Source organism: Amycolatopsis sp. NPDC058986 (genome assembly GCF_042741125.1).
GTDB lineage: Bacteria > Actinomycetota > Actinomycetes > Mycobacteriales > Pseudonocardiaceae > Amycolatopsis.
The window spans coordinates 50,249-275,596 of the sequence record NZ_JBHYJW010000002.1; the positions used below are offsets into that span (position 1 = coordinate 50,249).

220 protein-coding genes, 2 tRNA genes and 1 pseudogene (1 of these 223 running past the window's edge) are annotated in these 225,348 nt (G+C 69.4%); 111 read left to right on the forward strand and 112 right to left on the reverse strand.

Annotated elements, in window-relative coordinates; translation table 11 throughout:
• Positions 1-357 precede the first annotated feature (357 nt).
• Positions 358-1,464 (forward strand): glycoside hydrolase family 88 protein, encoded by a 1,107-nt coding sequence (locus ACFW0G_RS02135; RefSeq protein WP_378322794.1) that lies wholly within the window; start codon positions 358-360, stop codon positions 1,462-1,464.
• Positions 1,465-1,502: 38 nt separating this feature from the next.
• Here ACFW0G_RS02135 and ACFW0G_RS02140 read toward each other — a convergent pair whose 3' ends face one another.
• The 6 genes from ACFW0G_RS02140 to ACFW0G_RS02165 all read right to left on the reverse strand — a co-directional run bounded on the left by ACFW0G_RS02140 (position 1,503) and on the right by ACFW0G_RS02165 (position 7,226).
• A complete protein-coding gene (locus ACFW0G_RS02140) occupies positions 1,503-2,831 on the reverse strand; it encodes a DNA polymerase IV (protein ID WP_378322795.1) in 1,329 nt (442 codons plus the stop codon).
• Positions 2,828-3,148 carry a winged helix-turn-helix domain-containing protein gene (locus tag ACFW0G_RS02145; RefSeq protein ID WP_378322796.1) on the reverse strand — a complete coding sequence of 107 codons (321 nt, stop codon included), beginning with the start codon at positions 3,146-3,148 and terminating at the stop codon, positions 2,828-2,830. The genes ACFW0G_RS02140 and ACFW0G_RS02145 overlap by 4 nt, the downstream gene beginning before the upstream one ends.
• The gene (locus tag ACFW0G_RS02150; RefSeq protein ID WP_378322797.1) at positions 3,145-3,786 is read right to left on the reverse strand and encodes a hypothetical protein; all 642 of its coding nucleotides are present in this window, start codon (positions 3,784-3,786) and stop codon (positions 3,145-3,147) included. Before ACFW0G_RS02150 ends, ACFW0G_RS02145 begins: the two co-directional genes overlap by 4 nt.
• 57 nt (positions 3,787-3,843) lie before the next feature.
• Positions 3,844-4,575 (reverse strand): ABC transporter permease, encoded by a 732-nt coding sequence (locus tag ACFW0G_RS02155; protein ID WP_378322798.1) that lies wholly within the window; start codon positions 4,573-4,575, stop codon positions 3,844-3,846.
• Positions 4,572-5,495, reverse strand: coding sequence for an ABC transporter ATP-binding protein (locus ACFW0G_RS02160; protein ID WP_378322799.1), 924 nt, complete (start codon positions 5,493-5,495; stop codon positions 4,572-4,574). The genes ACFW0G_RS02155 and ACFW0G_RS02160 overlap by 4 nt, the downstream gene beginning before the upstream one ends.
• 147 nt (positions 5,496-5,642) lie before the next feature.
• Entirely contained in the window at positions 5,643-7,226 is a 1,584-nt protein-coding gene (locus tag ACFW0G_RS02165) for an alpha/beta hydrolase (RefSeq protein WP_378322800.1), read from the reverse strand.
• Positions 7,227-7,532: 306 nt separating this feature from the next.
• Between ACFW0G_RS02165 and ACFW0G_RS02170 the strand changes: the two genes are divergently transcribed.
• Entirely contained in the window at positions 7,533-8,717 is a 1,185-nt protein-coding gene (locus tag ACFW0G_RS02170) for a macrolide family glycosyltransferase (protein WP_378322801.1), read from the forward strand.
• Positions 8,718-8,791: 74 nt separating this feature from the next.
• Here the strand turns inward: ACFW0G_RS02170 and ACFW0G_RS02175 are convergent, their stop codons facing one another.
• From ACFW0G_RS02175 to ACFW0G_RS02195, 5 genes are all read right to left on the reverse strand, one after another.
• Positions 8,792-10,537 (reverse strand): aminotransferase class V-fold PLP-dependent enzyme, encoded by a 1,746-nt coding sequence (locus ACFW0G_RS02175; RefSeq protein ID WP_378322802.1) that lies wholly within the window; start codon positions 10,535-10,537, stop codon positions 8,792-8,794.
• Entirely contained in the window at positions 10,534-11,304 is a 771-nt protein-coding gene (locus ACFW0G_RS02180) for an amino acid ABC transporter ATP-binding protein (RefSeq protein WP_378322803.1), read from the reverse strand. Before ACFW0G_RS02180 ends, ACFW0G_RS02175 begins: the two co-directional genes overlap by 4 nt.
• Positions 11,297-12,193, reverse strand: a complete 897-nt coding sequence (locus ACFW0G_RS02185) for an amino acid ABC transporter permease (RefSeq protein WP_378322804.1) — start codon at positions 12,191-12,193, stop codon at positions 11,297-11,299. The genes ACFW0G_RS02180 and ACFW0G_RS02185 overlap by 8 nt, the downstream gene beginning before the upstream one ends.
• A complete protein-coding gene (locus tag ACFW0G_RS02190) occupies positions 12,180-13,154 on the reverse strand; it encodes an ABC transporter substrate-binding protein (RefSeq protein ID WP_378322805.1) in 975 nt (324 codons plus the stop codon). The genes ACFW0G_RS02185 and ACFW0G_RS02190 overlap by 14 nt, the downstream gene beginning before the upstream one ends.
• Positions 13,155-13,312: 158 nt before the next feature.
• Positions 13,313-14,527, reverse strand: a complete 1,215-nt coding sequence (locus ACFW0G_RS02195; protein ID WP_378322806.1) for a glycosyl hydrolase family 8 — start codon at positions 14,525-14,527, stop codon at positions 13,313-13,315.
• Positions 14,528-14,681: 154 nt separating this feature from the next.
• On the opposite strand from ACFW0G_RS02195, the gene ACFW0G_RS02200 reads away from it, so the two are divergent.
• Complete coding sequence (locus ACFW0G_RS02200) at positions 14,682-15,083, forward strand: TIGR03618 family F420-dependent PPOX class oxidoreductase (protein WP_378322808.1); 402 nt, start codon at positions 14,682-14,684, stop codon at positions 15,081-15,083.
• Here the strand turns inward: ACFW0G_RS02200 and ACFW0G_RS02205 are convergent.
• The 3 genes from ACFW0G_RS02205 to ACFW0G_RS02215 all read right to left on the reverse strand — a co-directional run bounded on the left by ACFW0G_RS02205 (position 15,080) and on the right by ACFW0G_RS02215 (position 19,254).
• The gene (locus tag ACFW0G_RS02205) at positions 15,080-16,276 is read right to left on the reverse strand and encodes a GTPase (RefSeq protein WP_378322809.1); all 1,197 of its coding nucleotides are present in this window, start codon (positions 16,274-16,276) and stop codon (positions 15,080-15,082) included. The genes ACFW0G_RS02200 and ACFW0G_RS02205 overlap by 4 nt on opposite strands.
• Complete coding sequence (locus ACFW0G_RS02210; protein ID WP_378322810.1) at positions 16,273-18,051, reverse strand: isoniazid inducible protein IniA; 1,779 nt, start codon at positions 18,049-18,051, stop codon at positions 16,273-16,275. The genes ACFW0G_RS02205 and ACFW0G_RS02210 overlap by 4 nt, the downstream gene beginning before the upstream one ends.
• A 108-nt stretch (positions 18,052-18,159) precedes the next feature.
• Complete coding sequence (locus ACFW0G_RS02215) at positions 18,160-19,254, reverse strand: IniB N-terminal domain-containing protein (protein WP_378322812.1); 1,095 nt, start codon at positions 19,252-19,254, stop codon at positions 18,160-18,162.
• Positions 19,255-19,479: 225 nt separating this feature from the next.
• On the opposite strand from ACFW0G_RS02215, the gene ACFW0G_RS02220 reads away from it, so the two are divergent.
• Together ACFW0G_RS02220 and ACFW0G_RS02225 are read left to right on the forward strand one after the other, a co-directional pair.
• Positions 19,480-20,679 (forward strand): molecular chaperone DnaK, encoded by a 1,200-nt coding sequence (locus ACFW0G_RS02220; protein WP_378322813.1) that lies wholly within the window; start codon positions 19,480-19,482, stop codon positions 20,677-20,679.
• Positions 20,676-23,102: a LuxR C-terminal-related transcriptional regulator gene (locus tag ACFW0G_RS02225; protein WP_378322814.1), complete on the forward strand. Its 2,427-nt coding sequence runs from the start codon at positions 20,676-20,678 to the stop codon at positions 23,100-23,102. Before ACFW0G_RS02220 ends, ACFW0G_RS02225 begins: the two co-directional genes overlap by 4 nt.
• Positions 23,103-23,125: 23 nt before the next feature.
• Here the strand turns inward: ACFW0G_RS02225 and ACFW0G_RS02230 are convergent, their stop codons facing one another.
• On the reverse strand, positions 23,126-23,746 hold the full coding sequence (locus ACFW0G_RS02230; protein WP_378322815.1) for a pentapeptide repeat-containing protein: 621 nt from the start codon (positions 23,744-23,746) through the stop codon (positions 23,126-23,128).
• Between the two features lie 71 nt (positions 23,747-23,817).
• Here ACFW0G_RS02230 and ACFW0G_RS02235 point away from each other — a divergent pair, with 71 nt between their 5' ends.
• Together ACFW0G_RS02235 and ACFW0G_RS02240 are read left to right on the forward strand one after the other, a co-directional pair.
• Complete coding sequence (locus tag ACFW0G_RS02235) at positions 23,818-24,759, forward strand: ornithine cyclodeaminase family protein (protein WP_378322816.1); 942 nt, start codon at positions 23,818-23,820, stop codon at positions 24,757-24,759.
• Positions 24,760-24,972: 213 nt separating this feature from the next.
• Positions 24,973-25,803, forward strand: coding sequence for a hypothetical protein (locus ACFW0G_RS02240; RefSeq protein WP_378322817.1), 831 nt, complete (start codon positions 24,973-24,975; stop codon positions 25,801-25,803).
• Positions 25,804-25,901: 98 nt separating this feature from the next.
• Here ACFW0G_RS02240 and ACFW0G_RS02245 read toward each other — a convergent pair whose 3' ends face one another.
• Entirely contained in the window at positions 25,902-26,357 is a 456-nt protein-coding gene (locus ACFW0G_RS02245) for an SRPBCC family protein (protein ID WP_378322818.1), read from the reverse strand.
• Between the two features lie 101 nt (positions 26,358-26,458).
• Between ACFW0G_RS02245 and ACFW0G_RS02250 the strand changes: the two genes are divergently transcribed.
• Positions 26,459-27,103, forward strand: coding sequence for a hypothetical protein (locus tag ACFW0G_RS02250; RefSeq protein WP_378322819.1), 645 nt, complete (start codon positions 26,459-26,461; stop codon positions 27,101-27,103).
• Positions 27,103-27,324: a helix-turn-helix domain-containing protein gene (locus ACFW0G_RS02255; RefSeq protein ID WP_378322820.1), complete on the forward strand. Its 222-nt coding sequence runs from the start codon at positions 27,103-27,105 to the stop codon at positions 27,322-27,324. Before ACFW0G_RS02250 ends, ACFW0G_RS02255 begins: the two co-directional genes overlap by 1 nt.
• Here ACFW0G_RS02255 and ACFW0G_RS02260 read toward each other — a convergent pair.
• Complete coding sequence (locus tag ACFW0G_RS02260) at positions 27,321-28,748, reverse strand: ATP-binding protein (RefSeq protein ID WP_378322821.1); 1,428 nt, start codon at positions 28,746-28,748, stop codon at positions 27,321-27,323. The genes ACFW0G_RS02255 and ACFW0G_RS02260 overlap by 4 nt on opposite strands.
• Positions 28,745-30,397, reverse strand: coding sequence for an FAD-dependent oxidoreductase (locus ACFW0G_RS02265; RefSeq protein ID WP_378322822.1), 1,653 nt, complete (start codon positions 30,395-30,397; stop codon positions 28,745-28,747). The genes ACFW0G_RS02260 and ACFW0G_RS02265 overlap by 4 nt, the downstream gene beginning before the upstream one ends.
• 134 nt (positions 30,398-30,531) lie before the next feature.
• Here ACFW0G_RS02265 and ACFW0G_RS02270 point away from each other — a divergent pair.
• The 3 genes from ACFW0G_RS02270 (at position 30,532) to ACFW0G_RS02280 (ending at position 32,079) form a co-directional block, all read left to right on the forward strand.
• Positions 30,532-30,604: transfer RNA gene (locus tag ACFW0G_RS02270), tRNA-Ala, on the forward strand.
• Between the two features lie 900 nt (positions 30,605-31,504).
• Positions 31,505-31,753, forward strand: a complete 249-nt coding sequence (locus tag ACFW0G_RS02275; protein WP_378322824.1) for a hypothetical protein — start codon at positions 31,505-31,507, stop codon at positions 31,751-31,753.
• 5 nt (positions 31,754-31,758) lie between these two features.
• Positions 31,759-32,079, forward strand: coding sequence for an RNA polymerase sigma factor (locus tag ACFW0G_RS02280; protein WP_378322825.1), 321 nt, complete (start codon positions 31,759-31,761; stop codon positions 32,077-32,079).
• Between the two features lie 555 nt (positions 32,080-32,634).
• On the opposite strand, the gene ACFW0G_RS02285 is transcribed toward ACFW0G_RS02280, so the two are convergent.
• Entirely contained in the window at positions 32,635-33,207 is a 573-nt protein-coding gene (locus tag ACFW0G_RS02285; RefSeq protein ID WP_378322826.1) for an IS5 family transposase, read from the reverse strand.
• A 69-nt stretch (positions 33,208-33,276) separates the two neighbouring features.
• A complete protein-coding gene (locus tag ACFW0G_RS02290) occupies positions 33,277-34,041 on the reverse strand; it encodes a hypothetical protein (protein ID WP_378322827.1) in 765 nt (254 codons plus the stop codon).
• Between the two features lie 489 nt (positions 34,042-34,530).
• Here ACFW0G_RS02290 and ACFW0G_RS02295 point away from each other — a divergent pair, with 489 nt between their 5' ends.
• A complete protein-coding gene (locus ACFW0G_RS02295) occupies positions 34,531-34,941 on the forward strand; it encodes a neocarzinostatin apoprotein domain-containing protein (RefSeq protein WP_378322828.1) in 411 nt (136 codons plus the stop codon).
• A gap of 354 nt (positions 34,942-35,295) precedes the next feature.
• On the opposite strand, the gene ACFW0G_RS02300 is transcribed toward ACFW0G_RS02295, so the two are convergent.
• The 4 genes from ACFW0G_RS02300 to ACFW0G_RS02315 all read right to left on the reverse strand — a co-directional run bounded on the left by ACFW0G_RS02300 (position 35,296) and on the right by ACFW0G_RS02315 (position 40,546).
• Positions 35,296-35,493, reverse strand: coding sequence for a hypothetical protein (locus ACFW0G_RS02300; RefSeq protein ID WP_378322829.1), 198 nt, complete (start codon positions 35,491-35,493; stop codon positions 35,296-35,298).
• A 161-nt stretch (positions 35,494-35,654) separates the two neighbouring features.
• On the reverse strand, positions 35,655-35,972 hold the full coding sequence (locus ACFW0G_RS02305; protein WP_378322830.1) for a hypothetical protein: 318 nt from the start codon (positions 35,970-35,972) through the stop codon (positions 35,655-35,657).
• The gene (locus ACFW0G_RS02310; protein ID WP_378322831.1) at positions 35,969-39,385 is read right to left on the reverse strand and encodes a colicin E3/pyocin S6 family cytotoxin; all 3,417 of its coding nucleotides are present in this window, start codon (positions 39,383-39,385) and stop codon (positions 35,969-35,971) included. The genes ACFW0G_RS02305 and ACFW0G_RS02310 overlap by 4 nt, the downstream gene beginning before the upstream one ends.
• A gap of 108 nt (positions 39,386-39,493) precedes the next feature.
• Positions 39,494-40,546 (reverse strand): hypothetical protein, encoded by a 1,053-nt coding sequence (locus tag ACFW0G_RS02315; protein ID WP_378322832.1) that lies wholly within the window; start codon positions 40,544-40,546, stop codon positions 39,494-39,496.
• A gap of 272 nt (positions 40,547-40,818) precedes the next feature.
• Between ACFW0G_RS02315 and ACFW0G_RS02320 the strand changes: the two genes are divergently transcribed.
• From ACFW0G_RS02320 to ACFW0G_RS02340, 5 genes and pseudogenes are all read left to right on the forward strand, one after another.
• On the forward strand, positions 40,819-42,870 hold the full coding sequence (locus tag ACFW0G_RS02320; RefSeq protein WP_378322833.1) for an RICIN domain-containing protein: 2,052 nt from the start codon (positions 40,819-40,821) through the stop codon (positions 42,868-42,870).
• Between the two features lie 285 nt (positions 42,871-43,155).
• Positions 43,156-43,470: a hypothetical protein gene (locus ACFW0G_RS02325; protein ID WP_378322834.1), complete on the forward strand. Its 315-nt coding sequence runs from the start codon at positions 43,156-43,158 to the stop codon at positions 43,468-43,470.
• 60 nt (positions 43,471-43,530) lie between these two features.
• Positions 43,531-44,076: a GNAT family N-acetyltransferase gene (locus ACFW0G_RS02330; protein ID WP_378322835.1), complete on the forward strand. Its 546-nt coding sequence runs from the start codon at positions 43,531-43,533 to the stop codon at positions 44,074-44,076.
• Positions 44,077-44,260: 184 nt separating this feature from the next.
• Positions 44,261-44,516: pseudogene (locus ACFW0G_RS02335) on the forward strand (IS630 family transposase); the annotation flags it as partial.
• A gap of 174 nt (positions 44,517-44,690) precedes the next feature.
• A complete protein-coding gene (locus ACFW0G_RS02340; RefSeq protein ID WP_378322836.1) occupies positions 44,691-44,936 on the forward strand; it encodes a hypothetical protein in 246 nt (81 codons plus the stop codon).
• 36 nt (positions 44,937-44,972) lie between these two features.
• Here the strand turns inward: ACFW0G_RS02340 and ACFW0G_RS02345 are convergent, their stop codons facing one another.
• The 4 genes from ACFW0G_RS02345 to ACFW0G_RS02360 form a co-directional block, all read right to left on the reverse strand.
• Entirely contained in the window at positions 44,973-46,370 is a 1,398-nt protein-coding gene (locus tag ACFW0G_RS02345; RefSeq protein ID WP_378322837.1) for a hypothetical protein, read from the reverse strand.
• 611 nt (positions 46,371-46,981) lie between these two features.
• Positions 46,982-47,845 (reverse strand): class I SAM-dependent methyltransferase, encoded by an 864-nt coding sequence (locus tag ACFW0G_RS02350; RefSeq protein ID WP_378322838.1) that lies wholly within the window; start codon positions 47,843-47,845, stop codon positions 46,982-46,984.
• Between the two features lie 189 nt (positions 47,846-48,034).
• Positions 48,035-48,319: a hypothetical protein gene (locus ACFW0G_RS02355; protein WP_378322839.1), complete on the reverse strand. Its 285-nt coding sequence runs from the start codon at positions 48,317-48,319 to the stop codon at positions 48,035-48,037.
• A 356-nt stretch (positions 48,320-48,675) separates the two neighbouring features.
• Positions 48,676-49,095 carry a PPOX class F420-dependent oxidoreductase gene (locus tag ACFW0G_RS02360; RefSeq protein ID WP_378322841.1) on the reverse strand — a complete coding sequence of 140 codons (420 nt, stop codon included), beginning with the start codon at positions 49,093-49,095 and terminating at the stop codon, positions 48,676-48,678.
• 110 nt (positions 49,096-49,205) lie between these two features.
• Between ACFW0G_RS02360 and ACFW0G_RS02365 the strand changes: the two genes are divergently transcribed.
• The 5 genes from ACFW0G_RS02365 to ACFW0G_RS02385 all read left to right on the forward strand — a co-directional run bounded on the left by ACFW0G_RS02365 (position 49,206) and on the right by ACFW0G_RS02385 (position 52,678).
• Positions 49,206-49,970 (forward strand): helix-turn-helix domain-containing protein, encoded by a 765-nt coding sequence (locus ACFW0G_RS02365; protein ID WP_378322842.1) that lies wholly within the window; start codon positions 49,206-49,208, stop codon positions 49,968-49,970.
• Positions 49,971-50,018: 48 nt separating this feature from the next.
• Entirely contained in the window at positions 50,019-50,429 is a 411-nt protein-coding gene (locus ACFW0G_RS02370; protein ID WP_378322843.1) for a VOC family protein, read from the forward strand.
• Between the two features lie 347 nt (positions 50,430-50,776).
• Complete coding sequence (locus ACFW0G_RS02375; protein WP_378322844.1) at positions 50,777-51,127, forward strand: hypothetical protein; 351 nt, start codon at positions 50,777-50,779, stop codon at positions 51,125-51,127.
• Positions 51,128-51,268: 141 nt separating this feature from the next.
• Positions 51,269-52,225: a TIGR04222 domain-containing membrane protein gene (locus ACFW0G_RS02380; protein ID WP_378322845.1), complete on the forward strand. Its 957-nt coding sequence runs from the start codon at positions 51,269-51,271 to the stop codon at positions 52,223-52,225.
• Positions 52,226-52,318: 93 nt separating this feature from the next.
• On the forward strand, positions 52,319-52,678 hold the full coding sequence (locus tag ACFW0G_RS02385) for a hypothetical protein (protein ID WP_378322846.1): 360 nt from the start codon (positions 52,319-52,321) through the stop codon (positions 52,676-52,678).
• Between the two features lie 22 nt (positions 52,679-52,700).
• Here the strand turns inward: ACFW0G_RS02385 and ACFW0G_RS02390 are convergent, their stop codons facing one another.
• From ACFW0G_RS02390 to ACFW0G_RS02405, 4 genes are read right to left on the reverse strand one after another with little or no spacing between them, the layout of a single operon-like run.
• On the reverse strand, positions 52,701-53,201 hold the full coding sequence (locus ACFW0G_RS02390) for a hypothetical protein (RefSeq protein WP_378322847.1): 501 nt from the start codon (positions 53,199-53,201) through the stop codon (positions 52,701-52,703).
• Positions 53,201-57,079, reverse strand: coding sequence for an RHS repeat-associated core domain-containing protein (locus ACFW0G_RS02395; RefSeq protein WP_378322848.1), 3,879 nt, complete (start codon positions 57,077-57,079; stop codon positions 53,201-53,203). Before ACFW0G_RS02395 ends, ACFW0G_RS02390 begins: the two co-directional genes overlap by 1 nt.
• Complete coding sequence (locus ACFW0G_RS02400) at positions 57,076-58,593, reverse strand: PrsW family intramembrane metalloprotease (protein ID WP_378322849.1); 1,518 nt, start codon at positions 58,591-58,593, stop codon at positions 57,076-57,078. The genes ACFW0G_RS02395 and ACFW0G_RS02400 overlap by 4 nt, the downstream gene beginning before the upstream one ends.
• Positions 58,590-58,970: a hypothetical protein gene (locus ACFW0G_RS02405; RefSeq protein WP_378322850.1), complete on the reverse strand. Its 381-nt coding sequence runs from the start codon at positions 58,968-58,970 to the stop codon at positions 58,590-58,592. Before ACFW0G_RS02405 ends, ACFW0G_RS02400 begins: the two co-directional genes overlap by 4 nt.
• 334 nt (positions 58,971-59,304) lie before the next feature.
• On the opposite strand from ACFW0G_RS02405, the gene ACFW0G_RS02410 reads away from it, so the two are divergent.
• Together ACFW0G_RS02410 and ACFW0G_RS02415 are read left to right on the forward strand one after the other, a co-directional pair.
• Complete coding sequence (locus ACFW0G_RS02410; protein ID WP_378322851.1) at positions 59,305-61,362, forward strand: PQQ-binding-like beta-propeller repeat protein; 2,058 nt, start codon at positions 59,305-59,307, stop codon at positions 61,360-61,362.
• An 80-nt stretch (positions 61,363-61,442) separates the two neighbouring features.
• Positions 61,443-62,387: a methylenetetrahydrofolate reductase gene (locus ACFW0G_RS02415; protein WP_378322852.1), complete on the forward strand. Its 945-nt coding sequence runs from the start codon at positions 61,443-61,445 to the stop codon at positions 62,385-62,387.
• A gap of 46 nt (positions 62,388-62,433) precedes the next feature.
• Here ACFW0G_RS02415 and ACFW0G_RS02420 read toward each other — a convergent pair whose 3' ends face one another.
• Positions 62,434-63,588 (reverse strand): hypothetical protein, encoded by a 1,155-nt coding sequence (locus tag ACFW0G_RS02420; protein ID WP_378322853.1) that lies wholly within the window; start codon positions 63,586-63,588, stop codon positions 62,434-62,436.
• A 147-nt stretch (positions 63,589-63,735) separates the two neighbouring features.
• On the opposite strand from ACFW0G_RS02420, the gene ACFW0G_RS02425 reads away from it, so the two are divergent.
• The gene (locus ACFW0G_RS02425) at positions 63,736-64,965 is read left to right on the forward strand and encodes an FAD-dependent monooxygenase (RefSeq protein WP_378322854.1); all 1,230 of its coding nucleotides are present in this window, start codon (positions 63,736-63,738) and stop codon (positions 64,963-64,965) included.
• A gap of 36 nt (positions 64,966-65,001) precedes the next feature.
• Here the strand turns inward: ACFW0G_RS02425 and ACFW0G_RS02430 are convergent, their stop codons facing one another.
• The 3 genes from ACFW0G_RS02430 to ACFW0G_RS02440 form a co-directional block, all read right to left on the reverse strand.
• Complete coding sequence (locus ACFW0G_RS02430; protein ID WP_378322855.1) at positions 65,002-65,814, reverse strand: arginase family protein; 813 nt, start codon at positions 65,812-65,814, stop codon at positions 65,002-65,004.
• Positions 65,807-66,520 (reverse strand): GntR family transcriptional regulator, encoded by a 714-nt coding sequence (locus tag ACFW0G_RS02435; protein ID WP_378322856.1) that lies wholly within the window; start codon positions 66,518-66,520, stop codon positions 65,807-65,809. The genes ACFW0G_RS02430 and ACFW0G_RS02435 overlap by 8 nt, the downstream gene beginning before the upstream one ends.
• Before the next feature lie 152 nt (positions 66,521-66,672).
• Entirely contained in the window at positions 66,673-67,809 is a 1,137-nt protein-coding gene (locus tag ACFW0G_RS02440; protein ID WP_378322857.1) for a serine hydrolase domain-containing protein, read from the reverse strand.
• A 196-nt stretch (positions 67,810-68,005) separates the two neighbouring features.
• Here ACFW0G_RS02440 and ACFW0G_RS02445 point away from each other — a divergent pair, with 196 nt between their 5' ends.
• Positions 68,006-68,755, forward strand: a complete 750-nt coding sequence (locus ACFW0G_RS02445; RefSeq protein ID WP_378322858.1) for a MarR family transcriptional regulator — start codon at positions 68,006-68,008, stop codon at positions 68,753-68,755.
• 40 nt (positions 68,756-68,795) lie between these two features.
• Here the strand turns inward: ACFW0G_RS02445 and ACFW0G_RS02450 are convergent, their stop codons facing one another.
• Both ACFW0G_RS02450 and ACFW0G_RS02455 read right to left on the reverse strand, forming a co-directional pair.
• On the reverse strand, positions 68,796-69,452 hold the full coding sequence (locus ACFW0G_RS02450; RefSeq protein WP_378322859.1) for a TMEM175 family protein: 657 nt from the start codon (positions 69,450-69,452) through the stop codon (positions 68,796-68,798).
• 23 nt (positions 69,453-69,475) lie between these two features.
• Positions 69,476-70,000 (reverse strand): DUF6790 family protein, encoded by a 525-nt coding sequence (locus ACFW0G_RS02455; protein WP_378322860.1) that lies wholly within the window; start codon positions 69,998-70,000, stop codon positions 69,476-69,478.
• Positions 70,001-70,056: 56 nt separating this feature from the next.
• Here ACFW0G_RS02455 and ACFW0G_RS02460 point away from each other — a divergent pair, with 56 nt between their 5' ends.
• Positions 70,057-70,503: a MarR family winged helix-turn-helix transcriptional regulator gene (locus ACFW0G_RS02460; RefSeq protein WP_378322861.1), complete on the forward strand. Its 447-nt coding sequence runs from the start codon at positions 70,057-70,059 to the stop codon at positions 70,501-70,503.
• A 148-nt stretch (positions 70,504-70,651) separates the two neighbouring features.
• Complete coding sequence (locus ACFW0G_RS02465; protein ID WP_378322862.1) at positions 70,652-71,032, forward strand: Rid family detoxifying hydrolase; 381 nt, start codon at positions 70,652-70,654, stop codon at positions 71,030-71,032.
• A 28-nt stretch (positions 71,033-71,060) separates the two neighbouring features.
• Here the strand turns inward: ACFW0G_RS02465 and ACFW0G_RS02470 are convergent, their stop codons facing one another.
• Entirely contained in the window at positions 71,061-71,219 is a 159-nt protein-coding gene (locus tag ACFW0G_RS02470) for a hypothetical protein (protein WP_378322863.1), read from the reverse strand.
• Between the two features lie 205 nt (positions 71,220-71,424).
• On the reverse strand, positions 71,425-72,390 hold the full coding sequence (locus ACFW0G_RS02475) for an Lrp/AsnC family transcriptional regulator (protein ID WP_378322864.1): 966 nt from the start codon (positions 72,388-72,390) through the stop codon (positions 71,425-71,427).
• Between the two features lie 115 nt (positions 72,391-72,505).
• On the opposite strand from ACFW0G_RS02475, the gene ACFW0G_RS02480 reads away from it, so the two are divergent.
• From ACFW0G_RS02480 to ACFW0G_RS02505, 6 genes are all read left to right on the forward strand, one after another.
• On the forward strand, positions 72,506-73,945 hold the full coding sequence (locus tag ACFW0G_RS02480; protein WP_378322865.1) for an FAD-dependent monooxygenase: 1,440 nt from the start codon (positions 72,506-72,508) through the stop codon (positions 73,943-73,945).
• A gap of 146 nt (positions 73,946-74,091) precedes the next feature.
• Complete coding sequence (locus ACFW0G_RS02485; RefSeq protein ID WP_378322866.1) at positions 74,092-74,979, forward strand: hypothetical protein; 888 nt, start codon at positions 74,092-74,094, stop codon at positions 74,977-74,979.
• A gap of 211 nt (positions 74,980-75,190) precedes the next feature.
• Positions 75,191-76,231, forward strand: a complete 1,041-nt coding sequence (vanH, locus tag ACFW0G_RS02490) for a D-lactate dehydrogenase VanH (RefSeq protein WP_378322867.1) — start codon at positions 75,191-75,193, stop codon at positions 76,229-76,231.
• Positions 76,224-77,258 (forward strand): D-alanine--(R)-lactate ligase, encoded by a 1,035-nt coding sequence (vanA, locus tag ACFW0G_RS02495; RefSeq protein ID WP_378322869.1) that lies wholly within the window; start codon positions 76,224-76,226, stop codon positions 77,256-77,258. The genes vanH and vanA overlap by 8 nt, the downstream gene beginning before the upstream one ends.
• Positions 77,255-77,890, forward strand: coding sequence for a D-Ala-D-Ala dipeptidase VanX (vanX, locus tag ACFW0G_RS02500; protein ID WP_378322870.1), 636 nt, complete (start codon positions 77,255-77,257; stop codon positions 77,888-77,890). The genes vanA and vanX overlap by 4 nt, the downstream gene beginning before the upstream one ends.
• 45 nt (positions 77,891-77,935) lie before the next feature.
• Positions 77,936-79,036 (forward strand): glycosyltransferase, encoded by a 1,101-nt coding sequence (locus ACFW0G_RS02505; protein ID WP_378322871.1) that lies wholly within the window; start codon positions 77,936-77,938, stop codon positions 79,034-79,036.
• Between the two features lie 9 nt (positions 79,037-79,045).
• Here ACFW0G_RS02505 and ACFW0G_RS02510 read toward each other — a convergent pair whose 3' ends face one another.
• Both ACFW0G_RS02510 and ACFW0G_RS02515 read right to left on the reverse strand, forming a co-directional pair.
• Positions 79,046-80,134: a sensor histidine kinase gene (locus ACFW0G_RS02510; RefSeq protein ID WP_378322872.1), complete on the reverse strand. Its 1,089-nt coding sequence runs from the start codon at positions 80,132-80,134 to the stop codon at positions 79,046-79,048.
• Positions 80,127-80,810: a response regulator transcription factor gene (locus ACFW0G_RS02515; protein WP_378322873.1), complete on the reverse strand. Its 684-nt coding sequence runs from the start codon at positions 80,808-80,810 to the stop codon at positions 80,127-80,129. Before ACFW0G_RS02515 ends, ACFW0G_RS02510 begins: the two co-directional genes overlap by 8 nt.
• Before the next feature lie 114 nt (positions 80,811-80,924).
• Here ACFW0G_RS02515 and ACFW0G_RS02520 point away from each other — a divergent pair, with 114 nt between their 5' ends.
• The 3 genes from ACFW0G_RS02520 (at position 80,925) to ACFW0G_RS02530 (ending at position 83,106) form a co-directional block, all read left to right on the forward strand.
• Positions 80,925-81,488 carry a M15 family metallopeptidase gene (locus ACFW0G_RS02520; protein WP_378322874.1) on the forward strand — a complete coding sequence of 188 codons (564 nt, stop codon included), beginning with the start codon at positions 80,925-80,927 and terminating at the stop codon, positions 81,486-81,488.
• Between the two features lie 147 nt (positions 81,489-81,635).
• Entirely contained in the window at positions 81,636-82,868 is a 1,233-nt protein-coding gene (locus ACFW0G_RS02525) for a cytochrome P450 (RefSeq protein ID WP_378322875.1), read from the forward strand.
• A 106-nt stretch (positions 82,869-82,974) separates the two neighbouring features.
• Positions 82,975-83,106 (forward strand): hypothetical protein, encoded by a 132-nt coding sequence (locus ACFW0G_RS02530; protein ID WP_378322876.1) that lies wholly within the window; start codon positions 82,975-82,977, stop codon positions 83,104-83,106.
• An 87-nt stretch (positions 83,107-83,193) separates the two neighbouring features.
• On the opposite strand, the gene ACFW0G_RS02535 is transcribed toward ACFW0G_RS02530, so the two are convergent.
• Positions 83,194-83,751, reverse strand: coding sequence for a DUF4232 domain-containing protein (locus tag ACFW0G_RS02535; RefSeq protein WP_378322877.1), 558 nt, complete (start codon positions 83,749-83,751; stop codon positions 83,194-83,196).
• Positions 83,752-84,003: 252 nt separating this feature from the next.
• Between ACFW0G_RS02535 and ACFW0G_RS02540 the strand changes: the two genes are divergently transcribed.
• The 3 genes from ACFW0G_RS02540 (at position 84,004) to ACFW0G_RS02550 (ending at position 86,276) form a co-directional block, all read left to right on the forward strand.
• Positions 84,004-84,855 carry an SAM-dependent methyltransferase gene (locus ACFW0G_RS02540; RefSeq protein WP_378322878.1) on the forward strand — a complete coding sequence of 284 codons (852 nt, stop codon included), beginning with the start codon at positions 84,004-84,006 and terminating at the stop codon, positions 84,853-84,855.
• A 74-nt stretch (positions 84,856-84,929) separates the two neighbouring features.
• Positions 84,930-85,013: transfer RNA gene (locus tag ACFW0G_RS02545), tRNA-Leu, on the forward strand.
• Between the two features lie 192 nt (positions 85,014-85,205).
• Positions 85,206-86,276 (forward strand): hypothetical protein, encoded by a 1,071-nt coding sequence (locus ACFW0G_RS02550; protein ID WP_378322880.1) that lies wholly within the window; start codon positions 85,206-85,208, stop codon positions 86,274-86,276.
• Positions 86,277-86,340: 64 nt separating this feature from the next.
• Here ACFW0G_RS02550 and ACFW0G_RS02555 read toward each other — a convergent pair whose 3' ends face one another.
• The 5 genes from ACFW0G_RS02555 to ACFW0G_RS02575 all read right to left on the reverse strand — a co-directional run bounded on the left by ACFW0G_RS02555 (position 86,341) and on the right by ACFW0G_RS02575 (position 92,021).
• Positions 86,341-86,871, reverse strand: a complete 531-nt coding sequence (locus ACFW0G_RS02555; protein ID WP_378322881.1) for an RICIN domain-containing protein — start codon at positions 86,869-86,871, stop codon at positions 86,341-86,343.
• Between the two features lie 173 nt (positions 86,872-87,044).
• On the reverse strand, positions 87,045-88,469 hold the full coding sequence (locus tag ACFW0G_RS02560; RefSeq protein WP_378322882.1) for a hypothetical protein: 1,425 nt from the start codon (positions 88,467-88,469) through the stop codon (positions 87,045-87,047).
• A gap of 90 nt (positions 88,470-88,559) precedes the next feature.
• Complete coding sequence (locus tag ACFW0G_RS02565; protein ID WP_378322883.1) at positions 88,560-89,300, reverse strand: succinate dehydrogenase/fumarate reductase iron-sulfur subunit; 741 nt, start codon at positions 89,298-89,300, stop codon at positions 88,560-88,562.
• The gene (locus ACFW0G_RS02570; RefSeq protein ID WP_378322884.1) at positions 89,297-91,228 is read right to left on the reverse strand and encodes a fumarate reductase/succinate dehydrogenase flavoprotein subunit; all 1,932 of its coding nucleotides are present in this window, start codon (positions 91,226-91,228) and stop codon (positions 89,297-89,299) included. Before ACFW0G_RS02570 ends, ACFW0G_RS02565 begins: the two co-directional genes overlap by 4 nt.
• A 1-nt stretch (position 91,229) precedes the next feature.
• On the reverse strand, positions 91,230-92,021 hold the full coding sequence (locus ACFW0G_RS02575) for a succinate dehydrogenase cytochrome b subunit (RefSeq protein WP_378322886.1): 792 nt from the start codon (positions 92,019-92,021) through the stop codon (positions 91,230-91,232).
• Here ACFW0G_RS02575 and ACFW0G_RS02580 point away from each other — a divergent pair.
• Positions 92,010-92,933, forward strand: a complete 924-nt coding sequence (locus ACFW0G_RS02580) for a LysR family transcriptional regulator (protein ID WP_378322888.1) — start codon at positions 92,010-92,012, stop codon at positions 92,931-92,933. The two genes, ACFW0G_RS02575 and ACFW0G_RS02580, sit on opposite strands and share 12 nt — an antisense overlap.
• 103 nt (positions 92,934-93,036) lie before the next feature.
• Entirely contained in the window at positions 93,037-93,972 is a 936-nt protein-coding gene (locus ACFW0G_RS02585) for an alpha/beta hydrolase (RefSeq protein WP_378322889.1), read from the forward strand.
• A gap of 98 nt (positions 93,973-94,070) precedes the next feature.
• On the opposite strand, the gene ACFW0G_RS02590 is transcribed toward ACFW0G_RS02585, so the two are convergent.
• Complete coding sequence (locus tag ACFW0G_RS02590; protein WP_378322891.1) at positions 94,071-94,553, reverse strand: hypothetical protein; 483 nt, start codon at positions 94,551-94,553, stop codon at positions 94,071-94,073.
• A 273-nt stretch (positions 94,554-94,826) separates the two neighbouring features.
• Here ACFW0G_RS02590 and ACFW0G_RS02595 point away from each other — a divergent pair, with 273 nt between their 5' ends.
• Positions 94,827-95,492 (forward strand): S1 family peptidase, encoded by a 666-nt coding sequence (locus tag ACFW0G_RS02595; RefSeq protein ID WP_378322892.1) that lies wholly within the window; start codon positions 94,827-94,829, stop codon positions 95,490-95,492.
• A gap of 25 nt (positions 95,493-95,517) precedes the next feature.
• Here the strand turns inward: ACFW0G_RS02595 and ACFW0G_RS02600 are convergent, their stop codons facing one another.
• A complete protein-coding gene (locus tag ACFW0G_RS02600) occupies positions 95,518-95,976 on the reverse strand; it encodes a MarR family winged helix-turn-helix transcriptional regulator (RefSeq protein ID WP_378322893.1) in 459 nt (152 codons plus the stop codon).
• 148 nt (positions 95,977-96,124) lie between these two features.
• Between ACFW0G_RS02600 and ACFW0G_RS02605 the strand changes: the two genes are divergently transcribed.
• The gene (locus ACFW0G_RS02605) at positions 96,125-97,090 is read left to right on the forward strand and encodes an alpha/beta hydrolase (protein ID WP_378322894.1); all 966 of its coding nucleotides are present in this window, start codon (positions 96,125-96,127) and stop codon (positions 97,088-97,090) included.
• A 41-nt stretch (positions 97,091-97,131) separates the two neighbouring features.
• On the opposite strand, the gene ACFW0G_RS02610 is transcribed toward ACFW0G_RS02605, so the two are convergent.
• The 9 genes from ACFW0G_RS02610 to ACFW0G_RS02650 form a co-directional block, all read right to left on the reverse strand.
• Positions 97,132-97,683 (reverse strand): carboxymuconolactone decarboxylase family protein, encoded by a 552-nt coding sequence (locus ACFW0G_RS02610; RefSeq protein WP_378322895.1) that lies wholly within the window; start codon positions 97,681-97,683, stop codon positions 97,132-97,134.
• Between the two features lie 8 nt (positions 97,684-97,691).
• A complete protein-coding gene (locus ACFW0G_RS02615) occupies positions 97,692-98,780 on the reverse strand; it encodes a DUF6282 family protein (protein WP_378322896.1) in 1,089 nt (362 codons plus the stop codon).
• Positions 98,777-99,895 (reverse strand): alpha-hydroxy acid oxidase, encoded by a 1,119-nt coding sequence (locus ACFW0G_RS02620; protein WP_378322897.1) that lies wholly within the window; start codon positions 99,893-99,895, stop codon positions 98,777-98,779. The genes ACFW0G_RS02615 and ACFW0G_RS02620 overlap by 4 nt, the downstream gene beginning before the upstream one ends.
• 22 nt (positions 99,896-99,917) lie before the next feature.
• A complete protein-coding gene (locus ACFW0G_RS02625) occupies positions 99,918-101,480 on the reverse strand; it encodes an NAD(P)-binding domain-containing protein (protein WP_378322898.1) in 1,563 nt (520 codons plus the stop codon).
• 104 nt (positions 101,481-101,584) lie between these two features.
• Positions 101,585-102,643 carry an LLM class flavin-dependent oxidoreductase gene (locus ACFW0G_RS02630; protein ID WP_378322899.1) on the reverse strand — a complete coding sequence of 353 codons (1,059 nt, stop codon included), beginning with the start codon at positions 102,641-102,643 and terminating at the stop codon, positions 101,585-101,587.
• 54 nt (positions 102,644-102,697) lie between these two features.
• Entirely contained in the window at positions 102,698-104,524 is a 1,827-nt protein-coding gene (locus tag ACFW0G_RS02635) for an ABC transporter ATP-binding protein (RefSeq protein WP_378322900.1), read from the reverse strand.
• Positions 104,524-106,074: a hypothetical protein gene (locus tag ACFW0G_RS02640; RefSeq protein ID WP_378322901.1), complete on the reverse strand. Its 1,551-nt coding sequence runs from the start codon at positions 106,072-106,074 to the stop codon at positions 104,524-104,526. Before ACFW0G_RS02640 ends, ACFW0G_RS02635 begins: the two co-directional genes overlap by 1 nt.
• Positions 106,067-107,398, reverse strand: coding sequence for a sporulation killing factor system radical SAM maturase (skfB, locus tag ACFW0G_RS02645; protein ID WP_378322902.1), 1,332 nt, complete (start codon positions 107,396-107,398; stop codon positions 106,067-106,069). Before skfB ends, ACFW0G_RS02640 begins: the two co-directional genes overlap by 8 nt.
• 169 nt (positions 107,399-107,567) lie before the next feature.
• Entirely contained in the window at positions 107,568-107,720 is a 153-nt protein-coding gene (locus ACFW0G_RS02650) for a hypothetical protein (protein ID WP_378322903.1), read from the reverse strand.
• A 364-nt stretch (positions 107,721-108,084) separates the two neighbouring features.
• Between ACFW0G_RS02650 and ACFW0G_RS02655 the strand changes: the two genes are divergently transcribed.
• A complete protein-coding gene (locus tag ACFW0G_RS02655) occupies positions 108,085-108,843 on the forward strand; it encodes a BTAD domain-containing putative transcriptional regulator (RefSeq protein WP_378323125.1) in 759 nt (252 codons plus the stop codon).
• 8 nt (positions 108,844-108,851) lie between these two features.
• On the opposite strand, the gene ACFW0G_RS02660 is transcribed toward ACFW0G_RS02655, so the two are convergent.
• Genes ACFW0G_RS02660 through ACFW0G_RS02670 form a run of 3 tightly spaced genes read right to left on the reverse strand, consistent with a single transcriptional unit; the run spans position 108,852 to position 111,399 of the window.
• On the reverse strand, positions 108,852-109,586 hold the full coding sequence (locus ACFW0G_RS02660; protein ID WP_378322904.1) for an FkbM family methyltransferase: 735 nt from the start codon (positions 109,584-109,586) through the stop codon (positions 108,852-108,854).
• A 14-nt stretch (positions 109,587-109,600) separates the two neighbouring features.
• The gene (locus ACFW0G_RS02665; RefSeq protein WP_378322905.1) at positions 109,601-110,254 is read right to left on the reverse strand and encodes a response regulator; all 654 of its coding nucleotides are present in this window, start codon (positions 110,252-110,254) and stop codon (positions 109,601-109,603) included.
• Positions 110,251-111,399, reverse strand: a complete 1,149-nt coding sequence (locus ACFW0G_RS02670) for a sensor histidine kinase (protein WP_378322906.1) — start codon at positions 111,397-111,399, stop codon at positions 110,251-110,253. Before ACFW0G_RS02670 ends, ACFW0G_RS02665 begins: the two co-directional genes overlap by 4 nt.
• A 132-nt stretch (positions 111,400-111,531) precedes the next feature.
• Between ACFW0G_RS02670 and ACFW0G_RS02675 the strand changes: the two genes are divergently transcribed.
• Positions 111,532-112,590, forward strand: a complete 1,059-nt coding sequence (locus ACFW0G_RS02675) for an alpha/beta hydrolase (RefSeq protein WP_378322907.1) — start codon at positions 111,532-111,534, stop codon at positions 112,588-112,590.
• On the opposite strand, the gene ACFW0G_RS02680 is transcribed toward ACFW0G_RS02675, so the two are convergent.
• The 3 genes from ACFW0G_RS02680 to ACFW0G_RS02690 form a co-directional block, all read right to left on the reverse strand.
• A complete protein-coding gene (locus ACFW0G_RS02680; protein ID WP_378322908.1) occupies positions 112,591-114,744 on the reverse strand; it encodes a trehalase family glycosidase in 2,154 nt (717 codons plus the stop codon).
• A gap of 85 nt (positions 114,745-114,829) precedes the next feature.
• Entirely contained in the window at positions 114,830-115,162 is a 333-nt protein-coding gene (locus ACFW0G_RS02685; protein WP_378322909.1) for a hypothetical protein, read from the reverse strand.
• A 96-nt stretch (positions 115,163-115,258) separates the two neighbouring features.
• The gene (locus ACFW0G_RS02690) at positions 115,259-116,554 is read right to left on the reverse strand and encodes an erythromycin esterase family protein (protein WP_378322910.1); all 1,296 of its coding nucleotides are present in this window, start codon (positions 116,552-116,554) and stop codon (positions 115,259-115,261) included.
• Positions 116,555-116,620: 66 nt separating this feature from the next.
• Here ACFW0G_RS02690 and ACFW0G_RS02695 point away from each other — a divergent pair, with 66 nt between their 5' ends.
• A complete protein-coding gene (locus tag ACFW0G_RS02695) occupies positions 116,621-117,160 on the forward strand; it encodes a helix-turn-helix domain-containing protein (RefSeq protein ID WP_378322911.1) in 540 nt (179 codons plus the stop codon).
• 49 nt (positions 117,161-117,209) lie between these two features.
• Here the strand turns inward: ACFW0G_RS02695 and ACFW0G_RS02700 are convergent, their stop codons facing one another.
• Together ACFW0G_RS02700 and ACFW0G_RS02705 are read right to left on the reverse strand one after the other, a co-directional pair.
• Positions 117,210-118,082 carry an NAD(P)-dependent oxidoreductase gene (locus ACFW0G_RS02700; protein ID WP_378322912.1) on the reverse strand — a complete coding sequence of 291 codons (873 nt, stop codon included), beginning with the start codon at positions 118,080-118,082 and terminating at the stop codon, positions 117,210-117,212.
• 11 nt (positions 118,083-118,093) lie between these two features.
• Entirely contained in the window at positions 118,094-118,966 is an 873-nt protein-coding gene (locus tag ACFW0G_RS02705) for an NAD(P)-dependent oxidoreductase (protein ID WP_378322913.1), read from the reverse strand.
• A 93-nt stretch (positions 118,967-119,059) separates the two neighbouring features.
• On the opposite strand from ACFW0G_RS02705, the gene ACFW0G_RS02710 reads away from it, so the two are divergent.
• Positions 119,060-122,203 (forward strand): BTAD domain-containing putative transcriptional regulator, encoded by a 3,144-nt coding sequence (locus tag ACFW0G_RS02710; protein WP_378322914.1) that lies wholly within the window; start codon positions 119,060-119,062, stop codon positions 122,201-122,203.
• On the opposite strand, the gene ACFW0G_RS02715 is transcribed toward ACFW0G_RS02710, so the two are convergent.
• The gene (locus tag ACFW0G_RS02715; RefSeq protein WP_378322916.1) at positions 122,200-123,687 is read right to left on the reverse strand and encodes a class I adenylate-forming enzyme family protein; all 1,488 of its coding nucleotides are present in this window, start codon (positions 123,685-123,687) and stop codon (positions 122,200-122,202) included. The two genes, ACFW0G_RS02710 and ACFW0G_RS02715, sit on opposite strands and share 4 nt — an antisense overlap.
• A 177-nt stretch (positions 123,688-123,864) precedes the next feature.
• Here ACFW0G_RS02715 and ACFW0G_RS02720 point away from each other — a divergent pair, with 177 nt between their 5' ends.
• Entirely contained in the window at positions 123,865-124,878 is a 1,014-nt protein-coding gene (locus ACFW0G_RS02720) for a squalene cyclase (protein WP_378322917.1), read from the forward strand.
• Here the strand turns inward: ACFW0G_RS02720 and ACFW0G_RS02725 are convergent.
• From ACFW0G_RS02725 to ACFW0G_RS02735, 3 genes are all read right to left on the reverse strand, one after another.
• Positions 124,842-125,708 (reverse strand): SAM-dependent methyltransferase, encoded by an 867-nt coding sequence (locus ACFW0G_RS02725; protein ID WP_378322918.1) that lies wholly within the window; start codon positions 125,706-125,708, stop codon positions 124,842-124,844. The two genes, ACFW0G_RS02720 and ACFW0G_RS02725, sit on opposite strands and share 37 nt — an antisense overlap.
• A gap of 79 nt (positions 125,709-125,787) precedes the next feature.
• Entirely contained in the window at positions 125,788-126,591 is an 804-nt protein-coding gene (locus ACFW0G_RS02730) for an aminotransferase class IV family protein (RefSeq protein WP_378322919.1), read from the reverse strand.
• Positions 126,592-126,687: 96 nt separating this feature from the next.
• Positions 126,688-127,404 (reverse strand): S1 family peptidase, encoded by a 717-nt coding sequence (locus tag ACFW0G_RS02735; protein ID WP_378322921.1) that lies wholly within the window; start codon positions 127,402-127,404, stop codon positions 126,688-126,690.
• A gap of 262 nt (positions 127,405-127,666) precedes the next feature.
• Here ACFW0G_RS02735 and ACFW0G_RS02740 point away from each other — a divergent pair, with 262 nt between their 5' ends.
• Entirely contained in the window at positions 127,667-128,032 is a 366-nt protein-coding gene (locus tag ACFW0G_RS02740) for an RNA-binding S4 domain-containing protein (protein ID WP_378322922.1), read from the forward strand.
• Here ACFW0G_RS02740 and ACFW0G_RS02745 read toward each other — a convergent pair.
• On the reverse strand, positions 128,029-128,697 hold the full coding sequence (locus tag ACFW0G_RS02745) for a TetR/AcrR family transcriptional regulator (protein WP_378322923.1): 669 nt from the start codon (positions 128,695-128,697) through the stop codon (positions 128,029-128,031). The two genes, ACFW0G_RS02740 and ACFW0G_RS02745, sit on opposite strands and share 4 nt — an antisense overlap.
• A gap of 77 nt (positions 128,698-128,774) precedes the next feature.
• Here ACFW0G_RS02745 and ACFW0G_RS02750 point away from each other — a divergent pair, with 77 nt between their 5' ends.
• A complete protein-coding gene (locus tag ACFW0G_RS02750) occupies positions 128,775-129,704 on the forward strand; it encodes an MBL fold metallo-hydrolase (RefSeq protein WP_378322925.1) in 930 nt (309 codons plus the stop codon).
• A gap of 40 nt (positions 129,705-129,744) precedes the next feature.
• A complete protein-coding gene (locus ACFW0G_RS02755; RefSeq protein ID WP_378322926.1) occupies positions 129,745-130,311 on the forward strand; it encodes a cysteine hydrolase family protein in 567 nt (188 codons plus the stop codon).
• A gap of 28 nt (positions 130,312-130,339) precedes the next feature.
• On the opposite strand, the gene ACFW0G_RS02760 is transcribed toward ACFW0G_RS02755, so the two are convergent.
• The 5 genes from ACFW0G_RS02760 to ACFW0G_RS02780 all read right to left on the reverse strand — a co-directional run bounded on the left by ACFW0G_RS02760 (position 130,340) and on the right by ACFW0G_RS02780 (position 133,939).
• Positions 130,340-130,669, reverse strand: a complete 330-nt coding sequence (locus ACFW0G_RS02760) for a winged helix-turn-helix domain-containing protein (RefSeq protein WP_378322928.1) — start codon at positions 130,667-130,669, stop codon at positions 130,340-130,342.
• The gene (locus tag ACFW0G_RS02765) at positions 130,656-131,168 is read right to left on the reverse strand and encodes a hypothetical protein (protein WP_378322929.1); all 513 of its coding nucleotides are present in this window, start codon (positions 131,166-131,168) and stop codon (positions 130,656-130,658) included. Before ACFW0G_RS02765 ends, ACFW0G_RS02760 begins: the two co-directional genes overlap by 14 nt.
• 116 nt (positions 131,169-131,284) lie before the next feature.
• Positions 131,285-132,121, reverse strand: a complete 837-nt coding sequence (locus tag ACFW0G_RS02770; protein WP_378322930.1) for a phosphatase PAP2 family protein — start codon at positions 132,119-132,121, stop codon at positions 131,285-131,287.
• Between the two features lie 28 nt (positions 132,122-132,149).
• Positions 132,150-133,058 carry a serine hydrolase gene (locus ACFW0G_RS02775; RefSeq protein ID WP_378322931.1) on the reverse strand — a complete coding sequence of 303 codons (909 nt, stop codon included), beginning with the start codon at positions 133,056-133,058 and terminating at the stop codon, positions 132,150-132,152.
• Positions 133,055-133,939, reverse strand: a complete 885-nt coding sequence (locus tag ACFW0G_RS02780) for a LysR family transcriptional regulator (protein ID WP_378322932.1) — start codon at positions 133,937-133,939, stop codon at positions 133,055-133,057. The genes ACFW0G_RS02775 and ACFW0G_RS02780 overlap by 4 nt, the downstream gene beginning before the upstream one ends.
• Positions 133,940-134,043: 104 nt before the next feature.
• Here ACFW0G_RS02780 and bla point away from each other — a divergent pair, with 104 nt between their 5' ends.
• The 11 genes from bla to ACFW0G_RS02835 all read left to right on the forward strand — a co-directional run bounded on the left by bla (position 134,044) and on the right by ACFW0G_RS02835 (position 143,823).
• Positions 134,044-134,961 carry a class A beta-lactamase gene (gene bla, locus ACFW0G_RS02785; RefSeq protein ID WP_378322933.1) on the forward strand — a complete coding sequence of 306 codons (918 nt, stop codon included), beginning with the start codon at positions 134,044-134,046 and terminating at the stop codon, positions 134,959-134,961.
• Positions 134,958-135,320: a hypothetical protein gene (locus tag ACFW0G_RS02790; protein WP_378322934.1), complete on the forward strand. Its 363-nt coding sequence runs from the start codon at positions 134,958-134,960 to the stop codon at positions 135,318-135,320. The genes bla and ACFW0G_RS02790 overlap by 4 nt, the downstream gene beginning before the upstream one ends.
• A 176-nt stretch (positions 135,321-135,496) precedes the next feature.
• Positions 135,497-136,414: a diiron oxygenase gene (locus ACFW0G_RS02795; RefSeq protein WP_378322935.1), complete on the forward strand. Its 918-nt coding sequence runs from the start codon at positions 135,497-135,499 to the stop codon at positions 136,412-136,414.
• Between the two features lie 4 nt (positions 136,415-136,418).
• On the forward strand, positions 136,419-137,924 hold the full coding sequence (locus tag ACFW0G_RS02800; RefSeq protein ID WP_378322937.1) for an FAD-dependent oxidoreductase: 1,506 nt from the start codon (positions 136,419-136,421) through the stop codon (positions 137,922-137,924).
• A 389-nt stretch (positions 137,925-138,313) separates the two neighbouring features.
• Positions 138,314-139,165: an LLM class F420-dependent oxidoreductase gene (locus ACFW0G_RS02805; RefSeq protein ID WP_378322938.1), complete on the forward strand. Its 852-nt coding sequence runs from the start codon at positions 138,314-138,316 to the stop codon at positions 139,163-139,165.
• A 61-nt stretch (positions 139,166-139,226) separates the two neighbouring features.
• Complete coding sequence (locus tag ACFW0G_RS02810) at positions 139,227-139,565, forward strand: hypothetical protein (RefSeq protein ID WP_378322939.1); 339 nt, start codon at positions 139,227-139,229, stop codon at positions 139,563-139,565.
• A gap of 30 nt (positions 139,566-139,595) precedes the next feature.
• A complete protein-coding gene (locus ACFW0G_RS02815) occupies positions 139,596-140,312 on the forward strand; it encodes a Crp/Fnr family transcriptional regulator (protein ID WP_378322940.1) in 717 nt (238 codons plus the stop codon).
• A gap of 126 nt (positions 140,313-140,438) precedes the next feature.
• Positions 140,439-141,200, forward strand: coding sequence for a hypothetical protein (locus tag ACFW0G_RS02820; protein ID WP_378322941.1), 762 nt, complete (start codon positions 140,439-140,441; stop codon positions 141,198-141,200).
• Between the two features lie 73 nt (positions 141,201-141,273).
• Positions 141,274-142,140, forward strand: coding sequence for a helix-turn-helix transcriptional regulator (locus ACFW0G_RS02825; protein ID WP_378322942.1), 867 nt, complete (start codon positions 141,274-141,276; stop codon positions 142,138-142,140).
• Between the two features lie 109 nt (positions 142,141-142,249).
• On the forward strand, positions 142,250-143,107 hold the full coding sequence (locus ACFW0G_RS02830) for an oxidoreductase (protein ID WP_378322943.1): 858 nt from the start codon (positions 142,250-142,252) through the stop codon (positions 143,105-143,107).
• A complete protein-coding gene (locus ACFW0G_RS02835; RefSeq protein ID WP_378322944.1) occupies positions 143,104-143,823 on the forward strand; it encodes an SDR family oxidoreductase in 720 nt (239 codons plus the stop codon). Before ACFW0G_RS02830 ends, ACFW0G_RS02835 begins: the two co-directional genes overlap by 4 nt.
• Before the next feature lies 1 nt (position 143,824).
• Here the strand turns inward: ACFW0G_RS02835 and ACFW0G_RS02840 are convergent, their stop codons facing one another.
• The 3 genes from ACFW0G_RS02840 to ACFW0G_RS02850 are packed head-to-tail and all read right to left on the reverse strand — an operon-like array spanning position 143,825 to position 146,607.
• The gene (locus ACFW0G_RS02840; RefSeq protein ID WP_378322946.1) at positions 143,825-144,733 is read right to left on the reverse strand and encodes an ABC transporter substrate-binding protein; all 909 of its coding nucleotides are present in this window, start codon (positions 144,731-144,733) and stop codon (positions 143,825-143,827) included.
• On the reverse strand, positions 144,730-145,377 hold the full coding sequence (locus ACFW0G_RS02845) for a response regulator (protein WP_378323126.1): 648 nt from the start codon (positions 145,375-145,377) through the stop codon (positions 144,730-144,732). The genes ACFW0G_RS02840 and ACFW0G_RS02845 overlap by 4 nt, the downstream gene beginning before the upstream one ends.
• A gap of 30 nt (positions 145,378-145,407) precedes the next feature.
• Positions 145,408-146,607, reverse strand: a complete 1,200-nt coding sequence (locus ACFW0G_RS02850) for a sensor histidine kinase (protein WP_378322947.1) — start codon at positions 146,605-146,607, stop codon at positions 145,408-145,410.
• 167 nt (positions 146,608-146,774) lie between these two features.
• On the opposite strand from ACFW0G_RS02850, the gene ACFW0G_RS02855 reads away from it, so the two are divergent.
• Positions 146,775-147,377 carry a DUF4190 domain-containing protein gene (locus ACFW0G_RS02855; protein WP_378322948.1) on the forward strand — a complete coding sequence of 201 codons (603 nt, stop codon included), beginning with the start codon at positions 146,775-146,777 and terminating at the stop codon, positions 147,375-147,377.
• Between the two features lie 71 nt (positions 147,378-147,448).
• Here the strand turns inward: ACFW0G_RS02855 and ACFW0G_RS02860 are convergent, their stop codons facing one another.
• Positions 147,449-148,678 (reverse strand): thioester domain-containing protein, encoded by a 1,230-nt coding sequence (locus tag ACFW0G_RS02860; protein WP_378322949.1) that lies wholly within the window; start codon positions 148,676-148,678, stop codon positions 147,449-147,451.
• 239 nt (positions 148,679-148,917) lie between these two features.
• The gene (locus ACFW0G_RS02865; RefSeq protein ID WP_378323127.1) at positions 148,918-151,476 is read right to left on the reverse strand and encodes an AAA family ATPase; all 2,559 of its coding nucleotides are present in this window, start codon (positions 151,474-151,476) and stop codon (positions 148,918-148,920) included.
• A gap of 78 nt (positions 151,477-151,554) precedes the next feature.
• Between ACFW0G_RS02865 and ACFW0G_RS02870 the strand changes: the two genes are divergently transcribed.
• Positions 151,555-152,451 carry an MBL fold metallo-hydrolase gene (locus tag ACFW0G_RS02870; RefSeq protein ID WP_378322950.1) on the forward strand — a complete coding sequence of 299 codons (897 nt, stop codon included), beginning with the start codon at positions 151,555-151,557 and terminating at the stop codon, positions 152,449-152,451.
• On the forward strand, positions 152,442-153,569 hold the full coding sequence (locus tag ACFW0G_RS02875; RefSeq protein ID WP_378322952.1) for a carboxylesterase/lipase family protein: 1,128 nt from the start codon (positions 152,442-152,444) through the stop codon (positions 153,567-153,569). The genes ACFW0G_RS02870 and ACFW0G_RS02875 overlap by 10 nt, the downstream gene beginning before the upstream one ends.
• A gap of 107 nt (positions 153,570-153,676) precedes the next feature.
• On the opposite strand, the gene ACFW0G_RS02880 is transcribed toward ACFW0G_RS02875, so the two are convergent.
• The gene (locus tag ACFW0G_RS02880; RefSeq protein WP_378322953.1) at positions 153,677-154,024 is read right to left on the reverse strand and encodes an SH3 domain-containing protein; all 348 of its coding nucleotides are present in this window, start codon (positions 154,022-154,024) and stop codon (positions 153,677-153,679) included.
• Between the two features lie 107 nt (positions 154,025-154,131).
• Complete coding sequence (locus tag ACFW0G_RS02885) at positions 154,132-154,824, reverse strand: FadR/GntR family transcriptional regulator (protein WP_378322955.1); 693 nt, start codon at positions 154,822-154,824, stop codon at positions 154,132-154,134.
• Positions 154,825-154,939: 115 nt separating this feature from the next.
• On the opposite strand from ACFW0G_RS02885, the gene ACFW0G_RS02890 reads away from it, so the two are divergent.
• The 5 genes from ACFW0G_RS02890 to ACFW0G_RS02910 are packed head-to-tail and all read left to right on the forward strand — an operon-like array spanning position 154,940 to position 159,561.
• On the forward strand, positions 154,940-155,434 hold the full coding sequence (locus tag ACFW0G_RS02890) for a gluconokinase (RefSeq protein WP_378322957.1): 495 nt from the start codon (positions 154,940-154,942) through the stop codon (positions 155,432-155,434).
• A complete protein-coding gene (locus tag ACFW0G_RS02895; protein WP_378323129.1) occupies positions 155,434-156,795 on the forward strand; it encodes a gluconate:H+ symporter in 1,362 nt (453 codons plus the stop codon). Before ACFW0G_RS02890 ends, ACFW0G_RS02895 begins: the two co-directional genes overlap by 1 nt.
• A 57-nt stretch (positions 156,796-156,852) precedes the next feature.
• Positions 156,853-157,680, forward strand: coding sequence for a sugar phosphate isomerase/epimerase family protein (locus ACFW0G_RS02900; protein WP_378322958.1), 828 nt, complete (start codon positions 156,853-156,855; stop codon positions 157,678-157,680).
• Positions 157,677-158,693: a Gfo/Idh/MocA family protein gene (locus ACFW0G_RS02905; protein WP_378322960.1), complete on the forward strand. Its 1,017-nt coding sequence runs from the start codon at positions 157,677-157,679 to the stop codon at positions 158,691-158,693. The genes ACFW0G_RS02900 and ACFW0G_RS02905 overlap by 4 nt, the downstream gene beginning before the upstream one ends.
• A 43-nt stretch (positions 158,694-158,736) precedes the next feature.
• Positions 158,737-159,561, forward strand: coding sequence for a hypothetical protein (locus ACFW0G_RS02910; protein WP_378322961.1), 825 nt, complete (start codon positions 158,737-158,739; stop codon positions 159,559-159,561).
• On the opposite strand, the gene ACFW0G_RS02915 is transcribed toward ACFW0G_RS02910, so the two are convergent.
• Positions 159,542-160,135: a DUF4360 domain-containing protein gene (locus ACFW0G_RS02915; protein ID WP_378322962.1), complete on the reverse strand. Its 594-nt coding sequence runs from the start codon at positions 160,133-160,135 to the stop codon at positions 159,542-159,544. The two genes, ACFW0G_RS02910 and ACFW0G_RS02915, sit on opposite strands and share 20 nt — an antisense overlap.
• Before the next feature lie 666 nt (positions 160,136-160,801).
• Between ACFW0G_RS02915 and ACFW0G_RS02920 the strand changes: the two genes are divergently transcribed.
• A complete protein-coding gene (locus tag ACFW0G_RS02920; RefSeq protein WP_378322963.1) occupies positions 160,802-161,284 on the forward strand; it encodes a hypothetical protein in 483 nt (160 codons plus the stop codon).
• Positions 161,285-161,294: 10 nt separating this feature from the next.
• Here the strand turns inward: ACFW0G_RS02920 and ACFW0G_RS02925 are convergent, their stop codons facing one another.
• Together ACFW0G_RS02925 and ACFW0G_RS02930 are read right to left on the reverse strand one after the other, a co-directional pair.
• Positions 161,295-162,107, reverse strand: coding sequence for a MerR family transcriptional regulator (locus ACFW0G_RS02925; RefSeq protein ID WP_378322965.1), 813 nt, complete (start codon positions 162,105-162,107; stop codon positions 161,295-161,297).
• The gene (locus tag ACFW0G_RS02930; RefSeq protein ID WP_378322966.1) at positions 162,097-163,494 is read right to left on the reverse strand and encodes an MFS transporter; all 1,398 of its coding nucleotides are present in this window, start codon (positions 163,492-163,494) and stop codon (positions 162,097-162,099) included. Before ACFW0G_RS02930 ends, ACFW0G_RS02925 begins: the two co-directional genes overlap by 11 nt.
• A gap of 103 nt (positions 163,495-163,597) precedes the next feature.
• On the opposite strand from ACFW0G_RS02930, the gene ACFW0G_RS02935 reads away from it, so the two are divergent.
• The gene (locus tag ACFW0G_RS02935; RefSeq protein ID WP_378322967.1) at positions 163,598-164,497 is read left to right on the forward strand and encodes a helix-turn-helix domain-containing protein; all 900 of its coding nucleotides are present in this window, start codon (positions 163,598-163,600) and stop codon (positions 164,495-164,497) included.
• Here ACFW0G_RS02935 and ACFW0G_RS02940 read toward each other — a convergent pair.
• Positions 164,483-165,337 (reverse strand): DUF1932 domain-containing protein, encoded by an 855-nt coding sequence (locus ACFW0G_RS02940; RefSeq protein WP_378322968.1) that lies wholly within the window; start codon positions 165,335-165,337, stop codon positions 164,483-164,485. The two genes, ACFW0G_RS02935 and ACFW0G_RS02940, sit on opposite strands and share 15 nt — an antisense overlap.
• Here ACFW0G_RS02940 and ACFW0G_RS02945 point away from each other — a divergent pair.
• Positions 165,330-167,342, forward strand: coding sequence for a M64 family metallopeptidase (locus ACFW0G_RS02945; protein WP_378322969.1), 2,013 nt, complete (start codon positions 165,330-165,332; stop codon positions 167,340-167,342). The two genes, ACFW0G_RS02940 and ACFW0G_RS02945, sit on opposite strands and share 8 nt — an antisense overlap.
• 53 nt (positions 167,343-167,395) lie before the next feature.
• On the opposite strand, the gene ACFW0G_RS02950 is transcribed toward ACFW0G_RS02945, so the two are convergent.
• From ACFW0G_RS02950 to ACFW0G_RS02960, 3 genes are read right to left on the reverse strand one after another with little or no spacing between them, the layout of a single operon-like run.
• A complete protein-coding gene (locus tag ACFW0G_RS02950; protein ID WP_378322970.1) occupies positions 167,396-168,175 on the reverse strand; it encodes an ABC transporter ATP-binding protein in 780 nt (259 codons plus the stop codon).
• A complete protein-coding gene (locus tag ACFW0G_RS02955; RefSeq protein ID WP_378322971.1) occupies positions 168,172-169,242 on the reverse strand; it encodes a FecCD family ABC transporter permease in 1,071 nt (356 codons plus the stop codon). Before ACFW0G_RS02955 ends, ACFW0G_RS02950 begins: the two co-directional genes overlap by 4 nt.
• Entirely contained in the window at positions 169,239-170,279 is a 1,041-nt protein-coding gene (locus ACFW0G_RS02960; RefSeq protein WP_378322973.1) for an ABC transporter substrate-binding protein, read from the reverse strand. The genes ACFW0G_RS02955 and ACFW0G_RS02960 overlap by 4 nt, the downstream gene beginning before the upstream one ends.
• Positions 170,280-170,461: 182 nt before the next feature.
• Here ACFW0G_RS02960 and ACFW0G_RS02965 point away from each other — a divergent pair, with 182 nt between their 5' ends.
• The 4 genes from ACFW0G_RS02965 (at position 170,462) to ACFW0G_RS02980 (ending at position 175,829) form a co-directional block, all read left to right on the forward strand.
• Positions 170,462-171,790, forward strand: coding sequence for an MFS transporter (locus tag ACFW0G_RS02965; RefSeq protein ID WP_378322974.1), 1,329 nt, complete (start codon positions 170,462-170,464; stop codon positions 171,788-171,790).
• An 8-nt stretch (positions 171,791-171,798) separates the two neighbouring features.
• Positions 171,799-173,613: an asparagine synthase (glutamine-hydrolyzing) gene (asnB, locus tag ACFW0G_RS02970; RefSeq protein ID WP_378322975.1), complete on the forward strand. Its 1,815-nt coding sequence runs from the start codon at positions 171,799-171,801 to the stop codon at positions 173,611-173,613.
• Between the two features lie 11 nt (positions 173,614-173,624).
• Positions 173,625-174,839, forward strand: coding sequence for a cytochrome P450 (locus ACFW0G_RS02975; RefSeq protein ID WP_378322977.1), 1,215 nt, complete (start codon positions 173,625-173,627; stop codon positions 174,837-174,839).
• 63 nt (positions 174,840-174,902) lie between these two features.
• A complete protein-coding gene (locus ACFW0G_RS02980) occupies positions 174,903-175,829 on the forward strand; it encodes an L-tyrosine/L-tryptophan isonitrile synthase family protein (protein WP_378322978.1) in 927 nt (308 codons plus the stop codon).
• A 2-nt stretch (positions 175,830-175,831) separates the two neighbouring features.
• On the opposite strand, the gene ACFW0G_RS02985 is transcribed toward ACFW0G_RS02980, so the two are convergent.
• From ACFW0G_RS02985 to ACFW0G_RS02995, 3 genes are read right to left on the reverse strand one after another with little or no spacing between them, the layout of a single operon-like run.
• Positions 175,832-176,014 carry a DUF397 domain-containing protein gene (locus ACFW0G_RS02985; protein ID WP_378322979.1) on the reverse strand — a complete coding sequence of 61 codons (183 nt, stop codon included), beginning with the start codon at positions 176,012-176,014 and terminating at the stop codon, positions 175,832-175,834.
• 23 nt (positions 176,015-176,037) lie between these two features.
• Positions 176,038-176,220, reverse strand: a complete 183-nt coding sequence (locus tag ACFW0G_RS02990; protein ID WP_378322981.1) for a DUF397 domain-containing protein — start codon at positions 176,218-176,220, stop codon at positions 176,038-176,040.
• Complete coding sequence (locus ACFW0G_RS02995; protein ID WP_378322983.1) at positions 176,205-177,035, reverse strand: Scr1 family TA system antitoxin-like transcriptional regulator; 831 nt, start codon at positions 177,033-177,035, stop codon at positions 176,205-176,207. The genes ACFW0G_RS02990 and ACFW0G_RS02995 overlap by 16 nt, the downstream gene beginning before the upstream one ends.
• Before the next feature lie 108 nt (positions 177,036-177,143).
• Here ACFW0G_RS02995 and ACFW0G_RS03000 point away from each other — a divergent pair, with 108 nt between their 5' ends.
• On the forward strand, positions 177,144-177,698 hold the full coding sequence (locus ACFW0G_RS03000; RefSeq protein ID WP_378322984.1) for a hypothetical protein: 555 nt from the start codon (positions 177,144-177,146) through the stop codon (positions 177,696-177,698).
• Between the two features lie 39 nt (positions 177,699-177,737).
• Here ACFW0G_RS03000 and ACFW0G_RS03005 read toward each other — a convergent pair whose 3' ends face one another.
• Positions 177,738-179,975, reverse strand: a complete 2,238-nt coding sequence (locus ACFW0G_RS03005) for a heavy metal translocating P-type ATPase (RefSeq protein ID WP_378322985.1) — start codon at positions 179,973-179,975, stop codon at positions 177,738-177,740.
• Between the two features lie 22 nt (positions 179,976-179,997).
• Positions 179,998-181,950 (reverse strand): cytochrome c oxidase assembly protein, encoded by a 1,953-nt coding sequence (locus ACFW0G_RS03010; RefSeq protein WP_378322986.1) that lies wholly within the window; start codon positions 181,948-181,950, stop codon positions 179,998-180,000.
• 271 nt (positions 181,951-182,221) lie between these two features.
• On the opposite strand from ACFW0G_RS03010, the gene ACFW0G_RS03015 reads away from it, so the two are divergent.
• Both ACFW0G_RS03015 and ACFW0G_RS03020 read left to right on the forward strand, forming a co-directional pair.
• Complete coding sequence (locus tag ACFW0G_RS03015; protein WP_378322988.1) at positions 182,222-183,481, forward strand: DUF222 domain-containing protein; 1,260 nt, start codon at positions 182,222-182,224, stop codon at positions 183,479-183,481.
• Between the two features lie 196 nt (positions 183,482-183,677).
• Positions 183,678-183,974, forward strand: coding sequence for a hypothetical protein (locus ACFW0G_RS03020; RefSeq protein ID WP_378322989.1), 297 nt, complete (start codon positions 183,678-183,680; stop codon positions 183,972-183,974).
• Between the two features lie 4 nt (positions 183,975-183,978).
• Here ACFW0G_RS03020 and ACFW0G_RS03025 read toward each other — a convergent pair whose 3' ends face one another.
• The 3 genes from ACFW0G_RS03025 to ACFW0G_RS03035 are packed head-to-tail and all read right to left on the reverse strand — an operon-like array spanning position 183,979 to position 185,936.
• Positions 183,979-184,368 (reverse strand): VOC family protein, encoded by a 390-nt coding sequence (locus tag ACFW0G_RS03025; RefSeq protein WP_378322990.1) that lies wholly within the window; start codon positions 184,366-184,368, stop codon positions 183,979-183,981.
• Entirely contained in the window at positions 184,365-184,655 is a 291-nt protein-coding gene (locus ACFW0G_RS03030) for an ArsR/SmtB family transcription factor (protein ID WP_378322991.1), read from the reverse strand. Before ACFW0G_RS03030 ends, ACFW0G_RS03025 begins: the two co-directional genes overlap by 4 nt.
• 33 nt (positions 184,656-184,688) lie before the next feature.
• Positions 184,689-185,936 carry an MFS transporter gene (locus ACFW0G_RS03035; protein WP_378322992.1) on the reverse strand — a complete coding sequence of 416 codons (1,248 nt, stop codon included), beginning with the start codon at positions 185,934-185,936 and terminating at the stop codon, positions 184,689-184,691.
• Between the two features lie 75 nt (positions 185,937-186,011).
• Between ACFW0G_RS03035 and ACFW0G_RS03040 the strand changes: the two genes are divergently transcribed.
• The 4 genes from ACFW0G_RS03040 (at position 186,012) to ACFW0G_RS03055 (ending at position 189,330) form a co-directional block, all read left to right on the forward strand.
• On the forward strand, positions 186,012-186,575 hold the full coding sequence (locus tag ACFW0G_RS03040; protein ID WP_378322993.1) for an ArsR/SmtB family transcription factor: 564 nt from the start codon (positions 186,012-186,014) through the stop codon (positions 186,573-186,575).
• Positions 186,576-186,643: 68 nt separating this feature from the next.
• A complete protein-coding gene (locus ACFW0G_RS03045) occupies positions 186,644-187,612 on the forward strand; it encodes an LLM class flavin-dependent oxidoreductase (protein ID WP_378322994.1) in 969 nt (322 codons plus the stop codon).
• Positions 187,613-187,732: 120 nt separating this feature from the next.
• Positions 187,733-188,101: a YciI family protein gene (locus ACFW0G_RS03050; RefSeq protein ID WP_378322995.1), complete on the forward strand. Its 369-nt coding sequence runs from the start codon at positions 187,733-187,735 to the stop codon at positions 188,099-188,101.
• The gene (locus ACFW0G_RS03055; protein ID WP_378322997.1) at positions 188,098-189,330 is read left to right on the forward strand and encodes an RNA polymerase sigma factor; all 1,233 of its coding nucleotides are present in this window, start codon (positions 188,098-188,100) and stop codon (positions 189,328-189,330) included. Before ACFW0G_RS03050 ends, ACFW0G_RS03055 begins: the two co-directional genes overlap by 4 nt.
• Before the next feature lie 3 nt (positions 189,331-189,333).
• Here the strand turns inward: ACFW0G_RS03055 and ACFW0G_RS03060 are convergent, their stop codons facing one another.
• Together ACFW0G_RS03060 and ACFW0G_RS03065 are read right to left on the reverse strand one after the other, a co-directional pair.
• A complete protein-coding gene (locus ACFW0G_RS03060) occupies positions 189,334-190,035 on the reverse strand; it encodes a YidC/Oxa1 family membrane protein insertase (protein WP_378322999.1) in 702 nt (233 codons plus the stop codon).
• A gap of 72 nt (positions 190,036-190,107) precedes the next feature.
• Positions 190,108-190,380: a DUF6412 domain-containing protein gene (locus ACFW0G_RS03065; protein ID WP_378323001.1), complete on the reverse strand. Its 273-nt coding sequence runs from the start codon at positions 190,378-190,380 to the stop codon at positions 190,108-190,110.
• Between the two features lie 167 nt (positions 190,381-190,547).
• On the opposite strand from ACFW0G_RS03065, the gene ACFW0G_RS03070 reads away from it, so the two are divergent.
• Positions 190,548-192,350, forward strand: coding sequence for a glycoside hydrolase family 97 catalytic domain-containing protein (locus ACFW0G_RS03070; RefSeq protein ID WP_378323002.1), 1,803 nt, complete (start codon positions 190,548-190,550; stop codon positions 192,348-192,350).
• Between the two features lies 1 nt (position 192,351).
• Here the strand turns inward: ACFW0G_RS03070 and ACFW0G_RS03075 are convergent, their stop codons facing one another.
• Positions 192,352-192,900, reverse strand: coding sequence for a TetR/AcrR family transcriptional regulator (locus tag ACFW0G_RS03075; protein WP_378323004.1), 549 nt, complete (start codon positions 192,898-192,900; stop codon positions 192,352-192,354).
• Between the two features lie 73 nt (positions 192,901-192,973).
• On the opposite strand from ACFW0G_RS03075, the gene ACFW0G_RS03080 reads away from it, so the two are divergent.
• Positions 192,974-194,182, forward strand: coding sequence for an FAD-dependent monooxygenase (locus tag ACFW0G_RS03080; protein ID WP_378323005.1), 1,209 nt, complete (start codon positions 192,974-192,976; stop codon positions 194,180-194,182).
• Positions 194,183-194,248: 66 nt separating this feature from the next.
• Positions 194,249-195,604 (forward strand): pyridoxal phosphate-dependent decarboxylase family protein, encoded by a 1,356-nt coding sequence (locus tag ACFW0G_RS03085; RefSeq protein WP_378323006.1) that lies wholly within the window; start codon positions 194,249-194,251, stop codon positions 195,602-195,604.
• Between the two features lie 22 nt (positions 195,605-195,626).
• On the opposite strand, the gene ACFW0G_RS03090 is transcribed toward ACFW0G_RS03085, so the two are convergent.
• The 3 genes from ACFW0G_RS03090 to fgd all read right to left on the reverse strand — a co-directional run bounded on the left by ACFW0G_RS03090 (position 195,627) and on the right by fgd (position 198,105).
• Positions 195,627-196,472, reverse strand: coding sequence for a hypothetical protein (locus ACFW0G_RS03090; protein WP_378323008.1), 846 nt, complete (start codon positions 196,470-196,472; stop codon positions 195,627-195,629).
• Positions 196,473-196,597: 125 nt separating this feature from the next.
• Positions 196,598-196,993, reverse strand: coding sequence for a hypothetical protein (locus ACFW0G_RS03095; RefSeq protein WP_378323010.1), 396 nt, complete (start codon positions 196,991-196,993; stop codon positions 196,598-196,600).
• 107 nt (positions 196,994-197,100) lie between these two features.
• Positions 197,101-198,105: a glucose-6-phosphate dehydrogenase (coenzyme-F420) gene (fgd, locus tag ACFW0G_RS03100; protein ID WP_378323130.1), complete on the reverse strand. Its 1,005-nt coding sequence runs from the start codon at positions 198,103-198,105 to the stop codon at positions 197,101-197,103.
• A 110-nt stretch (positions 198,106-198,215) separates the two neighbouring features.
• Between fgd and ACFW0G_RS03105 the strand changes: the two genes are divergently transcribed.
• Genes ACFW0G_RS03105 through ACFW0G_RS03115 form a run of 3 tightly spaced genes read left to right on the forward strand, consistent with a single transcriptional unit; the run spans position 198,216 to position 199,595 of the window.
• Positions 198,216-198,614 carry a MerR family transcriptional regulator gene (locus ACFW0G_RS03105; protein ID WP_378323011.1) on the forward strand — a complete coding sequence of 133 codons (399 nt, stop codon included), beginning with the start codon at positions 198,216-198,218 and terminating at the stop codon, positions 198,612-198,614.
• A complete protein-coding gene (gene trxA / locus ACFW0G_RS03110) occupies positions 198,614-198,955 on the forward strand; it encodes a thioredoxin (protein WP_378323012.1) in 342 nt (113 codons plus the stop codon). Before ACFW0G_RS03105 ends, trxA begins: the two co-directional genes overlap by 1 nt.
• A 40-nt stretch (positions 198,956-198,995) precedes the next feature.
• On the forward strand, positions 198,996-199,595 hold the full coding sequence (locus ACFW0G_RS03115; protein WP_378323013.1) for a DinB family protein: 600 nt from the start codon (positions 198,996-198,998) through the stop codon (positions 199,593-199,595).
• Here the strand turns inward: ACFW0G_RS03115 and ACFW0G_RS03120 are convergent.
• On the reverse strand, positions 199,582-200,535 hold the full coding sequence (locus ACFW0G_RS03120; RefSeq protein WP_378323014.1) for a Ku protein: 954 nt from the start codon (positions 200,533-200,535) through the stop codon (positions 199,582-199,584). The genes ACFW0G_RS03115 and ACFW0G_RS03120 overlap by 14 nt on opposite strands.
• Positions 200,536-200,647: 112 nt before the next feature.
• Here ACFW0G_RS03120 and ACFW0G_RS03125 point away from each other — a divergent pair, with 112 nt between their 5' ends.
• From ACFW0G_RS03125 to ACFW0G_RS03140, 4 genes are all read left to right on the forward strand, one after another.
• Entirely contained in the window at positions 200,648-201,040 is a 393-nt protein-coding gene (locus ACFW0G_RS03125; protein WP_378323015.1) for a VOC family protein, read from the forward strand.
• 94 nt (positions 201,041-201,134) lie between these two features.
• Complete coding sequence (locus ACFW0G_RS03130) at positions 201,135-202,535, forward strand: amino acid permease (protein WP_378323017.1); 1,401 nt, start codon at positions 201,135-201,137, stop codon at positions 202,533-202,535.
• Positions 202,535-203,407: a hypothetical protein gene (locus ACFW0G_RS03135; protein ID WP_378323019.1), complete on the forward strand. Its 873-nt coding sequence runs from the start codon at positions 202,535-202,537 to the stop codon at positions 203,405-203,407. The genes ACFW0G_RS03130 and ACFW0G_RS03135 overlap by 1 nt, the downstream gene beginning before the upstream one ends.
• 220 nt (positions 203,408-203,627) lie before the next feature.
• Positions 203,628-205,823 (forward strand): alpha-N-acetylglucosaminidase, encoded by a 2,196-nt coding sequence (locus tag ACFW0G_RS03140; RefSeq protein ID WP_378323020.1) that lies wholly within the window; start codon positions 203,628-203,630, stop codon positions 205,821-205,823.
• A 65-nt stretch (positions 205,824-205,888) separates the two neighbouring features.
• Here ACFW0G_RS03140 and ACFW0G_RS03145 read toward each other — a convergent pair whose 3' ends face one another.
• A complete protein-coding gene (locus ACFW0G_RS03145) occupies positions 205,889-207,955 on the reverse strand; it encodes a glycoside hydrolase family 31 protein (RefSeq protein ID WP_378323021.1) in 2,067 nt (688 codons plus the stop codon).
• Positions 207,956-208,146: 191 nt separating this feature from the next.
• On the opposite strand from ACFW0G_RS03145, the gene ACFW0G_RS03150 reads away from it, so the two are divergent.
• Together ACFW0G_RS03150 and ACFW0G_RS03155 are read left to right on the forward strand one after the other, a co-directional pair.
• The gene (locus ACFW0G_RS03150; protein WP_378323022.1) at positions 208,147-208,581 is read left to right on the forward strand and encodes a hypothetical protein; all 435 of its coding nucleotides are present in this window, start codon (positions 208,147-208,149) and stop codon (positions 208,579-208,581) included.
• Between the two features lie 203 nt (positions 208,582-208,784).
• Positions 208,785-210,455 carry a hypothetical protein gene (locus ACFW0G_RS03155; protein ID WP_378323024.1) on the forward strand — a complete coding sequence of 557 codons (1,671 nt, stop codon included), beginning with the start codon at positions 208,785-208,787 and terminating at the stop codon, positions 210,453-210,455.
• 4 nt (positions 210,456-210,459) lie between these two features.
• Here ACFW0G_RS03155 and ACFW0G_RS03160 read toward each other — a convergent pair whose 3' ends face one another.
• On the reverse strand, positions 210,460-211,065 hold the full coding sequence (locus tag ACFW0G_RS03160; protein WP_378323025.1) for a TetR/AcrR family transcriptional regulator: 606 nt from the start codon (positions 211,063-211,065) through the stop codon (positions 210,460-210,462).
• Positions 211,066-211,209: 144 nt separating this feature from the next.
• Here ACFW0G_RS03160 and ACFW0G_RS03165 point away from each other — a divergent pair, with 144 nt between their 5' ends.
• From ACFW0G_RS03165 to ACFW0G_RS03185, 5 genes are all read left to right on the forward strand, one after another.
• Positions 211,210-211,809 (forward strand): molybdopterin-dependent oxidoreductase, encoded by a 600-nt coding sequence (locus tag ACFW0G_RS03165; RefSeq protein WP_378323027.1) that lies wholly within the window; start codon positions 211,210-211,212, stop codon positions 211,807-211,809.
• On the forward strand, positions 211,806-212,423 hold the full coding sequence (locus ACFW0G_RS03170) for a DUF2867 domain-containing protein (protein ID WP_378323028.1): 618 nt from the start codon (positions 211,806-211,808) through the stop codon (positions 212,421-212,423). Before ACFW0G_RS03165 ends, ACFW0G_RS03170 begins: the two co-directional genes overlap by 4 nt.
• 136 nt (positions 212,424-212,559) lie before the next feature.
• Positions 212,560-213,180, forward strand: coding sequence for an NmrA family transcriptional regulator (locus tag ACFW0G_RS03175; RefSeq protein WP_378323029.1), 621 nt, complete (start codon positions 212,560-212,562; stop codon positions 213,178-213,180).
• Positions 213,181-213,447: 267 nt separating this feature from the next.
• Positions 213,448-213,936, forward strand: a complete 489-nt coding sequence (locus tag ACFW0G_RS03180; RefSeq protein ID WP_378323030.1) for a DinB family protein — start codon at positions 213,448-213,450, stop codon at positions 213,934-213,936.
• A 142-nt stretch (positions 213,937-214,078) separates the two neighbouring features.
• Entirely contained in the window at positions 214,079-214,675 is a 597-nt protein-coding gene (locus ACFW0G_RS03185) for a hypothetical protein (RefSeq protein WP_378323031.1), read from the forward strand.
• 49 nt (positions 214,676-214,724) lie between these two features.
• Here ACFW0G_RS03185 and ACFW0G_RS03190 read toward each other — a convergent pair whose 3' ends face one another.
• Complete coding sequence (locus ACFW0G_RS03190) at positions 214,725-215,420, reverse strand: TioE family transcriptional regulator (protein ID WP_378323131.1); 696 nt, start codon at positions 215,418-215,420, stop codon at positions 214,725-214,727.
• Between the two features lie 112 nt (positions 215,421-215,532).
• Here ACFW0G_RS03190 and ACFW0G_RS03195 point away from each other — a divergent pair, with 112 nt between their 5' ends.
• Entirely contained in the window at positions 215,533-216,729 is a 1,197-nt protein-coding gene (locus ACFW0G_RS03195; protein WP_378323032.1) for an erythromycin esterase family protein, read from the forward strand.
• Here the strand turns inward: ACFW0G_RS03195 and ACFW0G_RS03200 are convergent.
• Positions 216,689-217,699, reverse strand: coding sequence for a helix-turn-helix transcriptional regulator (locus tag ACFW0G_RS03200; RefSeq protein WP_378323033.1), 1,011 nt, complete (start codon positions 217,697-217,699; stop codon positions 216,689-216,691). The genes ACFW0G_RS03195 and ACFW0G_RS03200 overlap by 41 nt on opposite strands.
• A 112-nt stretch (positions 217,700-217,811) precedes the next feature.
• Here ACFW0G_RS03200 and ACFW0G_RS03205 point away from each other — a divergent pair, with 112 nt between their 5' ends.
• The gene (locus tag ACFW0G_RS03205; protein WP_378323035.1) at positions 217,812-218,216 is read left to right on the forward strand and encodes a VOC family protein; all 405 of its coding nucleotides are present in this window, start codon (positions 217,812-217,814) and stop codon (positions 218,214-218,216) included.
• A 145-nt stretch (positions 218,217-218,361) separates the two neighbouring features.
• Positions 218,362-218,952, forward strand: coding sequence for a GNAT family N-acetyltransferase (locus tag ACFW0G_RS03210; RefSeq protein WP_378323132.1), 591 nt, complete (start codon positions 218,362-218,364; stop codon positions 218,950-218,952).
• A gap of 5 nt (positions 218,953-218,957) precedes the next feature.
• Here ACFW0G_RS03210 and ACFW0G_RS03215 read toward each other — a convergent pair whose 3' ends face one another.
• Positions 218,958-219,863 (reverse strand): NAD(P)-dependent oxidoreductase, encoded by a 906-nt coding sequence (locus ACFW0G_RS03215; protein WP_378323036.1) that lies wholly within the window; start codon positions 219,861-219,863, stop codon positions 218,958-218,960.
• 112 nt (positions 219,864-219,975) lie between these two features.
• On the opposite strand from ACFW0G_RS03215, the gene ACFW0G_RS03220 reads away from it, so the two are divergent.
• Entirely contained in the window at positions 219,976-220,857 is an 882-nt protein-coding gene (locus tag ACFW0G_RS03220; protein WP_378323037.1) for a LysR family transcriptional regulator, read from the forward strand.
• A gap of 6 nt (positions 220,858-220,863) precedes the next feature.
• On the opposite strand, the gene ACFW0G_RS03225 is transcribed toward ACFW0G_RS03220, so the two are convergent.
• Positions 220,864-221,565: a TetR/AcrR family transcriptional regulator gene (locus tag ACFW0G_RS03225; RefSeq protein WP_378323038.1), complete on the reverse strand. Its 702-nt coding sequence runs from the start codon at positions 221,563-221,565 to the stop codon at positions 220,864-220,866.
• Positions 221,566-221,646: 81 nt separating this feature from the next.
• On the opposite strand from ACFW0G_RS03225, the gene ACFW0G_RS03230 reads away from it, so the two are divergent.
• The 4 genes from ACFW0G_RS03230 to ACFW0G_RS03245 form a co-directional block, all read left to right on the forward strand.
• Positions 221,647-222,783 carry an FAD-dependent oxidoreductase gene (locus ACFW0G_RS03230; RefSeq protein WP_378323039.1) on the forward strand — a complete coding sequence of 379 codons (1,137 nt, stop codon included), beginning with the start codon at positions 221,647-221,649 and terminating at the stop codon, positions 222,781-222,783.
• Between the two features lie 66 nt (positions 222,784-222,849).
• The gene (locus tag ACFW0G_RS03235) at positions 222,850-223,713 is read left to right on the forward strand and encodes an alpha/beta fold hydrolase (RefSeq protein ID WP_378323040.1); all 864 of its coding nucleotides are present in this window, start codon (positions 222,850-222,852) and stop codon (positions 223,711-223,713) included.
• A gap of 6 nt (positions 223,714-223,719) precedes the next feature.
• On the forward strand, positions 223,720-224,322 hold the full coding sequence (locus ACFW0G_RS03240; RefSeq protein ID WP_378323041.1) for a TetR/AcrR family transcriptional regulator: 603 nt from the start codon (positions 223,720-223,722) through the stop codon (positions 224,320-224,322).
• A gap of 275 nt (positions 224,323-224,597) precedes the next feature.
• On the forward strand, positions 224,598-225,348 hold the 5' portion of the coding sequence (locus tag ACFW0G_RS03245) for an alpha/beta fold hydrolase (RefSeq protein WP_378323042.1). It continues 746 nt past the right edge of the window; the window shows 751 of its 1,497 coding nt (coding positions 1-751); it begins with the start codon at positions 224,598-224,600; its stop codon lies beyond the right edge, outside the window.

Sequence of the window (225,348 nt, forward strand, 5' to 3'; positions counted from 1 at the left end):
CCACCACCGTGATCTACACCATTGTAAGCGTGGGCTGCGTCAGTTGTGTATAAGAGCCACCTGGGGGGTTCCCTTGCGGGGGTGGGTGTCGGGGTGCGCCACCCGGACACGCCGATGTGGGACTCGCCGACGCACGCGCCGCTGTCGGCGAGTCCCACGTTCGCCCACGCGAGTTACGCCTCCCATCACGCGAGTTCTCCCTCCAATCACGCGAGTTCTCCTTCCAATCACGCGAGTTCCGCCCCCAAGCACGCACCCGTCCCGGTCACCGGTCTCTTGACACCCTCAGCGGGACGCACGAAAGTCGTTGCGGTATCCCCGTTCCGCCGCCGCGAACCTGCTGAGGAGTACGCGCGAATGCGTTTTCTGGGAAGCCGTGGGCTGATCACGGCGGCGGTGCTGACCGGCACCCTGGTGACGGCCCCGGCCGCCGAGGCGGCACCGGCGTCGTGCGCGGTGGCCGACGCGATGGTGTCCGCCGGGAACCACTGGCTCGAGCACGGGACGGACCTGGCCGCGCCGGACTGGCAGAACGCGACGTTCCACGTCGGGAACCTGGCCACGGTGCGGACGACCGGGGTGTCGAACCACAAGACGCTGCCGTGGGCGAAGGCCAACGGCTACCTCCTGCAGAACGATCCGAAACGCCCGTTCTTCCCGGATTTCGAGGCGGCGGGCGAGGCTTACCTCGACCTGTACACGTATTTCCACCCGGATCCGCCGATCCTCGCCGATCTGCGGGCCCGGATCTCCGCCGAGGTCACCAGTGTCGCGCAGGGCCACGACGACTACTGGAACTACGTCGACGCGCTGAACATGGCGATGCCGTCGTTCGCCAGGATCGGCCTCCTCGACCACAACGAGTCCATTTTGGACACAATGCAGAAGCTGTTCCATCACGCGGAAAAGGAGGTCGGGCTGTTCGACGAGGCCACCGGCCTGTGGTACCGCGACGCGCGCTACGTCGGCACCGGGACGTTCTGGTCGCGTGGCAACGGCTGGGCGCTGGCCGCGCTGACGAAGGTGCTGCAGGTGCTGCCCACGTCGGATCCGCGCCGCCCGGAGTACCTGCGGGTGTTCACGAAGATGGCTAACACGCTGCGGTTCGCGCAGCGCGGTGACGGGTTCTGGAACTCCGATCTCCTACGGCCGTGGCATTACGGCGGCCCGGAAAGCAGCGGGACGGCGATGTTCACCTACGGCCTCGCGTGGGGCGTCAACGCCGGGATCCTCGACGCGGCCCGCTTCCGCCCGGCCGTCGACCGCGGCTGGAAAGCCTTGTCCACCACGGCTTTGCACCCCGATGGCCGCCTCGGTTACGTCCAGCCCGTCGGCGCCGCCCCCGGCCCCGCTAAACCCGCCGACACCGCCGCCTACGGCGTCGGCGCCTTCCTCCTGGCAGGCCAGCAAGTAGCCAACCTCACCCCCGGCTGCGGTCCCGTTCCGGCGACCTCACGTGATTGAGCAGCGCACTCGCGTGATTGAACGGAGATCTCGCGTGATCACGCGAGACACGCGGAGGGGTCGGCGCGGTGGAGGGCCGGGTCGGACTGGGCGAAGGTGCGGACGGTGCCGGGGCCGGAGGTCCGGGTTTCGAAGCGGACGGTGACGCGGCCCTGGCCCGCGCCCTGGATCCAGCCGGTGCCGTGTTCGTCGTGGGCGACGTCGTCGCCGGGGCGCCAGGTGCTGGGGACGTCGGGGGCAGGGGACGGCACGGGGTCGGCGGGAGCCACAGGAGCCGCGGTGGCCGGAGTGTCCGGTGTGGACACTGTCAGGGTGAACAACGCGTCCTGATGCGGCACGGAAAGGCCGCTGAACGCGACCCCGGCCAGCCGCACCCCGCCGAACTCCGCGGGATCCAGCAGCAGCCGTTCCGCGGTGGCGGTGAGCTGGTCGAGGTCGTCGGTCGGCGACGCCGTGGTCTCCGACCGGGTCACCGTGCTCATGTCGGTGTGCCGCAGCTTGATCACCACGGTACGGGCGACCCGCCCCGCCTGCGTCAGCCGCTTGTGCGCCCCGGCGGCGATCGTGCGGATCTCGGCGCGCAACGAAACGAGATCCTTGATGTCGACGTCGAACGTCGTCTCCGCGCTGACCTGCTTGGCCTCACCGCGTTCGGCCACCGGCCGGTCGTCGGCTCCCCCTGCCAACCGTCGCAACTCCCGCCCGACAGCGCCGCCGAGCGTGGCGACGGCGTCCGCTTCGGACAGTGCGGCCAGCTCCCCCAGCGTCTGCACGCCGATGACGCGCAGTTTCGACTCGGCCACCGGGCCGATCCCCCACAACGCCCGCACCGGCAGCGGGGCGAGGAACTCCCGTTCGGTGCCCGGCGGAACCACCAGCAGACCGTCCGGTTTGGCCTCGTCCGAACCGATCTTCGCGACCTGTTTCCCGGTGCCCGCGCCGATCGACGCGACAAGCCCGGTCGCCGAACGGATCCGCGCCCGCAGCCGCTCGCAGAACTCCGTCACCGTCTCGACGCCCGCGCCGGCCAGATCGGGCGGCTCGGCGAAGGCCTCGTCGAGCGAGATCCGTTCGAGCACCGGCGCGAACTCGCCGACGACGTCGAAGACCTCTTTGCTCAGCAGTTCGTACACCCGGAACCGGGGCGGCAGGATCACCCCGCCCGCGGGCAGCAACCGCCGCGCCTGCGACATCGGCATCGCCGACCGCACGCCGTAGACCCGGGATTCGTAGCTGGCCCCGGAAACGACGCCACGCGGCCCAGTCCCGCCGACGACGACCGCGCGCCCGGCCAGCGTCGGCCGGGTCAGCTGCTCGGCCGAGGCGTAGAAGGCGTCGAGGTCGAGGTGGATCACCCAGCGGTTCACTGCCCAGCCCCCGGCACCTCCAGCAGCCGGTGCAACGCACGGGTGTAGTCCTCGAACGCGACCCGCCCGCGTGCGGTGAGCCGCACCAGCGTCACCGGCGTGCGGTGCTCGTAGGCCTTGGTGATCTCGACGTACCCGGCGTCCTCCAGCTTCCGCAGGTGCGTCGAGAGGTTCCCCGGGGTCATGTCGAGCAGCTGCTGCAGGCGCGGGAAGGTGATCTGGTCGTCGGTGTGCAGCCCGGCGAGCGCGACCGTGACGCGCAGCCGCGCCTGCGCGTGGATCACCGGGTCGAGCTGGGGAAGCTCCTGCTCGCTCATCGATTCCGCCCGCGCACCGTGTGCCCGCGCCGCTCCAGCACGACGTACACCAGCGCGGCGAGCAGGAATCCCCCGCCGCCACACAGGCACAGCACCAGGAAGTTACCCGGATATCCGGCGAACACGCTCGCCGCGGCCGAGACGATCATCCACAGGCCGAGGCCGAACTGCAGCTTGTCCTGCCAGATCGCGCCGCCCGCGAGGTAGAGCACGCCGGTCAGCAGCAGCGAACTTCCCGACCACAGCAGGGAAACCGCGCCATCGGGCAGGCCGAGCCGTCCGATCTGGACGTTCACCACCCACAGCCCGAAGTAGCCGATCCCCCAGCTCCAGCCGTACAGCGCGCCACTGAGCCGCGACGGCCCGCGGATCCCCCGGCTCCGGCGGACACCGTAGAACGCGGAATAGCCGATGGCGGCCACGAACAACGCCGCCACCACGACTATCCCGAGCCACACCGGCACGAACGCCCGCGTGATGGCCAGATACAGCAGCCCCCAGCCGACGAGCCAGGCCACACCCCAGACGAGGAGCAGCCGCGCCGGTTCGAACCGCAGTTCCCGGCGCAGCCGCTCCTTCTGCTGAGCGATCAGGTTCAGCGACTCTTCCGCCGACATCGGTTCGGCTTCGTCATCCACCCTGCTCGCCCCTCCTGCCAATGCTGACCCCCAGACAGCACGGAAGTTAACACGTACTCACAGCTTCGCCGTGTCCAGCCGGAACCGCCGCAGCACCACCAGCGCGGGCACCACCAGCCACGCGGCCAGCACCAGTACCGCGATCCCCGTCCCGGAACCGTGGGTGAGCGGCGCCCGGCCGAGGGTGCCCAGCCAGTACGACGGCAGGAAACGCGCGACCGTGCCCATCCAGTCGGGCAGCATCTCCAGCGGCATCCAGAGCCCGCCGAACATGCCCAGCGGCAGCATCAGCGCCCCGGTGACCGCGCCGACGGTGTCGCCCTTGCCGTGCAGTCCGGCCAGCAGGCCCAGTACCGCGAACGGCAGGGCTCCCGCCCACAGCGACACCAGCGCCGCCGCCCACTGAGCCGGTGTGAGGTGTTCGCCGCGGATCAGGCCCGCCGCGAAGATGATCAGGATCACCGGCAGGGCCACGGCCATCGCCGAAAGCACCTTCACCGCGAGGTACCCGGGCGCGCGCATCGGCGTCACCCGCAGCTGACGCTGCCAGCCCTCGGTGCGTTCGGTGGCCACTCGCGCACCGGTGAACAACGCGCCGGTCATCGCCCCGTACGCCGCCATGTTGACCATCGTGACGACACCCGCCTTGACGCCGTCGGGCGTGACGTTGTCGCCGAACAGCCCGCCGAAGAGCAGGAACATCACCAGCGGCATGCCGATGGTGAAGATCGCGAACTGCGGGCTGCGCGCGATGCGCAGGATCTCCAGGCGCAGGTAGGTCGCGTTCATCGGAGGGCTCCCTGCGGCTCGGCGGCGTCGGACGTCAGCGCGAGGAACGCGTCCTCCAGCCCGACGGCGGTGATCTCGATGTCGGCCGCGAGCGGGAACGCCGCCAGCAGCCCGCGGATGGCGGCGTCGGAATCGGCGCACGCGAGTTCGGCGCGGTCCCCGCGCAGCCGCGCGGTGGACACCCCCGGGATCGCGGCCAGCCCGGCCTCCGACGCGCCGGGCACGACGGCCCGCAGCACCCGGCCCGCGACGGCGGCCCGCACCTGGGCGACCGGCCCGTCCGCGACGATCCGGCCGTGCCGCATCAGCACGACGCGGTCGGCGTAGTCCTCGGCCTCGGCGAGGTAGTGGGTCGCGAACAGCACCGTCCGGCCGGAGGCGGCGAACTCCCGCATCGACGTCCAGAACTCGCGCCTGCCGTCGACGTCGAGCGCGGCCGTCGGCTCGTCGAGCACCAGCAGGTCCGGATCCCCCGCCAGCGCCATCGCGAACCGGACCCGCTGCTGCTGGCCGCCGGAAAGCTTGCCGCAGCGCCGGTTCGCGAAGCCGGTGATCCCGGCCCGTGCCATGACGTCCTTCGCCGGAAGCGGCCGCTCGTGCGTCGAACGCACCAGCGCGACGTGCTCGGCCGCGGTCAGGTCCCGCAGCAGAGTCCCGTTCTGCACCATCGCGGCCATCCGGCCCTTCTCCACCGCCGTCCTCGGCTCGCCGCCGAAGACCCGGACCTCCCCCGCGTCCGGCCTGGCGAGGCCGAGCAGCAGGTCGACCGTGGTCGACTTGCCCGCGCCGTTGGGCCCCAGCAACGCGACGACCTCGCCACGCGCGACCTCGACGGAGACCCCGTCCACCGCCAGTACGTCGCCGAACCGCCTGGTCAGACCGTGCAGACTGAACGCGGGCCCCTCGGTTTCCGCCCCCATGCTTTCCCCCTTGAACCACTCTGAACCACAAAGTCGATGGGCACTTTGTAACACAAAGCTCCCTGCGGAGAAAAGCGACAGTGGCCCCGGACACCACGAACGCCCCGGCGACACGAGGTCGCCGGGGCGTTCTACGCACTCAGGAGGTCAGCCGAAGAGGGGCTGCTCCACCCGCGCGCTCTGCTTCGCGGGCACCTCCGACTTGGCCGCCGTCGGCGGGGGCGGCGTCGGCTGCGGCAGCGGCGCGCATTCGACGTCGGCCGTACGCCCCGGCTTGCGGTCCGGCAGCTTGCCCGTGGCGAGGTAGTCGGCGATCTTGTTGTCCACACAGGCGTTTCCGCGCGGCGTGATCGCGTGACTCGTCCCGCCCGGCTCGGCGATCAGCACCGCGCCCGGGAAGCGGCTGCGCACCTCGAGGCTGCCTTCGAACGGCGTCGCCGCGTCGAGCGTCTCGTCGATCATCAGCACGCTCTCGACACCCTTGCCCTGCACGTTCACCGGCTTGCCCGGCTTCACCGGCCAGTTCGTGCACGGCGCGTTGTACCAGGCGTTCTGCCAGGTGAAGTACGGCGCCTTGGTGAAGGTGCGCCAGTTGTCGGCACGCCAGCGGTTCCAGCTGGCAGGCCACTGGACGTCGGTGCACTGGACGGCGAGGTAGACGGCGTAGCCGTTGTCGTCGCCGCGGCCGCCGAAGTTCTCGTACAGCGTCTTCAGGTTCTGCCAGTCACCCTTGTTGACGTACCGCGAAAGCGCGTCACCGAGCAACGTCCAGCGCAGCTGGTAGTACCCGGCCTGCTGGAAGACGTCGATCAGCTCGTCCGGCCCGATCACGCCACCGGCGGGGTTGAACGAGGCCTTGAGCAGCTGCTCATCGAACACCCGCTTGACCGCGTCCTGGGTGGTGCCGAGGTGATAGACGTCGTCGTGCTTCGCGACCCAGCCGAACCAGATGTTGAGGTTGACGTCGAAGGCGACGTCCTGGTTCAGGTTGGCCTTGTACCAGACGTCGCGCGGGTCGACCGTGGAGTCGAGGATCATCCGGCGCACACGCTGCGGGTACGTCGTCCCGTAGACCTGGCCGAGGTAGGTGCCGTAGGAGTACCCGTAGAAGTTCACCTTCTCGGCGCCGAGCGCGGCACGGATGCTGTCCATGTCGCGCACGGTGTCGGTGGTCTTCATGTTCTCCAGCAACGCGCGCGGGTTCTTCTTCCCGCAGGCCTCGGCGTACGCCTTGGTCCGGTCCAGCCAGACCTTCTCCATGCCCGGGGTCAGCGGGAGATAGTTCGGCCGGTTGTAGTCCGCGTAGTTCGGCTCGCACGACAGCGCGGGCTTGCTGCTCCCGACACCCCGCGGATCGAAGCCGATCCAGTCGTAGGCGTCACCGGCGTGGTTCGGCACCCGCTTGCCCGCCAGCGCGAGCCGCAGCCCGGAAGCGCCGGGGCCGCCAGGGTTGGTGAGCATGACGCCCTGGTACTGGGCCTCCGGCGTCTTGTGCTGGATCCGGCTCAGCGCGAGCTGGATCTTCTCGCCCGATGGCTTGGCGTAGTCGACCGGAACCGAGAGGTAGCCGCATTGGGCGCCGGCGGCCGTCAGTGCCTGGTCGGCGCAGGCGCCCCAGGCGATCGGGGATGGCGCTGCGGCGGGCGCGGGGTCGGCGCTCGCGGCCGGGGCGACCGCCAGCGTCGAGGCCAGCGCGGCAGCGGCCACCGCGGCGAAAACAGCTCGTCTCACGAATTTCTCCCTTTCTCCCACAGTGGAAGCGGGTGCACCATAAACCGGACCGGCCGCCCGCGGACGGCTTCGCGGCGTAGTTGGGCCGAAAGCCCTACTAAAGATGGACGGGAAGTCCGGATCAATCCGGCAAAAAACCGATTGGCGAGCAGCCCCGGGTACAGATACGGTGAACGCCATGTTGATCTACTTCGCGCGCTTGCGGCTGTCCTGAGACGGCGTGACCGCCGGGCCCCCGCCATCGGATGAGGCCCCTTCTTCTGCACGCCGTCCACGCACTTCTTCCGTTCTCGGTAAAGGACTTTCATGCGTTCGCAGAAGCACATAGCCATGATCGGCTGCACCGCGCCGAGCCACATCTACCCGTCACTGGGCGTCATCCGCGAGCTGGTCGCCAGGGGCCACCGGGTCAGCTACGTGATCGGTGAACCGCTGGCCGGCCTGGTCGCCCCGACCGGCGCGGAGGTCGTCACCCATCCGACGACCTTCCCGCTCGGCGAGGCCGCCGTGTGGCCGGAGGAACCCGCCGAAGCCATGCGTGTGTTCCTCGACGAGGCCATCGCGATCTTCCCGCGGCTGACCGAGGTCTACGACCACGACCGGCCCGACCTGCTGCTCTACGACATCGGCGGCCTGCCCGCCCCGGTGCTCGGGCGGCGCTACGACGTCCCGGCGGTCCAGCTGTCGCCGACGCTCGTGGCGTGGGAGGGCTACAACGAGGACATGGCGGAGGTTCTGGAACCGATCAGGAACTCACCGTCCGGAAAGGACTATCATGCTGCTTATTCTGTTTGGCTGAAGGAAAACGGCATCGACCAGGACCCGTGGGACTGGATTTCGCTGCCGGAGCACGTGCTCTCGCTGATCCCGAGGGCGATGCAGCCCAACGCCGGCCGCGTCTCCGGCGCCGTGCGGTTCGTCGGGCCGTGCCTGGACGAGCGCAGGCTCGCCGACCGGAGCTGGACCCCGCCCACCGACGGGAAACGGGTCCTGCTCGTGTCCTTCGGCACGGCGTACAACGATCAGCTCGATGTCTATCGCGCATGCATCGAGGCGTTCGCCGGCTCGAGCTGGCACGTCGTGATGTCGATCGGGAAGCACGTCGACCCTGCCGACCTCGGGCCGCTGCCGGCGTCGTTCGAGGCGTATCCGCAGGTCCCGCAGCTCGCGGTGCTCGACGCGGCGTCGGCGTTCATCACGCACGCCGGGATGGGTGGCTGCACGGAATCGCTGTGGTACGGCGTGCCGACCGTGGCGATCCCGCAGGCCGCCGACCAGTTCGGCAACGCGGCGAAGCTCGAGGAACTGGGCGTCGGCAAGCATCTGCCCGCCGAGGAGGTCACCGCCGAAACGCTGCGGTCCGCCGTCGACGAGGTGGCGGGCTCTCCCGCCGTCGCCGCGCGGCTGGCCGAGCTGAAGGCGGAGATCCGTTCCCACGGCGGTGTTCGCGCCGCCGCCGACGCCGTCGAGTCCTATGTGGACCTGAACTGAAGGGGACTTTCCTCCGATAGCACCCGCTGAAGGGGACTTTCGTCGCATCGCATGCGACGAAAGTCCCCTTCAGCTCACGTGCCCCGGGTTTCGTTGAGGTAGTTGTAGATCGTGTACCGGGTCACGTCGAGCTGCCCGGCCAAGTGGTCGACCGCGTCCTTGATGAGGAAGAACCCCGCCTCGTCCAGCTCACGGACCACCGCGGCCTTGTGCTGTTTCTTCATCAGCTCCACCGGGATCCCGGCCTTGCCGACCGCGCGTTCGACGAGGTACCGCTGGAGGCTGTCCACGTCCGGCGGGAAGGTTTCCCGCTGCGGCGTCTCGGTTCCCTCCGCGCCGGTGAGTTCGCTGTTGACGCACAGGCAGCCGATCGCGACGCCCTCGGCGTCCCGCAGGAACAGCGTCGACGAGCGGATCGCGCGGCCGTCCGGTCCGTGGGTGCGGTAGTTCGTCAGATCCTGTGTCGTGCCACGACGGACGAGGCCCAGCAGCAGATCGGTCATCGGCCCGCCGACGGTCCGGCCGGTCAGTTCCCCGGCGATCGCGATGATCGAGTCCGGCAGCCTGCTCAGGTCGTGCAGCAGCACCTCGTTGCCCGGCCCGAGCATCGCGGCGAGGCCGTGCACGGCGGGGATCAGGGCGGTGAGCAGCTCCGGCGACGCGGGAGCCTCCCCCGGCGCGGCGGGGACGGCGTTCGGCACGACCGTCCGAACAGGACGGTGGAGCCGGTCGAGGGACGACCGCAGCAGTTCCGCGGCCGCCGCCGGGGTCGAGGCATGCGGCGAGAGACGGACGTGGTCGGGACGCACCGTCGCGGCGATGCCGTCCGCCGAAAGCGCGGCGCCGACCTGCTCGGCCGGATGACCCGGCAGGCTGAACGCGAAGATGCCCGCGCGGCGCTCTGTGGCCGAAACGATTTCGGCGCCGAAGGACTTCGCCACGTCCTCCAGTTCCCCGACCCGTTCAGCGATGCGCGCGGCGATCGCGCCGACCCCGGCCTCCTCGACCAGTTCCAACGCGGCGGCGAACGCGCCCGACGTCACCGGGCTGAGGTTGCTGATCGACCAGGCCGCCGCCATCGGGTCGGCGTCGTGGATCTCGTCGTCGAACAGGCCAGGGTCCCGCGCGCCGGTCCACCCGGACAGCACCGGGTCCATGCGCTCCAGCGCGCGGTCGGACAGCACCGCGAACCCGGTTCCCCAGCCCGCGCGCAGCCACTTCTGCCCACCGACGACGAGGACGTCCGCGACCTCCCACGGTGCCTCGGTGACACCGAAGCCCTGGATGCCGTCCACCACCAGCAACCGATCGCCGACTACGTCGCGCAACGCGGCGAGGTCGGCGCGATAGCCCGTGCGGAAGTCGACCGCGCTGACCGACACCATCGACGTCTCCTGCGTCAGTTCGGCGGCGACGGCCTCGGGAGTGACGTAACCCCGCGGCGGACGCATCCGCCGCACGGTGAGGCGACCGGCCTGCTCGGCCCGCGCCCATGGGTAGGTGTTCGCCGGGAACTCCCCCGCGGACACCAGCGCCTCGCCGCCGGGCGCGTTGAACGCCGCCTGGAACAGGCCGAGGCTGGTGTGCGGCAGCAGCACGGTGTGGTCGGTGTCGCTGCCGCACAGCCGCGCCGCGGCCGCCTTGGCACGGATCTCCTGCCGCATCAGCTCGTCCACAGTGGACGGACCGGCGGTCGTCGTCTGGTCTAGCAGGCGCGCGGTGGTGTCCAGCACGGCGTGCGAGGGCGGGCCGAAGCGCGCGAAGTCGAGATATCCCGCGGGCTCGTCGAACTGCAGCAGGTATCGGGGCGAAATCCTCATGACGCGAGAACCCGGGCCAGGAACTGCCGGGTGCGCTCGTGTTTCGGCGCGCTCAGCACCTCGCCCGGCGGGCCGGTCTCCACCACGGCGCCGTCGGCCATGAAGACCACTTCGTCGGCGGCTTCGGCGGCGAAGCCCATCTCGTGTGTCACGACCACCATCGTCATCCCCTCCGCGGCCAGCGTGTTCATCACCGCCAGCACCTCCCCGACCAGCTCCGGATCCAGCGCCGACGTCGGCTCGTCGAACAACATCAGCTTCGGCTTCATCGCCAGCGACCGCGCGATCGCCACCCGCTGCTGCTGCCCGCCGGACAGCTGCGCCGGGTACGCGTCCGCGCGATGTGCGAGGCCGACGCGCTCCAGCAGCTCCAGCGCTTCCTCCCGCGCAGTGTCCGGTTTGGACCCGAGCACGCGGACCGGGCCCTCGATCACGTTGTCCAGCACGGTCCGGTGCGCGAACAGGTTGAACCGCTGGAACACCATCCCGATGTCGCGCCGCTGCCGGGCGACGTCGCGTTCCTTGAGTTCGTACAGTTTCCCGTCGCGCAGCCGGAAGCCGATCGGCTCGCCGTCGACCCAGATCTGCCCGGCGTCGATGGTCTCCAGATGGTTGATGCAGCGCAGGAACGTGCTCTTGCCCGCGCCGGACGGCCCGAGCAGGCAGACGACCTGTCCTTTATGGACTTCCAGATCGATGCCCTTGAGCACCTCGGTATGCCCGAAGGACTTGCGGACGCCGACAGCGCGCAGCAGTGGCTCAGACACGGGACCCCCTCGTCAGCGGCGCGCCCTTCAACGCTTTCGCCGCGCGCGCCATCGGCCCTCGATCGGAGGCGTCGAAGGCGCGTTCCAGATAGTGCTGGCCGACCCCGGCGACGGTGACCACGACCATGTACCAGATCGCGGCGGCGAGCAGCGTTTCCATCACCAGCAGGTTGTTCGAGGAGATGTTGTTGGCCGCGTGGATCAGCTCGGTCACCCCGATCACCGACGCCATCGACGTCCCCTTGAGCATGTTGATGAAGTCGTTGCCGGTCGGCGGGATGATGACCCGCATCGCCTGCGGCAGCACGACGCGGCGCAGCGTCGCGCCCGGCGTCATGCCGATCGACTTCGCCGCCTCGGTCTGTCCACTGTCGACACTGTTCAGCCCGGCGCGGACGATTTCGGCCATATACGCGCTTTCGTTGAGCGCGAGGCCGAGCAGCGCGGCGGTGAACGCGCTGATCAGTACGTTCGTCTGCTCGTGGAGCAGGTAGCCGCCGAAGGGCAGCGGGATCGAGATCGTCGGGAAGATCAGCGCGAGGTTGTACCAGATCAGGATCTGCAACAGCACCGGAAGACCGCGGAAGAGCCAGATGTAGCCCGCGGCGAACCAGCGTGCGACCGGATTGGCGCTGCGGCGCAGCAACGCGATCACGATGCCGATGACGATCGCCGCCGCCTGCGCGATCACCGCGAGCACCACGGTGTTGAGCAGGCCGACGGCCATCACCCGGTACCACAGGAAGTCCGGGACCTGGTCCCAGGCGATCTGCGCGTTGCCGAGCGCGATCCCGAGCAGGACCAGCAGCGCGAGAATGACGGCCGCGCTGCCCCAGCGGCCCCAGTGCCGGAGCCGGACGATCGGCAAGGGCGTGTCAGCTCCCGCCATTGACCCGCACCTCCTTGACCGCGCCCTGCTCGACGCCCCACGCCTGGAGGATCTTGCCGTACGTACCGTCGGTCACCAGCGCCTGCAACGCCTTCTGGACGGCGTCGGTCAGCGGCTTGTTCTGCTTGTTTATGCCGAGACCGTAGGGCCCGCCGTTGATCGGCTCGCCGGGGACGACCTCGAAGAACTTGCCCTCGCCCGCGGTCCGGGAGATGTAGACGGCGCTGGGCAGGTCGTTGAGGATCGCGGCGACGCGGCGGGTGCGCAGCTGGTTCTGGTTCTGCGTGTCGCTGTCGGTCGCGGTGACGGTGATCGCCTGCTTGCCCGCCGCGGTGCACTTCCCGCTCTGCTCGGTGGCGAACTTCTGGTGGCTGGTGCCCTGCACGAGCGCGACGTTCTTGCCGCACAGCGTGTCCGGCCCGGTGATGCCCTCGGGGTTGCCCTTGGCGACCATGATCGTGATGCCCGAGGAGAAGTAGTCGACGAAGTCGATCTGCTCCTGGCGGGCCTTGGTGTCGTTCATCGCGGCCATGGTCAGGTCGACGCGGCCGGACTGGAGGCTGGTGATGAGCGAGCCGAACGCCATGTCCTGGTGGGTGACCGTGACACCGAGCTTGGCCGCGATCGCCTTGGCGAGGTCGACCTCGTAGCCGATCGGGGTCTTGCCGTCGGCGGAGTAGAAGTTGTTGGGCGCGGACTGGATGTTCGAGGCCAGGTTCAGCACGCCGGCCTGCTTGACGTTCGCGGGAAGCGCCTCCTTCAGCGCGGGGTCCGGCTTCACCGCGGCGAGGAGCGCGGCGTTGTCGGGGATCGCCGACGGGGCCGCCGCGGCCTGGGACTTGCCGCCCGCACCGTCCGGTCCGCCTCCGCAGGCGGCAGCGCCCAACGAGACCAGCGCGATCAGCCCGCCCAGTGCGGCGACACGCCAGGGACGGGTACGGGACGAGGGGACCGGCGGCATGACGACCTCCAAGGTGGGGCGCTCGGATGGAGGCACGCTACAACTCGTTGTTGAAGCCGTCAACGTCGTGTTGAAAGATACTGAGGGGGACTCTCGCCGCATGCGATGCGAGGAAAGTCCCCCTCAGCGCGTCTCGTGCGAGGAAAGTCCCCTTCAGCTCAGGCCGCGACGTAGTTGCCGGAGAGGATGAGCAGGACCTGCACGGTGATCCCGGTGCCGTAGTAGTCCTTGTTGTCCGGCGCGAACGACGTGAGCTGGGTGAACAGCTTGTCCAGCCAGGCCTGGGAGGCCGGGTCGGCCATCGCCGCGACGGCGAACGACGCGGTGAAGCACGGGTGCTGGCCGCTTTCGGTCTTCGAGCCGGACAGCGAGTAGCCGGTGGTGATCTTGGCCGGGTCACCGCCGGTCGCCTGCTTGATCCAGGCGTTCATCTTCCGCACCTGGCCGGCCGCCGCACTGCCCGCCGCCGTGATCGCGTCGGCGCTGAGGCGCCACGGGTCCCGGCAGGCGTTCCAGCTGTACTTGCCGTCGTTCGGGCCCTCCAGGAAGTTCGCCCCGGCGGGTTTCGGCGTCGAGTTGGTGTTGACCACGAAGTCCGGCAGCAGCCCGGTGTTCGGGGCGTTGTTCTGCTGCAGCGTCGAGACAGCGCTTTCATGCTTGGCGCGGATGGTGTTCCACTCGCTGTCGCCGGTCGCCTTGGCGAACGCGCGGAAGTGACCCGGCATCCAGTCCGAGGACCGGGAGCTGTTGATGTACTTGCCATCGGTGGCCCAGTCGCCGAGGCGCATGTACTTCGTGCTCGGGTTGACTTCGCTCTTCTTGATCGCGTTGATGATCCGGACAGCCTCGGCCTTGTAGTTCACCGAACCGCCGCTGCCCCACTTCTTGTCGGCGACGAGCAGGCCGTAGGCGATCTCCAGATCGCCGTCGGTGGCCGAGTCGCTCCCGTTGACGCTCTTGCAGTTGGCGTCCTGTTCGGCGGCGTGCAAATCCTTGTTGTTGACCGAAGGATGCGCTTTCACGAACTTCAGGATGCCGTCGACGATGCCGCGCGCCTGCGGGTCCTTCTCCGCCATCATGGCCGCGATGCTCAGGCCGTAGCCCTGCCCCTCCGCGACGAAGGCGTGGTCGGCGTCGGGCGCGAGCACCGCGTACGTGCCGCTGCCGCATTTGGTGGTGAGGAAGTGCTGCTTCCAGAACGAGTAGTACTTCTGCAGCGCCTCGTCCTGCGCTGCCTGCGAAGCGGACGGCCGCAGAGTGCCTGGCACGTAAGGAGTTCCACCCGAGGGCGCCGCGACGGCCTGAGTCGGTATGCCCAGCAGGCCCACCGCGAACGCGGCCACCGCCGCCAGTGCCCGGACAGGTCTTTTCATCGTTCCTCCGTAGGACTTCGTCGGCTGCGGCGGCGATGCGTCCGAGGTTGACAGAAAGGTCAAGAGAACGTCAAGACTGTTAGGAAACTTTCTTTACGATTAACCTGTGCCACACCCTCCGGGCCGCTACCCCGAACGGGCTAGCGTTGCGGCCATGACGATCGACCTCACCGGGCATGGCCCGGACTTCGCGCGGTTCTGGACCGAACGGCGGCTGGCCACGCTGAGCACGGTCCGGCCGGACGGCACCCCGCACGTCGTCGCGGTCGGGGTGACCGTCGATTTCGCTGCCGGGATCGCGCGGGTGATCACGTCCGGCTCGTCACGCAAGGCCCGGCTGGTGCGCGCGGCGGGTGCGGACGGCGCGGCCGTGGCGGTGTGCCAGTTCGAGGGCCGCCACTGGTCCACTTTGGAGGGACGGGCGGTGCTGCGCGAGGACGCCGACGCGGTGCGGGACGCGGAAAACCGTTACGCGGCAAGGTATCGACAGCCACGAGTGAACCCGAACCGGGTCGTCATCGAAATCGCGGTGACCCGCGTACTCGGCAACGCCTAAGCGAACACCGCGGCGAGCACACCCTCGGCGCTGCGCACGACGACGTGGGCGGCCGCGCGGTCGGCACGCGGGCGGTCCGGGCGCTCCGCCTCGTGGCGCCACCGCCGGATCGCGTCCAGCCCCGCGGCGTGGACGTCGGCCGGGTGCACCTCCGGCGGGAGCCCGAGCCGTTCGCCCGCCGAGGTGCCCTGCGCGCCGAGCAGCCGGACGGCTTCCTCGGCGGCTTCCCCGGTCAGCGCCGTCCGCCCGCCGCGGATGTCGGCGATGAGCCGCAGCTCGCGGAAGTCGTGACACGCGGCGGCGAACCGTTCGACGCGGGCCGCGAGCCGGTCGGTGTGCGGGCGGGGTTCTCCGCGCAGCAAGGATTCCAGGTACAGCACGGCGGTCCGCGCCTTGAGCACCTCGGCACGAGCGACGAAACAGCTCGCGATCGTGTCCCGCAGCTCGCCGAGGCCACTGCGGCGGACGAGTTCCGCGGACAGCCGCATCCTGCTGTCGCAGCCGGTCCGGATGAGGGTCGCGGCGAGCCGGACGCCGTAGAGCCCGAAGCGGGTCAGCAGCGCACGCCGGGTCTCGGCGGGCAGCCCCACCGGGAACGGGTCCGCGATGAACGCGTCCACCGACAGCAGATGCCGGTCCAGTTCGGCCCTCGGCACGGCACCCAGCGCCGCGAGGAGGTCGAACTCGTCGTCACGCAGGGCGCGCCCCGCGTAGGCGAGCTGCCCGGCGACCGCGATCACGCCCTGGAACCCGCTGCACTGCGGGTCTTCGCGCCACGCCCGCCTGGCGAGCTGTTTCGCGTTCAGCAGCGCGTCGATCCGGCCCGCACCGACCTCGTCGGCCCGTGCCAGCACGAGGATCGTGTTCACCGCGCTCTGCCGCGCGAAAGCCGAACCTCCGTCCGGCCGCGCGGCGGCCAGCTCGTCCGGTTCGAGATGCCGGATCAGCCGCACGGTCGCGTCGGTCGGCGTCGCGGGATCGTCGAGCAGGGTGACCTCGCGCAGCGCGCGGGTCGGCCATTCGCCGAGTGCGGCGGCCAGCGTCGACTTCCCGGCACCCGCCGGACCGGTGAAGCCGACGCGCAGCGGTTCGTCCCAGCTGTCCAAAAAGGAGCGAAGCGGCCCCGCCGCGCGCGGATTGTCGTGGTACAGCGCGGCCGCGTCGGCGAGCAGGGCACGGACGTCTTCCGTCACGCCGGTAGCTCCCGCGGCATCCGACCGGCGAGCAGGCCCAGTTCCCCTGCCCGCTTGTGCAGGGCGGCGAGCCGGTCGATCTCCCGCCGCAGCGCCGCGGACCGGCGTTCCCGCTCGGCCGAACCCGCGATGATCGTCTCGCGTTCGGCGGTGAGTTCCTCGGAAAGTTCCTCGGCCAGTTCGGTGAAGTGATCGCGCAGCCGCCGCTGCACCAGCCGGATCGCGTCGCGGGATTCCTTGGAAAACCGCAGGAAGACGTCGTCGACGTGGCGTTGCGCGGCCGCCTTCGCGGCGGCCTGGCGGCGCTGCAGCCGCATCCCGCCCTCGTCGTGGATGGTCTTGGCGGCGAACGCGGCACCGGCACCGATGGATACCGGGTTGATCAGCGGCATCCCGGCAAGACTGGTGACCAGGCCGAACATCAGCACCCCACCGTACGAACCACGCAGCCCGGTGAACGCTTTCTGGCCGATCTTGAACCGCTCGATCCGTGGCGAGCCGACGTCCCCGATCGTCGACGCGCCGGAGTCCTCCAGACGGAGTTCCGGCAGTTCGCGTTCGTACCGGGTACCGAAGACCGCGGCGACGGCCTGCGCGATCCACTCCGCACGCGCGGCCATCCAGCCGTAGTTGGTCTCGACCGCGTCGGCGAGGGTTTCGTCCAGCCAGGCGGCGAAATCCGGCCAGACCTTCGCCGGGTCGCCCTCGTCGAAGGTGCGGTCGATGTGCTGCACGATCTTCCTGGTGCGTTCCCGCAGGTCGTATTCGGCGTCGGCGCTCAGGTCGGCGATCTCGTCGGCGAGCAGGTTCTGCCACTTCAGGTTCTGTTTGCGCAGCTCGTCGCCGCGGCGCTGCGCGCGGTTGAGCAACGTGGTCGGGTCGACCCCGGCGTCCTGGCCGGCGGCCTCGGCCCGCGTGCGCAGGGTGTCGACGAGTTCCGCCGCCGCGGCCCGCACACCGACCGCCGCGAGCAGCGCCATCGACTGCTCGGCACCCCGCGTGCTCTGCTCCGCGATCCACGCCAGCAACGCGGGAAACCCGGACTGCGCGTTGAGTTCCACGTCACCCGCCTTCGCGGCGGCCTGGCGGACCACGGCGGAAACGGGCAGGACCGGCGCGTCGATCCCGGCCTCGGCGAGCGCGGCGCGGTCGCGTTCGGCCACCGCGCGCCAGCCGGGGCAGACATCGATCTTGGTCAGCGCCAGCACGACGTGCGGGCACCAGGTCCGGACGTGCCGGGCCAGCGCGAGTTCCGCGGCGGTGAGCGGTGCGGTGGCGTCGGAAACGAGCAGCACCGCGTGCGCGTCGGCGAGGACGTCGAGCGCGGCCGCGGTGCGCGGGGACTGCGGGTCACCGACAGCGGGAGTGTCGATCAGCACGAGTCCCGCCGACAGCAGCTCGCGCGGGACGCCGACCTCGACGCGGCGCAGCGTCCCGGCCGGGCGCGCGCCGAGTTCGCCGGTCAGCCGCTCGACGGCGACCGGGATCCGTTCCCGGGCCTGGCCGACGAGCGTGGCCCCGGGTTCGGGGGCGTAGCCGATCTCGGTCGGCACCGAGGGGGTGGCCGCGTCGCCGACCGCGCAGACCGGCGCGTTCAGCACCGCGTTGAGCAGATAACCCTTGCCCTGCTTGGGAAAACCGAGCACGGCCAGCCGTGTGCGGCCGGGATCGGCGTCACGTCTTCTGCGCAGCCGTTCGGCGAGATCCGCGCGGCCGTGGGCACGACAGGCGGCCAAGGTCTCGTCGAGGACCTCGAGCCAGGCGGGGACGGTCACGACGAAGGAGTGTCCCCCCTCCCGGATCGCGCCGCACAACGGGGACCGGCCCCGCGGCCGGAAGCGAGCCGCGGGGCCGGGGTTCCACGATCGGTGATCGTGGCCGGATCAGAACGAGATGTGCAGGTCGTTGCCCGAGCCGATGTCGCCGGTGTGGACGTTGCCGATGTCGTTGTGCCCGAGGTCGTTGCAGTTGCCGACGTGGGAGACCACATCGTGGACGTCGGAGACGCCCGCACCGTTGCCGATAGCGCCGGTGACGTCACCGACACCGTTGTGCGCGACGCCGACGGCGTTGTGCGCGGCGTCGACACCGTTGTGCGCGGCGTTGGCGATCTGCGAGCCCGCGTTCCCGGCCAGGTCACCGCCGAGGTGCTTGACGTCGAGGTCGCCGGCGTTCGGCAGCCCACCGGTCAGGCCGCCGATGTGACCACCGACACCGCCAAGGGCGCCGGTCACGTCGCCCACGCCCGGGGCGTGCCCGCCGAGGTCGCCGACCGGGTTCGGCAGCTCGCCCGGGACGGGCAGGCCCGCGCCCTGCGTGGCACCGGCCAGGTCGCCACCGACGTGCTGGGCCTGGCCCACGGCGTTGTCGAGGCTGTAGTTGGCCTGCCCCACGGCGTTGTTGACGCTGAAGTTGGCCTGGCCGACCGGGTTGGAGTCGATGCCGTGCGCGAGGTCACTCGCGTAGCCGAAGGCACCGGTCGGGTTGTGCGCGAGCGCGGTGACACCGGCGGCGGCGTTCGTCACGTCGGCCTCGCCCGGCAGCTGCGGCAGCGCCGGGGCGTGCAGGCCGAGGTCGGGGGTGCCGGGGACGGCGGGAACGCCGGGCACGGACGGGACGCCGGCCGGGACCGACGGCAGGCCGGGCAGCTCGGCACCCGGCAGCTCCGGCGCGGCGGGCAGGCCGAGACCCGCGGTGAGCGCGTGCAGCTGGGCGATGGCGCCCTGGAGGCCCTCCTGCGGGACGTCGGCGCGCTCGGTGAGGTCACCGAACTGCGGGACACCGCCGAGGCCGTTCGGGTTGTCGACCGGGACGTAGTCGAGCACCAGCGGGATGACCTCGTGCACGTCGGCGGCGCTGACGTCGCCGAGCCCGGCGGCGGCGAGCGCCTGCTGCGGGTCGGAGCCGAACGCCTGCAGCGCGGCCGGGTTCGAGAGCAGGTTGAGGGTGAAGTCGTGCAAGGTCTGCACGGAGCTCATGAGGAATTCTCCTGTGGGGAAGGTCCGATGGGACGGGGACGGCGAGGACCGTCGCTGGTCTCCGCGTGTCGATCAAGCTAGGGAAGACCGGCCCCGGGGCACATCGGGGATTACTCCGAGTCGTCGTTCGGTCAGCCAATAGGGGATCGGTATGACATCGTTAGGGAGTTAGGGGCTCATCCGAGACGCGTCCCGTTGGGTTAAATCCACTCCCAGCTTGCTTGAGTGACCCGAACGGGTGAGGATTTCCGAGCCCTAGGGGATTTCCCGCCGGGCCGCGCGACGAAGGAGGAGGTGCCGGTGTCCTACGTCCTCGGCATCGACGTCGCCCCCACCAGGACCCACGCCGCCACCCGCACCCGGGCGGGTGAGGGCTGGGGGCCGCCGGAGCCGCTGTGGCTCGGCGAGCAGGCCCCCTCGGCCGCCTCCGCGCTGTTCCTCGACGACGAGGGATACCTGCTGACCGGAGACGCCGCCGCGCACGCCGGTGCCGAAATCCCGTCCCGGCTGCTGACCGGATTCCATCAGCGGATCGGCGACGAAGTGCCGATCATCGTTGAAGGTGAACGATTTTCACCCCAGTCGCTGAGCGGCGTGCTCGTCGAGGGCATCGTCGAGCACGCGGCCGACCTGTTCGGCGAAGCCCCGGGCCAAGTCGTGCTGACCCACCCGGCGGGCTGGGGCGGCTACCGGCGCGAGCTGCTGCGCCGGGAGCTGACCACGGCCGGGATCACCGCGGTGACCCTGGTACCGGGCCCGATCGCCGCGCTGCACGCCCATCTGCCCGCGCCGGGCCCTGCCGACACCGCGGCCGCGGTGTGCGAATACGGCCCGGACGGGGTGACCGTGACGCTCGCGACCGCTTCCGGCGCGAGCGGCTGGCGGCAGGTGACCACGGCCGAAGGCGTCGCGCCCGCCGCCGCCGTGAGCACCGTCTTCGCGCTCGCCCACACCGCGTCGGTCCCGCCGAAAGCCTTGGCGGGCCTCGTGTTCTGCGGCGCGATCACGCCCGGTTCGCTCCCGGGACGGCTGCCCTGCCCGGTGTTCGCGGGTCCCCACCCGGAACTCACCACCGCGCTCGGCGCGAGCGCGGTGACCACCAGCGCCCCGGCGCGGCGGGCGGAAGCCGCTGTCGAAACCACGCTGCTCCCCCAGCCCGGCCTCGCGCCCGAGGTCAGCGAACGACCGGCCCGTCCGCCGGTCGAGATCACGCCGTTCGCGCTGCCCGAACGCCGCGGTCCGGGCAAGCTCTTCGGCAAACGACGTCCGCTGGCCGCCGCAGCCGCCGTCCTCACACTCACCGCGTCGATCCTGACGATCACGCTGACCACGCGTGAGGCGACCGCGGGCGGCCACCCCCGCCCCGCTCCCCCGACCTCCTGCGCCCGGCCCGGCGCGGGCGCATCCGCTGAGGGTCACTGTTGAACGCACTGCTGGCGACTTCCGGCACCGAGCTCGTCCATCCCGCCGCCCAGCGGCTGCTGGCCGACGTCTCGGCCGACCCCGCCGATCCGTTGCGCCTCACCGTCGTCGCCCCTGGCGGCTACGGCAAAACCACGCTGCTCGACGCGCTCGAGGCGTGTTATCGCGCGGCGGGAATCGACGCGGTGCTCGTCGACAACGCCGACCGGCTCGGCGAAGCCGAACTCGACCGGCTGACCGCGCTCGCCGACCGGACGGACGCGCCGATCGTGCTGGCCCACCGGCCACGGCCGCGGGCGGCACTGCGCCTGCTCGGCGAGACGTTCGGCAGGCGGACCCCCGGCCTGCGGCTGTCCCCGCTCGGAGTGCAGGAAGTGGGGCGGCTGTGGGAAAAAACCACCGGCGACGCAGCGGACCCCGCCGCGGTGCGCGAGGTGCACGCCAGGACCGGCGGGGTGCCCCGGCTCGTCGTCCGCGCGCTCACCGCCAGGCTGGCCGAGTTCCGCGGTGAACTGGCCGAACTGGACGACGACGTGCTGCGGTATCTCATCGCGGCCGAGGCGGGCGCGGGCCGGAACCTCGACCTGCTGAGCGTGCTGCTCGGCCGCACCCCGGACCGGCTGCCCGAGGTCGTCGACGGGGCACGGGCGACCGGGCTGCTCGGTACCGACGACGTGCTGCTCCCCCTGGCCGCGGACGCGATCCGCGCGTTCAGCCCACCGGCCCGGCGGCTCACCGCGCTGCAGCGGCTCGTCGACCTGCAGCTCGCCAGGGGACTGCCGGTGCTCGACCTCGCCCGGTCGCTGCTCGACGCCGGCGGGGCCGGGGCGAGCGCGGCCGCGGCCTTCGCGGCCGCCGCGCGGGAAGCGCTCCCCGCCGACGCGAAACTGGCGGCACGTTTCGCCGAAGCGGCGGCGGAAGCCGGAGCCCGCGGCCCCGAGCTGACCGCGGGCTGGGCCCGCGCCGCGGCGCTTTCCGGTGATCTCGACACGGCTTTGCGCCTCGGCGACAGCATGCTCGGCGGCGAAGACGCCGACACACGCGCGGCGGGCGCGGAAATCGCCGCGACGGTACTGGCCCATCGCGGGGAACTCGCCCGCAGCGCCGAGCTCTACCACTGGGCGGGCCGCGGCGACGCGGACGCCTTCGCGGCGATCGCGCTCGTCGGCACCGGCGACCTCGACGGCGCGAACCGCCTGCTCGACTCGCCCGCCCCCGGTGTCGTGCCGACCCTGTTCGCGGGCGCCGCCACCCGCATGGCGCAGGGGATCGCCGAATCGGTGTCGCCGGGTGGCGCCGCCGAAACCCGTGCCGCGGAAGCACTGTCCACCCTGGTGGGCGCGGCGACGATGCTCGAACCGGCAGGCGGCGGGCTCGCCCTGCCGGACAGTCCCGCCGCGCTGGCCGCGCTCGCCGGACTGCACTCCGGTGAGCTGGCGCTGGCCGAGTCGGTGCTGACCCGGGCGCTGGCGAACCGGATCGGCGGCGAACTGCTGGCCACCCGGCACCGGCTGCTGCTCGGCTGGGTCGCGATGACCGCGGGGGATCTGGCCACCGCCGCCGAACACCGCGACGCGGTCACGCGTCTCGGCCGCCCCCTCGAAGCGCGGGACGAGCTGTTCTTCGCGACGCTCGACCTCGGGCTCGCCCGGCGCGCCAGCGATCTCGTCGGGCTGCAGCACGCGTGGGAACGCGCCTACCAGGCCTCGATGCGGCAGCAGGCGGACCTGTTCACCCTGCTGCCGCTGGGAGAACTCGCCATCGCGGCCGCCAGGGCCGGTGCCCACGCCAAGCTGGCCCGCCAGCTCGACCGCGCGCACGCGTTGCTGGCCCGGCTCGGCGACCCTCCATTGTGGACGGTCTCACTGGCCTGGCACGAACTGCACGCCGCCATCACGCTGGAGGACTCCGCCGCCGCGGAAACCCACCTGGCCACGCTGACCCGGCACGCGGACCACGGCCGGTACCCCGCCACGATGGCGCGGGCGGCACGGGGCTGGCTCGCGGTGCTCGGCGGCGCCGTCGAACCCGGCGAGGTCTCGGCGGCCGCCGCGGAACTGCACGAGCTCGGCCTGTGCTGGGACGCCGCCCGGCTGGCGGGCCAGGCCGCGATCCGCACCTCCGACCGCAAGGCGATGGTCCACCTGCTCGAAGCGGCCCGGCAGTTCCAGGGCAGCACCGCGCGCCGCGAGACCGGCACACCCGAACCGGCCGGGACGACCGGCCTGAGCGCGCTGAGCGAACGCGAACTGCAGGTGGCGCGCCTCGTCGTCGACGGGCTGACCTACAAGCAGGCGGGCAGCAAGCTCTTCATCTCCGGGAAGACCGTCGAGCACCACATGGCCCGCATCCGCGGCAAGCTCGGCGCCGGGGACCGCCGCGAGCTGCTCGCCATCCTGCGCGAACTGCTCGCCCAGCACCCCTGACCCAGCAACCCTGACCCCGCGGCCTACGCCCGCACCCGAAGCCCCATCGACGTCATCAGCACCGTCGCCTGCTCCGGCGAGATGATCGCCTCGGCCAGCTCGACGTTGAACGGGTCGAACGCCGACAGATCGCTGCCCCGCAGATCGGCACGGCCGAACTTGGCGCTGTGCAGCTGGGCCGCCGAAAGGTCGACATCGGCGAACACCGCGTCCACACAGTTCGCCGCGGTGAGATCCGCCTCCCGGAGCCGCACCTGGTGGAACCGCGCACCACGCAGATCGGCACCGGGCAGCCCGGCGAACGACCAGTCCCCGCCGGTGACCCGCAGCGGCCTCAGCGAGCACTCGGTGAACACGCTGCCGACGAGCTTGCACCCGACGAACTCCGCGTCGAACAGGTTGCAGCGCTTGAAGGTGCAGCCGGTGAACGCCGAATCGGTGTGCCGCGACGAGTTGAACCGCACGTTGCCGAACACGCAGTCGGTGAACACGACACCCCGCGTGGTCGCCTCGGTGAGGTCGACCTCGTGGAACTGGCACCGGACGAACGTCCGCCCGGTGAGCTCCTCGGCATACCAGTCCTCCCGCTGGAAGACGGTGTCCTCAGTGGTCTCTCGCTGGGACTCGGGCTGGGCATCAGACATGGCTTCTCCGCACGCCCCACGCTAACCTCTGCCACCGACATTCCGGCCACGCACGATCCCGAAGGAGTGCGATGCCCGCCCGGTTCAGCGCCGACGAGGTCCGCGCCGCGGTACCGATGCCCGCCGCCGTGGACTCCGTCCGCGACGCGTTCCTCGACCTCGCCGACGACTGCTTCGTCCAGCCACAGCGGCTGGCCTTCGGTGGCGAGGCCGGGACGGGCACCGTGCTGGTCATGAGCGCGTACCACCGGCCGACCGGTGCGGCCACGGTGAAGACGACCAGTGTCGTTCCCGGCCGGGACCCGCTGATCCAGAGCACGCTCGTGTGGACCACCGCGGAGCGCCAGCTCGTCGCCGAGGCAGCCTCCATCACGACCCTGCGCACCGGCGCGGCCAGCGGCGTCGCGACCGACCTGCTCGCACCCCGCGACGCCTCCCGGCTCACCCTGATCGGCGCCGGTGCCCAGGCGGCCGACCAGGTCCGTGCCGTGGCCGCCGTCCGGGACCTCCGCGCGCTGACCGTGTTCAGCCGCGGCACCGGCCGGGCCCACGCTCTCCTGGCCGAGCTGACCGCCGAGTTCCCAGGGCTCATCACCCGGGTGGCCACCAGCGCCGACGACGCCGTCGCCGATGCCGAGATCGTCTGCTGTGCCACCTCGAGCGACACGCCCGTCCTCGCCACCGCCGCACTTCCGGAACGCGTCCACGTCAACGCGATCGGCTCGTTCCGGCCCTCGATGCGGGAGCTGCCCGCCGACCTGCTCGCGACCGCGTCGGCCGTGGTCGTCGACCAGCTCGACGCGTGCCTCGATGAATCCGGCGAGATCCGGCACGCCGTCGGTACCGGACTCCTCGATCGCGCCGCGATCCTGGAACTGGGCTCCGCGTTGCGCACCCCGCCTGGCACGGGCGGACGCACCGTGTTCAAGTCCGTCGGTGTCGCCGCACAGGACTGGGCCATCGCCCGCCTGCTCGACCCGGCCTTCGCCGTGTCACCGCCCGTTCACGGATAGCCGCTTTCTCCCGTCAACCGTTCTCCCTCCGTTACGAAGATCTCTTCCTTCGGGTGACACCCCTCTCACCCACGTACCAGGGGAAACGCCGCCTGCCCGCGACGTTCCACCTGGTCACCGCGGCCGTCTCCGCCGCGCCCGCCGGAGACCACCCACGCCCCATCCCGTACCCCGCCGCTCCCGGAGGCGACGTGTTTCGGCAACACTGGTCCGATGAGCGAGGGGCGATGGTTCGACAGCTGGGTGCCCTGGCCGGAGCTCTCCGGCCTGGCCGCGGCCGGTCGCTCCCTGCTGCCCAACGTCCCGGCGACCCCGGCCGCGCTCGCCCGCACCGTGACCGAGCAGCTCATCGGGCGCAGGCTCACCGCCAAGGTCGGTGACCGCGAGGTCGGCCTGACCCTGACCGCACTCGACTACCCCGCCGACTCGCTCAAGCTCGCGACCGGCCGCGTCGGCGACGTGCGCATCGTCGCCGAGGATGTCGACTGGCCGGAACCCGGTGACGGCACCGGCGACACCGACGACCGGATCCCGCTGCGCCGGGTCACGGTGCTGGCCCGCGACGTGAAGCTACGGTCGCTCCCCTCCCCCGCGGCCATCCCCGCCGGGGTGGAGCTGCGGATAGCCGTCGCCGCCGACGTCGTTCGGCGACGCGTCGCCGAACATCGCCCGGGAATCGTGGCGACCCCGGCCGAAGACGGTCTCCTGCACGTGCGGTGGGCGCGGCGGCCACACTGGGGCCACCTGACCCTGGACTCCACTGTGGACGATTCGGCGGTCGTGCTGACCCCGCGCTCGCTCCACATCGGACGGTGGAAGTTCCGCCCACCCCAACGGTTCCAGCCCATCCGGCTGCCACTGCCCGAACTGCCGCCGGGGATCCGGCTGACCGCGGTCGAACCACGGCACGACGAACTCGTCCTGCACACCGTCGCCGACGAGTGGCCGGAACGGCTCTCCCGGATTCCGCTCTCCGACCTGCTGAGCTGGCTGACCACCGCGGCTCTGACCTTGACCCTGCCGAAATTGGGCGCACGCCCCTGACACCTCCCCTTGCCACGCGGGTCGTGTGACCCACACCACGACCATACTCGAACGCTTGTTCGATGCCATCACACGATCAGGTGCTCCGCCAGACGGCTTCAGGGTCCCTCGGCAACCGCCTTGACGTGGTCGTTGCGTGCGCGGATCAGCCGCGTCATGTACCGCTCGAGCACCACGCGTTCAGCCAGAGTCCCGAGCAAACCGAGCGGAGCGGCGAACTCGACGACGTCGCGCATCACGGTCCCACCACGACCGTCCGGCGTGAAGTGGTGCACGTGATGCCAGCGCCGGAACGGTCCGGCGACCTGCTCGTCCACGAAGTACCCCGGCGGTTCACAGGCGGTGATCCGGGACGTCATCCGCCATCGCACGCCGAAATGCCGCGCTTCCCAGGTGACGGTGTCACCCAGCGCGAGCCGCCCGGAAGTGACACCACCGACCGCCCGTTCCGCGGAACCGGCCATCGACGCGGTGTGCACCTCCACCTCCAGTGAGACATCGAAGACACGCCGCGGCGGCGCGGCGATGCCGGCGATGAGTTCGAAACGCGCCATGACCTCAACGCTACGGCGACACCGCCCCATCAGGTCGACCATATCGTTTTTCGATGCTATCGTTTCTCGATAGCATCGAAAAACGATATGGAGGAGGCGTCGTGACCAAGGCGAGCAAGCAGCGCAACCCGTTCCAGCCTCTACGTGGCATCGCCGAGGTGCTGTCCATCGTGTTCTGGCTCTTGTTGATCCTCGCCGTGTTCCAGACCCTTTACACCGCGGGCTGGTGGCCGGGCGCGAAGCGCGACACCGCCTGCGTCGACGCGGCCGACATCGTGTCCTCGCACATCACCGGCGACCTCGGCGCCAACCTGAAGCCCGGGACACGGCCGAGCGCGGCCGTGACGAGTCTGTGCGTCGAGCAGCCGAGCGCCGGCCAGCGCTTCGCTCATATCGGAGATCAGCTGCCGCAGGTCGTCTTCATCGTCGGCGCGCTGATCGTCCTGTTGCACTTCCTCAAGACCGCGACCAGGAACGGGCCTTACGCCGACGTCGTTCCCGGCAAACTGCGCGGGCTCGGCTGGTACCTGCTGATCGGCGGGCCGGTGCTCGCGATGATCTCCGCGCTGGCACGGTTCTTCCTGCGCCGGAGCATGGTCACCGATCTGCCCTCGGGCTCGTGGTTCAGTGACTGGGTGGGCAGCCTGCCCTGGTGGGCCATCGTCGCCGGTGCCGCGGCGCTGTCCTTCGCGCGGATCCTGCGGATCGGCAGCCGGATGCGCGAAGACCTCGAAGGCACCATCTGATGCCGCCGGACGAGCCGCACAGCATCGAAGTCCACCTCGACCGGCTGCTCGCCGAACGCGGGATGACCCTGACCGAGCTGGCCGAGCGCGTCGGTGTCACGGTCGTCAACCTGTCGGTGCTGAAGAACGGGCGCGCCAAGGCGATCCGGTTCTCCACGCTGAGCAGGTTGTGCCAGGTCCTCGGCTGCCAGCCCGGCGACCTGCTCGGTCACCGTCCCTAGATCGAGGCCTGTTCGGCGATCGGCAGGCAGATCTCGAACCGCGTGTTCCCCGGCTCGGACTCCACGCGCACGTCGCCCTGATGCCGTTCGACGACGATGCGCCACGAGATGTCGAGGCCGAGACCGGTCCCCTCGCCGACCGGTTTCGTGGTGAAGAACGGTTCGAAGATCCGCTGGCGGATGTCCGCGGGGATACCGGGCCCGGTGTCACCGATCTCGACCCGCAACTGGTCGTCGACGCGCCACGTTCGCAGGGTCAGCGTGCCTTCGCCGTTCATCGCGCCGAGCGCGTTGTCGATGACGTTCGTCCAGACCTGGTTCAGTTCGCCCGCGTAGGCCGGGATCCGCGGCAGCTCGCGGTCGTACTCCTTGACGACGCGGACGCCTTCGCCGATCTTGCCCGCGAGCATGACCAGCGTGGAGTCGAGGCCCTCGTGCACGTCGATCCACTGGTGCGGCGCGCGGTCCATCTGGGAGTACTGCTTCGCGGCGCCGACCAGCGCGGTGATCCGCGTGGTCGAGTCCTCGATCTCGCCCATCAGCATCTCGGTCTCAAGCGCGTAGGCCAGCCAGCGGACGGCACCGTCGAGGAACGTCTCCCCCACCGATTCGAGGACGCGGTCGAGGTCGTCGGCGGTGAGCCCGGCCGCGACGAAGATGCTCGCCAGGTCCCAGCCCTGGCCGATGCCGTGTTCGTCGAACCAGTCGCCGATCTCGTCCTCGCGGTCGGCCTGCTGCATCGCCGTCAGCTTCGGCGCCGAAGCGACCTGCTTGACCAGCCGCTCCTGGACCTCGAGCAACAGCTCCAGAAGCTCGGGCTCGATGTCCTTCTTGGCCAGCAACGCGAGTTTGTGCCGCATCCCGGCGACCCGCTCCCGCAGCGACGCGGTCGCGCGCACCGCGGCGGCGGCCGGGTTGTTGAGCTCATGGGTGAGCCCGGCGGACAGCTCGCCGAGCGCGAGCAGACGACGTCGCGAACCGATGACCGTGTCGCTGTTGCGCCAGCCGAGGTACATGCCCTCCAGCAGGTGGGTCGCCATCGGGAACCACTGACGGAACTCGATCGCGAACTCTTCGGCGGGCAGGGTGAGGAAGCTGAGGTCGCTGACCGCGTGCACCGACGCGCCGTAGCTGTGTTCGGAATCCTGGTGCACGAAGAACTGCGTGGCACCGCAGTAGGCGCCTCGCTGGTCGGAGCGGGTGACCTCGACCTCGGTGCCGCTGACCAGCCTGGTCAGCCGCAGCGCCCCGGAAAGCAGGAGGTAGAAGCAGGTCGCCGGGTCGCCTTCGCGGATGATCGTGGTGCCCGCCGGGTAGTGCTCGACGACGGCGTGCTCGGACACCCAGTCCAGCTGTTCCTCGGTCAGATGCTCGAACAGGAAGAGGCCGCGGAGTTCGTCCCGCGGCAATGCGGGTTCGCTCACTGTTCCTCCAGATAGCGGTGGACGAGGGTGACGGCCATGGCGCCCTCCCCGACCGCGGACGCGACGCGCTTCACCGACTGCGCGCGCACGTCCCCGGCGACGAACACCCCGGGAATGGACGATTCGAGGTAGTGCGGATCCCGGTCCAGCGACCAGCCGGGTGGTCTGCGTCCCTCGGTGAGCAGGTCGGGCCCGGTACGGACGAAGCCGTGGCCGTCGCGCAGCAGCTCGTCGCCGAGCCAGTCGGTGCGTGGTGCGGCGCCGATGAAGATGAACAGGTGCCCGGTCTCGACGGTCTCGGTGACCCCGTTTTCACAGACCGTGAGCGCTTCCAGATGGTCCGCGCCGTGGGCCTTCAGCACGGTCGTGCGGGTGCGCACCTGGATGTTGCCGATCGCGGCGATCTGCTCGATGAGGTAGTGCGACATCGAGGATTCGAGCGATTCCCCGCGGATGAGGATGGTGACCGCGCGGGCGTGTTTCGAGAAGAAAACAGCCGCTTGCCCCGCGGAGTTCGCGCCGCCGACGATGTAGACGTGCTCGCCCTGGCACTCGGGGGCCTCGGTGGCCGCGGACCCGTAGAAGACGCCCCGGCCGGTCAGCTCGGCGACGCCGTCCGCCTCCAGCGCGCGGTAGGCGACGCCGCTGGCCAGCACCACCGCGTGTGCGGCGATCTCGGTGCCGTCACCGAACGTGATCACCCGCGCCGAGCCGCGTGCTTCCAGCCCGACGACGTCCCGGGCGGTCAGCACCTCCGCGCCGAACTTCTGCGCCTGGCGCCGGGCCCGGTCGGTGAGCTGGGCGCCGGAAACGCCGTCGGGAAAGCCCAGATAGTTCTCGATGCGGGAGCTCTGCCCAGCCTGTCCGCCGGTGGCCTTGCGCTCGACGAGCACTGTGCGCAGCCCCTCGGACGCGCCGTACACCGCCGCGCCGAGCCCGGCCGGACCGCCGCCGACCACCACGAGGTCGTAGAACTCCTGTGCCGGACGGGTGGACAGGCCCACCGCGTCGGCGATCTCGGCACCGCTCGGCTGACGCAGGACCGTGCCGTCCGCGGTGATGAGCACCGGGATGTCGGCGGCGGTGGCCCCCGCGGCGTCCAGCAGACGGCACGCCTCGGCGTCGTCGACCGAGTACCAGCGGTAGGGCACGGAGTTGCGGGCGAGGAAGTCGCGCACGTGATACGACGGCGAGGACCAGCGGTGCCCGACGACCTTGATGTCCTCGACCGACCGGTCCCCCACCGTCCGCCACGCCTCGACCAGCGCGTCGACCACCGGATACAGCTTCTCCTCCGGCGGATCCCACGGCTTGAGCAGGTAGTGGTCGACGTCGACCACGTTGATCGCCTGGATCGCGGCGTCGGTGTCGGCATACGCGGTCAGCAGCGCGCGGCGGGCGTGCGGGAACAGGTCCATCGCCTGCTCCAGGAACGAGATGCCGTCCATCTGCGGCATCCGGTAGTCGGCGAGGATGGCCGCGACGGCGTCCCCGCGCAACTTGATCTCCCGGAGCGCGTCGAGCGCGTCGGCCCCGGAATCGGCGCGGATGACGCGGTAGTCCTTGCCGTAACGGCGGCGCAGGTCACGGGCGACGGACCGGGAGACGGCGGGATCGTCGTCGACGGTCATCAAGATCGGCTGGCTCACGAGGAGCAGCCTACGGGGAAGCAACGCGACAACGGAGCGTTCCAGGGAAGCGGCCGCGAGGCACCCCCCTGCGAACGCCGTCGCGACGGGGTGTATCTTATGAACACACGAAACGCGGAGTTCAGCTTCGCTTCGGGGCTATGGCGCAGCTGGTAGCGCACCTCACTGGCAGTGAGGGGGTCAGGGGTTCGAGTCCCCTTAGCTCCACTCGTTCGAGGGAGAGCCCTGTTTGCGAAAAGTGCAAACGGGGCTCTCTTCGTTGTGTCTCTTGGGGGTCGAACCTGGCCCCATCCCGTCGCCGAGGGGCCGACGCTCGTCACCCGTCAACGTCATTCATCCTCGCTGGCGCTGCGGGCGCTCCACGCGGACCTGCTCCTCGTCGTCGGCGAAGACGGCCACGATCGAGGAAGAGCCGTCGCTGGCCAATTACGCTGCATGATCGACCTCGCGCCGTTCTTCGCAGCGCGCGACGAGATCATCCACGAACCGGATCTCGTCGCCCCGACCGGCCCCGGCACCGCCTCGCGCCGCCAGCGGGCGATGGACGCGGTTCGTACGCAGTGCGACGGCGTCCTGAAGTTCATCGAGACGACCATCCGCGCTACGGCGCCCCCCTCCGGACCGGCCGCCCACGTCTGTGAGTCTGAGTCCAGGACGGGCCAGCCAACTGAGCTGGGCGTGCCACAGCAATGTGGTGAGCAGGCGCGGCTCGATGGGCGAGCACGGTGGCGCACCGCCCTGCCTCCTCCACGACGCCCCGGACAAACCGGCTGGACGACTGGGCACCGTCCAGCCAGCCCAGGCAGCATCCGGGGCGTGCTCCCAAGAAAATCACTCGGATGGCTCAGGCCGCCGCACGAAGTCCTCGTCGGTCGGCGTGCCGACCGATCCTTGCCGTAATCGCACCCCCGTTCCCGATCTCGGGCATGGAGAGCGTGGCAGTGCTCGATCGTGACGCGTCGCTCTCCGGCAACGCGCTCGGGAATCTCAGGTCAACGTGTTACGAACGGAGGTTCGGCGTCGCGCCCAACTCGCGGCGGTGTAGACGCGGGCACCGGCTGGAACGAGTTCGGGGTGGATGGTTCCTGTCGGAGGGGGCTCGCGACGATGAGCAGCACGTGGATGGTGGTTGCCCTGACCTCGACCGCCGCAGTCGTGGTCAGAGAGCTGTTCAGCTTGATGCGGTACCTGCGCCGCCGGGCCGGCATCGAGCGAATCGCCACCCAGATCGCTCTACCTGGGACTCACCTGGTTGACGAGGATGAGCAGGGTGCACGGTTCGCAGTCACTGTCGACCATTGTCGGTCTCAGCCGCCATCGACCGCTGCGGACATCGAGCAGGACAAAGCACAGTGATGGTCGTGCCTCCGCGTGGTGATCTGTCCGACGATACGGGGCCGGGAGGATTCGAGGCGTTCTACCGCGCGACGGCGGACCGGACGTTGATGGTCGCCCGCCGCACGGCCGTAGGTGACCTGCAGCTCGCGCTGGACGCCACGCAGGACGCCTATGTCGAGATGCTGAGGCTCTGGCCGGACCGTTGCGGGCGGCCGATGGCTGCGAACCGCAGTTACGTCACACGTATCGCGGTGAACAAGGTGATCGATGGGTATCGCCTCCGCAACAGGGCGGGTATGTCGCGGATCCTGAACGATGGGAAGAGCTGTCTCGGGAGTTCCTGACGCCACCCCCGGACGGGGATGCTCTCACGGCGGGCAACGCGGTCGCGGCCGGGATTGCTGGGACTCTGGCTGCGCATGCCGTGCTGAGCTTGATCACCGATGTTCCCCGCCGCTGGGGGAATGGGGAACACTATGTGGACCTGGTGCACCTGGACCGAAATGTGCGCCGCCTCGCCATAGACGCGCCGTACCCACAGTGCCCGACCTGCGCACAGCGGCCCCGCATTCCCCGCGCGCACTCCGACGATCGGACAGGCTGATTGCCAGGCACTGAAGTTCATTGAGACGATCATCCGTGCCACGGCGACCGCCCTCCGGATCGGCCGCTCGTCGGTCTAGAGCCTGTTTCAATGGCGTAGCCGCTCGTTGATCGCTGCGATGTGGATGGTTGCCTCGTAGCGAACCGCGAGTTTGTCGAATCGTGTGGCGACGCCTCGGTTGCGTTTGAGCCGGTTGATGCCGCACTCGACCGCATGCCGCTGTTTGTAGATCTCCGGATCGAACGCTGGCGGCCGGCCACCGGCCTGGCCGCGGTTGCGGCGATGCCGGACCTGGTCAAAGGGGTCGGGGAATCGTGCAGGCGATCCCGCGCCGCCGCAGACAGGCCCGGTTGGCGCGAGAACTGCAGGCCTTGTCCGCCAGGACACGATCCGGCCGGGTCCGGGCTCGCCCACCACCAGTCCGGGCGACCCGGACCCTGGCCAGCACCGTCTCGAACCGCGGCGAATCACCACGCTGACCGGCGGTCACCAGCAACGACAATGGTTTTTGGCCTTGCTCGGTGGCCAGATACAGCTTGGTCGTCCGACCTCCCCGCGACCGGCCCAACGCGTGGTCGGCCGGTTCGGGCTCGCCGATACCGCCTGGCGGTTCTTTCCGCAGACCGCCCTCGATACGGGCGCCTGCCGCGTGCTGATGCGCCCGTTTGATCGTGGAATCCACGCTCACGTCCCAGGTGATCAGCCCGGAGGCGTCGGCCCGGGTCTGCGACGCCGCCAGGATCAGCGCCCACACACCGGCGCGCTGCCAGCGCCGGAACAAGCCATAGACGGTTTGCCAGCAGCCATACACGGGTGGGATGTCACGCCACGGGGAACCGACACGAACCCGCCAGCGAATGCCGTCCATTTGACCTAAGACACGCCGCACCAACAACGCCAGACAGAAGCTCCGCTGCTCAGCACACCAAAACAGGCTCTAGCTGACAGAGCAGCTGCCAATGCAACGGACGGCAATGGTGGTGCTCATCTCGTTCCCGGGCCCAGAAATCATGCCGGTGATGAGCTTATCCAGGTTTTCCCGCACGCCGCATCCGGAGAAGGGCGGGATATCGAAACTGCTCTTGAGGACGGTCGGGGGGGCCGTGTTCTGCAGCCCGATCAACCCTTTGATCTTGATCTCCATAGGGCTCCGAGTCCTGCAGTTCGGCCCCACTTCGAGAACCTTGTTGTCAACCTTGGTGTCACTCACGTGGATACCGAGCCGCAGTGTCATGTCGGTGATCACCGACATGTAGTTCTTCCCATCCGGAAACGGCCGCGACGCCACTTCCCCGGGGTCGCCAGGGTTCTTCAGCAGAAAGCCGCTTTGATCTCCGTCGGCCACTAGCTCCACGGTGCTGGTCGCCGGCATGAAGCCGAAGGTCACGAAGTACGCGTTCGCCATAATCGGCAATGTGATCGAGCCCGACAGGGTTTTTTTCACCGCGTCAACCGTGGCGTCGAAACGCCCCTCGCCGGTGGTCAGGTTCGAGCGAAGTTTCGCTATGCGCGAAACCGTGTTCCGCACATAGTACGACGCGGTCAAACCGGCTGCCGCAGTCGAAGCAGCTACTGACGAAACCGGCTCGTTCATACTGGGGCCGGTCGACGTGGCAGAGGCAGAGCTCAGCGACACAGCGCCGAGGGCGAGCGCCACACCGATCGCCAGCGCACGGACGCCGCGTCGAGTCACCAGTCGCATAGTGGTTATCCTTCGTCGCCTGATACATCGATAATACGCCGGTACGCCGAAATAGACGATACGTGGCGAAGTTTTCACCACGCAAGCAATTAGGGCACACTTCAGACAAGAGGGTTCTGCGCGTAGCGATTGTTGTGATCAACGTGAGGCATCCTTCCCCGCAGGATTGTGATGCTCGTGACAAGTACCTTGGTGTAAACTCGCAGCGTTGCACGTGGCCGCGACCTGTGAACTGCCAGGCTCCCCGTTCGGTCAATGGCCACCGGGCGACTCCATCCGACAAGATCCCCGGCGCTGGCCTACGCGGACGTGACAAAATCGCCACGCCTCACCTCTCGCAGCATCGACACCGTTGACCACGGCCTCACGGTTGCGGCAGGCTGCCGAACGGAGGGAGCAGGACTTGGTCGTCTCCTGGGCAACACATATGAGCCGAGGAAACCCTGCCACCTCGGCGCCTGAGATTTAACAATCTAAAGAGGGGGAAGAATGATATCCGCTAAGCGCACGGTAAAGTGGGTGACTTTGGCCGCTGTCTCTGTTGCGAGCGCAACACTACTCGGCGGCACGGCGGCGGCTCAGTCACCGTCGGCCACACTCACCGTGACACCGTCAACAAACCTCGATCCGGAGCAGCAAGTCTCAGTCTCCGTCAGTGGCATGACACCGAATCGACAGATCATACTGGTTGAATGCAGCGCAGACGGACGTTGTTACCTTATCGGCGGCCCGGTGACCGACGGGAGCGGGAATGTCTCGGCCACCGTTACAGTCTACCGGCATATGTCGTGGGGTGAGAATGACAACTATGATTGCAACACCCCAGGCGGAGGGTGCTACGTAGCAGCCAGCGACCCTGACACAGGTGAGCTGCCGAAGGTGCCCATCTCTTTCCGCTGATTTGGTGACACGAGCGTTCGTATAGCGATCCGTCTCACAGGGGCAGGTCGCTATACGCCGCTGTAACGGCTCGAAGTTGAGAAACTCTGCCAGGCGCTCGCGGCATTAGCCTCGGTCTTACGGGCGGTGTTATGTTCGGTTGAGTCCTGCTGCAGTGGCCGCTCGTTCCGGCCAGGATCCTTCATCTCCGAAGGCAAAACCCTCTCCGGCGACTACGCGTTCACAGCCTGTTCGCGGCCTTCGATGTCGGCAGCGGCTCGGTGATCGCCCAGCACTACCGGCGCCACCGCCACCAGGAGTTTGTGCGCTTCCTGAAGCTGATCGACGGCCGGGACATGACCATCGGACGAGTGCTCATCGCTCTCTCGTCCCGGCATAGCAGGCTCCGACAGCAACTGCGGCGGCGGCAACTCCCATTCCCAAGAGCGTCAGCAGTACGCCTCTGAGCGTTCCGGTCGTCAGGGGAATGACCAGCATGCCCAGCGAAGTGAACACGACCACCAGCAGCCCCAGACGCACCGACATGCGGTGGGGACGGCTCTGTTCAGGCATGGCTTCCTTCCGATTGGCGACGAGCTTCGCTACCGGCGAGGCGAATGACCACGACTCCACGCGCACTCGACGATGAGGTCGACCCCAGAGGAAGCCTCCCCAGCCAGGCCAAGCCCTCGTCTGACTTGCGGAAGCCCTCGATCTGCCAACCGACCGCCTGATCACTCATCGCTCGACGTTCCGGGTGGGTTGATGTCGGCTTGGGCCGTGCGCGTGTCGGCGAAGGCTGCCACGTAGTACTTGAGTTTGGTGTCGTCGAGCGGGCAAGCAGTATCTGCTGGCACGCCGAAGTGGTTCATGACGGCGCGGACCTGTTCAGCAGTGGCGGGATACCCCTCGGGCCTGGACATATCGTCATAGCCGAGTATGTCCTCGAGGGTGTGATGGCTGATCCCCGGAGGCAGATCCAGGACCCAGTCCAAAAGTTCGTCCGACTTGCGAAATGCTTCGATCTGCCATCCGACTGCGGGATCGTTCATGGTTCGACGCTCCGGTTGGGGACTGGGCCCTTGATCTGTTCCCCTGTGTTGGGGTCAAGGACGCCTTGATGTTTACCGCGCTTGTTGTACATCTCCCACTCGCCGTGTTGCGAGTCCCATTCGTAGATGTTCCCCTTGTCGTCCTTCCATCTTTTGCGGAGTCCGCCACCACCTTGAACTGACGTCTTCCGATCCGCAATCGTTGCCCCCTTCACTCCAGGTGGTGGTCCCTTGGGCGGCGGGGTGTAGCCAGGAATCTTGCGGGCCGCGGCACCCGCCTTGGCTGCATCTTCGCCAATTTTGGCTGCTTCGCCGAGGATTTTGGCTGCTCTGCCGCCGGCTCCGGCGACTGCCATGGCGCAGGATGTGCCGTTTCCGATGGCGCAGGCTTTGATGTCGGAGAGGAAGACGTCGTAGATGAAGCCGGCGAAGCCACCGAGGGGTCCGCCGGGGCGGCATTGGTCAATGGTGCCGCCGAGGGCGAAGCAGACTTCGGCTTGCGGCCAGGGGCCGCGGGCGGCGAAGTCGAGGGCTTCCTGCCAGGTGAAACGGCTGGAGCCGGTGTAGCCGATCCCGCGCAGCGCCTCAAGGCGGTCGGCGGGCAGGTCGTGCCCGAGGGCGGGTTCACCGAGGTCATCCGCGGCGCCCGGGGGCGGTGTTGTCCCAGGGTCGGGTTGTTTCTCGGCCTGCTCGGCGCGCTGGGCGGCTGCGACCGCCTCGGCTGCCGCGGCGGCGGCGTTCTTCGCGTGGTCCTCGGCCCAGCTCGCGGCAGCTTCGGCCTTGTCGGCCCAGTCACGGGCGATAGCGGCATCGCGTTCAGCGTTGCTGGCCGCGCCGCGGGCGGTAGCGGCGTCGGATTCGGCGCTGGCCGCCGACCGGCCGGCGATGGCAGCGTCACTGGCGGCGGCGTTAGCGGCGCGACGTGCTGCCTGCGCGTCGCCCTGTGCCTGGTCATCGGCTTGCGATGCTCGGGCACCGGCGTTGCGTGCGGCGGCCGCGTCCTCGGCCGCCGCGGCGGCCGAGCGCTGCGCGTCGGCGGCGGCCCGCGACGCGGCTGAGGCGGATTCGGCTGCCGCGGCGGCCGCGGTGTAGGCGGGGGCCACCTCGGCAGCGGCTCGTTTGGCCGCGTCCGCGGCACGACTCGCCGCAGCGGAGGCTTCGGCCGCCCGGTCCTGGGCGGCCTTGGCCTGGTCTGTGCCGATGATCTTCGCCTGCTCAGCGACCTGCTTCGTGAGTTCCGCGGCGAGGTCACTGCCGGTTGCCGAAGCCTCCGCGGCGATTCCGGCGGGGTCGGCGATCCCGGCCGCCGATGCTCCGGCCGCCTGTGCTGCCCGCACCGCGATTCCCGCCTGGACGGCCGCGGCGACCGCCTCGGCCAGCGCGGCGTCGGCCTCGGCTTTGGTGCGGTCGGCGGCGCCCAGGGCCTGAGCGGCCTCGCTCGCGGCCTGAGCGGCCAACCGCTGGGCAGCACCGGCGCGTTCGGCGGCGAGGGCTTCTTCGGCGGTGGCGGTCGCGGCGGCGGCGTTGGCCGTGACCGCGAACGCGTGCGTCGCTGCGGCTTCGGTCTCGGCCTTGTTCGCGGCGGCGTTCGCCCGCGCCGCGGCGGCGGACGCTTCGATGGCCGCCGAACGCGCCCGTACCGCGGCACCTGTCGCGGCGTTGGCCGCAGCCCTGGCCTGCCCGGCTGCTGCGGTCGCGGTATCGGCTTCGGATCGCGCCGCGGTGGCCGCGGCGCGGGCGTTGTTTGCCGCCTCACCGGACGCAGCATTCGCGGCGATCGCCTCCAGGGCTTGGGCACGAGCAAGCTTGGCGTTCTGCGCCCGTTCCGCCTCGATCGCTCGCCCGCTCGCCTCGACGGCGTTCTTCTCCTCCCTCGCCGCGGTCTGTTCGGCCGCGATGGCGGCTTGGCCCAGGCGGGTGGCGTTGCCACGGGCACCGGCCGCGATGGCGGCCTGCGACTGTGCCCGGGCGCGGGCTCCGGCCGCGTTGCGGGCTTCCTGTTCCGCGCGAGCCCGGGCGGCGGCAGCGTTGCGTTGTTCCTTCTCGGCGACGAGGCGGGCGTCACGGGTGCGTTTCGCGGCGGCCCACGCCTGTTGTTCGGCGCGTTCGGCGTCGGTCCTGGCCCGCTTGGTGCGGGTTGCCGCGTCGGCTGCGGCCTTGGCTTGCTGGCGGGCCGCATCGGCGATCGCGGCCGCGGATTTGGCGTGGTCTTCGGCGGCTTGGCGCCACTGCGCGGCGTTATCGGCGTGGACCTGGGCGTTCGCGTCCGCGTCGAGGGCCTTGCTGGCCGCTTCGGTGGCCTCCGCGGCGTGGAACGCGGTCTCGGCCGCCTTCACCGCAGACTGGGCCGCGGCGGCCATGGACTGGGTGACCTTGCCCCATTCGATGCCATGAGTCAGACCGGTCTCGGCCAGCTGGCGGGTCGCGGTCTCCGACATCGCCGCCGCGGTGGTGACTTCCCGCGCCGCGGCGAGAGTGTTGTCCCATTCCCGTTTGGCGTCTCTGGTCTGCTGGGCCAACTCCGGTGCCCTGCCACGCTGCCCGGAGGCGCGGCCGGGCTTGTCGACCTCGAAGATCTGCCCGGCCTTCTTCGCGGCCTGATTCGCGGCGCGCATGGCGTAGGAGGCGTCGGTGAGGAACCGCACCCCCTGCACACTCGCCTTGAGAATCTCGGTACGCGCGTTCGCGGCTCGCGTGGACCGCTCGGCCAGATCCTTGAGTTCGGCCAGCGCCTTGTTCCGCGCGGCCATCGCCGCTTCGATCGCCGCGCGGGCGTCGGCGTCCCGCTGGTTGGCGACGGCGTAGCCGTGGTTGTAGAACTCGGCGATGACCATCGGGTCGTGAGTGTCCAGCGCGGCCTGACCAGCGGCCTTCACCTCCGGACCGCCGGCGGCGACCATCGACACCACACGCGCTTCGATCACCGCGGCGCGCTTCACCGCGTCGTCGGCGATCTGCTTGTCCTCGTCGTCGGCCAGTCGTTTGCCGAACGCGACGAAGTCCGCGATCCGCGCGTCGTCGCCCTTCTCCAGCAACTCCACCGCGCGCGCCCGCGCGGTGGGGCCCGCGGTGCGGGCCCATTCGGCCACCTGAGCGCGGTTCTCGGCGGCGACGCGCTTCTTCCGCTCGGCAGCGGCCTTCTTCGCCAGTGCATCACCGACGTCGAGGTATTCCTTGATCTTCACTGGATCGTTGGTCGCCAACGCGGCCTTCGCCGCCTCGCGAACCTCGACCTCACTCGTGAAATCGACGATGTCCTGGACCAGCTGGCGGTTGAACGCGGCTTCCTCGTCACTGATCGGCGACGCCGGAGCCTGCGCCGGCCCGGTCGCCGGTGGTGGCTGCGGTGCCTCGACCGCGTGCGCGGGAGCCGCCAGTCCCAGGAAGACAGCGAACGCGAGCAGGACGATCATCGTGTGGGAGATCACGCGGCCGTGTCTCAGGACGGCGCGGAAAGCGTACGTGGGCATGGGGAAACGCACTCCAACGTGGTCAGTCAGATGTCTCTTGTGGACGAAAGGTCAGTGGGAAGCCGCGACGCGGAACTCGTCGGCGCGGGCGGTGTCGACGAGCGTCCGCCACTGTGCTGCCTGCGCTTGCGCCCATGACTGTTCCTCGGCCCACGTGGCGCGGCTGTCGTCGGCGTGCCGGGCGATCGTCGTCCAGTCCTGCGCGGTGCTCGCGGTCTTCGCGAACTCGGCCACCGCGCTCCATGACTTCGCCTGTTCAGCCGCTCGCTGCCGCTCGGCCTCCCAGCCCTGCTCAGCCGTTGCGGCGTGATCGGCAACCGTGCGCCAGGCTTGGGTGGCGGCCGCTCGTGCCTTGTCAACCACAGCCGCCTCGGCCCGCGCCAACGCCGCCTCGGCCTCCTCGGCGAAACTGACGAGTTGGCTCAGCCGTGCCTGCCAGAGTAGTTCCGCATCGGCCATCCGAACCCGGTAGGCCTGCACATCGCAGCGCGCCGCGCTGGCCCATTCGTAGCCGAAGAACTCCACCAGACCCGCATCGCCGGTACTCACCGCCCGTGCCGCGGCGGCCCGCACCCAGGGGCCCGGGGCGTTCGCCGCGAGCCCGGCAACATAGTCACGATCGGCCTGCGCCTGGCGGGCGACCTCACGATCTTTCCGGCCATCGGACTTCTCGTCCTGCGCCCTGGCCTCATCCCAGCCTGTACGCACGAACTCGTCCTGCTCGTCCAGCGTCCCATGCGAAGCCCGGGTGGCCGCAGCGTGCACGGCGGGCGAGGTGAGCGCGGAGGTGGTCGACAACACCCGGCGGATGATCTCCTCGTTGCGGGCAGCGTTTCGCGCCGCACGCGCCTTCGCTGTCTCATAGCCCCCGCCTGGTGCGAGGAATCGCGTGATCGCGGCGTCGACGTCCTTGCTCAGCAACGCGTTCCACGCGGCGAGCCGCACTTCGGATCGGGCGTCCTTCTCGGTGAGCCGCCGAACCATGGCTTGCCTCCAGTCGACCTGACCGGCAGCCGTACCCGCCGACGCGGAAGCCGCGACGGCGATCGGTGCGACAGTCACCAACTCGACACTCGCAGCGGCGAGTAACGCGACAGCGATCAACGATCGCTTTTTCATAACAATTCCCCTCAACTGGTAGACCGGGAGAGCGACACTCCGAATGGCCCAGCCCCTGCGTCGCCTAAATACTGAGCTGCGCGACGACACTTCGCATCAAACAACACCGAAAGGTCGTCACGCAAGCACGCGCCACTTTAGCCGGTGACCCGCACCACAAAACACAGGATCGGTCATTGCGGACGTAACGCCGCGCGGCGCGCAATCGATGCGCAGGCGGGTGGGATGGTTTCACCACGTTTCGAGGGGATGCATGCATGCGTATTAGAAGCGCGCGGGAAATAGCCATTTTAGGTGTCGGTCGTCACGTCGCCACGGGTTTGCTGGCGCTGGCGATATTCGCCACGGCACTCGGCGCTCCGACCGCTGTGGCCGCGCCCGCACCGACCCCGGCGGCAGCCTCGGCGCAGACGCTGCTAGAGGAGTCGACGACCGACGAGAAGTTCAAGGCCGCCGCGGTCCTGGGCATCAGCGCCCGGGAGGACATGCTGGTCCTCAACGACAAGAACTTCGTCCTCGCCTTGTGGCGCAAGGCCAAGGAAGGCAGCGAGGTCAAGAACGCGGCGCTGCTGGCGTTCACCAGCTCCGACGATTACGCGTGCACCCGGTTCATCAAGACCGGTATCTACACCGCGAAGCAGATCGACGACAACAAGGAGATCGCCGACTACCTCGCCAAGGAGAAAGCCCGCGCCGCCAAGCGCAACGCCGTCGCCCAGGTTCCCGGCATGGAAGCCACCGACGAGGTCATCAACCTGTCCGACAAGGAATTCGTCTTCCGAGTCTGGCAGAAAGCCAAAGACGGATCCGCGGTGAAGAACGCCGCCGCCGACGCACTGCGCCCGGAGAGCACACCAGAGGATCACCAGAAGTTCATCAACAAAGGAATTTACGACGCGCGCGAGATCGACCGGCAGAAAGAGATCGCGGACGCGAAAGAAGCCGAGCGAAAAGCCAAAGAACTGAAAGAGGCCCAGGAGGCCAAGGCACTCGCCGTGTCCGCGGCGCTGGGGATCGTGGCCGACGAGGCCATGAAGAACCTGCCCGACCGGGACTTCGTGGACATGATCTGGACCAAGACCACCGGCGCCGAGGTCAAGATCGCCGCACGCGCAGCGCTGGACGCCGGTACCCCGGCCGCCTTGAAGGAGTTCATCGCAACCGGCGTGCACGCAGCCCACCAGCGCGACATCGAAGCCCGCGATGCCAAGGACGCCGAGCTGAAGACACGTCAAGTCAAGGAGATCCTCGACGCCGCCGAACGTGACGGATTCCAGCCCCACCTGGTCGCCGCAGCCAGGACGGCGCTGAAGACCCCGACACTGGCCGTGCTCACTGCGTTCCTGAACAAGGGGCAGCACGACGCCGCCAAGCTCGACCTCGCCAAACCCGCCGAAGGCCTGGTCATCGAGCTCAAGGGACTGCAGTCCGGCCGGTGCCTGCAGGTCGCGGGACTGTGGGGCCAAGGCGCGGAGAACAACGGCGCCGGCACCGAACTCTGGGACTGCGTCAACGGCAACAAACAGCGCTGGGTCCTGCGAGCCAAGGGCAACGACCGCTACGCGCTCCAGAACGTCAACTCGCTCAAATGCCTCGGCGTCGCCGGCGGGGGCGTGAACAACAACGACGCCCTCGTCCAGAACGACTGCGCTGGCACGGCTCCCGAGCAGCTGTGGGAGTTCGTCCCGGTCGGCGACGACGGCATGATGGAGCTGCGCAACGTCAAGAGCGGCAAGGCCGCCGCCGCCGCGAACGGCGGCACCGACAACGCCACCCTGGTCGTCCAGTACACCAATACCCACGCCAGCAACCAGGCCTGGCGCCTGATCGACGTCAACCACACCGGCCAGACCATCGCCATGCAGCCCGGCGTCATCGAACTCAAGGGCGTCCAGTCCCAGCGATGCCTGCAGGTCGCTGGCGGCACCGAAGACGCGCTCACCGACGGCCGCGGCACCGAACTCTGGGACTGCGTCAGCGGCGGTAAACAGCGCTGGGAACTCCTCGACCTCGGCAGCCACAAGTACGCGCTGCGCAACGTCAACTCCCGCAAGTGCCTCGACGTCACCGGCCTCCAGGCCCGCAACGGCGTCGCGCTGACGCAGTACGCCTGCCATCTCGACGTCAACCAGCAATGGACGTTCGTCACCGGCAAGAATGGCGCTGTGAAACTTCAGAGCGTCTTCAGCGGCGGTGTCGCCTCCGTCCTCGACTCCGGCACACACAACGGCGCACTGGTGCAGCAGTTCGCCGACAGCAACGGCGACGAGCAGCAATGGCTCGTCACCACCCTGCCCACGCAAGCCTGACACCTCGATACTCATCCGACGGTGGGCGTGCCCGGCCCCGGGCACGCCCACCGTCCGTCTCGCCCTGCCACAGGTTTCTGGCCAGCGGTGTCGCTCTGCTTGCGCAGGACGTTGATCGTCGACTGCGTCCCCGTGTGTTCCAAATGGCGGTCGCGGTTGGTCAAAGACCGGTTGGAGGGCTTGTCGGATGAGCCTCGCGCTGGCCGGCGTTCGGACTCAAACCGCATGCGGTCGAGACGTGGAAGTTGTCGACCGGCCCTTTGTTCGCAACGGCTGCGCTTGCTCGTGTCGATCCGTTCCCTGCGGACACTTACGCAGCGCTATTTCGCCTTCGGCTTCTCATACGACGGCAACACCGAAGAGCCAGACCGCGAACACACCGCCCTCGTCAAGACGATCGAGACCGGACAGGCCGACACAGTCGCCGAACTCACCGCCACGCATATCAGGACTGCCCACGACGAGATCACCAGGCGCCTTCTCGAACGCGGATTCTCGGACACGCCGGTGCTGCCCACCCGGCCCAGGCCGCACCGGCTCGAAATGACCCGGTCGGCGAAGCTGCGCCACCCGGATCACCGGAGAACCCTGCTAGCCTGAATTTGTCAGCAATCAACTAATGAACTGATGTCGTCACCACAGAGGGAGCCCAGGGTCCACATGAGCGTGTCCACTGATCTCAAGGTCGAGCTACTGCCTCCCGAAGCGAGCGACGACCAACACACGATGACACACCTCGCCGAGATGGTGAACCGGGTGTACGCGACCGCCGAGCACGGACTGTGGCTCCCTGGCGCGACGCGCACAAATGTCGACGAGATCAAGGAGTTCACCAAGGCCGGGCAGATCGTCGTCGCCCGCATCGGCACGCTCATCGTGGGTTCCATCCGCGTACAACAACTCGACCCGAACACCGCCGAGACCGGCATGCTCGTCGCGGATCCAAGGTTCCGGAACATCGGCATCGGCCGGGAACTGCGCCGCTTCGTAATCGACATGCTCCGTGGCCGCGGAGTGAAGTCCCTCCAGATCGAACTCCTCGTCCCCCGGGAAGGCACACAGGAATCGAAGAAGTTCATGGCCGAGTGGAACGAGCGGTCCGGCTACAAGGTGGTCCGCCGAGGTTCTCTGCAGGAGCAGTATCCCGCCCTCGCACCCCAGCTCGCCGTACCGTGCGACTTCATCATCTACAACAAGGACCTGTAACCAGCCCCGTCACCATACGATTCGCCACGAGGCGGCCACCCAGGTCGAATCGTCGCCGACGGCGGGACGCGACGACAACCTTGGTGACTGGCAACGGCATCCGCCTACACCACCTGGTGGTTGATGAGGCTCTTGCCGCAAGCGACGACCGTCGTGCGCCCGGACGAGCCTGCCCGCCCTGCACCCGAAGGATCTGGACCTGCACCTGGTGCTGGACAACTACGCCACTCACAAGACACCCAAGGTCAAGGAGTGACTGATCCGTCATCCGCGCCGATCCACCCATCGCAGCGTCACCGAACTCGAGACCTGCGTCCGCCGCTGGATCAACGAGTGAGTGGAACAAGGACCCCAAACCCTTCGTGTGGACCAAGACCACAGATCAGATCCTCGACACCCTCGCCGCGCACTACAAGCGAATTAACGACTCAGGACACTAGTGCGTTTTGGCCCAGAAGGGCGACCGGGCGTGCACCGTTGCTCTCGCGTTCGATCAGATCACCATGGCTGGCATGCTGTCGAAACGAGCGCAGCCTTTGATTGTTACGAAGGCCAGGCCGCCCTGGGCACTAAGCCCCTACGGTGACCCACCTCGCAGCGCGCACCCTGGCACGATGGACACCAACGGCACGACGCCCCGGCTCCGGCCGCGATCGCCGTCGTTTGACGAAGGGCACTGGGTCGAGGTCACTGGAGGGCAATACGGCGGCAACGTCGGGATGGTGATCATCGGTGAGCCCGACCTGCGCCCCGGAACGCAGTGGGTCCGCCTCGTCAACCAGGGAGCGCATCTCATCCCCGCCTACCGCCTCACGCGGTACCTCGGCGGCCGACCCGCCGCCACCGAACTCGGCTCCTGACGCCGTCGGTGGTGACGTTGCCGAGATCCTGCCTCGTCAGGGGACGACCCCGATCCTGAAGTGCACAGGCAACTGAATCGGTTGCTCGCTGCGCTCGGCGTGCACGAAGAGAAAACTGAGGTTCTCGCGATCGAAGACGCACGGCGGCGCACAGCCTTCGTCGATGTCTTCACTGGGATTGTCGATGAAGTACTTCAACTTCAGAACTGCGCTGTGGCCTGCGGAGATCGTCACGACAGGTTTCAGTGTTGCGCAGACAACAATGGTCACCAGGTCCTTCTGTGGGTAGTTTTCGTCCGGGAAACACTTGACGGGATTGCTGACTTTTCCGCCCTGTGCGACGGTCATCTCGACCTTTTTGAACCTGATCCCGTTGATCACGTTGGTATAGAACGTTCCCGGGTAGAAACCCGGAAGCCGCCCAGTGGTCTGCAGGGTGTACTTGACCGGCCGCTGGTCCCGGTTATACTTGGTCCATTTCGAATCCAGCAGCATGGTTTGCGTGGCGACGTGCCCCGTCTTCGACAGTACTACGTTTACCTTGTCCTTTTTCCCCGGGAGCTTGTGGTCCGTCCACTTGATGTCCGCGCCCCGGTCGCGGAGTTCTTCGGGGGTGCCGGGCGGGTCGTTAACCCAGTCCCGTGTGCGGGCTTCGAAGAAGCTCCAGATGTACTTGGCGAGGCTGTAGACGGCGAGACCCACGGCGATGACGGCTCCGGCCGGCGGGAAGGCCAACCCGATCGCGACGCCGGCGAGACCGACGACGGCCACGACACTCTGTTCGACGTTGCCGGTGGTGATGCCTTCCACCAGCGACATCAGATCACCCACACCCGGGACGAAGCTGGCCGCGATGTAGGCGACGGACTTCGCGTATTCGACCACGTTGCCCGCAGTCAGACCGCCGGCCGCGGTAGTGGCCCGCCCAGCCCAGTCGGCGAACTGGCCCCCCTTGCCGGTGAGCTGTTTCATCGCCGGGTTGTTGCTCAGCTTGGTCACCCGGTCCAGCACCTGAGCCACACCGGCGATGGACCGGGGCTGGGCGAGCGAGTCCCGTGCCGCCAGGTCCTCCTTGGCCAGTTTCTCCAGTTCGTCGACCTGCGCCTTGAGATCCGCCGGCAACCTGTCGACCTGCTCGGCCGTCAGCTCGTTGCAGACACGCTCGGGCAACGCCCCTGTCGAGCTCTCGTCACAGGCTTCCTCCGCGACCGTCTTCAGCTCTTCCGGAGTGCTCTTGAACATCCCATCGAACACGTGCGAGATCGGCGGCTGGGCGTCCTGTACCCCCGTGGCGTCAGTCGGCCAGGTCGCAGCGGCCGGGGACGCCGGAACCGTGGGCGTGGCGACCCCTGCCGTCGCCGACCCCGCCACGCCCGTCACGACCACCAGGGCCAACACCGCACAACGACGCGACACCGCCAGAAAAGAACGCATAAAGGCACAGTAAACACACCTGCCCCCCACCCGGAAGTCACACAAACAGCTCACCCATCAAACACCGACGAGCGACACCACACCACATGAATCGTGATCTCCCGTCCGCACAATCGAGTAGATACAACACACGGTGGGGAAATCCATCACACGCCGGCACGGTAGACGCGCGCCACGGTCAACAACGCGTGAACCTCTCAAACGGCCAACAGGAGCCGGTCCAGGCCGCGCTCGGGCACTACACCGAACATGTCTTGCAATCCCTCCGCAAACCCGGCACCCGACAACCCTCGCCTGCGGGAAACCCGTGCTCGGTGAACACGCGCGGGCGGGGAAGCTCCCGCCGTGAGCTTCCTGCCGGGGCTACCCCTGGAAGTTCCCAATTCGGCAAGTCGGCGAGTTCGGCAATCGCTCTCTATGCGACGAGAGAGCGCTCGGGCTGGCGGTCAGCCGTGCCGGTCGCCCGCTTCGAGGGGCCTCCTTCAATATCGGGCGTACCGGTCGAATGTTCATACAGGATGGCCCAGGACTCCCGAAGCCGGTCCAACTCAAGTCAACTGTTCGGTTGTCCGATGCGCACCGCCGACACCCCGGAATTGCGGGGCGAATCCTCAGCGGCTGGCCCGTATTATGCGGCTCGCGCGCAGTGACTGGGGCGGTTCGCCCGTGAATTCCGCGGATCCATCGAGGTAACCGGCAATAAGTTCTGCGGCGGAGTGGTCTTCGATGTCGATGAAGCCGAGGGAGCGCAGCTGTGCGGCGATGCCGTCGGGGGTGAAGTAGCTGAACCAGGGTTCGCCGGCAGCGGCCACCCGATTCGCTCGCTCTCGTAGCTGCGCACGATCCGCGTCGGTGTCCGCCGGCTGTAGGTAATCGAAAATCACCTCGACCGGCTGAGCTTGACCGGCGATGTATTCGAGGGTGGCGCGAGCGGTGTCCGGGGTCAGATAGAAGACGACACCAAGCCACACGAATACGGCCGGATCGGCCCGGACGAATCCGGCGGACTCCAGTTCTGTGGCCAGCGCGTGGGTTTCGAAGTCGACTGGCACAAAAGTCAACGTCTCGGGGTGATCGATACCGGCAGCGGCGAGGCGTTGGTGTTTCCAGGCTTGGGTAGCCGGATGGTCCACTTCGAACACACGCAGGCCCGGGTGTGGATTGCGGTAGGCGAAGGTGTCCAGGCCCGCGCCGAGGACCACGACCTGCCGCACGCCGGCAGACACGGCCGCGGCCACCCGGTCCTCGGCGAAGCGGGCCCGCGCGGCAAAGAACAGGCGGCGCGGCCGATAGCCGGCGCCGCTACCGGGGCGGTCCTCTGTGGGCTCGGCAAATGCGGACAGTTCATCGGCGGTGACACCGAGCAGACGTGCCGCAAGTGGGTCGGTGAGGATTCGTGGCCGGTCAGCGATCTGGTGATAGGCACGGGCATAAGCGGTCGCGAGCGCTGTCTGGCTGGGTCCCTCGTTATCCATGCTCACGAACCTACTCACGGCCACGACACGAGCACCGTGAACTCAGCCACGCCGGCCGGTCATGGCGACAAAGGATCTGCGGTTCTTCGACTTCCCGACCGGCTCCTGCCGCCGCCCTGGAAGAGATCAGCGTCCAGAGGTGGCCGCCTCCGGCCCTGATCGAGCTGACCGGGGATCCCAGGTTCCGGCTCAGCCCATCACCGTGCCCGAGTTCGCGGTGTTTCGGCTGCGCTTGCGAGAGAACGCACCCAGGTCGATCTCCAGGCCGGTGCGCGGGGCCCGGAACCGGACGGGCGACGCGTCGTGGTCGACGCCGTTCTCCACCTGGGTGATCAGCTCTGTCATCAGCTGCCCCACGACCGGCGCGTTCTTGAACTGGTTGCCGCTCGTTCCCATCGCGAGGTAGAAGCCCTCGAGTTCGGTGCGGTCGTAGATCGGAGTCCGATCGTCGGCGACGTCATAGACGCCCACCACGCCGCGCGCCCGGTTGGGCACCGCCAGGTCGGGGCCGCCGCGCGGCCCGCGTCACCTGAGCCGCGAAGACCGCCGCCGTCGGGTTCATGTCGACGGCGTCCGGGTCGCCGGTCCACTGCATCGGGTCATGCCGCTTATCGGTCATTCGGGAACGCGGCGTCCGCCAACCTTCAGCGCGATAACCTGTTCCACTTCAGTACTGCTGCCGGCTGCCATAAGCCTGGCAACGTGGGTGGTGCAACGCTGTGCGTCAGGACCGGCATTGACCAGTCCCTCCGCGTCGAGGGTCGCCCTGTGCGGTCGCCGCCCCGTTCGGTGAGGCCGCCTTGGTCGCCGCGAAGGCTTCCGCCCGCCGCTCATCGAGGCACGTTCGCCTCTATGACCTTCGACGGTGTCAGCCGCACCACGACCCGGGCTTCCTGACTGGGGTCGGGCTCCCACAGCTTCCCCGTGTAGGCCAGGCAGAGCTCGTTCATGAGTTCGGCTCCGCCCTCATCGGTCATCGTGACGGTGCCCCGGATCTCGACGTAGTGGTAAGGATTTCCCGGGTCATGCGCGAGCAGCGTAACCCGGGGGTCATGGGTCATGTCCCGCCATTTCTGCCTGCCACGAACGGTCACCATGAGCACGTCACCACCGTCACGGCGAACCCAGATCATGCTCGAATGCGGGGCCCCGTCCCCGCCCACGGTGGTGAGGGCCGAGAAGTACGGGGCCTGAAAGAACCGGGCGGCCTCGCCGCACAACCGCGCCGACGCGGAAATCTGCACTGCCATACAACCAGGCTTACCAGCCCGAGGCCCGTCCACGCCGGGCTCAGACAGCCCCGGAGATTCACGAGCTCGTTGGGGACACGCCCTAGTCGCTCGGCGCTACGATGCCGGACGTGGCGCTCGACCGGGTTGAGGACATTTCAGGGCTGGAGTACCGATTGTCGGACTCGCCCTATGTCGAGGGCGTGTATCGGGTGGCGCCGGATGGTGGGCGTGGCGGCTTCGCGCCGGAGCGCATGGTGTCGGTGGTGAACTCGAACTGGGAGTTGCTGGTGTGGGCATCGGACGGTGTCACCACCGTTTCGGTTCGTGGTCCCGAGACCCGGCCCACCGTGGTGCCGTTGGGTGGCGGGCTGGGCAGCACCTTCGGTGTGATCTTCCGGCACGGTGCCTTCCTGCGGAATCTGCCGGTGGGCGGGCTTGTGGACGGCAGCGTGTCGAGCCCGTGCACGACGCCGCGCTCTTTTCTGCTGCAGGGCAGCGAGTGGGAGATCCCCACCTACGAGAACGCGGAGACGTTCGTGGAGCGCTTGGTCCGGGCGGGGTTGCTGGTGCGGGATCCGTTGGTGACCGACGTCGTCGCCGGGGAGCGGCCTGTGCTGGTCACACCGCGCTCGGTGCAGCGCCGGGTCGCCGCGGCCACGGGCCTGACGCAGGGCATGATCCGGCAGATCGAGCGGGCGCGGCAGGCCACGATGCTGCTGCGGCAGGGCGTGGCCGCGACCGAGGTCGTGCATCTGGTCGGGTATCACGATCAGCCACATCTGGCGCGGTCGCTGACCCGGTTCGTCGGGCGGACGGCGACACAGCTGCGGCGGCCTGCCGCCGGCGAGATGGTGTCGCTGCTGTACAAGACCGAGGTCGAGGTACGTCCGTAGGTTCGAAGTCAGCCGGAAGGCCCGGCTACAAGAACCGAGGAGCCCCGCATGGCTTTCACACAGATCTATGTCAACCTGCCGGTCACCGACCTGGACGCGAGCACGTCGTTCTACGTGGCGCTGGGTGGTGTGCTCAACCCGCAGTTCACCGACGAGACTTCCGCGCAGGTCGCCCTCGGTGAAGTGGTGACCGTGCAGCTCATGACGCACGAGCAGTTCGCCCAGTTCACCTCACGACCCGTCGCCTCCGGTGCGATCGAGTCGATCCTCGCGTTGCCCGCCGAGTCGAAGGAGGACGTCGACCGGCTGGCCGACGCCGCCGTGAAGGCAGGCGGGTCCGAACCGCGCCCCCCTCAGGACATGGGCTGGCTCTACAACCGTGCCGTGGACGACCCGGACGGCCACAGCTGGGAACTGCTCTCCTTCGACGCATCGGCGATGCCCGGCACCCCGGAGTGACCTGCGGCTGACGCGCTGAGCACACGGGTCTGGAGCAGATCTGGAGCACACCCGCGATCACAATCACCATCAACCGCACCGAACGACAAGCAACTGCACCAGCCAACCAGCTGATTCTCTAAACCGCAGGTCAGCGACATTGGCGGACCTGGCTGGCAGACCTACCGGCAGCTCTTCGCGATCCCGTGCCGCTGTCAACGGGCCTTCGGACCGGCAAAAGTGGCGCCGGTTGGGTGCCAAGGTGGGCAAGGTGATCGGCAAGACCGATCGCGCGGTCGTGGGCCGGGACGAGCATTTCTGGCAGTTCGACGAGGCCGATCCGATAGCGGCCGCGAGCGCGCGCGGAGTTGCGGCGGATCGACGACGAACTGAGCGAGGTCGCGGACGAACTGGCCGATCTTCAGATCGGGAAGAACGCCGAGCCGGGGCTGACCGCCGCAGCCGTAACCGCCGCACGTGACATGCTGGTCCGCGCCGACGCCGACGTGGTTCCCGGCCGCGGCGGTCTGGCCGGATACACGGTCCAGGTCATCCGGCCGGCCGGCACGTTTCCCGGGAATCCGGAGGGGCGTTCCGGCAACTCGCTGACCGGCACTGTGCTCGGATCGGTTCTCCAAGCCAGGGACATCACCGGCGACGTGCACATCCACCAGCACCAAGTCGGCTGGTGGACACGAATGCGCCGCTGGTTCAGCTGATGGTGGGCGACCACGCCCATAGGTCATGCCCCGGGTTTCGCTGAGCGGTGTTGCCGGACCCCGTGCCACGGTGAAGGTGTCATCGGGATTTCATCGACGGTGCGTACGGTCGTTCGGACCGGGACGACCTGCGGTGGTGGTATGGACGAGTGGTGGCGGGTGCTTTGCCTGCTCACCTACGCGGTCGCGTTGGGGGCGGCCATGGTGTGGGCGGCGATGGTGCGGTGGGAGCTGCGCCTGCCGCGCCGCGCGGCGCCGTCACGGCCGTTGTCCATCGACGAGGTCGCCTACCTGCTCGGCGGAGCGGCGCGGCTGGCGGACACAGCCATCGTACGGCTGGTCGACCAGGGGACACTGCGCGTGTCCAGCAGTGGCTTGACCAGGGTCGCCGGCGCGGATCTGACCACGGCAAGGCAGAACCGGGTGGACGCGGCCGTGCTGCGCCGGCTCAGCCAATGGCGTCCGACGCCGGTCGCCGCTGTGTCACGGGACGCGGTCGGCGAACCCGAGTTCGCCGCGGTCCAGCGCGGGCTCGCCGGTCTGGGGCTGGTGGCGGGCGGACGGACGCGGCGTCGTCGCTGGCTACCGTTCGGGGCGGTGCTCGTGTTGTTCACGATCGGTGCGGTCCGGCTGATCGCCGAGGTCGGGCCACGCCGGCCGGAGGGATGGCTGATTGCCTGCCTCGCCGCAGTGGTGATCTCACCGCTGTGGTGGACGCGCGAGTCCCGTGGCCCTGGCATGCTCACCGGCCTCGGCCGTCGGGTGGCGACACAGGTCCGTGCCGGTGTGGCCACCGCCGGCCTGTGGAGCAGGCCGGCGGGCCTGGTCGCCCTGGGCGGATTGGGCGCCCATCCCGATCCCGAGCTGCGTACGCACTTGCAGTCCACGACCACCGAATACGCGATCCCGCGCGCCCCGCTGCCCTCGACAGGCCGGTCCGGCCCGGCCCCCTCACCCCGCCGGCCCAGCGTGCGCCGGACCGCGACCAGGCGCCACCAGGACCACTGGGGCGGCGGTTGCGGTTCCTACGGCGGGGATGGCGGGGGCCATGGCGGTCACGGATGCGGCGGCCATGGTTGTGGCGGCGGGGATGGCTGAACGGGTGCTGGACTACCTGCGTGCCGCGCCGGGCGTGTTCGACGTCCTCGACGTGCTCGAGCCCGGCTCCTCTGGACGTACGTGAGGAAACCCATGCCACACACCGACTTCAGCGGCGACATCACCACCAGGGACCACGAAATCATCGAGGAGATCCTCAGTGCGTGGCTGTCGGTACCCGGGCTTCGGATGAAGTCGCAACGCAGCCGGTTCGAAGTGTCCTATGAGGACGCGACCGTCGAGCTTTACTGTCACGAGGCCCGGCCCGCGACCGGTACGGGATATGGGTTCTTCCTGCTGGACGGCGGCCTCGCGTTACCGCGGGCCGAGGCGGCCGATCGCCTCGCGGCACTGGGGAGGCTGTGCGGCGATCGTGGGCTCCGCTTCGAGATCAGCCATGTCGAGGTCGACGCCGAGGGCAACGAACTAGGCGACGAATGGACAATCCGCTGAGCCGCGCCGCCATCAGGCGCGATCAACCATTTCCCCGCTTGCCTGAGAGCTGATCGGCAATGTCACGGACCCGGTCGCGGTCGTCGTGCCGGGCGGACTCGATGACTCGCCAGGACTCTTCGCCGCCTATAGCCATAAGAGCACTCAGCACCTTGAAGGCGAACTGGTGGAATTCATCGTCTTCGCGACGCCAGCTCAATGCACGTTCAAGCGACGGGACTGCCTTGGGGTCCCGGATATCCCCCAAGTAGGACACCACGTCTTCCGGGGCGTAGTCCGCCAGGCGACGATCAAGGACTTCATTCAGGGTATCGACATATTTTGCCGAGGGACGCGACCCGGCGAGAAAGAGGTAGGTCTGGAAGGCGTACCAGTCGTGATCGTCGAGGGTTTTCCGCAGCCCGGCCGCGATCAGGTCGTCGACGGGCTCGAACTTCGCCAGGAAACCGAGGTCGTCCCCCGGGCCGGCGTCATGCTCACGCACGACCCGATCGAACTCGGCCAGGTCGTCGACAGGCGCCATCACGGAAGTCCACCAACCTCGTAGTCGATCAGCTGACTGTTGAACATAGCAGACGAACCTTCACCTTTACCGCGAAGACCGTAGGTGACATGCCCACGTTCCGCCTTGACGTGGACCTCGTTCACATTTCCCTTCTGCAAAACCGGGAGCCCGTCGAGGCCTCGCTTGACCATTTCTCTCGACAAGCCCCTGTCGCGCGCGCCGCTGTCCAGAAGTTTCTGCTGCGTTCCCGGATTCGTGTACATCGTCACCAGGACGTCATAACTTCCCGCGTTGCTCTCATGAATCGCTTTTTTGAGGTAGTCAAGTTCCTGCGTGACGAAGCTCTCGCCATTCCTCGGCCAGATTCCCTGTTTCTTGAAGGATTCGAGTTCCGCCAGTGACATCGCCCGGTAGAAGATCTCCGACGGGTCGTTCGTGGCGGCCAGCCCGAGGGGGTCCGCCCCCGTGTGCGGGTTGTCCACGTAGGCGTAGGGATTCGGAGCCGGTTCCAGTCCCAGCGGGTCGGGGGTGAGATAGCGGGCGGTCGCCGGGTCGTAGTAGCGGAAGTAGTTGTAGTGCAGGCCGGTCTCGGTATCGGCGTATTGGCCGGGGAAACGCAGCGGACAGCCGGTGGCTTCGCCGGCGCCCCAGAGACCGGCGGCGTGGAGTCCAGTGAGGCGTCCTTCGGTGTCGACGAGGTCGGTGGGCATTCCCACCAGGTCCGTGACGATGGCGTGGAAGCGCTGGTCGATCCCTTGCTGTGCCGCGTCGAGGCCCGGGTACTGGCGCTGGGCGAGCGGCACGGGGGTGCCGGGCCGATAGTCCCAGACGGTCGTGGCCGGTGGAGCGTCGGAGGTCCATCGGACCTGCTCGGCCAGGTTGGTGCCGTCCCAGGCGAAGGTGGTCTGCTCGGCGACTTCGCCGCGGGAGCCGAGGCGCTGCTTGGCGATTCGCCTGCCGAGCGGGTCGTAGCGGTAGCGCCAGACCGCCCCGTCCGGGGTGATCGCCTGGGTGAGCCGATCGTCGGCATCCCATTCGTAGCGCCATTGCCGGGACTGCCCGGACAGGGTCTGGTGGGCTTTCCTGGTGAGCCTGCCCTGCGCGTCGTGTTCGTAGTGGGTCCGGCCCGCGTGGCGGATCAGGGTTCCGGAGTACTCGCGGCCGCCCTTGGCCTCGTCACCGGGTCCCGGCCATTCGCCGTGGGTGAGATTGCCCAGTGCGTCGTAGGCGTACCGTTCGGACCAGCCGTCGCCGTCCACGGCGGTGACCTGGCCGAGCGAGTCCAGGTCGAACTGCCGGACACCGGACTGCGCATCGCGGATCGCGGCGAGGTTCCCGTCCCGCCGGTAGGCGTAGGTGCGCTGCCGCAAGGGGGTGCTGCCGCCGGACGCGTCGAGGGCCCAGATGCTCTGCGCGGTCCTCCGGTCCGACGTGTCGAAGGTCTGGGTGACGGCCGCCGCCGCTCCCAGCCGCCGGGTGGTTTCCCTGCCCGCCGGGTCGTAGCCGAAGCGGAGCTGCCCGGCCGGAGTGGCCAGTTCGCTCGGGCGGCCCGTGGCGTCATGGCTCCAGACGGACGCCGCGCCGGTCGGTGTCGTACGCCGCACGCAGTGACCGCGCGGGTCGTACTCCCAGGTCGTCCGGAGGCCGTTGACGGTCTCGGACGTCACCCGCCCCAGCGCGTCGCGGGTGCGTTCGAGGGTCGCGTCGGGATTCCGGGCGCGAATCAGGTGACCGTTCGCGTCGTATGCGTAGACCGACGCCGCTCCCGAGTCATGCTGGGCCTCGACCGTCTTGCCGAGTGCGTCTCGCCGGTACCTGATTCGTTGCCCCACGCCGTTGACCCGCTCGACGAGCCGGCCGGCCGCGTCCAAGTGGTAGCCGAGCCGCCGGCCGTTGAAGTCGGTCTCACCGATCAGCCTGCCCGCCGCGTCCCGCTCGTAGCGCCAGATCAGTCCGGTGGGACCGGTTACCGACGCCAGACGGAGTTCGGTGTCATAGCCGAACTCGTAGCGGGCGCCATCCGGACCGGTTCGGGTCACCGGTCGAGAGAAGGGCCCGTAGGCGGTTTCGGCCAGCGCGCCGTCCGGATTCTCGTAGCCGGTCTGATTTCCCTCGGCGTCGTAGTGCCACCGCTCGACAGCGCCGTCGGGGTGGGTGCGGGAGATCAGCAGGCTTTCCGGGCTCCAGGCGAGAACCGTCCGGTTGCCAAGCGGGTCATGGCTTTCGGTGACCCGCCCGAAGGCATCGCGCACCAACCGCGTCTCGTTGCCCGCCGCGTCCGTGATCCCCAGTGGCAGTCCCGCCGGATCGGTCCGGACGCGCTGGACGTGACCCAGGGCATCGGCGACCGCGGTCAGCCGGCCACGCCGGTCGTAGGAGTACGCGGTGACCGCGCCCAGCGGGTCGGTCTTGGTCAGCAGGTTGCCGTGCGCGTCGTAGCTGTACCGCCACACCGCCCCGCCGGGGTCGGTCACCTGAACGGGCTGCCGGAACTCGTTGTACCGCGTAGTGATCGAAGTGCCGTCCGGCTGGTCGATCCGGACCGGGTCGCCGTGTTCGTCGAGGGTGTACCGGGTGGTGTTGCCGAGCTCATCGGTGTGGGCGAGCGGCCGGCCGCTCCGATCGGACTCGGTGAGCGTGCTGTTGCCCAGCGGGTCCACGACCCGGGTGATGTGGTGACGGCGGTCGTAGTGGTACTCGGTGCGCTGCCCGAGTGAGTCGGTGACGACGGTGACCCGGCGCAGCGGGTGGTACTCGAAGGCCGCCGACAGCGTCCCGCCGGGGCCGGTGCCACGGGTCACCCGGCCGGCCTCGTCGTAGGTGTAGTCGTACCGGTAGCCGAGGCGGTCGGTCCAGCTGGTGATCCGGTCCGCCTGGTCGTAGTCGTAGCGCAACGGCGCGCCGGACGCGTTGACGACAGTGGTGAGCCGTCCTCGCGAGTCGTAGCCGAAGCGTCGCAACAGCGTGCCGTGGTCGTCATGGGTGCCGTCGAGCAGCCGCAGCCCGGTGATGCGCGGCCCTGCCGGATGGTCCGCGGTGTCGACGGCCACGCGGTAACCGCCGGAGTGCTCGAACCCGACCGGGATGTCCGCCTTGCGGTGGATGGTGATGCGGTGGCCGTTGCGGTCGGTGAGGGAACCGAGCACGGCGATCGCGCGGTGGGACGAGGGAGTGAAGTGGCGGGTCCACCCGGTGTGCGGGTCTTCGACGCGGAGGGAGCCATCGGCTTCCCACACCAGCGGCCAGCGGGCGCCTTCGACAGGCAGGACAACCTGGCCCGGCTGCGCGGGGAGAGGGTAGCGCAGGATCTGCGCGTCGTCACCGAAGTACTGAATGCCCTGCGCACCGAGCTCAAGGCGTTGGTCCACAGTGGACGACCAGCCGGGCCCGTGCAACCGGCCGCCCTGGTACCCGGAGGCATACGCGCGCCGCAGCACGAGCGGCAACAGTCCTGGCAGGTCGGCATCGACCCCAGAGGTGATCATCTGCCCGGAAACCACGTCCACCGGGTCGCCACCGGTCCGGCAGTTGGTGTTGCCGTCCGCGGTCTGGCCGGAACCGGGGACCATCGGCTGTTGGGCGTCCGGGACGGCCGAGACGTCCGGCTGCGCACCAGAGGCCTCCCCCGGGCTGGGTATCCCACCCTGGAGGGCACTGGCGGCGGCAGCGGCCAGCGTCGCCGCGAGCGCGGCGGCACCGGCGACGATCGCCCCGGTCTGCGCCTGCCCCGCGCACGGGTCCACATTGGACATTCCGGGCAGCTCGGGGAGGCCGTTGTCGTAGCTGACGCCGGTGCATGGCACGTCGGCGGCAGCCAGGCCGGGGAAACCCAGCCACAGCGCGAACAACAGGCCACCGGCCACCGCGATCCGCCGGAGTACCACGAGCCACCTCATGACGCCACCCGGTACGGGGCCGTCGCATAGTGCCGGTGCTTCAGCCGCAGCACCTCATCGCGCAGTGTCTGCTCAGCCGGCGCCGACGGATCAGTCTCCCCGCGCGCCCGGTGCCAGCGGGCCATGCCCAGCCGCAGCTGCGCGGCGTACAACCGGCCGAGATTCTGGTAGCCGGTGAATCCGTTGGTGCGCAATGCTTTCAGCCGCAGGTAGAACCGGCGTGGCGGCCGGAGCAGTACGGGGACTTCGCCCGCGGTGATCGCGCCTGCCCCGGTCGCCGCCTCGGCGCGCAGTTCCACCGCGAGCCCCGCGGCCTGGTCTTTGAGTCCTCGCCGCAACAACAACAGATACAGCACAACCATCGGCCCTTGCAGCAGCAAGAAGGTCAGCGGGGTGAGCACCAGCATGTCGACGGTGCTGCTCGGCGCGAACCACTCCGCCTTGTGCCGGCTGACGTAGGCGATGAACACGTCGTTGGCGAAATGCCCGGAGATGGCCACAGCGAATCCACAGCCGATGGCCCGCACTCGCGCGCGCCGGTCGCGCAACTGGCGCGCGATTCCGAAACCCGCTCCGATCGCCGCGGTGAACGCCGTGTGGGCGGCCATCAGGCCCAGTGACTGGCGCAGGAAGTACTGCGTCGAGGCGCTCGCGCCATTGTGCGAACTCATGTATTGCGCGGTCTCCAGCAGGTTGAACCCCAGCCCGCTGGCGGCGCCGAGCACGATCCCCGAAACGACGTTGTCGATCCGGTCGCGCAGCAGGAAATAGACGATGGCGACTCCGGTGCCTTTGCCGATTTCTTCGAATACCCCCGCGGATACCCAGTTCCCGGTGGCCACGTCATGCTTGGCCTGCGCCAGCGCGCCCAGCGGATTCGCGGTGATGTCGGCCATGGTCGGGGAGAAGAAGCTGTTCGCGTAGTCCAGCCACCACTGGTTCATCGAACCGCCGAAACCCCCGCCCACCACCGCGCCCCAACCGGCCACGGCCAGCAGCAGCCACACCGGCAACCGGCCGAAGCGCTGCATGCGGTGCACTCCCCACAGCGCGTATCCTGTACTGGGCAAGCAGATCAGCAGCGCCCCGAGGCCCCCGGCGGTCATGTCCAGCAGCCAGACCGGGTACGGCAGCAGCAGCACGATCGCCGCCGAGGCCTGCCATCGCCACGTCCAGCGCGCGCGGACGGCCGGGTCGGGGAGCGTCTGCCCGCGCTGCCTGCCGACGAGGCAGATCACCGCGGCGACGGGCAAACTCACCACGTAGCACCAGAACGACACCTTGTACCAGCCGAACGACGGATACGGTGAGCCCGACAGCGGCGGGTTCAGCCACCCGACCAGCGCGTGCGCCTCCTCGCCCAAGGACGCCGGCCGAAGCATGTCGATGACCACCTGCGCCGTGTACAGGGCCGACAGCGCCACCGCGACGAGCAGGACCGCTCGCATCCGGGTATCCCTGGGGGCCGCGGCGACCGGCTGGTAGCCGGTGGCCGGATAGGCGAGCTGGTTCACGGCGACTCCGTCGGGAAATCGGTCGGCATGGGGACATCCGTCGGGAATCCCGAGGGCATCGGAATATCCGTCGGGAATCCGGAAGGCATCGGGATATCCGTCGGGAATCCGGAGGGCAGGGGCCCGCCCGTCGGGAAACCGGACGGGAGTGGCATGTTTGTCGGCAGCCCCGGCGGCATTCCCGGCATCTTCGGCAGCCGCGGGGTCCGGTCCAGCCCGAAGTTCACGATCAGGGCCACCACCGCCAGCGCCGCCGCGGCCATCGCGCACGCGACGAGCACCCGGTAATGCGGGGCACGCTGGTAGCCAGGAGGCTCCTTCTCCTCGCCGGGACCGGAGAACCCGGCGGCCGGAAACCCGCCCACCCGCACCACCACCTACCGTCGACATCCTTTTCGTCCCACAGGCCGGGTAGGTCCCGATCGCACCGACTGTCCACATCGGACCTCGGCGACCACTGCCGTACCTGCGAGGCACGCTAGGGAAAGTGGATGAAATCCCGATGACACACCACGGCCTGCCGCGGTGGGCGTGGCTACCGGGATTTCCGGGAACCGCCTTGTCATCCAGATGTCATCGGTGGCCGTTAGGTTGTCCGGCAGGTGCGGCGACGCCGTCCACCGCGCGAGCGGGCCAGTGGCCGGAAAGGCGAAGATGTCCTCGGGGGAAAATATCGGGCCAGCCCCAGGCGATGACCCGTCGCTGGCCGAGGTGGTAGCCGAACAGGGCTCGCTGCCGGCAGGCGCGGTGCGGGAACTGGCGGCGCGGCTGGCCGAGACGTTGGCGGCGGAGGCGGGTACGGCGCATCGTGGTCTGAACCCGAGCACCGTACGCATGACGCCGGACGGGCCACGACTGGACGAGTCTCCGAACCCGGCCGCGTCGCCCGATGCCGAGGGTGACCCGGGCTTCCTCTGCCCGGAACTGATCCTCGGCCGGCCGGCGACCAGCGCTTCGGATGTCTATTCGCTGGGCGCGGTACTCTGCTTCGCGGCGACCGGCTCGGCCCCGTTCGATTTCGGCGAGGTGACTACGGCCTATCAGCGCGCCGTGGCCCACCAGCGGATCGTGCACGAGGAGCCGGATCTGGCGGCCGTGCCCGACGCCGGGTTGCGCGTGCTGATCGGCGACTGCCTTGCCAAGGATCCGGCAGCCCGGCCCAGCGCCGCGGTGGTGGTCCAGCGCAGCGCGGTCGCCCCGTCGAGTTCACCGTCGCTCGAGGACGTGTTCGCCGTGCCGTTCGCGCCACCGCCGACCGGCCTTGTTCCATCGACGTACGACCCGCCGCCGCAGTACGCGCCCCCTTCCTTCACACCACCGTCTTCCGCGCCACCGTCGTACACGCCGAGCGTGCCGGCCGCGAAGCGTGGCCGGTGGGCGTGGATCACCGCGCTGGCTGGCGGGCTGGCCGTGGTGCTGGTCGCTGTGATCGCTCTGCTGGCGTGGCCGGGCGATCCGTCCTCGGCGCCGTCGCCGGCACAGGCCGGGAGGGCGGGCTTCGCCTGGTCGGTACCCGGCGGCCAAGGCGGCTCCTTCGTCAGCTTGTGGCGCACGTCCTCGCTCGTCGTAGTCGGTACCTCGAACAGCGGACTGGCCGCCTACGACGTCACGACCGGCGCGCAACGCTGGACGTGGAAGCCTCCCGAGAACGGGCACGAGCTTCCGCTCCTGTGCAACATGAGTCCGGGCACCGACGGCGGTGTCGGCGCGTTCACCTACGGCTATTTCCGCGACCAGCCCGGCATCGAGGACTGCGACCACCTCCAGACGATCGAAGTGGACACCGGCAAAACCAGGTGGGCGCAGCCGGTCAGCCTGGTGCTCGGCACGAACGCCGACGGCTTCCCGGACCTCACCGGGGGCACGGCGCTGTCCATCGGCAATGGCGTGGTGAGCGCGCGCTACGCCGGTGGCAACACCCGCGCGCACGGCGGCAGCGATCTGCTCGCCGCCGACGTGGCGACTGGGCAGGTGCGGTGGAAGACCGATGCCGGCGAGAACCCGATGCCGGGCGGCTGCCAGCTCAGCGGGCACGCCCAGGTGCTGCGTGGTCAGGTCTACGCCCTCGCGCAGTGCGACGCCGGGGCAGCGCCCGAACTGGTGATGCTCGGGGGTGTGGATTCGCCGACGGTGATCCGGGTGGCGCCGCTGGACGGCTGCCGTGCCGGTATCTCGTACAAGACGCTCTCCGGGGTACTGACCGGGGACACCCATCACCTGGTGGTCGGCTGTCACATGTCGACCGCGGGAGCAGGCACCAGGCTGTTCACGTTGGGGGCCGGGCGGCACTCGCTGACGCCGGTAGAGGTCTCCGGCGTCGCCGTCAACGCGGTCGGCTTCGAATACGGTGGTGCGCGGCCACCGGAGAACATGGTGCTGACCAAGGACACCCTGTACCTGCTCAACGGTGAGAACTCCGCGGTGAGCGCCCGGAACAACGGCGTCGCCGCCATCGACCCGGACACCGGCCGGATGCAGTGGACCAGCACCGTGGCGGGCTCGACCAACGTGACACTGCTGGCGGCCACCGAGTCCGGTGTGGACTTCGTGGCGGACGGCGGTGGCCAGCCCGCGCTCTACACCGCGACCGGTGGCGGCCAGCCCGCGAAAATCCGCGCCTTGAACGCCGAGCAGGCCAAGGCCTTCCCCGGTTCCACCGTCCAGCCCCCGCAGAGTGCGCGGGTCGGCGGCTACCTCGTCAGCGGATTCCCCGGGTCCTTGAGCGACAACGAGACCGTCGTCGGTGCGATGCCTGCCGAAGGCCCCTGAATCGCCGGAGCAGGTTGCCCCGCACCAGAGAATCCGATCTTCCGGAGCACGACCGGCGGGCGGCTGCTAGCTTCCGCGTCATGGTGGACCGCAGTGACAGCACGGCTTTCCGGACGCTGGTGACCAACGCCTCGAGCGGCATTCTCCTGTTCGGCATCACGCCGCCCCGCCTGAGCACCACTCCCGAACGGATCCGGGAGATCACCGCGGCCACCCTGGGACGGCTGGCCGACCTCGACGTGGACGGTCTGGCGCTCTACGACATCGACGACGAAAGCGACCGTAATCCGGCGGAGCGCCCGTTTCCCTACCTGCCGACCATGGATCCCGCCACCTACCATGCGGAATACCTCGACGGGTGGAACCGCCCCGCGATCATCTACCGGTGCGTCGGCAAATACGCCGAGGCCGAACTGCGGACCTGGCTGCGGACAGCGGATCCGGACCGGGTGCACGGTGTCTTCGTCGGTGCGTCGTCGAAGGACAAGCCGGTGCTGACCAGCCTGTCCGAGGCACAGGCCCTGCGCCGGGAAGTCCGTCCGGACCTGCTGCTCGGCGGCGTCGCCATCACCGAGCGCCCCGAGGAACATCTGCGACTGATCACCAAGCAGGAGGCGGGATGTGCGTACTTCATCTCGCAAGTCGTCTACAACGCCGACGCGGCGAAGAGCATGGTCTCGGACTACTTCTACGCCTGCCGCGAGCGGCGGCTCACGCCCAAGCCCGTCCTGTTCACGCTTTCGGTGTGCGGCTCGATGAAGACGCTGGCATTCCTCAAATGGCTCGGCGTCGACGTCCCGCGCTGGCTCGAGAACTCCCTGCGCCACGCGGACGACACGCTGGCCGAGTCCTACGAGCACTGCGTGGCGACCGCGCGGGACCTGGCCGCCTTCTGCCGCAAGCTCGGCATGCCGTTCGGCTTCCTCGCCGAGAGCGTGTCCATCCGCAAGGTCGAGATCGAGGCGTCGGCCGCCCTCGCCGGCGAGCTGAGCCGGCTGCTCGAACGCGACCGGCCGGCCGGGTGAAGCCACGCGGGAACACGCGATTGCCTGGTCCGGTGGTTACCACGGATCAGGCCGGCTCACGGTTCGGCGGACTCGACGTGGCGCCCTCGAGCTGGTCGGCAACCGGAGCGGCCCGCCGGTCCACGAAGGCGCACACGGTGATCACCCCGGCCAGGAAGGCTGTGGCCGCGGCGAGCAGCCGTGCCTCCGGGTAGCCGCCGGCCAGGAGATACGCCGGACCGGCGAGCACGGCGCCGCCGAGCAGCGCGGCGGCCAGTTCGCCGAGCAGCGCACGCCCTGGCGCGCGGCCGGTGCCGAGGACGAGCGCGGCCACGACGACCGTTACGCCGGCAACGGTGGCCAGTGCCGGAAGGCCGAAGTTCAGTCCGTACCGAATGGCCAGCGCTGGTACGAAGAACACCACGGCCAGCCACTTCGCCGAGCGGATCAGCACGGTCAGTCCCGGACCGGCGCGGCGGTCCGGGACCCGTCGGGCGAGCACGCGCGCCGGCACGAGTACCGCCGTGGCGATCACGGCACCCGGTAACACCGCGGGTACGTGGCCGAGGTTGTACAACAGGGCGCTGTCGTAGACGGCCAGCACGAGCCAGCCCAGTGCGCCGGCCGAGACGAGGAACAGCAGCAGATCCGGCAGCGACCGGACCCGCCTGCCGGTGTCGCCGGCGAACCGGGACACCCACAGCGGGACCGCGATTCCCGACGCCGCGCGGATCAGCAGATCCTGCTGGGTGGTCCATGGATTGCGCAGTTCCCACTCGATGAGGCAGAACGTGATCGTGTAGGCAACCGACGCGGGCCAGACCAGCCGCACCGCGCGCCGATACGCCCCGGCGTCAAGCCAGCGGCACACCGTCAGGTAGGCGAAGACGACGAACGGCAACTCCAGAAATGACGAGACCCGGAACAGGCTGACCGACAGCAGGCCGGGCTCGGGGAACCAGCCGGGTATCGGACCGAGGCCGGCCAGATCGAACCAACCCGGTGGGACGTAGCGGCTGATGAAGGTGGCGTCCCCGTGGTGCACGCGGTCCACGTAGACGGTGAACAACACCTGGTTGAGGTAGAGCAGCGCGATGACGGCGAGCAACCAGCGGACCGGGTTTCCCCGCCCCCGCAACGGCGTGCCGGACAGCCTCCTCGGGCGCCACACCGCGAATACGGCGGCACCCACGATCACCGCGCCAAGCACCAGCCGACCCACGACGCCAGGCTAGCCGCAACACCTTTCCGGGCTGGTGCGGCAACTTCGAGCGGCTGCTGAACTGCCGGCAACCATTGCCGGCGGACGGGGCCGCGAAACCACCGTACAATCCAGCCGGGTTCCGGACGGACGAACTGGGGGAGCACGGTGAGCGGTATCAGGGTGTTGGTGGCGGGGGCGAGCATCGCGGGGCCCGCGCTGGCCCATTGGTTGCGCCGGCGGGGAGCCGAGGTGACCGTGGTGGAGCGGGCTCCCGGGTTGCGCCCCGGCGGTCAGGCGGTGGACGCGCGCGGGGTGGCCAAAGAGGTCATCCGGCGGATGGGGCTGGCCGCGGCGGTGCGCGCGGCCTGCACGGACACCGCCGGCGCGCACACCGTGGACGTCGACGGGAACGTGCTGGAGACCTACCGCGCCGAGGACGACGGCGGCGACGGGTACATCGCGGAAATCGAGATCCTGCGCGGAGACCTGTCCCAGGTGCTCTACGACGACACCCGCGACAGTGTCGAGTACATCTTCGGCGACCGGATCGCCGAACTCACCCAGGACGCGGACGCGGTCGACGTGACCTTCGCGAGCGGCGACCGGCGGCGCTTCGACCTGGTGGTCGGGGCGGACGGGCTGCACTCGGCGTTGCGCGCGATGGTCTTCGGGCCGCGCGAGCGGTTCATCCGCCACCTCGGGCTCGTGCTGGCCTTCTACAGCGTGCCCAACGAGTTCGGGCTGGACCGCTGGTTCATCGAGTACCAGGACCAGGAGTCCGCGCGTTCCGCCGGCCTGCGGCCCATCCAGGACGCCACGCAGGCGATGGCCATGTTCGCCTTCCCCGCGGCCGAATTCGACGTCGACTACCGCGATGTCGAGGCCCAGAAGCGCCTGCTGCGCGAGCAGACGGCCGGCCTGGGCTGGCTGACCCCGCGCATCCTCGCGCACCTGGACGACACTCCGGACTTCTACCTCGACCAGGTCGCCCAGGTGGTGATGGACCGCTGGTCGAACGGACGGGTGGGGCTGCTCGGCGACGCGGCGTTCAGCGCGTCGCCGATGTCCGGGGCGGGCACCGGGCTGGCACTGGTCGGCGCCTACCTGCTGGCCGGAGAACTGGCCGCCGCCGAGTGGGACCCGGAGGCCGGGTTCGCGGGCTACGAGGCCCGGATGCGCTCGTTCGTCGAGGCCAACCAGGAGATCGGCCGCCTGCACGCGGAGAGCCGTGCCGTTCCCAGGCCGGACGCCGAGCCGGCCCCGGAGCCCGACATGGAGGCGCTCACCGCGCTGATCGAGCGCGCGATCAACGGCGTCGCACTGCCTGACTACACCGGGGTGCCGGACTCCGGCGCCCTGGCCGGACCGCCGATCGCTTCATCGGCCAGGCCGTAGGCCACCGCCTCGGGCGCGGTGTCGTGGTAGCGGCGGTCAGCTGCCGACGGGTTCGTGCCAGACCACGCCGGCGCCGAGTGCCGCGGTGAGGCGGGTGATCGCCTGGCGGGTGGCCTGGTCGCCGGCGTGCTCGGGGAGCCAGGCGCAGGCGAGGTAGGCGGCGGTGATGTCGGCGGTGGCGCAGGCGGCGGCCAGGCATTCCTCGATCCGTGCCAGGGAGGGGCCGGGGCCGGAGGGAAAGCGCGCGCCGGGCAGCTCGGCGCCGTCGATGACGTCGATGTCGAGGTGGAGGTAGACGGGGACAGGGCCGAGCCTGCCGAGGGCGGAGGTGATCGCGGCGGGGTCGGCGGGCACGCGACGGACGCGACTGGTGGTGAGGGCGGCGCTCTCGGCGGGGTCGAGGTCGCGGGCGTCGGCCAGTACGACGCTGGTATCGGGGACGGGTCGCAGGCCAAGCGTGTCGTCGAACAAGCCGGGCGTACGGCCGGTCAGCATGGCCAGTGCCATGCCGCCGAGGTAGCCGCTGGTCGATATGGCGGGCGTGTTGAAGTCGCCGTGGGCGTCCAGCCACAGCACGGCCAGGTCGCGATGACGGTGCTGCAGCCCGGCTACCGCCGCGCGGGTGGTGGGGCAGTCGCCGGAGAGCACCAGGGGTCTGGCGGCCCGCGTCACCGCGTCGCAGGCGGCCCGGTGCAGCAGGCTCATCCGGGCGGGGACGGTGCCGCCAGGAAGGACCGGGCGGACGACCTGGGTCGCGGTGGCGGGGATCGGGAAGGCCGGGATGTGCTCGTCGAGGTGCCAGGGCGTGACGATCAGATCCCACGCGCCATCGGTGCTGTGGTCAGCCACGAGGTGTCTCTCTTTTCTTCCGGTGGGCGAGCAGATCGAGCAGTCGTTGCAGTTCGGCGGCGCCGGCTTGCAGGTGTGCGGTGAGTTCCGCCCTGGCTTCTTCGGGGCCGCGGTGCAGCGCGTCCAGCAACTGGCGGTGGTCGTCCGCGGTGCGGCCGAGTTCACGGCGGGAGCGCTCGGCCAGCGCCAGGGCGAGGCGCTGTTCCTGCTGGAGCTGCTCGTGGAAGCGGCGCAGCCGGGGGCTGCCGGTCGCCGCGACCAGGGTGGCGTGGAAGAGCCGGTCACCGTCGAGCGCGGCGGCGGTGTCGCCGCGCTCGAAGGCGCGTTCTATCTGGTCGACCAGGTCGGCAAGGTTCTGGTAGATCACCGGGTCCCGGTGCTCGGTGAGGGCGTCGACCGCGGCCAGCTCCACGGCGGCGCGGGCCGCGTAGATGTCGGCGACATCCGGCCCGGTGATGTCCGCGACGACGATGCCGCGGTTCATCTGATAGCGCACCAGGCCCTCGCTTTCGAGGGTCCGCGCGGCCTCGCGGAGGGTGCTGCGGGAGACGCCGAGCTCGGCGGCGACGGCGGCTTCACGCAGCGGCGTGCCCGGCGGCAGCCGACCGGACAAGATGGCCTGCCGGACGGCTTCGGCGGCCTGCTCGGTGGTGCTCTGTCGCTGGATGCTCGCACCCAGGCCGGTGATCGGGTTCGTCACGGCCACCAGCCTCCTCCGGTGAAATCCGACCCGCCCCGCAAGATTGCCATATTGTCCGACAATCTGGCAAGACGCGCCTTGCAGACCGGATAACCACCTGGTCGACCAGTGAATCGCGGGAACCTTCGTTCTCACCGGCCCGGCGCCTCCCTCACGCGTCACGCGCCGAGGGAAACCCCGAATCCCGCTTCGTAGATCCTGCGGAGGACTTCCCAGGACAGTAATTCGATGTTGGTCTGGACGGAGATGACGTGCTCGCCGTCGGCGGTGCTCACCGTGAAGAACATGGATCCCCAGTAGCTGCCGCCCACGCCGCGCAGCGTCCGGCCGCCGGTGGCCGCTTTGTCGAACTCGAACAGGCCGAGGCCGTATCGGGTGTGCGGCAACCAGTTGGCGCCTTCGGTGGAGACCGTGGTCCACATCTGGCGGTGCTGGGCCGGCGGCAGCAGGGTGCCGCTCGCCAGCGCCCCGACGGCACGGATCATGTCGCCGGTGGTGGAGACGATGTTGCCGGGGAGCCATGAGGTGGTGAACTCGGTGACGTCGAGCGGCTCGAGTCCGGGATCCTCGAGCAGCGACTCCCAGTTCTCCCCGGTGACCGCGGACATGTCGGTGCCGTCCTTGAAGAACTGCCGGGAATACGCGCGCGGGTGGGGCTCGCGGTAGCCCCGCTCCCCGTGCGGTCGCACGTAGGTGTGGGTCAGGCCGAGCGGCCGGAAGACCCTGCGTTCGACCTCCTCGGCGAAGCTGTTGCCGGTGATCTTCCCGATCATCGCCTCTGCGAGGTAGAAGCCGCCGTTGGCGTACCGGAAGCGCTCGCCTGGCTCGCCGACCGGCGGCTGGGAGACCGTCATCCTCAACAGGTCCTCGGTGGTGAATTCGTCGAAGCGATGCTCGAGGAACGCGGCACGGGTGGCGTATCGATCGGTCAGTTCCGGCGCCAGCCCGGTGGCGAACAGGCCACCGGTGTTGCTGAGCAGATGCCGGATGGTGATCTTGTCGCCGTCGTAGCCGTTGACGTCCAGCACGCCCGGCAGCCACGTGTTCACCGGGTCGTCGATGCTCAGCCTGCCCTCGGCCTCGAGAGCCAGGAACACCGTGGCCATGAATGCCTTGCCGCCGCTGCCGATCTGCGCGTGCTCCCCCGGTTGGCGGCGGGCGCCGGTCCTGAGGTCGGCCACGCCCGCGGTGCCGAACCAGGTCCGGCTCCCGTCCTTGACGTCGACGACGATGCCGGGGACGCCGACCTCGGCCACAGCCCAGTCGAGTACCTGCTGGATATCGGTGTTGGTCATGCCGTTGCCTTTGCGTTGCGAACATTTCTGATATCAAAAAAGTTACGTTGCATACACGATCCGGTCAATCAGCTTCTCCTGATGCAATGACCAAATTCGCAGGTCAAATACCATGATTCGTTGCACGGCTCTGTCGGCTAATGCAATGGCTGTGTTGCGTTAGAATGCTCCAGCGTCGAGGAGTCAGGGGGAGAAAATGGCCGGCGAAAGACTCACCAGGCAGGACCGGCGGCAGATCGCCGCGGGACTGCGGGACGGGCTGACCTACGCCGCGATAGGCCGCGGCATCGGGCGGCCGACCTCGACCGTCACCCGTGAGGTGATGCGCAACGGCGGGCCGGGCGGCTACCGCGTCGACCAGGCCCACCGCGCCGGCACACGCCACGTGCGCGGCCGCAAGACCACTCCGCCGGCTCCGGCACCGCGAGGTGCCGACCTCGGCGGGCGCGACCCGCGGATCGTGAACGGGGTGGCCGCGCACAGCACGGAACTGTTCGTCCAAACAGGACTCCCGAGGATGATGGCCAGGGTGCTCTCCGCGCTCCTCACCACCGACAGCGGCAGCCTCACCTCGGCCGATCTCGTGCGACGCCTGCGCGTCAGCCCCGCCTCCGTCTCCAAGGCCGTCGGCTACCTGGAGGCAAGGGAAATCGTCAAACGCGAGCGCGACCCCCGCCGCCGGGCGGAACGCTACGTGGTCGACGAAGACATGTGGTTCCAAGCCATCATGGCCAGCGCGCGCATCGACACCCAGATCGCCGCCGCCTGCGAGGCGGGCGCCCGGAGACTCGGCGCCACCACCCCCGCGGGCGTCCGGCTGGAGAACATGAGCCAGTTCCTCCGCCGCGTCAGCGACGACCTGACCCGCTCGGCCCGGCACTGGCGCCAGGTCTACGCCACCCACCCGCCTGCCAGGACCGGTGACGAGTCCACGGCCGAGGGGTGAGCGCGCGTTCGGTGTGCCGCGGCCGGGCGATCCTGCGCAGTCACCGGGCGGCGTGGTTCTGGATGTGGCGGGCGGCGGTGAGCACGATCGGTGCGGCGAGCCAGCACAGGTAGGCGCCGGTGTTGGTGGTCAGGAACGAGACGGGGATAGAGACTGCGAACACGATGGCCAGGCAGACGCTGCGCACCAGGCTCTGAGCGAACACCCGGGGCGGGATGTCGGTGCGGTACAGGTGTTCGCGCCGGACCTCCCGGATGATCAGCGCGAACGACGCGGACGCCAGGACCTGCACGATCGCATACAGGCTGAACCGGGGCGGGAACGCACCGGCCGCGGTGATCACCCGGGTCGCGAACGGCATCAGGACCTGCATGAACAGCCAGGCCAGGGTGAGGCTGGTCAGGCGGCTGCTCAGCGAGCCGACATGACGGAAGATCTCGTGGTGGGCCCGCCAATGCGCGGCGATCACCACGAAGCTGAGCGCGAAGGCCAGGTACTCCTTCCCGTGCTCCCCCACCGAACCCAGCATCGCGCCGGTGGTGTCGCCGGTGGGAACGGGGAGTTCCAGCGCCAGCAGGGTGAGCGCGATCGCGATCACCGCGTCGACGAACATCGTGAGCCGCTTGGCAGCCTCCGCCCGCACCTCACCGGTCTCGCCGATCTCGCCGCCGGGTGTGTGGCTGACAGGAGTCGCCATGATGAGAACCAGCTCCCCCGGTATCAGGCGGCGATCTCGACGGCCGGCTGGGGCGTGGCCGCCAGTCGCCGGGACCGCACCGCCAGAATGATCATCACGGCCGGGATCAGGATGTCGGTGATCAGGACTCCGCCGGTGTTGCCGGGAGCGTGGTCACCGCCCGCGAACCACTGGTAGACGTGACCGACCACGGCTCCCCACAGGAACATCCCGGCACCGAGCCCGATAGTGATCCGCTCGCGCGCGGACGCCGAGGCGGCGCGGAATCCCAGGACGGCCAGCCCGAGGTTGGCGAAGGCGATCTCGAACAGGAACGGCGTCCGGCCGAACCCGATCGCGGTGGCCATCACGTCCGGGACGGCGAGGAACGCGACCGTCATCCACAGACTGCCCAGCCCCATCGCGCCGATGGCCCACCAGCGCTGCCAGATCTCCAGCCGTTCCCGAGGCGAGGCGACACGGCGGGCCCGCACGGCGGCGCCGATGGCCGGGATCAGGATCCAGACCACGGGGAAGGCTGACTGGGCGAGGTAAGAGAAAGTGTCCATACCCTCAGTCTTACCTTGTTAACATTAACGTGTCAACACTCTGTTATGCTGACGCCATGGACGACGGACTCGCAGACCTGCTGCACCGGGTCGTCATGCTGCTGGGCGAAGCGACCCGGCGACGCACCGACGACCGAGACGGCCTGACCTACAGCCAGATACGACTACTGGGCACACTCGAAGACATCGAACCGGCGACACAACACCGCCTCGCACAGGCACTGTCGGTATCCGACCCCGCGATCAGCCGGGCACTACGACCACTCGAAGCAGACGGCCTCGTACACATCACCATCGACCCCGACCACGCACGACGACGACTGGTCCGCCTCACCAACACCGGCCGAAAAGCCTTCCACAGCGCCGGAAAACCGCTCCACGACGAATTCCGCACCGCACTCGTCGCCGCCGGCTTCCCCTACGAACGCTACCTCGAAGACACCCAACGACTGGCCGAACTCCTCACAGCCACCCGAGAACCGCTACCCGTTCCGCGACAGTGAAAGCCCGGGCGGAGAAGGAAATACGGTTGAGCGGGCGTCGCCGCCGCGACGATCATGTCCGGGTGACCGAAACCTCTGTGTCCGTCGGGCAGGACGAAGACGAGGACGATCTCCTACCGGACCGCCCCCTCTCAAACCGGAGAAACCGATGACCCGTAACGCCATTGACGCCGCTTCCGCTGTCGCCGTCGGCCCCTATTCCCATGCCGTCGACACCGGGAGCCTGATCCTGCTGTCCGGCCAGACCCCGCTCGACGGGAGTACCGGCACCTTGGTGGACGGCGGGATCGCGGCGCAGACCCGTCAGTGCTTCACGAACCTGTTCGCGGTGCTCGCCGCCGGCGGCCTGGCACCAGACGACGTGCAGAAGTGCACCGTCTTCCTCACCGACATGAACGATTTCGCGGCGATGAACGAGGTCTACGCCGAGATGTTCGACCAGCCCTACCCCGCTCGCACCACCATCGGCGTCGCCGCCCTGCCGCTCGGTGCCGCGGTCGAGATCGAAATCATCGCGAAACGCCGTTGAACCCCCGCGAGAGCCGGTGCGTGGCGCGTCAGAGCTCCAGAACGAACTCCGCCCCGCACTCGGCCGGGCACGGCGCCGGCGTACCGCACTTCAGGCAATGGCCCTCGCTGGGCCGATGCTGCGCGAGCGTCGCCACCGCGCGCTCGCGGTAGCGGCTCAGCTCGGCATCCCAATCGTCTTCGAACATCCCGCGAACGGGAACCCCAGCAGTCATCCTCATCACGACCTTCAGCGTGCTCCGGCCAAAGCCCCCGGCCGAACCGGGCGCTTCCTGATTCCGTTGTGCTGTGCCGCGGCGCACGTCCTGTCTTCTTCGTCACACCCTACGCCGCTTCGCCTCCAGCCAGCCGGGATTTCGGCATTTCAGGACACATCGGTTGCCCGAACGGTCGCTACGCCCGGTTCGCGGCCTGCTTGACGGTCCTGATCACGGGGGCCGTCTCGATGTGGGTGATGGCGGGCAACGCGGCCACCCGGGTGGTCAGGTACCGGTACAGCTCCCGGTGGTTCGCGCACACCACGCTCGCGCACAGGTTCGTCGGCCCGGTCGTGGCGGCGGCGAACGCGATCTCCGGATGCCCTGCCAGGGCCGTGCCGGCCGCCACCAGGTGCGCGGGGGCGACGGAGAGCCAGAGCAGGGTTCGGGGGCCGACACCGAACAGGCCGCCGTCGACGTCGATGTCCAGGTACAGCACCCCGCGTTCGCGCAGCTCGGTCATCCTGCGGCGGACCGTCGTCGGCGACCAGCCGGTCACCGCGGCCAGCTGCTCGACGCCGGTCCGGCCGTCGGTGGCGAGCGCGGCGAGGAGCTTGCGGTCCCCGTCGTCGAGCCGCACCGGTCCCGGCCGGTGCGGCACCGGGGGCGGGCGCAGCCGGGCGATCGACTCCTCGTCCAGGGATCCGAGCTTGGCGACCAGGCTGTCCGGGCCGCCGTAGAACGCGTGCAGCACGGAATGCGCGGTCACCCCCTCCACGCGCGGGGTGCGCGGGAGCTTGGCCAGCAGCAGCGCCTCGCTGTCGGCCTCGCTCTCGGTGCGGACCGTGCAGGTGATCTCGGTGCCTCCGGAGGTGATGCTCACCCAGGACGTGTCCGGTCGCCGGGCCAGCGCCTCGGCGACCGGGACCGACGCCGCGGGCGCGCAGCGCACTCGCAGGAACCACAGCACCGCCCCCAGCGCGGCCGGGTCGACCCCGCCGAGCACCCGCACCGCCCCCGCCGACCGCAACCGGGCGTACCGGCGGGCGATGGTGCGATCCGACACGCCGAGCACCTCGGCGATCGTGCTGAACGGGGCCCTGCCGTTGATCTGCAAGGCGTGCACGAGCCGACGATCCAGCTCGTCGTAGTCGGATTCCACCGAAACAAGCGTAATCATCGTCGGATACCGACGCAATCAAGCCCATTTCTGGCGCGACCGCGTCGGCGAGCGGAGCGTTGCTCTCGTCCTGATCGACACCACCAGGGGAGAACACATGGACACCGATGTGCTCGTCGTCGGCGCGGGCCCGACCGGCCTGACACTGGCCGGCGAACTGCGCCTGGCGGGGGTTTCGGCCGTGCTGGCCGACAAGCTGTCGCAGCGCAGTACGTTGTCGAAGGCGGGCGGCGTGCAGTCCCGCACCCAGGAGGCCTTCGACCAGCGCGGCTTGCTGGAACCGTTGCTGGCCACGGGAACCTACCCGGTCGGCACCGCCCACTTCGCGGGTATCACGCTCCCGCTCACCCGGGACAGGCACCGGCATCCGTGGCGGTCCATCCCGCAGGTGGCGATCGAGGGATTCCTTGTGCACCACCTTGCCGCACAAGGCATCCACGTCCGGCGCGACCACGAGCTGACCGGCATCGCCCAGGATGCCGACGGGGTCACCGCGACCTTCGCGAACGGTGGTGTCCTCCGCTCCCGGTACCTGGTCGCGGCCGACGGTGGCCGCAGTACGGTGCGGTCGCTGCTGGGGGCGGAGTTCCCCGGCAGGCCGGGCACGACGACCACCGTCGCCGCCGACGTGCGGTTGGGCGGCGACGACCAGGCGATGACGCACACCCGGAGCGAGGACGGGCACTGGGTGGCGGTGTTCCCGCTCGGCACCGATCCGCAGGGCAGGCCGCTGCGCCGGCTCTCGCTGGGCGGGCCGGGCCGGTCACTGCCCCGGGAGGTCCCGGTCACCGAGGACGAGATCCGCGATGGGCTGCGCGCCGTCTTCGGCTCCCGGGTGGAACTGCTCGAACTGCGCTACGCCCGCCGCATCACCAACGCGGCCCGGCAGGCCGCGCGGTACCGGCACGGACGGGTGTTCCTGGCGGGCGACGCCGCCCACGTCCATCTCCCGATCGGCGCGCAGGGCATGAACACCGGGATCCAGGACGCGCTCAACCTCGGCTGGAAGCTCGGTGCCGCGGTACACGGCTGGGCCCCGGCGCATTTGCTCGACACCTACCACGCCGAACGCCATCCGGTCGCGGCCGCCGTGCTGCGCAACGTTCAGGCGCAGAGCCTGCTGATGGACCAGCAGGGCACCGGCGACCCGGATCTGCTGGCCGCCAAGGAAGTGTTCACGGCACTGACGCGGCTGCGGGACGTGCAGTACCACCTCGACGACATGCTGTCCGGGATGGGCATCCGCTACCCCATGCCAGGCACCGAAGATCAACCGCTCGCCGGACTCCCCGCGCCCGATCAGGATCTCGGCCCGGTCCGGTCGCACGAGCTGCTGCGGAGCGGGCGCGGCGTCCTGATCGACCCGGCCGACAGGTTCGCCAAGATGGCCGCCCTCTGGCAGGACCGCGTCGACCGCGCGGGGCAGGGCACCGGCGCCGAGCCGATGCTCATCCGGCCGGACGGCTACGTGTGCTGGGCAGGCGACCCGGACGACCTCGAACCAGCGCTCGGCCACTGGTTCGGCGAGCCGCACTGAGCACCGGCCGAGGTCCTGCCCGTGGAGACAGGACGGATCAAACCTTCGGGCAACTCTCCGGCCTGCCACCGCTCCGAAGCAACCCGATTCCGATTCTTACGTCTTCCGGACAAAGCTTCGACAAAGGTCGCGAGAGGGGCGCCGAAATGGAATTCACCGCTCAGAAGACAATCAAAATGGCCATCGTGGGCGGAGCGTTCGCCGCCACCGCGCTCCTTTCCGCGTGCAGCGGAAACAGCGTCGCGGGAAACAGTTCTCCGGTGCAGAACGCGGCGGAACCGGCGGCCGTCGAGCAGGTGCGGGAAGGCGGCCAGGGGGCGGCCACCGGAGGTTCCGGCGCCGCGGGTTCCGGCACCGCGTCGAACGGCGATGTCAACTGCAGCCGGCACGGCGGCCAGGTCGGCGCGCCGGGGCGGCCGAAGATGGACCTGATCGCGGTGGCCGCGACCGATGGCACCAAACCGGGCTGCACCGAAGCGTTCAACGTGATCACGGAGTACTACCAGAAGCTGCCGCAGGCCGAAGGCCCGGGCGAGCGGGTGCTCGACGTCCAGGGGAAATGGACCTGCGCTCGTCAGGAGGACTCCGCGGGCGGCAGCCAGGGAGCGGTGACCTGCGGCGTGCCCAACAGCTCCCTGCAGCTGGAGACCAGGCCCTCGAACGGCGCCGGGAAGACGCCTGTCCAGCAGGTCCGCAAGTTCCCGAGCACCACCCAGTCGGTGCAGTTCACCGGGTACGACGACGGCGTGCGGATGGTCCGCTTCCAGCTGGTCACCCCGCGGCAGGGCGGCCAGGGCGCGCCGGTCGACGGCAAGACCTACCGGCTCCCGCTGCAGAAGGGCGGCAAGGTCTTCAGCGCGGCCACCCTGTGCCCCAGCGCGTCGGTCACCATCGACGGCCAGGGCTACGGCAACCAGCCGTGCGGCCAGGACCGGCTGATCCAGCAGCTGAAGGACGGCAACCCGGTGCTCGCGCGGATCAGCGTGAACAGCGACGACGAGATCACCACGGTCAAGGAGATCTACCACCCCTGATCCGGGGGATTCGGAAACCGGCAGCCGGGAAGTTCACCCGGCTGCCGGTTTTTCGCGCTCGTCCCGGCGACGACCCTCGTCATGCCGTTGCCTGCTTGTGTTCTTGTCCGGCCGGCGTGCGCCGAACACATGTTACCCGCTGGTAGCATATTGTCGGCGTATCGAAAAGCGCATACGTGCCGGCAACAGGCCGCTGGTTTGACTGGGCGGCATGACCTCCAGCGAATCAGCCCGAACGGCGGTCCGCCGCACCCGCTCGCCGGCGTCCGCGTCTTCCGCGGCCGGTTCGGCGCTGGGTGTCACGGTCTATGGCTGCGAGCAGGACGAGGCCGCCTTGTTCCGGGAGCTGGCGCCTCGGTGTGGCATTACGCCGACGATCACCGACGCCGCGGTATCCGAAGCCACCGTCGAACTGGCGTCCGGAAACCGATGCGTCAGCGTGGGTCACAAGACGCACATCACCAACGCCACCCTCCGCGCGCTCAGCCGGACCGGCGTGCGGTACATCTCCACCAGGAGCATCGGATACAACCATCTCGATGTGGAGTACGCGGAACGCGTCGGCATCTCCGTCGAGAACGTCGCTTATTCGCCCGACAGCGTGGCCGATTACACGGTGATGCTGATGCTGATGGCGATACGAGGCGCGAAATCCGTTCTCAGGCGCGCGGATGTCCATGACTACCGGCTGAATGACGTACGCGGGAAAGAGCTGCGCGATCTGACCGTCGGGGTGATCGGGACGGGACGCATCGGCGTGGCGGTCATGGACAGGCTGCGCGGCTTCGGCTGCCGCGTACTGGCCTACGACAGCCGTCCCAGGAACTCCGCCGACTACGTTCCGCTCGACGAGTTGCTGCAGCTGAGCGACATCGTCACGCTCCACACCCCGCTCAACGCGGGCACCCACCATCTCCTCGATCGCCGGCGTATCGCGCAGCTGAAACACGGTGCGTTCGTCATCAACACCGGCCGCGGTGCGCTTGTCGATACCGAGGCCCTCGTTCCGGCGTTGGAAAGCGGCAGGCTGGGCGGCGCGGCGCTGGACGTCCTCGAAGGGGAGGAAGGGATCTTCTACGCCGACTGCCGAAGCCGGCCCGTCGCGAGCAAACCATTGGCGCGGCTGCAAAGCATGGCCACCGTGCTCATCAGTCCGCACACCGCCTACTACACGGACCACGCACTGCGGGACACCGTCGAAAACAGTCTCATCAACTGCCTGAATTTCGAAAGCAGGACGCAGCATGACTAGGGTGAAGGTCGGCATCTTGTTCGGGGGTTCCTGCGAGGAACATCCCGTCTCCCTCAAATCCGCGCGGGAGGTCGCCAAGAGCCTCGACACCGGAAAGTACGAACCGTTCTGGATCGGCATTTCGCAGAGCGGCTCCTGGACGCTTTGTGACAGCGCGGACGGGGAGATCGGCGACGGCAGGCCCGCCCTGCTGTCGCCGGACCCGGCCGTCGGCGGATTGCTCGTCCTCGACCACGGGAAGTACGAAGAGATCCGGCTGGACCTCGTGCTGCCCGTCCTGCACGGCAGGTTCGGCGAGGACGGCGCGATCCAGGGGCTGCTGGAACTCTCCGGCATCCCCTACGCGGGCTGCGACATCCAGAGCTCCGCCGTGTGCATGGACAAATCCCTCGCCTACGCGGTGGCCCGCGCTGCGGGAATCGCCACGCCGAAGTTCTGGACCGTCACACCGGGCGAGACCTTCGATCTCAGCCAGCTCACCTACCCGGTCTTCGTGAAGCCTGCGCGTTCGGGTTCGTCCTTCGGTGTCAGCAAGGTGAACTGCGAAGAAGAGTTTCCGAAGGCGCTGGAAACCGCGCGGCAGTTCGACTCGAAGGTGCTGATCGAAGAGGCGGTCGTGGGCAGCGAGGTCGGCTGCGCCGTCCTGGGGAACGATCCGGATTTGACCACCGGCGAGGTGGACCGGATCGCGCTGTCCCATGGCTTCTTCAAGATCCATCAGGAGACGGACCCCGAAAGCGGTTCCGAAAACTCGACGCCGATCGTTCCCGCGGACATCCGGGCGGAAACGCGCGCACTCGTACAGGAGACGGCCAAGGCCATCTATCGCGCCTTCGGCTGCGGCGGGCTGGCTCGGGTGGACATGTTCCTCACGGAATCCGGCGAGGTGGTCCTCAACGAGGTCAACACCTTGCCCGGCCTGACCTCCTACAGCCGCTATCCGCGCATGATGGCCGCCGCCGGGTTGCCGATGGCCGAGGTGATCGACCGGCTCGTGTCGCTGACCTTGACGGGTAATCGGCGATGAAGGCCGACTTCGTCTTCGTGGACGAGCTCGTCCCCGGGATACGCTGGGACGCCAAGTACGCCACCTGGGACAATTTCACCGGTAAACCAGTGGACGGCTACCTTGCCAATCGCATCGTAGGCACGAGAGCTTTGTGCGCGGCCTTGGAAAATGCACAGGAAAAGGCCGGATCGCTCGGCTTCGGGCTGTTGCTCTGGGATGGTTACCGCCCGCAACGCGCTGTCGACAGCTTCATGCGCTGGTCGAAACAGCCGGAGGACGGCCGGACGAAACAGCGGCACTATCCGCACATCGACCGGCCCGCGATGTTCGAGCAGGGATACGTGGCCACCAGATCCGGGCACAGCAGGGGCAGCACGGTCGACCTGACCTTTTACCAGCTGGCCACCGGGGAACTCGCCGCCATGGGCGGCGACCACGACCTGATGGACCCGATCTCCCATCATGGCGCCGGCGGCATCACGGAAGCCGAAGCGCGAAACCGCCGGCATCTTTGCTCCATCATGGAGGCCTGCGGTTTCGCCCGCTACGACTCCGAATGGTGGCATTACTCGCTGCGCGACGAGCCCTATCCGGACACCTATTTCGACTTTCCCATCAAAAGTGCCGAAGGTCTTCTGGTCCATGGCTGAGATCCGGCGGCCCGCCGGACAGTGGGCGATAAGGACGTCCAGGCCGTGACGGCACCGCGCATCGTTGTCGCGGGCGGCCATTCGGCCGGGCACATCGAGCCCACGATGAACCTCGCCGACGCGCTGCGCCGCCTGGTGCCCACGGCCGAGATCACCGCTCTCGGCACCGTCCGCGGCCTGGACACCACGCTCATCCCGGCCCGCGGCTATCCGCTCGAACTCATCCCGCCGGCGCCGCTGCCGCGCGGGCCGAACCGGGCCCTGCTGCACACACCGGGCAGACTGCGCGACGCGGTGCGGGCGGCCGGGGCGGTACTCGACCGTGTGCGGGCCGAGGTCGTAGTGGGCTTCGGCGGCTATGTGGCTTTCCCCGCCTACCTCGCCGCCCGCCGGCGGGGCCTGCCGATCGTCGTCCACGAGGCGAACGTCCGGCCCGGTGTGGCCAACCGGCTGGCGGCCCGGATGACGACGCGCGTGTTCACCGCCTCGCCGAGTGTCCGGCTGGCGCACGCCACCGCCATCGGCATCCCGCTGCGCCCGGCGATCACCGGGCTCGACCGGCCCGCGCTGCGCGACGCGGCCCGGTGGCGGTTCGGCCTGCGATCCGACGGGCCGGTCCTGCTGGTCACCGGCGGTTCGCAAGGCGCCGGGGCGATCAATGCCGCGGTGTCCGGCGCGGCGACGGCGCTACGGGCGAGCGGTGTGCAGGTGCTGCACATCACCGGGCAACGGCACGTGGTCGAGGTATCGGACGGCGACCCGCCTTACGTCGTCACGCCCTACGTCGACGAGATGCGGTACGCCTACGCCGCGGCCGACTTCGTGCTCTGCCGCTCGGGCGCGATGACGTGCGCCGAGCTGGCCGCTGTCGGCCTGCCCGCCGCGTACGTCCCGCTGCCGCTGCGCGGCGGTGAGCAACGACTGAACGCCGAGCCCGTCGTCGATGCAGGCGGGGCGCTGCTCGTCGACAACGCGGACCTCGACCCGGCCTGGATCGAGACCGCTCTGATCCCGGTGCTCACCGACCCCGAACGACTCGCGGCGATGTCGGCCCGCGCGTCGGCGGCGGGTGCCTCGGACGCGGACGTCGTGCTGGCCAGGCACGTGCTCGGCGCGGTCGCCGAGCGAAGGGGGATCGCCCGGTGAGAAAGGCCGTCAGCTGCCGGAACCCGGTGGTGCGGCGGGGAGCCGCACCACCACGCGGAGCCCACCGGCGGGCAGCGGGGTGAGCGCGAGGGTTCCGTCGTGTGCTTGGGCGATGCTCTTGACGATCGCCAGGCCGAGGCCGACACCCGCGTGGTCACTGCGGATGCGTTCGGTGCCGCGCTGAAACGGCTCGACAAGCGTGGAAACCAGGTGCGGCGAAAGCTTCTTGCCGGTGTTCTCGACAATGAGCACCACGCCCTTGGAACGAACGCCGGTCGTGACCCGCACGGTGCCCTCTTCGGGAATATTGTGGACGATCGCGTTGTGCACGAGATTCGTGGTCAGCTGCAGCAGGAGCGCGTGCGAACCGATCACGGGGGTGACGTCGCCGGAGGTCTCGATGGTGAGACCGCGTTTTTCCGCGAGGGGAAGGAGTGTTTCCGAGGCTTCTTCCGCTATCAGGGACAGATCGACGAGTTCTCGGGTGAAGGACCGTTTGTCGGCACGGCTGAGCAGGAGCAGCGCTTCGGTGAGATCGATCGCCCGGGTGTTGACGTAGTTGAGGCGCTCGACGAGTTCGCCCGCGTCGCGGCCCGGATCGTTGCGGGCCACGTCGAGCAGCGTCTGAGTGATCGCCAGCGGTGTGCGCAGTTCGTGGGAGGCGTTGGCCGCGAATCTCTGCTGCTCGGCGACGTGTGCTTCGAGCTGGGCGAGCATGGCGTCGAAGGCGTCGGCCAGCTCACGGAATTCGTCGTCGCGGCCTTCCAGCTCGATCCGGTGCGAGAGCGACCCGCTCGCCGCCCTGCGGGTGGCCTGGGTGATGCGCGTCAACGGGGCGAGCATGCGACCCGCGAGCACCCACCCGCCCAGCAGGCCGAACACCAGCAGGAACAACAGCGCCGCGGCGGCGGCTTGCACGAAGCCGTCGATGAGGGAGGAGCGGACCAGGATGCCGCCGGGGACCGCCGCCTCGGCGGGCAGGTGCCGCAGGACGAACACCCACACGACCGCGAGCAGCAGGATGCCAGCGACCATGAGGAACCCGGCGTAGCTGAGGGTGAGTTTGAGGCGAACGCTCCAGCCGGGGACCCTATCCACGGTCCTGTCCCCCACGCTCGGCGTCGATGCGGTAGCCGACGCCGGGCACCGTGGCGATGATCCACGGTTCGCCGAGGCGTTTGCGCAGGGCCGAGACCGTGATGCGCACGGCGTTGGTGAACGGGTCGGCGTTCTCGTCCCACGCTCGTTCCAGAAGTTCTTCGGCGCTGACGACACCGCCTTCGGCCGCGACGAGGACTTCGAGCACGGCGAACTGCTTCCTGGTCAGCGCGACGTAACGGCCGTCGCGGTAGACCTCGCGGCGGAACGGATCCAGCCGTAATCCCGCGATCTCCCGCACCGGCGGCCTGCTGTGTGCCCGTCTGCGGTCGAGTGCCCGGAGGCGGAGCACGAGCTCCCGGAGTTCGAACGGCTTGGTGAGGTAGTCGTCGGCGCCGAGTTCGAACCCGGTGGCCTTGTCGTCGAGCCGGTCGGCGGCGGTGAGCATCAGGATCGGCATGCCGCTCCCGGATGCGACGACGCGTTTGGCGATCTCGTCACCGGAGGGCCCCGGAATGTCGCGATCGAGCACGGCGATGTCGTAGGAGTTGACGCTCAACAATTCCAGCGCGGTGTCACCGTCACCGGCGATGTCGGCCGCGATCGCCTCCAGGCGCAGCCCGTCGCGGATGCCTTCGGCCAGATACGGTTCGTCCTCGACGATCAACACACGCACACTCTCGATCTTACGAGCCGGGCCATATCGCCGGCATATCCGAAACCGCGTACGCGCCGGCAACACCGTGCCGTCTTGGCTGGTGGCATGACCTACAGCGAACCTGCGCGAACGATGACCCGTCGAATTCGCGGGACTTTCGGCACCGGCCTGCGCGTCGTCATCGCGGCCGTCGCCAAGCCCCTCGGCTACCGGTTGGTTCGCGTCCAGCGCCGTGGTGCGCTCGGCGAGGCCCACGGTGCCGTCCCCGCCGGCACGACCGTGTTCGACGACGACATTCCGGCCGTGGCCAACCTCGATCCAGCGCTCCTCGGTGCCCTGCGCCAGGCCGCGAAGGAAGCCGCCGACGACGGCGTCGAATTCTTCGTCAACAGTGGCTGGCGTTCACCGGAATACCAGAACCAGCTTCGCCGGGAAGCGGTTTCCCGGTACGGCTCGGAAAAGGAAGCGGCCCGCTGGGTGGCCACCCCCGACACGTCCCCTCACGTGTCGGGGAACGCCGTCGACATCGGGCCTTCCGATGCCAAGGCGTGGCTGTCCGAGCACGGCGCCCGGTACGGGCTGTGCCAGATCTACCGCAACGAACCCTGGCACTACGAACTGCGCCCCGAAGCCGTCCAGCACGGCTGCCCGCCCATGTACCCCGACCCCTCGCACGATCCGCGGATGCGGCGCTGAACGGCCTCGGGTCCCGGAATCCGCCGGTGCTGCCCCGGGGAGGCAAGGTCAGTGTTCCCAAAGGGCATGCCCGCGTCGGCGTGACATACCCGTGACATGACCTGCCTACCGTCGCGATCGATAATGCCCCGTGCCAAGGAGCGGTCTTTGTCTGCGCCGATCGATGCCCTTCCGCTGCCGTTGCCCCGCGAACGAGAGTGCCCTTTCGGCCCCGCGCCCGAGATCGCCGGGCTCCGGCGGGACGCACCGGTGACGAAGGTGCTGTGCCCGACCGGGATCGAAGCCTGGCTGGTCACCCGCTACGCCGATGTCCGCGAGGTGCTGGGCGACCAGGAGCGGTTCAGCGCCCGCTCGGGTCAAGCCGGTCACGTACTGCTGAACCAGCCTCCCGGCGCCGCCGTCGAGGAGGGCGACTTCAACCGGATGGACAGCACGGATCACCTGCGCTTCCGCCGGGTGATCGCGCCCGCGATCACCACCGTCAAGCGCACGGAGCTGTTCCGGCCGCTGGTGCAACGGGTCGTCGACGAACTGCTGGACACGCTGGCGGGCGAAACCGGTCCCGTCGACCTGCACGCCAGGTTCTCCACGCCGCTCACCTCATCGGTCATCGCCGAGTTGCTCGACGTCCCGCCCGAGGACGGGGTGCTGTTCCACAACGCCGCCAGGGCGTTGTTCGACGGGCACGTCGACACCGAGGAGCTGGAGGCGGTGAAGGTCCCGCTGTACGCCTACGTGGCCAAATTGGTGGCCCAGCGCGTTCAGGAGCCCGGCGAGGACGTGATCAGCGTGATGGCTGCCAAGGCACGGGCGGCGGATCAACCGCTCACCCAGCTCGAACTGACGAAGGTGGCCTCAGGCCTGCTGGCCGCCGGCTACGACACCACGGCGAGCCTGATCACTTACGGCGTGCTGGCGTTGCTGCGCAACCCGGACCAGCTCGCGCTGCTCCGCGAGGATCCGAGCGCGGCCCCGAACGCCGCCGAAGAACTCCTTCGCCTGCTGAGCAACGGAAGCGGCCTGATGCGAGTGGCCACAGTGGACACCGAAATCGCCGGCACCCGCATCACGGCGGGCGACTACGTCGTCGTCGCGCTCCAGTCCGCCAACCAGGACCCCGAGCGGTTCCCCCTGCCCGAACGGCTCGACCTCGCCAGGCCGCGCGGTGCGCACCTGGCTTTCGGCCATGGTCCGCACCAGTGCCCCGGCCAGCACATCGCCCGGCTGGAGCTGACCACCGTGCTGGCCACGCTGCCGCGCCGGATCCCGTCGCTGCGGCTGGCGGTGCCGTTCGAGGAGGTCCCGTTCAAGAAGGACGCCGCCGTGCTCGGGCCCGCCCGGCTACCGGTCGCTTGGGACGAGGTGCTTCCCGCCGGGTAGCCGGTGCCGCGGGGAACTGGTCATCCGGCTGTGTCGCGCGTCACGGAATGACTGTCGATCTTCAGCGCTACACAGAAGTAACCGATGTTCGTAGCCAAGGAGTGACATGTCCCCCACCGCGACCCCGGAAGAAGCCACTGCCCCGCCGGCCGTCCCGGCGCTCGACGACTTCGACTTCCCGCTCACCGACGGCGCCGCCTGCCGCATCGACGACCCGGACTGCGAAGCCTGCCAGTGAGGCGACTGTCCACGTAGGACGGAACGGAACCCGGCCGGTGGCACCGGAAATCGGCGCCGCCGGCCGGGCTTTCCGCCGGGGGACGGGTCATACGGTGGGCGCGGTGCCCGGGGTCAGCGCACCGACGTCGACGCTGTGGCTGACCGGCCCGGCGTCGACCGGGCCGAGTTTCCAGTCGAGGGTGACGTTCGGGTCGATGTGGTCACCGTGGGCGTTGGAATCCGACGGCGCGCTGAAAGTAATGCCGTTGGGCGTCTGCTGCTCGGCGTCGGACCCGATGGCGGTCCAGTGCAGCGGGACGTACGCCGAGGAGCCGTCGACCAGCGCGACCGGCGGCGCGTCGGCCGGGGCCTGATTGTCGACCAGCACGTCGTGCGCGCCGACCAGGCCGACGTCGAGCTTGCCCGGCAGGAGGCAGCGTTCCCCGGGATTGGCGGTGAACTGGATGGCCGCGTTGCGGTTGCCCGCGCCGGCCCCGCCGTAGACCACCTTGCTGGTGAACTGGTTCGAGGTGCACGGGAACACGCTCGGGCCGTAGCCGTTGTCGGCGCTCGCGGTACCGGCGGCTAGCGCGGTCACCCCGGCGGCGACTCCCGCGACGGCGAGGGCGGCGACACTGCGGCGAAGATAGGTACGGGCGGTCATGGCTGCCCCTTTCCGGTCTTTGCCCGGGCGGACCTTCCACCCGGTGGCCGGGCGATCGACCGGTGATTCATTAACCTCGATCGCCCTCACCCCGGAAGACGTCCACGTAGCTGTCTGGGTGCATCGATGTGGGATCGCCCGCACCCAGGCAACCCGAACCCGCTTCACACGTCACCACAACGGAAAGCCGGTGCCGATTGGTGCAAACGCCGGACGCCGGCCAGCGGCCGGATCCGCCAGAATTTCCCTACCATGGCTGACAATTTCACACCCACCAGCGCATCGGAAGCGGCGGCCGACCGACTGCTCGCCAACGTCGAGAAACCCAGCCCCGCCCGCATCTACGACTACCTGCTCGGCGGCGAGAACCACTACGCCATCGACCGCGAGTTCGGCGACCGCCAGAAGCGCGTCATGCCCGACATCGTGCGCGCGATGCAGGCGAACAGAGCGTTCCTCGGCCGTGCCGTCCGCTGCGCCGTGGCGCAGGGGATCCGGCAGTTCGTCGACATCGGCTCCGGCCTGCCCACCAAGGGCCAGGTGCACGAGATCGCCGACGAGGCCGCCCCCGGCGAATGCCGAGTCGTCTACATCGACAACGAGCAGATCGCCTACGCCCACGCCGACGCGCTCCTGGGCACGCACGCGGACCGGCGCCGCCACCACGCCCTCTACGCGGACCTGCTCGAGTACACCGACCTGTGGCACCAGGTGTCGACGATCGACGGAATCGACCCGGAGGAGCCGACCTGCCTGCTGGTGGTGGCGCTGCTGCACTTCATCACCCCCGAACAGGCCCCGGAGAAGGCGCTGGACTTCCTGCGCGACTGCCTGCCTGCCGGATCGCTGCTGGCCATGAGCCACGGCTGCGACGAGCTGGACGACCCCGGCATCCAGCAAGTCGTGCGCAACTACTCGTCGGAGTCCACCACGCAGACCTGCCTGCGCACCCGCGCCGAGTTCACCGCGTTCTTCGGCGACTTCGAACTCCTCGACCCAGGCGTCGTGTGGGTTCCGCAATGGCGGCCGGACAACGACTCCGTCTGGAGCGAACACCCGGCCACCTCCCGCTACCTCGCAGGCGTCGCCCGGAAACCCCGTTGACGCTCCGCCTCGCCTTGATCGTCATCCCAGTGACAGCGGGTCACGGGGGACGATGTACACTCACTCCTCAGCAGGTCCGAGTGGCGGAATGGCAGACGCGCTAGCTTGAGGTGCTAGTGCCCTTAACGGGCGTGGGGGTTCAAGTCCCCCCTCGGACACACTCGTTAACCACACGCGGAGAGACCGTCACCATGACGGTCTCTAGCTGCACGGCCCGATAGAGCCGAGCAAGCTTCTCGACGCTCGCCCCGCCAAGTGCGGCACCGACGCCCCTGCTCGCGGTGTGTGGGCAGGGGCGTAACCCGTGTGTGTACTTCCCGGTGTCGGCTCCCCTTCGAGAAGGAGACAAAGTGCGGCACAAGATTACGCGCGCTCTTGCCCTGCTGGCGGCGCCGTTCGCGCTCGCGAGCACCGTCACCACCGGCCAGGCAGCAGCGGCGGCTTCCGTTCACTACAAGGTGACCATGATCAGAGCCGTGGACGGCGCGGTCGGCAATGTGCCGTTCGCGCTCAATGCGGCGGGGCACACCGCGGGATTGGGGTCGTTCCCCGGTATCGGCGCCCAGACCGGGTATCTCAGCACCAGCCCGACGCAGGTGACCGAGCTGCCCGGCGTCGTGCCCGGCGACCCGGCCCTGGCTCACGACAGTGCGGCGTTCGGGATGAACTCCTCCGACACCGTCGTCGGGTCCGCGCGGCAGACGTTGCCGATCCGGCAGACCGCGGTGGTGTGGCACAACGGCGTCCCGACCGATCTTGGCATCCTGCCCGCCGACGATCACGTCGAGGCGCGCGCGATCAACGACAGCGGCCAGATCGCGGGCAGTGGCGTGGACACCGGCGTCGCGTGGCTCTACCAGGCAGGAAAGACCACCGTGCTGCCCTCGCTGCCCGGTGGCCGGGTCGCCGGGGCGTTCGGGATCACCGCGGACGGCCAGGTCCTCGGCTTGTCCACGACGTCGAACGACGTCAGCAACGCCGAGGCCACGGTATGGCGCAACGGCAGCCCGTCCGACCTCGGGTCGTTGCCCGGCAGCACGTGGTCGGAGGCGCACGCCATGAACTCCAACGGGATCGCGGTCGGCGCGGCAGGGGTCGGCGGTGGCGAGTTCGCGCCCCGGCATCCGGTGATGTTCGCGGCGGGCAAGGTGATCGACCTGTGGCCGGAACTCGGGGGGAGTACGTTCGGCACCGCCTTCGCGATCAACAAGGACGGCACGATCGTCGGTGATGGACGCGACGGCTGGGTGTATCGCGACGGCGTCCGCACCGATCTGACCACGGTGATCCCGCCGGACTCCGGTCTGACGATCACGGCCGCCTACGGTATCAACGACGCCGGCCAGATCGCCGCCTCGGCCGCCAAGGTGGGCGACCGTCACCAGCGCTTCGCGGTGCTGCTCACCCCGGTCGCGGGCTGACTGTCCACAATGGAGTATAAGACGGGCAGGACTCGCGAGAGCCCTGCCCGTTCAGCGCGATCGGTCAGTACCACCGCTGGTCGACGTGCAGGTGGCAGTCCCACAGCACGAGCCGGGTCCCGTTCGCCGTGCTGCCGTTGTTCGCCAGGCCCACGCATTTGCCCGATGGGGTGTTGACCAGTGCGTTGTTGCCGTCGCCCAGATCCCGCCACGACCACTGCTGGTCGGGGTTGAGGTGACAGTCCCACAGCACCAGTTCGGTGCCGTTCGCGGTACTGCCGTTGTTCGCCAGACCCACGCACTTTCCGTTGGGGTAGCCGGAGGCGTAGCTGCGCAACGAGCGGCCGTCCAATCCGGGGTACCACCGCTGGTCGACGTGCAGATGACAGTCCCACAACACCAACCGGGTTCCGTTCGCCGTGCTGCCGTTGTCCGCCAGTCCGACACACTTGGGGGCGGCGGCGCTGATGATCGGCGACGCGGCGGCGGCCTGTGCCGCGCCCGCGGGTGCGGCGGACAGAGTCGCTCCGGCCAGCAGGCCGGCGAGAATGATTCCCAAGGTTCCCAGTACGCGTTTCACCTTGCTACTGCTCATCGGTGCCCTTTCTGGAATTGGCTGGGAAGTGCGCATTTCGACCTTAGGGAAGGCGATCGGCCCCGGCCGGGCCGTTCGGGCGGCGGTTCGCGGCCTGATTTCCGCGTGAACAGGCGTGTCGATTCCTGCCCGGACGTTCGCGCCGCGGACCGTTGACTTCACGTCTTTTCCGGTCATTTGATGATCACCGAGGTGAACGCGGCACGGATGTCGGCGTCGGACGCGGTGACGTACTGCTTCGGCGGCGGCCCGAAATCGCCCGAGCCGAAGTGGGGAGCGGAGAAGGTCTGGGGACAGCTCGCACCGCTGATCTCCACCGTGGTCTCGACCACGAGCTTTCCGGTCCGCAGCTCGTAGGCCTTCACCGGGATCGCGATCTTGTGGAACGTCACGTCGCCGCGGAGACTGGGGTTCCTCTCGCTCTCGTACTGGCAGGTCTGGACCGCAGTTCCGTAGTCCGTCTTGCCCGCGCAAACCACCAGTACGGCCTCGGCGGCGTCGCCGCTCCGCCATTCAGCGGGGAGTTTGGCCGTGTACTCGTCATTGCCGTAGAACAGCGCGCGGTTGGTTCCCTTGCCGTAGGGGGCAGCGCCGCTGTACTGCGCCGGTTTGCCGCAGTAGGTGGGTTGTGCGCTGGTCGGCCCTTTCAGCAGGTCGCGGACGTTGGCGAGTTCGATGGCCAGGGTGGCCTTCTTGACGCCTTCCTCGGCCTTGCCGGTCAGCTCCTGGCCGGAATACCGGTCCAGGAACTGCTGGTACCGCGCCCTCGCCTGCTCCCACTGCTCGGCGGCGGCGAGCTCGTCACCACAGCCGACGAGCGCCGCGGGGGCGATCCGCGGGACGACGGCGGCCGACCGGTCCAGCACCGTCTTGTTCGGGTGCCGCCCGGAAAGCCAGTCGCTGATCGCCGCGGTGTGGCAGGCGTTCTTGGCGGGCAGGCCGGTGAGGAACCCGTCGAGGGTCACTTCGGCCATCTTGTCGTGGCCCGGCAACTGGGCGAGGACCGAGGCGAGTCCGTCGAAGCCCCCTTTCAGGGCGTTGACGTCGCCGGTCGACGCGGCGGCGAGCCTGGTTTTGGCTGCCCGCAAGCGATCGCACGCCTGAACGGTCTTCTCCCCGCGGACGGTCATCGGGGCGTCGGCCACGCGGTGGCCGAACCACACCTTGCCCAGCGCGGTTTCCGCTTGTAAGCAGTCGCCGCTCTGCCGGGCCTCGGTGACGGTGTGCTCGATTCTCGCGGCGTCGAACCGCAGGAGGCCGAAGGCCAGCAGCACCGGAATGGTGACCGCGAGGGCAACGATTCGCTGCCTCCGCACCACGACTCGCTCAGCGCGCCGACGTGCGAGGAACCACCCGTGCGCGATCAGCACCGCCCACCAGAGGACCACCCCCGCCTCGAGCCATACCGACCGGGCGACCGTGACGAGGAGAGTGACGAGCGCGGCGGTGACCACGAGGGTGAAGACAGCGAGTTTACGTCGCCCCAAGAACAGATATCCGACGCTCAGCAGTGAGGCATTGGCGACGGCGACAGCCACCGGGTCATGGCTCCGGCGAACCGGCGCGGCTTCCGGTGTGGCCTGTGTCGGGTAATCCATCTCGGCCCCTTGGTCGGCAACGGGTGACGGGCGACGCCGATTGTTGTGCCCGACGCCCGGGACCGGTCCCCGAAAGGGGCAACGAGGAATTCAGTGCTTGCGCACCGCGCGCAGGTACTCGCGATTCATGGTGGTGATGCTGAAGAAGGGGATCCCCTTCGGGCAGGAGGCCACGCATTCGCCGACATTGGTGCAGCCGCCGAAGTCCTCCGCGTCCATCGCGGCCACCATGTCCAGCACCCGCGACTCTCGCTCGGGCTGTCCTTGCGGAAGCGCGTTGAGGTGCGTGACCTTCGCCGCGGTGAACAGCATCGCGGAGCCGTTGGGACAGGCTGCCACACAGGCACCGCAGCCGATGCAGGTGGCGTTTTCGAAGGCGGTCTCGGCGTCCGGCTTGGGCACCGGGGTCGAATGCGCGTCGGGAGCGGCGCCGGTCGGCGCGGTGATGTAGCCGCCGGCCTGGATGACGCGGTCCAGCGCGGAGCGATCGACCACCAGATCCTTGACCACTCCGAACGCCTTGGCACGCCAGGGTTCCACGTCGATCACGTCACCGTCGCGGAAGGCACGCAGGTGCAGCTGGCAGGTGGTCGTCTGCTCGGGGCCGTGAGCACGGCCGTTGATCACCACCCCGCACATGCCGCAGATGCCCTCGCGGCAGTCGTGGTCGAACGCGACCGGCTCTTCACCGGCGAGGATCAACGACTCGTTGAGGACGTCCAGCATCTCCAAAAAGGACATTTCCGGGGTGACGTCGTCGACGGGATATTCGACCATCTTTCCCGGCGCCTCGGGACCCGGCTGACGCCAGATACGCACGGTCAGTTTCACGCATAGCTCCGCTGGGTCGGGTGAACGTGGTCGAACTGGAGGGCTTCCTTGTGCAGGATCGGGACATCGCCGTTGTACTGCCAAGCCGTGACGTGGCTGAAATGTTCGTCGTCACGCTGTGCTTCGCCGTTCGACGTCTGGTGCTCCTCGCGAAAATGGCCACCGCACGACTCTTCGCGCACGAGCGCGTCGAGGACCATCAGCTCGGCGAACTCGAGGAAATCCGCCACCCGGTTCGCCTTTTCGAGTTCCTTGTTCAGCTCCGCGCCGGAGCCGGGGACCTTGACCGAGCGCCAGAACTCCTCGCGCAGCGCGGGAATCCGGTCCAGTGCCTTACGCAGTCCGCCTTCGGTTCGCGCCATGCCGCAGTGATCCCACAGCAGGGTCCCGAGTTCGCGGTGGAACGAGTCGACGGTGCGGTTCCCGTCGATCGACATCAACCGCCGGATCCGTTCCCTCGCCCCGTCCGACACCTGTGTGACGTCGGGACTCCGGGCGTCGACAGCCTCCAGTTCGGCGCTCGCGAGGTAGTGGTTCACCGTGGTCGGCAGCACGAAGTACCCGTCGGCCAGGCCCTGCATCAACGCCGAAGCGCCGAGACGGTTGGCGCCGTGATCGCTGAAGTTCGCCTCGCCGATCACGAACAGCCCCGGGATCGTGCTCTGCAGGTCGTAATCGACCCAGAGCCCGCCCATGGTGTAGTGCACGGCCGGGTAGATCCGCATCGGCACCTCGTACGGGTCCTCCGCGGTGATGCGCGCGTACATCTCGAACAGGTTGCCGTACTTGGCTTCCACCGCGGGACGTCCCATGCGCGCGATGGCGTCGGCGAAGTCGAGGTAGACACCGAGGCCGCCCGGCCCGACACCGCGTCCGGCGTCGCACTGGTTCTTGGCCGCCCGCGAGGCGATGTCACGGGGAACCAGGTTGCCGAACGACGGATAGAGCCGCTCGAGGTAGTAGTCACGCTCGGCTTCCGGGATCTCGCCCGGCGGGCGGGTGTCACCGGCGCGCTCGGGCACCCAGATCCGCCCGTCGTTGCGCAGCGACTCGGACATCAGCGTCAGCTTCGACTGGTGTTCTCCCGAACGGGGAATGCAGGTCGGGTGGATCTGCGTGTAGCAGGGATTGGCGAGGTACGCACCCCGCTTGTGCGCACGCCAGATCGCGGAGGCGTTGCTGCCCTTGGCATTGGTCGACAGGTAGAACACGTTCCCGTAGCCGCCGGTGGCCAGTACCACCGCGTCCGCGAGATGGGTTTCGATCGCGCCGGTGACCAGATCGCGGGCGACGATGCCGCGGGCACGTCCGCCGACGACGATCAGATCGAGCATTTCGGTGCGCGGATGCATTTCGACGTTCCCGGCGTCGATCTGGCGGGAAAGCGCCTGATAGGCACCGATGAGCAGTTGCTGACCTGTTTGACCGCGCGCGTAAAAGGTCCTGGCGACCTGCACGCCACCGAACGAACGGGTGTCCAGCAACCCGCCGTACTCGCGGGCGAAGGGCACGCCCTGCGCGACGCACTGATCGATGATCTCCACCGAAAGCTGCGCCAAGCGATAGACGTTCGACTCACGCGAGCGGAAATCGCCGCCCTTGACCGTGTCGTAGAACAGCCGGTAGACCGAGTCGCCGTCGTTCCGGTAGTTCTTCGCGGCGTTGATGCCGCCCTGCGCCGCGACCGAGTGGGCTCGGCGTGGCGAGTCCTGGAAGCAGAACTGGATGACGTGGTACCCCTGTTCCGCCAGGGTGGCCCCGGCCGATCCCCCGGCAAGGCCGGTCCCGACCACGATGATCCGGTGCTTGCGGCGGTTGGCGGGATTCACCAGCCTGGCGCCGAATCGGCGTTCGTCCCATCGGCGTTCGAGCGGGCCGCCGGGGGCCGCGGTGTCGGTGATCGGGTCACCCACAAGGTAGTCGATCAATTCAGCTCACCAATCCGGTCATGACGCCGAGAGGAACGAGCGCGAAACCCGCCGTGAGAACGACCGCCACCGTCGAACCGATCACTTTGACGGCTTTGTCACGGGAGGGCCGGTTGAGGCCCAGCGTCTGCGAGGCACTCCAGAAACCGTGGTTGACGTGAATGCCGAGCAGCACCACCGCCACGAGGTAGATCAGGTTGATCCACCAGACCTGAAAATCGTTGACGACGTTGCGGTAAGGGCTTTCCGGGTCGAAAGCCGGATGTACCGCGCCCACCGTCAGATCGAGCAGATGCCAGACGATGAAGAGCGCCAGGATCACCCCGCCGTACCGCATCGTCCTGGTCGCGAAACTCGCGCGAGCACGTTGTCCGTGCACGTAGCCGACCGGCCGCGCGCGCCGATCGCGTACCGACAGCTGCAGGGCCGCGGTGAAGTGCAGCACCACCGCCACCAGCAGCACGACTCGCTGGATCCACAGGAACCAGGAATAGGGCAGCGCCGGCTCGCCGATGGTGCGCAGCCAGGACGCGTAATGGTCGAATTCACCGGAACCCAGGAACACCTTCAGATTCCCCAGCATGTGCGCGATCAGGAACGCCACCAAGAGCAAACCGGTGATCGCCATGACGGCCTTCTTGCCGATCGTGGTTCTCCAAAGGGAGCGCACGGACTGGGTGCGCGTCATTGTGCTGGCCACCTCCGCACGGTAGATCGCCCGCCAGCATTGGTCAAAGTTCGAAAAACTCTCATGACGATAGGCATCGGCTATCATGCCTCCATGCAGTTCCATCAGCTCGAATATTTCGTCGCGGTGGCCGACACACGTCACTTCACGCGGGCCGCGGCACAGGCGGGCGTGGCCCAGCCGTCGCTGTCACAACAGATCCGCGCGCTCGAACACAGCCTCGGCGCCCCGCTGTTCCACCGGAGCCGCGGCAACATCGAGCTCACCGAGGCGGGCGAGCGGCTGCTCCCCATCGCCCGGCGCGTCCTGGCCGACGCCGAAACGGCCCGGCAGGAGATCCGGGCGCTGGAGGACCTCGACACCGGCCGGGTGCGGCTCGGGGCGACGCCGTCGTTGTGCACCGGGCTGCTGCCGCCCATCCTGGTGGCGTTCCGGCGCGCTCACCCAGGCATCGAGCTCGTCGTCCATGAGGGCGGTTCGCGCGACTTGCAGACCGAGCTGTCCGAGGGCGCGCTCGATCTCGCGCTGGTCATCGACTCGCGCCTCACGAACGACTCCGTGCTGGAGACCATCCCGCTGTTCGTGGAGGAGCTGGTCGTGGTGTCGCCGCTCGACGCGCCACGGCCGGTACGCCGTTCCCGCATGGACATCCGGGAACTCGAGGGACGTCCGCTGGTGATGTTCCGGCCCGGCTACGACCTCCGGGAGACGACCTTCGCCGCGTGCCGCGCCGCCGGGTTCGAGCCCACCCTCGCCATCGAGGGCGGGGAAATGGACGCCGTGCTCGAACTCGTCAACGCCGGGATGGGGCTGGCGGTCGTGCCGGCGACCATGGTCCGGGACCGGTTCCGCGGCACGCCGATCGCCGCGCCCGGCCTGACCCGGACGGTGTATCTGGCCGCCCGGCGCGGGATGGCACCACCCCGCGCGGCGCGCGCCCTCCAGGGCGAGATCGTCCGCATTCTCGGCGAAACCTCCGCGGCCGGACGGCTGCCGGCCGGCGTCCGCACCGTTTGACCCGCACGGTGGCCGGGATGCGGCCGTGCGTCGATCCGGCGACTATGGTCCACAGTGTACGGAGGCACGCCCGTGTTTCTGCGGTGAGACAGGCGGAGGACCGATGGCAGACGTGCTCGGGCCGGACTACGAGGCGACCGAGATACCGCTGGGCACCGACGACGAGGGAGAGGTCCTCGCCACGCTCGTCACCCGGCGAGCCGACCCGCCGCACCGGCGCGCGGTGCTGTACGTCCACGGGTTCGTGGATTACTTCTTCCAGTCCCATCTCGCCGACTTCTACCTCGCGCAGGGCTTCGACTTCTACGCACTCGACCTGCGCAAGTACGGCCGGTCGCTGCGCCCGCACCAGACCCCGAACTTCGTCACCGACCTCACCGAGTACTTCCCGGAAATCGACGAGGCCGTCCGGATCATCCGCGCCGAGCACGACGTCCTGCTGCTCAACGGCCACTCGACCGGCGGACTCATCGCGTCGCTGTGGGCGGACCGGGCCCGGGGCAGGGGGCTGGTCCAAGGACTGTTCCTGAACAGCCCGTTCTTCGAACTGCCCGAGGTCGCCGTCAAACGGGCCGTGGCGGGCGCGCTGGCCGGGGCCCTGCGGCACGCCCGCCCCATGGCCGCGCTGCCCGCCGCGATCTCCCCCGCCTATGCCCAGAGCCTCCACCGCGGCTTCGGCGGGGAATGGGACTTCGACCTCGCGTGGAAACCCGTCGAGGGCTTCCCCGTGCGGACGGCCTGGCTCGCCGCCATCCACCGAGGGCAGCGCCACCTGCGGGCGGGGCTCGACATCGACGTTCCGGTCCTCGTCATGACTTCGGCGAGGTCGGTGAAACCCGGCAAGCACACCGATGTCGGCCAGGCCGACGCCATCCTGAACGTCACCGATATCGCCCGCCGGTGCGCCGGCCTCGGCTCGCATCTGACGTTGATCCGCATCGACGGCGGCCTGCACGACCTCGTCCTGTCACCGCGGCCCGTGCGCGAACACGTCTTCACCGAACTGACCCGGTGGATCGAAGCCTACCTGCCGCGCTGAAGGACGCCTTCGGTGCACTGGCCGCACTGAAGGACGCTTTCAGTGCGTTGAATGCACTGAAAGCGTCCTTCAGCACAGCCGGCACCGCGCTCGGCAGGTCAGCGTTTGCGGATGGAGACGGCGTTCTGGCCGAGTCCACCGGCCCGGGGATAAACGCATTGGTAGGCCGCGACGATGGCGAGCAGCTCCCAGCCGGACGGGGCGTTCTGGATTCCGCAGATGACGATCGTGAAGCCCGACGACAGCCCGTTCAGATTCGTCACGGATTGCAGGTTGTTGAGCAGCCTGTCGGGCGTCTTGCTCCCTTCACACGAAGCCGTGTACGACCACGAGGTGGCGTAGAAACCGCTTGGTGGCGGCATTTGACACGCCGAAACGGCACGGCCCGGCGGCGTGTCCCGCACATCGGTGACCTGCTTCGCGTTATAGACACCGTTACCCGGCGTACCGCAGAGATACGAATCGTAATAGGCGGTGATCATCCAGCCGGTGGCGGGCGCGGAATTGATGCAGATCGTCTGGGATTGTCCCGTTGGTGAAGCCTCGGCCGGGGCGGAGACGGCCACGAGAAAAGTGAACACGACAAGGATTCCAGCCAGGCGTCTCATGGCGCTCCTGTGCGGATCGAGGGGTCGACGACCATGCTTGCGTTCGGGAGGGCAAGTGATGCGAGACTACCCGCGATGTCACCAGGCAAGTGACCGCTGAGCAGCCGAACCTCATTGCTCGTTCCCGGGTCCGCGACAGGCGCCCGAATAGTCCATTGTGGATCTTCGAATCGGATTCCTGGACCGGCGCGGAACCGGACTCTACTATGCGGGCGAGGAAGTTTCCGGTCCCACTGGGAGGATTTCATGATTTTCCCGAGAACCCGCGCCCTGATAGCGCTCACCGGGCTACTGGCGCTTCTTCCCGCATCGGTCGCGCACGCCCGTCCGGCCGCCGTGTCGATCAGTGGCGGCGACGTCATCTGGGGCTCGGGGACCGGCTGCACGGTCGGGTTCAACGTGCACGACCGCCGCGGACAGCCCGCCCTGCTGATCGCCGGCCGGTGCGGAGCCTGGGTCACCGACTGGTACGCCGACCGCGCCTTGACCCAGCACATCGCCACGACGGCCCCGGTCGAGTTCCCCGGCAACGAAGCCGTCCTCGCCGTCTACGATCCCGGCGTCGCGGCGCCCAGCACGGTGAACCTCCACGACGGCACCTTCCAGACGATCACCGGGGCGGGTGACAGGACCGTCGGGGACAGGATCACGACCGCGGGAAGCCGGAGCGGAGTGCGGACCGGCACCATCATCGCTGTGGGCCTGGCGGTGAACACCCCCGAAGGCACCCTCACCGGCCTGAGCCAGACGGATATCTGTCGCGAGCCGCGCGACGACGGTGATTCCTTGTTCGACGGGACCACGGCACTGGGCCTGGCCATCGGGCTGACGGGCGACTGCGGGACCGGCGGCGGGTTCCTCTTCCGGCCGGTCACCGCGGTGCTCGCCGCCGCCGGCGCCAGGCTTCCCTGAACCGGCACCGGGAACCGCCGCGACATCAGGCCCGGGGCATCGCCTCGCGGTAGGCGTTCACCGATTCCGTCAGCCGGTCGAGTTCCGCGCGCAGGCGGGCAAGCCCGGCTTCGTCCAGCCCCATCGCCTCGCCGATCACGTTCGGGATTCCGGCGGCCTTCTCGCGCAACGCCGCACCGGCTTCGGTGAGGCTGACCCGCACCGCGCGCTCGTCGTCGGCCTGACGATCGCGACGCACCAGCCCGGCCGTCTGCAGGCGCTTCAAAAGCGGCGACAGCGTGCCGGAATCGAGATTGAGCTCGGTACCGAGTTCCTTGACCAGCCGGTCGTCGCGCTCCCAGAGCGCCAGCATCACCAGGTACTGCGGATACGTGAGGTCCAGGTCGGCCAGGACGACGCGGTAGAGCGACGTCACCGCGCGCGAAGCCGCATACAGCCCGAAGCAGAGCTGGTCATCGAGACATAGCGACATGGGTTCGGCCATCACGTCCTCCTCAACCCGCCATCCTGCGCCCTCGGTGTGCCCGCACGCAACTCAAGTGCCGCAGATCTCATTTGACCCAACTTAGTTGTGCACAACTTAATGGCGCGCTATCTTCTGTGCTGTCCGATCGCTCCCGAAGGAGGCAGCCATGACCGCCAACCCGCACAACCTGGCCCTCGAACCCGCCGCACAGGCGTTCGCCGAGGCCACCGACCAGCCGCCGTATCTGTTCCAGCTCCCACCCGCCGAGGGACGCAAGGCCGTCGACGCGGTCCAGGACGGCGATATCGCGATGCCCGCGGCGGACATCGAAACCCTGTCGGTGCCCGGCGGCCCGAACGGCGACGTCGAGACGCGGATCGTCCGTCCGGCAGGCGCCACCGGTCCCCTGCCGGTGATCGTCTACATCCACGGCGCGGGCTGGGTTTTCGGCGACTTCCACACCCACGAACGGCTGGTGCGCGAACTCGCCGTGGGTACCGGCGCGGCGGTGGTTTTCCCGGAGTACAGCCGATCGCCGGAAGCGCGCTACCCGATCGCGATCGAAGAGAACTACGCCGTCGCGAAATGGGTCGCCGAACACGGTGCCGAGAAAGGGCTGGACAGCACCAGGATCGCGATCGCAGGCGACTCGGTCGGCGGCAACATGACCGCGGCGCTCACGCTGCTGGCCAAGCGCCGCGGCGACGTCGGCTTCCGGCAGCAGGTGCTCTTCTACCCCGTCACCGACGCGAACTTCGACACCGAGTCGTACCTGAAGTTCGCCGAGGGCTACTTCCTCGGCCGCGAAGGCATGAAGTGGTTCTGGGACCAGTACACGACCGACCCCGCCCAGCGCGCGGAAAGCACCGCGTCCCCGCTGCGCGCGAGCCTCGACGAACTCGCCGGCCTCCCGCCCGCACTGGTGATCACCGGTGAAGCGGACGTGCTCCGCGACGAAGGCGAGGCGTACGCGGCGAAGCTGCGCCAGGCCGGTGTGCCGGTGACCGCGGTGCGATACCAGGGGATCATCCACGACTTCGTGATGGTCAACGCGCTCCGCGAAACCCACGCGGCCGAAGCCGCCATCGCCCAGGCGATCGCGGTACTGCGGAACGCACTCTCCCTGAGCTGACCGAAAACCCTGCTGCCACAAGCACTTCCGGCAGCAGGGTCTCAGCCGGACGCGGCGACGTCCTGATAGTCCCGGTAGTCGGTGTCGGCGACGAACCGGGCGGCCGCCGCGGCGAAGTACGCCTCGTCCGCGGTGATGCCGAGCCCGGCCACGAACCGGTTCATGAAGTTGAACAGCGCGCACACGGACACCGCGTCGTGCAGTGCCTTTTCGTCCCAGCCCTCGGCGAGGACCGCTTCGGCGTCCACTTTGGCCAGCCGGGACGGAGTCAGCGTCAGCGTGCGGAGGTAGCGCAGCAGCACCTTCCACCGCCGCTCGACCGGCGCGGTGTCCAGATCGGTGAGCAGCGCGGCCAGCCGCCCCTCCGGGAGACCGAACGCCGCCGCGGTGGCGCCGTGTACGCCGTGGCAGTAGGCGCAGTCGTTCAGGCCGGACACGTACGCGGCGATCAGTTCCCGTTCGGCGAGCGAGAAAACCGACGGACCGCGCAGCAGGATCCGGTGGTAGTCGACCAACGGCGGGACGGTGTCCGGATAAGCCCGGAAGACATCCATCAGCACCGCGTCTTCGGGCAGCGACGGCAGATAGGACATGAGGCTCCTTACGCCGCGTTCAGTACCTTCGCCGGATTGACCGAGCTGACCTCGCGGATTTCCTCGTCGGTCAGCCCGAACGCCCGCATGTGGGCGATCAGCAACCGCAGCGCTTCCACGGTGTTCGGGAACAACGGCTCCCCCGCGTCACTGGACAGCGTGACGTGGTGCGTGCCGGCCTCCTGGATGGTCCGGCACATCACCGCCGGATCGATGCCCAGCAGCGGGGAGATCTCGTCGTAGGTGAAGTTCAGGTACACCCCGGCCGAGGTCAGCTCCTTCATCTGGGCGAGCGAAAGGTCGAGGAACGGGCTGAACGGATGGTCCACCACGGCCTTGGTGATGTTCAGGTCGCGCACCTGCTCGGCCATCGCTTCGATCTCGCGATGCGTGGCGTGCGCGAAGGAGATCATCACGTCGTGGTCGGCGGCCATCCGGAAGACCTCCCGGTACTCCGGCTTGAGCCTGCCGTGCTCGTCGATCGTGTAAGTGCCGACCTGGAGCGCCTTTTCCCAGGGCAGCGGATCGCTCCACGCGGTCGGGTCGGCGTCCTTGTCGAACCAGATCGCCTTGCCGCCCACCTTGTTCAGCGTGTTGGCGCTGCGGAACACCGGCATCCAGATCGCCGAGATCCCGCTCTCCAGCTGTTTCCGGGCCGCCTCGGTCACCGACAGGCCGCGGGTGTCGGTGCAGATCCAGCCCGACCACAGCCGGATCGGCTCGATGTCCATCTCCTCGGCCCACTTGCTCAGCGGGTCCTCGAGTGCGCGCACCGCCTCGGCGGGACCGGACAGGTCAGGCCGGTTCATCCCGGGCATGCTCTTGTACAGCAAGCCTTTCATGCCGCTCGCCGAGGCCAGCTTCGCGATGGACAGCGCGTCCTGCTGGCCTTCGTGGGCGTGGCAGTGGAGATCGACCGCGTCCTTCACCCCGTGCACCGCGGGCGGGCGCAGGATTTCCGACCGGTACAGCATCCTCGCCTTGTAGGACGTCAGGAACCGGTCGTGCGGCGCGTTGTTCGGCCGCCGCAGCCGCGCCTCGGCGAGGAGTTCGGCGACCTCGTCGATGTCGTCCACGGCTTCACTGGGGACTGTCATGCTTGTACCTCACGGGATCGGGAATTTTCCTTGCGCAGAGCCACGAGATCCCGGCTCAGTTCCTTCGGAGCGGACACCCCGCACAGCGCCAGCGCGTTCTCCAGCTCGGAACGCATCAGTTCGAGCACCCTGGCCACCCCGGCCTCGCCGCCCGCGGCCAGGCCCCACACGATCGGCCTGCCCAGCGCCACCGCGTCGGCGCCGAGCGCCAGCGCCTTCACCACGTCGGTGCCGCGCCGGACTCCGCCGTCGAGCAGGAGCGGGATGCGCCCGGACACCGCTTCGGCCAGCACCGGCAGCTGCGCGATGGTCGCCGGTGTGGTGTCGAGCTGGCGGCCGCCGTGGTTGGACACCACGATCGCGTCGACACCGTTCCGCACCGCCAGCCCGGCGTCGGCGGGGTGCAGCACGCCCTTGAGCACGATCGGCAAGCGCGTCATCTCACGCAGCCGTTCGATGTGCTGCCAGGAGATCTCCGGCGACAGCGTCACCCGCCGCACGTTGCCCGAGTCGCTGCCACCCAGCCCGCGCAGGTTCTCGCACTGGACGTCGTCGGGGAGCTGGTGGAAGTCGTTGCGGTCGTTGCGTTCGTGACGGCCCAGTGCCGCCGAGTCCACGGTGACCACCAGCGCGCGGCACCCCGCCGACTCGGCCCGCTGCACCAGCGCCCTGGTGAACTCCTGATCCGGCTGGACGTAGAGCTGGAACCAGAGTTTCGGGTCGGTGCCGCCGGCTACGCGGCGGGCCTCCTCGGCGATCCGTTCCACCGCGACGGTGGACAGCATGGCGACGGTCATGATCACGTCAGCCCTGGTCGCGGCGCGCACGGTGGCCAGCTCCGCCTCCGGATGCGCGAGTTTGTGGAAGGCGGTCGGCGCCATCAGCACCGGCATCGCGGAAGGGCAGCCCAGCAGGCTCGTCCCCGGTTCGGGGGGCTCGGCGCCGCGCAGGATCCTGGGCACCAGCTCGATCGCGGCGAACGCCGATTCGTTGGCCCGGACCGTGTGTTCGTCCTGTGCCCCACCGGCGAAGTAGTCGTAGTACACCGGGTCGAGACGGTCGCAAGCGGCTTGCTCGAATTCGCGGAGATTGACCGGTGACAGGTCCATGGTCATGACGGAGGCTCCGATCCGCACGTCAGGCGACGGCCGGTACGCCGCTGAGCGCGTCGGCGACGAATTCGCGCAGCGGCAGCAGGTACTCGTCCTCGTCGGTCCATTCGTTGTAGATCTGCTCGGGCAAATGCTTGACCGCCACCAGTTCGCCGTCGCGGAAATGCCTGACCACCGGGTGCATGTAGCGATCCTCGTTGGCCGGATCGGCTTCCCACGCACGACCCGCCTCGACGTCGAACGGGTCGATCGCGGAATGTCCGGCACCGTATTCCAGCGAAACCGTGATGACGGTGCCCGTCGCGCCGTAGCCCGGTTTGTGCAGCAGGTCGAACGGCATTTCCTCGTGGTACCGCGCGGTGCTCGCCCCGGCGGGCACCGACACGAAGTCGCACAGGAAACCGAACTGCTGAAAGAGCGCGGAAGTGTGGGCGAGCCGGTCCAGCAGCGCGCCGGCGATGGCCCCCGGTTCGGCGGGCAGCGCCAGGGACGGCCACTCGACGCCGTCGTAGCGGTGGGCCAGCACATGGCTCAGCGCGCGTACCCCGTAACGGAATCCGTGGATGAACGCGCTGGTGTACTTCTTGAAATCACGGGACTGGGTCAGCGTCCCCGCGAAGAACAGGCCGGGAACGTTCACCGACTCCCATTCCTCGGTCAGTTTCGGGAACCGGTCCTTGATGGTCAGTTCCGGGCGCGCGCCCTCGCCGAAAATGCTGTCGTCCAAGGCGAACCCGGTGCAGGTGAGCACCCGGTCGTACACCAGCGTCACGGTTTTGGGCCTGCGTGCATAGGTCAACGTCACGTGGTACTCGCCGCCGCGCCGCTCGATCCGGTCGATGGTCGCGTCCAGCACCATATTCTGGGTCTTGAGCTGGTAGGTGTCGAGGAAGTTGTTGTTCACCGCGCGCAGATGGCCGATGAAGTGGGTGCGCCAGGCGAACTTCAGCGCGCTGGGGCCGAGCACGTGGATCCGCGCGGCGTGCTCGTTGAGGTTGTCGGCGGTCTCGAAACCGGAGTTGCCCTTGCCGATGACCAGCACCCGCTGGTCGGTGAACTCCTCGGGTTCGACCGGCATGTCCCAGTACCGCTCGGTCGTTTCGATGCCCGGGATCCCTGGCACGTAGGAGCGGCCGAACCCGGTGGCCACCACGACGCGCTTCGCGGTGATCCGCTCGCCGTTTTCGGTCGTGGCGACGAAGTCGTCGGGGCGCTCCAGCACGGCGATCCGGGTGTCGTACCGGATGTTCAGGCCATACGCGTCGGCGAAGTCGGCGAGATAGCGCACGTAGTCGTCGGCGTGTGGGAAGAACTTGCCGGTGTACTCGGTGAACCGCAGCTTCGGATCGTCGGACAGCAGCGAGTTCCAGTCCATCCGCAGGTTCCGCTCGGCGTCGTCCGAACCGGTGTGCGGCTTGTTGATGGAGATCATCCGCCGATGCCGGGGGAAGGCGCGAAACGTCGTGCCCGCCGATTCGCCTGCCTCGACCACCAGGTAGTCGCTGCCCGCCCGGTCGAGGAAGTACGCGAGCTGGGTGCCCGCCGGACCGGCGCCGATGATCAGGTACTCCACGGCTTCGCTGCCCACGCCACGACCTCCCGTTATTCGCCTGGCCGGAACAAGCCGGACCGTATCCGCGAGTTCTCAGGAAAACCTCAGAGCCGGAAGCGCCGGTGTCCACAAAGGACGGATCAACCGGTCGCCAGGCGGCGGCGAACCTCGGGGAGCACCTCCTCGCCCATCCGCTTGACGTTGGCCAGCACGCAGTCGTGCTCCCCGGCGACCTCCACCTGGCACAGCACCCGGCGGGCGCCCGACTCGCGGATCTGGCCGACCAGCCGCTCGACGCAGACCTCCGGCGCCCCGACCGGATGCGTGGCCAGCGCGGACTCGGTCAGCCGGTCGACGACCTGCTCGTGCGGGGCGTCGTGGTCGCCCCGCCGCGGCACGTCCACCAACGGCCGGTACCGGCTGTTCGCCAGGACGAACTCCCCCGCCGCGCGGCGCATCACCCGGCGTGCCTCGTCCGGAGTGTCGGCCACGTGCGCGAACAGGGCCATCCCGTGCGCGTAGCCGTCGCCGGGATGACCCGCGGCCAGGGCGACGCGGGCGTGTTCGGCGATCATGGCGGCCTTCGCGCCGGCGTCCTTGTCGAAGAACAGCAGCATGGGCAGCCCCCGGGACGCGGCCAGTTCCACCGACGCCGACGAGTTCGCGGCGACGTAGACCGGCGGCGGCCCGGCGTCCGCGGGGCCGGGTTCCGGGGTGACCTCGCGGAAGCGGTACAGCTCGGAGTCGGCGGACACCGGGCCGGCGAGAGCGGCCAGTGTCAGGTCCAGCGCCTCGGGCAGCCCGTGCCGCCAGTACTCGACACCCCGGCCGATGACCTCGTAGTCCACGACCGGCTGTGCCCGGCCGACGCCGAGGTCGAACCGGCCGCCCGACAGGTGATCCAGCAGCGCGGCCTGTTCGGCGACGTGCACCGGCGAATGCAGCGGGAGCACGGTGACCGCCGTGCCGACCCGCACCGTGCTGGTCCGGCCGAGCAGGTAACCGGCGAACGTCAGCGCGGACGGATTGACCCCGAACGGCACGAAATGATGCTCGGTCACCCACACGTCGTCGAAGCCCGCCGCCTCGGCGGCCTGGGCGGTGGCCACCCCGCGGGCCAGCACCTCACCCGCCGTCTGCCCCTCGTATCGGCTGGTGAACACGAACGCGCCGATACGCACCTCGTTGTCGATGCTCATGACGGCATCCTCGCCCGCCGACGCGCGCCGGGGATTGGACAAATGGGAACGCTGTCACACGAGCTGTCCCGCGAGCCGCTGGTACAGCGGTTCCCCGCCGAGCAGGTCCTCGTGCCGCCCGGTCGCGACCACGTGTCCCCTGTCGAGCACCGCGATCTGCTCGACGTCGCGGACGGTGGACAGCCGGTGCGCGATCACCAGGACCGTGCACCGCTGGGCGACCCGCCGCACGGTGGCGGTCAGCATCGCCTCGTTCTCCGCGTCCAGCTGCGCGGTGGGCTCGTCAAGCAGCAGCAGCGTCGGACGGCACAGCAGCGCCCGCGCGATCGCCACGCGTTGCCGCTCCCCGCCGGACAACTGCACACCTCGATCGCCGACCTCGGAGTCCAGCCCGTCGGGCAGCCGCTCGACAAGACCGGTGAGGTTGGTCATCCCCAGCACTTCCGTCAGCTCGGCTTCGGTGGCCTCCGGTGCGGCGTAACACAAGTTGGACCGCAGTGAGCCCCACAGCATGGGCGCTTCCTGCTGGACGTAGCCGATGCGGGCACGCAGATCGCCGATCGGCAGCGCGCCCAGTTCCGCGCCGCCGAGCGTGATCGCGCCGGAATCCGGCTCGTAGAACCGTTCGATCAGCGCGAAGATCGTGGACTTGCCCGCGCCGGACGGCCCGACCAGCGCTGTCCGGGTGTGCGCGGGCACGGTCAGCGAAGCTTCCCGCAGCACGGGCCGGTCCTCGGCGTATCCGAACGACACCTTGTCCAGCACCAGTTCGGCGGCGCGCGACTCCTCCGCCACCGCGGTGGCGGTCTCCCCGCCCGGCTCCTGCGGCAGCTCGAGAGTGTCCTGGATCCGTTGCAGGGCACCGAGACCGCGCTGCACCGACGTCGCCGCGTGCAGGATCATCACCAGCGGCATGACCAGCATCATCAGGTACAGCAGGAAACCGACCAGCTCACCGAGGTCCATCGTGCCGCCCGCGACCCTGGCGCCACCGACGCCGAGCACGAGCAGGAACGAGCCGTTCGCCGCGATGGACATCGTGGGCGAAACCACCGAGTCCAGCTTCGCCGCCCGGACCCCGGCCCGGTAGGCTGCTCGGGCCCTGGCCTCGATCCTGGCCGACTCGCGCCCCTGCGCCCGGCTGGCGAGCACCGTGCGGACCGCGCCGAGCGCGCGGTCCAGGTCGGCGGTCATCTCCCCGACGCGGGTCTGCGCCTCCTCGGACGCGCCGCGGATCCCCCACAGCGCCAGCCCGACCAGCGCCGTCGCCACCACCACCGTGGCGAGGACGAGCACGAACATCGACACGTCGATCAGCAGCATCATGATCACCGAGCCGCCGAGGCCGACCACGCCGACCACCGCCTCGACCACCCCCGAGGAGACGACCTCGCGCAGGAGCGTGGTGTCGGTGCCCACCCTGGCCAGCAGATCACCGGAACGCAGGCGATCGTGCTCGCGCACGGGCAGGTGCAGCAGGTGCGAGATCAACCTGCTCCGCACGCCGAACACCATGCCCTCGCCCGAACGCTGGAGCAGGAAGCTCTGCAGGCCGCCGAGCAGCGCCTCGCCGAGGAACAGCGCCGCCAGCGCGAAGACCAGCCACGTCACCTGGCCGCCGATGTTGTTGATCACCCGCATCACGAGAAGCGGCTGGACCAGCGACATCCCGGCGCCGAGCAGCCCCAGCACCAGTGCGCCGATCAGGGAAGCCCGCTGTGGCCGCAGATAACGCGCGAGATCGCGCAGCCTGGCGCGCGGTCCCGCGCCGTCCGGGTAGCCGGTGATCGGCGGCGGGCCGGACCAGTCGATCTCCGCCGGGTCCGCGGTCGTGCCGGCCTCCGGCGACGTCTGCCGGGACGAGAGTCTGGAACCGATCATCAGTGCCTCGCGATCACTCGTCGGCCGTGCGCTTTCTTGTCCGCCGACCGGGTACGACGTGCCGCGCGCTCCCCCGGCGTACGTTCACCGGCCAGCAACGGCACGATCATCGACGCCGCGTTGTAGACCACGTGCGCGAGCAAGGCGGCGATCAGCCCCACCTCCACCACCACTACTCCCAGCACGGTCCCCACGACGAACAATTCACCCATCCGGATCCATCGCGGCCGCACGACCGAACCGCTGTGCATCGCCGCCCACAACGCGGCGGGCACCGCGGCCGCGAGCAGCGGTTCGCCGGTGAGCCACAGGCACACCGGCACGCCCAGCAACCGGAACACGGTCTCCTCGCTGATCGCGCTCTGCAGGGTGACCGCCACGACGTGGCCGACACCGACTCCGGCGTGCCGGAGTGACCGCCGGTCCGGCGCGGTGGTGACCCGGGCGATCCCGAAGTGCGCGAGCAGCGCGTAGCCCGCGGCGGCGAGACCGAGCCAGGCCGCCCCGAGCCAGGCTCCCCAGCCCGCCTGGCGTACCGGATCGTCCAGCAGCGGCAGGCCGATCCGCTGGGCGACAACGGTTCCGGCCAGCACGGCGAGCACGACGACGGACGTGGACACGATCGCCGAGATCAGCGACATCGCCACGTTCAGCACGCGGAAGGCGGACCAGGACAGCTTGCCGTCGTACCCGTTGACCACCGCACCCTGCATCGCCGCGTACTCGGTGCCCAGCACCGCGAGCAGGACCGGCACGGTGAGCGCCGCGAGCAGGACCGGATCGATCCGGCCCCCGCCGAACGCGAGGATGGCCACGCCGACGACCATCGCGACCACCGCGCCGAGCATGCCGCCGACCCCGGCGACCGCGTCGCGCTGCTCGGCGCGGTCGACGTCCTCGGCGTCCGGGGTGACCACCTCCACGTCCGAGTCGACCCGGAGCACGGCGGTGCCGACGGTCTCCACGTTCAGGTCGATCCGCAGGTCGCCGGTGCCGGTACGCAGCCGGTGCGTTCGCTCGACGCCGCCCTCGCTGAGTTCGAGTTCGCCCTGCCCGCTGACCTTCGTCCCCGACCACAGCCCGGCCGCCCCGCCGTCCAGTCGCGGCAGCAGTTCGGCCGTCGTCAGCTCCGCCGCGGTCCGTTCGCGCGCCACGACCAGGTGCCGGACCGGACCGTCGATGTCGAACAGCAGCACCTCCCCGCGCGCCGACAGGCCGACCAGCACGCTGCCGGTGCCGTCCCGGACGAACCGGACCCGCCAGGCCCCGCGCAGCCCCCAGCGCCGGAGGAACGCGTCGTCGCGGTCGGCGGCGTCGAGCTGGTGCAGCTTGTCCACGATTTCGTCGTCGAACCACAAGGTGCCGAAGCTCCGCCAGCCGCTGACGTCGGCGCCGCACAGCCGCCGCACCGCCACCACGGCCTGCTCGATCGCCTCCTGCCTGGTCTGCGCGCGGGACGGGGTCAGCGACGGGTAGGCGCTGCGCCGGTATCGCACGAACAGCAGGACCACCACCGGAAGGCTCAGCCCGAGGATCAGCAGCTCAGCCACAGCAGCCCTCCCTTCCGGCACAGCAGGACGTACCGGCGGCGGGCCACCGCGCCGACAACCCGAAGGGCACGTCGGCTTCCTCGTCGATGCGGAGGTTGCGCACGCACGCGCAGTCGGTCGCCTCGCCGCGGATCACGGCCAGCCGCGCGGGGTCCCCGATCCGGCCGAACGGCTCGGCGCGGACGTCGCCGAACGCCGTTTCCTCCACCTGGCAAGGAGTCACCTTCCCGTCGGCGCGGATGTACCAGCTGAGGTAGCCGGGCGTGAGGAACTCGACCGGCACTCCCGCGCCGGCGAACTCCTGGTCCGGGTCGGCACAGCGGTCCCAGCCGACGACGTCGATCCCCAGGTCCCGCTCGTTCACCCGGGTGAACTGCTTGACCACCGCGTTCACCTGGTCCTCGGTCAGCACGAACCCGGCGTCGGTGCCGCGGCCGACCGGTACCGTCGCGCCCGCACGGAACAGCAGGGCGCCCGCGGCGGCCACATCCTCGATGACCGGCTCGACGTCGCCGTGGTTGGCGGGCGAGACCGTCATCGCCACGAACACCGGCACCCCCGCCGAGCTCAGCCGCTCGATGGTGGACAGCGCGCGCCGGTACGACCCGGCCCGCCCGCGCAGCAGGTCGTGGTGCTCGGCGCGGCCGTCGATGCTCACCTGTGCGCGGACGTTTCCGCAGCTCGCGACGTACTCGATCAGCCGGTCGGACCAGGCGAGCCCGTTGGTGAAGATGTCCACGTTGTCGATCAGCGCGCTCGCCACGGCGAGGATCCGGGGGAACTCCGCGGCGATGGTGGGTTCCCCGCCGGTCAGGGTGACGGCGGCGGTACCCGCCTCGGCGAGCCGTTCGAGGACGGCGGTCCATTCGCCGGCGCACAGTTCGGCGGGCATCGGATCGCCGGAGCCCGCGTAGCAGAACGAACACCGCAGATTGCAGCGGTTGGTCAGCTGCAAGGTCGCGTTGAGGGGCAGATACGCCGCGGTGGACCCGCTCACCTTCACCCCGCCACGCAGTTCGCCCGCCAGCCAGCTCTCGGTCACCGGATGGGCGCCGAGAAGACGTTCGATATACCGCCGGGCCGTTTCGACGGGCTCGTTGTCCAGATGACTGCGTAGCCTGGCCACGGCGGCCACGCTGCCGGCGCGCGCCATTTGCAACGCGAGTTCCAGCGCCAGCCCGCTCATTCTGACGTAGTAAAGACTCTGCCTGTCGACAAATATTCCCCCGTTCGGCTGCAGATGTATCCCCCAGACGACCGGGTCGTCCCGTTTCCCCGCGTCGTGCCCGAGATCGGCACCCGCGTCGTCCACCACGACTCCCATGGCTCTCACATCCCCGTATCCGATGAATCGCGCCCGTGCCCGTACCAACGGCTTCCCGCCCGCTCCGCGGATCGGTGTCCTGTCCGAGTGGAGCTCCACTCGGACAGGACACCGACGCAGTCATTCACCGTGGCTCACCGGGCACCCCGGCCGCCGCCACGGCCACGCCCTACGCGGCCACCAGAATCGGGTTCGGCTTGCCGCACGCCCGCACGAACGGCCGGTAGTGCCGGTTCCAGCAGAAGATGCAGCCGATCGTCTTCACCATCGGCTTGGTCCCCGGCGTCGCCGCCGCCCGGGACAATGTGCTCGTCCTTTTCATCCTTCGCCACCTCCTTCCCGTGCCGCCGGCGTCGTCCGCACCCGATCGGGAAATACGTATGACGCGACATTCGCCGGCTCGAACAACCAGAACGCCGACGACGCTAGGACACGGCAACTAATTCCCGCCAAAGGCACGATTAAGGCAGGAATGCGGATAACACGGCAAAGCGAAGTCGTTCATGGACAGTGCGTCACGAAAAGAACTGGTAACACCCGACCATGGTATTCCGACGTTACGATCGTGACGCCCGTGTCCGCCGCGAGACGACACGACGCGGACGCGGTGCGGGCCGTCAAGGGGGGACACAGTGGCCGCACACGACGTTGACGAATTTCCGCTGGAGTTTCGCGTGCTCGGCCTCATGGAGGTGACGAGGGGCACCACCCGATGCACACCCAGTGCGCCGAAGAAACGCGCGGTACTCGCCATTTTGTTGCTACACGCGAACCAATTCATTCCGGTGGATCTCCTGGTCGAGGTCCTTTGGGGCGGTCGCTCACCCGCGAAAGCGATCTCGGCCCTTCATGTGTACATCGCCGCGCTGCGCAAAGCACTCGCGCCTGGCCACGACCGGCCTCCGCACCCGCTGATCGAAACCTGGCCGAACGGCTACCGGCTGTGCGCCGACCAGGACCGGATCGACCTGTACCGGTTCCACAGCCTGGCCGAGCAGGGCGACCGGGCCATGCTGGCAGGGCGGCCGGAGCAGGCGTCGGCGTTGCTGGGCACGGCGCTGCGCATGTGGCGTGGCCCGGCACTCGCCGACATCGCCGACATCGGCCTGCTGCACACCTACGCGGACGGGCTCGACAGCACCCGGCTCGCCGTTCTGGAACGCCGGATCGAGGCCGATCTGCGGCTCGGCAGGCACGCTCTGGTGGCCGACGAACTGGAAACGCTCTGCCGACGGCATCCGCTGCGGGAGTCGATGCACCGCCAGCTCATCATCGCCCAGCTGCGCTCCGGCCGTCGCGCGGACGCACTCGCGTCGTATCAGCGCATCCGCCGCGAACTGATCGAAACCCTCGGCCTCGAACCCAGCGAAACGCTCCAGAGCACGTTGCAGGCGGTTCTCCGGGGAGCCGAACCGGACCACGAACAGCACTCGCGCGGCGGCTGAGGGAGACGTCAGTCCTTTGCCGCAGGCCGGAAGAGATAGTTGTTGGTGTGCGGGCAAACCCGGTCGACACCGTGCCAGCCACGCCGCCAGGCGTACATGCGGTAGCCGCGAGCGGTCAGCCAGCGGACGACGTCGTCCGGGGTGTACGCGTAGCGCTCGGTGTGCCGCGCTTCGATTTCGATGAGCATCGTCGGCCGGAACGTCTCGACGGTTTGCTCCCCGCCTTGCAGGACGTGCAGTTCGCCGCCTTCGACATCGATCTTGAGGAAGTCGAGCCGGGTCAGCCCCGTGCCGGCGCGGAACCCGTCGAGCGTTTCGGCGTCGACGAGCATGTCGACGTGGTAGGCGTACTCGGCATTGGAACCGAGCCCGGTGGTCTTCCAGTCGAGAAAGGACCTGCTGGTGGCGGGACCGTGCGGGCCGAACGGGACGCGCATCGCGGCCCGGCCTGGAGTGGCGCCCAGCGCGACGGTGTGCCGGACGACGTTGGGCCGCTCCCACGCGCCGAGCACCCGCGTCCACAAAGGATGGGAGAAGGCCAGCGGCTCGATGCTGTGCACCGTTCCGGCGGTCCCGACGAGCTGGGAAAGTGCCTGGCTGTACAAACCGGCTGCCGCGCCGACGTCCACGCACACGTCGCCGGGGCCGACCAGTTCGCGCAGGGTGTGCAGTTCGGTGTCCAGGCAAGGCGTCCAGCGAGCGAGCGCGTGCGTCGTCGCGGTGGTGAGAGCGGAGCGGAGCATCGGTTTCCCCTCGTTCAACGTGGTGTCACCAGGCCCGCTTCGTAGGCGATGATGACGAGGTGGACGCGGTCGCGAGCGTCGAGCTTGGTGAACAGGCGCGCCACGTGTGCCTTGGCGGTGGCGGCGCTGATGTACAGCTCGGCGGCGATCTCGCGGTTGGACAAGCCACGGCCTACCAGTGTCAGCACCTCGCGTTCCCGTTCGGTGATCCCGGTGAGCGGACGGCGGGCGGGCGCCGGTTCGGCGCGGCAGGCGAAATCCGCGATCAGCCGCCGGGTGACACCCGGGGCGATGAGCGCGTCGCCGGAAGCGACAACGCGGATCGCGGCGAGGATGTCGTCGAGCGCCATGTCCTTGACGAGGAATCCGCTGGCGCCTGCCCGAAGCGCGCCGTACACGTATTCGTCTTCGTCGAAAGTGGTGAGCACGAGGACGTGCGGTGGTCCGGCCCCGGCGACGATCCGCCGGGTGGCCTCGATGCCGTCCATACCCGGCATCCGGATGTCCATCACCACCACGTCCGGGCGGGTCTCCCGGACCAGCTCGATCGCCTCGGCGCCCGTCCCCGCCTCACCGGCCACGACGAGATCTTCGGTCTCCCCGATGAGGACACGCAGGCCGCTCCGGATCAGGGGCTGGTCGTCGGCGAGAGCGACCCGGATCGTCATCGGACGCCCACCGGCACGGGAATCCGCGCGGTGACCCGGAACCCGCCCTCGGGACGCGGTCCGGCCGTGAATTCACCACGGAGCAGCGTGACCCGCTCACGCATTCCGCGGAGACCATGGCCCGCGCTCGGCTCCCCGCCCTGCCCGTCGTCGGTGACCTCGACGAACAGCTCACCGTCCCGCTGGTCGAGGACCACCTCGCACCGATCGGTTCCGGCGTGCCGGATCACGTTGGTGACCGCTTCCTGGACGATCCGGAACGCCGACAGGTCGACATCGGGTGGCAGCGGGCTCTGGGCACCGCGCCACTCGACGTCCACGCGCACCCCGGCGCCGAGGGACCGCGCGACCAGGTCGTCGAGATCACCGAGGCCGTGCTGCGAGACAACGGGTTCGCCGTCGGACCGGCGCAGCGCGCCGATCATCCGGCGCAGCCCGGCGAGAGTGTCCCGGCTGGCGGTCTCGATGGCGCGCAGGGCTTCACCTGCCTCCGCGGGCCGAGTATCGATCACCCGGCCGGCCATCCCGGACTGGATGGCGATCACGCCGATGGTGTGCGCGACCATGTCGTGCAGCTCCCTGGCGATCCGCAGCCGCTCTGCCTGCACCGCCTCCGCCTCGGCCTGCGCCTGGCGCGCCCGCTGGTACTGCCGCCGCATGCGGATCGTGTTCCCGGCGAGCCAGGCGACGAGCCAGAAGACGAGCAGCACCAACGCCCGGAGAACGACGTCGAGCTTGCTGGTGTCCCACGGCCCGACGACGTCCGCGATGACGAGCTGCCCGGCGAACGTCGCCGCGCCGGCGCCGAGCGAAACTCGCGGGCGGAGGCTGGCCGCGAGGTAGCCGACGACGAGGTCGGTGGCCAGCGCTTGGAGGATCTGGGCCGCGGCCTGGTACCCGGGCAGCGGCGTCAGCCAGACCACCACCATCTCGGCGAGCAGCAGGCCCAGCACGACCAGCGGACGGCGCCGCAGGACGCAGAACGGCAGCGCCAGGCTCAGCGTGACCAGGACATAGGGCGGGCCACCGCGCGCGATCCAGAAAGTCAGGAAGACGGGAGACAGCGCGAGCGCCGTCCACGCCAGAACCGTCCACGCTCTCGCGGGCAGTAGCCCGCGTGGCAGGCGACGGAGTGTGACAGGCATGCGGCGAGCGTAGCCAGCGATCACCGGGAGGGCATCGGCCCGCGGGCGTACGCCCGCGGGCTACCTTCCGCCGCGAACAGTGCGGTCGGCGGGCCGACGAAAAGCGCCCGGCGAATCGGCACCGTTCTCCCGGTGACCGAATTCCCGAGGAACCGCCGAGGATGGATCCCGGCGCTCACCACCGTCGCGATGATGGTGGCCTCTGCCACGACGACACCGCCGTTCCCGATCGCCGCGCCCCCTGCCGGAACCGCGGCGTGGCGCGCCGACCACCGGCACCTCCCGGACCCCGTGCACGCCGATCCCGTTGACGTACAACGCTTTCTGGACGCGGCCGACGAGTCCGGGCGCCAGGAACTCGCGGCCCGGTATCCGGCCGTGATCGGTGCGCTGGACGGCGCGCCGCCCGGACTGCGCTACGCGGCAAACCATTTCCTCATGCGTGCGGCAGGGCCGCCGTACCGCGACCAGGCCGGGCAGTTCCTGCTCTTCGACCCGCGGGGCGACGGCCGGGTGGCGCAGGTGTTCGGGAACCTGTCGACGGCCGGCCGGATCGCCGTCCTGGTCCCCGGAGTGGCGAACCAGGCGGGAAACTTCTGGTCCGGGCTGGGCGGATACCGCTACCGTGCCCCCGCGGTGCAGGCGGCCGACCTGTACCGCTCAGCCATCGCGCGTGGTGCGGAGAACTTCGCCGTGATCGCCTGGCTCGGTTACGACACGCCGGACGGCGTGGGCATTTCCGCGGCACGCGAGGACCTCGCGCGGGCGGGAGCGGTGGCCCTGCGACGGTTCGTGGCCGGGCTCGCCGCCGTCCGTCCACATGCGACAATGACATTGCTGGGGCACAGCTACGGCTCGACGGTAGTCGGGCTCGCGGCACCTGAGCTGCCACCGGCGGTCACGGACATCGCGGCCTTCGGCAGCCCGGGAATGGGCGTAGCCGACGTCACCGGACTGCGTACCAGCGCACGGGTCTGGGCCGGACAGTCCACAGAGGACTGGATCCGCTGGGTACCCGGGGTGCGGCTGTTCGGGCTCGGCCACGGCACCAAACCCGCCGACCCGGGTTTCGGTGCTCGCGTCTTCGCCACGTCGGACGTGCCCGACCACGATCACTACCTCAGCCCCGGCACCGACTCGCTGGCCTCCCTGACCCGGATCGCCGTGTCCGGCACCGACACTCCGCCGTGATCACCCGGCGAGCAGGGTCAGCACCAGCGCGGCCGACCAGCTGAAGTTGGTGGCGTTGCGCCCTTCTCCGGTCACCGAGTTGTAGTTCTCCCTGATGGGCGCGTTTCCGCCGAGCCCGGCCGCGTTGGTCATCAGCTTGTCCCGCGCCCGGCGTGCGTCGCCGCCGTAGCCGTACGCTTCGAGCGCCTTGATCCCGAAATACGCCTGGTCCACCCAGGTGGTGCCGCGCCAGTAACCGTTGGGGTCGAACTTGGCCGAGTTCCGCGCGACGGTGGGGAAAGGCACGGTCGTGGCGAACTGGTCCGGGTCGATCAGGCTCTGCCGCACTCGCGCCGCCTGGTCGGGAGCCGCGACGCCCGCCCACAACGGGATGAGCGCTTCGGTTCCCTTTCCCCGCTCGACAAGCGGCCGGTGGGTCTCGATGTCGACGTCGTAGAAGAAGCCGCTTCCGCGGTCGTACATGAGTTCGCGGACCCGCGCGGCGAGCTTGTCGGCCTGCCGGGTCAGTTCGCCGGCGCGCGCGTGGTCTCCGAGCGCACGGGCGATCTCGGCGAGATAATGCTTGTCCGCCACGAGATAGGCGTTGAGGTCGACCGATTCCTGGTTGAGCGAGTAGCCGACGACCCGCCCGCGTGTGTCCACATTGGTCAGTACACGCATGGTCGTGCCCTTGTCGAACCGCGGCGCGTCGTCCATCCCGCTCTCCCAGGCCGCCGCCTCCAGCCGCGTCGCGTCGTCGCGGTTGAGCGGATCGACGGTGGCGCCGTACTCGGCGAGCCCGTCGCGATCGTGGTCCCGGTTGCGGAACCACCATTCGTGCTGGGCGAGGAGTTTCGGGTACATCTCGCGCAGGAACGCGAGATCGTGCCCCTGCCGGAAGGTCTGCCACACCGCCCACGCACCGAGCGGCGGCTTGGTGTTGCGCAGGTTCACCCCGGAACTGTCCATGTTGTACATCACGACGTCCGGCAGCATCCCCGCGTCCTGTCCGCGCCCCGGGGTGGCGGCGGTGATCTGGTGCTCGTACACCGAGCGCAGCACGGACTCGGCGAGTCCTGGCGAGAACCGGGCGGCGCCGACGGCCTCTTTGAAGCTGTCCCAAGGCCAGTAGCCCGCGGCGAAGTCGCTGTTGGTCAAGGAAGGCGTGATCCCGGCCTGACGCAGATCGCCTGCGGCACCCCGCCAGTTCGTGGTCAGCGTCTCGATCGCCTTGACCGCGGTGCGCCGGTCCCCCGGCGCGACTCCGGCGAGCCCGCGCCGCAGATATTCACGCCAGCGCTGGTCGACCCGCTCCGCCGCCAGGCGCGGAGCCCAGGTTGCCGCCTGCAGCGTCTTCGCCTCCCGATCACGTTCGGCCGCGGTGAACGTGTAGCTCTCGCCCCAAGCCAGCTCGTTCGCCGCGCCGGGGGCGAGGCGAAGCGCGTCGCGCCGGGTGGTCCGATAGCCGTCCCCTGTCACCACGGTGGACACCGGTTCCGGATGGACGACCCGGAATTCCTCGGTACCGTCGGTGACGAACTTCCCCGGCTCCCGCACCTTGGCGAACTCCACCCGGACCCCGTCGCGATCCCCGCGCAGCCGCGGCGCCGAGCGCACCGGTTCGGTGCCGTGGCGGAGCAATTCGCCGTTCCACGAAACGCGGATGGCCCGTGGACGCGGCGCGAGATTGCGGATCCGGGCCTGCACGAGGGCGCTGCGATCGGACACGAACCGCAGGCCGAGTTCGACTTCGAGACCGGGAAGGCGATAGGTCTGCACCAGGCGGCCGGGATAGGCGTGCATCTCCGGCGCCGGGTCGGCCGAGAGCGGGATCGCGCGCCCGGTTTCGTCCTCGGTCAGCGAGATCCGGGTGAAGGCCTGGCTCAGGTACCAGGGCCCTTCCTGCGCGAGGTAGAGCGGCCCGGTGAACCCGCCGTAGTGCGCGGTGTCCCCGGCCGCGGGCAGCGCGTAGGCGTGCCAGGCCCCGGCGTCGGAGAACACGGAGATCGGGTTGGACTTCGGCGGTTCCGCGCGATCCGGGGTGCCGCGCCGGTCGAGCACGTCCGCGTAGCCGCCCACGTCCGCCTCGTCACGCTGGTGCGCCGTCGCCGGGGTGGCCCCGAGCGCCGCCGCGAACGCGATCACCGTGCTGAACACCGCGATGCCCCTGCGCACCCCTGCGTACCTCCTTGTACGGGCAAATCCGCGGGCCATCGGCCCACGGCGGAAGAGTCTCCCGGTGGCTGTCGATTCCCCGCGATCAGCGAGGACGTCTCACCGGCCTGCCCGCGCCGGGACCGGGCCCCGCGACGGGACCACGGCCGGCGGGCGGGCGCGGCGGGCGGGCCTGACGGGGCGGGGCGGCCTGCGGCGCCCGAGCGGGCCCAGCCGGACGCGGGCGGCGCTCATCCGGGTCGGGCCGGTTCACCCACGAGTCGAACAGGAGCACCAGCCCGGCGAGCACCAGGAAGAGCATTCCGATGACCAGCCCGCCGGACACGGCGATCAGAATCGCCACCAGCACCAGGGGCAGCACCGCACACCAGCAGTACGGATCGATTCGCCCGAACAGCGGACGCCGTCTCTCCGGCACTCGTTTCTCACCTCAGTCATCGTCGCGGTCTCCCCCGATGGTTCCACTTCGCAGGGCTGGGTGCCATAAGCCCAGGTCAGGACGCGACAAGGGACGTCAGCGAGCGGGGAACCGCTGCCGCACGTCGGGGTGCGAACGGGCGACGACGTCCGGATCGGGATCGGCCCCGCGGACGTGCGGCAGGTGCACGAGGACGTCGTAGGCGGACAGCGCGTCGACGTCGAGGTAGTGGGTTCCCATGAGCCGCTGCCGGGTCGCCGCGCGTACCTTCGCGGCGTCCTCCGGGGGCAGCCGCCGCAGGTCGACGCCGAACGGGCCGTCGTGGCTCGCCGCCATGAGGCCGTCGAGGCTGTCCGGCTCGGGCGGCTCGAGGTCCATGAAGATCTCGCCCTGGTAGAACTCCGGGCGCTCGGTGAGCGTCTGGCCCGACCCCAGCGTGACGCCGATGACCACGTAGTCCTCACCCAGCCGGTCGGCCAGCCGCAGCCCCAGCGGCGTCGCGGGCGGCGTGCCCGGCGGAGAACCGGGCAACACCCCGGAGGCACGCTGGATGTGGCCGTTGTGCTCGCCGAGCACAATCCGCTCCTCCCTGCCGAGCAGCCATTCGACCGTCTCCGCGACCGTGGTGTCGCGAACGGTGAGCACCCCGTGTCGCTCGCCCCGGACCAGCTGCCGCACCACCAGATCGATCGTGACCGCCTCGCGCAGCGAGCGGAGCGCGCGCTCGTAGTCCTCGACGGTGGTCGCGCGGATGTAGTCGAGCCGCCTGCCGGTGACGCGCGCCTGCAGCTCGGCGAGCCCCGCGGTCAGCGCGTCCCGGCTCTCCTGCGCGAGTTTTCCATACGCCGCAATGCCTTCCGGGATGGAGAACGCGGATGGGATCGCGAAGACATCGGCGGTTTCGCGAATCTTCGGGTCCGGGGTGAACCCGGGATCGGCCTTGGCGAGGTACGCGGTCACCGCGTCGAGACTCGGCAGCAGGGACACGACCGAGCCGCCGAGGTCGGCGCCGTAGAAGCCGAGCGGCCGCTCGTGGCCCCGCATCCACTCCAGGTGCGCGCGCAACTGCGGCCACAGGCCCATCAGCGAAGTCACGCCGTTCGCCATGACCTGGCTCAGGTCTCCCTCGCCGGTGCGGATCCAGTCGTGGACCAGCCAGCTTTCGGTGAAACCGGTCTCCATCGCGTACGCGCTGAAGCCGTGCCGCTCGACCAGATACCGCGTCAGCCGGTGGCGCAGCATCAGGTTTTCGGCGAGGTAGTGGGACCCCTCCCCGATCGCCACCACCCTGGCGTCGCCGACCACCTCGTCCAGCCAGGCGAGATCGTCCAGCGGCCCGTCCGGATCCAGCGTCCGCAGCGGTCGTACCGCCTGCTCGCTCAGCTTGGTCATCAGCCAACCCCCTACCCTCTGCATTCCCAATTTTGATAACAGTAGCAGATATGGGAACGTCTGGCCGTGAACACGCTCGACCTGCTCCTGCACCCCGTCCGTAACCGCATCGTGCAAGCGATGTCCGGTGACCGCGTCCGTACCACCACGCAGCTGTGCGCCCGCCTGCCGGACGTGCCCAAGACCAGCGTGTACCGGCACGTCGGCCTGCTGGCCAAAGCGGGAATCCTGGAGGTCGTCGACGAGAAGCGGGTGCACGGCGCCGTCGAGCGCTACTACCGGCTCCAGCGCGACAACGCGAAGATCGACCTGGACCTGGCGAAGACGATGTCGCTGGAGGACCACCGCCGCGCGTTCACCGGGGCGATGGCCGCGCTGCTCGCCGAGTTCGGCAACTACCTCGACCGGGAGGACGCCGACCCGCCCGCCGATCTCGTCGGCTACCGGCAGGGCGTCATGTGGCTCACCGACGAAGAGCACGCCGAAATGGTCGAGGAACTCGTCGCACTGTTCCGGTCCCGATGGGAGAACTCCCCGGCACCGGGCCGCCGCCCGCGCCTGGTGAGCGCGATCTTCTTCCCGACCGGAGAACCCGACGAGCCGTGAAGGCCTCCTTCACGGCGCTCAACGCCGGTAAGGAGGCCTTCACGGACGGTCAGCTCGCCTTGCCCCGGATGACCTCGATCAGGCTGGTCCAGCTGTCGCGGGCGTGTCCGGCGGCGATCGCGCGGTCGTACTGCGCCTTGACGACGGCGGGCAGCTCCGGGTCGATTCCGGCGTCCCGGCTCGCGGTGTGGATGTGCTCCGCGGTGGCGCCCATCATCAGCACGTTCGCCTTGTCGCCGGGATGCGCGCCGGAGTCGATGTACTCCGCGGCCTCACCGAGCAGCGAGGACGCCAGCGCGAGATTCTCCTGCGCGTAGGGCACCAGCGTCTCGACGCTCACCCCCGCCGTGCCGAGCAACGCGCCGGCGTGCAGGAATCCGGACAGCGTGGTGAGGAACAAATCCAGCAACGCCTGGTAGTACAGCTGTGCCAGCCCCGGATCGGCACCCCGGTAGTCCGGCCGTCCGATCACCGCGAGCAGCGGTTCGATCCGGTCGAAGGTCGGCCGGGACCCGCTGTAGAACACGAAGGAATGCTCCGTGCCCACCACGGGCGCGGGCACCATGACGCCACCGGCGATCAGCTCGGCGCCGCGCGCGGCCAGCCACTCCGCGGCCACCCGGGTCCGCTCCGGCGTGTCCGAGCTGAGGTTGACCACCACCCGCCCGCGCAGGGCATCGCCCTCGGGCGCGAGGAGGTCGTACATGGCCTGGTAGTCGGTCAGGCTGAGCAGCACCACCTCGTGCGCGGCCAGCGCCTCGGCGACCGTGCCCGCACGGGTCGCGCCCTCGGCCACCAGGTCGTCCGCCCGGCTCGCGGTCCGGTTCCACACCGTCACCGGGTGACCGGCGGCCAGGTAGGAACGCACCATAGCCTGGCCCATCGGGCCGAGCCCGATCATTGTCAAACCCTTGTCACTCATGGCTTTCCTCGCTATTTCTGGAGAAGTTCGATCACGCCGGTGATGTCTTCGGCGCCGTGCCCGTCTTCGACCCGGCGCGTCAGCAACGGCCAAAGCGGGGCGAGCAGTTCGAAGCTGACGCCCTGCTCCTCCGCCACCGCCGGGAAGTTGCCGAAGGCCGCCTCCTGCATGGCCAGGTTCGACACCACGTCCCGTCCGTAGTCACCGCTGTCGATCTGCGCGGCGGCCCGCTCCACGTAACCGCCCATCGCGGTCAGCCAGCCCTGCAGCAGCGGCGCGAACTCGCCCGCCGCGATACCCGCGCTGCGGATCAGCGCGAACGCCTGCAGAATCCCCGCCATCTGGCCGTACATCCCGGACAGCAGGGCGAGATCGTGCAACGCGGCGAGCCCCGGATCGTCGCCGACGTAACGGCTTTCGCCGAAGACGTCGAACACCGCGCGGTGCGCGTCGAACGACTGCCGGTGCCCGCTGTAGAACACGAACGCGCCCGCCTGGCCGATCATCGGCGGGATCGCCATGATCCCGCCGTCGATGAACGACGCCCCGCGCGCGGACACCCATTCGTCCAGCTCCCGTGCCTGGCGCGGCGTGCCGTTGGTGAGGTTGACCACCGCCTTGCCCGCCAGCGCGTCCGCACCGGCGCCGAGCACCTCGCGCACCGACCGGTCCTCCAGCAGGCAGACGATCACCAGCTCGTTCGCCGCGATCGCTTCGGCGGCGGTCCCCGCCGCCACCGCTCCGTTCGCCACCAGGGGCGCGGCCTTGCCCGCCGAGCGGTTCCACACCGTCACCGGGTGTCCCGCGGTCAGCAGCGCACCCGCCAGCGCGCTGCCCATGGCGCCGAGCCCGAGCACGGTCACCGGTGTCCTCTTCTCGGACATGTTCTCCTCCAGTTCGTCGTCTGCCGATCACGGTGCCGGGAGGCGCGCACGGTTCGCTGCGGGTCCGCGCACGACGCCGGATACGGTGGGTTCGTGCGATTCGGGATCCTGGGGCCGCTGGCCGTGTTCACCGAGGACGACCGGCCGGTCCGGGTGCCCGAGGCGAAGGTGCGCACGCTGCTGGCGGACCTCCTGGTCCACGAGGGACGGCCGGTCTCCGCGGACCGCCTGGTCGACGACCTGTGGGGCGAGCGGCCGCCCGGCAACCCGGTGAACACCCTGCAGACGAAGGTCTCCCAGCTGCGCCGTGCGCTGGAACGCGCCGAGCCGGGACACGGCGGCGGGCTCGTCGTGCACCAGCCCCCCGGCTATCTGCTGCGGATCGAGCCGGACGCGCTGGACACCGCGCGATTCCGGACGCTGACCGAGCAGGCGCGCGGCATCGAGGATCCCCGTGCCAGGGCCGCGCTGCTGTCCGACGCGCTGGCGCTGTGGCGAGGTCCCGCGCTCGCCGAATTCGCGGACGAACCGTTCGCGCGGCCGGTGATCCAGCGGCTCGAAGAGGAGCGGCTCGTCGCGCGGGAGAACCTTGCCGAGGCGCGGCTCGCGCTCGGCGAACACGCCGCCGTCATCGGGGAACTCGCCGACCTGGTCGAGCAGCACCCCCTGCGGGAACGGCTACGCGCACTGCGGATTCGCGCGCTCTACGCGTCCGGTCGGCAGTGCGAAGCCCTGGCCTCCTACGACGAGGTACGTCATCGTCTCGCCGAGGAGCTGGGGCTCGACCCCGGCCCGGAGCTGACCGCGCTGCACCGGTCGATCCTGACGCAGGATCCGGCGCTCGACGCCGTCGAGGCCCGGCCGCCGGTCAGCCTCCCGGTGCCGCTGACCGAGCTGGTGGGCCGGACGGCCGCGGTACGGGCCGTGCGCGCGCTGGTCGGCGAATCCCGGCTGGTGACGCTGACCGGGCCGGGCGGGGTCGGCAAGACCCGCTTGGCGCTGGAGACCGCGCGACGCCTCGCGGACGGCTTCGGTGCCGGGGCGCGGCTGGTCGAACTCGCCGGGCTGGAGCGGCAGTCCTGCGAGCCGGCCGTCTGCCCGCCCGAGGAGTGGGTGGTGGAGGCGATCGCCGCCGCGCTCGGCGTCCGCGACGAGGCCGCCGCGCACCCGTCCGATCCGGCGGACCGAATCGCGGATTCCTTGCGGGGTAAGGAGATCCTGCTCGTTCTGGACAACTGCGAGCAGGTGATCGAACCGGTCGCGGCGGTCGTCGCGCGGCTGCTGCGCGCCGCACCGGAGTTGCGGATCCTCGCCACCAGCCGGGAACCGCTCGGCCTGGCCGGGGAAACGCAGTTCGCCGTCCCGCCGCTGGACTCCGACAGCGCGGTGCGGTTGTTCGCCGCCCGCGCCGCCGACGCGGCCGGAGAGTTCACTGTGGACAGTGACAACGCCGGCGCGGTCGCCGCGATCTGCCGGAAACTGGACGGATTGCCGCTGGCGCTCGAACTCGCCGCGACCCGGGTCCGCGCGCTCGGCGTCGCCGAACTGCTGCGCAGGCTGGACGACCGCTTCCGGCTGCTGGACACCACCCGCCGCGGCGCGCCCGCCCGGCAACAGACCCTGCGCGCGATGATCGACTGGAGCTGGGAGCTGCTGACCGAGCCGGAACGCCTGGTCCTGCGCAGGCTCGCGGTGCATCCCGAGGACTGCGCGCTGGACGCGGCGGAGGCGGTCTGCGCGGGGGAAGGCGTGGTGCCCGAGCAGGTCCTCGGCCTGCTCGCCAAGCTGGTCGACCGCTCGCTGGTGACGCCGGCAGGCACCACCGAGCCGCGGTACCGGCTGCTGGAATCGGTCGCGGAGTACTGCCGGGAACGCCTGCGCGACGCCGGGGAGTTCGACGCGGTGCGGCGGCGGCACGCCGACTACTACCTGGGGCTCGCCGAGCGCTCCGGCGGCGGTCTCCGGGGCCGCGAGCAGCGGCGCTGGCTGCGCCGGCTCGACGCGGACACCGCGAATCTCCGTGCCGCGCTGGAGAATCTGGCCGCGTGGGGCGAGCCGGACCGGGCCCTGCGCATGGCGAACGCCCTGACCTGGTACTGGTTCCTGCGCGGCAGGCTCACCGAGGCGATCCGCTCGCTGCGTACCGCGCTCGCCCTGCCCGGCGGTGATCCGGCGGCGCGGGCGGACGCGCGGGCGATGCTGACCGGAATCGGGATCCTGGCGGGCGAAAAAGCCGATCAGGCCGCCGACGGCACGACACCGAGTACGCGGGCCAAATGGTTCCTCGGATACGTACTGTCCACTGTGGCCGATCTGACCGGGGCCGAACGGCTGACCGAAGAGGCGCTCGCCGAGTTCGACGCCACCGGCGACGACTGGGGCATCGCCGCCGCGTGCAGCGATCTGGCCAGCCAGGCGCTGGCGAAGGGCGACGTCGCCGAAGCTCGCCGCAACGCCGACCGCAGTGCGGATCTGTTCGGCGAACTCGGCGACCAGTGGGGCCGGCTGCAGGCCTCGTTCGCCCAGGGCATCCTGGAAACGATCGCCGGGGACTACACCCGCTCCGCCGCGCGGTACACCGAGGGCCTGCGAATGGCCGAGGAACTGGAACTCTGGCCGGAGGTGTCCTATCAGCTGTCCTGGCTGGGCCGGGCCGCGCTGCTGCGGAAGAACTACGCGCAGGCAAAGGACTTTCACGAACGCGCCAAGCGGGTCGGCGTCGAGCACGGCTTCCGCCCCGGCGAGATGTACGCGCTGACGGGGCTGGCGCTCGGCGCCCGCCGGGAGGGCGAATTCGCCGTCGCAGAACAGCATCTGCGCACGCTGCTCGCCTGGAACCGGCAGGTCGACTTCGAACCCGGCAACACGCTGATCCTCGCCGAACTCGGTTTCGTCGCCGAACTACGCGGCGACCCGGAGGAGGCGCTGAGGCTGCATCGCGAAGGCTTCGCCGTCGCACACCGGTTCGGCGACCCGCGCGCGATCGCGCTGGCCATGGAGGGACTGGCCGGGGCGTACGCGCTGAGCGGCGAGCATCGGCGGGCCGCCCGGCTGCTGGGCGCCGCCGCGTCGGCGCGGGCCGGGGTGGGCGCCCCGCTGCCCGCCGCCGAACGCGACGACGTCGACCGGATCACCGGCCTGGCGAGCACCGCGCTCGGCGACGCCGTCTTCGCCGAGGAATTCCGCCGCGGTGGCGCGCTGGGCGTGGACGCGGCCCTCGACCGGTCCGGGACCTAGACGAACTGATCGCCGGACGCCCGGAGCTGCCTGCGCAGGATCTTGCCGTTTCCGTTGCGCGGCAAGGCATCCAGCCAGACGACGTCGTGCGGGACCTTGTACCAGGACAGGCGGGAGCGGACGAGGTCGATCAGCTCGGCGCCCAGCGCGTCGCCGTCTCCGCCTGGCTCGGTGCCGCTTCCGGGAGCGGCGACCACGTAGGCGCGGAGGCTGGTGTCGCCCGCCGCCAGCCGGGTGGCGCTGACCGCCGCTTCAAGCACGCGTGGATGACTTTCGAGAAGCCGCTCGACCTCACCGGGGACCACGTTCTGCCCGCCGATCACCTCGACGTCGTCCAGCCTGCCGTGTGCGTGCACGACGCCGTTCTCGTCGATCGTCGCCAGGTCCCCGGTCGGCCACCAGGTGTCGAGCAACTGGTCGGGGCCGAGGCTGCCCTTCGCGACACCACGGGTGGCGAAGGGGACGCGGATGTGCAACTCCCCTTGCGTGCCCGCGGGCAACACGTTCCCCTCGGCGTCGACGACGCGTATCGGCCGTCCCTCGAAGGCGGGCCCGACCGCCGACGGCGCGTCGTACTCGGCGGGCCGGCCGGCGGCGATCCCGCCGATCTCGGTGGCGCCGTAGAGGTTCAGCAGCCGGTCCCCGAAAATCGGCACCAGCTTCTCGCGCACCCGCGCCGAGAGCACCTCCCCGGCACACATCACCTGCCGGAGCCTGCCGAACACCTCGGCGTGGCCGGGCTCGAGCAGCAGCCGCGCCAGGAAACTCGGCTGCGCGAACAGGACCGTGACCTCGTGGCGGCGCAGGAGTTCGATCGCCGCGGCCGGGGTCGCACGCGGCCGCGAAAGCACGGTGGTCTGACCGGTTTCGAACGTGGTGAACAGCGAAATGCCCAGCCCGCCCAGGAAGTACATACGTGACACCGAAAGCGCGACGGTCCCGGGTGCCGCCTCTGCGAGCGTATTCCGCCGGCCACCGAAGTCGCGGTGGAGGTAGAAGCACAGCTTCGGCGCGCCCGTGGTGCCGGAGGTGAACACCGCCAGGGCGGCCGCGTCACCGCCGTCCGCGAACCCCGTGTCCGGCTCGCCCGCGGCCAGCGGCTCGGCGCGGGTGGTCGGCACCAGCCCCGCGGTGTCGAGCCATCCGGCGGTCTCGGGGTCGACAACGGCCAACGCGGGTTCCGCCGTCGCGACGTCGCGGGTCAGGTCCGCTTGGCTCATCTGGACGTTCACCGGAATGGCGACGACACCGGCCTGCCAGGCGCCGAGCAGGCACCACACCAGCTCGACGCTGTCGGGCAGCGCGAGCAGAACCCGGTCACCGGGACGCAGGCCCGCCGAGCGGTACCCGCCCGCCACCCGCGCCGCACCCGCGAACACCTCGGCGAACGTCCAGGCGCGGTCGTCGGCGAGATAGGCCGTCCGCTCGTTCCAGCCATGCTCACGAACATGCTCGGCCAGACGATGTGTCAGATTCTCGGACATACGCAGGACGGCTCCCCTTCACGCCTCGACGACCGGCCACCCTCAGCGGGGCCGTTTCCAGCGTTCCGGATCCGCCGCCACGCGGCCACCGAATATGCCCGTTCGACGGAGAATCCTTCACGGATCGGCAGGCCGCGCGCACTCGTCGGGGCGTATCGGGAGCATTAATGTCGTCCCATGGTCACCAGCGCCCTGCTCGATTGGCTTCGCGACTCCGATCCGGCCTTACGCTGGCAGGTCGAACGCGATCTCGCGCACGCGCCCACCGAAGTATGGGAAGCCACGCGAACGAGAATCGCGACCGAGGGCTTCGGCGCGCGTCTCCTCGCACTCCAGGACGCCGACGGCCAGTGGGCGGGCGGCGCGTTCTTCCCCGCGGACTTCGACTTTCACGGTCCGGAAGCCGCCGAAGGCGCCGGACAGCCGTGGACGGCAACGACGTGGACACTCAACTCGTTGCGGGAATGGGGCCTCGACGCCGCCGTCCTCCGCGAGCGCCGGACGGCCGAACTTCTCGCCGAGAACAGCCGCTGGGAATACGACCACCTGCCGTACTGGGGTGGCGAGGTCGACTGCTGCGTCAACGCCTGGACGGTCGCGAACGGCGTATGGCTCGGCGCCGACGTCACCGGCGTTGTCGACTGGTTCCTCGAACACCGGCTGGCCGACGGCGGCTGGAACTGCGCGTGGATCGACGGCTCGACGCGCTCGTCCTTTCCTTCGACGCTCAACACCCTCAAGGGTTTGCTGGCCTATGAGGCCGCGGCCGGCGGCACGGACGCAACGCGCGCCGCCCGCCACTCCGGGGAGGAATATCTCTTACGGCGTGGGCTGTTCCGCCGTCTCTCGACCGGCGAACCGGTGGCACCATGGGTGACCAGCTTCGCCTATCCGTTCCGCTGGTTCTACAGCGTCCTCAACGCCGCCGAGTACTTCCGTCAGGCCTCACTGGTCGACGGCACGGCCCCGGATCCGCGCGTGGCCGGCGCGATGGACCTCATCCGCGCCGCCCGGCAGCCGGACGGCACCTGGCTCCAGGCCCGCAGGCACCCCGGGCGGGTGTGGTTCGAGGTGGACGCCCCCGCCGGGGAACCGTCGAAATGGCTGACGCTGTCCGCGACCAGGGTGCTCGCCTGGTGGGATTCCCGGGTGCCTCAGGCGCGCGGCACCTCGCCGACCGCCGCCCAGTAGAACGGGCGGACCGCGTCGCGCTGCAAGATCGGGAACAGTACCTCGGGGCTGTCCGGGCGCCAGTCGGTCAGGTGCACGATGCCCGGATCCACCAGGTCGAACCCGTCGTACCAGGACGTGAACTCGGCCTTGCCGCGCAGCCAGGCCGGGTTCTGGGTGTTGCGGTAGGACTCCGCCAGCGCGCTGATCTGAGCCGCGCCCTCGGCCGGGGCGTCGTCGGTCGTGATGTGGCTGATCGCCAGCCAGCTGCTGGGGGCCAGATGCTCGCGATACCGGCGGATGATGCCCGGAACGTTGTCCGCGCCGCCGACGAAGTGCAGCACCGACACCATCAGCACGCACAACGGCTTTTCGGGGTCCAGCAGCCGTTCCGTGGTTTCGTGCTCGAAGATCTCGTCCGGTTCGCGCAGATCCGCCCGGACGATCCCCGCCCAGCCCCTGGCGTCCTGCTGGTCGAGGATGTGCTCCGAATGCGCGACCGCGACCGGCTCGTAGTCGACGTACACCACGCGTGCTTCGTCCAGTTCCGGCGCGTGCCGCCGGACGATCTCGTGCACATTCCCGACGGTCGGCACCCCGGATCCCAGATCGAGGAACTGGGTGATCCCCGCGTCCAGCGCGGCGCGCACCACCCGGCCGAGCCACTGCCGGTTCGACATCGCCAGCGGCTTGATCAGCGGGAACTGTTTGTCGGCCCGCTCACCGAAGTCGCGGTCGACCGCGTAGTTGCTCTTGCCGCCCAGATACCAGTCGTAGATCCGGGCCGTGCTGGGCCGGTCCAAGTCGACCGCGCCCGGCGCTTCCGGCGCACGCTGCCCATCGGCACTCACGAATCCGCTCCCTACCGCCGCCCGACACCACGGACCCCCAGCGTAGCGATCTCCGGAAGGGCACTGGATCCAGGCGCTCTCAGAACGCGACGAAGGGCTCCGCCCGGTATGCGCGGTGAAGCGCTTCCAGGAAAGGCGGTGCCTCCGGCAGCGACACCGATCCGAGCCGATGGACCGCGACTCCCGGGGTCCACGAATTCATGACCACGGCACCGGAAAGCGTCGGCAGATCGGCGAGGGTGACCTCCCGGACGCGCTGGGGAACCCCGAGCTTCTCCAGCTGCCGCCGGACGATGCCCATCGTGATCCCGCCCAGTACCGCGGCTTCGGGCCACACCACGGCGGTGCCGTCCCAGAAGGCCAGGTTCCAGATCGTGGCCTCGCCGAGCCGTCCCCGGCGGTCGAGGAACGCGGCGTCGTCGAAACCGTCCTCGATCGCCTTCCGGAGGAAATACGTCTTGGCCACCTCGCCGACGTGCTTCACCGAGGGCAGCATCCGTTCGTGCTCCACCGCCGCGAGTGCCAGCGGCCCGGCCGGACCGGACGCCGCCTCCCCGGTGCGGACCAGGATGTCGAGTTCCGGCTCGGGTCCACTGTGGACGAACTCGCCCGACGGCGAATACACCACCGCGGTCAGCGAAAGATCCGCCGGACCGGCTTCGGCCGCCTTCCGCAGGCAGGACCGCACGTGCTCGTCCGGCAAGGCGTGGCCGAACATCTCCAGCGAGGCGGCGCGCAGCCGCTCCAGATGAAGGTCCAGACCACGGACACCGCCCCCGCGCACCTGCATGGCGGTGAAATGGGCGTAGCCCGCGAAGGCCAGCGGCGCCAGTTCGGCCGCGGTGGCCGCCCGGCCATTGCGTTGCACGACGTGAGAACTCATACCGGCAGGCTAGGCCTTACCACCGATGTGAAGGTCAAACCGGAGTGTCGTCCGGTCCCCGTCCCGGGAACCGGACGACACGCGTAGCGAAGCCGGTCAGACGCCCGCGACCTGCTGGATCCAGGAGCGGTACTGCGTGATGTTGGTGTAGTTGGTGACGCTCTGCCGGTCGCTCGTCGAGGCGACGCCGACCTGGCGGTCGTTGCCCATCATCGGACCGCCGGAGTCGCCGCCCGCGGTGATGCCGTCGCCGTAGGTCGCCTGCACCGCGACTCCGCCGAAGGCGTCGCTCGAGTTGACCGAGTCGACGTTCACGTTGGCGTACTTCAGCAGGCGCGACTGGCAGTTGATCTCCGAGCCGCAGCGGCTGGTGGCACCCCAGCCGTAGACCTGCACGGTCTGCCCGACGTTGACGTCGTTTTCGGTGCCCAGCGGTGAATACGTGGCCTGGACGCTCTGGTCGAGCTGGATGAGGGCCAGGTCGGCGCCCTCGGGATTGATGACCGCGTCGACGCCGTTGACTACGGTGCCGCCGGTGGTCTGGTCGAGGCTGCCGACCCGGAAGGAATAGGAATTGCCCGCCTCCGCACAGTGGCGGGCGGTGAGAATCCACGTCGGCGCGATGATCGTGGCCGAGCAGGCCTGCCGCCCGTCGACGAACATCCGGGCCGCCCACGGCGCGTTGCTCGCGTACTGGCCGCCGATGATGGCGGGCTGGGCGCCGGAGGGTTCGGTGGCCGAAGCCGCCGGGGCCATTCCGGCGAGGGCGAGCGTCGCGCCGGCAAGGGTCATGGCGAAACGAACCAATTTCATCGATCACTCGATTCCGCGGCGGGAAGCCGCTGCTGAGTGGAATCAGGACGCCCCTAGCGTCACTCGATCGAGTGATCCCCCGGTACCTTCGAAAGTCGATTCCCGCGCACCATTCCCCAAACACCGACGAAAGTTCGCCGCCGAAACCGGAGCGGCCGGGTTTGCCCGATAGGTCCAGACCAATGGGTCTGGACAACCGACGCGCGGGGGTAAGCCGGACCGGGGCCCGGCGGCCCGCGCCGATGAGTCATGATGACCTGTTGTGGAGTCCACTCGCGTAGACCGCTGGCTGTGGGCGGTGCGGCTGGTCAAGACCCGGCCCGACGCCGCCGCCGCGTGCCGGGGCGGGCACGTGCGCGTCAACGACCGGCCCGCCAAGCCGGCGACGACGGTGTCACCCGGTGACGAGGTACGCGCCCACCTGAACGGCACCACCCGGATCGTCGAGGTGGCCCGGGTCATCCAGAAACGGGTCGGGGCGGCCGACGCGGCGACGTGCTTCATCGACCGGACGCCCGCGCCGCCGCCGGAGGCGTCCGTACCCGTCGCGCGCCGCGAACGGGGTGCCGGACGGCCGACGAAGCGGGACCGCCGGATCCTCGACAGGTTCCGCGCGAGTGGCGGCTAGGACTTCCGCTTCGCGAGCCGTTCGGTGTGCGCGGACCGGACTCGTGGCCGATCCGGGGTTCGGGGCGGCTCCGCCGCCAAGCCGGCGAGGACGGCCCGGATGAGCCGTTCGGCCTGGCTGTCGACGTCACGCGGGCCGTCGAGGCACATCAGCCCGTCACCGAGCAGCGCGGCCAGCCCGTGCATGGCGGGCCAGAGGACGAACTCAGCACCGGGGCGCGACGACGCGGGCAGGCCGCCGGCGTCGACGAGCCTGTCCAGCTCTTCGACGAGCACGTCGTGCGGATGCGGGGAAACCGGGTTTTCGGGCTCGCCCCGGTGCGCCCCGAACACGAGGCTCGCGACCGACGGATCCCGTAGCGTCCAGCGAACATAGCCGCGGCCGACGGCGATCAAGCGCGCCCGCGGATCCTCGCGCTGCCCGCGCGCACGCCCCGCGACGCGGCTCAGGTGCTCGCCCAGCCCGGCGAGCACGCGCCAGGACAGCGCGCGGACCAGTGCGTCGCGCGACTCGAAGTGGTGATAGGCGGCACTGGGGCTGACCCCGACCCTGGCCGAGACCTCGCGCAGGGACCAGCCCTCGGCACCGCGTTCCCGCACCAGGGACTCCGCCGCGTCGAGCAACGCGGCGCGCAGGTCACCGTGGTGATAACTCCGTCCGACCATGCCTCGATCTTATCAGTGTTCAGATTGGTGCTACGTTGGGGAAGTAATCTGAACACCGATCAGATAGGAACCGAGACATGAGCACCGGGAACCAGACCGCACTGCCGGAAGTACACCGCGCGCCGGAGCCGATCGTGCGCGGCGAGCCGGTCGAAGTCTCCGACGGCGTCTTCGTGATCCCCGACAACCGCGTGCCGCTCGTCCCGAACGTCGGCATCGTGGTCGGCACCCGCGCGGCGCTGGTCGTCGACACCGGATTGGGCCCGCGCAACGGGGAATACGTACTGGACCAGGCCCGGCGGCTCGCCGGGGGCAAGCCGCTCTACCTGACGACGACGCATTTCCATCCCGAACACGGCTTCGGCGCGCAGGCGTTCAAGGGCGCCGCGACGATCATCGGCAACCGCGCGCAGCGCGACGAACTACGCCGCAAGGGCGCGTCGTACCTCGGCATGTTCAGCGGTTTCGGCCCCGCCATCGCCGCGGAACTCGAACACGTCGAACTGACCGAGCCGGACGTCGTCTACGACGGCGACCTGGCGGAGATCGACCTCGGCAAGCACACCGCGGTGCTGCACAGCTGGGGCCCGGCACACAGCGCGGGCGACCAGGTGGTGTCCGTCGACGACCGCGTCCTGTTCGCCGGGGACCTCGCCGAGACCCGCATGTTCCCGCTCGTTCCCTGGTTTCCCCCGCACGACACCGACGCCGACCCCGGCGCGTGGCTCACGGTGCTCGACCGGATGCTCGCCCTCGATCCGGCCGTCGTCGTCCCCGGCCACGGCGAGGTCACCAACACGTCCGTCGTCGTCGAAACCCGCGACCACCTCCGGTACGTCCGCGACGAGGTCGGCCGCCTTCGCGCCGAGGGCACCGGTGACGACGAAGTCATCGCGACGATCGACGAGGCCGCCCGCGCGCGCTGGAGCACCTGGGACAACCCCGAATGGATCGCCTTCACCGCGCGAGCCTTCCTGGACGGCGAAAATGTCGGTGGTGCGGCTTAGCATGCCCGGAGCAGGATCCACACTGGGAGGAAGCAGCGGCATGACCACACTCGCGGACCGGCCGAACACGGCCCTGCTCGTCATCGACGTGCAGAACGGCGTCATGAAAGGGGCGCACGAGCGGGACACCGTCGTGGCCAACATCGGCACCCTCGTCGACAAGGCACGCGCGGCCGGGGTCGACGTCGTCTGGATCCAGCACAACAACGAGAACCTGGTCCGGGACAGCGAGAGCTGGCAGTACGTGCCCGAACTCGTCCGGCGCGAGTCCGAGCCGGTGGTGCAGAAGAGATACGGCGATTCCTTCGAGGAGACCGAACTGGAGTCCGTGCTCGCCTCGCGCGGCGTCGGCGCGCTCGTGGTGGCGGGCGCGCAGACCGACGAGTGCGTCCGCTCGACCCTGCACGGGGCGATCACCCGCGGCTACGACGCCACACTGGTCAGCGATGCCCACACGACGGAGGATCTGACGTCCTACGGTGCCCCGCCGCCGGACAAGGTCATCGCCCACACCAACCTGTACTGGCAGTACCACGAGGCGCCCGGCCGGACGGCGGGCACGGTCACCACCGCGGACATCGACTTCACCGCGAAGCCCCGGGCCTGACCGGGTGGCGCGGCCACGCGGGAACCGCTCAGTGCGGTTCTTCCGCGTGGTGCGCGCTGCCCGTCTCCTCCGCCTGCGCCACGATCCGGTGCAGCGCCGCGACATGCGCCCGCAGCGCCTCGTGCCCGGCCTGGCCCAGGTTCAGCCAGGTGCGCGGGCGCTTGCCAACGTAGCCCTTCTTGACCTCGACGTACTCCGCCTTGGCCAGGTTCGTGATCTGCTTGGACAGGGCCGAGTCCGAAAGGCCGACCTCGTCGCGCACCCAGCCGAACTCGGCCCACTTCGTGGCGCCCAGCAGGGCCACGATGGACAGCCGGGTCGGATCCAGCAGGAGCGGGTCCAGGTCAGAAGCGGCCATCGGCGGGCCCTCCCTGGCGAGGACCGCGCCGCGCCAGCGCGACCAGCGCGTCGTTCAGCTTGCGCCCGAACAGGATCAGCGCGAGTCCCAGCACCGCGCCCATACCGGTCCGCAGGTAGGGAATGGGGACGTTCAGCTGCAGCATGGCGACCGTGATCGACAGCGCGCATCCCACGGCGACCACTGCCAGCCCGATGAACACGGACCTCGGCGGGATCGCCCGCCGGTCCAGCCGCGCGCCGTGTCCCAGCAGCGCCCCGCCGCGGCGGGTGCGTTTGGCCACCACGTAGCCGACGACCAGCACGGCCAGCACCAGATTGCTCCACGCCACCGCGTCCGGCAGGAAGTCGGTGATCGCCATGTACAGGAAGAACACCACCCCGAACACGACGTCGACCCAGCGCGCCCCGTACTGGGCGGCGCCGACCGCTTGGGCCTTCCGCCGGTCGATCCCGCGTAACGCGTTCGCCGCCTCTTCGGCGGACGGTTTCTCGGTCATCACTGCCTCCCCTGTTCTTTCTTGACCAGAAGCTCTTTCCTCCAAGGAAAGTACCTAGTCACTTTCCTCTCAGTCAAGTACTTGCCCCAAGGGGCACCCAAGACTCGCCGAAGGACTCAGGCGCGGGTGGTCGCCGCAGGTTCCGCCCGCAAGAGCACGGCAAGGAAGATCACCACGGTCAGCGTGCTGAACGCCGTCGCGAGGGCGCCCGCGACCGGGAAGAGCGGCTCCCCTGCCACGCGCGCCACCGTCCATACGCCGTAGCCGAGCAACGGCACGATCCCGAGCAGGCCGCCGAGCAGCCGCTCGCGGCGCGTGAGCACGCGAGCCCCGCCACGCCGGACGAGCGCCGCCACCCCGAAGCACGCGACGCCGAGGGCGAGCAGATTTCCGCCGACGGTGTCACTGAGCCGATGCCAGCTGAGCGTCATCGTCATCTCCGCGACGCCGAGGACCGGCACCGCGCCCACGAGCGCGGTCACCCCGCGCCACGCGGGCGGCACGACGATGAGCAGGCCGAGCAGCGCCGAGGTCGCCATCGCGACGTGACCACTGGGGAAACTGTTGTCGGGATTGGCCGGATCGTCGACCAGGTTCGGGCGGACGAGCACCCAGCGCACCAGGATCCGGTCGAGCGCCGCGGTCACCACGATGACCGCCGTGCCGGCGGCCGCGAGCGCCGGACGACGGCGCAGCAGACCGACGAGCACGACGAGAAGCAGCACCGCGCCCACGGAGTACTCGTTGACGTGGTCCAGCCAGAACGTGGCACGCACCACGGACGGCGTCTCCGGCGACATCGGCGCGCGCTGGAGCACGGCGAATTCGAGCGCCTGCCCGCGATGGGTCCAGACGAATCCGAAATAGACCGTCACGAATCCCACGACACAGGCGACCGCGGCGAGAGCCGGAAGACGGGTCGCGCGGCCGGTTCCGCGCGTCCCGGCGGCCACCGTCTGTCCTTTGTGGATAGACATGGGATCAGGCCGCGCCGCCGCGCAGGTGATCGCGCAGCGTCCGCGCGACGCGGGCCATGAGCACCTCCGCTTCGGGCTGAACACCGGCGGGCACCCGGGATTCGGTGAGCGCGGCGACGGCGAACACCTGGCCGTCGGCGTGCTCGACGACGCCGACCTCGTGCCGCAGGTTCAGCAGGGTCCCGGTCTTGGACGACCACCGCGCGGCGTCGGAGGCGAAGTCCGGGGTCAGGCGGTGGCGCAGCAGGTTGAGGCCCATCAGCTCGCGCACGCGCTCGGCGACGTCCGGGTCGATCTTGGACGGCGTCCACAACGCCTGCGCCAGGTCGACGAACGACCGCGCCGAGCCCGCGTTCGCGCGGGTGACGTCGAGCTGGGCGATCCGGTGCCCCTGCCCGGCCGTCACGGCGCCGATCGCCAGCGCGTGGGCCAGGTCGACGTCCGCGGGTTCGAAGCGCTCGGCGGGGGTGTCGAGGAGATCGCCGACCAGATGCCGCACGAAAATGCCCGACAGGCCCCATTCGCCGAGCATCCGCGTGACCTCGGCGGGCGGAGTCAGCTCGAACAACGCGTCGGCCGCAGTGCCGTCACTGATCGCGACGGACAGGTAGAGCAGATCGTCGATCGCGATGCGGGCGGGATGCCGGAACCGGGTCAGCCCGGTCGGCCCCGGCGTCGTGTTCTTGCCGGGCGCGACCTCCAGCGGGGTGGCGCCGTCGAGTTCACCTCGGCGGATCCGCTCCTGGGTCGCGAGCACGAGCGGGACCTTGACCAGCGAGGCGATCGGGAACTGCAGATCCGGGTCGATCCCCAGCTCGGTCCCGGACCGCAGGTCGCGGACGAGGAAGGAGCCGCGCAGCCCGCCGTCGTCCAGCTCGGCCCGCAGCTGCCGGATCAGGCCTTCCGCGATCACCCGTCCCCTTCCTTCCCCGGCGCGCCGAGACAGCGCGCGACCCCCTCCCGCAACCGGATGCGCAGGTGGTCGGCGTCCTCGCCGAAGCCCGCCGTCACGTCGAAACCGCGCGCGAGCCGGATCTCCCCGATCGGCCGCCACTGTAGCCCGAGTTCGCGAGCCTGCTCCGCCGAGCACAGCAGCAGATCCGCCGACCCGAGGACGCTCGCGGCCGCCGAGGTCAGCGAGTCGGCGACGGCCACCTGCGCGGGTCGCAGGCCCACCGCGTCACGGACGCGCAACACCCTGTCCCGGACGTGCGGGACGTCGTCCTCGGGCTGGATCCAGACCCGGCGCCGCGGGGAACCGGACCGCCCGGCACGCAGCGTTTCCAGATGGACGGTGGCCGCCTGTGGCTTCGCGACCCCGGCCAGGCCGAGTGGGACGACCCACACCGCGTCCTCGGCCGGGACCGCCGTGATCGCGGCCCGCACCTCGTGGCTCCGGACGAGTTCGGCGCGTTCGCCCGGTGGTGCCGAACGGAACTCGAGGAAGATCTCCAGCGCACGAGCCTCCGCACCGAGTTCGGCGAGATCGCGCGTCGGACAGGTCTCCGGCACGGCCACCAGCAGCGGCTGGAGCTTGGCCAGCTTCGCGTCGTGTTCCATCGCGTCGGCCAGGTGCACGAGACGTCGGGCCGAGGGCAGCATCGCGCGGCCGAACGGGGTGAGCCGCGCCCGGCGCGTGGAGCGGTCGAACAGCCGCTCGCCGAGCCGTTGTTCGAGCGCGGCGATGCGGCGGCTCGCGACCGGCTGGGGAATGCCGGCGACCGCGGCGCCCGCGGTGAAACTCCCGGTCTCGCTCACACTCACGAACGCCTTGCAGCTGCCGACGAGATCCACCACCTCACTCTATGCGATTTTGGCATCAAACTGCTCATTTCTGTCTTGGACAGCATGAGCCGAACGGGGAAGACTGCGGACATCCCGCTGACGAAAGGATTCCCGTGGCGATTTCCCCTGTCCGGCGAGTGGCCCTCACCGCGCTCACCCTCATCCCGCTGGTGGCCTGCTCCGCTCCCCAGACCACGCCCGCTCCCGCGCCGCCGTCGGCCCAGCAAGCGGCCACGACGCAGCAGACGGCGGCGTTCGAGCAGCTTGAACGCACCTTCGACGCCCGGCTCGGCGTCTACGCGGTCGACACCGCGACAGGCCGCGAAGTCGGCTACCACGCCGACGACCGCTTCGCCTACGCCTCCACGCACAAGGTGTTCAGCTCCGGCGCCCTGCTGCAGAAGATTCCGGTCGGGGAACTGGAGCGGAAGGTCACCTACGGCACGAACGACCTGGTGCCCAACTCGCCGATCACGAAACAGAACCTCGGCACCGCGCCGACGGCGGCCATCTCGCTGCGCGCGGCCATGGACGCCGCCCTGCGCTACAGCGACAACACCGCGGACAACCTGATGTTCCGCGAAATCGGCGGCGCGGCGGGAATGGCCACCGCACTGCGCGGGGCCGGGGACACGACCACCCACGCCGACCGGATCGAACCGGACCTCAACGAGGCCACACCCGGCGACATCCGGGACACCAGCACCCCGCGCGCCTTCGCGGGCAGCCTGCGCGCGTTCGTCCTCGGCGGCGCGCTGCCCGAAGACAAGCGCAAAATCCTCACCGACATGATGCGCGCCAACACCACCGGGAACGCGCTCATCCGCGCGGGCGCCCCCGCGGGCTGGCAGGTCGCCGACAAGACCGGCGGCGCCGACTACGGGACCCGCAACGACATCGCCGTGCTCTGGCCGCCGGAGCGCGCCCCGATCGTGCTCGTGGTCTTCTCCGACAAGAAGGCGAAGGACGCCAAGTACGACGACAAGCTCGTAGCGCAGGCGACCACCGCCGCGCTCGACTCGCTCCGGTGAGCAGACGGCGTCGCGACCCCGGGTACCGGCTGCTCACCCGCTGGCTCGCCGTCCTGCTGCTGCCGCTCGCCTGGCTGACCGCGCCGCGGCGCGCCCGGCACGTCGCGTGCCAGTGGGCGCTCGCGGCCCGGTTCCCCGCCGAGGACCTCACCGGGCTGACCCCGGCGACGCGCGCTGCCTTCACCGAGGCACGCACGCGGGCACTGTGGGTTGACGGCCTGCCGATCGGGCTGACCTCGGGATATCGCGACGCCGGGGAGCAGGAACGCCTGTTCGCCGCCGAGGTCCGCCGCAGTGGTTCGCCCGCGGCGGCCCGGTCGCGGACGTTGCCCCAGTGCCGAGCTGAAGGACGCCTTTAGTGCATCCAGCGCACTGAAAGCGTCCTTCACCGCGCTCAACGCACTGAAGGCGTCCTTCAGCACTCCTGTGACCTGCGTCACACTCCCGTTAGGCCACTCGCGAAGTATGTGTGACTTCGAGTAACGTTACCTGAAGTAACACCTAGAACGTCACCACTTCGCTCAGGGAGCGTTCCATGACCAGCAGCATCGCACGGGACCACGCAGCGCCGCAGGACCCCGGCCGCGACGACGTCGCGCGCCGGCTGCTGCAGTCCTCGGAAACCCTGTCCTACGACCCGGCCAAGGAAGTCGACTGGGAGACCCCGCTCGACACCGCCGACCACGGCGCGAGCCCCGAGTGGAGCACGCTGTACCGCACGTCCTACTGGGCCGAGATGACGCCGGAGCAGCAGCGCGAGCTGACCCGCCAGGAGGCGGCGTCGGTGGCCAGCACCGGCATCTGGTTCGAGATGATCCTGCAGCAGATGGTGCTGCGCGACTTCTACGCCAAGGACCCGACCGACCCGGCCTTCCAGTGGGCGCTGACCGAGATCGCCGACGAGTGCCGTCACTCGATCATGTTCGCGCGCGGCGCCGCGAAGCTGCGCGCCCCCGCGTACCGCCCGACCCGGGTCGTGGTCGAGCTCGGCCGCGCGTTCAAGACCATCGCCTTCGGCGAGGCCGCCTACGCCGCGATCCTGGTCGCCGAAGAGGTCCTCGACGTCATGCAGCGCGACTGGATGCGGGACGAGCGGGTCGCCCCCTTCGTCCGCACCATCAACAACATCCACGTCGTCGAAGAGTCGCGGCACATGAAGTTCGCCCGCGAGGAGACGAAGGCCCGCCTGGAGGGCGCGGGCAAGCTGCGCCGCCAGATCAACGGCCTGGTGGTCGCGATCGCGTCGTACTTCATCGTCACCAGCATGGTGAACAAGAAGGTGTACGCCAACGCCGGGCTCGACACCAAGCGCGCACTCCGCGAGGCGAAGGCGAACGAGCACCACAAGTCGCTGATGCGCTCGAGCTGTGCCGGCCTGATGGAGTTCCTCAACTCCGCCGGGCTGCTCACCAGGGCGTCGACCTGGTTCTACAAGCGCGCCAACCTCATCTGAGCCGATGGCCTTCGCGATCACCCAGACCTGCTGCAACGACGCGACCTGCGTGTCGGTGTGCCCGGTCAACTGCATCCACCCGACCCCGGACGAGCCGGACTTCGGGACCACCGACATGCTCTACGTGGACCCGGAAGCGTGCATCGACTGCGGGGCCTGCGCGGACGCGTGCCCGGTCGACGCGATCTTCCCGGTCGACAGCCTGACCGAGTCGCTCAAGCCCTACGCCGAGATCAACGCCGCCTTCTACGCGGACCGGGCCCCGGCCGCGGCCACCGACCCGGCGCCCAACTTCCACGCGTGGGGCCCGCCGGTGTTCGACCGCGACATCCCCAGCGACTTCGCGCCGCTGGACGTCGCGGTGGTCGGCACCGGCCCGGCGGGCATGTACGCGGTCGAGGACCTGTTGCTGCACACCGGTTCCCGGGTCACGCTGATCGACAGGCTGCCGGTCGCGGGCGGGCTCGTGCGGTACGGCGTCGCGCCCGACCACCCGTCGACGAAGAAGATCGGCGAGACGTTCGCGCGCTTCCACAACCACCCCCGGCTCCGGATGCGGCTGGGCGTCGAGATCGGGCGGGACGTCACGGTCGACGAGCTGGCCGCGCGGCACGACGCGGTGATCTACGCGGTCGGCGCGTCTTCGGCGCGCGGCCTCGGCCTCCCCGGCGAGGACCTGCCCGGCAGCATGGCCGCGACCGAGGTGGTCGCCTGGTACAACGGTCATCCCGACACGCCCGCCGACGCGATCGACCTCTCGGCGGAACGCGTGGTCGTGATCGGCAACGGCAACGTGGCGCTCGACGTCGCGCGGATCCTGACCGCCGACCCGGCCGACCTCGAAGGCACCACCATCGCCCCGGAGGCACTGGCCCGGCTGCGGTCGGGCAAGGTGCGCGAGGTGGTCCTGCTCGCCCGGCGCGGCCCCGACGCGGCGGCCTACACCGGCCCGGAACTGCTCGCGCTGGCCCAGCGGAAAACCGCCGACCTCGTCGTGGACACGCACGATCCGGAGATCGCCCGCGTCATCGACAATGCGGCCGAGGGTTCCAAGGCGGCCCTGCTCCGCGACGTCGCGCGCGAGACCGTCGACTGGTCCGTGCCGCCACGGCACGAGAACCGGCGCATCGTGCTGCGCTTCCACTCCGCGCCACTCGAATTCCTCGGCGACGCCCAGGTCCGCGGGCTCCGCGTCACTGGTCTCGACGGTGACGTCCAGCTCCCGGCGGGCCAGGTGATCCGCGCCGTCGGCTACCGGGGCACGCCGGTGCCGGGGCTGCCCTTCGACGAGGAGACCGGCACCATCCCGCACACCGGCGGACGCGTCGAAGGTCGGCAGGGCACCTACGTCGTCGGCTGGATCAAACGCGGCCCCAGCGGCGGCATCGGCGCCAACCGGGCGTGTGCGCACGAGACGGTCGGCTCCCTGCTCGACGACGCCGTCGCGGGCGGAATCACCGCTACGCGGCGCCGTTCCTCCGTACTCGGCAAACTCACCCGCCGCCGCTGATCCGCCCCGGCACACCGGCTGCATTCGTGTTGCTCACGGGCTCGTCGTGACGGCTGGGGTTTTCGCGCCGCGACCCCGGCTGTCGCGAACGCTCCGTTCGCGACGTTGAGCGTCCCCAACGGAGCTTTCGCGACGTCGGGCGATGCTGTCGGCCTGTGCGGGAAGTTCCAAGGGACGCCCTTGGTGCGTTGAGTGCGACGAGGGCGTCCCTCGGTGCGGCGAGCCCCGCGGACCCCATGCGCCCCAGTGTGGCGTTCGATGCGTCCAACGCACCCAATGCCACATTGGGGCGCTCGACCACGGGATCACCCGCGCCGCCGAATCGTCCACAGTGGACGCCAGCACGTAGCCCATTGCAAACTGAAACACGTTCTATTATCGTCGGTCTCGTGAGATACGGGATCGTGTTGTTCACCAGCGACCGGGGCATCACCCCGGCGGCCGCGGCACGCGCGGCGGAGGAAGCGGGCTTCGACTCCTTCTCGGTGCCGGAACACACGCACATCCCCGTCAAACGCGAGTCGCCGCACCCTCGCACCGGCGACTCGTCACTGCCGGACGACCGGTACCTGCGCACGCTCGACCCGTGGGTGGCACTGGCCACCGCGGCGTCGGTGACCACCCGGATCCGGCTCTCGACCGCGGTCGCGCTCCCGGTGGAGAGCGACCCGATCACGCTGGCCAAGACCGTCGCGAGCCTGGATCACCTCTCCGGCGGCCGGGTCACGCTCGGCGCCGGGTTCGGCTGGAACGTCGACGAGCTGACCGACCACGGGGTGCCCGGCAACCGGCGCCGGACCGCGCTGCGCGAGTACCTCGAGGCGATGCGTGCACTGTGGACGGACGAAATAGCCGAGTACGACGGCGAATTCGTCTCGTTCGGGCCGAGCTGGGCGTGGCCGAAGCCGGCCCAGCCGCACATCCCGGTGGTGCTCGGCGCGGGCGGCACCGAGAAGAACTTCCGCTGGATCGCGAAGCACGCCGACGGCTGGCTGACCACTCCGTCCGATGTGGACATCGAGGGGCCGGTGGGCCTGCTGCGCGAAATCTGGCGCGACGAAGGCCGCGCGGGCGAGCCGGAGGTCGCGGTGCTCGCCGGGCGGCCCGACCGGGAGCAGCTGGCGCACTTCGCGTCCATCGGCGTCACCGAGGCCATCTTCGGCCTGCCGGACCGGTCCGCGGAGGAGATCACCGCGTGGATCGGCAGGCTCGCCGGAAAACTCGACCTCCCGGCGCGGTGAGTTGCCCCGAACTGTTCGGTAGTGAACGGATCGGACGGCTCGCGCATGGTCGACTGGTGTCATGGCAATGGTCGCGCGACGGGTTGTGGACGATGTCGAGTACGCGATGGTGCTCGTGGAACACCTTTTCGATCTCGACGAGGCCGTGCTCTCGGTCATGGGCGCCAAGAGCACGGTCCGGCCGAGGCCGGGCACCCGCGTCGTCCCGTTGAAGACCTCCGAGGTGCGCGCGGCGCTGCAGTACACGGCCCAGCAGGGCGGACGCCATCACGAGATCGTGGCCCGTTTCCGCGAGGAGGAGCCGGGTGGCCCGCTGCACCTGCTGGCCGACTGGATCCGCTCGGAACTCGTCCGGCTCGGGATTTTCACGGCGGACCAACCGGCCGCCTCGCCCCGGTGACCGCCGAGCACTACGGTCCCCTTCGGCACCATGTCGGCAGCGCGGGAGGGCGCCTGGATGAACGGGACAGCGGCGGGGCGGCAGCAGCCGTTCCTGGATCGGGTGGACGAGCGAGCACGGGAACGACTGCTCCAGATGGGAACGCAACAGGAGTACGCCCCCAAGCAGCCGCTGATGCGGACCGGGGAGCCCGGGGAGTACGTGATGCTGCTGCGCCACGGCTACGTCAAGGTCGCCAGCGTCGACCAGGAGGGCACCGCGATCATCCTGGACATCGGGGTCCCCGGCGATCTGCACGGCGAGATCGCGGTCGTGGCGGGCGGGACGCGGATGGCCGACGTGGTCGCGATCGACCGGGTACAGGCCAGGCGGATCGGGGCGAGCGAGTTCGAGCGCTTCCTCACCGAGCACCCGGCGGCAATGAAGGAACTGCTGATCAGCGTGTCCCAGCGGTTCGTGGTGGCACAGCAGCAACGCACGCAGTCGTGGAAACCGCAGGCGATCACGCGGGTGGCCCGGCGCCTGGACTACCTCGTCGACGCGTGCGGCGTCGAGACCGACGAGGGGTGGCGGATCGCGATACCGCTGAGTCAGGACGAGCTGGCGCAGTTCATCCCGATGGGCCGCACCATGGTCGCCAAGGCGCTCAACACCCTGCGCGACGAAGGCATAGTCGCCAGCGCCCGGAAGTCGTTCACCGTCACCGACCGCTTCAAACTCCGCGAGCGGGCGGACACGGAAGTGTGACACAGATCACTGAATCGTGGCACCTGTGTGGTCACTTCTGTTCGGTAGCGAACAGAACTCTCGCTGGGTAGTCGTGACACTTCCCCTTGTCGCGAAACATACCTCGAGGGAGGGGGAGAGGTCACGATGTTCGCATTGACCTCCAGCCGGTTCAACGCACGATCACACGCGGTGCTCGCGGTCGACATCGTGGGCTCGTCGCAGGCGAGCGACGATCTGCTCGATCCGATGAAGTCCGAAATGGAAACGCTGGTGTCGCACGCCTTGAGCACGGTCGGACTGTCGTGGGACGACGCCCGCCACTTCCGGGAAACCGGGGACGGCGTGATGCTCGCCTACCCCGAGCAGGCACTCGGACGGCTCGTCGAGCTGGTGTTCCACCTCGATCACCTGCTCCGGTCCCGCAACCGCTACGCCCGCACGCCGATGCGCGCGCGGGTCGCGGTCCACACCGGCCCGATGGCCGAGAACCACCGCTACCACCGGACCTACATCACGCTGACCAGGCTGCTGTCCGCCACCACGTTCTGTGACGCGGTCGCCTACTGGTGCCGCAACGACCCGACCGGCGACAAGTTCGGCGCCGGTCTCGTCCTGTCGCACGAGGTCTGGCGCAACGTCGTCGAGCCGTTCAGTGTCGCGCTCGTGCCGCCCGCCCGTTGCGCGCGCATCAGCGTCACCACCGCGGACTTCGCCGACAGCGCCTGGATCCACCTGCCCGGGCTCGACGCCGAGAGCGCGCTCGCGAGCCTCTCCCCCCACGCGAACGCACTGGCCACCCTCGTCCCGGCCAACTCCGGTGCCGCGTCGCCGAGCGCGCCCCAGTCAGGAACTTCCCTGCGCACCAACGGTTTCCGCCCCTTCGGCAGGGGCGAACGCGGTGCCTGAGCCGCGATCCTAGGAGTACCACGGCCACCCTTCCCGCTCCCCTGCCGGTCCTTTCCGACCTAGCCTGGTGGCCATGGACAGCGACAACGCCCTCGGCACGTTCCTGCGGGCCCGCCGGGAACTCGTGCGGCCCGAGGACGCCGGCCTGCCGGTCACGGGCCACCGCCGGGTCGCGGGCCTGCGCCGGGAGGAGGTCGCGCGGCTCGCCGGCGTCAGCGCCGACTACTACGTGCGGCTGGAGCAGGGCCGGGAGCGGAACCCCTCGATCCAGGTCGTCGACGCACTGGCCAGGGCCCTTGACCTGGACGAGGAGGCGCTGGCCCATCTGCACCGGCTGGCGCGCCCGGTCCGCACCCGTCGCCGTCCGGCCGCGCGGCGCGAGCGCGTGAGCCCGAACCTGCTGCGCATGCTGGACGGCTGGGAGCGCGCCCCGGCAGTGGTCCTCGGCCGCTGCCTGACCGTGCTGGCACACAACATCCTCGGCCGTGCCCTGTTCGCCGGGCACACCTACAGCGGGGATCTCGTGCGGCTGGTGTTCCTCGACCCGGACGCGCGGGAGTTCTACCCGGACTGGGAGCGGGTGGCGGTCAACACCGTCGGCGGGCTCCGGTCCGCGGCCGGGCTCGACCAGGACGATCCCCTGCTGATCGAGACGGTGGGCGAACTGTCGGTGAAGAGCGAGGCGTTCCGCGACCTGTGGGCCCGCCACGACATCCGGCAGAAAACCCACGAGACCAAGCGATTCCGGCACCCGCTGGTCGGCGAGCTGACGCTGACCTACGAGGCGCTGACCGTCAACAGCGCGCCCGGCCAGCAACTGGTCGTCTACCAGGCCGAGCCGGGCAGCCCGTCCGAAGAGGCGTTGGCACTGCTCGGCAGTCTCACCGCGAGCGAGTCCGCCGAACCCAGGTTGTCCGCCGAGGAGCGCAACCACCACTGACCGGGAATCCACCCCGTTTCCTGCCGCCTGACGTCGTCTTGTCACGCGGTTCGTTCAAGCACGCACTGAGCCCGTTCAAAAATGAGCCCATTCAAAAAAGAGGAGCATCATGTCCGTCCACGACACACCGGTCTGGTTCATCACCGGTTGTTCCACCGGCCTCGGCCGGGCACTGGCCACCGCGGTCCTCGATCGCGGCTGGCGCGCGGTCGTCACCGCCCGCCGGCCCGAGCAGGTCGCGGATATCGTCGCGGGCCGCGAGGATCGCGCGCTGGCACTGGCCCTCGACGTCACCGATTCCGGCCGGATCCGGGACTCCGTCAAGCAGGCCGAGTCGGCTTTCGGCCACGTCGACGTCCTGGTCAACAACGCCGGTTACGGCTACCTCGCCGCCCTCGAAGAGGGTGAAGACCACGAAGTCCGGAACCTGTTCGACACCAACGTTTTCGGCCTGATCGAGATGACCAAGGCAGCCCTGCCGGGTATGCGGGAACGCCGCGCCGGGCACATCGTGAACGTTTCGTCCCTCGGCGGCCTCGCGGCGTTCGGCGCCACGGGGTACTACCACGCCACCAAGTTCGCGGTGGAAGGCCTTTCCGAATCGCTCGCGGCCGAGGTCGCGCCGCTGGGCGTCAAGGTCACGATCGTCGAGCCCGCCACCTTCCGTACCAACTGGTCCGGTCCGTCCATGCGTCAGTCCGAAATCCGCATCGACGACTACGACGGCACCGCCGGCGCGCGCCGAGTGTCCACTTTGGCCAGTTACGGCCACCAGCCTGGCGACCCCGACCGCGCCGCCGAAGCGGTCATCACCGCGGTCGGCGCCGACGAACCGCCGTTGCGCCTGCTGCTGGGCAAGGCCGCCTACGACATCGCCACGGCCCGGCTCGGCACCCTCCGGGAGGGCTTCGACGCCTGGCGCGACCTGACGCTGTCCGCCGATTACCCCACCGAGGTCACCGCATGAGCATCGTCCTGATCACCGGCGCGAGCAGTGGTATCGGCGAGGCGACCGCGCTGCGGCTCGCCCGCGAGGGACACCACGTCGTGCTCGGTGCCCGGCGCGAAGACCGGCTCGCCACGGTCGCGGCGGAGATCCGCGACGCTGGTGGCAGCGCCGACGTCCGCCGCCTCGACGTCACCGACCGCGCGAACGTCGCCACGTTCGTCGACGACGCCGCGCGGGAACACGGGCGGGTCGACGTACTCGTCAACAACGCCGGCGTGATGCCACTGTCCAGATTGGACTCATTGCTGGTCGGCGAATGGGACCGGATGATCGATGTGAACATCCGCGGCCTGCTGCACGGGATCGCCGCGGCCCTGCCGCACTTCCAGCGCGCACACGGCGGGCACTTCGTCACCATCGCCTCCATCGGCGCGCACCAGGTGTCCCCCACCGCGGCGGTGTACTGCGGCACCAAGTACGCCGCGTGGGCGATCACCGAAGGCCTGCGCCAAGAGGTCGACCCGAGTATCCGCGTCACCACGATCTCGCCCGGCGTCGTCGAGTCCGAACTCGCCGATTCCATCACCGAACCTGGCGCGAAGGACCTGATGCGGACCTACCGGGCGGAGTCGATCCCCGCCGGCGCCATCGCCGAGTCCGTTTCGTACGCCATCGGCCAGCCACCCGGCGTCGACGTCAACGAGATCGTCCTGCGCCCCGCGGCCCAGCGCTAGCTCACCGCACCGGCGGGTTGATCTCCGACCGGGTCAGCGCGCCGGACACCGACAGGCCCCACTTGTCGATGATCCGGCGATAGGTCCCGCTGTCGATCAGTTTCTGCACGGCGCCTTGGACCGCCCGGCCGAAGTCGCCGCTGTTCTTCGTCAGCACCATGCCGTACGGCGCGGTGTCGTACGGTTCGCCGACTCGCTCCAGCTGCCCGTTCAGCTTGACCACGTAGTCGATGGTGGGCGAGTCGGCGAGTTCGGCCTGGACGCGTTTCGAGGCCAGCGCCAGATTCACGTCGGTCTGTGCCTGGAGCTGGGTGATGGTGATGGCGGGCTTGCCCGCCATCACGCACGCCTCGTTGCGATGCTCCAGGTCCTCGACCTCGGCGGTGCCCTTCTGCGTCGCGACGTTCTTGCCGCACAACGTGTCCAGCGTGATCCGGTTGGGATTGCCCTTGGCAACGGCCAGCGCCTTGCCTGCCCGGTAGTAGGTGACCATGTCGACGGTCTTGAGCCGCTCCGCCTTGACGTTGAAGGAGGACATGCCGATCTCGTACTTCCCGGCCTCGACGCCGGGGATGATGCCGTCGAAGGCGGTGTTCCGGAACTCCGTCCCCAGCCCGAGCACCTGCCCTACCGCGGTGCCGAAATCGACGTCGACGCCTGCCGGCTTCCCGTTCTCCACGAACTCGCCCGGCGGCGAACTCTGGTCCTGGCCGAACACGAGCATGCCGTCGGCGCGGATGTTCGCGGGGACCAGCGCGGCGAGCGCGTCGTCCTTCGCGGCGGCCGGGATTTCCCCGGTCTGCCCCTGCTCCACCGGACCACGGCCGGAGCCGCCCGCACCGCACGCCGCGAGCAGCGCGGCCACGGCCACCATCGGCACGAAAGCCGTTGCGCGGAAAGCATTCCTCATGGCGTCACCAACCCCGCTTCGTAGGCGAAAATCGTGAGCTGGACCCGGTTCGCGGCGTCGAGCTTGGCGAAGATGCGCGTGATGTGCGTTTTCACCGTGGCCTCGCTCAGATGCAGTTCGACGGCGATCTCCGCGTTCGGTTTGCCCCGCGCGACGGCCGTGACGATCTCGCGTTCGCGCTCGCTCAGCGTGCTCAGCCCGGCCCGCGCCCTGGCACGCCGCGGATTCGTGCGGGCGGCGACGAAATGGCCGATGAGTTTCCTTGTCGTACGCGGGGAAAGCATCGCCTCGCCATCGGCGACGACCCGCACCGCTTCGATGATCTCCTGCGGGGAACCGTCTTTGAGCAGGAATCCGCTCGCGCCCGCGGCGAGCGCGTCGAAGACGTACTCGTCGAGGTCGTAGGTGGTCAGCATGAGCACCTTGGGCGGATTGGCCAGCGCGGTGGCGGCGGCGGTCGCGGCCAGTCCGTCCATCCGGGGCATCCGGATGTCCATCAGCACGACGTCCGGCGCGTGCCTCGTCACCTGCGGCACGACCTCGTCGCCGTCACCGGCCTGGCCGACGACGGTGAGATCGTCCGTGCTGTCGAGGATCATGGACAAGCCGGTGCGCACCAAGGGGTCGTCGTCGACGAGCAGCACTCTCAATGGGCGCCGGGGCACCCGCCCATCCTAATGCCGTTCCCACGGCAACCACGCCCGGAGTGCGAACTTTCCACCCTCGGCGGGCCCGGCGCCGACCTTCCCACCGAGCAACGTGACGCGTTCGGTGACACCGGTCAGCCCGGTGCCCGACCCCGGTGACGGCGGGGCGGTGGCGGGCAGCGGGTTCACCACCTCGATGGTGAGCCCGGCGCCCGGCCCGCCGCGGACGGCCACGTCCGCCACCGCGCCGGGCGCGTGCCGCAGCACGTTGGTAAGCGCTTCCTGGAGGATCCGGTACGCCGCCGTGCCGAGCAGGACGGGCGCCGTGGTGGCCTCGTCGAGCAGGATCGTGATGTTGACGGGCAGGCCGGACCGCCGGGTGGTGGCGATCAGTTCCGGGATGTCGGCCAGCCCCGGCTGTGCGTGTTCGCCCGGCCGCGGATCCCCGGCAGGCTCGGCGAATCCCTTGCCGTCGCGGAGCACGCCGATGACCTGGCGGAGGTCGTCGAGCGACTGGCGGGCGGTGGTGCGCACGGTCCGCGCGGCCTCGGTCGCGCGGGCGTGGTCGCCCTGGTTGACCTCGAGGGCCCCGGCCTGCAGCGACAGCAGGGAAAGCCGGTGCCCGAGCACGTCGTGCATCTCGCGCGCGATCCGGGTCCGCTCGGCCCGCCTCGTCATCTCCGCGCGCAGTTCCCGTTCCAGGGCGTCCCGGCGCGCGAGGTCGTCGCGGACGCCGCGAGTGATCCCGACGGCCAGCGGGATGGCGGTCAGCACTGACGCCAGCACGAGGATCCCGATCACCTGCCCGGCGCTGGTCTCCCGGCCGACGATCAAACCGGCGATGCTCACGTCGCGATGGCGGTGGGCGTCGTGCCAGAGGGCGAGCGCGGTGGCGGCGTACACCAGTGCGGCACCCAACGGCAGCAGCCGGTCGCGCCGCGCGGCGGCCAGCGCGGCGAGCGAGATCAGCGCGGCCAGCGACTCGAACCCGAACACCAGCGAGGGGACGAGGGCGATGCCGGTGACGAGCAGCGGCCACCGATGGCGCCAGCACAGCATGACCGCCGCCCCGATCGACGCGAGGAAGCCGAGCACCGACCACCACGTCGGCACGAACGTCTTGGTGTCCGGCAGATATCCCTGGGTGCTGAAGACGAAGATGCCGGTCACCACGCACGCGGCGACCGCGACCACGGTGAGCACCACGCCGAGCACACGCCTTGCCATGCGCCGAGCCTACGCACCGGCCCCGGCCCTCTCGCATCAGCGGATCCGCTGAGGCACGACGGCGAAGTGACGACTTTCGTCGTAACGCCTCTGTGCCCGCCGGACGACGCGGCGAGGCCACACCCGCTGATTACATCCGTCGCGTCGTTACCCGGAAAGGAAATCCCGTGACCCAGCAGACCCCCTATCCCCCGGCCATGCCCCCGCTGGCCACGCCCGCGCCGCCCCGCAACGGCATCGGCACCACCGGATTCGTGCTCGGCCTGATCGGCCTGGTGTTCTCCCCGATCCCCTTCGTCGGAATCGTCGCCTGGCCGCTGGTCGTGCTCGGCCTGATCTTCGCCGCGATCGGGCTCGCCAGGGTGCGCAAGGGCATCGCGTCCAACAAGGGACTTTCGATCGCCGGGATCGTGGTTTCCGTACTGGGCCTCGGCGTCTGCATTACCTGGATCTTCGTCTTCAACAAGGCGGTCGACGACGTCAACAAGGAACTCACCAAAACGGCGAAAGTGTCCTACGAGGTGACCGGCGACGCCAAGAACGTCGAAATCGTCTACGGCGAAGTGCTCAACCCGAGCACGGAAACAGCCCCGGCCCTGCCGTGGCACAAGAACGTCGAGAACAAGGGTGTCTACAAAGGAGGGACGCTCACCGTGACGACAGCGGAAACCGGCGGATCGGTGACCTGCAAGATCACTGTGGACGGTGCGGTGGTCTCGACCAAGACCGCTTCCGGTGAGTTCGCCACGGCCGCCTGCACCGGCACGTGAGGACCGGCGACGCGAACGGGGCCAGTCCACAGTGGATAGTGGACTGGCCCCGCCGGGTCAAACGTTGGTCGTTACGCGGCGCTCTTGCGGCGACGGCGCACGATCAGCAGCATCACGGTGCCGCCGATGAGCAGCAGCGCGCCGATGCTGATCGGCAGGATCGCGGAGACGCCGGTGTAGGGCAGCGAACCCTGCTCGGCCTGCGGGACGACCGACGGCGCGGTGGTCGGCGGGCCGCTCGGGGTCGGCGGCGCGGTGGTGGCGCTCGGCGGGGTGCTGGTCTCGCTGGTCGGCGGCGTGACGGTGCCCGCGGTCCACTTCGCGGCGGCATTGGCGCTCACCGTGGTCTTCTCGGACTGCGCGACGATCAGCGACTGCGCCTTCTTCTTTTCGTAGTTCTCACCGACGAAAAGACGACCGGTGTCCAAGTGCCCGGACGCCTTCAGCGCGAAGGTGCCGTTGCCGTCCTTGGCGTCCTTCGGGACGTCGACGTACAGCTCGCTGCCGTCCTTGACGTCGGCGGTCTTCAGCTCCTTGCCGTCGGCGTCGGTGATCTTGACGCCCTCGGGCAGCTTGCTGGTCAGCTCGGTGATGTCGCCGGTGGTGGTGACGGTGAACGGCCCGATCCGGGTGCCCGCCTTGCCTTCGGTCGCCTTGGCGCTGATGTTCAGCGTCGGCTTGGGCTGCTCACCGATGCCGGTGTTGGCGTCACCGGTCAGGTACTTGTACAGCGCGAGGACATCGGCCGCGTCGTCGGCGGAGCCGGAGCGGATGGGGTGTTCCGGGTTCAGGTTACGGTCGTCGCTGAAATGCCACACGGCCGCCTGCGTCGCGGTGATGGCCTCCGCTTTGGACAGCTTGTCGTGGAACTTGACGTCCTTCTTGGCCAGCTCGGCCTCGATCGCGGCGAGGTCGTTCGCCGGGTAGCCGTGGTGCAGCACCCAGTTGAGCTTGTCGCGGTTCTTGTGGAACGGCGAGGCAGCGTCCGGGAACTTGTCCCACGGCCGCTCGATCATGTCCTGCTGCTTGTCCAGGTCGACGTCGACCTGGACGCAGTAGACCTTGAGCTTGCTGCCATCGGACAGCGTGAGGTTGAACAGCTCGGCGACCGGGGTGTTGACCGGACCGCGGTCGAAGTTGACCTGGAACGCCGCGTCCCCGCCCTCGACCCTGCCCTTGGCCTCGCCGGTGCTCATGGTCGAGACCGGGTCCGCGCTCGCGAGGGGAGCCGCGGTGAGCAGTGCGACGGCAGCGCCGAGCACAGCGGCGCCGCCCCGCATGAGTCCTGACTTGCCGTGCATGAGTCTCCTATCCGAGTCGAACACGAATCCCACAGCCGCGTGACATCACGATTTCCCGACCACGACGGACGCACCTACCAGGTGATCATTCGATCACCCGATTCAGCGACACCGGAGCATACACAGGCCACACACAGGCACACTCAGGGTGTCCCTATTTGCCCAAAGTGACCAACAGAGTGACCCTAAGTACCCGACAGTGTCCGACAACGGTGTCCAACCAAAAAGGACAAACCGCGCTACCGAACGGACTCGATCAAGTCACGGAGCTGAGACCTCGCGGTCACGCCGAGTTTGGGAAAACTCCGGTAGAGATGCGAGCCGACGGTGCGCGGGGAAAGGAACAGCCGCTCGCCGATCTCGCGGTTGCTCAGGCCCTGGGCGGCGAGGCGGATGATGTGCTGCTGTTGCGGGGTGAGCGAGGTCAGCGCGTCCGGTGTGGCCGGTTCGGCTTCGACGCCGGCGGCGCGGAGTTCCCCTTGTGCACGGTCGATCCACGGACGCGCGCCGAGGCGGCGGAAGATCTCCGTCGCGGCGAGCAGCTTCGGGCGCGCGTCGGTGATGCGACGGCGCCGCCGCAGCCATTCCGCGTGGTCCAGCAGGATTTGCGCACGTTCGAAAGGCCATTGCGCGGCAGCGGGATCGGCCAGCGCTATCTCGAAATGCGACTCCGCTTCTTCGGGTTCGAGCAGAGCGTGTGCCCGGTGGATCAGCGCGCGCATGCGAGGCGAGCGATCCTCGGCGAGTCGCTTTTCCGCGCGTTCCACGATCTCCGCCGCTTCGGCCTCGTGCCCGGTACGCGCGGCGGCCGCGGCGAGTTCGGCCAATGCGGCGTACGAACACGCGTAGTGGACGGGGTCGCCCTCGTCGGTGAACATCTGGCGAAATTGCTCGTATGCCGCCCCGTGGTCACCGTCGGCGACCTCGGCCATCCCGAGCGCCCATCGGAGACGCACACCGACGGCCCTGCTGCGGTCCGGGTCCACAAGTGACAGTCCGATCGTGGCGGTCACACGGGCCTGCTCGGTGTCTCCGGTGAGCGCGAGCGCGGCGGCTTCGAGCGAACGTCCGGCGGCTTCGAGGTGCGGCATGCCCGATCCCGCGGGCGTCGCCTTCTCCGCGGCCGTCCTGGCCTGCGCCCAGCGCCCGTGGTCGAGGTACGCCCAGCCCGCCGAACAGCCCAGCCCGGCGGGCAGCGCGCCACGCATCCGCCAGCGGTGCAGTGCCTCGTCGAAGATCCGCACGGCCTGCTCGGTCTCGTCGAGCAGCCAGGCCATCCCGCCGAGCGAGGTGAGCCGTCCGGGATCGGTCCCTGCCCGCTCCACCAGTGCGGGCAGCGCGGCGGCCAGCTCGGCCCGGCGAGGAACCGGATCGGTCAGCGCGAGGACCCACGGATCGTCCCCGGCCAGCGCGCGGACGGCGAGCCGCTGCCGCTCGTGCCCGGCGTAGAACGCGGCCACCGCCGCCAGCGTCACCGCGGTCCGGTGCAAGGCAGGTACCTCCGCGGCACGCAACAGCAGCGACAACGCGGTGTCGTGCTCGGCGCTGAGGGTGAGCACCTGCCCGACCCGCAACGACGCTTCGGCCTTGAGCACGACGTCGTCGCTGCTCGCCTCGGCCTTCGCGGCGAGCTGTTCCACCCAGCGCGGCTGTCCCGTGTAGACGGCGGCGCCCGCCGCGGCCACCAGCCTGCGTGCGCGGTCTTGCCGCTGGAGGCTCAGCTCGGCCGCGCGCTCCAGCGCGCTCGCCGCCGCCGCGTGCCCGCCGCGTTCGCGGGCCCGGCCCGCGGATTCCTCCAGCGCGGCGGCGATCGTCTCGTCGGGCCCGTCGGCGGCGGCCGCCAGGTGCCACGCGCGGCGATCGGGTTCGCCGTCGAGCGACGCGGCGAGTGCGCGGTGGGCACGCCGCCGGTCGGCCAGCGGGACGGAGTGGTAGATCGCGGCGCGGATCAGCGGGTGCCGGAAGCGGACACGGCCGCCCACGATCCGCAGCAACCCAGCGGCCTCGGCGGGGGCGAGTGCTTCGGCGTTCTCGACGGCGGCCAGCTCGTCCGCGGCGACCAGCACCAGCGCCTGCCGGGTGTGTTCGGGGAGCGCTGCGAGGTCGGCGGCGAAGACCCGGGTGAGCCGGTCGGTCAGCGGCAGCAGGTCTTCGTCGGCGCAGTCCGTCCGCGCCAGTTCCACCAGCGCGAGGGGATTTCCGGCGGCCTGGTCGAGAACGCGCAGCCTGCGCTTTCCGGTCGGCGGGTGCGGCTGGCTGTCCAGCAGCGCACTCGCGGAGCGGACGTCGAGCGGTCCCAGCACGAGCGACGGGAAGCCGGCGAACCCCGCGGCGTCCCGCGTCGCGGCGAGGAGCGCGAGCGGTTCGTCGTCGACACGACGGGCGGCGAAAGCGAGCATCTCCCGCGAACCCGCGTCGATCCACTGCAGATCGTCGGCGACGACCAGGACCGGAGACTTCTCGGCGAGGTCGGACAGCAGAGCGAGCAGCGCGACGCCGATGAGCAGCCGATCCGGAGTTCCGGTCTCTTCGAGGCCGATGGCGCCCAGCAGCGCCGAACGCTGCCGTTCGGGCAAGCCGGCGACGTCGTCGAGGACGGGCCGCAGGAGCTGGTGCAGCCCGGCGAAGGGCAGGTTCGTCTCGTTCTCGCTGCCGGTCATCCGGAGCACGCGGCCGTGATGCGTGTCCACCGCCAGTTCGAGCAGCGTGCTCTTGCCCGAACCCGGTTCCCCCGTCACGATCAGCACGCCGCTGGTGAGGCCGAGCACGGCCGCGCTCTCGGTGTCCCGCCCGACCATGGTCACCTTTCGACTGTATCGCCGAGTGCAGTCACGTGACCGATACCGCCGGGCGCCGCCGGTCCGCAGGCTGGACGCATGGACACCTTGACGCTTGGAGACGTCGAAATCACCCGCGTGGTCGAGCTCCCCGTGCGGGGCCTCGATCGCGGATTCGTCTTCCCGGACGTGGCGATCGAGCACTGGCGCGAGCACGAGCACTGGCTCGCTCCCGAGTTCCTCGACCCGGCCGCCGACCAGGTGCGCACCCAGATCCAGACCTGGTTGCTGCGCAGCGAAGGCAGGACGATCCTGATCGACACCGGCATCGGCAACGGCAGGGAACGCCCGTACATGCCGTTCTTCGCCCACCTCGACACGGACTACCTCGGCGAACTCGCCGCCGCCGGTGTCCGGCCCGAGGACGTCGACGTGGTGATCTGCACCCATGTGCACGGCGACCACGTCGGCTGGAACACCCGGCTCGTCGATCGCGAATGGCAGCCGACCTTCCCGAACGCCGAATACGTGATCGCGCGCGCGGACTTCGACTACTGGAATCCGGACAACGCCAACAAAACCCGCTCGGGACGGCAGTCGCAGAACGTGTTCGAGGACAGCGTCGCGCCGGTCCACCGGGCCGGGCAGACGGTGCTGTGGGAGGGCGACGGCTACGACGTCGACGCCAACCTGCGCATCGAACCGGCGCCGGGGCACACGCCGGGTTCGTCGGTGGTGCGGCTGCGCTCGGGCACCGACCGCGCGGTCTTCGTCGGCGATCTGCTGCACAGCCCGCTGCAGATCGCCGAGCCGGATCACGGCCCCTGCTTCGACGAAGACGAAGCCCAGGCACGAGTCGCCCGTCGGCGGGTATTGGGGCAGGCCGCGGACGAGAACGCGTTGCTGTTCCCCGCGCACTTCCCCGGCGCGAGCGCGGCCCACATCCAGCGCGAGGGCGGCAACTTCGCGGTGAAGGAGTGGGCGACATGGCGGTGAACGTGTTCCGCAACCTCACCTACGCCGCCGCACCGACCGGTGCCGCGCGCTTCGCCGCACCGTCCCTTGTGGACGATGTACGCGGCTACGACGGACTCGGGCCGACGGCGCCCGCTCCAGCGCGGCGGTTCCCGGTGGACCTGAGTCCGGTGATCGGGCCGGGCTGGCAGCGCGGCGAGGACTACCTCACCCTCAACGTCTGGACACCGTCGAGGACGGGCAGCGCGCCGGTGCTGGTCTTCGTGCACGGCGGCGCGTTCGTCTCCGGCACCGGCCAGGCGCCGCTGTACGACGGCACCGCGTTCGCGCGCGACGGCGTGGTGCTGGTGACGCTCAACTACCGGCTCGGCGCGCCGGGCTGGCTGGACCTGCCGGGCGCGCCACGCAACCGGGGACTGCTGGACGTCATCGCCGCGCTCGAGTGGGTGCGACGGCACATCGCCGAGTTCGGCGGCGATCCGGACCAGGTCACGGTGTTCGGGCAGTCGGCGGGCGCGATGCTCGTCGGCGGGCTGCTGGTGACGCCCGAAGCGGACGGTCTCTTCCGCCGCGCGATCAGCCAGAGCGGCGGGCTCGTCACGATGACCGGCGAGGAAGCCCAGGAGACGACGCGCGCGCTGGCAGGCCGGCTCGGCATTCCGTCCACTGTGGACGCCTTCGCGGAGATCCCCGACGAACGGCTCGTCGCCAAACTCGCCGAGGTCCCCGCACCGGCCGGGCGGGTCACCCCGCTGGGCATGGTGCTCGACGAGGCGCCCCGGCCACTGCCGGTGGACGTCCTCGTGGGCACGAACTCGCAGGAATCGGGGCTCTACGGCGGTCCTGAGCGGGGTGCGGCGGTGGACGCGATGTTCCGCGACGGCAGGGAACGGCTGCTCTCCTTGTACGCCAAGGCGTTCACCTACGAGTTCGACTGGCGCGGCGGTCCGCTGGGCGCCTGCCACACCGCGGAACTCCCGTTCGTCTTCGACAACACGGACCTGCCCGCCCTCCGCACACCGGACGGCCTGCTCGGCCCGGACGTCCCGCCGTCGCTCGCGGCGGAGATGCACGGCGCGTGGGTCCGCTTCGCCAAGACCGGCGACCCCGGCTGGACGGGCGGCCACCGCTTCGCCTGAGCCCCGTGCGCCCCAATGTGACGTTCGGTGCGTCCAACGCACCGAACGCCACATTGGGTGCATCCAACGCACCCAATGCCACATTGGGGCGCTCGACGCCGAGCAGGTCAGCCGGTGAAGTCGACGCACATGCCGACGATGTACCGGTTGGTGCCGATCTTCAGCCACCGGTCGTCGGTGCGCTTGCACGCGGTGTACGTGCCACCCTTGACCGCCGGCGGGTGGACGCACACCTTCGAGCCCTTGTTGACCTGGCCGACAGCGGCGGCGCTGGTCTTCGGCGCGGTGCGGATCTTGATGGTCTCGGCGGCCTTCCACCGGCAGTCGGTGCCCGCGGCGGCAGCGGGCGCGGCGGCGGACACGGGGGCCGGAGCGGCGAGGGCAGGTGCGGCGAAAGCCATCGAAGCGACGAACGCCGTCGCTCCCGCGACCCCAACGCGGGACAGGATCTTCATGGTGAAACTCCTCGGTTCACTGCTGTTGAGCAAAGCAGCGGGTGAGAGCGCACCAAGACCTGTCCGGTTCCTCCGGTTCGCACATTGTGAGATGCGTCGCTCCGGAACTACTCGACGAGCGCGGCGATTTCGTCGCGGGCCTGGCTGACGATGTCCCGCATCGCCCGCTCGGCACGGTCCGCGTCCCCGGCGGCGATCGACGCGGCGACCTCCAGATGCCAGGCGATCGCCTCGGGCTGCGGTTCCTCGGGCATCAGGCCGTGCCCGGTCCGGCCGGCCAGCACCTCGGCGACCACTTCGGACAGCTGCGCGAACATCGGATTGCCGGACGCGGCGAGCAGCAGGTCGTGGAAGGCGACGTCGTGCTGAAGGAAGACGTCGAGGTCTCGCGACTTCGCCGTCCGCGCCAGCCGCTCCCCCAGCGCCGACAGCTTCCCGCGCTCCTCCGGCGTCGCGCGCAACGCCGCGAACCGGGCGGCACACGGCTCGATCGCCGAGCGCAGTTCGGTGAGGGTACGCAGCGCCGCGGGACGGCACGGCCCGTCCAGCTGCCAGCGGATCAGGCGCGGGTCGTAGTGGTTCCACTCCGCCTGGTCCCGGACGATCGTGCCGACGCGGCGCCTGCTGCTGGTCAGCCGCATCGTCTCCAGCACACGGACGACCTCGCGAGCCACGGTGCGCGAAGCGCCGAAACGCTCCTGCAGCTCGTCGGACCGCAGCACCGACCCCGGCGGCAGCTCGCCGTTGGCGATGGCGGCGCCGAGCGCGTCGAGCACTTCCTCGTGCCTGTCGTTCCCCATTCGCTCAACCTAGCGATCTGACTCGATTAAGTAGTACTTTTTCTTGATTAAGTAGTACTTTTGGGTTGTACTCTCCGCAGCACAGCGCCGGTACACAACGACGTGGGAGGTAGCGATGACCGTCATCGCCGTGATGGGTGTGTCCGGGTCGGGGAAGACGACCGTCGGCACGGCCCTGGCCGAGGAACTCGGCGTCGACTACGCGGAGGCGGACTCGTTCCATCCCCAGGCGAACATCGACAAGATGACCTCGGGGGTGCCGCTGACCGACGAGGACCGCGCGCCCTGGCTCGCGGCGATCGCCGCCTGGATCCGCGACCACCAGAAGACCGGTGGCGTCGTGACCTCCTCGGCGCTCAAACGCCGCTACCGGGACGTGCTGCGTACCGGCGGCGAAGTCTGGTTCCTGCACCTCGACGGCGACCGCGCGACACTCGCCGAGCGCATGAAGACCCGCAGCGGTCACTTCATGCCGGTGTCCCTTTTGGACTCCCAGCTGGCCGACCTCGAACCGCTCGAACCCGACGAGCCCGGCCGTGTCTTCGACATCCACGAGTCCCCCGCCGAGATCGTCGAAGCCGGTCTCGCCGCCTTCAAGGAGCGCGCGTGATGACGCTCGCCGCCGGTTGGACCGGCCACGACACCCGCCTCATCGGCGCCACGGTGCTCGCCATCGCGGTGATCGTCGTGCTGATCACCAAGGTCAAACTGCACCCGTTCCTCTCATTGATCCTCGGCTCCGGCGTGCTCGGCCTCGTCGCCGGGATGCCGGTGGACAAGCTGCTCAAGAGCTTCTCCGGCGGCGTCGGCTCCACCGTCGCGTCGGTGGGCGTGCTGATCGCGCTCGGCGCCATGCTGGGCAAACTGCTGGCCGACTCGGGCGGCGCCGACCAGATCGTCGACACCGTCCTCGGCAAGGTGCGCGGGCGCGGCCTGCCGTGGGCGATGGCGCTGGTCGCCGCGCTGATCGGGCTGCCGATGTTCTTCGAGATCGGCTTGGTCATGCTCATCCCGGTGGTCCTGCTCGCCGCCAAGCGCAGCGGGAAACCGGTGCTGTTGCTGGGAATTCCCGCCCTGGCCGGGCTGTCGGTACTGCACGGGCTCGTCCCGCCGCACCCCGGCCCGCTGGCCGCGGCGGGCGCGCTGAACGCCAACGTCGGCATCACGCTGGCGTTCGGCCTGCTCGTCGGCATCCCGACGGTGGTCATCGCCGGTCCGCTGTTCGGCCGCTTCGCCGCGCGCATGGTGCCGGACGCGACGCCGCCCGCGCGCCTCGTCCCGGAGCGGGAAAGCAGCGACAAACCACGGCCGAGCTTCGCCGCGACGTTGTCCGTCGTGCTGCTGCCGGTGGTGCTCATGCTGGGTAAAGCGCTCTCGGACATCTTGCTGGGCAAGGAAAACCACCTGCGCCGGGTGCTCGACTTCATCGGCGACCCGCTGGTCGCGCTGCTCGCCGCGGTGCTGGTGGCCATGGTCGTGCTGGGCCGCCCCGCCGGGCTGAACCGCGCGAAGCTGTCCAGCACGATCGGCGATTCGCTCGGCCCGATCGCCGGGATCATGCTCATCGTCGGCGCGGGCGGCGGGTTCAAGCAGACCCTCGTCGACGCCGGAGTCGGTGACGTCATCACCGGTCTTGCCAAGGGTGCGAACCTCTCGCCGCTGCTGCTGGGCTGGCTGGTCGCGGTAGCGATCCGGCTCGCCACCGGGTCGGCCACTGTCGCGACGGTCTCGGCGGCGGGCATCGTCGCGCCGCTCGCGGCGACCATGGATCCCAGTCACAGCGCGCTGCTGGTGCTCGCGATCGGCGCGGGTTCACTGTTCCTCTCGCACGTCAACGATGCGGGGTTCTGGCTGGTCAAGGAGTACTTCGGGATGTCGGTCGGCCAGACGCTCAAGAGCTGGTCGGTGATGGAGACGCTGATCTCGGTGGTCGCGATCGCGCTGATCCTCCCGTTGTCGGCCTTGGTATAGCCGCCGTTCACCCACGGCTGTCAGGATCGGGTGAGACGCCGAGGTGCGGAGGACCCGATGTGGACCCTGTCCGGTTTCGCCGACGAGATCTCGCCCGATCCTGAAGTGCAGTGCCGGGTCCTGGCGGAACTCGGCATCGAGTACGTCGAATTCCGCAGTGCGTGGGACACCAACGTGCTCGATCTCGACGACACCCAGCTCGGCCGTGTCCGCGACCTGCTCTCCGGGCACGGCCTCGGGGTGTCCTCGATCGGCTCGCCGATCGGCAAGATCGGGATCCACGACGACTTCGAGGCGCATCTACGCCGCTTCGACCGCGCGCTGGCCGTCGCGCGGACGCTCGAAGCGCCGTACATCCGGATCTTCTCGTTCTTCCTGCCCCCGGACGATGATCCGAGCCGCCATCGCGACGAGGTGCTGCGCCGGATGTCCGCACTCGCCGCGAGGGCCGAGGGACACGACGTGATCCTGCTGCACGAGAACGAAAAGGACATCTACGGGGACAGCCCGGAACGTTGCCTCGACATCGTCGAAGCCGTCGGTTCGCCGCTTTTGCGACTGGCCTGGGACGCGGCCAACTTCGTCCAATGTGGACTCCGCCCGTACACCGATGGCTACGCGCTGCTGCGTCCGCATCTCGAGTACGTCCAGATCAAGGACGCGGTCCTGGCGACCGGCGAGGTAATGCCCGCCGGTGAAGGCGACGGCGAAGTGCGGGATACGATCCGTGCGCTGCGTGGCGACAGCTTCGACGGGTTCTTCTCGCTGGAACCGCATCTCGCCGCGGCCGGGCGAATGGGCGGTTTCAGCGGCCCCGAGCTGTTCCGCGCCGCGCATCAGGCGTTCGTGGAAATCCTGTCCGCCGAAGGGATCGAGTACCGGTGAGCGCACTACGGTTCGCGGTGATCGGCTGCGGGGTCATCGGCGAAAAGCACGCGAAGTCGATCGCGGCGGTCGGCGAACTCGTCCTCGTGGTGGACGAGATTCCTGACCGTGCCACGAAACTCGCCGGCGCCTACGACGTCGCGTTCACGACGTCGGTGTCCGATGCCTTGTCCCGTAAGGACATCGACGCTATCGCCGTGTGTACGCCGAGCGGAACCCACGCCGACATCGCCATCGCCGCGTTGCGGGCCGGCAAGCACGTGGTCGTCGAGAAACCGGTCGACGTCACCCTCGAAGCCGCGGATCGCCTGCTGCGCGCCGAGCGGGAGTCGGGACGGACGGTGACGGTGATCAGCCAGCACCGCTTCGACACCGCCAGCCGCCTGGTGCGTCGCGCGGTCGAGGATGGGGATTTCGGCCGCATCACCTCGGGGGTGGCGAGCGTGGCCTGGTGGCGGAGCCAGGAGTACTACGACTCGGGCGGCTGGCGGGGCACCCTGGCGCTCGACGGCGGCGGCGCGCTGATGAACCAGGGCATCCACACCGTCGATCTCCTGGTGTGGATGCTCGGTGAGCCGGTCGAAGTCTTCGCGTGGACCGCCTGCCTCGCCCACGAACGCATCGAGGTCGAGGACGTCGCGACCGCCACGATCCGGTTCGCCGGCGGCGCGCTCGGCGCCGTCCACGGGACGACAGCGGCCTACCCCGGGCTGACCGCGCGGGTGCAGATCCACGGCGACCGGGGTTCGGCGGTGATCGACGACGACCGGCTCGTCACCTTCCACAGCGCCGAGCGCGACGCGCCGCCGCTCGACAGCGGGCCGCGCGCCGGGGCGGGCTCGGACCCCACGGCGTTGTCCGAGGCGCACACCGAGCAGTACCGCGACTTCGCCGACGCCATCGAGCAGGGCAGGCCGCCGCTGGTCACCGTCGCCGATGCCCGTCGCACGCTCGCGGTGATCCTCGCGATCTACGAGTCGGCCCGCACCGACGTCCCGGTGCGGCTCCGCTAAGCCGTTGTACGTCTTCTGTACGCCGTTGCGAGAGGGTCTCCGGATGAAGCTCTGGAACATCACAGCGTCGGCCGTCCTCGCGGCCGGGACGCTGCTGGGCGCCGCGGCACCCGCGAACGCCCTGCCCGCGTGCCCGGTCATCGTCAGCCACGGCGGCTACCCGAGCGGGACCGACGCCTGGAAACGCGACCAGCTGCGCGCGCCCAACAACCTCAAGGCCGTCGACTCCCTCATCGCGCAGGGTTCCGGCGGGTTCGAGGCGGACGTCCGGCTGACCAAGGTCGCCGCGCAGAGCGACGGCAGTGTCAGCGGCAAGGCCGTGATGTGGCACAACAAGTCGACTTGGGGACTCAACGGCACCAAGAAGGACATCTCCGACGTCTACTGGTCCACCGGCGCGGACAAGCTGCAGGGCCGGACGCTGCAGTGGGGCCCGTACAAGGGCGAGACGATCTACTCGCTGCGTCAATGGCTCGATCACGTGAAAGCGAAAGGCGCGTACGCCCAGCTGGAGATCAAGAGCGAGAACCGGGTCTTCCTGCTCGACGGCTCGGCCGCGGTGAAGGCCAAGGCATGGAGCGAGATCACCGATCCGGTCACCGAGCGCTACCGGACCCAGCCGATCACCGTGTACTCCCATGACCCGGACATCGCCGCCGCGCTCAAGGCACGAGTCGCCGCGGGCACCTTTCCCGCCGTCCTCGGCGGCGGGCCTTCGTGGCCGGACACCGTGCAGTGGGAGGAACCGCCGCCTTCGTTCAAGGGCAATGTGGCGAGCTGGCAGGCGAACCTCGACAAGGCCCCGAAACGCGTGGCGACCAGCTGGACCGCGGACTACAAGAAATGGCTCACCGGGAAATGCGGCTGAGGCAGCTCTTCCAGGCGAAGCGGAAGACCGTCGAATCCAAGGTCACGAAATTCTTCCTCGGATCGGGTGTGCCGGGGCTCAACCGCAGGTCCACCGTGGAGTTGAGGTTACGCTCTTCACCGCAGGGCAGATAGACCAAGTGCGCGATATCGGGTTTGTCGAGCAGTTCCCATGCGTCCGCGAACGGGCCGGTGAACGACTGGGTCACCGGCGTTTGCGGACTCATTCCCTGGAAGTAGTAGTTCGCCGACAACACCGCCCGCACGCCGTTGTCGAGGACGAGATCCCCTCGGTGGTCCGCCTCGGCGATGGCATAGGTGAATCCCGGGGAATGTATCCGCAGGCTGATCTGGCAGTTGCGCCGGACATCGGCCAGCGCGGCGGCCCGGCGATAAGTGACGGTGAAACTCGTGTTGTCGGGTGCGACGACGACGGCGGCACTTCCGGGAGGGCACGCCGTGCCGTTCATGACGGCGACGTCGATGATGACCTTATCGGGAGGAGGGCCGGAACCGGCCTGCGGTGAAATGAGCAGCGAAGCGACCAGACCAGCGACAGTCATGATGGCGGACATGGGATTTCCTCCCGCTGCGCGAAATGAAATATCTTAGCACAGCGCGTCCTGCCGGAAATGCTGCTCCATTCGGCTCACCGCGTTGGATCGTCACGCCCACTACGAGGCGCGTTCGCGGTGGCCAGGATTCGTTGCGCCTCCTCTTGCATGGACTGCATCGCGGGGTCGTCGCGGGCGTCGACAGTGAGCGCCTCCCGCCACAACGCTTGTCCGGCCAGACGCCACGCCGGTTTGTCGGCGACCTCGACGGTGGGTGCGCACGGCCGGGCAGGTCCGTGGCCCAACCAAGCCACGATTTCCGGGTGTCGTGGCGCCGGTAAGGCCACCTTGCAGGCGTCAGACGCCCTCAAGGCGACCTTACCGGCACCTGAGTCCTGTGTGGACAGAGGCTGCGACCCGGCGTCCCCTTCACAGTCGCTCCGCACCGGGCCCACGTCCTGAACGCGTCGTTCAGGACGTTCATCCTGGATCCACCGCTGGGTCGCAGTGTCTCGAACGCTCCGTTGGGGACGGTGAGCGTCTCGAACGCGTCGTTCCCGACACCGACGCGGCAGCACTGGGCGCCACGCCCCACGGCCAGAACCGGTCAGAACCGGCCAGCCGGGTGGATCGCGACGACGGGGAGATGAGAAGCTCGCACCCACCCGCGATCGTCAGGAGCCCCGGATGTCCGTGCCACAGGGTTTCCCGCCGCCGACCCCGCCGCAGACCCCCGCGCCGGTCCGGCGCCGGGCGAACCTCCCGGCCGGTGTGGTCGCGGCCGTCCTCGCGGGCTGCACGGCGATCGCGCTGCTGTGGTTCGTCTTCGCGAACGTGCTGATCGGCGGTCCGTTCGACGAGTGGTCGGCCATGGTGTGGTTGAACGTCGTGGCGGGCCTGCTCTCCGCCTTCGTCCTGGTCGTGCCTGCCGGTTTTCTGCTCGCACGGCGAGTCTGGGCGGCGTGGACGCTGTTCGGGCTGGGCGTGCTGTATGCGGTGGTGAGCATGGTCGTGCCGCTGCCGCCGGGCACGAGCTTCGGTGCCCACCTCGACTTCGTGCTCGGTTTCCACAAGAGCAACGGGGTGCCGGCCGGGCTGGCCGTGATCTTCGCGTTCCTCACTGCGATCGCCGCGGCCGTCTCCGCGACGGTGGGTTCGCCGCGCCGCTGACGCCGTGCGCTCACTCCCAGGTCGCGGTCTCCGGATCGACACCATGGTCCGCCGCGTTCGCGAAGATCACGTCCCGCAGCCAGGCGGTCAGACCGGGTGCGAGCGCGTCGTAGTGCGCCGTGTAGCCCTCATCGGCGACGAACATCCGTCCGAGGCACGCCTGCATCGAGTGGGTGCAGTCGAAATACCCCGAGAGCAACGCGCGGTGGCGCTCGGCGAGGGCGTTCGCCTCCTCCGAGCCGGGGGCCACGCCGGCACGTTTCGCGGTGCCGAGGTCGTTTTCCAGCGTGCGGGTGGTGGCCGCGACCTCCTGCCAGTCCTCCGGGGTCAGCTTGGCCGCCCGTTCGGCGTACTGCGCCCACTGTGCGCTTTCGCCCCAGCGTTCTTCAGCCTCCTCGACCCACGAAGGCTGCCAGTCGTCACCGAAGATTTCGACCTGCTGCTCCGGCGTGAGCCGCATCCCGGTGCGCGAGGCCTCCAGCATGCGGTCGACCGCGCCGACCATCTTCTCAAGACGGGAAATACGCGCCACCAGCTCGGACCGTTGCCGTCGCAGGTGGGCACGCGCGTCGGTGTCCGGGTCGTCGAGGATCCGGCCGATTTCGGCGAGCGGAAAGCCCAGCTCACGGTAGACGAGGACCCGGTGGAGCCGGGCGACGTCGTCCGCCGAGTACAGCCGGTACCCGGCCCAGGTCCGCCCGCTCGGGCGCACGAGGCCGATCGTGTCCCAGTGGTGCAGCGTCTTCACGCTCACCCCGACGAGCGTGGCCGTGCGGCCCACGGTCAGGCCGTCGGTTCCCTGGATATCGGCATCACTGGTCACCGGACCAGTGTCGCGCACGCCGTCGAGGGCGGCCCAACGCGACCAGCACGAGCAGCGCGGCCAGTGACGTGCCCGTCAGCAGCGACATCGCCGCCTGGTTCCCCGCGGGAAACCCCTCCGGGCTCAGGGTGCCGAACGCGCGGAACAGCGTCATGCCCACCGCGAGGCCGATCGCGCCGCCGAAGTTGTGGAATGTCCACGTGGCGCCGACGGCGAGCCCGGACAACCGCGGCGGCACCGCGGACAGCGCCATGACCGCGGACGGGCCGAGCACGCAGGCCCAGCCGACGCCCATCAGCACGAACGCGACCACGACATACGCGAGCCCGGAGCCCACGCCGAGCCGGGACTGGAGCAAGGCCGACGCCGTCAACGCGGCGAACCCGGTGATCAGCACCGCCCTCGGCCCGACGCGATCCACCACCCGGCCGACGACCGGGGACAGCACGGCGACGGTCGCGGTGGTCGGCAGCATCAGCAGGCCGATGGCGACGTCACCGTCGCCCCGCACGACGCTCAGGTACAGCGGCATCAGGAACAACGCCGTGGTGTAGAAGAACGCCAGCCCGAACTCCGACGCCACGGCGCTGAGAAACCGGCGTCCGGCCAGCAGCCGGAACGGGATCAGCGGATGCGAAGCCCGCCGGTCGACGAGCACGAACGCGATCAGCGCCGCGACACCGACCCCGAGCGAACCGAGTACCGGCCACGACAACCAGCCGAAGGTGTCGTCGAACGTGACGCCGAAGATCAGCCCGGCGAGGCCGAACATGAGCAGCAGCAGACCCGGCCAGTCGAACCCCGCCCCGTCGTCCTCGCCGCGTGACTCCGCCACGCTGACCGAGCAGATCGCCAGCGCGACCAGCACCAGCGGCACGTTGATCAGGAAGACCCAGTGCCAGCTCAGCGCGCCGACGATCAGCCCGCCGAGCATCGGGCCGATCGCGAGGCCGATGCCGTTGACCGCGAACAACGTCCCGATCGCCTTGCCGCGCTGCGCCTCGGGAAACGCGTCGGCCACGATCGTGCTGGAGCTGGTGTACAGCACCGCACACGCCGCGCCCTGCAGGAAACGGAACGCGATCAGCGGCACCACGCCCGAAGCGAGTCCCGCGCCCAGCGACGACAGTCCGAAAAGGACAGAGCCGAGGTAGAGGACGCGGCGGCGGCCGTAGCGGTCCGAAAGCCTGCCCGCGGTCACCATGAACATCGACAGCGCGACCACGAAGACGTTGACAGCCAGCTGCGTCTGCGTCACCGTCGCACCCAGGTCCCGGCGGAGGTCCGGCGCGGCCGTGTTGACGATCGTCAGGTCGATGCAGCCGAGGAAGCTGAGGATGCCGACCCCGGTCAGCACACCCTGCTTCCGGCCCGTAGCGGTGTCCATGGACGTCACTCTGAAGGCGGAGCGGGCCGGGCCCCAGCCCCGGTTCTTCCTAGCACTCGGAGGGTCTGGCTACGGCCGCGGAAGATCACGCATACTCGGGTCCATGAGCGCACTCGGCGAATTCCTGCAGGCCCGCCGGGCCCAGGTGCGGCCGGCGGACGTCGGCCTGCCCCCGCTGGGCGAGCGCCGCCGCGTGCCGGGCCTGCGCCGGGAGGAACTCGCCCAGCTCGCGGGAATCAGCGCCTCCTACTACACCCGCCTCGAACAGGGCCAGTCCCGCGGCGCCTCACCGGGAGTGCTCGACGCGATCGCCGAGGTGCTGCGGCTCGATCGGGACGAACGCGACCACCTCCGCCGCCTCGCCGCGGCTCCCCGGCGGGCCAAAGGCACGAAGCCCGCGCCGGAGCGGGTGAGCCCCGCCACCCTCGATCTCCTGCGGCTGATCGCCGACGTGCCCGCGCTCGTCCAGGGCCGCCGCACCGACGTCCTGGGCTGGAACGCGCTCGGCCACGCGCTGCTGGCCGGGCACCTCGATGCCGCCGCGCCGGACACACCCGCGGACCGGCCGAACATGGCGCGGATGATCTTCCTCGACGCGCACAGCCGCGAGCTGTACGCCGATTGGCCCCGTAAGGCCCGTGCGATGGTCGGGAATCTGCGGCTGGCCGTCGGCCGGTACCCCGACGACGCGGCGCTGGCCGCGCTGATCGGCGAGCTGTCCATGAAGAGCCCCGAGTTCGCGACCTTGTGGGCCGATCATCGGATCCGGCCCTGCGACGCCGCCGACTACGAGCTGCGGCATCCGCTCGTCGGCGCGCTCACGCTCACCCAGCAGGCGTTCGACGTCGCCCGCGCGCCGGAGCAGATGCTGGTCACGATGACAGCGCCGCCCGGCTCGGCGTCGCAGCACGCGCTGACGCTGCTCGCGCAGGCGGCGACCTCAGCGGCAGTGCCTTCGGACGATCGGCTGCCGGACCGTGACGGCGGTTCAGCCTTCGTCTGACCGGGTCAGTTCCGTCATGAGCCGTTCGAAGGTCAAGGTGTCGTCGTCCTTACAGTTCGCCCAGCGAGCGAAGAGGTCCTCGGCCGCTCGTGGCAAAAGGCCAGGGGCCCCGCTGCCCTCGCAGGCGGAGGCGATCTCGGCCATCTCACCTTCCCAGCGCCAAGCCCGCCTTCCCGCGGCGAGCAAGGCATCCGGAGTACCCAACGGAGTTCCCGGGAGCATCGCGGCCGCCAGCTCCCGCAGTTCGCCGGTGACACCGTGGTGGCCCGCCACCGAGTACGACAACGCGGCCAGCGCGTGGGTCATCTTGTTGTAGGCGGCGAACGACAGCTTCAGTGCGCTCGCCCCGCCGACCGAGGTGCCGAGAACGATCGGCCGCAGTGTCGTTCCCTCGAACAGGTCCCGTACCACCGCACTGTCCGCTCCGGACAGGTAAAGCCGCGTCGTACCCGCCTCGCGCGGAGGCGGCCCGACGATCCCGCCGTCGACCACCGAGACGCCACCGCGCCGCGCGAACAACGCGTCGATCTCCCGGGCGTGCTCGGGACTGATCGCGTTCGCGTCCAGGTAGACGCCACGGAAGCCGGCGGCGGCGACCGACGCCGCGACGTCCAGAGCGGCGGCCGGCGGGCACACGCTGATCACTACCGAACAGTCCGCCAGCTCACGCGGCTCCTCGCGGGGTTCCAGGCCCGCCGCCTCGGCCCGCCTCCGGGTGGCGGGCCCTCGGCCCCCGGCGATCCAGATCGTCCGGATGCCCTTGTCCACCAGCTGTTTCCCGACCGCCGCGCCCATGTCACCCGGGTGCAGCAGCGCGACGGTATCTTCGGCGGTGTTCATTCTCCCGGCACTCCTCACGATCGCGGACGCCCCCAGCATGCACCGGACGTCGACCCGACTTCCGGCGGGTTCCGGGCGGGAACGCGGTGCGGTACACCGGGATGAGCTGATCGCCGAAGCGACGAGGGGTGGCCGGATGCCGCGCGGTACCGGGAAAACACTGGTCAGAAGACTCGCCGTGGCGCTGCTGGCGGCGACGTTGCCGCTGCTCGTCCCGGCCGCCGCCGAAGCCGCCCCGGCGCCGAGCGCCACGATCGTCCCGGTGCAGGTCACCGGTTCGCCGTCGGCCCGGTTCAACCTGGTGCTCCTCGGCGACGGGTACACCGCCGCCGAACAACCGAAGTTCCTGGCGGACGTGGAGAAGCACGTCAACACGCTGTGGTCGCTGGAGCCTTTCAAGTCCTACCGCGGCTATTTCAACGTCTACGCGGTGGAGATCGCTTCGCCCGAGTCCGGTGTGGACTGTGATCCCGCGCTGTCCTCGCCGCGCCGGAACACCCCGCTGAACATGGGTTTCTGGGGCGGCTGTGACCCGAACGGCGTCCAGCGGCTGCTCACGATGGACGAGGCCGCGGCCAAGCGGTACGCGGATCTCGTGCCGGGCACCACGTCGGCCAACCGCCAGATCCTGGGGCTGGGCAACAGCAGTACGTATGGCGGCGCGGGTGGCGCGTACGCGACGGCGTCGGGCGGGAACGCCTTGTCCGCCCTCATTTCGCCGCACGAGATCGGCCATTCGCTCGGCGGGCTCGACGACGAATACGACTACCTCCAGCGCGCTGTCCCCGGCGGCGTCTACACCGGCGGCGAGCCCAGCTCGCTGCATCACACCCTGCTCACCGAACAGCAGATGCGGTCGCGCCAGGCGAAATGGTGGCGGTGGCTGGGCGAACCCAGCGAATCGGGCGGCACGATCGGCCGGTACGAAGGCGGCCTCTATGATCGGACCGGGGTCTGGCGGCCGAGCCGTCACTCGATGATGAAGACCCTCGGCTACGCCTTCGACCAGGTCAGCCGCGAGCGCATGACGCAGCGGATCTCGGCCAAGGTGCCGATCCTGTCCGGTGGCACCCCGTCGTCGGCGCCCATCGGCGCCGATCGGGTCGTGTGGGCGACGGTGACGCATCCGGGGAGCCACCAGCTCGACGTGACGTGGACGCTCGACGGCGTCCGGCTGCCCGGCCGCGCCCACGCCGTGGACCTGCGCAAGGCGGGGCTGCCCAACGGCAAGCACACGTTGACGGTGAAGGTGACCGATCCGACGGACTTCGTCCGCGACCCGGCCGTCCGTGCGTCCGCCGCGCTGACCGCGTCCCGCACCTGGGCCATCGACACGTCGCTGACCACGCCGCCCGCGGAAGGTCCTCCGATCGCCGAGTCGACGCCAACCGACCGTCCGGTCAGTGCGAACGACGTCGTGTACGTCGAGACCGGCCAGCCCACCGGAGCGGTCCCGGCCGTGCGCTGGACGCTCGACGGTGTCACGGTGCCGGTAGACGGCAACGACCGCGACTTCGACCTCAAGGCGCGCAAGCTGTCCCCCGGCACCCACAGCCTGACCGCGACGGTCGGCAGCACGTCGCGCACGTGGACCGTGGACGCCCAGGGCCCGGCGACCACCGCCACGCTCTCGAAGGCACTGCGGACCGGCGGCGCGTCGGGCGACCCCGAGTACGTCTTCGACGGCCCGTTCACCATGCGGCTCGCCGCGACCGACGACCGGGCGGGGCGGGTGATCCCGGAGTTCCGCGTCGACGGCGACGGCTGGCACAAGTACTACGGCTGGCCCACCGACCCGAACGCGCCGTATCTCTTCACCGCGCGCGGCACCGAGATCGACGGCCTCGCCTACGGCAACCTCGGCCCCGACGGCCTGACCGTTTCGCCCTTCACCGAACGGAAACCCGGCTACGGCAAGCACACCGTCGAGTACCGCGCGACCGACGCCGCCGGAAACGTCGGCCCCACGGGCCGGTTCACTGTCACACTGCTTCCCCCTCGGTGACCAGCGGTCCGTGAAGGCCTCCTTACCGGCACCCAGCGCCGGTAAGGAGGCCTTCACGGACCTTCGACGACGAGAGGGCGCAACAGTACCCGGGGCGCACCGGTGATCGGATCGTCCACAAGGGAACCGTCCACAGTGAACACTTCGCGCAGCAGACCCGGCTTGAAGACCTCGCGTGGCGCGCCGACCCGGTGAACACGGCCAGAGCGCAGCACCAGCACGGTGTCCGCGTACTGCGCCGCGAGGTCGAGGGAGTGCAGCGCGGCCAGCACGGTCACGCCGAGCGAGGTGGCGAGTTCGAGAGCCGAGATCTGGTGCGCAGGGTCGAGGTGGTTGGTCGGCTCGTCGAGGATCAACAGCCGAGGTTGTTGCGCCAACGCCCGCGCGAGCAGAACGCGCTGACGTTCACCACCGGACAATGTGGACAGAGGCCGCCCCGCCAGTTCCAGGCAGCCGCAGCGATCGAGACACTCGTGCACGATCTCGTCGTCCGAGGCGGTGAGCCGGGCAAAGGTGCCGTGGTGGGGATACCGGCCGAGCGCCACCGATTCGCGCACGGTGAAGTCGTGGCCGCCTGGTGAATCCTGACCGAGAACGCCCACAGTCCGGGCGACGTCACGATGCGGGAGCCGCCAGAGATCGTCGTCCGCCAGCACCACGCGACCGGCGGACGGTCTTAGCGCCCGGTAGACGGTTTTGAGCAAAGTGGACTTCCCGCTGCCGTTGGGGCCCACGAGCGCGACGAACGAACCGCTGGCGATGGTGACGTCGACGTCACGCACCGCCGGGGTTTCGGTGTATCCGGCGGTGACACCGTCAAAGACCAGCTTCACGACAATCCCACCACCCCGGCAGAACTGCGCCGCAGCACGAAAAGGAACACCGGGACACCGACGGCGGCGGTGAGGATGCCGATCGGCAGTTCGGTCGGCGCCAGCACGAGCCGGGCGGCGGTGTCGGCCCAGACGAGGACGAGCGCGCCGAGCAGTGCCGACACCGGGAGCGATCGCCGGTGGTCCGCGCCGACGAGCAGCCGGGTCAGATTCGGGACCACCAGGCCGACGAAGCCGATGCTGCCGGACACGGCGACGACGGTGCCGGTCAGCAACGTCACCACCACGAGGAGGACGAGCCGGAGCCGGGCCGCGTTCAGGCCGAGCGCCGCGGCGCCGTCGTCGCCGAGCACCAGCAGATTGAGCCGTCCCGCCCCGGCGAACGACACCACCAGCAGGACGCCGACGAGCACGACACACGCGACGGTCAACGGCCATTGCGCCCCGGCGAGACTGCCCAGCAGCCAGAACAACACCTGTTGCTGCGCCTCGGGATTCTTCGTGCGCAGCAAGAGAAACGAGACCACCCCGGACAACAGCTGAGCCAGCGCGATCCCCGCCATCACCATCCTGCCCGGCGACGTTCCCCTGCCAGCCCGAGCCAGCAGGAACACCCCGGCCGCGGTGAGCAACGAACCGGCGAACGCGGCGGCGGGCAGCGTGACGAGCCCGAGTGCGGCCGACCCGATCGTGGTGATCACCAGCACAGCCCCGACCGCCGCGCCCGACGAAAGCCCCAGCACGTAAGGCTCGCCGAGCGGGTTGCGCGTCATCGCCTGGGTCAGCACACCGGCCACCGCGAGCCCGGCGCCCACGAACGCCCCTTCGACGACGCGGGGCGCGCGCAACTCCCACACGATGAAGTCGAATCTGCCCGGCGCACCACCACCGAAGAGATGCCGCACGAGAACGTCGGCGACCTCACCGGGCGGCACCGAGACGGGACCGAGACCGACCGCGAGCACCATCGAGCCGACCACGAGCAGCAGGAGAATCCCGGCGAGCACCGGGAGATTCGCCGTGGCGAGCAGCGGCGCGCGCTCCCGGCGCGACGCGGTCGCCGTCACGCGGCAGGTTTGCGCAACGCCGCGGCGATCGTCGCCACCGCCTGTCCATTGAGGACGCTAGGCGAGAGCAGGATGCTCTGCGGCACGACCACCAGGCGGTTCTCCTTGACCGCGGTGCTCCCGGCCAGCACCGGGCTCGACCGGATCGCCGCCGTCAGATCGGCGTCGCTGCCCGGCGCGAACCCGGAGATCACCACGATCGCCTGCGGATCCCGCGCGGCGACCTCCTCGGAGCTGAGGCTCGCGAAATCGGTGCTGGCGTCCTCGGCGATGTTCTTGCCCCCGGCCAGCGTGATGACCCCGTTGGCCAGACTGGTCCCACCCTGCGTCATCACCGGCTGTCCCGGCGCGGGCGGGCCGGAAACGGCCAGTACCCTTACCGGTGCACCCCCGCCACCGCGCGCACCGTCCACAGCGGACTGAACCTGCGCCGCGAGCTGCTTCCCCTTTTCCGCCACGCCAAGGACATCGGCCGCTTCGGTGATGAACTTCGTGGTGACGGAAAGATCCTTCACCGGTCCACCGCCCGCGGACTCGCAGGCCACCAACGTCTTCGCCCCGGCCTGCGCCAGCCGGTCGACCGTGGGTGTGCCGTCGAAACCGCCGAAGCTGTACGTCGACAGGCCGACCACCAGATCCGGACGCGCGTTGATCACCTTCTCCGCGTTGCCCTGACCAGGGTCCAGCACCGGGATCTTGTCCAGCGCGGCCTTCTTGTCCGGCGGGAACGCCGCGAAGAAGTCCGGCGCCGCGGTGCCGACGATCCGATCGCCGAGGCCGAGTTCGGTGAGGATCGCCGCCGCCCCGCCGTCCATCGTGACGATCCGCTTCGGCGGTGTGTCCAGTTTGGGCAACGGCGGGCACGCGGGCGCCGCGGGATGCCCCGTCTTCTTCCCGCCCATGTCCATTCCGGACGAAGGCGCGGCGGCCGGAGTCGCGGACTCCCCCACGCAGGAAGTCAGGAACAGACCCGCCGCCAGCGTCAACGCGGTCAGTGCCCCGGCACGGCGGATCGGCGACGGATGAGCTGCGCCCACGGCTGTACTCCTTACAAGACATTCGTTGTCAGTGCAGAAGTCGCCCGAACGAGGGGCAAAGTTCCCGGAATTTTGGGCACCTTCTGTGACCCGTGCCGCTTTCCGTCCCACGATCGGGAACTTTCCCCGGAACGGTCCCGACTTCTGGCGGCAAGGGGAACTTCAAGGACGAGGGAGCGCTGATGACACGGGGGCGGACGGCGAACTGGCCGCTGGTCGCGGTCGCCGGCCTGGTGTCGTTCATCGCGATGCTCGACATGAACATCGTGAACGTCGCGCTCGCCGACGTCGCCCGCGAGCTGGAAACCACCACGGAAACCGCGCAATGGGCCGTACTCGGCTACCAACTGCCAGTGGTCGCGCTGTTACTCCCTGCCGGGACGTGGCTCAACACCGCACCCCTCCGCACGGTATTGCTCACGGCGGTTTCCGGCTTCGGCGCCTGCGGGCTGCTGGCCACCGTCGCGCCTTGGCCTGCCTGGCTGATCGCGGCGAGGATTGCCCAGGGCTTGTTCGGCGCGGCCCTCTTCGTCCTGATGCCGGTCGTTGCGGCGCAGTCGGTACCCGAACGATTACGCGGTCGCGCGATGAGCGTGCCCGCGACGCTCGGACCACTCGGCGCGGTACTCGGCCCGGCGATCGGCGGGCCGTTGATCGACGCTTTCGGCTGGCGGGCGGTGTTCCTGGTCAAGATCCCGGTGTGCCTCGCCGCGCTCGTCCTGACCACGCGCTACGCCGAACGCGGCGGGCGGTTGGTCCGTCCGGACGCGGCGTCGTTGCGCGGTGCCGCACTGACCGGTTCCGGGATCGGATTGTTCTTGCTGGGCTTGACGTTCGGCGCGACCGAACCCGGATGGCTGCTGCTGTGCCTGGCCGGGATTCCGCCGTTGGTGCTGTGGTCCCACAGCAGCGGAAGGCCGTCGTGGGAGGTGATCCGCGCCTCCGGCACCGGCGGGGTGCAGGCCGCGGTGCTCGCGCTGGCAATGGCGTTCGCGGTGATGAACTACCTCGTCGGCCTGCGAATGCAGGAAATCGACGGGATCAGCGCCGCGGTGACCGGCTGGACACTGCTCGCGTTCGCCGCCGGGATGGGCGTGGCGGGGCCGCTCGGCGGACGGCTGGCCGACCGGTTCGGCCCGCGTCCGGTCGCCGTCGCCGGCGCGACGCTCACCGCGGCCGGGTTGCTGTCCCTGCTCACTTTGAGTCCTCAGTGGACACCGGCGGCGGTCGCGGTCCGGCTGGCGGTGGCCGGGATCGGAATGGGGCTGTACGGCGGTCCCGCGCAGGTGCTCGTGATCACCGCCGCGCCACCGGATCGGATGGCGACCGCGGGCGCCACTGTCCAGCTCGCCCGCAGCCTCGGCTTCACCCTCGGCCCGGCCTGCGCCACCGCGGCCTGGGCACTGGGTAGCCCGGCGGCGGGGTTGTGGCTGGCCGCGCTCGTCGCTTGCGTGGCCGTTCCTCTGCTCGGCGTGCGGCCACGGAAACTCTTGCCGAACAACGGAAAGTGAGTCGTTCCATGTGCGGAATCACCGGCTGGGTGTGTTACCACGGCCTGGCCGACGGCAGCGCGGCGACGCTACGCGCGATGACGACCACGTTGACGCCCCGTGGCCCGGACGCGAGCGGTGTCTGGCTGTCGCGCCAAGCCGCGTTCGGACATCAGCGGCTCGCGGTCCTCGACATCGAGGGCGGCACTCAGCCGATGGTGCGCGAAGATGTCGTGCTGACCTACAGCGGCGAGATCTACAACCATCACGAACTCCGCGACGAGCTGCGCCGCCGTGGCCACCACTTCACCACCCGCAGCGATACCGAGGTCGTACTCCGCGCGTATCAGGAGTGGGGAGACGCGATGGCCGACAGGCTCGTCGGCATGTACGCCTTCGCCATCTGGGACGAAACCAAGCGGCATCTGCTGCTGGTCCGCGATCGACTCGGCGTGAAACCGCTGTACTGGTCGGCAATCGACGGCGGTATCGCGTTCGCCTCGGAGCCGAAGGCGTTGTTCGAGCATCCCGAGCTGGAGCCCACAGTGGACACTGCTGGGCTGCGCGAGGCCTACAGTCTGCTGTTCAACACCGGCCCGACACTCTGGGCCGGGGTACGGGAGCTTCCTCCGGGCACGCTGTTGAGCCTGACTCCCGATGGCCGTCGCGAAAGGACGTACTGGCAGCTCGAAGTCCACGAGCACACCGACGATCGGGACGCGACCGTCGCCAAGGTCACAGAGCTGCTGAACGCCGCGACACGGTCGCAAGTGGAGGCCGACGTCCCGCTGTGCAGCCTTCTCTCCGGTGGTCTGGATTCCACTGTGGTCACCGCCCTCGCCGCCGACGAACTCGGCCAGGCAGGGACAACGCTGCGCTCGTACGCCGTCGATTACAGCGATCAGGCCGAGAAGTTCACCGGTGACGTCCTGCGCACCGGGCACGACACCCCGTTCGCCACCGAGGCGGGCGCGTTCATCGGCACCGAGCACGACACCGTTGTCCTCGACCCGAAGCTGCTCCTCGACCCGGACCATCGCGCCGCGGTGGTGGCCTGCCGGGATTCGCCGATCGGCGTCGGCGACATGGACACGTCGTTGTACCTGCTGTTCGGCCGTATTCGTGAACACTCCACAGTGGCCTTGTCCGGTGAGGCAGCCGACGAGGTTTTCGCCGGATATCCGTGGTTCCACACGCCACGCGCGATCGAGGCGACGACGTTCCCTTGGCTGCTGGTGACCGACGACGAAGCCGCGATGCCGATGCATCCCGACCTCGCACCGGTGCTGCGAATCGGCGAATATCAAGCCGACACCTACACCGACGCCCTCGCTGCCGTGCCGCACTTACCTGGCGAGGACGCCGTCGAGTACCGGCAGCGCGAGTTGCAGCACCTGTCACTGACCCGCTGGCTGCGTCAGCTGCTGCACCGGAAAGACCGGCTCAGCATGGCACGCGGATTGGAGGTCCGGGTGCCCTACTGCGACCACAGGCTGGTCGAGTACGCCTTCTCGATTCCTTGGCGGATCAAGGCTTTCGACGGCCGGGAGAAGAGTGTGCTGCGTGCCGCGGCCCGCGGTCTGGCACCCGAGTCCGTCCTCATGCGACCGAAGAACCACTATCCGGCCACTCATCACCCGGACTACAACCGCGGGCTCCAAGACCTGGCCAGGGCAGCACTGTCCGGTTCGGACACCCTGCGCGGACTGGTCGACGAGGCGAAGGTCAAGCCGGTGCTCGACTGCGCACCGGAGAAGCTCGCCTGGGGCCACCGGTTGCGACTCGAACGGGTCGTGGACCTCGGGCTCTGGCTCGACCACCACCGCCCGAGGATCACGCTGTGAAGGAGAAACCCGTGCCCGTTCCGTTGTACGGCACCGAATACAAGACCGACCCGTACCCGCTGTACGCCGAACTCCGCGAGAAGTGTCCGGTGCACGCGGTCGAATTCCCGAGCGGTGTGCAAGCCTGGCTTGTCACCGGCTACGACGCCGCGCACTCGGCGTTGAACGACGAACGCCTCGGCAAAAACCACTCCCGGGGTAATGACCGGTGGCGGGCCCGCGCGTCGATCATGCCGGAACCGCAGCATTCGCAGCTCCAGGTCCACCTTCTGCACCAGGATCCGCCGAAGCACACGGAAATGCGCAAGCTCACGCTGGAATGGTTCGCGCCACGGCGGATCGAGGCCCTGCGCCCCCGTTTCCGTGAGCTGGCGGACGAACTGGTCGACGCGCTGCCGCCCGAAGGTCCGGCCGATCTCGTCGCCGGGTTCGCCGCGCACTTCCCGTTCCGGGTGCTGGCCGAGGTGATCGGGCTGCCCTCGGTGCTGGCTAAGGGTTTCCGTCGCGAATGGGGCAAGGTCGTCCAGCCGGTCGGACCGACCGATCCGGGCAGGCCTCAGTACGAAGCGCTGCTGCGCGGGTTGCAGGGCTACATCGCCGACGTCACCGCGGACAAGCGCGCGAACTCCGGGGAAGACCTGCTGAGCACACTCGTGCGGGCCAACGACGACGGCGTGCTGAGCAAGGAAGAGCTGGACTCCATGGTGTTCCAGCTGCTCGTGGCCGGGCAGGAGCCGGTCACCAACCAGATCAGTACCGCCCTCATGACGTTGTTGCGGCGCCCCGAAAAGCTGGCCGAACTCCGGGACGATCCCGAGCTGCTGCCGTCGGCAGTGGAGGAACTCCTGCGGTTCGACTCCGCGTTCGAGTTGACGACCTGGCGTTTCTTCGCCGAGGACAGCGAACTGCACGGCACCCGGATTCCGGCGGGCGACTCGGTGATCGTCTCGTTGTGCGCGGCCAACCGGGACCCGCGGCGGTTCGAGAACGCCGACGAACTCGACTTCACTCGCTCCCCCAACCCGCATCTGGCGTTCGGGCACGGCATCCACTTCTGCCCCGGCGCCGCGCTCGCCCGCGCGGAACTCCGGATCGCCCTCGACACGCTGCTGCGCCGCCTGCCCGGCCTGCGGTTCGCCGGGGACCCGGACGCCATCGCGTGGGTCCCCGCCGTCCTCGCCCGGGGCGTCAACAGCCTGCCCGTCACCTACGACCGCGTGAGCTGAAGGGGACTTTCCTCGCATCGCATGCGACGAAAGTCCCCTTCAGCCCACTTGCCGAGGAGATCTGTGCTCACCGCGACACCGTCCACTGTGGAGAGAACCACGGCGGACATCCTGCGCCTGCTGCTGCCCCATCGCCGTCACGTCCGCGGTGACACGGTCTCGCAGCCGGAAGCGTTCAGACCGCAGCTGGCCCAGCTCGCGGCGTTCGTCCGCACCGGCGAACCGATTCTGTTCACGCTGCCCGGTTTCCCCTGCAAGTCCCCGAATCCGGACAAGGTGCTCGGCCCGCTGCCGGACGAGGGCGAGCGCCTTTCCCTGCGGTTCCTCGACGAACTCTGCGCCACGATCGAAGCGGTCTACCCACCCGGCGCGCGCATGCTGATCTGCTCCGACGGCCACATCTTCGGCGATCACATCGGCGTCGCGGACGGGACGATCGACGCCTACGGAACCGCACTGCGCGCGATGATCCACGCCGAACGCAGGACCTGCCTGGAGACGTTCGATCTGGGCGACGTCCTCGGCGAGACCGGTTACGACGAGAAGCGGCGCCGGGTACACGAAGAGTTCGCGCCCACAGTGGACGATCTCCGCGCCCAGGTCCACCACGATGAGAACATGACCCGGCTCTACCGGGGCATCACGCGGTTCCTCGTCGAGGACACCGTCGGCCACACCGGCACGAAATCCGCGCTGCAACGGGAATGCCGACGCCGTGCCTACGGCGTCATCCAGCGCAGCAATGCGTGGAGCAGCCTGATCGCGGCCCGTTTTCCGCGCTCGGTACGGCTTTCGATCCATCCGCAGCCGCCGGGCGCGGCGAAGTTCGGCATCCGGCTGCTCGACGTCGACGACCAGTGGACGACGCCGTGGCATTCCTGCGTCCTACTCCGCGCCGACGGCACGCCGACACTGCTGCCGCACCACCGTGCCCGCGCGCTCGGCACGCTCGCCTACCGCGACGGCCGCCCCAGCCACTACGTCGCGTGAGGTTACCGGGGACGCAGAGTGCTGGTGAAGGTGCGCCAAGCGGCAGCGGGGACGATGAGACTGCCGGTGTGCGGAGTCTTCGAATCACGGACATGAGCGCGGCCAGGCTGGTACGCGACCTCCACACAGGCACCGCCGTTGGCCGTGCTGTAGGAGGACTTCCGCCAAGTCAGAGAGTGACGCATCGGTCCTCCCCTTTCAAGCCGATCTACCGGGGACGCAGGGTGGCGGTGAAGGTACGCCAGGCGGCAGCGCTGACGGTGAGACTGCCGGTGTCCGGAGTCTTCGAATCGCGGACATGAGCATGGCCCGGCTGGTATGCGACCTCCACGCAGGTACCACCGTTGGACCCGCTGTAGGAGGACTTCCGCCAGGTCAGGGGGTGATGCACTGGTCCGCCTCTTTCTCGATCAGGTCGATGGTCTGCCGGTGGGAGAGGGCGTCCGCGCGAAAGTACTCGAACGTCCGGCGCAGGGCCGCCACGTCGGCGTGGCCCTCGACGACCTCTCCGCGAAGCTGGTTGTCAACATACGCCACGTCCGGGGCACCGTCGAGGCTGGCCACGACGAAATGACCAATGAACTTACTGCAGGCCGGAGCGTCCGGCGGCACCACCTGCACCGAGATGTTGCGCCGCTGCGCCATCTCCGCGAGATGCCGCAGCTGTTCGCTCAGTACCTCGGCACCGCCCACCTGCTGACGCAGCACCGACTCGGACAGCAGCACCACTAGCATCGGCGGCTCGCCCTCGTCCAGCACCCGCTGGCGTTCGAGCCGGGCGGCCACCAGTTCCTCGGAATCCAGGATCGCCCGCGCGTAGTCCGGGGTTTGCAGCAATCCCGGAATGACCGTTGATTCGAACCACAGCAGCGTAGTGGCGCTTTCCTCCACCTCTATCCATCGGTCCAGCCATTCGTGCGAGACCTCGCGCGCCACCAGTTCGGCGAGCATTCGCGCGAGAAAACCAGTGGTGCCAAGGATTTCCTCGCAGCGGGCGAGATCATCAGCTTTCGGAGTGCGTTTCCCGGTCTCCCACATCGCGACGAGTGACTGGGACACGAACACGGCCTTGGCCAGTTCCTCCTGGCTCAGCGATTTCCCATCCCTGGCCAGCGCCAGTTCCCTACCCCATGCTTCCAGTGCGGTGCGGCGTTTGCGTGCCATGGTCAGTCTCACATCGTTCGGTGATGACAGCGGGGTGATCACGCACGGCCTATATCGTGTCACTGATTGTCATCCTAGCCCGATGCGGCGAGAGTGGACAGCGCGGAACCGGAGGGATCCGCGATCGGGAAAAACAAAGGAGAAACGCCCATGGCCGCCACCTTGACCGACGCCAGCAGCACCGCCGGGGACACCGACGACCATTCCGTCGTCCGGCTCGTCGCGGACCGGCTCGCGAAACGGGGAATCCCGTCGGCGATCGAAGAGGAGCACTGGCTGACCCTGCCCGGCGCCGGGGGCGAGTTCTACGCCGACGCCTACGGGCAGGTGGTGTGGGCCTTCCGGCTGCCGCCGGCCCAGTGCGACGACCCGGTCCGCATCATCCGGACGATCCTGCTGCTGATCGGCGCGGAAGACCTTGCCGGGCTGGATTTCTCCCCGGCGCCGCGGGACACCCTGCGCCGCACGGTCGGCGCCGCGCTGCACGCGCTCGGCCTGGCGGTGCGCCTGGTCGTGAGCGAGGACGCGGTGGCGTGGCGCGTCTGTGTCGAGCTGGCCGTGTCCGATCCGTCCCGGCCGTCACGCGGTGAGGTCCGGCTCGCCGACAACGGCGAACTCAGCTGGTCCTGCCTGTGCGGCCCGGAACCGGGCCTGGCCGCCGAGGACATCGCCCACACCCTCGCCACCGTGCTGCACTGTCCGTGAATGCCACATTGAGGGAATCAGAGTCCCTCAATGTGGCATTCACGGACCGTCTACGCGGCTTCCCTCGAAGGAGCGCAGGCGCAGGCTGTTCGAGACCACCAGTACCGACGACAGCGACATCGCCGCGCCGGCGATGAGCGGGTTCAGCAGCCCGAGCGCGGCGAGGGGGATCGCCGCGACGTTGTAGCCGAAGGCCCACAGCAGATTGCCACGGATGACGCGCAACGTGCGGTTCGCCAGCCGGATCGCGTCGGGCACCACGCGCAGGTCGTCGCGCACGAGCACGACGTCGGCCGAGCGCAGCGCGATGTCGCTGCCCCTGGCCATCGCCATGCCGAGGTCGGCGGTCGCGAGCGCGGGGCCGTCGTTGATCCCGTCGCCGACCATCGCGACCCGCGCTCCCCCGGCGCGCAACGCTTCGACGGCCTCGGCCTTCTCCGCGGGCAGCACCCCGGCACGGACGTCGTCGATGCCGACCTCGGCCGCGACAACCCGGGCCGCGGTCTCGTTGTCGCCGGTCAGCAGGACCGTCCGCAGACCGAGGTCGTGCAACGCGGCCACCGCGGCGCGCGCGGACGGCTTGACGACGTCGCGGATCACCAGCAGCCCGGCGATCCGCGCGTCCACCGCGACAAGGACCGCCGTCGCCCCGTCCCCCTCGGCGGCGGCGAGCTGTTCCCCGACGTCTCCCGGAACGTCGGGGAACAGCCGCGGGCTGCCGACCTTGACGTCGTGACCTTCGACCGTCCCCTGCGCACCGAGCCCCGGCAGCGCGGCGAACTCCGTGACGTCGGGCAGCTCCGGCAGTTCGGCCTTCGCCGCGGTGACCACGGCCGCCGCGATCGCGTGCTCCGAACCGGCTTCGACCGCCCCGGCGAACCGCAGCAGTTCGGCCGAGGTGAACCCGTCCGCCGGATAGTGCCCGGTGACCGTCATCCGGCCGGTGGTGACCGTGCCTGTCTTGTCCAGCACCACGGTGTCGACCGAGCGGCTGGCCTCCAGCGCGTCCGGCCCCTTGATGAGGATGCCGAGCTGGGCGCCCCGGCCGACCCCCGCCATCAGCGCGGTCGGCGTCGCCAGGCCGAGCGCGCACGGGCAGGCGATGATGAGCACCGAGACCGCGGCCGTGAACGCGTCCCGCACCGGCTGCCCGGTCAGCAGCCAGCCCGCGAGGGTGAGCACGGCCAGGCCCAGCACCACCGGGACGAACACCGCGCAGATCCGGTCCACGAGCCGCTGTACGTTGGCCTTGCGGGCCTGCGCGCGCTCGGCGAGCGCGGTCATCTGCGCGAGCTGGGTGTGCGCGCCGACCGCGGTCGCCCGGACGATCAGCCGTCCGTCGCGGTTGATCCCGGCGCCGATCACCCGGTCACCCGGCCCGACCTCGGCGGGCACCGGCTCACCGGTCACCGCACTGACATCCACTGTGGACAATCCACTGTCGACAACGCCGTCGGCAGCGATGGACTCCCCCGGCTTGACCACGAAGAGATCGCCGACGGCCAGCTCACCGATCGGCACCATCCGCTCGACGCCGTCGCGTAGCACCCGGACGTCCTTGGCAGCCAACGCATCCAGCGCGGCGAGCAGCCCTGCGGCGCTGCGTCGTGACCGGCTCTCGAAGTAGCGTCCGGCGAGCAGGAAGGTGGTCACGCCCGCCGCGACGTCGAGGTAGATCGCGTCCGCCCCGGCCGCCGTGGGGCCGAAGCCGATCCAGTAGCCGGGCTCGTGCCCGCCGAAGAGCGTCGCCCAGCCGGACCAGGCGAACGACGCGAGCACGCCGATCGACACCAGAGTGTCCATACTGGACGATCGATGCCGCAGATTCCGCAGTGCCGCACGGTGGAACGGCAGCGCGGACCAGAACACGACCGGGAAGGCCAGCGCGAGACAGAGCAGTTGCCAGCCGGGGAATCGCAGCGAGGGCACCAGTGCGAGCGTGATGGACAGGTTCCCGAGCGGGATCGCCAGCACCGCCGCCACGATGAGACGACGGCGCAGATCCGCGACCCTCGCCGTCCCGAGTTCGGCGTCGTCCTCGCCCCGGAGCCTCGCCTCGTAACCGGCCTTGCGGATCCGGCCGAGCAGGACGTCGTCAGCCATGTCCCCGGGTGCTTGAACGGTCGCCCGTTCTGTGGCGTAGTTGACCGAGGCGCGGACGCCGTCGAGCTTGTTCAGTGTGCGTTCCACCCGTGCCGAGCAGGCGGCGCAGGTCATGCCGGACACGGCCAGTTCGACCGTGCGGATCGGGGTCGTCCCGGTGGTCGTGGTGGTCATTTTCGGTGGCTCCGTGGGGTTTTCAGCGTCGCTTGGCGGCGAGTTCGGCGAGCATGGCGTTGTAGGCGGCGAAGTCGTCTTCGCCGGTGCGGTCGATGCGTTTGGCCTCGCGTTCGTCGGCGCGGGCCCACTGGGCGAGCAGCGCGACGACCACGACCACCATCGGGATTTCCCCGGTGGCCCAGGCGATCCCGCCGCCGAGCTGCTGATCGGTGAGGAGATCTCCGGCCCAGGGCAGGGAAAGATAGCGGTAGAATGTCTCGGCGATCACGACCTGTTTGTTCATCAGGATCACGCCGAAGAACGCGTGGAACGGCATGACCGCGAAGAGCATGCCCAGCCGCGCCAGATGCGGCAGCGGGCGCGGCGGGCGGTCGACACCGACGACGAGCCAGAAGAACACGTACCCTGCCACCAGGAAATGCAGGTTCATCAGCTGGTGCGCCCAGTGATAGAGCATCGCCTGGCCGAACAGGTCGGTGAAGTACAGCGCGTAGAAGGAACCGACGAACACCACCGACGCGAGCGCGGGATGTCCGATGATCCGTGCCGCCCGCGAATGCAGCAGGGAGACGAGCCATTCGCGCGGGCCCGGTGCCGCGTCCCGGCCCGCCGCCGGGAGCGCCCGGAGTGCCAGGGTGAGCGGGCCGCCCAGCACGAGCAGCACCGGGGCCAGCATGTTCAACGTCATGTGGATGATCATGTGCATGCTGAAGGTGCCCGAGGCGTATGGCCCGAGCCCGGACGACGTCGCGATGAGGACCACGAGCCAGCCCGCGCACCACGCGATGGTTCTGCGCGGGGCCCAGGCGTCCCCGCGGCGGCGCAGCCGGCGGACGCCGAGGAGGTACGCACCGATCGCGATCAGCGCGACGAAACCGAAGAGCAGGTCGAACCGCCAGCCGAAAACCAGCCCGGCGAACGACGGCGGGTTGTCGAGGTTGTAGCCGAGCACGGTTTCCTGCACCGTGGCCGGGTTGTTCAGGAACGACGGCGGCACCAGATGGGTCAGCCCGACGGAGGTACCCAGCGCGACGGCCAGCAGCAGGAGTTCGATGATCAGGACCCGCCAGCGCGATCCGTTACGCCGTCGCAACGCCATGATCGGCACACCGAGGATCGCCAGGACGACCAGGTCGATCCCCAGCAGCAACCCGTACCCGCTCGCCAGCCCGGCGGGGCGGGCAAGGATCAGCCCGGCGACCGCGCCGGAGATCCCGACCACGAGGAAGCAGACCAGCGAAAGCCGTTGGTAGCGGCGAAGAATCACCGCGTCCGGCTCTTTGACGCGACGGAGATACGCGAGCAGCGCGACGAGCGATCCCGCCCACGCGCTCGCCGCGGGGATGTGCCACAGCATGGCGTTGGTGGCGAAGTCGTGCCAGCCGCCGACCGACGCGTGCCCGGCGACCACCGGCGGGAGCAGCCCTGCCATCGCGACGACGACGCCGAGCACCGTCGTGCGCCAGCTCAGCGTGAACCAGCACAGCAAGGACACGATGATCGCCGCGACCAGCACGCACAGCCACGCCTTCGGCTCTTCTGCCGCGTCCACAGTGGACAGGAGAACACCCGGTTCGAGCATCCGCCGCACCGGCAGCCCGGAGGCGTCCGCCGCCGAGAACGGCACGGCGAGCACCGCCGCCGCCACCCAGCCGGACGCGGCCCACGCCGCCAGCCGCACCGCGGAGAACGCCTCCGCCGTCAGGAACCCGCCCCGGCGTCCCGGCGCCACGAAAGCCGCGAACACGAGCGATCCGCCGCAGACGACACCCGCGACGTCGGCCGCGAACCGGACCACCCCGAAGCCGAACGCCGTCACCGCGCCGGGATCACTGTCCCCGAGCAGCGCGTAGACGTTCCCGGCCAGCGCCACCACCAGCAGCACCACGGCGAGCCCGGCCAGCCAGACCACGGGCAGGAGCACGGCGGGGTACCGGCGCGGCGGGGACGGGGAAAGTTCGGTTGTCCGCACCCTTCACCTGTCGGCTGGGATGTGCTCCGAGTTCCCGAAAGGACCGGACGGGTGACGGCCCTCACTTCGGACATCGGTGACGACGTCTCGGGCGCGATGTTCGGATCGGACCGCGCGGGCCTATCGCGCGTGGAGGGATTCCGTCGGCGGTCCACTTGCGCTTTGGTCGGAGTTTTCGGCGGAAATCCTTTTACAGCAAGGAAAAGTGCGTGTCGCAGGTTCACCCGATCGATAGCACACATGTTCGATCGGGCGGCGTATCGTTGATGTCGTGGCAGTCGACAGCAGCACCTCCGCAACGCGCACCGAGTGGTGGCGCGTCGATGTCGGCTGCCTGCTGACACGGCTCTTGGAGTCCGAGTGTGTGCAGCGTCGGGAAGCCGCTGTGCAGGGCGAGGTGATGGCCGAGCTGGAACGACGCGGCATCCGCGATACCACCGGCTATGGAAGCCTCATGCGTCTGTTGCAGGAGACGCTGAACATCCCCTACGCCGAAGCGAAAGCACGCGCAGCACGGGCGCTCGCGTTGAACGGCACCCGCGATCTCACCACCGGCGAACAGCCACCCACGGCACCCGCCACCGCGCAGGCCGCATCCGAGGGCGCGATCGGCGCCGCCCAGATCGACGAGATCCTCCGGGTCCTCGACAAACTCCCCAAAACAGCCCCGGCGGATCAGCGGGAGCAGGCCGAGAAAATCCTCGCCGAACTCGCCCGCGCCGCCGGACCCCGAGAAATCCGCGCCGCCGGACGACGTTTGTTGAGTCAGCTTGATCCGGACGGTCGGGAACCCAAAACCCGCGAACCGAAACCCTTCCAGCCCGAGTTCTCCCTCGCACCGCACCGTGACGGCGGACATCACATCAAAGCCCGGGTGGACGACGAGACCTCCGCACGCCTGCAAGCCATGCTCGACCCACTCGCGAAACCCCGCCCCGCCACCGAAGAGGAAGGGCGCGATACCCGAACCCAATGGGAGCGGCGCGGGTGTGCGTTCTCGGAGCTGGTGCGGATGTGGACCGAACACCCCGACCTGCCCACACAGGCCGGAGAAGCCACCCACATCGTCGTCACCATCGGACTCAAAGAACTACGAACCGGGATCGGACAGGCCACCCTTGATCTGCTCGGCGAGATCACCGCAGCCGAAGCACGACGACTCGCCTGCGACGCCAAGATCATTCCCATGGTCCTGGGGACGCACGGCGAACCCCTCGACGTCGGCCGAGCACAGCGCCTGGCCACCCCGGCCATCCGCCGCGCCCTCATGCGTCGCGACGGCGGCTGCGCCTTCCCCGGCTGCGATGCCCCCGCCTACCGTTGCACACCGCACCACGTGACCTACTGGGCACATCACGGTGAGACCAAAGTGGACAATCTCGTCCTCCTCTGTTCCGTCCACCACAAGCTCATCCACCACTCCCCATGGGAAGTCCGAATCGCCAGCGACGGACTCCCGGAATTCGTACCACCCGCATGGCTGGACGCCACCCGCACACCACGACGCAACACCATCCACCTACGAACCTAAGCCGAACGCGCGACACGGTGCCTGCTCATCACAGGTACAGGGCACAGCTCTGTCCTCCGACTTCGGCCTCTCCAGCGCGTGAATGGCACTTTGGGGACGTCAGACCTTGCCGAAATGCCCTTCACGACATCCTGGCTCGCCCCTTGAACGTCACCACGAGAACCATCGAGCTGACCCGAGGGGACGGATCACGATCATGTCCTATCCCTACCAAGTCAAGGACTTCGACGAAATGGCACGGAAGCTCTGTCTCGGCGAGTGGCTGGTGCTCCGGCACGAGCACCTGTGTGGCATCGACCTGGACATCTGGAAAGAAGGCGTCGACCGCGCCTGCGCCGCGCTCGGGATCGATGTGATGATGCAGGATATCCCGCACAAGGATCTCACCGTGGTGTTCAACACGGCCAGGGAAATGGTGCCGCGCATCGAGCAAATCCACGACTCGATCCGCCGGATCGAACGGTATCGCTGGCTCGACCGGCTCACCGGCTAGGCGGCTACTTCATGGTGGCGAGCTGGATCAGGTTGCCGCAGGTGTCGTCGAGAACAGCGGTGACCACCGGGCCCATGTCGGTCGCCTCCTGGGTGAACTGGACGCCCAGCCCCTTGAGCCGCTCGACCTCGGCGTAGACGTCGTCGACGGCGAACTGGGTGTAGGGGATGCCGTCGGTGACCAGTCCCTTCTTGAACGGGCCCGCCGCCGGGTGACCGTCCGGTTCCAGCAGCAGCTCGACGCCGTCCGGGTTGGCCGGGGAGACCACGGTGAGCCAGCGTGCTCCGCCGGCGGGCACGTCGGTCTTCTTGATGAAGCCCAGTTTCTCGGTGTAGAAGGCGAGCGCCTTGGCCTGGTCGTCGACCAGCACGCTGGTGATGTTGATGCGGATCATGGGTTCGGTGCCTCTCGGTCGATGGGCCACCGCTCGACGATCGAACGCAGCGGGCTCGTGTCGATGTGGTGGAACTTGTACCGGCCTTGCCGCCGGGTGTGCACCAGGCCTGCCTGCTCGAGCACCGCGAGGTGCTGCGAAATGGCCTGACGCGAAGACGCCAGGCCGTGTTTCATGCTCAGCCGGCCACAAAGCTCGAACAGTGTCTGACCGTCCCTTTCGGTCAGCTCGTCCAGGATGATGCGTCGCGTCGCGTCGCCGATCGCCTTGAACAGGTCCGCGTCCACACGCCCCGTTATAGGCAAGCCGTCACTTGCCTGTCAAGCGGGCTCACCCTCCCGTGCGACACGCTCCGCGGCGTCCATGGCCTTGTCGGTCACCACCCGCACGCCGACGACCAGGGTGAGCACGAGCCCGCTCATGATCACGAACAAGGCGGACAGCCCCAGCCACTGCGCCAAGAGTCCGCCCGCGGCCGCGCCCAGCGGTTTGGTGCCCCAGGCGACGAGCCGGTGCGCGCTGGTGAGGCGTCCGAGCAACCGATCCGGGGTAATCCGCTGACGCAGCGAAACCATGACGACGTTCGAGACCACGATTCCCAGACCGCCGACGAAGAACGCGGCCCCGACGACGAGCGGTTGCGCGGTGAACGCGGGAACACCCAGCAGTACGGCGGTGCAGAGGAGCCCCGCGCCGAGTGAACGCGCCCGGCCGAGGAGCCGTTCGACCCGTTCCGCGAAGAGCGAACCGACGGCGTTCCCGACAGCCACCATGGTCAGCAGGAAACCGTAGTCCTGTGTGGACAGTTTCAGCATGGATTCCGGCCCGACCGCATAGAGCGCCAGAACGGCCCACACGGCACCGGTGGCGAAGTTGAACACACCGACCATGACGGCAAAGGTCCGCAAGATCCGTTGCCGCCAAAGGAATTGCAATCCCTCGGCGATGTCGGCGCGCAGGCTGGCTGGCCGCTCCTGGTGAATCCGGAATCGCCCGCGAAGCGCCACCAGCGCCACGATGGCGACGGCCCACAGCCCGACCGGCGTCCCGAGCGCGAACATCGTCCCGGCCGCCACCAGGAATCCGGCCAACGGCGGGCCGGCGAACTCGTTGGCCGTCAACTCGACCCCGTAGAGGCGTCCGTTGGCCCGGGAGAGGTGCTCGCGCCCGACCACCTGCGGCATGATCGACTGCGCCGCGGTGTCGTAGATCGTCTCGGCGACACCGACGAAGACCGCGACGACGTACAGCGCCCAGATCGAACCGAGATCGAACGCCAACGCGAGGACGAGAACAGCGAGCAGCACAGCCCTGGCCACGTTCGCGACCAGCATCGCACGGCGACGATCGATGCGGTCGACCAGCGCACCGACCGGCAACGCGCACACCAGCCACGGCAGGCTGAAGGCGACGGCCAGCCCCGAGATCAGCACCGGGGATCGGGTGAAGCCGATGGCCACCAGCGGCAGGGCATTCTTGACGACGCCGTCGGCCAGGCTCGACAGACCGGCCGCGGTCCACAGCCGCCAGTAGTCCCCGCCCAGACCTCGCTTCGCAGGCACATCCACCCATGGAGAATTACACATCGATTGAGAAAACTCCATCGATGTGGCTGAATCCATCGATGGACTACCGTGGCCGTCATGGACGGCGAGACGACCATCCGGCAGCCCGCGGGCGGGCCCGCTGCCCCGCGCAAACGCCGCCCTGCGACGGCGAAGGAGGCGAAGGCGGCCGGTCACCCGCTGCGCCTGCGGATTCTGCGCCTGTGCCAACAGAAGGAGCTGACGAACAAGCAGCTGGCCGACCGCCTCGAACGCGACCCGGGCACCGTGCTCTACCACGTCCGCCAGCTGGTCGACGCGGGCTTGCTGGAGCAGGCGGCGGTCCGCACCGGGGAGAGCGGCGCACTGGAGAAGCCCTATCGCGCTGTCGGCAACACCTGGTGGCTCGACGGTCCGCTGAACGACTTCGACGCGGAGACCCGGTTCGCTCCGGTCGAAGCTTTTCAGGAGGAGCTGCGCGAGGCGGGCCCGGAGCAGGTTCAGGCCTACGAGCGCTTTCTGCTGCACCTGTCCCCGGAGGACGTCGCCGAGCTGGACCGCCGCATCCTCGAGGTCCTCGACGAATACGTCTCGACCGACGACCAGCGTCGCGACCGGCCCGCGGTGAACGGCATCTTCCTCCTGCACCGGCTCGCCGAATAAGCCGGATAACCAGCCACAGCAAGGAAATCCGGTGGCCCTGGCGTGCGGGCGCTGGCACGATCATCGTCATGACCACTTCACGCGTCGGCGTCCGGATCTCCCGCGAAGTACCCCCGGCACGGCTGACGAAGCTGGCGCGCCAGGCGGAGCAGGCGGGGCTCGACGAACTTTGGGTGGTCGAGGACTGCTTCTACGCGGGCGGCATCGCCACCGCGGCGACAGTGCTGGCCGCGACCGAGAAGATCCCGGTCGGCATCGGCGTGCTGCCCGCGGTCGCCCGCAACCCCGCCATCGCCGCGATGGAGCTGGCCACGCTCGCCGAGCTGCACCCCGGGCGCCTGATCGCCGGGATCGGCCACGGCGTGCCGTCCTGGATGCGGCAGATCGGCGCCTACCCCGCGTCCCCGCTGACGGCGCTGGAGGAGACGCTCACCGCGATCCGGCGGCTGCTCGCGGGCGAGCGGCTTTCCGTGTCGGGTAAGTACGTCCGGCTCGACGAGGTCGAGCTGGACTATCCGCCCGCTGTCGTGCCGCCGGTGCTCGCCGGGGTCCGCGGGCCGAAGTCGCTCGCGCTGTCCGGCAGGGCCGCCGACGGCACGGTGCTCGCCGAGCCCGCCGCCCCGGAGTACGTGCGAGCCGCCCGCGCCACGATCGACGCCGACCCGCACACGGTCGTCACCTACAACTGGCTCGCGCTGGGCCAGGACCCGGACCGGGCGAGGGAGCGCGTCCGGAAGACCCTGGCCGACAGCCTCAAGCCCAGCACCGCCGAGCACCTGCGGCCGCTGCCGTTCGGCGAGGAGATCCTCGCCCTCATCGAAGAGGGCGCGGACGAGCTGGCCGCGCGGCTGCGACCGGAGTGGATCGACCACCTCACGGTGTCCGGGAACCTCGCCGGATGTGCCGAGCGGGTCCGGCGGCTGCACGAGGCCGGGAGCGAATCGGTGATCCTGTTGCCGCTGCCGGACGAGCCCGAGGAGGACGGCATCGCCGCGGCCGGAGAAGTCGCCGCCGAGCTTCGTCGCGCGGGCCGGTAATCCGCCCACCCGGCGGAGAACTGTGCCAAGATTCCCGGCGGCGGCATGTCGAGGGGACGCCATCGGCGACGACCCACCGGTGAAGGGGCCCGCCACGGGCCGTCACCCGAGGGAGTCGAGATGAAGTTCCTGCTGAACACGCATATGAACCCGGCGGCATGGAGAGCGCTACCGGAGGACGAACGTGCCGCGGTGCGGGACGGCCGGGGCACGTTCGCGCACGCGATCACCGAGTCCGGTGAAATGATCATGAGCCAGGCGCTGGCCGACCCGTCACACAGTGCCGTGGTCCGCGTCCGGGGCGGCGAGCCGGTCGTCTCCGACGGCCCCTACCGCGAAGCCGCGGAGTTCCTCTCCGGCTACTACCTGATCGACTGCGACGACAAGGAACGCGCGATCGAACTCGCGGCCCGGATTCCCGAGGCCCGCGTCGAAGGATTCGGCGTCGAGGTGCGGCCGGTCATGTTCTCCGCCGGGATGGAGATGTGAACACCGCGCCCGCGATCGAGGACCTGCTGCGCGAGCTGGCGCCGCAGGTCCTCGGCGTGCTCGCCCGCCGCTACGGCCAGTTCGAGGAATGCGAGGACGCCGTTCAGGAGGCCGTCCTCGCCGCGGCCACGCAATGGCCCGATCAGGGCGTCCCGGCCAACCCGCGCGGCTGGCTGATCTCCGTCGGCTCGCGGCGGCTGATCGACCAGTTCCGCAAGGACCAGTCGCGCCGGCAGCGGGAGGACACCGCCACCGCGCAGGCACTTCCGTTGCACACCGGCGAACGCGACGAGGACGTCCCCGACGCCGACGACACGTTGATCCTGCTCTTCCTGTGCTGCCACCCGACCCTGACCCCGGCGTCCCAGACCGCGCTCACCCTGCGCGCCGTCGGTGGCCTCACCACCGCCGAGATCGCGCACGCCTTCCTGGTGCCCGAGGCCACGATGGCCGCTCGCATCAGCCGTGCCAAGAAGAACATCAAGGCCGCGGGCAGCCAGTTCGCCATGCCCGCGGCCGACGAACGCGACGAACGGCTCGCCGTCGTCCTGCAGGTGCTCTACCTGATCTTCAACGAGGGCTACACGGCATCCTCGGGCGAGACCCTGCACCGCGCCGACCTCGCCCAGGAAGCCATCCGGCTGACCCGTCTGGTCCGGCGGCTGCTGCCCGAAGACACCGAGGTCGCCGGGCTGCTCTCGCTCATGTTGCTGACCGACTCGCGCCGCGGCGCCCGCACCGGGCCGTCCGGTGAACTGATCCCGCTGGCCGAGCAGGACCGCACCCTGTGGGACAGCGAGCTGCTGGTGGAGGGGACGACGCTGATCGGCGACACCATGAAGCACGCGTCGCTGGGCCCCTATCTGCTCCAAGCGGCGATCGCCGCGACGCACGCGAGCGCGGCGAAGGCCGAGGACACCGACTGGCAGCAGGTCCACACGCTGTACAAGATCCTCGAACGGATCGCACCCAACCCGATGGTGACGCTCAACCGCGCTGTCGCGCTCGCCGAAACCCAGGGCCCGGCCGCTGCCCTCGATCTTCTGTCCACACTGGACAGTGACGACCGGATGTCCGGCCACCATCGGTTGCACGCCGTCCGCGCGCACCTGCGGGAGAAGGCGGGCGACACGGCGGGCGCGCTGGAGAGCTACCGGCTCGCCGCGCGGATCACGACCAGTCTCGCCGAGCGGCGTTACCTCGAATCACGCGCCGCCCGGCTGAGCTGAGTCCTATTTGTCCGTCGGCTGGACCGTCCGTTGTGGACGGCGTAGCAGCGCGCGTTCGGCGGCGGTCCACGCGGTGGTCGTGAGCAGGTACAGATCCGCGGCCACCGGGAGAAAGATCGTGGCGAGCACGGTCCCATAGGGAAGGAACCGCAGCAGCTTCGCGGCGGGCGCCGAGGCGGTTTCGGTCCGCTGACGGTCCTGCCAGCGCACCGAGAACCACGCGACGACACCGAGCGCGGCCGCGATCACGAACACCATCGGGCCCGCCGCGAAGCCGTGCCCGCCCAGCGGCGTCCCCAGCACCGTGCCGGACAGCAGCGAGTTGGGCTCGCCGTCGATCACCGGGGTGGTGAACAGCCGGTACATCACCCAGAAGAACGGCAGCTGCGCGAGCATCGGCAGGCAGCCGACGAACATCGATGTGCCCGATTCGGCCTGCAGCCGGGAGATTTCGGCGGCCAGCCGTTCGCGGTCGCCCGCGTGTTTCTTCTGCAGCTCGCCGATCCGGGGCATCAGCTCGGCCCTGGCCCGCTCGCCGCGTACGGCGGATTTCGCGAGCGGGAGCAGCAGAAGCCGGACGGTGGCGGTGAACAGGACGATCGCCAGCGCGATCGCGAAGTGACCGGTGACGGGCTGGGTGACCGCGACAAGCCAGTGGACGAGGTGATACGCGCCCGAAACGGGCACGTCGAGAAAGCCGAACATGGGCAGCACTCCGTGGCTAGAAAGAAGAACAGTGAGGTGAACGGAATGGCTGCGCAGAAAAGAAAGGGAGAACTACGCAGCCGTGCTGCGCGTGCCCGGTGCCCGTGGCCTGCTGCGGCCGGGCGCGCCGGGATCCCTGAGCCTGATGAACTCGGCGCGGCGGGCCCGCTGCCGCAACGCGATGGCGCGGCCTCGTGTCGGCGCCGACCACAGGGCCAGTTCATCGCCGTGGGCGCGGCTGACGAGGAGGACCACGAGCAAGCTCGCGGCCACGACCGACGCGAACGCGACCAGGGCCGTGGCCGAGGTGAGCGCGGGGAACGCCAAGGCCAGCAATGTGGTCACGATGCGCCCCCCTTTCCCAGACCCCGCCAGAGTACCCGAATCCGATCGCGTACCGGTGATCGGGAAATGATCACTTCCGGCCACTCCGATGAGCGATTGACCGGATACGCACCGTTCCCGCAGGATGACCGGACGGACGAAGAAGTCCTACGGACAAGGAGAATCCGTTGGCGATCCGGCGGTTCCTGCTCCTGCTCGCGGTCATTCCGCTGCTCCCGTTCACGGCGACCACCGCCTCCGCCGCGGACCGCTGGGCGGTCAGCCTGACCGGCGACGTGACAGCGGAGGTCTCCCTCGACGCGGACGGCAGCCTGCTGTTCGCGGCCACCCGCGGCGGACGATCGGTCCTCGCCCCGGCACCGATGGGCATCCGCACCACCGCCGCCGACCTCACGCGCGGACTGCGTTTCCTCGGCCGCACGGACCGCGAGGTCGACGAGCGGTACACCATGACCACCGGCAAACGCCTGCACCGGCACGCGCGCTCGGCGGAGATGACACTGTCGTTCGAGAACGAGGACGACGTCCGGCTCGACGTCGTGGTCCGTGCCGCGGCAGACGGCGTCGCCTACCGCTATCACCTGCCCGAGGCCGAGCGGGTGCGGGTGACCGGCGAGACGTCCGCGTTCGCCCCGGCACCGGCGTCGGCCGCGTGGCTGCTGCCCTACACACCGAACTACGAAGGCGTCCGGTTCGAGACCACCGCCGCCGGCGCCCCACGCGGCGACTACGGCTTCCCGTCACTGTTCGACGTCGGCGGCACCTACGCCCTGCTCACCGAGTCCGATGTGGACGGACGATACTCCGGCGCGCGGCTGACCCACACCGGCAGCGGCAACTACCGGATCAAGCTCGCTGACACCGAGGTCCACACGCGGGGCCCGACGCCGTGGCGGGTGGCGATCATCGGCGATCTGGCGACGGTGACCGAATCCACCCTCGTGGACGACCTGGCACCGCCGTCGAAACTGGCAGACACCTCGTGGATCCGGCCGGGCAAGGTGGCGTGGTCATGGCTTTCCGAGCACGACAGCCCGAAGGATCCGAAGCGGCAGAAGGACTTCATCGATTTCGCCGCGCGGAACGGCTGGCCGTACGTGCTAATCGACGAGGGCTGGGACGCGTCCTGGGTGCCCGGCATCATCGACTACGCGCGGGAACGCGACGTCGACGTGATCCTCTGGTACCACTGGTCCACAATGGACACCGCGGCGAAGCGGGCGATCAACCTCACCAAGGCCAAGCTGTGGGGCGCGGCCGGGGTCAAGGTCGACTTCATGGATTCCGACGCGCAGGCGCGGTTCCGGTGGTACGACGCCATGGTCGCCGACGCCGCGCGCTTCCGCCTGATGATCAACTTCCATGGCGCGACGATCCCCCGCGGCCTGCAACGCACCTGGCCGCACGTGATGAGCATGGAGGCGGTACGCGGCGCCGAGCAGTTCAAGACCCGCGCGTCGACCAACACGATGTTCCCGTTCACCCGCAACGTGGTCGGCAGTATGGACTACACGCCGACGGCGTTCGTCGTGTCGGATCGGGACACCACCGAGGCACACGAGGTCGCGACGTTCTTCGTCTACGAGTCCGGCTGGCAGCACGCCGCGGACAAACCCGAGAACTACGAATCGCGGCCCGAGGCACTCTGGACACTCGACCGGCTCCCGACGGTCTGGGACGAAACCCGCCTGATCACCGGCAGGCCCGGCCAGGACGCCGTGTTCGCGCGACGCTCCGGCGGCCGCTGGTTCCTCGGTGGCATCCACGCCGGGCCGGCGACCACGATCACCTCGCGGCTGGACTTCCTCGGCGAAGGCCCGTGGCGCGCCGAGCTGGTACGCGACAAGCCAGGAGGCGGACTCACGCGCGAGAGGTTCTCCGTCGAGCCCGACGGCCGGATCAGCGTGCCGGTCCTGGCGAACGGCGGATTCGTGACGGTGTTCTGCCGTCCAGCCGACTGCGACCGGTAGTTCAGACACCCAGCGCGGCACAGGCCGCGTCGACCGTTGCCTTGCGCAGGTCGTCGGCGGGGACGTCGGGGAACTGGACGGTGCAGTCCTGAATGCCGCCGAGCGCGACCACCGCGCGGGCCGACAGCGCCAGCGACGGATCCGGGCCGGTCAGCAGCGCCGCGAGCCGTTCCCGCCAGGCCAGCACGATCCTGATCAGGCCGAGCTCGGACAGCGTGGTCAGCTCGCTCATGATGAGGACGATCAGTTCGCGGTGCCGGTAGTGGAAGTCGAAGTACTCCTCGAACAACGCGCGGGGCGCGACCTCGTCCAGCGCCTCCTGGGCGACCAGGAACGCCTCACCCTCGTCGATCAGCGGCTGCACGATGCTGCGGACCAGCTCCTCGCGTGAGGAGAAGTGGTAGTACAGCGCCGGTTTGGTGATCCCGAGCCGGTCGGCGATCTCCTGCAGGCTGGTGTTGCGCACCCCCTTGCTCGTGAAGAGCTCACGCGCGGCCGTTTGGATGCGCTGCTTGGTGCCGGAGGGCTTGCTACTGGAGGGCTTGGCCACTAATCCAGCATAACTTACTTACCGTTAGGTCAGATCGATGGTACGCTTACCTTCCGGTAAGTAAGGAGGAATCATGAGAGTACTCGTCTCCGGCGCCAGCATCTCCGGACCGGTCCTGGCCTACTGGCTCACCCGCCACGGTTTCGAGGTCACGGTGGTCGAACGCGCTCCGTCCCCGCGCAAGACGGGCGGGCACGCCGTCGATCTGTTCCGGCCGGCCATGGAGATCTCCGAGCGGATGGGCGTACTGCCCCAGCTCGAAGCGAAGGCCACCGGCACCGACCGGATGACCGTGTATCGCGAGGGCGTCGCGCGGGGAGTTTCCGTGGATCTCACGAAGATCTACGGCGCGACCTCGGACCGGCACCTCGAGATCATGCGGGACGACCTGGGCGAGGTGTACTACGACGCCACCCGCGACGACGTCGAGTACGTGTTCGGCGACTCGATCACGTCGATCTCCGACGACGGCGAGGTGACCTTCGAACACGGTGCGCCACGCCGCTTCGACATCGTGGTCGGGGCAGACGGGCTGCACTCGAACGTCCGGCGGCTCGTCTTCGGCGAGGAGTCGCGGTTCAGCGAGTTCATCGGTGCCTACCTCGCGGTGTTTTCGGTGCCCAACGACCGGAACCTCGACGGCGAGTTCGTCAATCACCTCGGTGTCGACCGGATGGCCGGGATGTACGGCGCGCGGCACCTCGGCGACGCGCGGGTGGTGTGCCTGTTCCGTAGCGAACCGCTCGACTACCACTACCGCGATGTCGCACGGCAGAAGGAACTTCTGCGCGCGGCGTTCGCCGGGCTGCACTCCGACGTCGACGAATGGCTGGGGCGACTGGAGGACACCCCGGCGTTCTACTTCGACTCGATCACCCAGCTGCGGATGGACACATGGTCGCGCGGGCGGGTGACGCTCGTGGGCGACGCGGGTTACTGTCCAGGGCCCGCGGTCGGCGGCAGCACCAGCCTCGCCGTGCTCGGCGCCTACGTCCTGGCCGGGGAACTCGCCGCCGCGAACGGGGACCACACCCGCGCCTTCCCCGCCTACGAACGGGAAATGGCCGAGCTGGTACAGGCCAGCCGCACCTTCGCCACGACCGCGGCCAAGACCCTCATCCCGGGTTCGCGGTTCGGTATGTGGGGGCTCGTCACCGGCGCGCGGATCGTCTCCGCCCTGCCCGCCGGCGTGGGCAAGGCACTGGCGCGGCTCAACACCCAGACCTTCCGCATGCACGAATCGATGACCGTGAAGGACTACTCCACTTCGGTCACAGCCTGATCCGGCGCTCTCCCCGTGTTATATTTGGGCCCAAATGACTGGGTTCGCCTCGGCACGGGGAGAGCGATGGATCTGCGAAGCGCGCTGACCAGAGTGCTGGACAACCACGAGCGGTGGACGTCCCGGTTCGGCGAGTACCAGGTGGCCGAGGCGCTACGCGTCGACCAGGCGAAGCTGGAGTCCATTGTGGACGAACTGGCCGAACGACTGGAGGACAACTACCCGTTCTTCCACCCGCGCTACGCCGGGCAGATGCTCAAGCCGCCACATCCGGCCGCGGTGGCGGGGTATCTCGCCGCGATGCTGGTCAATCCGAACAACCACGCCCTCGACGGCGGACCGGCGACCGCGCGGATGGAACGCGAGGTCGTCGCCGAGCTGGCCACGATGTTCGGCTTCGGCACACATCTGGGACACCTCACCAGCAGCGGGACCATCGCCAACCTCGAAGCCCTTTACGTGGCAAGGGAAATCCACCCGGGGCGCGGCGTCGCCTTCAGCGCGGAAAGCCACTACACGCACGCGCGGATGTGCGGACTCCTCGGCGTCGAAGGCGTCCCGGTGCCCGTGGACGCGACGGGCCGGATGGACGTCGACGCGCTGCGTGAGCTTCTCGGCCGCGGCACGATCGGGACGGTGGTGGTCACCGCGGGCACCACCGGCCTCGGCGTCGTCGACCCGATTCACGACGTTCTCGCGTTGTGCCGCGAGCACGGCGTGCGGGTGCACGTCGACGCGGCGTACGGCGGGTTCTTCACCCTGCTCGCGGGCAACGACGGGCTCGAAGCCGCGCCGTGGGAGGCGATCGCGGGCTGCGATTCGGTGGTGGTCGACCCGCACAAGCACGGCCTGCAGCCCTACGGCTGCGGCGCGGTGCTGTTCGCCGATCCGGCGGTCGGACGATTCTACCGGCACGATTCGCCCTACACCTACTTCACCTCCGACGAACTGCATCTGGGCGAGATCAGCCTCGAATGCTCACGACCGGGCGCCGCGGCGGCGGCGTTGTGGCTGACGTTCCGGCTGTTCCCACTCACCACCGACGGCCTCGGCGCGGTGCTCGCCGCGGGCAGGCGGGCGGCGGCGAGCTGGGCCGCGCTGATCGAGGCGAGCGAACACCTGCGGCTCTACCAGCTGCCGGAACTGGACATCGTGAGCTATTTCCCGGTCACCGGCCGGCGGCTCAGCGAGGTCGACGCCGCCTCGGCCCGGGTGATGCACGAGGGCATGACGGATCCGGACGATCCGGTGTTCCTGAGCGTGCTGTCCACCAGCGCGGCCGGCTTCGGGCGCCGCCATCCCGGCTTCACCGAGGACGTCGCCCGGGTGCGGGTGCTGCGCAGCGTGCTCATGAAACCGGAGTCCGAGGACTACCTCGACACTCTGCACCGGCGCGTCGAAAAGCTCGCCGCGCGGGCTTGAATGCCGAGGTAGCCCCGGCAGGTCAGCCGACGGCGAGGGTCACCGCGGCGGTGTGCAGCACCCCGCCGGTCTGGAACTGCACGAACAGCCGCCAGTCCCCGGCCTTCGGCAGCGTCGCCTCGAACTTCAGCGCCGGGCCACCGTGGTCTCCCTCGGCTTTGCCGTGCGGGTGCAGATGCGCGAAGGCCTGGTCCCCGGCGTGGAAACCGGTCAGGTGCGCGTACGTGTCGAGGTAGGGCTGCAGGTCGGTGACCGGCTTGCCGTCCTTCGACACCGTGACGGTCAGCTCGTGACTCATCCCGGCCATGAGCTTGTCCCCGCCCAGCGTCAGCGTGTAACCGTCCACAGTGGTCATTGCCGACGCCGCGGGCAGCGGGGTGCCCGGCGCGTCTCCTGGCACGGTGACCTGCCGGCTCAGCACGAGCGGAACATCCTTGCCCGCACTGTCCTTCGTGGTGAACTGCGTGTAGGCGCGATACGTGCCGGGCTGCGCGGCGGCGAGGTCGGCCGTCCACGTCCCGTCGGCGGCCATCACCGGGTGGAGATGCTGGAACCCGCTCAGATCCGTTCGGATCAGGTAGAAGTGCATCAGCTTCGTCTGTTCCGGCTGGAACGCGGTCACCGCCGCGCCGCCGGCCCCGGTGATCCGGAACCGGAACGCGGACGGCTGCCCCGCGGGCAGCGACGTCGTCTCGGGAGCGAACCGGAACCCGGCGGACTCGGCGGCGAGGCCGTCACCGGCGGGCATGGCCATGCCCGGCATGTCCTGCCCGGACACAGGAGCGCCGGACGTGCCATGGTCCATTCCGGACATTCCGGAATCGTTACCGGAGCAGGCGGTGACGAGCAGGCCCGCCGCCGTCACCACGCCGATCAGTGTCGTCGAACGGCGGAAAGGTTTACGGAGCAAAGAAGGCATCACGAAGTGTCTCTCCAAAAAGGACACGCGAAGAACGCGTGCGAGGTGAACAGGTCAGCGGAGGCCGCTCCCTGTCACGTCCGGGAAACACACAACGTGGTCAGCAAATCCGGGGGTCTCGGTGGCGCTCTGTGCCGGAGGAACCGCGCGAACCGGCGCGTCGCCGACAGCGGCGGGGACACCGAGATCAGCACGACGGCGAGCAGCAGGAGTAGCAGCAACGCGGCCCAGCCGCGTGGCGGCGGAGTCGATACGCAGACACTGCCGTGTTCCGACGCGGGTGCCGCGTTCGGCAGGCCCGCCATGGGCGGCGCGGGCATCGCATGGCCGATGCCGTGCTCCGCCATGGCACCCCCGGCACACGCCTGCGCGGGCAGACCGTGCATGAGGAACACGCCGGTGAGCAGGGCGCACAACGTCAGCAGCCGGGCAATCACCCGGCCCTGCCCCGCCGCCGTCCCACGCTCCACGCCCTCCACCGTACCTACTCCCCGGGGGTACCTGCCGTTAAGGCCACCTTACGGGCGTCTGACGCCCGTAAGGTGGCCTCAACGGCATTTCGGTGCGCGGCGGCCGGTCAGCCGAGTTCGCGCAGCCGGGGGACGACCTGCTCGGAGAAGCTCTTCAGGAAGCGCTCCTGGTCGTGACCGGGGCCGTGGAAGACCAGGTGGTCGAATCCGGCCTCCACGTACGGCTTGATCTGCTCGACGGCCTCCGCAGGATCCGAGGCGACGATCCACCGCCGGGCCACCTGGTCGATCGGCAGCGCGTCGGCGGCGCGTTCCATCTCCGCCGGGTCCTCGATGCCGTGCTTCTGCTCCGGCGTCAGCGAAAGCGGCGCCCAGAAGCGGGTGTTCTCCAGCGCCTTCTCGTGGTCCGGGTCGTAGGACAGCTTGATCTCGATCATCTTGTCCACATCGGACAGCTTCCGCCCGTTCGCCTCGGCACCCTCCGCGACGGCGGGCAGCAGCTTTTCGGTGTAGAGGTCCATGCCCTTGCCGCTGGTGCAGATGAACCCGTCACCCTGCTTGCCGACGTACTTCGCCATCACCGGGCCACCGGCGGCGATGTAGATCGGCACACCGCCCTCGGGCCGGTCGTACACCGTGGCGTCGGTGGTCTGGTAGTACTCGCCCTCGAACGTGACCCGCTCCTCGCGCCACAGCGTGCGCATCAGCTCGACAGCCTCGCGCAGGCGCGCGAAGCGCTCCTTGAACCCCGGCCATTCGATACGCGCGACGGCGACCTCGTTGAGCGCCTCGCCGCTGCCGATGCCGAGCAGGACGCGCCCGGGATAGAGACAGCCGAGCGTGCCGAACGCCTGCGCCATCACGGCCGGGTTGTACCGGAACGTCGCGGTCAGCACGCTCGTGCCGAGGATCACGCGCGAGGTGCGCTCCCCCACCGCCGAAAGCCACGACAACGAGAACGGAGCATGGCCGCCGGTGTGCCGCCACGGCTGGTAGTGGTCGCTCACCATGACGCTGTCCAGCCCGACCTGCTCGGCGAGCACGGCGTACTCGACGAGTTCGCGCGGGCCGAATTGCTCGGCCGACGCCTTGTACCCGATCTTCAGAGCCATCCGGCTCATCACCACTTTCCTCTGTCCATCCCTGCGCTGCTGCCACCCAAAGTAGTCGCCTCCTGGCAATCCTTGCCTTGCCGTTGACGTCAACGTTTACCGTCGAGGACATGCGAATCGGTGAACTCGCCCGGCGAGCGGGCACCACGACGCGCGCGCTGCGGTTCTACGAGTCCCAGGGACTGCTCGCGGTGCGCCGCCGGGAGAACGGCTACCGCGAGTACGGCGAAGAGGACGTCCGGCTGGTCAACGAGATCCTGAGCCTGCAGGCCGCGGGACTCAGCCTCGACGACACGCGGCCGTTCGTGGAGTGCCTGCGTGCCGGGCATCCGGCCGGGGACGACTGTGCCGATTCGGTCGAGGTCTACGAGCGCAAGCTCGCGGAGGTCGACGCCTGCCTGGAGCGGCTCAACGCCGTCCGGGCCGGCCTGGTGACGAAGCTGACCGAGGCCATGTCCCGGCAGCCCGATCCGTGCCGGGTGACCCGGCCCGCCCCGAAGGAGTCCTGATGTCCGCACCGACCGCCGACCTCGTCGTCGTCACCGACGCCACCTTCGAGCAGGAAGTGCTCCGGGCAGGCAAGCCCGTCCTGGTGGACTTCTGGGCGCAGTGGTGCCCGCCGTGCCACATGATCGCCCCGGTGCTCGCCGAGATCGCGGCCGAACGGGCGGGCGAGCTGATCGTGCGCAAGTTCAACACCGACGAGAACCCGGTGATCGCGCGGGACTACCAGGTGATGTCGCTGCCCACGCTGATGCTCTTCCGCGACGGCGTGCCGATCCGCTCGATCGTCGGCGCCCGGCCGAAGGCGAGGCTGCTCGCCGAGCTGGATGCCGCGCTGACCTCCTGAAACGCGTTTTCTGTCGGTGCCCGCTGTTAGCGTGCGCACCATGACCTCGGACCCGAAGCCGGACCTGCACCGGTACCTCCAGATCGCCCGCGACGCCCTGTTGTGGAAGCTCGACGGGGCGTCGGAGTACGACGTCCGCCGCCCGATGACGCCGACCGGCACCAACCTGCTCGGTCTCGTCAAGCACGTGGCGTCCTGCGAGATCGCCTATTTCGGCGACACCTTCGGCAGGCCGTTCGACGTCCGGCCCCCGTGGTTCGACAAGATCGACGAGGATCCTCATGTCGATATGTGGGCCACCGCCGACGAGTCTCGCGAGGACATCCTCGGGCTGTATCGCCGGGTGCGAGCGCATTCCGACGCGACGATCGACGCACTGCCGCTGGACGCGCCGGGCCGCGTACCGCACTGGCCGGGCGAACGTGCCGAGGTCACGCTGCACCGGATCCTGGTGCACATGATCGCCGAGATCGATCGGCACGCGGGCCACGCCGACATCATCCGCGAACTCATGGACGGCACCGTCGGGCTGCGGCAGGACTCCACCAACCTGCCGACCGGCGACGAGACGTGGTGGAAGGACTATCGGGAGAAGCTGGAGCGCACAGCGAGGGAGGCGGGCGGACTCACGAAGCCTTGAGCGCCTTTTCGAGGTCGGCGCGGTTCATCTTGGACCGGCCCCTGATCCCGCGCTCGCGGGCGAGCCGGTCGAGGTCGGTCTTCGGCAGGTCCGACAGTTTCGGGCCTGTCTTGGCGTCCTTGCCCTTGCCCTGCGCGCTCGTGCTCCGCCTGCCTCGACGGCGGCTGCTCTCGACACTGCGCGAGAGCGCCTCGAACAGGTCGACCACCTTCGTTGGCTCGCCGGGTTCGGACTCGGGCACGACGGTGTCCCCGGACTTCTTCGCCGCGATCAGCTCGCGGACCCGTTCGGTGTAGGTGTCGCGGTATTCCTCGGGCTGCCATTCCTCGGTCATCGCGTCGATGAGGCCGACGGCCATGTCGAGTTCCTTCGCGCGCGTCTTCACCGACCCCGGAAGCCGCGGCAGGTCCTCGGCCGGATCGCGCAGGTCGGCGGCGAAGTGCAGGGTGTCCAGTAGCAAAACGTCGCCGTCGCCCGCCCGTACGAGCGCGAGATATTCCCGGCCGCGCATGACGAACTTCGCGACGCCGGCCTTCCCGCTCTGGGCCAGCGCCTCGCGAAGCAGCACGTAGGCCCGGTCCGACTCCTCCTTGCCGGGGCCGAGCCAGTAGGTCTTGTCGAACAGCATCGGCTCGACCTCGCCGAGGTCGACGAACGACTCGACGTCGATGGTCTTCGACCGGCCGGGCGCGATCTCGTCCAGTTCCTTCTGCTCGACCAGGACGTACTCACCGCCACCGGTTTCGTAGCCCTTCACGATGTCCTCGAAGGGCACCTCCTTGCCGGTGCGCTCGTTCACCCGCCGGTACCGGATGCGGTCACTCGTGCCGCGCTCGAACTGCCGGAACCGCACCGCGTGGTCCTCGATCGCGCTGAACAGCTGGACCGGGACCGTCACCAGACCGAACGAGAGCGCACCCCGCCAGATCGGCCTCGCCATCACGACCTCCTCACGCTCCACCATCCGGATTGCCGGGAAATCCGAATGGCAAACCCCGCTGAAAGTCTGTACACTGTACAGAGTTAATTCCCGAGCATCCCGAGGAGAACCTTTGAAGGTCACGTCCAGCGCTGTCTCGCTCACCGTCGACGACGTCGCCGCGTCGAGCGCGTTCTTCACCCGCCACCTGGGCTATCAGGAGCAGATGGCGGCCGACGGCTTCGCCTCGCTCGGCCGGGACGACGCGGCGATGAACGTCATCTTCCTGCGGCGCGGGCTGGAGATCCTCCCACCGGGCTTCCGCGATCAGCACGCGGCGGGCACGATCGTGGCGCTGGTGGTCGACGACCTCGACGCCGAACTCGCCCGGCTCACCGCCGAAGGCGTGGAGATCACGCTGCCGCTGCGCGAGGAGGAGTGGGGCGAGCGGCTGTTCCAGGTCACCGATCCCAACGGCGTCGTCGTCGAACTGGTCCAGTGGGTCACCCCTGCGGCGAAGGAGTGACGGGGCCCTCACTCCCGACTTAATGGGGCGGACAGGCTTCCGAGGTCCCGCTAGCCTCGGTCCGCCTGTCCCCCACCACGAAGGACACTCGTCGATGACTTCCGAACTCGCCGACAAGGACGTCGGCGCGCCCAAGACGTCCCGCCTGTCCCACGGCCTGCGTCAACGGCACCTGACCATGCTCGCGCTGGGCGGAGTCATCGGCTCGGGCTTGTTCGTGGGCTCGGGCGCGGGGATCGCGCTCGCCGGGCCGGGCATCGTCATCTCCTTCGCGCTGGCCGGGCTGCTCGCGCTGCTCGTCATGTTCATGATGGCCGAGATGGCCGCGGCGATGCCGGCCAGCGGCTCCTTCTCCGAACACGCCGAGCGCGCTTTCGGGCCGTGGGCCGGCTTCCTGGTCGGCTGGCTGTACTGGGCGACGCTGGTCATCGTGCTCGCCGTCGAGTCCACCGCCGCCGCGATCATCCTGAACAAGTGGATCCCGGCGATGCCGCAGTGGTCGCTCGTGCTCATCGTGATGACGTTGTTCACCGCGGTGAACCTCACGGCGGTGGGCAACTTCGGCGAGTTCGAGTTCTGGCTGGCGATGATCAAGGTCGCCGTGATCGTCGGGTTCCTCGTGCTCGGCGTGCTGGCGATCTTCGGGCTGCTGCCCGGCACGGCTTCGCCGGGGCTCGCGAACCTGACCGGCGACGGCGGCCTCCTGCCGCACGGCTGGAGTGGCGTGGTGAGCGCACTGCTCGCCGTCGTGTTCGCCTTCGGCGGTCTCGAGGTCATCACCATCGCGGCGGCGGAGTCCGACAACCCGGCCCGCGCCGTCGGCCGGGCGGCCCGCAGCGCGCTGTGGCGGATCGGGCTGTTCTACGTCGGTTCGATGATCGTCGTGGTCACCTTGCTGCCGTGGAACGACAGCAAGGTCGGCGGGAGTCCCTTCGTCGCGGTGCTCGAACACCTCGGCATCCCGGCGGCGGGACAGGTGATGAACGTCGTCATCCTGCTGGCGCTGCTGTCGGCGCTGAACGCGAACCTCTACGGGGCCGCGCGAATGGTCTTCTCGCTCGGAAAGCGTGGCGAGGCACCGCGCCTGCTGACGAAGGTGAGTCCCGGCGGCGTTCCGCGGCCCGCGGTGCTGGCCTCGGCGGCGTTCGGATTCGTGGCGGTCGTGCTCAACCTGCTGTGGCCGAAGACGATCTTCCTGTACCTGCTCAACACCGTCGGCGCGAACCTGCTGCTGGTGTGGATCATGGTCGCCTGCGCGCAGCTGCGGTTGCGCCGCACCCTGCTGCAGGAGCACCCGGACGGTCTTCCGGTGCGGCTGTGGGGTTTCCCGGTGTTGAGCTGGATCGCGCTGGCCGCGATGGCCGCGGTCACGGTGCTCATGCTCACCGACGACGGTTCGCGGACGCAGCTGCTCAGCTCGGTCGTGCTCGCCGCGGCGGTGCTGGCCATCGCCTTCGTCCGCTCGCGGTTCCGCAAGAAATCCACTCCCGTGTGATGTCCGAAGCGAACCGGCCCTTCCGGTGGGATCTCGTCCGGCCCGATCAGCTCGGCACACTGCTCGACGGCGTCCCCACACCGGATCTGCCGTTCCTCGACCAGCTGACGCAATGCGCCGCGAAGGTGCTCGCACGCAGCGGAGGAGGCGAGATCCACTTCGTCGGGCGTTCGCTGGACAGCGTCTTCGACCTGCTCAGCGGAGCGCTCGACGGGACCTCGTGGCTCGGCCGGATCCACCAGCTCCCGCTGTCGACGGCTTTCGCGCACTGGGGCCGCCTCGGCGACCACGAAGTCCGGCAGCTGCGCACGAACCTCGACGACGCCGGGATTTCGCCTGCCGCGATGGCCGGCCGGACACAGCCGACGGTCCTCGCCGACCTCGTCTCGTCCGGTTCGACGTTCGCCCTGCTGTACCGCTGGCTCCGCGAGTGGATCGACGACGAGCGCGTGGCGTGGAACGTCATCCGCCGCAAGCTCCGGTTCCTCGGCGTCACCTGCGAGTACAAGACCAGCCCGAACACGCGGCGGTGGCAGCAGGTCCACGCGGACTGGACCGTCGAACTGCCCGCGAGCGCGATCCAGAACGTCTCCCTCGAGCCAGGCCCGTGGAGCTATCTGGCCGACCGGCAGCACAAGCTCTCGCCCACCTTCAGCCGGTGGTACTGGGCTGACGAAAACGTGCGTGCGCCACGGCACGACGAGCGAACGCGGAAGGCGCTCGCGGAGGCGATCGCGCTGGTCGAGGCGGGCCGCCGACGGGACACGCGCGAGTCGCTCGTCCGGCACCTCACCGCCGAACCGGCGATACGGGAGCGGTGGCTGCGTTCACTGGTCACCGAACTCCGCTCCACGCCGCACTGTCCTCTTTAGACACCCCGCACTCCACTGCCGGGACCCATGCCCCGAACGCGTCGTTCAGGACGTTCACCGTCCCCAACGGAGCTTTCGAGACACCGACACCCCCGCAAGCCCGCCGCGGCTCCGCTCTTGACATATTGGTACAGACCAGATGTACGATCATGTGCGATTCGAGGTTCCAGCGAACACAAAAGAACATTGTCGGCTTGTCGCCACCCCTCGGGAGCCAGCCATGCACCCTCCGCGTCTCCGCTGCCTGTTCCTCGCCGCCGTCGTGCTCGCCACCCTGCTGAGCACCGTCACCACCGCTTCCGCCGCCCCGGACGGTCCGCAGGCGTTCGACACCGGACCCGCTACTCGCGCGCTCGATCGGCTCCTGCCGGGAAGACACGACCAGATCCGGCTGCGCGCGGTGCCGAAGGACAGCGGGGACAGCTACCGGATTTCGGGACAGCGCGGGCGGATCGTCGTCGAGGGCACCAGCCCGGCCGTGCTGCTCACCGGCGTCCACACCTACCTCCGCGAGGTCGTCAAGGCCGACATCTCCTGGACCGGGCAGCAGCTGAACCTCCCCCGGCGGCTCCCGGCGCCGGACCACCCGATCCTCCGCCGGGCAGATGTGCCGCACCGCTTCGCGTTCAACGACACGAACGACGGCTACACCGCGCCGTACGCGGATTGGGCTTACTGGGAAAGGGAAATCGACGTACTCGCGCTGCACGGGATCAACGAGGTCCTGGTCTACCTCGGACAGGACGAGGTCTACCGGCGGACGTTCCGCGAGTTCGGCTACGGCGACGCGGACGTGCGGGCGTGGATCCCCGGGCCCGCGCACCAGCCGTGGTGGTTGCTGCAGAACATGTCCGGATTCGCCGGGCCCGTCTCGGACCGGCTGCTCGACCAGCGCACCGCGCTCGCGCGGAAGATCGTCGGCAGGCTGCGCGAACTCGGCATGACCCCGGTGCTCCCCGGCTACTTCGGAACCGTGCCGCCGAAGTTCACCGAACACAACCCCGGCGCCCGCGTCGTCCCGCAGGGCCTTTGGGGTGGCTTCGAGCGGCCGGACTGGCTCGATCCGCGCAGCGCGTACTTCGCCAAGGTCGCGGCCTCCTTCTACCGCAACCAAAGCGCGTTGTACGGCGACTCGTCGATGTACAAAATGGACCTGCTGCACGAGGGCGGGAACCCCGGCGACGTCCCGGTTCCCGAGGCGGCGAAGGCCGTCCAGCAGGCGCTGCGGAGCGCGCACCCGGACGCCGTCTGGGCGATCCTCGGCTGGCAGGCCAACCCGCGGCCGGACATCCTCGGCGCCGTCGACAAGAGCCGGATGTTCATCGTGGACGGCCTTTCCGACCGCTATCCGACGGTGACCGACCGCGAGAAGGACTGGCTGGGCACGCCGTACGCGTTCGGCAGCATCTGGAACTTCGGCGGCCACACCGTGCTCGGCGCCAACACCCCGGACTGGGCCCGTCTCTATCCACAGTGGAGGGACAAACCGGGGAGCAGGCTGTCCGGCATCGCGATGATGCCCGAGGGCGCGGACAACAACCCCGCCGCGATGACGCTGCTGACCGACCTCGCCTGGACGCCCGGTTCGGTCGACCTCGCGGCCTGGTTCGACCGGTACGCCGAGTCCCGGTACGGAGGCGAGGATCCGCACGCGAAAGCGGCGTGGAATGCGCTTCGCGAAACGGCATACGGGACGACGCGGGTCGACAAGTGGAGCGAAGGCGCGGACGGTCTCTACGAGGCCAGGCCGAGCCTGACCACTACGCACGCCGCGGCTTGGAGCCCGGATCACCTCCGGTACGACCCGGCGAAATTCGAGCGCGCGCTGACCGAGCTGCTCCAGGTTTCGCCTTCGCTGCGGCGGAGTTCGGCCTACCGGTACGACCTGGTCGACGTCGCGCGCCAGGTGCTGGCCAACCGGAGCCGTGAGCTGCTGCCACGGATCAAAGCCGCCTACGACGCGAAGGACCGCGCGCGCTTCGGTGAACTGACCGGGACCTGGCTGCGGCAAATGGATCTGCTCGACCAGGTGCTCGGCACCGACGAGCACTTCCTGCTCGGCCGCTGGCTCGACTCGGCGCGGGCGGCGGGCGCCACACCGTCCGAAAAGGACCTTCTGGAGTTCGACGCCCGCTCGATCCTGACCGTGTGGGGCACCCGGAACAGTGACGCCGAGGGCCTGCACGACTACGCCAACCGCGAATGGGCCGGACTCGTCGGCGACTTCTACGCGCACCGCTGGCGGACGTACTTCACCGAACTGGACACCGCGCTGGCCGAGAACCGCGCGCCGCGGCCGATCGACTGGTTCGCGCTGGAGGACCAGTGGACCCACGGCCACCAGCGCTACCAGGCACGTCCGACCGGCGATTCCTACTCTGCCGCGTCCCGAATCGCCCAAGAACTGATCCGGTAGGTCATGCCGTGAAGGACTCCTTCCCGGCGCTTAGTGCCGGGAAGGAGTCCTTCACGGACGTTCGGCTACGGGGTCAGCAGTGCGTTCAGGGCTTTCGCGGCGCCGGGAGCGAGCAGGTTGACGAAGGTCGGGGTGACACCCAGCGGCGTCGCGTATCCGGACAAGGTCGTGGCCCCGTGGATCACCCGCTTCTTCGTGACGTCGAACCAGAGCCCGCTCGGCAGGACCACGTCCCGGCTCGCGCCCGCGGTCAGCTGGGGCGCGGCCAGTACGGCGGGACCGAGCATCCACTCATCGTCCACTGTGTACGTTCGCTGGTCGGCGGGGAAGTCGAAGAACAGCGGCCGCATGATCGGGTCGCCGGTCTTCCGCGTGGACTGCACCTGGTCCCAGATGTAGGGCGCCAGCCGCTGGTGGGTCTTCACCGCCGCGCGATAGCGGTCGATGGTTTCCTGGTCGTACACCACGTGCTTGCCGGTCGTGACGTCCCAGGTGTCCACCGGCGACGTCGAGGAGTACATCTGCGGCATCAGCGCGGCCGACTGCGCCCAGCGGATCAGCACCTCCTTCGAGGGCGGCGGATCGCTGAGGGAGCCGCCGATCATGTCGGTCTCGACGAACGGGTAGCCCACGGTCGAGATCGCGAGGTTCTGGGTCACCGAGGCCTTGACCGAGTTCCAGCCGGTCCCCTTGTCCTCCTGGCGGATCGTCATCCCGCTCCGGTGCGCCTCCGGCGTCCAGTGCACCCGGATGCCGGCGCCCTGCAGGTCGAACTGGTCGGCCATTTCCGCGCCGAGACGCTGGTAGTCCGAGCGCTGCTTGCCGCCGCTGGGCGCGCACCGGTCGTCGAAGAAGCGGGTGTCGAACTTGAAACCGTCGATCCGGTACTTCGCCATCAAACCGCGAAGGTTGTTCTCGTACCACGATTTCGCGGCCGGGTTGGCGAGGTCGATGATCCCGGCTTCACCGTTCCACCAGGTCACCTTGCACGGTTTGGCCGGATCGGCGCGGTCGCCGAGCAGATAGCCGTGGTCGACGGCGTACTGGTAGTTCGCCGAGTCCAGGTTGATCCACAGCGTCACCCACACCCCGAAGTCGAAGCCGAGGTCGTGGATGCGGTCCGACATCGCCTTCGGGTCGGGGAACGTGGTGGCGTCGAAGGTGAGATTCCCGTAGTGGGATTCCCATTTGTCGTCGAGCTGGACGGTGTGCCCCGGTTCGCGGTTGGCGTGCAGCTTTTCCGCGTAGTCCAGCAGTTTCGCCTGATCGACCTTGGTGTAGAACTGCGCCCACGAGTTCCACAGCGGTTCGCTGAACTGCCGGTAGGTGCTGTCGCTCTTGGCCGGCTTCCCGACGATCCCGACGTAGTCGCGGTACACCTCGAGCGGCGTGTCCTCGACGAACACCGTCGCCTTGTAGGTCCCGCCGCGCTGGACGACGAACCGGCCGAGGCCGTCGCCGCCGTCGTTGATGCCGACGTCCATCACCTCGCCGGTGTCGACCCACAGCCCGGTGGCGGACGAGGTGTACCAGAACGGGTCGATCATCGCGTACGACGCGGGGCTGAAAGCCTTGTCCCGCACGGTACCGCGCTCCAACGGCCACGGCTGGTCGACGCCGGGGCCGCCCTGCGGCGTGGCCGTCTCGCCGTGGCCGTACCAGTGCCCGGCGGAGCCGAGATCGTAGGTCAGGCCGAGCTTGTCGGCGGTTCCGCCGTGGACGTCCCAGGCCAGCGCGTACCGGTCTGCGCCAGGAGTGAGCCGCAGTTCGGCGGTGATCCCCGGCGCGGTGGTGTCCGCGGTGATCCGCAGCGTGCCGTCCCGCCACGCCCAGCCGGTCACCTTCGTCGCGTGCTGCCAGGTGTTCCCGACGGCGAACCGGAGCGTGTCGCCGCCGGTGCTCTGCAGCACGGTCCGGCCGCCACGGGACGTGGTCATCCGTAAGGCGTCCTTGGTGACGGACACGGTGTATCCGGGCGCGCCCGCGGAGCGCGCGACATGCACTTCGACGGCGTTCGCCGCCTCGGCGACGGTGGGGCCGGGCTGCGCGGCGGCGGTGGACGGGACAGCCAGCATCAGGGCGCCGGTGGAGAGCGCGGTGAACCAGCTGGTCCGGGGACGGGGTGAACGCATTCGAGCCTCCGGCTGCACACAGTCCAGATGAGCAATACTGTTCGAACGCATGAAGTTTTGAACAGTATCACTCACCAGATGCAGCGTGTCCAGACCAGCGAGGCGCCCGCCCGGTACACCGGTAACGGAGGATCACCCGGCCGACGATGTGCACAGTGGATCAGCCGGCGAGCGGACGGGACCGAAAGCTGATGTCCACACCGGAACTCGAGCACGACGTCGCGACGGAGAGACGCCCGCGGCACGGACTGGCGATCGCGTCCGTTTCCCTCAGCGCGGTGGCGGCGGTCCTCGCGCTGGCGACCTGGGTGGCATGGCTGGTCGTCCGGGCGCAGATGCAGGGCGTGCCGCCGTACTCCTGGATCAGCCAGGTGTTCGTGCTCGTCCTCGGCGCGCTGTGGTTCGCCATGATCCCGGCGGGCGTCCTCTCGATCATCTTCGGCTACTTCGCCGGGGCCCGGCTCCAGACCGGCTCGAACGCGTCGCGGCTCGGGCTCTACCTCGGACTGCTCACCATCGCGATCGCGCTGGCCGGGGCGGCGGTGTTCACCCTCACGCCGTCGGCGTGGACCACCCCGGATTCGCTCTTCCCGCCGGGAACATACGGGACATATTTCAATCGCTGATTACCGCTCCGCGAAATCAGTTGCCCCATGATGGGCATATATCGCGGCGGACTTCGGTGGGTAATCTTCTCACCCGTCCGTGTCGCCTACGTGGGTGAAGACCGTACTTCCCGGGTTTTTCCCGCCCTGTCAAGGACTCCCCGCAGCGTGCTGATCCGTTACTGTGCCGATATTCCTTGGACCGCAGCGAACGGAGTCGCCCAGTGGGGGTGCACCGGATCTGGCACGACGGGCTCATTCCCGTCGAGGGGAAACGCCCGCTCGATTCCCTGCGCAACAGGCTGGTTTCCCGGCAACGCGAGCAGGAGACGCCCGCCTACGAGGTCGCCGATCCCGGCTGCTCCGACGACGGCGGCGAGCGGCGTTGCGACCTGAAGTTCTCCTGGGACGACAAGGAAGGCCGCTACTCCGTCCAGGTGTTGCTGTCGCTGCGGTATACCGCGGGCGAGGACCGGATCGCCTGGCTGGTCTCGGCCGCCTGCACCCGGCCGTGGCGCACCAGCATCGAAGCGCCGGCACATCGGATAGGACTGGAGGAACTCGGCGCGAGCGGCTGCGACGAAATCCCGCTCGACGGTCCCTCGCTGAGCCTTCGCGGCTGGCCCCGCGAGGAATGCGACCGGGTCGCCGATCTCCTGGCGGAGGCGATGGTCTCGCCGCGGCGGACCACCGCGCTGCTGATCATCAGCGACGACCGCGCGATCCCGGTCGACGGCTGGCCGGGACTGGTGAACGTGTTCGACGTCGACGACCGGTTCCGCCGATCGCTCAACAGCTGTCTCCCCCTCGGCTGCGCCGTCCCGGCGGGCGCCCGGCTGTTCGTCCCGCCCTGCGACGAACTGCCGGACATCATCCGGACCGAGACACCCACGCCGGAGTTGCTCGACCTCGCCATCAGCCAGCAGATCCAGGCCAGGAGCCGGAGTCCCCTCCCGGAGGACTGGGCGGAAGTACCCTCGGTACGGGAATGGTGGTCGGCGGATCCCTTTACCAAGGCGGAACCGGCGCCGGACGCGGCACTCGCCGAGAGGCTGCGCCACGTGGAACGCGAACTCGCCGAAGCCCGCGGCGTCATTTCCATTCTCCGTAGACGTTCGGCCGCCGACGAGGCCGAACGCGCCCGCGCCGTCGCCGAATCGAAGCGACTCCACTCCCGGATCGAGGAACTCTCCGCCGTCGACGCCGACGCGCTCCACGCCCAGATCAGCCAGCTACAGTCCACAATGGACGACTACGCCAAGGCGTTCGAGGAGGTCGAGCACGAACGGGACGATCTGCGGCGCGCCAACGGCCTGCTCGCCGGCGCGCTCGCGCGCGTCACCGGGACCGACGAGGCCGGGACCGACGGCAGGGAGCCCGCCGAGTTCCCCAGCTTCGTGGAACTGTTCGAAACCGCGTCGAAGGCACTCACCAACCTCGACATCACCGCCGAACTCGGCCCGACCACGATCCTCGATCACCATCCGAAGGCCGCGGCGTGGCGGCGCAAGGCATGGGACGCCCTGCGCACGCTCGACGCGTACGCCGGTGCCCGCAACACGATCCGGAAATCGGGCCGCGAACCCGGCCCGGAACTGTGCGACGTACTCGCCTTCGCCCGCACCGGCCAGCCGGGGTCACTGATCAGCGCCAACATCATCGCGCTGACCGAATCGGAGACCGTGACCACCAACGAACGGCTCCGCCAGGCCCGCACTTTTCGCGTCAGCCCGGACACGAACCCCACCGGACGGGAGTACTTCGGCGCGCACATCGCGCTGGAACGCTTCAAACCACCCGCGCCGCGCCTGCATTTCCTCGACGACACCGACCACACGGGACACATCTACGTCGGCTACCTCGGCGCGCATCTGCCAACGTCCAAAACGAACTGACCGATTACCCGGTAGCGACGGCTCGCACGCCGCGAAGGACGATGTCGAGTACGGCGTCGGACTCGGTGCGGGCGGCCTGTGGATCGGCGGCTCGGGCGATATACAGCGCTGCGCCGTAGAGGCCCCCAAGCGCGACGTGTGCCAATGGGTCGAGCGCAACATCCGGCAAGGCGGCGCTGTCCACCAGCGGGGTCAGCACGGTACGCAGCATCGGCAGCTCGACGCCTTCTAGGCCGCCTTCCCACGAGTTCGCGGCTTGCACCGCCACGCTGTCGATGATCACGATCCGCCGAAACGCCGGCTGCAAGCAGGCGTCGAGGAACGCGGACAAACCCGCCCGTACCGCGGCCCACGGCTCCTGTTCGGCCAGCGCCGCGGTCATCACGGCTTCGGCGGTTTCGTCCAGCACCACGTCATAGACCGCCTTGAACAGCGCGTCCTTACCGCTGAAGTGGTGATAGAGCGCACCCTTCGCGATACCGGCGCGCCGCACGATGTCGTCGATCGCGGTCGCCGCGTAGCCCTGTTCGACGAATCGCTCCCGCGCGATCCCGACCAGCAGCTCACGCGTGGCCTCCGCTTGCCGTTCCCGCAGCCGCTTGACACTCACCGGCCCGAGCATACAGACTGACTATCGGTCGGTGAACGACCGTCGGTCGGTTTGGGGGTTATGATGAAGACACTTCCGCCCGGGCAACGCCGCGTCGATGGATTTCCGCGCTTCGGGACACACCTGCACCGGCCGCCACCTCCCGTGCCCGAGAACCCCGCCATCGCCCTGAGCGGTGTGGTGCGCGGACGCCAGGAGGTGCGGCTGGCGGAACTGTCCCAGCTGCCCCGGCGTGAAATCGTCGCCGACTTCCATTGCGTAGCCGGCTGGACCGCGACCGACCTGCGTTGGGAAGGCGTGCGCTTCGCCAACTTCTATCGCCTGTTCGTCGAACCCGCGCTGGAGCCGGACACCACGGTCACTCACCTCGCGTTCGAAGGCCTCGACGAAGTCGCATCCGTGGTCGAGTTGCGCGACGCGCTCGCCGACGATGTCCTGCTGGCCGACCGGTTGAACGGACGACCTCTCGCCGGCGACCACGGTGCGCCGATACGGCTGATCTGCCCGGCGCGGTACGGCTACCTGAGCATCAAGCACCTTTGCCTCATCGAAGTGTGCTCGACCCTGCCGGTACACCGCCTCGGCGCCGGCGTCGTCGACCGGCTGATCGAAGCGCATCCGCGGGCGCGCGTCTGGCACGAGGAACGCCACGCCCGCATCGCCGGACGGCTGGTACGGCCGTTCTATCGCGCCCTCATCCGCCCGATCCGCTATCTCTGCTCGAAAGGAGCGCAAGACACATGAGAGCCTCCGACGACGCGCTGAAATCCCAGCGATGGATCATCGACGACATCGTCCACGACTTCGACGTCGAGGACGTCTGGGCCCTCCCCATCGAGGGTGGGCCCGACGACTTCGAGGTCGTCATCGACCTCATGCAATCCATCGACTTCCCCGGGTCGGCGCCGCTGCCGGTGCGCCTGCTGTGGGGCATTCGCGACCTGCTCGGCCGCATGTTCGGACTGGGGCGCATCTCGACATCAGCGGACGACGCCGGCGCCTGGCCGCCCGTGCCCGGAACCGACGAGCGGTCGCTGATCGGCCGGGTGCCGGCGGAACTCCGCACCACGGCAACGGATTCCCGCCTCGCGGACAAGCCATTCCGCCCGCTGTATCGCACCGGCACCGAGTTCGCCGACGAGATATCCAACCGCACGATGTACGGCGTGATGCACCTGGCCTGGGTGAAACAGGGCGACGGCCGGTATCAAGCCCACATGACCGTCTACGTCAAGCCACGCGGCGCCGTCGGCAAGGCGTACATGGCCTTCATCAAGCCGTTCCGCTACGCGATCATCTATCCGGCGCTCATGCGATACCTCGACCGGCTCTGGGCCGAACGACGCGGCGCACGCTAGCCCCGATCCCACGTGGACGGAGCGGTGATCTTCCGGGTCCGGCTCATCCAGCGGACGGAGAACACCACCGAGCGTTGCCGGAGCCGAAATCCCTGCCGCTACCCGCTATCGGGCGTCGCGCGGTGACAGGCGCCGGGTGATCCGGCCGAACAGCTCCGTCAGCGGCTCGCCGACCTCCCTGCCGGTGACGGCGGTGTCGCGGCACGCCGCGTCGGTACCGGACGGCGTCCGCCACGTGGTGGCCGACCTGACCGATCCCGCCGGCCTCGAACCCGCGCTGTCCGGGGCGAAGGCGTTGTACCTGCTGCTGCCGGGCGGCTTCGCCTCCAACGCCCTGTGGTGGGTCGAGTCCGTTCGCGCACAACAGGTCGTCGCCGCGCCCTTCGGCGACACCGAGGTGCCGATCATCGACCCGGCGGACATCGCCGAGGTCGCCGCGGCCTGCCTGCTGGACGACCGGCACACCGGCGGCGTGTACGAGTTGACCGGACCGGAGGTGATCACGCCGCGCCAGCAGACGGAGGCCATCGCCGCCGCGCTGGGCTCGCCGGTCCGGTTTCACGAGCTCACCCGCGAAGAGGCCAAAGCGGGCATGACGCAGAGCATGCCTGGCGAACTCGCCGACGACACCCTGGACATCCTCGGTTCGCCGAGCCCGGCCGAGTTGCGCGTCAGCCCGGACGTCCAGCGGGTCCTCGGCCGCGCCCCTCGCCCCTTCGCCGACTGGGCCGCCCGCAACATCGCCGCGTTCCGCTGAGTTCGAGGTCGGTTCGACGCGGAGTTCGCCGACTGCCTCGACGCGCCCGTCGGGGCACGATAGGGTGACGTCGTCAGCGCCGTTACCGGCGGCTGATCTCGACTGCGGTGTTTCGGTTCTGCCCGCGTCGACACGCTCCCCGCGCAGCAAAGCGGTAATACATCGCACGCCTCGGCGTCCCCACCTCGTTCGAGCTTCCGGACGCGCCGTGCCCGCTCACCAACCCCGCGTCGAACCGACCCCCGCACAGGAACGGAGTGAAAACCCATGAGTACCACCAGAATCACCAACGGCAGCGAACGAGAACTCCTCGAGAACATGCTCGATCGCAACCGCGAAGCCCTGATCGAGACCGCGCGCGGCCTTTCCGAAGCCGACGCCCGCCGCAGGCTCGTCGCTTCGCTGACGACACCGATCTCGGTGCTCAAGCATGCCGCGGCCGCCGAACGAATCTGGTTCCAGCGATTCTGGGCCGGTCTCGAAGAATCCGAATGCGACGGCTACTCGAAACGGGACGAAGGCACCTTCACCGTCACGGACGACGAGACCTTGGCCGACGTGATCGCCGAGTACGAACGCGCGAGCCGGCGATCACGGGAGATCGCCGCCCGCTTCGACCTCGACGACACCAAGGAAATCCCCCGGGAAGGAACGATCAGCCTGCGCTTCACGCTGCTCGCCATGATCGAAGAGTTCGCCCGGCACGCGGGACACGGCGACATTCTTCGCGAACAGATCGAGCACGCACCACAGTAAAGAACCGCGCGCCTGCGACTTCGGTGCCAGGGCACTTTTGCCGTGGTGGACGTGGGCTGGAGCGGACGACGCTTCCCTTGTCCTGTCGACGGGTTGGGAGGGGATGACGAAGGTGATGCGTCGGACAGCGAGATGGTGTGCCGTGGCGGCCGTGGTCGGGACCACGACATTGACCGGGGTGACGGACGCTTCGGCGGCGGACACGATGAACTGGGTCTATCGGGCCTACGGGTCCACTGTGGACAAGGCGGTTTCGGCCGTCCAGACGTTGAAGGCGACGTTCGGCGGAACCCGCTGCACCGGTGTCTCCGCAGGGGGCTCGCCGGTGGGCTTCGGCTTCGAGGCCGCTACGCAATGCCAGATCCCGAAGTTCAGCACCGAGAACATGCTGTACTGGGGCTTCGCGGCCAGCGGCAACACGGTGGACTCCGCGCAGGCCGCGGCACTCGAAATCGCACGCAAGTCGGGCGGGCCCGGCATCACGATGTGCTCCGCGTTCGGCGAGTCGATCAGCGTCGATGGCGGGGTCGCGATGTCCATCAGGTGCTACGTGGCCAAGATCGACGTCAGCCAGTACATGACCTGGGGTTACCAGGGGGCAGGCACCACAATAGATTCGGCGATGAACTCCGCGGTCGCCTTTATCGGGCCCGGCGACCGTTTCTGCACCGGTGGCGGTGCCAGTGCCACCCACGATGGCAACTGGAAAACCGGGATCCAGTGCTACACCCCGAAATAGCGCGGCCGGTCGTGCCGGTGTCCATGGTGACACCGGCACGCTCGCCCCGTCACGTCTGCTGGAGCAGGGTGAGGTAGGCGTCGAGCTGTGCCGCGCCGGCGAGAAGGTTGCGGCTGCGCAGGGTCAGCCTGTCCTGCCAGGAGTCCAGAAAGGCGCTCAACGCGTCCGCCCCGCCCGCTTCGCGCAGCGATTCGAGGAACTGCGCGACCTGGTGCAGCCGATAGCCGCCGCGGCGCAGCTGCCGGGCGATCTCGGCGTCGCGCACGCAGTCCGGCCCGTAGTGGCGATACCCCGTCGCGCGGTCGCGTTCGGGGTGCAGGATGCCTTCGGATTCCCAGGTGCGCAGTGTGGCCGGGTGCACGCCGAGCCGGTGCGCGAGTTCGCCCACGGTCAGCGGCCTGCCGTGGACGGGGGCGGGCGTCGTGGTGGACAGGCTGCTCAGAGCCGCCGCGACCTCGGTGCGGGTGCCGCGTTCGGCGAGCAGTTCGACGTGCGCGGCGTCGATGAGCCGGTAGGCGGATTCGGTGTCGCCCCGGTTGATCGCGCGCATGATCTCCATGGCCTGCTGATGCCCGTGGCCGCCGCGCAACGCGAGGAAGGCGCGGAGGGCCTGTGCGTGCAACGGTGTGTAGCGCCGGTAGCCGGACTCGCTGCGCCGGGTCGGCGGGAAGACGCCCGCGTCGTCGTAGTTGCGGATCGCCTGGGCGGACAACCCGTGTTCCCTGGCGAGGTCGATGGGCCGCAGCTCGCACCTCCGTTTGAGGCTTGGCTCTCGCTGACTCAGGTGGTCGTCGGAGAAGTTTCACTCGATTCTTCAACGATAGCGTCGATGGCAGTTCCTGAGGAAAGAGGTACTCATGTCACTGCGGGAGATCGGCCGCCCACTCGACGACCCGGCGAGCCTGGGCCGCGCACTCGACGAACTGCTCGCCACACGGGCCGAGCCGCCCGCCCTGTTCGCCCTCGGTGAGCCGGCGCACGGGGTCGAGGCGTTTCCGTTGCTGCGCAACGAAATCCTCGGCCGGCTGGTCGAACGGGGATATCGGTCGATCGCGCTGGAGACCGATGTCTTCGCCGCCTCCGTTGTCGACGACTACGTGGGTGGGGCCGCGATGGACCTCGACACGGTGCTCGCGACCGGGTTCAGCCACGGATTCGGTGACGTGCCGGGTAACCGTGAACTCGTCGAATGGCTCCGCGCGCACAATGCCGACCGGGCACCCTCGGACCGGGTTCGCTTCCACGGTTTCGACGCGCCGTTGGAGATCTCGAGCGCGCCGAGCCCTCGACGCGCACTGTTCTCGGTCAACGACTACCTGCCCTCGGCACTGCGGCCCGCGTCAGCCCGCGAACTCGACACGTTGCTCGGTGAGGACGCGGACTGGACGAACGAGGCAGCCGCGTTCGACCCGGCCGCGTCCATCGGCGACTCCGACCGCGTCCGCGCCTTGCGTCTCGTCGCGGACGACCTCGCCAGCGCGCTTCACCGCGCAGCGCCAGACCTCCGCTTCGCCGACCCAACCGGCTTCGCGCACGCCGTCGCGCACGCGCGCGCCGCTCAGGGTCTGCTGCGGTATCACGCGGCCATGGCCAACACGGCGCCCGATCGCGTCGCGACCCTGTTCGGCCTGCGCTCGGAGATGATGGCCGAGAATCTGCACGCGCTCGTCGCGCGGGAAGAGGGACACGGGCCGAGCCTGGTTTTCGCGCACAACGGCCTCCTGCAACGCCACACACCGACCGATGGCGACGCCGTGAGCTGGGGCAACCCCGGTGCACTCGTCGAGCTCACCCTCGGCGAGCGCTACCTGTTCGTCGCCACGGACGCCAGTCCCGAGAGCGAGCCGGAAACCCTCCAGCGCATGTTGGCCGAGGCGACCACCCGGCGCACTCTCTTCCCGGCAGCGGAACTGCGCGCCGCGCTTCCCGCGTCGATCGGCACGGCCGAACCCATGGTGCGCGGCCATCTCCCGCTGACTCAGGCGGACCTGTCCGGCGCCGACGCGGTCGTCTTCATCGCCGACACCGACGGGAAGCAGCATCAGTACTGGTAGCGGTATCCGGTATTTCCCCGGCGTGGCCGGACAGCCGAGTGGCCAGTGCTCGCACCAGCTCGCGGAGGGCTTCGGGCCGCTCGATGACGAACGGACGGTCGAGCGCGGCGAGCAACGGCGGAATCCAGTCGAGCCGCTGCGCCCGTATCCGGGCCCGTAGCCAAGTCCCGTCGATCTCCTCCAACAGGGCGACGGCAGGCGGGAAAGCGGAACGGATCTGCTCGGACGTCGCTTGGATCCGCACGGAAACCTCGTGCTGGTAAGGCGTTTCGGCGATCGCGGTCAGCACCCGCCCGGCGGAATCGAAACCGCTTGGCACGTCGAAGGTTCCGGCCCGCGGCTCGACGTTCGTGATCCGGTCGACACGGAAGGTGCGCACCTCACCACTGGCGGAGTCGAAGCCGGTCACGTACCACCGCCCGGAGTGCGCCACGATCCCGTACGGCTGGACGACGCGTTCGCTGGCACCGCCATGGCTTGCGGTGTAAGCGAGTTCGACCGGGCGACGATCCCGCGCCGCCTCCGCGACGGTGAGCAACACCTCGGCCTCCGCGGTGAGCGCGGGTCGTGCGGGCGCGGTGAAATCGGCGATCTCCAGCAACGCGTCGAGACGGCGTCCGACGGCTTCGGGCAGCACCCGCTGGACTTTCGCGGCCGCGCTCTCGGCGGCCGCGGCCGAGGTGGTGATCAGCCCGGCACGCCGTCCCGCGACCAGGCCGAGCAGGACGGCGAGCGCCTCCTCGCCGGTGAGCATCAGCGGGGGCATCCGATAGCCCGGGGCCAGGCGGTATCCGCCGTACCGTCCACGCACCGACCGGACCGGGATGTCCAGGTCGAGGAGGTGCTCGACGTAGCGGCGGACGGTGCGCTCGTCCACGTCGAGCCGCTCGGCGAGTTCGGCGACGGTCCGGGTGCCGCCGCTCTGGAGGATCTCCAGCAGGGTCAGCACACGGGCGATCGGGCGGGTCACGCAAAGATCCTCGCAATACCGGGCGGATCCTGTCCACTATTGCTTCTAGCGTGGCCGGTGTCCCTCGGAGGGCGGACTCAGACCGCCCCCGATCCCGTGGAAAGGATCCGCCGTGCAGTTCGTCTCCGTCCGTGTCATCAGCAACGACGTCGCCCGCCTCGCCGAGTTCTACGAGCAGGCGACCGGCATCGAGGCGCGGTGGCCCGCCGAACAGTTCGCCGAACTCGTCGGCCCGGCATGCACACTGGCGATCGGCAGCGCCCAGACGATGGCGCTGTTCAGCGCCGGAGCGGCTGTACCCGAGTCGAACCGGACCGCGATCCTCGAGTTCCTCGTCGAAGATGCCGACCGGGAGTACGAGCGGCTGACGAGCCTGGCCGTCGCGCCCGAGATCGTGCAGAAGCCGACCACGATGCCGTGGGGAAACCGGTCCCTGCTGTTCCGCGATCCCGACGGCAACCTGGTCAACTTCTTCACCCCGCGCACCGAAGACGCCCGCGCGAGGCTCGCCCGCTGACGGTCCCCGGACGGCGGAAAACCGAGACCCGTGCCGGCCCGACCCGGTAACATCTCCGCCGATGATCACGCAGCCAGCCCGCTCGGAACCGGTGGACCTGCACAGCCCGACGGCGATCACGACGCCGGACTGGACCGGGCGGAAGGTGCGGTTACGCGCGATCACCGCGGGGGACCATCGCACGCTGACCGGGTTCGACCGGGACGCGGCAGGCGATCCGTCCCCGCGGATCGGCGGTTACCGGCACTGGGCCGCGCATCGGGCCGACGCGGCCGCCGGTGACGACCGCCAGTTCGCGATCGAGACGCTGCGCGGCCGGATGCTCGTCGGGTCGTTGTGGATCACCGAAGCGGGCCCGTTTCCCGGCCGGTTCAGCTACGGCATCGGGATCGCGCCGCGGCATCGGCGTTGTGGTTACGCCGCGGACGCCGTCACCGTCGTGCTCGCGGTCATGTTCGGGCACGGCTACCAGAAGTGCGAAGTCAGCGTCTACGGCGGAAATCTCGCCTCACTCGCACTGCATGGCAGCCTCGGTTTCCGCGAGGAGGGCCGCCTGCGCGACCCCGAGCTGCTGCGCGGGGAAATCAAGTACCCGGTGACGATGGCGATCACCGCCCGCGAATTCGCCACGCTCCACCAGGATTTCCCCGCGTCGCAGTCATCTGTGGTCGCCGAACGGGGCCGTCACTGGCGACGCCGTCGAGGACGCCATTGGCGTGCTCAGCGCCTGAGCTGACTAGTTCACGCGGGCTGCTCCGGCCGCAGCGTGAGCCCGGAGCGGCGCGCCTGTTCCAGCACCAGCACGGCGAAGTCCTCGTCGTGGTAGCCCGCACCGACCACCGACGCGACGAGCTGGGCGGCGTTCGCCGCGATCGGCATGGGCACGCCGTGCTCGCGCGCCGCCGCGAGGCCGAGTTCGAGATCCTTGCTCAACAGGGGCGGGGTGAAGGTCGGCGTGAAGTCCAGTTCGGCCAGCGCGGCGGTCTTGGACCGGGTGAACCGCGAGCCCAGCACCGAATTGTTCAGGAACTCCAGGAACGCCGCCCGCGGGATGCCCGCCTTGTTCGCCAGCACGGTGACCTCCGACAGCGTCTGCGCGAGGACGCCGAGCAGGACGTTGTGACAGATCTTGACCAGCCGGGCCTCCTCCGCCTCGCCCACGTGGGTGGCCCCGGCACCCAGCCGGTCCAGCACCGGCCGGACTTCCGCGTACACGCTGCCAGGCCCGGACACGGCCAGCGTGGCCACGCCGTCCGCGACCCCGAACGGGTTACCGCTGACCGGAGCCGCGAGGAATTCCGTGCCCCGCTCGCGGGCGGCGTCACGCACCTCCGCCGATGCCTCGGCCGACACCGTCGAGCAATCGATCAGCACCTTCGGCGTTGTGTCGCCACGCAGCACCCCACCCTCGCCGGTGGTCACCGCCAGCAGGTCGGCGGACGCGGAGACCATGGTGAACACCAGATCCCGGTCGGCGAGGTCCACCGGCCGGTCCACCACCGTGGCACCGTCCGCGGCCAGTGCCTCGGCCTTGGCCCTGGTCCGGTTGCAGACGGCGACCGGGTACCCGGCGGCCAGCAGCCGCCGGACCAGCGCGGCGCCCATCCGTCCGGTGCCGATCCAGCCGATTCGCGGCATGTCGTTCATCGTCGGGCTCCCTTCACGTCAACGTTTCCTCCCTCGACTCTGCTCCGCGAGACCCATCACGTCCAACGAAAGATCGCGATACGACTCATCGCGATGCGCGATACTGAGGAGCGTGGAACTACGCCAGCTGGAGTACTTCGTCGCGGTCGCCGGGGAACTGAGCTTTTCGCGGGCCGCCCGGCGGACGCACACCGTCCAGTCCGCGGTGTCCGCCGCGGTCGCCCGGCTCGAACGCGAGCTGCGCGTGGAGCTGTTCGACCGCTCGAAACGCCAGATCGCGCTCACCCCGGCCGGGGCATCGCTGCTACCCGAGGCGAAAGCGACACTGGAGGCGAGCCGCCGGGCCCGCGACAGCGTGTCCGGCGACCGCGGGCAGCTGCAGGGCACGGTTCTGCTGGGGATGCTCATGTCCACCGGGCCGGTGGACCTGCCCGCCGCGCTCGGGCGCTTCCACCGGGAGCATCCGCGCGTGACCGTCCAATTGCGACAGTCCGCGACCGGTTCGGCGGGACACCTCCGCGCCGTCGCCGACGGCACGCTCGATCTGGCCCTGCTCTCGCATTCCGGACCCGCACCGTCCACTGTGGAGCTTCGTCGGCTCGCGGAGGAACCGATGCACCTCGTCTGCCGCCCCGATCACCGGTTCGCCCGGCGTCGTCGCGTGGCCGTCCCGGAACTCGCCGAAGAGACGTTCATCGACTTCGCGCCCGGCTGGGGCAACAGGGCAGCCACCGACGCCGCGTTCCGCGCCGCGGGACTCACCCGGGCGGTCCCGTTCGAGGTCGCCGACTACGCCACGGTCGCCGGCCTGATCCGGCACGGCCTCGGCATCGCCCTGATGCCCGCCACCGCCGCGGGACGGCAGAGCGGCCTGAAAGCCGTCCCCGTCACCGAACCCGTGCTGACCTGGACGATGGCGCTGGCCCTGCGCACCGGCCACCTCTCCCCCGCCGCGGCGGCGCTGGCCGGGGAGTTCCGCGTCCCCTCCCGATAAGTACGCCTAGCGCCCGGGCAGGTGGAGCGCGGCGATCCCGGCGAGCACGAGATCGATCCCGGCGAGGAACTGCTCGCGGTCGTCGTGCTCGCGCAGTTGCTCCGCGACGGCACGGGTGACCGGGTAGTCGTCGGGGTCGAGTTCTTCCCAGGCCTTCGCCACCGCGCCGAGGAACTCGGCACGGTCCACATCGGACTCCACGCCGCGGGCGTTCACCGCGTTCTGGCCGGCGGCGCCGAGGATGTAGTGCATCAGCGCTGAACTCGCCGTGAACCAGTTGCCTTCGGGCACACCCAGCGCGCGGACCTGCCTGCCGATGCTTTCGAAGATCCGCGGCGCCACCGGCCCCCCGGGGCCACGGGAGAGCTGGGTGGCGAGCTGCGTGACCAGCCACGGATGGTCGTCGATCGCGTCGAACAGGCCGAACGCGACGGCGCGGATCCCGTCCCGCGGATCGCCCGGGGGCTCGGCGGGCTCGACAGCCAGCGCGGCGACGATGACGGCTTCGGTCGCGGCGTCGAGCAGTTCGCCCTTGTTCGCCACATGCCAGTAGATCGCCCCGGGCCCGGTCGCGAGGCGCTGGGTCAGCACCCGGAACGTCAGCCCGCCCTCGCCCTCCGCGTCGAGCAGCTCGATGGCGGCCTCGACGATGCGCTCACGGGAGAGCGCCTCCGTGCGCCGCTGTGACCGGCGTGCCCGCGTTGCCATGCCCCCATCTTGACATATCTGGAATGCCGTTCCAACATGAGGACTGGAACGGCATTCCATAACTTCTCGAAGGAGCTCACGATGCACACCCCCGTCACGATCGTCGGCGCCGGACTCGGCGGCCTCGCGCTCGCTCGCGTCCTGCACGTCAACGGAATCCCGGCCACGGTCTACGAGGCGGAACCCTCACCGACCGCACGCGCGCAGGGCGGGATGCTCGACATCCACGACTACAACGGCCAGCTCGCCGTCGAGGCGGCAGGCCTGATGGACGAGTTCCGCGACCTCATCCTGGAGGGCCGTCAGCAGCAGCGGGTCCTCGACCGGGACGGAACCGTCCTGTTCGACCAGGCCGACGACGGCACGGGCGGCCGTCCCGAGGTGCAGCGCAGTGCGCTACGGCAGATGCTGCTCGACTCGCTCCCGACCGGCACTGTCCACTGGGGACACAAGGCCACCGGTGTTCGCACCCTTGACGAGGGCCGTCACGAGGTGACTTTTGCCGACGACAGCGCCATTGTCACGAGTCTGTTGGTCGGTGCCGACGGCGCGTGGTCGAAGGTCCGGCCGCTGCTGTCCGGCGCGGTACCCGAATACACCGGCATGTCGGTCGTCGAGACGTATCTGTACGAGGCGGACATCCGGCATCCGGCCACGGCGAAAGCGGTCGGCGGCGGGTCGATGTGCGCACTCGCGCCGGGCAAGGGGATCCAGGCGCACCGCGAGAGCGGGGACACCCTGCACACCTACGTGGCACTCACCAGACCACTGGACTGGTTCGCCGCCATCGATTTCACCGATCCCGCCGCGACGATCGCCCGGATCATGCGGGAATTCGACGGCTGGGCACCGGAACTCACCGCGCTGCTCACCGACGGCGACACCCCGCCGGTCCTGCGCCCGCACTACGCCCTGCCCGTCGAGCACCGGTGGGATCGAGCGCCGGGGGTGACCCTGATCGGCGACGCCGCCCATCTCGCGGCCCCGAACGGCGAAGGCGCCAACCTGGCCATGCTCGACGGCGCCGAGCTCGGCAAAGCCCTCGCCGCGCAGCCCGGCGACGTCGAAACAGCACTCGCCGAATACGAGCGAGCCATGTTCCCCCGCAGCGCCGAAGCCGCCGCCGACGGCACCGAGTTGCTCCAGAAGATCATGTACGGCGCCGATGCACCCCACAGCATGGTCGACCTGTTCACCAGCCACGAACGGACCGACTGAACCGCGCGCATTTACATACATACACCATGTATGTAAGGTGGGCCGTACCGATCCGAGGAGGGCGCCATGCTCGAACGCACCGGTCAGGTACAGCTCGGCCAGGGCACGCTGGACTACGTGGACACCGGCTCCGGCCGTCCGGTGGTCTTCGTGCACGGGCTGCTGGTGAACGCGGACCTCTGGCGGGCGGTCGTGCCCGCGGTCGCCGAAGCCGGGTTCCGCTGCCTCGCGCCGGACTGGCCGCTCGGCGCGCACCGGCGGCCGCTGGCGCCGGACGCGGACCTCACGCCGTCCGGGGTCGCGAAGCTGATAGCCGAATTCCTCGCCGCGCTCGACCTGCGTGACGTGCTGGTGGTGGCCAACGACACCGGCGGCGCGCTCACGCAGATCCTGATGGCGAACCATCCCGAGCGGATCGCCGGTGTGGTGCTCACGCCGTCGGACTCGTTCGAGCACTTCTTTCCGCCGATCTTCGCGCCGCTCCCCCGGCTCGCGAAGGTCCCGGGGACCATGGGAGTGCTGGCCGCCGCGTTGCGCAGCAAGTTCGTCCGCTCACTCCCGATCGGCTTCGGCTGGGTGGCGAAGCGGCCGGTCCCGATGGACGCGGTCCACTCGTACATCGACCCCGCGTGGCGGTCGGCGGGGGTCCGGCGGGATCTCCGGAAGTTCCTGCGCGGGGTAGACAAGCGATACACCCTCGAGGCGGCGGAGAAGCTGCGCGAGTTCCGCCGTCCGGTACTGCTGGCGTGGGCCTCGGAGGACAAGCTGTTCCCGCTTTCGCTGGCCAACCGCCTGCTGGAGGTGCTCCCGGACGCCCGGCTGACCGAGATCGGCGACAGCTACACGTTCGTTCCGGAGGACCGGCCCGACAAGCTGAACGAGCTGATCATCGGGTTCGCGCGAGAGAGGGTTTCCGCCTTGGCAGACTGATGGGCCATGCGCCGCAGTCAGCACGATCGCTCCAGTAGCACCCGGTCCGCCCTGACCACCGCCGCCCGCGCGCTCTTCGCCGCGCGCGGCTACCACGCGGTGCCCGCCGACGAGATCGTGCGCGCCGCCGGGGTCACGCGGGGCGCGCTCTACCACCACTACGCCGACAAGCAGGCGCTGTTCCGGGACGTGGTGATCGAGGTGGAGACCGAGTTCACCGGCGAGATCACCGCCCTGCTGGACAACGCCCCCGACCTCACGACCGGACTGCTCACCGGGCTCAAAGCGTTCCTGGACATCTGCGACCGTCCGGAGATGCGCCGGATCATCCTGATCGACGCGCCCGCCGTGCTCGGCTGGGCGGACTGGCGCGCCATCGAAGCCGAGCACGGCCTCGGCGTGCTCGTCGAAACCCTCACCCGCGCCGTCGACGAAGGCCTCATCCCCCCACAGCCCGTCGACGTGCTGGCCCGGCTCATCCTCAGCGCGCTCATCGAGGCCGCCCTCGTCATCGCGTCGGCTGACGATCCCGCCCAGGCGAGAGCCGACGCCGAGCACTCACTCGGCCTGTGGTTCGCGGGCATTCTCACCCCACCCCCGGAAGGGTGAGACCGGCCCGCGAACCCGCCGCGAACGGCGCGTTCGGGGCGATCCACGTCTCGAACGCGCCGTTCGGGACATCGAGCGACGCTGTAGGCATCCCTCGGCACCTCCCCCACTCTTCGAGTGTGAGTGCGGCCACAAGTCCCCTCGACGAGAACCTGCGCGCGTTCCGTCTCGACTTCCCAAATGGACACCGCGGACCGGCTCGGCCAGGATCCGTTGGTGGACAAGCGGTTTCCCGCTGCTGGTAGGCGGCACCGGGTCCGGCCGAGGAGGATGGCATGTTCTTGCGCAAGATGGCGGCGGTGACCGGCGCGGCAGTGGCGGTTCTCGGGGTCGCCACGCCTGCCGAGGCGGCGTCGCCGTCGCTGAACTGGGCACCGTGCACGAAGCTCGCACCATCGTGGCCGGAGAAAGCCGGTACGAGCGCCGAATGCGCGACGGTGACCGTGCCGGTCGACTACGCCCATCCGGACGGGCGTACGACGGGGATCGCGGTGGACCGGATCCCCGCGTCCGATCCGGCACACCGGCGCGGCGTGCTCGTGCTGAACCCCGGCGGGCCGGGCGGCACCGGGATGGCGATGCCCGAGATGATCCGGACCAGCAAGCTCGGCGAGCTGGCTAAGTACTACGACCTGGTGAGCTTCGATCCGCGGGGCACCGGCTACAGCGGGCAGATCGACTGCTCGATCGCCGGCAGGCCGCAGCCACCGGGAGAGTCCGAAAAGGACAAGGTGCTCGGCCGGATCCGCTGGCACGCCGGAAAATTCGGCGACTGCGCGGCGAAGGACCCGGAGTTCACCAGCAGCCTCGGCGCGGTCACCATCGCACGGGATGTCGACCGGATCCGGCAGGCGCTGGGTGAGGACAAGATCGACTACTTCGGCGTTTCCTGGGGTACCGCGCTGGGTGCCGCCTACCGCAGCCTGTTCGACGGGCACGTGGGCCGGATGGCCATCGATTCGGTGCTGCCCCCGGACTTGGACCTGGACCGGATCGACGCGGCGGCGACGAAGGCGGTCGAGGACG

Bases quoted from the DNA above. Each gene is read 5' to 3' on its own strand.
- ACFW0G_RS02660 (WP_378322904.1), bottom strand. From the start codon at position 109,586: ATGCTCCGCTCCGCTCTCACCACCGCGACGACGCACGCGCTCGCTCGC.
- ACFW0G_RS02595 (WP_378322892.1), top strand. From the start codon at position 94,827: ATGATTTTCCCGAGAACCCGCGCCCTGATAGCGCTCACCGGGCTACTG.
- ACFW0G_RS02655 (WP_378323125.1), top strand. From the start codon at position 108,085: ATGGAGGTGACGAGGGGCACCACCCGATGCACACCCAGTGCGCCGAAG.
- ACFW0G_RS02795 (WP_378322935.1), top strand. From the start codon at position 135,497: ATGACCAGCAGCATCGCACGGGACCACGCAGCGCCGCAGGACCCCGGC.
- ACFW0G_RS02635 (WP_378322900.1), bottom strand. From the start codon at position 104,524: ATGATCGGTTCCAGACTCTCGTCCCGGCAGACGTCGCCGGAGGCCGGC.
- ACFW0G_RS03180 (WP_378323030.1), top strand. From the start codon at position 213,448: ATGAGTACCACCAGAATCACCAACGGCAGCGAACGAGAACTCCTCGAG.
- ACFW0G_RS02610 (WP_378322895.1), bottom strand. From the start codon at position 97,683: ATGTCCTATCTGCCGTCGCTGCCCGAAGACGCGGTGCTGATGGATGTC.
- fgd (WP_378323130.1), bottom strand. From the start codon at position 198,105: ATGGCTCTGAAGATCGGGTACAAGGCGTCGGCCGAGCAATTCGGCCCG.
- ACFW0G_RS02850 (WP_378322947.1), bottom strand. From the start codon at position 146,607: ATGGCAAGGCGTGTGCTCGGCGTGGTGCTCACCGTGGTCGCGGTCGCC.
- ACFW0G_RS02235 (WP_378322816.1), top strand. From the start codon at position 23,818: ATGCCCGCCCGGTTCAGCGCCGACGAGGTCCGCGCCGCGGTACCGATG.
- asnB (WP_378322975.1), top strand. From the start codon at position 171,799: ATGTGCGGAATCACCGGCTGGGTGTGTTACCACGGCCTGGCCGACGGC.
- ACFW0G_RS02415 (WP_378322852.1), top strand. From the start codon at position 61,443: ATGGTGGACCGCAGTGACAGCACGGCTTTCCGGACGCTGGTGACCAAC.
- ACFW0G_RS03170 (WP_378323028.1), top strand. From the start codon at position 211,806: ATGAGAGCCTCCGACGACGCGCTGAAATCCCAGCGATGGATCATCGAC.
- ACFW0G_RS02865 (WP_378323127.1), bottom strand. From the start codon at position 151,476: ATGGTCGGGCGGGACACCGAGAGCGCGGCCGTGCTCGGCCTCACCAGC.
- ACFW0G_RS02135 (WP_378322794.1), top strand. From the start codon at position 358: ATGCGTTTTCTGGGAAGCCGTGGGCTGATCACGGCGGCGGTGCTGACC.
- ACFW0G_RS03000 (WP_378322984.1), top strand. From the start codon at position 177,144: ATGGCCGCCACCTTGACCGACGCCAGCAGCACCGCCGGGGACACCGAC.
- ACFW0G_RS02310 (WP_378322831.1), bottom strand. From the start codon at position 39,385: ATGATCGTCCTGCTCGCGTTCGCTGTCTTCCTGGGACTGGCGGCTCCC.
- ACFW0G_RS02465 (WP_378322862.1), top strand. From the start codon at position 70,652: ATGACCCGTAACGCCATTGACGCCGCTTCCGCTGTCGCCGTCGGCCCC.
- ACFW0G_RS02175 (WP_378322802.1), bottom strand. From the start codon at position 10,537: ATGAGGATTTCGCCCCGATACCTGCTGCAGTTCGACGAGCCCGCGGGA.
- ACFW0G_RS03150 (WP_378323022.1), top strand. From the start codon at position 208,147: ATGTCCACACCGGAACTCGAGCACGACGTCGCGACGGAGAGACGCCCG.
- ACFW0G_RS02965 (WP_378322974.1), top strand. From the start codon at position 170,462: ATGACACGGGGGCGGACGGCGAACTGGCCGCTGGTCGCGGTCGCCGGC.
- ACFW0G_RS02890 (WP_378322957.1), top strand. From the start codon at position 154,940: ATGACCGTCATCGCCGTGATGGGTGTGTCCGGGTCGGGGAAGACGACC.
- ACFW0G_RS03085 (WP_378323006.1), top strand. From the start codon at position 194,249: ATGGATCTGCGAAGCGCGCTGACCAGAGTGCTGGACAACCACGAGCGG.
- ACFW0G_RS02820 (WP_378322941.1), top strand. From the start codon at position 140,439: ATGTTCGCATTGACCTCCAGCCGGTTCAACGCACGATCACACGCGGTG.
- ACFW0G_RS02985 (WP_378322979.1), bottom strand. From the start codon at position 176,014: ATGCGTCACTCTCTGACTTGGCGGAAGTCCTCCTACAGCACGGCCAAC.
- ACFW0G_RS02875 (WP_378322952.1), top strand. From the start codon at position 152,442: ATGGCGGTGAACGTGTTCCGCAACCTCACCTACGCCGCCGCACCGACC.
- ACFW0G_RS02730 (WP_378322919.1), bottom strand. From the start codon at position 126,591: ATGAGTTCTCACGTCGTGCAACGCAATGGCCGGGCGGCCACCGCGGCC.
- ACFW0G_RS03225 (WP_378323038.1), bottom strand. From the start codon at position 221,565: ATGGCAACGCGGGCACGCCGGTCACAGCGGCGCACGGAGGCGCTCTCC.
- ACFW0G_RS02815 (WP_378322940.1), top strand. From the start codon at position 139,596: ATGTCGGCAGCGCGGGAGGGCGCCTGGATGAACGGGACAGCGGCGGGG.
- ACFW0G_RS03115 (WP_378323013.1), top strand. From the start codon at position 198,996: ATGACCTCGGACCCGAAGCCGGACCTGCACCGGTACCTCCAGATCGCC.
- ACFW0G_RS02720 (WP_378322917.1), top strand. From the start codon at position 123,865: ATGGTCACCAGCGCCCTGCTCGATTGGCTTCGCGACTCCGATCCGGCC.
- ACFW0G_RS02745 (WP_378322923.1), bottom strand. From the start codon at position 128,697: ATGGTCGGACGGAGTTATCACCACGGTGACCTGCGCGCCGCGTTGCTC.
- ACFW0G_RS03105 (WP_378323011.1), top strand. From the start codon at position 198,216: ATGCGAATCGGTGAACTCGCCCGGCGAGCGGGCACCACGACGCGCGCG.
- ACFW0G_RS02215 (WP_378322812.1), bottom strand. From the start codon at position 19,254: ATGAGCTCCGTGCAGACCTTGCACGACTTCACCCTCAACCTGCTCTCG.
- ACFW0G_RS02690 (WP_378322910.1), bottom strand. From the start codon at position 116,554: ATGACCAAGCTGAGCGAGCAGGCGGTACGACCGCTGCGGACGCTGGAT.
- ACFW0G_RS02765 (WP_378322929.1), bottom strand. From the start codon at position 131,168: ATGACCGAGAAACCGTCCGCCGAAGAGGCGGCGAACGCGTTACGCGGG.
- ACFW0G_RS02295 (WP_378322828.1), top strand. From the start codon at position 34,531: ATGATATCCGCTAAGCGCACGGTAAAGTGGGTGACTTTGGCCGCTGTC.
- ACFW0G_RS02350 (WP_378322838.1), bottom strand. From the start codon at position 47,845: ATGGATAACGAGGGACCCAGCCAGACAGCGCTCGCGACCGCTTATGCC.
- ACFW0G_RS03045 (WP_378322994.1), top strand. From the start codon at position 186,644: ATGACCACTTCACGCGTCGGCGTCCGGATCTCCCGCGAAGTACCCCCG.
- ACFW0G_RS02800 (WP_378322937.1), top strand. From the start codon at position 136,419: ATGGCCTTCGCGATCACCCAGACCTGCTGCAACGACGCGACCTGCGTG.
- ACFW0G_RS02895 (WP_378323129.1), top strand. From the start codon at position 155,434: ATGACGCTCGCCGCCGGTTGGACCGGCCACGACACCCGCCTCATCGGC.
- ACFW0G_RS02840 (WP_378322946.1), bottom strand. From the start codon at position 144,733: ATGAGGAATGCTTTCCGCGCAACGGCTTTCGTGCCGATGGTGGCCGTG.
- ACFW0G_RS02885 (WP_378322955.1), bottom strand. From the start codon at position 154,824: ATGGGGAACGACAGGCACGAGGAAGTGCTCGACGCGCTCGGCGCCGCC.
- ACFW0G_RS02870 (WP_378322950.1), top strand. From the start codon at position 151,555: ATGGACACCTTGACGCTTGGAGACGTCGAAATCACCCGCGTGGTCGAG.
- ACFW0G_RS02290 (WP_378322827.1), bottom strand. From the start codon at position 34,041: ATGCGACTGGTGACTCGACGCGGCGTCCGTGCGCTGGCGATCGGTGTG.
- ACFW0G_RS02555 (WP_378322881.1), bottom strand. From the start codon at position 86,871: ATGAGCAGTAGCAAGGTGAAACGCGTACTGGGAACCTTGGGAATCATT.
- ACFW0G_RS02300 (WP_378322829.1), bottom strand. From the start codon at position 35,493: ATGCCTGAACAGAGCCGTCCCCACCGCATGTCGGTGCGTCTGGGGCTG.
- ACFW0G_RS02560 (WP_378322882.1), bottom strand. From the start codon at position 88,469: ATGGATTACCCGACACAGGCCACACCGGAAGCCGCGCCGGTTCGCCGG.
- ACFW0G_RS03060 (WP_378322999.1), bottom strand. From the start codon at position 190,035: ATGTTCGGCTTTCTCGACGTGCCCGTTTCGGGCGCGTATCACCTCGTC.
- ACFW0G_RS02880 (WP_378322953.1), bottom strand. From the start codon at position 154,024: ATGAAGATCCTGTCCCGCGTTGGGGTCGCGGGAGCGACGGCGTTCGTC.
- ACFW0G_RS02245 (WP_378322818.1), bottom strand. From the start codon at position 26,357: ATGGCGCGTTTCGAACTCATCGCCGGCATCGCCGCGCCGCCGCGGCGT.
- ACFW0G_RS02195 (WP_378322806.1), bottom strand. From the start codon at position 14,527: ATGAAAAGACCTGTCCGGGCACTGGCGGCGGTGGCCGCGTTCGCGGTG.
- ACFW0G_RS03140 (WP_378323020.1), top strand. From the start codon at position 203,628: ATGCACCCTCCGCGTCTCCGCTGCCTGTTCCTCGCCGCCGTCGTGCTC.
- ACFW0G_RS02530 (WP_378322876.1), top strand. From the start codon at position 82,975: ATGTCCCCCACCGCGACCCCGGAAGAAGCCACTGCCCCGCCGGCCGTC.
- ACFW0G_RS02200 (WP_378322808.1), top strand. From the start codon at position 14,682: ATGACGATCGACCTCACCGGGCATGGCCCGGACTTCGCGCGGTTCTGG.
- ACFW0G_RS03050 (WP_378322995.1), top strand. From the start codon at position 187,733: ATGAAGTTCCTGCTGAACACGCATATGAACCCGGCGGCATGGAGAGCG.
- ACFW0G_RS02615 (WP_378322896.1), bottom strand. From the start codon at position 98,780: ATGACAGTCCCCAGTGAAGCCGTGGACGACATCGACGAGGTCGCCGAA.
- ACFW0G_RS02275 (WP_378322824.1), top strand. From the start codon at position 31,505: ATGAGCAGCACGTGGATGGTGGTTGCCCTGACCTCGACCGCCGCAGTC.
- ACFW0G_RS02705 (WP_378322913.1), bottom strand. From the start codon at position 118,966: ATGTCCGAGAAGAGGACACCGGTGACCGTGCTCGGGCTCGGCGCCATG.
- ACFW0G_RS02940 (WP_378322968.1), bottom strand. From the start codon at position 165,337: ATGAACACCGCCGAAGATACCGTCGCGCTGCTGCACCCGGGTGACATG.
- ACFW0G_RS02450 (WP_378322859.1), bottom strand. From the start codon at position 69,452: ATGGCGACTCCTGTCAGCCACACACCCGGCGGCGAGATCGGCGAGACC.
- ACFW0G_RS03040 (WP_378322993.1), top strand. From the start codon at position 186,012: ATGGACGGCGAGACGACCATCCGGCAGCCCGCGGGCGGGCCCGCTGCC.
- ACFW0G_RS02460 (WP_378322861.1), top strand. From the start codon at position 70,057: ATGGACGACGGACTCGCAGACCTGCTGCACCGGGTCGTCATGCTGCTG.
- vanX (WP_378322870.1), top strand. From the start codon at position 77,255: ATGAAGGCCGACTTCGTCTTCGTGGACGAGCTCGTCCCCGGGATACGC.
- ACFW0G_RS02535 (WP_378322877.1), bottom strand. From the start codon at position 83,751: ATGACCGCCCGTACCTATCTTCGCCGCAGTGTCGCCGCCCTCGCCGTC.
- ACFW0G_RS02455 (WP_378322860.1), bottom strand. From the start codon at position 70,000: ATGGACACTTTCTCTTACCTCGCCCAGTCAGCCTTCCCCGTGGTCTGG.
- ACFW0G_RS02630 (WP_378322899.1), bottom strand. From the start codon at position 102,643: ATGAGCATCGACAACGAGGTGCGTATCGGCGCGTTCGTGTTCACCAGC.
- ACFW0G_RS02385 (WP_378322846.1), top strand. From the start codon at position 52,319: ATGCCACACACCGACTTCAGCGGCGACATCACCACCAGGGACCACGAA.
- ACFW0G_RS02670 (WP_378322906.1), bottom strand. From the start codon at position 111,399: ATGCCTGTCACACTCCGTCGCCTGCCACGCGGGCTACTGCCCGCGAGA.
- ACFW0G_RS02935 (WP_378322967.1), top strand. From the start codon at position 163,598: ATGAGCGCACTCGGCGAATTCCTGCAGGCCCGCCGGGCCCAGGTGCGG.
- ACFW0G_RS02370 (WP_378322843.1), top strand. From the start codon at position 50,019: ATGGCTTTCACACAGATCTATGTCAACCTGCCGGTCACCGACCTGGAC.
- ACFW0G_RS02930 (WP_378322966.1), bottom strand. From the start codon at position 163,494: ATGGACACCGCTACGGGCCGGAAGCAGGGTGTGCTGACCGGGGTCGGC.
- ACFW0G_RS02735 (WP_378322921.1), bottom strand. From the start codon at position 127,404: ATGAAATTGGTTCGTTTCGCCATGACCCTTGCCGGCGCGACGCTCGCC.
- ACFW0G_RS02915 (WP_378322962.1), bottom strand. From the start codon at position 160,135: ATGTCCGCCATCATGACTGTCGCTGGTCTGGTCGCTTCGCTGCTCATT.
- ACFW0G_RS03135 (WP_378323019.1), top strand. From the start codon at position 202,535: ATGTCCGAAGCGAACCGGCCCTTCCGGTGGGATCTCGTCCGGCCCGAT.
- ACFW0G_RS02760 (WP_378322928.1), bottom strand. From the start codon at position 130,669: ATGGCCGCTTCTGACCTGGACCCGCTCCTGCTGGATCCGACCCGGCTG.
- ACFW0G_RS02575 (WP_378322886.1), bottom strand. From the start codon at position 92,021: ATGGAACTGCATGGAGGCATGATAGCCGATGCCTATCGTCATGAGAGT.
- ACFW0G_RS02580 (WP_378322888.1), top strand. From the start codon at position 92,010: ATGCAGTTCCATCAGCTCGAATATTTCGTCGCGGTGGCCGACACACGT.
- ACFW0G_RS02285 (WP_378322826.1), bottom strand. From the start codon at position 33,207: ATGGACGGCATTCGCTGGCGGGTTCGTGTCGGTTCCCCGTGGCGTGAC.
- ACFW0G_RS02345 (WP_378322837.1), bottom strand. From the start codon at position 46,370: ATGCGTTCTTTTCTGGCGGTGTCGCGTCGTTGTGCGGTGTTGGCCCTG.
- ACFW0G_RS02240 (WP_378322817.1), top strand. From the start codon at position 24,973: ATGAGCGAGGGGCGATGGTTCGACAGCTGGGTGCCCTGGCCGGAGCTC.
- ACFW0G_RS02360 (WP_378322841.1), bottom strand. From the start codon at position 49,095: ATGGCAGTGCAGATTTCCGCGTCGGCGCGGTTGTGCGGCGAGGCCGCC.
- ACFW0G_RS02320 (WP_378322833.1), top strand. From the start codon at position 40,819: ATGCGTATTAGAAGCGCGCGGGAAATAGCCATTTTAGGTGTCGGTCGT.
- ACFW0G_RS02835 (WP_378322944.1), top strand. From the start codon at position 143,104: ATGAGCATCGTCCTGATCACCGGCGCGAGCAGTGGTATCGGCGAGGCG.
- ACFW0G_RS02700 (WP_378322912.1), bottom strand. From the start codon at position 118,082: ATGAGTGACAAGGGTTTGACAATGATCGGGCTCGGCCCGATGGGCCAG.
- ACFW0G_RS03005 (WP_378322985.1), bottom strand. From the start codon at position 179,975: ATGACCACCACGACCACCGGGACGACCCCGATCCGCACGGTCGAACTG.
- ACFW0G_RS03195 (WP_378323032.1), top strand. From the start codon at position 215,533: ATGTCACTGCGGGAGATCGGCCGCCCACTCGACGACCCGGCGAGCCTG.
- ACFW0G_RS03080 (WP_378323005.1), top strand. From the start codon at position 192,974: ATGAGAGTACTCGTCTCCGGCGCCAGCATCTCCGGACCGGTCCTGGCC.
- ACFW0G_RS02480 (WP_378322865.1), top strand. From the start codon at position 72,506: ATGGACACCGATGTGCTCGTCGTCGGCGCGGGCCCGACCGGCCTGACA.
- trxA (WP_378323012.1), top strand. From the start codon at position 198,614: ATGTCCGCACCGACCGCCGACCTCGTCGTCGTCACCGACGCCACCTTC.
- ACFW0G_RS03240 (WP_378323041.1), top strand. From the start codon at position 223,720: ATGCGCCGCAGTCAGCACGATCGCTCCAGTAGCACCCGGTCCGCCCTG.
- ACFW0G_RS02470 (WP_378322863.1), bottom strand. From the start codon at position 71,219: ATGTTCGAAGACGATTGGGATGCCGAGCTGAGCCGCTACCGCGAGCGC.
- ACFW0G_RS02665 (WP_378322905.1), bottom strand. From the start codon at position 110,254: ATGACGATCCGGGTCGCTCTCGCCGACGACCAGCCCCTGATCCGGAGC.
- ACFW0G_RS02340 (WP_378322836.1), top strand. From the start codon at position 44,691: ATGGACACCAACGGCACGACGCCCCGGCTCCGGCCGCGATCGCCGTCG.
- ACFW0G_RS02445 (WP_378322858.1), top strand. From the start codon at position 68,006: ATGGCCGGCGAAAGACTCACCAGGCAGGACCGGCGGCAGATCGCCGCG.
- ACFW0G_RS02230 (WP_378322815.1), bottom strand. From the start codon at position 23,746: ATGTCTGATGCCCAGCCCGAGTCCCAGCGAGAGACCACTGAGGACACC.
- ACFW0G_RS03215 (WP_378323036.1), bottom strand. From the start codon at position 219,863: ATGAACGACATGCCGCGAATCGGCTGGATCGGCACCGGACGGATGGGC.
- ACFW0G_RS02330 (WP_378322835.1), top strand. From the start codon at position 43,531: ATGAGCGTGTCCACTGATCTCAAGGTCGAGCTACTGCCTCCCGAAGCG.
- ACFW0G_RS02155 (WP_378322798.1), bottom strand. From the start codon at position 4,575: ATGAACGCGACCTACCTGCGCCTGGAGATCCTGCGCATCGCGCGCAGC.
- ACFW0G_RS03020 (WP_378322989.1), top strand. From the start codon at position 183,678: ATGTCCTATCCCTACCAAGTCAAGGACTTCGACGAAATGGCACGGAAG.
- ACFW0G_RS02145 (WP_378322796.1), bottom strand. From the start codon at position 3,148: ATGAGCGAGCAGGAGCTTCCCCAGCTCGACCCGGTGATCCACGCGCAG.
- ACFW0G_RS02900 (WP_378322958.1), top strand. From the start codon at position 156,853: ATGTGGACCCTGTCCGGTTTCGCCGACGAGATCTCGCCCGATCCTGAA.
- ACFW0G_RS02715 (WP_378322916.1), bottom strand. From the start codon at position 123,687: ATGTCCGAGAATCTGACACATCGTCTGGCCGAGCATGTTCGTGAGCAT.
- ACFW0G_RS02160 (WP_378322799.1), bottom strand. From the start codon at position 5,495: ATGGGGGCGGAAACCGAGGGGCCCGCGTTCAGTCTGCACGGTCTGACC.
- ACFW0G_RS02520 (WP_378322874.1), top strand. From the start codon at position 80,925: ATGACCCGTCGAATTCGCGGGACTTTCGGCACCGGCCTGCGCGTCGTC.
- ACFW0G_RS02185 (WP_378322804.1), bottom strand. From the start codon at position 12,193: ATGGCGGGAGCTGACACGCCCTTGCCGATCGTCCGGCTCCGGCACTGG.
- ACFW0G_RS03120 (WP_378323014.1), bottom strand. From the start codon at position 200,535: ATGGCGAGGCCGATCTGGCGGGGTGCGCTCTCGTTCGGTCTGGTGACG.
- ACFW0G_RS02600 (WP_378322893.1), bottom strand. From the start codon at position 95,976: ATGGCCGAACCCATGTCGCTATGTCTCGATGACCAGCTCTGCTTCGGG.
- ACFW0G_RS02750 (WP_378322925.1), top strand. From the start codon at position 128,775: ATGAGCACCGGGAACCAGACCGCACTGCCGGAAGTACACCGCGCGCCG.
- ACFW0G_RS02830 (WP_378322943.1), top strand. From the start codon at position 142,250: ATGTCCGTCCACGACACACCGGTCTGGTTCATCACCGGTTGTTCCACC.
- ACFW0G_RS02395 (WP_378322848.1), bottom strand. From the start codon at position 57,079: ATGAGGTGGCTCGTGGTACTCCGGCGGATCGCGGTGGCCGGTGGCCTG.
- ACFW0G_RS03230 (WP_378323039.1), top strand. From the start codon at position 221,647: ATGCACACCCCCGTCACGATCGTCGGCGCCGGACTCGGCGGCCTCGCG.
- ACFW0G_RS03235 (WP_378323040.1), top strand. From the start codon at position 222,850: ATGCTCGAACGCACCGGTCAGGTACAGCTCGGCCAGGGCACGCTGGAC.
- skfB (WP_378322902.1), bottom strand. From the start codon at position 107,398: ATGGGAGTCGTGGTGGACGACGCGGGTGCCGATCTCGGGCACGACGCG.
- ACFW0G_RS02190 (WP_378322805.1), bottom strand. From the start codon at position 13,154: ATGCCGCCGGTCCCCTCGTCCCGTACCCGTCCCTGGCGTGTCGCCGCA.
- ACFW0G_RS03145 (WP_378323021.1), bottom strand. From the start codon at position 207,955: ATGCGTTCACCCCGTCCCCGGACCAGCTGGTTCACCGCGCTCTCCACC.
- ACFW0G_RS02585 (WP_378322889.1), top strand. From the start codon at position 93,037: ATGGCAGACGTGCTCGGGCCGGACTACGAGGCGACCGAGATACCGCTG.
- ACFW0G_RS02755 (WP_378322926.1), top strand. From the start codon at position 129,745: ATGACCACACTCGCGGACCGGCCGAACACGGCCCTGCTCGTCATCGAC.
- ACFW0G_RS02305 (WP_378322830.1), bottom strand. From the start codon at position 35,972: ATGAACGATCCCGCAGTCGGATGGCAGATCGAAGCATTTCGCAAGTCG.
- ACFW0G_RS02910 (WP_378322961.1), top strand. From the start codon at position 158,737: ATGAAGCTCTGGAACATCACAGCGTCGGCCGTCCTCGCGGCCGGGACG.
- ACFW0G_RS02810 (WP_378322939.1), top strand. From the start codon at position 139,227: ATGGCAATGGTCGCGCGACGGGTTGTGGACGATGTCGAGTACGCGATG.
- ACFW0G_RS02390 (WP_378322847.1), bottom strand. From the start codon at position 53,201: ATGGCGCCTGTCGACGACCTGGCCGAGTTCGATCGGGTCGTGCGTGAG.
- ACFW0G_RS02920 (WP_378322963.1), top strand. From the start codon at position 160,802: ATGTCCGTGCCACAGGGTTTCCCGCCGCCGACCCCGCCGCAGACCCCC.
- ACFW0G_RS02605 (WP_378322894.1), top strand. From the start codon at position 96,125: ATGACCGCCAACCCGCACAACCTGGCCCTCGAACCCGCCGCACAGGCG.
- ACFW0G_RS02255 (WP_378322820.1), top strand. From the start codon at position 27,103: ATGCCGCCGGACGAGCCGCACAGCATCGAAGTCCACCTCGACCGGCTG.
- ACFW0G_RS02380 (WP_378322845.1), top strand. From the start codon at position 51,269: ATGGACGAGTGGTGGCGGGTGCTTTGCCTGCTCACCTACGCGGTCGCG.
- ACFW0G_RS02650 (WP_378322903.1), bottom strand. From the start codon at position 107,720: ATGAAAAGGACGAGCACATTGTCCCGGGCGGCGGCGACGCCGGGGACC.
- ACFW0G_RS02620 (WP_378322897.1), bottom strand. From the start codon at position 99,895: ATGACCATGGACCTGTCACCGGTCAATCTCCGCGAATTCGAGCAAGCC.
- ACFW0G_RS02825 (WP_378322942.1), top strand. From the start codon at position 141,274: ATGGACAGCGACAACGCCCTCGGCACGTTCCTGCGGGCCCGCCGGGAA.
- ACFW0G_RS02540 (WP_378322878.1), top strand. From the start codon at position 84,004: ATGGCTGACAATTTCACACCCACCAGCGCATCGGAAGCGGCGGCCGAC.
- ACFW0G_RS02170 (WP_378322801.1), top strand. From the start codon at position 7,533: ATGCGTTCGCAGAAGCACATAGCCATGATCGGCTGCACCGCGCCGAGC.
- ACFW0G_RS02485 (WP_378322866.1), top strand. From the start codon at position 74,092: ATGGAATTCACCGCTCAGAAGACAATCAAAATGGCCATCGTGGGCGGA.
- vanH (WP_378322867.1), top strand. From the start codon at position 75,191: ATGACCTCCAGCGAATCAGCCCGAACGGCGGTCCGCCGCACCCGCTCG.
- vanA (WP_378322869.1), top strand. From the start codon at position 76,224: ATGACTAGGGTGAAGGTCGGCATCTTGTTCGGGGGTTCCTGCGAGGAA.
- ACFW0G_RS03130 (WP_378323017.1), top strand. From the start codon at position 201,135: ATGACTTCCGAACTCGCCGACAAGGACGTCGGCGCGCCCAAGACGTCC.
- ACFW0G_RS03025 (WP_378322990.1), bottom strand. From the start codon at position 184,368: ATGATCCGCATCAACATCACCAGCGTGCTGGTCGACGACCAGGCCAAG.
- ACFW0G_RS02860 (WP_378322949.1), bottom strand. From the start codon at position 148,678: ATGCACGGCAAGTCAGGACTCATGCGGGGCGGCGCCGCTGTGCTCGGC.
- ACFW0G_RS02440 (WP_378322857.1), bottom strand. From the start codon at position 67,809: ATGACCAACACCGATATCCAGCAGGTACTCGACTGGGCTGTGGCCGAG.